Source organism: Rhizobium aouanii, assembly GCF_037002925.1.
Classification (GTDB): domain Bacteria; phylum Pseudomonadota; class Alphaproteobacteria; order Rhizobiales; family Rhizobiaceae; genus Rhizobium; species Rhizobium aouanii.
Genome location: NZ_JBAMYD010000008.1, coordinates 55949 through 279521, shown reverse-complemented (window position 1 = coordinate 279521; position 223573 = coordinate 55949). Strand labels below are relative to the sequence as shown.

220 protein-coding genes, 5 pseudogenes, 1 riboswitch and 1 other annotated feature (1 of these 227 only partly in view) are annotated in these 223573 nt (G+C 61.3%); of the genes and pseudogenes, 123 read left to right on the top strand and 102 right to left on the bottom strand.

Annotated features, from left to right (window positions below; genetic code table 11):
• Positions 1-103: 103 nt before the first annotated feature.
• Positions 104-1003, top strand: a complete 900-nt coding sequence (locus V8P77_RS16525) for a LysR family transcriptional regulator (RefSeq protein WP_335913400.1) — start codon at positions 104-106, stop codon at positions 1001-1003.
• 104 nt (positions 1004-1107) lie between these two features.
• On the top strand, positions 1108-1590 hold the full coding sequence (locus V8P77_RS16520; protein WP_335913399.1) for a calcium-binding protein: 483 nt from the start codon (positions 1108-1110) through the stop codon (positions 1588-1590).
• A gap of 160 nt (positions 1591-1750) precedes the next feature.
• Here the strand turns inward: V8P77_RS16520 and V8P77_RS16515 are convergent, their stop codons facing one another.
• The 3 genes from V8P77_RS16515 to V8P77_RS16505 all read right to left on the bottom strand — a co-directional run bounded on the left by V8P77_RS16515 (position 1751) and on the right by V8P77_RS16505 (position 3296).
• Positions 1751-1960, bottom strand: coding sequence for a hypothetical protein (locus tag V8P77_RS16515; RefSeq protein ID WP_026158730.1), 210 nt, complete (start codon positions 1958-1960; stop codon positions 1751-1753).
• Positions 1961-2154: 194 nt separating this feature from the next.
• A complete protein-coding gene (locus V8P77_RS16510; RefSeq protein ID WP_080634420.1) occupies positions 2155-2391 on the bottom strand; it encodes a hypothetical protein in 237 nt (78 codons plus the stop codon).
• 68 nt (positions 2392-2459) lie between these two features.
• The gene (locus V8P77_RS16505; protein ID WP_335913398.1) at positions 2460-3296 is read right to left on the bottom strand and encodes an alpha/beta fold hydrolase; all 837 of its coding nucleotides are present in this window, start codon (positions 3294-3296) and stop codon (positions 2460-2462) included.
• A 614-nt stretch (positions 3297-3910) separates the two neighbouring features.
• Between V8P77_RS16505 and V8P77_RS16500 the strand changes: the two genes are divergently transcribed.
• Positions 3911-4867, top strand: coding sequence for a S1C family serine protease (locus V8P77_RS16500; protein WP_335913397.1), 957 nt, complete (start codon positions 3911-3913; stop codon positions 4865-4867).
• Positions 4868-4931: 64 nt separating this feature from the next.
• A pseudogene (locus V8P77_RS16495) lies at positions 4932-5046 on the top strand (tRNA-dihydrouridine synthase); the annotation flags it as partial.
• A 39-nt stretch (positions 5047-5085) separates the two neighbouring features.
• On the opposite strand, the gene dusA reads toward V8P77_RS16495, so the two are convergent.
• The 3 genes from dusA to V8P77_RS16480 form a co-directional block, all read right to left on the bottom strand.
• A complete protein-coding gene (dusA, locus tag V8P77_RS16490) occupies positions 5086-6087 on the bottom strand; it encodes a tRNA dihydrouridine(20/20a) synthase DusA (protein WP_335913396.1) in 1002 nt (333 codons plus the stop codon).
• A 186-nt stretch (positions 6088-6273) separates the two neighbouring features.
• Positions 6274-6486, bottom strand: a complete 213-nt coding sequence (locus V8P77_RS16485) for a cold-shock protein (protein ID WP_003540801.1) — start codon at positions 6484-6486, stop codon at positions 6274-6276.
• Positions 6487-7251: 765 nt separating this feature from the next.
• Positions 7252-7719 (bottom strand): DUF3828 domain-containing protein, encoded by a 468-nt coding sequence (locus V8P77_RS16480; protein WP_335913395.1) that lies wholly within the window; start codon positions 7717-7719, stop codon positions 7252-7254.
• 182 nt (positions 7720-7901) lie between these two features.
• Here V8P77_RS16480 and V8P77_RS16475 point away from each other — a divergent pair, with 182 nt between their 5' ends.
• Complete coding sequence (locus tag V8P77_RS16475) at positions 7902-8213, top strand: putative quinol monooxygenase (protein WP_011652481.1); 312 nt, start codon at positions 7902-7904, stop codon at positions 8211-8213.
• A gap of 85 nt (positions 8214-8298) precedes the next feature.
• Here the strand turns inward: V8P77_RS16475 and V8P77_RS16470 are convergent, their stop codons facing one another.
• From V8P77_RS16470 to uvrB, 7 genes and pseudogenes are all read right to left on the bottom strand, one after another.
• The gene (locus V8P77_RS16470) at positions 8299-11085 is read right to left on the bottom strand and encodes a metal-binding protein (RefSeq protein ID WP_335913394.1); all 2787 of its coding nucleotides are present in this window, start codon (positions 11083-11085) and stop codon (positions 8299-8301) included.
• 379 nt (positions 11086-11464) lie between these two features.
• Entirely contained in the window at positions 11465-11851 is a 387-nt protein-coding gene (locus V8P77_RS16465) for a GNAT family N-acetyltransferase (RefSeq protein ID WP_335913393.1), read from the bottom strand.
• 64 nt (positions 11852-11915) lie between these two features.
• Positions 11916-12857, bottom strand: a complete 942-nt coding sequence (locus V8P77_RS16460) for a hypothetical protein (RefSeq protein ID WP_335913392.1) — start codon at positions 12855-12857, stop codon at positions 11916-11918.
• Between the two features lie 194 nt (positions 12858-13051).
• Positions 13052-13172 (bottom strand): annotated as a pseudogene (locus V8P77_RS16455) (GNAT family N-acetyltransferase); the annotation flags it as partial.
• Between the two features lie 541 nt (positions 13173-13713).
• Positions 13714-15237: a hypothetical protein gene (locus tag V8P77_RS16450; RefSeq protein WP_335913391.1), complete on the bottom strand. Its 1524-nt coding sequence runs from the start codon at positions 15235-15237 to the stop codon at positions 13714-13716.
• A gap of 95 nt (positions 15238-15332) precedes the next feature.
• Positions 15333-15566 (bottom strand): hypothetical protein, encoded by a 234-nt coding sequence (locus tag V8P77_RS16445; protein ID WP_335913390.1) that lies wholly within the window; start codon positions 15564-15566, stop codon positions 15333-15335.
• A gap of 151 nt (positions 15567-15717) precedes the next feature.
• Complete coding sequence (gene uvrB, locus V8P77_RS16440) at positions 15718-18789, bottom strand: excinuclease ABC subunit UvrB (RefSeq protein WP_335913389.1); 3072 nt, start codon at positions 18787-18789, stop codon at positions 15718-15720.
• Between the two features lie 470 nt (positions 18790-19259).
• On the opposite strand from uvrB, the gene V8P77_RS16435 reads away from it, so the two are divergent.
• Positions 19260-19601, top strand: a complete 342-nt coding sequence (locus tag V8P77_RS16435; protein ID WP_335913388.1) for a hypothetical protein — start codon at positions 19260-19262, stop codon at positions 19599-19601.
• A 214-nt stretch (positions 19602-19815) separates the two neighbouring features.
• Positions 19816-20109 carry a DUF982 domain-containing protein gene (locus V8P77_RS16430; protein ID WP_335913440.1) on the top strand — a complete coding sequence of 98 codons (294 nt, stop codon included), beginning with the start codon at positions 19816-19818 and terminating at the stop codon, positions 20107-20109.
• A 259-nt stretch (positions 20110-20368) separates the two neighbouring features.
• Here the strand turns inward: V8P77_RS16430 and V8P77_RS16425 are convergent, their stop codons facing one another.
• Both V8P77_RS16425 and V8P77_RS16420 read right to left on the bottom strand, forming a co-directional pair.
• The gene (locus tag V8P77_RS16425) at positions 20369-20821 is read right to left on the bottom strand and encodes a DUF805 domain-containing protein (RefSeq protein ID WP_335913387.1); all 453 of its coding nucleotides are present in this window, start codon (positions 20819-20821) and stop codon (positions 20369-20371) included.
• A 166-nt stretch (positions 20822-20987) separates the two neighbouring features.
• Positions 20988-21755 carry an adenylate/guanylate cyclase domain-containing protein gene (locus V8P77_RS16420; protein ID WP_335913386.1) on the bottom strand — a complete coding sequence of 256 codons (768 nt, stop codon included), beginning with the start codon at positions 21753-21755 and terminating at the stop codon, positions 20988-20990.
• 906 nt (positions 21756-22661) lie between these two features.
• On the opposite strand from V8P77_RS16420, the gene V8P77_RS16415 reads away from it, so the two are divergent.
• Positions 22662-24878 carry an adenylate/guanylate cyclase domain-containing protein gene (locus tag V8P77_RS16415; RefSeq protein WP_335913385.1) on the top strand — a complete coding sequence of 739 codons (2217 nt, stop codon included), beginning with the start codon at positions 22662-22664 and terminating at the stop codon, positions 24876-24878.
• A gap of 21 nt (positions 24879-24899) precedes the next feature.
• On the opposite strand, the gene V8P77_RS16410 is transcribed toward V8P77_RS16415, so the two are convergent.
• From V8P77_RS16410 to V8P77_RS16400, 3 genes are all read right to left on the bottom strand, one after another.
• Positions 24900-25442, bottom strand: coding sequence for a YHS domain-containing (seleno)protein (locus tag V8P77_RS16410; RefSeq protein ID WP_335913384.1), 543 nt, complete (start codon positions 25440-25442; stop codon positions 24900-24902).
• A 44-nt stretch (positions 25443-25486) separates the two neighbouring features.
• A complete protein-coding gene (locus tag V8P77_RS16405; protein WP_335913383.1) occupies positions 25487-26131 on the bottom strand; it encodes an ankyrin repeat domain-containing protein in 645 nt (214 codons plus the stop codon).
• 123 nt (positions 26132-26254) lie between these two features.
• Entirely contained in the window at positions 26255-26809 is a 555-nt protein-coding gene (locus V8P77_RS16400; protein ID WP_335913382.1) for a GNAT family N-acetyltransferase, read from the bottom strand.
• 212 nt (positions 26810-27021) lie between these two features.
• Here V8P77_RS16400 and V8P77_RS16395 point away from each other — a divergent pair, with 212 nt between their 5' ends.
• The 5 genes from V8P77_RS16395 to V8P77_RS16375 all read left to right on the top strand — a co-directional run bounded on the left by V8P77_RS16395 (position 27022) and on the right by V8P77_RS16375 (position 32459).
• Positions 27022-27810, top strand: coding sequence for a DUF899 domain-containing protein (locus V8P77_RS16395; protein ID WP_335913381.1), 789 nt, complete (start codon positions 27022-27024; stop codon positions 27808-27810).
• Between the two features lie 241 nt (positions 27811-28051).
• Positions 28052-29812: a phospholipase D-like domain-containing protein gene (locus tag V8P77_RS16390; RefSeq protein ID WP_335913380.1), complete on the top strand. Its 1761-nt coding sequence runs from the start codon at positions 28052-28054 to the stop codon at positions 29810-29812.
• A gap of 202 nt (positions 29813-30014) precedes the next feature.
• Positions 30015-30392: a response regulator gene (locus tag V8P77_RS16385; protein ID WP_335913379.1), complete on the top strand. Its 378-nt coding sequence runs from the start codon at positions 30015-30017 to the stop codon at positions 30390-30392.
• A 77-nt stretch (positions 30393-30469) separates the two neighbouring features.
• On the top strand, positions 30470-30721 hold the full coding sequence (locus tag V8P77_RS16380) for a hypothetical protein (RefSeq protein WP_335913378.1): 252 nt from the start codon (positions 30470-30472) through the stop codon (positions 30719-30721).
• A 145-nt stretch (positions 30722-30866) separates the two neighbouring features.
• Positions 30867-30922: a sequence feature (sul1 is cis-regulatory element that is thought to sense ions involved in sulfur or methionine metabolism; They are found in Alphaproteobacteria), on the top strand.
• Positions 30923-30992: 70 nt separating this feature from the next.
• Positions 30993-32459: a SulP family inorganic anion transporter gene (locus V8P77_RS16375; RefSeq protein ID WP_335913377.1), complete on the top strand. Its 1467-nt coding sequence runs from the start codon at positions 30993-30995 to the stop codon at positions 32457-32459.
• A 12-nt stretch (positions 32460-32471) separates the two neighbouring features.
• On the opposite strand, the pseudogene V8P77_RS16370 reads toward V8P77_RS16375, so the two are convergent.
• A pseudogene (locus tag V8P77_RS16370) lies at positions 32472-32999 on the bottom strand (substrate binding domain-containing protein).
• A 123-nt stretch (positions 33000-33122) separates the two neighbouring features.
• Here V8P77_RS16370 and V8P77_RS16365 point away from each other — a divergent pair.
• Together V8P77_RS16365 and V8P77_RS16360 are read left to right on the top strand one after the other, a co-directional pair.
• Positions 33123-33926 (top strand): class I SAM-dependent methyltransferase, encoded by an 804-nt coding sequence (locus V8P77_RS16365; protein WP_335913376.1) that lies wholly within the window; start codon positions 33123-33125, stop codon positions 33924-33926.
• A gap of 448 nt (positions 33927-34374) precedes the next feature.
• Positions 34375-35625 (top strand): MFS transporter, encoded by a 1251-nt coding sequence (locus V8P77_RS16360; RefSeq protein WP_335913375.1) that lies wholly within the window; start codon positions 34375-34377, stop codon positions 35623-35625.
• Between the two features lie 79 nt (positions 35626-35704).
• Here V8P77_RS16360 and V8P77_RS16355 read toward each other — a convergent pair whose 3' ends face one another.
• Positions 35705-36472 (bottom strand): RDD family protein, encoded by a 768-nt coding sequence (locus V8P77_RS16355; protein ID WP_335913374.1) that lies wholly within the window; start codon positions 36470-36472, stop codon positions 35705-35707.
• Between the two features lie 361 nt (positions 36473-36833).
• Here V8P77_RS16355 and V8P77_RS16350 point away from each other — a divergent pair, with 361 nt between their 5' ends.
• The 3 genes from V8P77_RS16350 (at position 36834) to V8P77_RS16340 (ending at position 40204) form a co-directional block, all read left to right on the top strand.
• Positions 36834-37181, top strand: coding sequence for a DMT family protein (locus V8P77_RS16350; RefSeq protein WP_335913373.1), 348 nt, complete (start codon positions 36834-36836; stop codon positions 37179-37181).
• 211 nt (positions 37182-37392) lie between these two features.
• The gene (locus V8P77_RS16345) at positions 37393-38904 is read left to right on the top strand and encodes a DUF1800 domain-containing protein (RefSeq protein WP_335913372.1); all 1512 of its coding nucleotides are present in this window, start codon (positions 37393-37395) and stop codon (positions 38902-38904) included.
• Between the two features lie 115 nt (positions 38905-39019).
• Positions 39020-40204, top strand: a complete 1185-nt coding sequence (locus V8P77_RS16340; protein WP_335913371.1) for a DUF1501 domain-containing protein — start codon at positions 39020-39022, stop codon at positions 40202-40204.
• 222 nt (positions 40205-40426) lie between these two features.
• Here V8P77_RS16340 and V8P77_RS16335 read toward each other — a convergent pair whose 3' ends face one another.
• Both V8P77_RS16335 and V8P77_RS16330 read right to left on the bottom strand, forming a co-directional pair.
• Complete coding sequence (locus V8P77_RS16335; RefSeq protein WP_335913370.1) at positions 40427-41014, bottom strand: hypothetical protein; 588 nt, start codon at positions 41012-41014, stop codon at positions 40427-40429.
• Positions 41015-41033: 19 nt separating this feature from the next.
• The gene (locus tag V8P77_RS16330; protein WP_003540707.1) at positions 41034-41420 is read right to left on the bottom strand and encodes an acyl-CoA thioesterase; all 387 of its coding nucleotides are present in this window, start codon (positions 41418-41420) and stop codon (positions 41034-41036) included.
• A gap of 291 nt (positions 41421-41711) precedes the next feature.
• On the opposite strand from V8P77_RS16330, the gene V8P77_RS16325 reads away from it, so the two are divergent.
• From V8P77_RS16325 to V8P77_RS16315, 3 genes are all read left to right on the top strand, one after another.
• Positions 41712-43529, top strand: coding sequence for a methyl-accepting chemotaxis protein (locus V8P77_RS16325; RefSeq protein ID WP_335913369.1), 1818 nt, complete (start codon positions 41712-41714; stop codon positions 43527-43529).
• Between the two features lie 151 nt (positions 43530-43680).
• Complete coding sequence (locus V8P77_RS16320; RefSeq protein WP_335913368.1) at positions 43681-44994, top strand: extensin-like domain-containing protein; 1314 nt, start codon at positions 43681-43683, stop codon at positions 44992-44994.
• 140 nt (positions 44995-45134) lie between these two features.
• Positions 45135-45482, top strand: coding sequence for a CAP-Gly domain-containing protein (locus V8P77_RS16315; RefSeq protein ID WP_012757920.1), 348 nt, complete (start codon positions 45135-45137; stop codon positions 45480-45482).
• Between the two features lie 17 nt (positions 45483-45499).
• Here V8P77_RS16315 and V8P77_RS16310 read toward each other — a convergent pair whose 3' ends face one another.
• Positions 45500-46297: a class I SAM-dependent methyltransferase gene (locus V8P77_RS16310; protein ID WP_335913367.1), complete on the bottom strand. Its 798-nt coding sequence runs from the start codon at positions 46295-46297 to the stop codon at positions 45500-45502.
• Positions 46298-46577: 280 nt separating this feature from the next.
• Here V8P77_RS16310 and V8P77_RS16305 point away from each other — a divergent pair, with 280 nt between their 5' ends.
• The 3 genes from V8P77_RS16305 to V8P77_RS16295 all read left to right on the top strand — a co-directional run bounded on the left by V8P77_RS16305 (position 46578) and on the right by V8P77_RS16295 (position 49586).
• Entirely contained in the window at positions 46578-46973 is a 396-nt protein-coding gene (locus V8P77_RS16305; protein WP_335913366.1) for an Ohr family peroxiredoxin, read from the top strand.
• 118 nt (positions 46974-47091) lie between these two features.
• Positions 47092-48159 (top strand): DUF3095 family protein, encoded by a 1068-nt coding sequence (locus tag V8P77_RS16300; RefSeq protein ID WP_335913365.1) that lies wholly within the window; start codon positions 47092-47094, stop codon positions 48157-48159.
• Between the two features lie 128 nt (positions 48160-48287).
• Positions 48288-49586, top strand: coding sequence for an epoxide hydrolase family protein (locus tag V8P77_RS16295; RefSeq protein ID WP_335913364.1), 1299 nt, complete (start codon positions 48288-48290; stop codon positions 49584-49586).
• A 42-nt stretch (positions 49587-49628) separates the two neighbouring features.
• On the opposite strand, the gene V8P77_RS16290 is transcribed toward V8P77_RS16295, so the two are convergent.
• From V8P77_RS16290 to V8P77_RS16280, 3 genes are all read right to left on the bottom strand, one after another.
• On the bottom strand, positions 49629-50042 hold the full coding sequence (locus V8P77_RS16290) for an NUDIX hydrolase (protein WP_335913363.1): 414 nt from the start codon (positions 50040-50042) through the stop codon (positions 49629-49631).
• 32 nt (positions 50043-50074) lie between these two features.
• Positions 50075-50548 carry a MarR family winged helix-turn-helix transcriptional regulator gene (locus tag V8P77_RS16285; protein ID WP_335913362.1) on the bottom strand — a complete coding sequence of 158 codons (474 nt, stop codon included), beginning with the start codon at positions 50546-50548 and terminating at the stop codon, positions 50075-50077.
• A 149-nt stretch (positions 50549-50697) separates the two neighbouring features.
• Positions 50698-51753 carry a GlxA family transcriptional regulator gene (locus V8P77_RS16280; protein WP_335913361.1) on the bottom strand — a complete coding sequence of 352 codons (1056 nt, stop codon included), beginning with the start codon at positions 51751-51753 and terminating at the stop codon, positions 50698-50700.
• Between the two features lie 160 nt (positions 51754-51913).
• On the opposite strand from V8P77_RS16280, the gene V8P77_RS16275 reads away from it, so the two are divergent.
• The 6 genes from V8P77_RS16275 to V8P77_RS16250 all read left to right on the top strand — a co-directional run bounded on the left by V8P77_RS16275 (position 51914) and on the right by V8P77_RS16250 (position 57536).
• Positions 51914-52792: an ABC transporter substrate-binding protein gene (locus tag V8P77_RS16275; RefSeq protein ID WP_335913360.1), complete on the top strand. Its 879-nt coding sequence runs from the start codon at positions 51914-51916 to the stop codon at positions 52790-52792.
• A 172-nt stretch (positions 52793-52964) separates the two neighbouring features.
• Positions 52965-53717: an amino acid ABC transporter ATP-binding protein gene (locus V8P77_RS16270; RefSeq protein ID WP_335913359.1), complete on the top strand. Its 753-nt coding sequence runs from the start codon at positions 52965-52967 to the stop codon at positions 53715-53717.
• 7 nt (positions 53718-53724) lie between these two features.
• The gene (locus tag V8P77_RS16265; RefSeq protein ID WP_335913358.1) at positions 53725-54384 is read left to right on the top strand and encodes an amino acid ABC transporter permease; all 660 of its coding nucleotides are present in this window, start codon (positions 53725-53727) and stop codon (positions 54382-54384) included.
• On the top strand, positions 54381-55043 hold the full coding sequence (locus tag V8P77_RS16260) for an amino acid ABC transporter permease (protein WP_335913357.1): 663 nt from the start codon (positions 54381-54383) through the stop codon (positions 55041-55043). Before V8P77_RS16265 ends, V8P77_RS16260 begins: the two co-directional genes overlap by 4 nt.
• 23 nt (positions 55044-55066) lie before the next feature.
• Entirely contained in the window at positions 55067-56293 is a 1227-nt protein-coding gene (locus V8P77_RS16255; RefSeq protein WP_335913356.1) for an Atu1372/SO_1960 family protein, read from the top strand.
• 1 nt (position 56294) lies between these two features.
• On the top strand, positions 56295-57536 hold the full coding sequence (locus V8P77_RS16250) for an FAD-dependent oxidoreductase (RefSeq protein ID WP_335913355.1): 1242 nt from the start codon (positions 56295-56297) through the stop codon (positions 57534-57536).
• 40 nt (positions 57537-57576) lie between these two features.
• Here the strand turns inward: V8P77_RS16250 and V8P77_RS16245 are convergent, their stop codons facing one another.
• Positions 57577-58347: a siderophore-interacting protein gene (locus V8P77_RS16245; RefSeq protein WP_335913354.1), complete on the bottom strand. Its 771-nt coding sequence runs from the start codon at positions 58345-58347 to the stop codon at positions 57577-57579.
• Between the two features lie 260 nt (positions 58348-58607).
• Here V8P77_RS16245 and V8P77_RS16240 point away from each other — a divergent pair, with 260 nt between their 5' ends.
• Positions 58608-59219 (top strand): O-methyltransferase, encoded by a 612-nt coding sequence (locus V8P77_RS16240; RefSeq protein ID WP_335913353.1) that lies wholly within the window; start codon positions 58608-58610, stop codon positions 59217-59219.
• A gap of 121 nt (positions 59220-59340) precedes the next feature.
• Positions 59341-59736, top strand: a complete 396-nt coding sequence (locus V8P77_RS16235) for a hypothetical protein (protein WP_335913439.1) — start codon at positions 59341-59343, stop codon at positions 59734-59736.
• A gap of 5 nt (positions 59737-59741) precedes the next feature.
• Here the strand turns inward: V8P77_RS16235 and V8P77_RS16230 are convergent, their stop codons facing one another.
• Positions 59742-60434 (bottom strand): GntR family transcriptional regulator, encoded by a 693-nt coding sequence (locus tag V8P77_RS16230; RefSeq protein ID WP_335913352.1) that lies wholly within the window; start codon positions 60432-60434, stop codon positions 59742-59744.
• A 368-nt stretch (positions 60435-60802) separates the two neighbouring features.
• Between V8P77_RS16230 and V8P77_RS16225 the strand changes: the two genes are divergently transcribed.
• Positions 60803-61585 (top strand): alpha/beta hydrolase, encoded by a 783-nt coding sequence (locus tag V8P77_RS16225; RefSeq protein WP_335913351.1) that lies wholly within the window; start codon positions 60803-60805, stop codon positions 61583-61585.
• A 130-nt stretch (positions 61586-61715) separates the two neighbouring features.
• On the opposite strand, the gene V8P77_RS16220 is transcribed toward V8P77_RS16225, so the two are convergent.
• Positions 61716-62198, bottom strand: coding sequence for a methyltransferase family protein (locus V8P77_RS16220; protein ID WP_335913350.1), 483 nt, complete (start codon positions 62196-62198; stop codon positions 61716-61718).
• Between the two features lie 219 nt (positions 62199-62417).
• Between V8P77_RS16220 and V8P77_RS16215 the strand changes: the two genes are divergently transcribed.
• Positions 62418-62810 carry a VOC family protein gene (locus V8P77_RS16215; protein ID WP_335913349.1) on the top strand — a complete coding sequence of 131 codons (393 nt, stop codon included), beginning with the start codon at positions 62418-62420 and terminating at the stop codon, positions 62808-62810.
• 90 nt (positions 62811-62900) lie between these two features.
• On the opposite strand, the gene V8P77_RS16210 is transcribed toward V8P77_RS16215, so the two are convergent.
• Together V8P77_RS16210 and V8P77_RS16205 are read right to left on the bottom strand one after the other, a co-directional pair.
• Positions 62901-64247, bottom strand: coding sequence for an epoxide hydrolase family protein (locus V8P77_RS16210; RefSeq protein ID WP_335913438.1), 1347 nt, complete (start codon positions 64245-64247; stop codon positions 62901-62903).
• Between the two features lie 211 nt (positions 64248-64458).
• Positions 64459-65130, bottom strand: a complete 672-nt coding sequence (locus tag V8P77_RS16205) for a TetR/AcrR family transcriptional regulator (protein WP_335913348.1) — start codon at positions 65128-65130, stop codon at positions 64459-64461.
• 93 nt (positions 65131-65223) lie between these two features.
• Here V8P77_RS16205 and V8P77_RS16200 point away from each other — a divergent pair, with 93 nt between their 5' ends.
• The 3 genes from V8P77_RS16200 (at position 65224) to V8P77_RS16190 (ending at position 67612) form a co-directional block, all read left to right on the top strand.
• Positions 65224-65844 carry an NAD(P)H-dependent oxidoreductase gene (locus V8P77_RS16200; protein WP_335913347.1) on the top strand — a complete coding sequence of 207 codons (621 nt, stop codon included), beginning with the start codon at positions 65224-65226 and terminating at the stop codon, positions 65842-65844.
• 83 nt (positions 65845-65927) lie between these two features.
• Entirely contained in the window at positions 65928-66887 is a 960-nt protein-coding gene (locus V8P77_RS16195) for an acetylxylan esterase (RefSeq protein ID WP_335913346.1), read from the top strand.
• A complete protein-coding gene (locus V8P77_RS16190) occupies positions 66884-67612 on the top strand; it encodes an esterase family protein (RefSeq protein WP_335913345.1) in 729 nt (242 codons plus the stop codon). Before V8P77_RS16195 ends, V8P77_RS16190 begins: the two co-directional genes overlap by 4 nt.
• Before the next feature lie 13 nt (positions 67613-67625).
• On the opposite strand, the gene V8P77_RS16185 is transcribed toward V8P77_RS16190, so the two are convergent.
• From V8P77_RS16185 to V8P77_RS16125, 13 genes are all read right to left on the bottom strand, one after another.
• Complete coding sequence (locus tag V8P77_RS16185) at positions 67626-68618, bottom strand: dihydroxyacetone kinase subunit DhaK (protein ID WP_335913344.1); 993 nt, start codon at positions 68616-68618, stop codon at positions 67626-67628.
• 51 nt (positions 68619-68669) lie between these two features.
• On the bottom strand, positions 68670-69077 hold the full coding sequence (locus V8P77_RS16180; protein ID WP_003540656.1) for a hypothetical protein: 408 nt from the start codon (positions 69075-69077) through the stop codon (positions 68670-68672).
• Position 69078: 1 nt separating this feature from the next.
• Complete coding sequence (locus V8P77_RS16175) at positions 69079-70686, bottom strand: putative PEP-binding protein (RefSeq protein ID WP_335913343.1); 1608 nt, start codon at positions 70684-70686, stop codon at positions 69079-69081.
• Positions 70670-71014: an HPr family phosphocarrier protein gene (locus V8P77_RS16170; protein ID WP_018074530.1), complete on the bottom strand. Its 345-nt coding sequence runs from the start codon at positions 71012-71014 to the stop codon at positions 70670-70672. The genes V8P77_RS16175 and V8P77_RS16170 overlap by 17 nt, the downstream gene beginning before the upstream one ends.
• On the bottom strand, positions 71014-71412 hold the full coding sequence (gene dhaM, locus V8P77_RS16165; RefSeq protein WP_335913342.1) for a dihydroxyacetone kinase phosphoryl donor subunit DhaM: 399 nt from the start codon (positions 71410-71412) through the stop codon (positions 71014-71016). Before dhaM ends, V8P77_RS16170 begins: the two co-directional genes overlap by 1 nt.
• On the bottom strand, positions 71412-72023 hold the full coding sequence (dhaL, locus tag V8P77_RS16160; RefSeq protein WP_335913341.1) for a dihydroxyacetone kinase subunit DhaL: 612 nt from the start codon (positions 72021-72023) through the stop codon (positions 71412-71414). Before dhaL ends, dhaM begins: the two co-directional genes overlap by 1 nt.
• Before the next feature lie 52 nt (positions 72024-72075).
• Complete coding sequence (locus tag V8P77_RS16155; RefSeq protein WP_335913340.1) at positions 72076-73719, bottom strand: dihydroxyacetone kinase subunit DhaK; 1644 nt, start codon at positions 73717-73719, stop codon at positions 72076-72078.
• Positions 73720-73772: 53 nt separating this feature from the next.
• Positions 73773-74780, bottom strand: a complete 1008-nt coding sequence (locus tag V8P77_RS16150) for an ABC transporter ATP-binding protein (RefSeq protein ID WP_335913339.1) — start codon at positions 74778-74780, stop codon at positions 73773-73775.
• On the bottom strand, positions 74773-75870 hold the full coding sequence (locus V8P77_RS16145) for an ABC transporter ATP-binding protein (protein ID WP_335913338.1): 1098 nt from the start codon (positions 75868-75870) through the stop codon (positions 74773-74775). The genes V8P77_RS16150 and V8P77_RS16145 overlap by 8 nt, the downstream gene beginning before the upstream one ends.
• Before the next feature lie 3 nt (positions 75871-75873).
• On the bottom strand, positions 75874-76086 hold the full coding sequence (locus V8P77_RS16140) for a hypothetical protein (protein WP_335913337.1): 213 nt from the start codon (positions 76084-76086) through the stop codon (positions 75874-75876).
• Complete coding sequence (locus tag V8P77_RS16135) at positions 76083-77036, bottom strand: carbohydrate ABC transporter permease (RefSeq protein WP_335913336.1); 954 nt, start codon at positions 77034-77036, stop codon at positions 76083-76085. The genes V8P77_RS16140 and V8P77_RS16135 overlap by 4 nt, the downstream gene beginning before the upstream one ends.
• Positions 77033-78001: a carbohydrate ABC transporter permease gene (locus V8P77_RS16130; RefSeq protein WP_222289111.1), complete on the bottom strand. Its 969-nt coding sequence runs from the start codon at positions 77999-78001 to the stop codon at positions 77033-77035. Before V8P77_RS16130 ends, V8P77_RS16135 begins: the two co-directional genes overlap by 4 nt.
• A 122-nt stretch (positions 78002-78123) precedes the next feature.
• Positions 78124-79449 carry an ABC transporter substrate-binding protein gene (locus tag V8P77_RS16125; RefSeq protein ID WP_335913335.1) on the bottom strand — a complete coding sequence of 442 codons (1326 nt, stop codon included), beginning with the start codon at positions 79447-79449 and terminating at the stop codon, positions 78124-78126.
• A gap of 559 nt (positions 79450-80008) precedes the next feature.
• On the opposite strand from V8P77_RS16125, the gene V8P77_RS16120 reads away from it, so the two are divergent.
• Entirely contained in the window at positions 80009-81454 is a 1446-nt protein-coding gene (locus tag V8P77_RS16120) for an MFS transporter (RefSeq protein ID WP_335913334.1), read from the top strand.
• Between the two features lie 280 nt (positions 81455-81734).
• Positions 81735-82799 carry a sensor histidine kinase gene (locus tag V8P77_RS16115; RefSeq protein WP_335913333.1) on the top strand — a complete coding sequence of 355 codons (1065 nt, stop codon included), beginning with the start codon at positions 81735-81737 and terminating at the stop codon, positions 82797-82799.
• Between the two features lie 26 nt (positions 82800-82825).
• Here the strand turns inward: V8P77_RS16115 and V8P77_RS34900 are convergent.
• Positions 82826-82942 (bottom strand): annotated as a pseudogene (locus tag V8P77_RS34900) (endonuclease domain-containing protein); the annotation flags it as partial.
• An 81-nt stretch (positions 82943-83023) separates the two neighbouring features.
• On the opposite strand from V8P77_RS34900, the gene V8P77_RS16110 reads away from it, so the two are divergent.
• The 3 genes from V8P77_RS16110 (at position 83024) to V8P77_RS16100 (ending at position 86581) form a co-directional block, all read left to right on the top strand.
• On the top strand, positions 83024-83575 hold the full coding sequence (locus V8P77_RS16110; RefSeq protein WP_335913332.1) for a DUF924 family protein: 552 nt from the start codon (positions 83024-83026) through the stop codon (positions 83573-83575).
• A gap of 92 nt (positions 83576-83667) precedes the next feature.
• Positions 83668-86202, top strand: a complete 2535-nt coding sequence (locus tag V8P77_RS16105) for a mechanosensitive ion channel family protein (protein WP_335913331.1) — start codon at positions 83668-83670, stop codon at positions 86200-86202.
• A 112-nt stretch (positions 86203-86314) separates the two neighbouring features.
• A complete protein-coding gene (locus V8P77_RS16100; protein WP_335913330.1) occupies positions 86315-86581 on the top strand; it encodes a hypothetical protein in 267 nt (88 codons plus the stop codon).
• Between the two features lie 21 nt (positions 86582-86602).
• Here the strand turns inward: V8P77_RS16100 and arsK are convergent, their stop codons facing one another.
• The 6 genes and pseudogenes from arsK to V8P77_RS16070 form a co-directional block, all read right to left on the bottom strand.
• On the bottom strand, positions 86603-87838 hold the full coding sequence (gene arsK / locus V8P77_RS16095; RefSeq protein WP_335913329.1) for an arsenite efflux MFS transporter ArsK: 1236 nt from the start codon (positions 87836-87838) through the stop codon (positions 86603-86605).
• The gene (arsH, locus tag V8P77_RS16090) at positions 87835-88560 is read right to left on the bottom strand and encodes an arsenical resistance protein ArsH (protein WP_335913328.1); all 726 of its coding nucleotides are present in this window, start codon (positions 88558-88560) and stop codon (positions 87835-87837) included. The genes arsK and arsH overlap by 4 nt, the downstream gene beginning before the upstream one ends.
• Positions 88535-88957 carry an arsenate reductase (glutaredoxin) gene (arsC, locus tag V8P77_RS16085; RefSeq protein WP_335913327.1) on the bottom strand — a complete coding sequence of 141 codons (423 nt, stop codon included), beginning with the start codon at positions 88955-88957 and terminating at the stop codon, positions 88535-88537. The genes arsH and arsC overlap by 26 nt, the downstream gene beginning before the upstream one ends.
• Positions 88954-89648: pseudogene (locus V8P77_RS16080) on the bottom strand (MIP/aquaporin family protein). Before V8P77_RS16080 ends, arsC begins: the two are co-directional and overlap by 4 nt.
• Entirely contained in the window at positions 89648-90178 is a 531-nt protein-coding gene (locus V8P77_RS16075) for an arsenate reductase ArsC (RefSeq protein WP_335913326.1), read from the bottom strand. The pseudogene V8P77_RS16080 and the gene V8P77_RS16075 overlap by 1 nt, the downstream one beginning before the upstream one ends.
• On the bottom strand, positions 90175-90531 hold the full coding sequence (locus tag V8P77_RS16070; RefSeq protein ID WP_335913325.1) for an ArsR/SmtB family transcription factor: 357 nt from the start codon (positions 90529-90531) through the stop codon (positions 90175-90177). Before V8P77_RS16070 ends, V8P77_RS16075 begins: the two co-directional genes overlap by 4 nt.
• Positions 90532-90573: 42 nt before the next feature.
• Here V8P77_RS16070 and V8P77_RS16065 point away from each other — a divergent pair, with 42 nt between their 5' ends.
• Positions 90574-91098 (top strand): DUF6428 family protein, encoded by a 525-nt coding sequence (locus V8P77_RS16065; RefSeq protein WP_335913324.1) that lies wholly within the window; start codon positions 90574-90576, stop codon positions 91096-91098.
• A 128-nt stretch (positions 91099-91226) separates the two neighbouring features.
• Here V8P77_RS16065 and V8P77_RS16060 read toward each other — a convergent pair whose 3' ends face one another.
• Entirely contained in the window at positions 91227-92210 is a 984-nt protein-coding gene (locus tag V8P77_RS16060; RefSeq protein ID WP_335913323.1) for a squalene cyclase, read from the bottom strand.
• Between V8P77_RS16060 and V8P77_RS16055 the strand changes: the two genes are divergently transcribed.
• The 3 genes from V8P77_RS16055 to V8P77_RS16045 all read left to right on the top strand — a co-directional run bounded on the left by V8P77_RS16055 (position 92209) and on the right by V8P77_RS16045 (position 94937).
• Positions 92209-92601, top strand: coding sequence for a hypothetical protein (locus V8P77_RS16055; protein WP_335913322.1), 393 nt, complete (start codon positions 92209-92211; stop codon positions 92599-92601). The genes V8P77_RS16060 and V8P77_RS16055 overlap by 2 nt on opposite strands.
• Complete coding sequence (locus V8P77_RS16050; protein ID WP_335913321.1) at positions 92589-93419, top strand: response regulator; 831 nt, start codon at positions 92589-92591, stop codon at positions 93417-93419. Before V8P77_RS16055 ends, V8P77_RS16050 begins: the two co-directional genes overlap by 13 nt.
• A 186-nt stretch (positions 93420-93605) precedes the next feature.
• Positions 93606-94937: a diguanylate cyclase gene (locus V8P77_RS16045; protein ID WP_335913320.1), complete on the top strand. Its 1332-nt coding sequence runs from the start codon at positions 93606-93608 to the stop codon at positions 94935-94937.
• Between the two features lie 112 nt (positions 94938-95049).
• Here the strand turns inward: V8P77_RS16045 and V8P77_RS16040 are convergent, their stop codons facing one another.
• From V8P77_RS16040 to V8P77_RS16010, 7 genes are all read right to left on the bottom strand, one after another.
• Positions 95050-96069, bottom strand: coding sequence for a GlxA family transcriptional regulator (locus tag V8P77_RS16040; RefSeq protein ID WP_003540607.1), 1020 nt, complete (start codon positions 96067-96069; stop codon positions 95050-95052).
• A 294-nt stretch (positions 96070-96363) separates the two neighbouring features.
• On the bottom strand, positions 96364-96564 hold the full coding sequence (locus V8P77_RS16035) for a hypothetical protein (protein ID WP_026157393.1): 201 nt from the start codon (positions 96562-96564) through the stop codon (positions 96364-96366).
• A gap of 330 nt (positions 96565-96894) precedes the next feature.
• Positions 96895-97542, bottom strand: a complete 648-nt coding sequence (locus V8P77_RS16030) for a MarC family protein (protein WP_335913319.1) — start codon at positions 97540-97542, stop codon at positions 96895-96897.
• 106 nt (positions 97543-97648) lie between these two features.
• Complete coding sequence (locus V8P77_RS16025) at positions 97649-98053, bottom strand: hypothetical protein (protein WP_335913318.1); 405 nt, start codon at positions 98051-98053, stop codon at positions 97649-97651.
• A 54-nt stretch (positions 98054-98107) separates the two neighbouring features.
• Positions 98108-100264: a mechanosensitive ion channel family protein gene (locus V8P77_RS16020; RefSeq protein WP_335913317.1), complete on the bottom strand. Its 2157-nt coding sequence runs from the start codon at positions 100262-100264 to the stop codon at positions 98108-98110.
• A gap of 50 nt (positions 100265-100314) precedes the next feature.
• Positions 100315-101625, bottom strand: a complete 1311-nt coding sequence (locus V8P77_RS16015) for an alpha/beta hydrolase (protein ID WP_335913316.1) — start codon at positions 101623-101625, stop codon at positions 100315-100317.
• Between the two features lie 143 nt (positions 101626-101768).
• Positions 101769-103589: an adenylate cyclase gene (locus tag V8P77_RS16010; protein WP_335913315.1), complete on the bottom strand. Its 1821-nt coding sequence runs from the start codon at positions 103587-103589 to the stop codon at positions 101769-101771.
• A 146-nt stretch (positions 103590-103735) separates the two neighbouring features.
• Between V8P77_RS16010 and V8P77_RS16005 the strand changes: the two genes are divergently transcribed.
• The 8 genes from V8P77_RS16005 to V8P77_RS15970 all read left to right on the top strand — a co-directional run bounded on the left by V8P77_RS16005 (position 103736) and on the right by V8P77_RS15970 (position 109506).
• On the top strand, positions 103736-103993 hold the full coding sequence (locus V8P77_RS16005) for a hypothetical protein (protein ID WP_017960868.1): 258 nt from the start codon (positions 103736-103738) through the stop codon (positions 103991-103993).
• A gap of 152 nt (positions 103994-104145) precedes the next feature.
• The gene (locus tag V8P77_RS16000) at positions 104146-105252 is read left to right on the top strand and encodes an HlyD family secretion protein (RefSeq protein WP_335913314.1); all 1107 of its coding nucleotides are present in this window, start codon (positions 104146-104148) and stop codon (positions 105250-105252) included.
• Positions 105242-106270, top strand: coding sequence for a DUF2955 domain-containing protein (locus tag V8P77_RS15995; protein WP_335913313.1), 1029 nt, complete (start codon positions 105242-105244; stop codon positions 106268-106270). Before V8P77_RS16000 ends, V8P77_RS15995 begins: the two co-directional genes overlap by 11 nt.
• A 92-nt stretch (positions 106271-106362) precedes the next feature.
• The gene (locus V8P77_RS15990; protein ID WP_335913312.1) at positions 106363-107730 is read left to right on the top strand and encodes a DUF3300 domain-containing protein; all 1368 of its coding nucleotides are present in this window, start codon (positions 106363-106365) and stop codon (positions 107728-107730) included.
• Between the two features lie 20 nt (positions 107731-107750).
• Positions 107751-108707, top strand: a complete 957-nt coding sequence (locus V8P77_RS15985) for a DUF2950 family protein (protein ID WP_335913311.1) — start codon at positions 107751-107753, stop codon at positions 108705-108707.
• An 81-nt stretch (positions 108708-108788) separates the two neighbouring features.
• Positions 108789-109022 (top strand): DUF2171 domain-containing protein, encoded by a 234-nt coding sequence (locus V8P77_RS15980; protein ID WP_003564293.1) that lies wholly within the window; start codon positions 108789-108791, stop codon positions 109020-109022.
• 49 nt (positions 109023-109071) lie between these two features.
• Positions 109072-109281, top strand: a complete 210-nt coding sequence (locus V8P77_RS15975; protein WP_335913310.1) for a hypervirulence associated TUDOR domain-containing protein — start codon at positions 109072-109074, stop codon at positions 109279-109281.
• Positions 109282-109320: 39 nt separating this feature from the next.
• Entirely contained in the window at positions 109321-109506 is a 186-nt protein-coding gene (locus tag V8P77_RS15970; protein ID WP_003564288.1) for a DUF3008 family protein, read from the top strand.
• 25 nt (positions 109507-109531) lie between these two features.
• Here V8P77_RS15970 and V8P77_RS15965 read toward each other — a convergent pair whose 3' ends face one another.
• Positions 109532-110251, bottom strand: coding sequence for an MgtC/SapB family protein (locus V8P77_RS15965; protein WP_335913309.1), 720 nt, complete (start codon positions 110249-110251; stop codon positions 109532-109534).
• Positions 110252-110534: 283 nt separating this feature from the next.
• Here V8P77_RS15965 and greA point away from each other — a divergent pair, with 283 nt between their 5' ends.
• Positions 110535-111017 (top strand): transcription elongation factor GreA, encoded by a 483-nt coding sequence (gene greA / locus V8P77_RS15960; RefSeq protein WP_335913308.1) that lies wholly within the window; start codon positions 110535-110537, stop codon positions 111015-111017.
• A gap of 109 nt (positions 111018-111126) precedes the next feature.
• Positions 111127-111486, top strand: a complete 360-nt coding sequence (locus tag V8P77_RS15955; protein ID WP_335913307.1) for a hypothetical protein — start codon at positions 111127-111129, stop codon at positions 111484-111486.
• Positions 111487-111534: 48 nt separating this feature from the next.
• Here V8P77_RS15955 and V8P77_RS15950 read toward each other — a convergent pair whose 3' ends face one another.
• Positions 111535-112428 carry a LysR family transcriptional regulator ArgP gene (locus tag V8P77_RS15950; RefSeq protein WP_335913306.1) on the bottom strand — a complete coding sequence of 298 codons (894 nt, stop codon included), beginning with the start codon at positions 112426-112428 and terminating at the stop codon, positions 111535-111537.
• Between the two features lie 99 nt (positions 112429-112527).
• Here V8P77_RS15950 and V8P77_RS15945 point away from each other — a divergent pair, with 99 nt between their 5' ends.
• On the top strand, positions 112528-113136 hold the full coding sequence (locus V8P77_RS15945; protein WP_335913305.1) for a LysE/ArgO family amino acid transporter: 609 nt from the start codon (positions 112528-112530) through the stop codon (positions 113134-113136).
• Between the two features lie 110 nt (positions 113137-113246).
• On the opposite strand, the gene V8P77_RS15940 is transcribed toward V8P77_RS15945, so the two are convergent.
• The gene (locus V8P77_RS15940) at positions 113247-113435 is read right to left on the bottom strand and encodes a hypothetical protein (protein WP_246621331.1); all 189 of its coding nucleotides are present in this window, start codon (positions 113433-113435) and stop codon (positions 113247-113249) included.
• Positions 113436-113508: 73 nt separating this feature from the next.
• Between V8P77_RS15940 and V8P77_RS15935 the strand changes: the two genes are divergently transcribed.
• Together V8P77_RS15935 and V8P77_RS15930 are read left to right on the top strand one after the other, a co-directional pair.
• A complete protein-coding gene (locus V8P77_RS15935) occupies positions 113509-114450 on the top strand; it encodes a LysR family transcriptional regulator (RefSeq protein WP_017960848.1) in 942 nt (313 codons plus the stop codon).
• A 159-nt stretch (positions 114451-114609) separates the two neighbouring features.
• Complete coding sequence (locus V8P77_RS15930; RefSeq protein WP_003540537.1) at positions 114610-114765, top strand: entericidin domain-containing protein; 156 nt, start codon at positions 114610-114612, stop codon at positions 114763-114765.
• A 76-nt stretch (positions 114766-114841) separates the two neighbouring features.
• Here the strand turns inward: V8P77_RS15930 and V8P77_RS15925 are convergent, their stop codons facing one another.
• Both V8P77_RS15925 and V8P77_RS15920 read right to left on the bottom strand, forming a co-directional pair.
• Positions 114842-115195: a hypothetical protein gene (locus V8P77_RS15925; protein WP_335913304.1), complete on the bottom strand. Its 354-nt coding sequence runs from the start codon at positions 115193-115195 to the stop codon at positions 114842-114844.
• Between the two features lie 20 nt (positions 115196-115215).
• Positions 115216-116217, bottom strand: coding sequence for a glycine betaine ABC transporter substrate-binding protein (locus tag V8P77_RS15920; protein ID WP_335913303.1), 1002 nt, complete (start codon positions 116215-116217; stop codon positions 115216-115218).
• Positions 116218-116884: 667 nt separating this feature from the next.
• Here V8P77_RS15920 and V8P77_RS15915 point away from each other — a divergent pair.
• The 7 genes from V8P77_RS15915 to V8P77_RS15885 all read left to right on the top strand — a co-directional run bounded on the left by V8P77_RS15915 (position 116885) and on the right by V8P77_RS15885 (position 128503).
• Complete coding sequence (locus V8P77_RS15915) at positions 116885-118339, top strand: cobyric acid synthase (protein WP_335913437.1); 1455 nt, start codon at positions 116885-116887, stop codon at positions 118337-118339.
• A gap of 676 nt (positions 118340-119015) precedes the next feature.
• Entirely contained in the window at positions 119016-119639 is a 624-nt protein-coding gene (locus V8P77_RS15910) for a hypothetical protein (RefSeq protein ID WP_335913302.1), read from the top strand.
• Between the two features lie 14 nt (positions 119640-119653).
• A complete protein-coding gene (locus tag V8P77_RS15905; protein WP_335913301.1) occupies positions 119654-122848 on the top strand; it encodes a calcium-binding protein in 3195 nt (1064 codons plus the stop codon).
• 79 nt (positions 122849-122927) lie between these two features.
• Positions 122928-124706, top strand: coding sequence for a type I secretion system permease/ATPase (locus V8P77_RS15900; RefSeq protein ID WP_335913300.1), 1779 nt, complete (start codon positions 122928-122930; stop codon positions 124704-124706).
• Positions 124703-126028: an HlyD family type I secretion periplasmic adaptor subunit gene (locus tag V8P77_RS15895; RefSeq protein WP_335913299.1), complete on the top strand. Its 1326-nt coding sequence runs from the start codon at positions 124703-124705 to the stop codon at positions 126026-126028. The genes V8P77_RS15900 and V8P77_RS15895 overlap by 4 nt, the downstream gene beginning before the upstream one ends.
• Positions 126029-126303: 275 nt before the next feature.
• Positions 126304-127074 (top strand): SDR family oxidoreductase, encoded by a 771-nt coding sequence (locus V8P77_RS15890; RefSeq protein ID WP_335913298.1) that lies wholly within the window; start codon positions 126304-126306, stop codon positions 127072-127074.
• Positions 127075-127243: 169 nt separating this feature from the next.
• The gene (locus V8P77_RS15885) at positions 127244-128503 is read left to right on the top strand and encodes an adenylate/guanylate cyclase domain-containing protein (RefSeq protein ID WP_335913297.1); all 1260 of its coding nucleotides are present in this window, start codon (positions 127244-127246) and stop codon (positions 128501-128503) included.
• A 28-nt stretch (positions 128504-128531) separates the two neighbouring features.
• Here V8P77_RS15885 and V8P77_RS15880 read toward each other — a convergent pair whose 3' ends face one another.
• On the bottom strand, positions 128532-130322 hold the full coding sequence (locus V8P77_RS15880) for a chloride channel protein (RefSeq protein WP_335913296.1): 1791 nt from the start codon (positions 130320-130322) through the stop codon (positions 128532-128534).
• A gap of 259 nt (positions 130323-130581) precedes the next feature.
• Positions 130582-130978, top strand: a riboswitch (cobalamin riboswitch).
• Positions 130979-131355: 377 nt separating this feature from the next.
• On the opposite strand from V8P77_RS15880, the gene cobU reads away from it, so the two are divergent.
• From cobU to V8P77_RS15820, 12 genes are all read left to right on the top strand, one after another.
• Complete coding sequence (gene cobU / locus V8P77_RS15875; protein WP_335913295.1) at positions 131356-131865, top strand: bifunctional adenosylcobinamide kinase/adenosylcobinamide-phosphate guanylyltransferase; 510 nt, start codon at positions 131356-131358, stop codon at positions 131863-131865.
• 4 nt (positions 131866-131869) lie between these two features.
• Positions 131870-132919, top strand: coding sequence for a cobalamin biosynthesis protein CobW (gene cobW, locus V8P77_RS15870; protein ID WP_335913294.1), 1050 nt, complete (start codon positions 131870-131872; stop codon positions 132917-132919).
• A 4-nt stretch (positions 132920-132923) separates the two neighbouring features.
• A complete protein-coding gene (gene cobN / locus V8P77_RS15865; RefSeq protein ID WP_335913293.1) occupies positions 132924-137033 on the top strand; it encodes a cobaltochelatase subunit CobN in 4110 nt (1369 codons plus the stop codon).
• Positions 137034-137036: 3 nt separating this feature from the next.
• Positions 137037-137672, top strand: coding sequence for a cob(I)yrinic acid a,c-diamide adenosyltransferase (gene cobO / locus V8P77_RS15860; protein WP_335913292.1), 636 nt, complete (start codon positions 137037-137039; stop codon positions 137670-137672).
• A 53-nt stretch (positions 137673-137725) separates the two neighbouring features.
• Positions 137726-138145: a cobalamin biosynthesis protein gene (locus tag V8P77_RS15855; RefSeq protein ID WP_335913291.1), complete on the top strand. Its 420-nt coding sequence runs from the start codon at positions 137726-137728 to the stop codon at positions 138143-138145.
• Positions 138146-138215: 70 nt separating this feature from the next.
• Positions 138216-139166, top strand: coding sequence for a nucleoside hydrolase (locus V8P77_RS15850; protein ID WP_335913290.1), 951 nt, complete (start codon positions 138216-138218; stop codon positions 139164-139166).
• 187 nt (positions 139167-139353) lie between these two features.
• Complete coding sequence (cobA, locus tag V8P77_RS15845) at positions 139354-140193, top strand: uroporphyrinogen-III C-methyltransferase (RefSeq protein ID WP_335913289.1); 840 nt, start codon at positions 139354-139356, stop codon at positions 140191-140193.
• A complete protein-coding gene (locus V8P77_RS15840; protein WP_335913288.1) occupies positions 140190-141497 on the top strand; it encodes a cobyrinic acid a,c-diamide synthase CobB in 1308 nt (435 codons plus the stop codon). Before cobA ends, V8P77_RS15840 begins: the two co-directional genes overlap by 4 nt.
• Complete coding sequence (cobD, locus tag V8P77_RS15835; RefSeq protein WP_335913287.1) at positions 141494-142534, top strand: threonine-phosphate decarboxylase CobD; 1041 nt, start codon at positions 141494-141496, stop codon at positions 142532-142534. The genes V8P77_RS15840 and cobD overlap by 4 nt, the downstream gene beginning before the upstream one ends.
• Positions 142531-143511 (top strand): adenosylcobinamide-phosphate synthase CbiB, encoded by a 981-nt coding sequence (cbiB, locus tag V8P77_RS15830; protein WP_335913286.1) that lies wholly within the window; start codon positions 142531-142533, stop codon positions 143509-143511. Before cobD ends, cbiB begins: the two co-directional genes overlap by 4 nt.
• A gap of 91 nt (positions 143512-143602) precedes the next feature.
• Positions 143603-143803 carry an ECs_2282 family putative zinc-binding protein gene (locus V8P77_RS15825; RefSeq protein WP_026265292.1) on the top strand — a complete coding sequence of 67 codons (201 nt, stop codon included), beginning with the start codon at positions 143603-143605 and terminating at the stop codon, positions 143801-143803.
• 136 nt (positions 143804-143939) lie between these two features.
• Positions 143940-144371, top strand: a complete 432-nt coding sequence (locus V8P77_RS15820) for a L,D-transpeptidase (protein ID WP_027668416.1) — start codon at positions 143940-143942, stop codon at positions 144369-144371.
• A gap of 31 nt (positions 144372-144402) precedes the next feature.
• Here the strand turns inward: V8P77_RS15820 and V8P77_RS15815 are convergent, their stop codons facing one another.
• The gene (locus V8P77_RS15815) at positions 144403-145125 is read right to left on the bottom strand and encodes a Crp/Fnr family transcriptional regulator (RefSeq protein ID WP_335913285.1); all 723 of its coding nucleotides are present in this window, start codon (positions 145123-145125) and stop codon (positions 144403-144405) included.
• 430 nt (positions 145126-145555) lie between these two features.
• Here V8P77_RS15815 and V8P77_RS15810 point away from each other — a divergent pair, with 430 nt between their 5' ends.
• The 7 genes from V8P77_RS15810 to V8P77_RS15780 all read left to right on the top strand — a co-directional run bounded on the left by V8P77_RS15810 (position 145556) and on the right by V8P77_RS15780 (position 152030).
• Complete coding sequence (locus V8P77_RS15810; protein WP_003540486.1) at positions 145556-145834, top strand: acyl carrier protein; 279 nt, start codon at positions 145556-145558, stop codon at positions 145832-145834.
• A 207-nt stretch (positions 145835-146041) separates the two neighbouring features.
• On the top strand, positions 146042-146524 hold the full coding sequence (locus V8P77_RS15805) for a 3-hydroxyacyl-ACP dehydratase FabZ family protein (RefSeq protein ID WP_003540474.1): 483 nt from the start codon (positions 146042-146044) through the stop codon (positions 146522-146524).
• The gene (locus V8P77_RS15800; protein ID WP_221962104.1) at positions 146521-147726 is read left to right on the top strand and encodes a beta-ketoacyl-ACP synthase; all 1206 of its coding nucleotides are present in this window, start codon (positions 146521-146523) and stop codon (positions 147724-147726) included. The genes V8P77_RS15805 and V8P77_RS15800 overlap by 4 nt, the downstream gene beginning before the upstream one ends.
• A 12-nt stretch (positions 147727-147738) precedes the next feature.
• Positions 147739-149025 carry a beta-ketoacyl-ACP synthase gene (locus tag V8P77_RS15795; RefSeq protein WP_335913284.1) on the top strand — a complete coding sequence of 429 codons (1287 nt, stop codon included), beginning with the start codon at positions 147739-147741 and terminating at the stop codon, positions 149023-149025.
• Between the two features lie 56 nt (positions 149026-149081).
• Positions 149082-150110: a zinc-binding dehydrogenase gene (locus V8P77_RS15790; protein WP_335913283.1), complete on the top strand. Its 1029-nt coding sequence runs from the start codon at positions 149082-149084 to the stop codon at positions 150108-150110.
• A 4-nt stretch (positions 150111-150114) separates the two neighbouring features.
• Positions 150115-151050, top strand: coding sequence for a lipid A biosynthesis lauroyl acyltransferase (locus V8P77_RS15785; protein WP_335913282.1), 936 nt, complete (start codon positions 150115-150117; stop codon positions 151048-151050).
• 263 nt (positions 151051-151313) lie between these two features.
• Entirely contained in the window at positions 151314-152030 is a 717-nt protein-coding gene (locus V8P77_RS15780) for a PAS domain-containing protein (RefSeq protein ID WP_335913281.1), read from the top strand.
• A 325-nt stretch (positions 152031-152355) separates the two neighbouring features.
• Here V8P77_RS15780 and V8P77_RS15775 read toward each other — a convergent pair whose 3' ends face one another.
• The 3 genes from V8P77_RS15775 to V8P77_RS15765 all read right to left on the bottom strand — a co-directional run bounded on the left by V8P77_RS15775 (position 152356) and on the right by V8P77_RS15765 (position 153979).
• Positions 152356-152718 carry a VOC family protein gene (locus V8P77_RS15775; RefSeq protein ID WP_335913280.1) on the bottom strand — a complete coding sequence of 121 codons (363 nt, stop codon included), beginning with the start codon at positions 152716-152718 and terminating at the stop codon, positions 152356-152358.
• Positions 152719-153117, bottom strand: a complete 399-nt coding sequence (locus V8P77_RS15770; RefSeq protein ID WP_025394905.1) for a polyketide cyclase — start codon at positions 153115-153117, stop codon at positions 152719-152721.
• Between the two features lie 70 nt (positions 153118-153187).
• Positions 153188-153979, bottom strand: coding sequence for a helix-turn-helix domain-containing protein (locus V8P77_RS15765; RefSeq protein ID WP_335913279.1), 792 nt, complete (start codon positions 153977-153979; stop codon positions 153188-153190).
• Between the two features lie 210 nt (positions 153980-154189).
• Between V8P77_RS15765 and gnd the strand changes: the two genes are divergently transcribed.
• Both gnd and V8P77_RS15755 read left to right on the top strand, forming a co-directional pair.
• Positions 154190-155641, top strand: a complete 1452-nt coding sequence (gnd, locus tag V8P77_RS15760; RefSeq protein WP_172643630.1) for an NADP-dependent phosphogluconate dehydrogenase — start codon at positions 154190-154192, stop codon at positions 155639-155641.
• A gap of 85 nt (positions 155642-155726) precedes the next feature.
• Complete coding sequence (locus tag V8P77_RS15755) at positions 155727-156491, top strand: carbon-nitrogen hydrolase family protein (protein ID WP_335913278.1); 765 nt, start codon at positions 155727-155729, stop codon at positions 156489-156491.
• A gap of 72 nt (positions 156492-156563) precedes the next feature.
• On the opposite strand, the gene V8P77_RS15750 is transcribed toward V8P77_RS15755, so the two are convergent.
• On the bottom strand, positions 156564-156941 hold the full coding sequence (locus V8P77_RS15750; protein ID WP_335913277.1) for a VOC family protein: 378 nt from the start codon (positions 156939-156941) through the stop codon (positions 156564-156566).
• Positions 156942-157190: 249 nt separating this feature from the next.
• On the opposite strand from V8P77_RS15750, the gene V8P77_RS15745 reads away from it, so the two are divergent.
• From V8P77_RS15745 to V8P77_RS15735, 3 genes are all read left to right on the top strand, one after another.
• The gene (locus tag V8P77_RS15745) at positions 157191-157685 is read left to right on the top strand and encodes a GNAT family N-acetyltransferase (RefSeq protein ID WP_012757816.1); all 495 of its coding nucleotides are present in this window, start codon (positions 157191-157193) and stop codon (positions 157683-157685) included.
• Positions 157686-157741: 56 nt separating this feature from the next.
• Positions 157742-158251 carry a GNAT family N-acetyltransferase gene (locus V8P77_RS15740; RefSeq protein WP_029870724.1) on the top strand — a complete coding sequence of 170 codons (510 nt, stop codon included), beginning with the start codon at positions 157742-157744 and terminating at the stop codon, positions 158249-158251.
• Between the two features lie 104 nt (positions 158252-158355).
• Positions 158356-158973 carry a class I SAM-dependent methyltransferase gene (locus V8P77_RS15735; RefSeq protein ID WP_335913276.1) on the top strand — a complete coding sequence of 206 codons (618 nt, stop codon included), beginning with the start codon at positions 158356-158358 and terminating at the stop codon, positions 158971-158973.
• A 9-nt stretch (positions 158974-158982) separates the two neighbouring features.
• Here V8P77_RS15735 and V8P77_RS15730 read toward each other — a convergent pair whose 3' ends face one another.
• The 3 genes from V8P77_RS15730 to V8P77_RS15720 are packed head-to-tail and all read right to left on the bottom strand — an operon-like array spanning position 158983 to position 161269.
• On the bottom strand, positions 158983-159528 hold the full coding sequence (locus V8P77_RS15730; RefSeq protein WP_335913275.1) for an AAA family ATPase: 546 nt from the start codon (positions 159526-159528) through the stop codon (positions 158983-158985).
• A 15-nt stretch (positions 159529-159543) separates the two neighbouring features.
• The gene (locus tag V8P77_RS15725) at positions 159544-160620 is read right to left on the bottom strand and encodes a D-alanine--D-alanine ligase family protein (RefSeq protein WP_335913274.1); all 1077 of its coding nucleotides are present in this window, start codon (positions 160618-160620) and stop codon (positions 159544-159546) included.
• A 34-nt stretch (positions 160621-160654) separates the two neighbouring features.
• Positions 160655-161269, bottom strand: a complete 615-nt coding sequence (locus V8P77_RS15720; RefSeq protein WP_335913273.1) for a C39 family peptidase — start codon at positions 161267-161269, stop codon at positions 160655-160657.
• Positions 161270-161444: 175 nt separating this feature from the next.
• Here V8P77_RS15720 and V8P77_RS15715 point away from each other — a divergent pair, with 175 nt between their 5' ends.
• Together V8P77_RS15715 and leuS are read left to right on the top strand one after the other, a co-directional pair.
• Positions 161445-162353 (top strand): LysR family transcriptional regulator, encoded by a 909-nt coding sequence (locus V8P77_RS15715; protein WP_335913272.1) that lies wholly within the window; start codon positions 161445-161447, stop codon positions 162351-162353.
• 392 nt (positions 162354-162745) lie between these two features.
• Positions 162746-165262, top strand: a complete 2517-nt coding sequence (leuS, locus tag V8P77_RS15710) for a leucine--tRNA ligase (RefSeq protein WP_335913271.1) — start codon at positions 162746-162748, stop codon at positions 165260-165262.
• A gap of 56 nt (positions 165263-165318) precedes the next feature.
• Here the strand turns inward: leuS and V8P77_RS15705 are convergent, their stop codons facing one another.
• Positions 165319-166362, bottom strand: a complete 1044-nt coding sequence (locus tag V8P77_RS15705; RefSeq protein ID WP_335913270.1) for a LacI family transcriptional regulator — start codon at positions 166360-166362, stop codon at positions 165319-165321.
• Between the two features lie 454 nt (positions 166363-166816).
• On the opposite strand from V8P77_RS15705, the gene V8P77_RS15700 reads away from it, so the two are divergent.
• The 9 genes from V8P77_RS15700 to V8P77_RS15660 all read left to right on the top strand — a co-directional run bounded on the left by V8P77_RS15700 (position 166817) and on the right by V8P77_RS15660 (position 178906).
• Positions 166817-168052, top strand: coding sequence for an ABC transporter substrate-binding protein (locus V8P77_RS15700; protein WP_222274282.1), 1236 nt, complete (start codon positions 166817-166819; stop codon positions 168050-168052).
• 180 nt (positions 168053-168232) lie between these two features.
• On the top strand, positions 168233-169138 hold the full coding sequence (locus V8P77_RS15695) for a carbohydrate ABC transporter permease (RefSeq protein WP_065280244.1): 906 nt from the start codon (positions 168233-168235) through the stop codon (positions 169136-169138).
• Positions 169131-170075, top strand: a complete 945-nt coding sequence (locus V8P77_RS15690) for a carbohydrate ABC transporter permease (RefSeq protein WP_335913269.1) — start codon at positions 169131-169133, stop codon at positions 170073-170075. Before V8P77_RS15695 ends, V8P77_RS15690 begins: the two co-directional genes overlap by 8 nt.
• 4 nt (positions 170076-170079) lie before the next feature.
• On the top strand, positions 170080-171171 hold the full coding sequence (locus V8P77_RS15685) for an ABC transporter ATP-binding protein (RefSeq protein WP_017960807.1): 1092 nt from the start codon (positions 170080-170082) through the stop codon (positions 171169-171171).
• A 277-nt stretch (positions 171172-171448) separates the two neighbouring features.
• Positions 171449-173908 carry a beta-mannosidase gene (locus V8P77_RS15680; RefSeq protein ID WP_335913268.1) on the top strand — a complete coding sequence of 820 codons (2460 nt, stop codon included), beginning with the start codon at positions 171449-171451 and terminating at the stop codon, positions 173906-173908.
• A gap of 37 nt (positions 173909-173945) precedes the next feature.
• Positions 173946-174707 carry a sugar phosphate isomerase/epimerase family protein gene (locus tag V8P77_RS15675; RefSeq protein WP_335913267.1) on the top strand — a complete coding sequence of 254 codons (762 nt, stop codon included), beginning with the start codon at positions 173946-173948 and terminating at the stop codon, positions 174705-174707.
• Between the two features lie 9 nt (positions 174708-174716).
• Complete coding sequence (locus V8P77_RS15670) at positions 174717-175850, top strand: Gfo/Idh/MocA family protein (protein WP_335913266.1); 1134 nt, start codon at positions 174717-174719, stop codon at positions 175848-175850.
• Positions 175851-176166: 316 nt separating this feature from the next.
• A complete protein-coding gene (gene mgrA / locus V8P77_RS15665) occupies positions 176167-177198 on the top strand; it encodes an L-glyceraldehyde 3-phosphate reductase (RefSeq protein ID WP_335913265.1) in 1032 nt (343 codons plus the stop codon).
• 94 nt (positions 177199-177292) lie between these two features.
• Complete coding sequence (locus V8P77_RS15660; RefSeq protein WP_335913264.1) at positions 177293-178906, top strand: glycoside hydrolase family 43 protein; 1614 nt, start codon at positions 177293-177295, stop codon at positions 178904-178906.
• Positions 178907-179265: 359 nt separating this feature from the next.
• Here V8P77_RS15660 and V8P77_RS15655 read toward each other — a convergent pair whose 3' ends face one another.
• Genes V8P77_RS15655 through V8P77_RS15635 form a run of 5 tightly spaced genes read right to left on the bottom strand, consistent with a single transcriptional unit; the run spans position 179266 to position 184502 of the window.
• Positions 179266-180009: an amino acid ABC transporter ATP-binding protein gene (locus V8P77_RS15655; protein ID WP_335913263.1), complete on the bottom strand. Its 744-nt coding sequence runs from the start codon at positions 180007-180009 to the stop codon at positions 179266-179268.
• Positions 180009-181103, bottom strand: coding sequence for an amino acid ABC transporter permease (locus tag V8P77_RS15650; RefSeq protein ID WP_335913262.1), 1095 nt, complete (start codon positions 181101-181103; stop codon positions 180009-180011). Before V8P77_RS15650 ends, V8P77_RS15655 begins: the two co-directional genes overlap by 1 nt.
• Complete coding sequence (locus V8P77_RS15645; protein WP_335913261.1) at positions 181100-182251, bottom strand: amino acid ABC transporter permease; 1152 nt, start codon at positions 182249-182251, stop codon at positions 181100-181102. Before V8P77_RS15645 ends, V8P77_RS15650 begins: the two co-directional genes overlap by 4 nt.
• Positions 182252-182266: 15 nt before the next feature.
• Complete coding sequence (locus tag V8P77_RS15640) at positions 182267-183283, bottom strand: amino acid ABC transporter substrate-binding protein (protein ID WP_335913260.1); 1017 nt, start codon at positions 183281-183283, stop codon at positions 182267-182269.
• 37 nt (positions 183284-183320) lie between these two features.
• The gene (locus V8P77_RS15635) at positions 183321-184502 is read right to left on the bottom strand and encodes a trans-sulfuration enzyme family protein (protein WP_335913259.1); all 1182 of its coding nucleotides are present in this window, start codon (positions 184500-184502) and stop codon (positions 183321-183323) included.
• 106 nt (positions 184503-184608) lie between these two features.
• Between V8P77_RS15635 and V8P77_RS15630 the strand changes: the two genes are divergently transcribed.
• The 4 genes from V8P77_RS15630 to V8P77_RS15615 all read left to right on the top strand — a co-directional run bounded on the left by V8P77_RS15630 (position 184609) and on the right by V8P77_RS15615 (position 188481).
• Entirely contained in the window at positions 184609-185514 is a 906-nt protein-coding gene (locus tag V8P77_RS15630; protein WP_335913258.1) for a LysR substrate-binding domain-containing protein, read from the top strand.
• A gap of 432 nt (positions 185515-185946) precedes the next feature.
• Positions 185947-186873, top strand: a complete 927-nt coding sequence (locus tag V8P77_RS15625; RefSeq protein ID WP_335913257.1) for an ABC transporter ATP-binding protein — start codon at positions 185947-185949, stop codon at positions 186871-186873.
• The gene (locus V8P77_RS15620; protein ID WP_003540416.1) at positions 186870-187631 is read left to right on the top strand and encodes an ABC transporter permease; all 762 of its coding nucleotides are present in this window, start codon (positions 186870-186872) and stop codon (positions 187629-187631) included. Before V8P77_RS15625 ends, V8P77_RS15620 begins: the two co-directional genes overlap by 4 nt.
• A gap of 112 nt (positions 187632-187743) precedes the next feature.
• Positions 187744-188481 (top strand): SDR family oxidoreductase, encoded by a 738-nt coding sequence (locus V8P77_RS15615; RefSeq protein WP_335913256.1) that lies wholly within the window; start codon positions 187744-187746, stop codon positions 188479-188481.
• Here V8P77_RS15615 and V8P77_RS15610 read toward each other — a convergent pair.
• The 5 genes from V8P77_RS15610 to V8P77_RS15590 all read right to left on the bottom strand — a co-directional run bounded on the left by V8P77_RS15610 (position 188444) and on the right by V8P77_RS15590 (position 191815).
• On the bottom strand, positions 188444-189367 hold the full coding sequence (locus V8P77_RS15610; RefSeq protein WP_335913255.1) for a LysR family transcriptional regulator: 924 nt from the start codon (positions 189365-189367) through the stop codon (positions 188444-188446). The two genes, V8P77_RS15615 and V8P77_RS15610, sit on opposite strands and share 38 nt — an antisense overlap.
• Positions 189368-189493: 126 nt before the next feature.
• Complete coding sequence (locus V8P77_RS15605; protein WP_335913254.1) at positions 189494-189931, bottom strand: EamA family transporter; 438 nt, start codon at positions 189929-189931, stop codon at positions 189494-189496.
• A 166-nt stretch (positions 189932-190097) separates the two neighbouring features.
• Positions 190098-190799 (bottom strand): TIGR02281 family clan AA aspartic protease, encoded by a 702-nt coding sequence (locus tag V8P77_RS15600; protein WP_335913253.1) that lies wholly within the window; start codon positions 190797-190799, stop codon positions 190098-190100.
• Complete coding sequence (locus tag V8P77_RS15595; RefSeq protein WP_335913252.1) at positions 190796-191014, bottom strand: DUF1289 domain-containing protein; 219 nt, start codon at positions 191012-191014, stop codon at positions 190796-190798. Before V8P77_RS15595 ends, V8P77_RS15600 begins: the two co-directional genes overlap by 4 nt.
• An 18-nt stretch (positions 191015-191032) precedes the next feature.
• Positions 191033-191815, bottom strand: a complete 783-nt coding sequence (locus V8P77_RS15590; protein ID WP_335913251.1) for an adenosylcobinamide-GDP ribazoletransferase — start codon at positions 191813-191815, stop codon at positions 191033-191035.
• A gap of 156 nt (positions 191816-191971) precedes the next feature.
• Here V8P77_RS15590 and cobT point away from each other — a divergent pair, with 156 nt between their 5' ends.
• On the top strand, positions 191972-192988 hold the full coding sequence (gene cobT / locus V8P77_RS15585; protein ID WP_335913250.1) for a nicotinate-nucleotide--dimethylbenzimidazole phosphoribosyltransferase: 1017 nt from the start codon (positions 191972-191974) through the stop codon (positions 192986-192988).
• Positions 192989-193130: 142 nt separating this feature from the next.
• Complete coding sequence (locus tag V8P77_RS15580; RefSeq protein WP_335913249.1) at positions 193131-193520, top strand: diacylglycerol kinase; 390 nt, start codon at positions 193131-193133, stop codon at positions 193518-193520.
• 105 nt (positions 193521-193625) lie between these two features.
• On the opposite strand, the gene V8P77_RS15575 is transcribed toward V8P77_RS15580, so the two are convergent.
• Positions 193626-195161 carry a sensor histidine kinase gene (locus tag V8P77_RS15575; protein ID WP_335913248.1) on the bottom strand — a complete coding sequence of 512 codons (1536 nt, stop codon included), beginning with the start codon at positions 195159-195161 and terminating at the stop codon, positions 193626-193628.
• Between the two features lie 106 nt (positions 195162-195267).
• Between V8P77_RS15575 and V8P77_RS15570 the strand changes: the two genes are divergently transcribed.
• From V8P77_RS15570 to V8P77_RS15555, 4 genes are all read left to right on the top strand, one after another.
• Positions 195268-195825, top strand: a complete 558-nt coding sequence (locus tag V8P77_RS15570; protein ID WP_335913247.1) for a thermonuclease family protein — start codon at positions 195268-195270, stop codon at positions 195823-195825.
• Positions 195826-195844: 19 nt separating this feature from the next.
• Positions 195845-196477, top strand: a complete 633-nt coding sequence (locus V8P77_RS15565; protein ID WP_335913436.1) for a uracil-DNA glycosylase family protein — start codon at positions 195845-195847, stop codon at positions 196475-196477.
• A gap of 69 nt (positions 196478-196546) precedes the next feature.
• Entirely contained in the window at positions 196547-197035 is a 489-nt protein-coding gene (locus V8P77_RS15560) for an Lrp/AsnC family transcriptional regulator (RefSeq protein ID WP_003540387.1), read from the top strand.
• A 715-nt stretch (positions 197036-197750) separates the two neighbouring features.
• Positions 197751-198773, top strand: a complete 1023-nt coding sequence (locus tag V8P77_RS15555; RefSeq protein WP_335913246.1) for a porin — start codon at positions 197751-197753, stop codon at positions 198771-198773.
• Between the two features lie 282 nt (positions 198774-199055).
• Here V8P77_RS15555 and V8P77_RS15550 read toward each other — a convergent pair whose 3' ends face one another.
• Together V8P77_RS15550 and V8P77_RS15545 are read right to left on the bottom strand one after the other, a co-directional pair.
• Entirely contained in the window at positions 199056-199739 is a 684-nt protein-coding gene (locus tag V8P77_RS15550; RefSeq protein WP_335913245.1) for a DNA alkylation repair protein, read from the bottom strand.
• A complete protein-coding gene (locus V8P77_RS15545) occupies positions 199736-200605 on the bottom strand; it encodes an NAD(P)-dependent oxidoreductase (protein WP_131628977.1) in 870 nt (289 codons plus the stop codon). The genes V8P77_RS15550 and V8P77_RS15545 overlap by 4 nt, the downstream gene beginning before the upstream one ends.
• Positions 200606-200767: 162 nt before the next feature.
• Here V8P77_RS15545 and V8P77_RS15540 point away from each other — a divergent pair, with 162 nt between their 5' ends.
• From V8P77_RS15540 to V8P77_RS15495, 10 genes are all read left to right on the top strand, one after another.
• Positions 200768-201136: a hypothetical protein gene (locus V8P77_RS15540; protein ID WP_335913244.1), complete on the top strand. Its 369-nt coding sequence runs from the start codon at positions 200768-200770 to the stop codon at positions 201134-201136.
• A gap of 201 nt (positions 201137-201337) precedes the next feature.
• The gene (locus V8P77_RS15535; RefSeq protein WP_335913243.1) at positions 201338-202303 is read left to right on the top strand and encodes an aliphatic sulfonate ABC transporter substrate-binding protein; all 966 of its coding nucleotides are present in this window, start codon (positions 201338-201340) and stop codon (positions 202301-202303) included.
• A gap of 368 nt (positions 202304-202671) precedes the next feature.
• Positions 202672-203862 (top strand): FMNH2-dependent alkanesulfonate monooxygenase, encoded by a 1191-nt coding sequence (ssuD, locus tag V8P77_RS15530; RefSeq protein ID WP_335913242.1) that lies wholly within the window; start codon positions 202672-202674, stop codon positions 203860-203862.
• Positions 203863-203949: 87 nt separating this feature from the next.
• Positions 203950-204786: an ABC transporter permease subunit gene (locus V8P77_RS15525; protein WP_335913241.1), complete on the top strand. Its 837-nt coding sequence runs from the start codon at positions 203950-203952 to the stop codon at positions 204784-204786.
• A gap of 10 nt (positions 204787-204796) precedes the next feature.
• Positions 204797-205624 (top strand): ATP-binding cassette domain-containing protein, encoded by an 828-nt coding sequence (locus tag V8P77_RS15520; RefSeq protein ID WP_335913240.1) that lies wholly within the window; start codon positions 204797-204799, stop codon positions 205622-205624.
• Between the two features lie 184 nt (positions 205625-205808).
• Positions 205809-206132, top strand: a complete 324-nt coding sequence (locus tag V8P77_RS15515) for an ArsR/SmtB family transcription factor (protein WP_003540367.1) — start codon at positions 205809-205811, stop codon at positions 206130-206132.
• Complete coding sequence (locus V8P77_RS15510; protein WP_335913239.1) at positions 206129-206539, top strand: SRPBCC family protein; 411 nt, start codon at positions 206129-206131, stop codon at positions 206537-206539. The genes V8P77_RS15515 and V8P77_RS15510 overlap by 4 nt, the downstream gene beginning before the upstream one ends.
• A gap of 58 nt (positions 206540-206597) precedes the next feature.
• Positions 206598-206819 carry a hypothetical protein gene (locus V8P77_RS15505; RefSeq protein WP_335913238.1) on the top strand — a complete coding sequence of 74 codons (222 nt, stop codon included), beginning with the start codon at positions 206598-206600 and terminating at the stop codon, positions 206817-206819.
• A gap of 11 nt (positions 206820-206830) precedes the next feature.
• Positions 206831-207301 carry a DUF1801 domain-containing protein gene (locus V8P77_RS15500; protein ID WP_335913237.1) on the top strand — a complete coding sequence of 157 codons (471 nt, stop codon included), beginning with the start codon at positions 206831-206833 and terminating at the stop codon, positions 207299-207301.
• Between the two features lie 104 nt (positions 207302-207405).
• Entirely contained in the window at positions 207406-207873 is a 468-nt protein-coding gene (locus tag V8P77_RS15495) for a DUF1801 domain-containing protein (RefSeq protein ID WP_168287464.1), read from the top strand.
• 35 nt (positions 207874-207908) lie between these two features.
• On the opposite strand, the gene V8P77_RS15490 is transcribed toward V8P77_RS15495, so the two are convergent.
• The 4 genes from V8P77_RS15490 to V8P77_RS15475 all read right to left on the bottom strand — a co-directional run bounded on the left by V8P77_RS15490 (position 207909) and on the right by V8P77_RS15475 (position 210353).
• Positions 207909-208385 carry an SRPBCC family protein gene (locus V8P77_RS15490; RefSeq protein ID WP_335913236.1) on the bottom strand — a complete coding sequence of 159 codons (477 nt, stop codon included), beginning with the start codon at positions 208383-208385 and terminating at the stop codon, positions 207909-207911.
• Positions 208382-208723: an ArsR/SmtB family transcription factor gene (locus V8P77_RS15485; protein WP_335913235.1), complete on the bottom strand. Its 342-nt coding sequence runs from the start codon at positions 208721-208723 to the stop codon at positions 208382-208384. Before V8P77_RS15485 ends, V8P77_RS15490 begins: the two co-directional genes overlap by 4 nt.
• Positions 208720-209406, bottom strand: a complete 687-nt coding sequence (locus V8P77_RS15480; RefSeq protein WP_335913234.1) for a glutathione S-transferase family protein — start codon at positions 209404-209406, stop codon at positions 208720-208722. Before V8P77_RS15480 ends, V8P77_RS15485 begins: the two co-directional genes overlap by 4 nt.
• A 128-nt stretch (positions 209407-209534) precedes the next feature.
• Positions 209535-210353 carry a class I SAM-dependent DNA methyltransferase gene (locus V8P77_RS15475; protein ID WP_335913233.1) on the bottom strand — a complete coding sequence of 273 codons (819 nt, stop codon included), beginning with the start codon at positions 210351-210353 and terminating at the stop codon, positions 209535-209537.
• A 150-nt stretch (positions 210354-210503) separates the two neighbouring features.
• Between V8P77_RS15475 and V8P77_RS15470 the strand changes: the two genes are divergently transcribed.
• Positions 210504-211229 (top strand): DUF2270 domain-containing protein, encoded by a 726-nt coding sequence (locus V8P77_RS15470; protein WP_335913232.1) that lies wholly within the window; start codon positions 210504-210506, stop codon positions 211227-211229.
• Positions 211230-211289: 60 nt separating this feature from the next.
• Here V8P77_RS15470 and V8P77_RS15465 read toward each other — a convergent pair whose 3' ends face one another.
• From V8P77_RS15465 to V8P77_RS15450, 4 genes are all read right to left on the bottom strand, one after another.
• Positions 211290-211556, bottom strand: coding sequence for an usg protein (locus V8P77_RS15465; RefSeq protein WP_003540344.1), 267 nt, complete (start codon positions 211554-211556; stop codon positions 211290-211292).
• A gap of 220 nt (positions 211557-211776) precedes the next feature.
• On the bottom strand, positions 211777-212607 hold the full coding sequence (locus tag V8P77_RS15460) for an ABC transporter permease (RefSeq protein ID WP_335913231.1): 831 nt from the start codon (positions 212605-212607) through the stop codon (positions 211777-211779).
• On the bottom strand, positions 212604-213410 hold the full coding sequence (locus V8P77_RS15455) for an ABC transporter permease (RefSeq protein ID WP_017960769.1): 807 nt from the start codon (positions 213408-213410) through the stop codon (positions 212604-212606). The genes V8P77_RS15460 and V8P77_RS15455 overlap by 4 nt, the downstream gene beginning before the upstream one ends.
• Before the next feature lie 113 nt (positions 213411-213523).
• Positions 213524-214297, bottom strand: coding sequence for a transporter substrate-binding domain-containing protein (locus V8P77_RS15450; RefSeq protein ID WP_335913230.1), 774 nt, complete (start codon positions 214295-214297; stop codon positions 213524-213526).
• 331 nt (positions 214298-214628) lie between these two features.
• Here V8P77_RS15450 and V8P77_RS15445 point away from each other — a divergent pair, with 331 nt between their 5' ends.
• A complete protein-coding gene (locus V8P77_RS15445) occupies positions 214629-216776 on the top strand; it encodes an OmpA family protein (RefSeq protein WP_335913229.1) in 2148 nt (715 codons plus the stop codon).
• 208 nt (positions 216777-216984) lie between these two features.
• Here V8P77_RS15445 and V8P77_RS15440 read toward each other — a convergent pair whose 3' ends face one another.
• The 7 genes from V8P77_RS15440 to V8P77_RS15410 all read right to left on the bottom strand — a co-directional run.
• Positions 216985-218073 carry an ABC transporter ATP-binding protein gene (locus V8P77_RS15440; protein ID WP_335913228.1) on the bottom strand — a complete coding sequence of 363 codons (1089 nt, stop codon included), beginning with the start codon at positions 218071-218073 and terminating at the stop codon, positions 216985-216987.
• Between the two features lie 220 nt (positions 218074-218293).
• The gene (locus tag V8P77_RS15435) at positions 218294-219748 is read right to left on the bottom strand and encodes an ABC transporter substrate-binding protein (protein WP_335913227.1); all 1455 of its coding nucleotides are present in this window, start codon (positions 219746-219748) and stop codon (positions 218294-218296) included.
• Positions 219749-219792: 44 nt separating this feature from the next.
• Positions 219793-220821, bottom strand: coding sequence for a carbohydrate ABC transporter permease (locus V8P77_RS15430; RefSeq protein ID WP_112846370.1), 1029 nt, complete (start codon positions 220819-220821; stop codon positions 219793-219795).
• Positions 220818-221693, bottom strand: coding sequence for a carbohydrate ABC transporter permease (locus V8P77_RS15425; RefSeq protein WP_003540324.1), 876 nt, complete (start codon positions 221691-221693; stop codon positions 220818-220820). Before V8P77_RS15425 ends, V8P77_RS15430 begins: the two co-directional genes overlap by 4 nt.
• The gene (rbsK, locus tag V8P77_RS15420; RefSeq protein ID WP_335913226.1) at positions 221690-222622 is read right to left on the bottom strand and encodes a ribokinase; all 933 of its coding nucleotides are present in this window, start codon (positions 222620-222622) and stop codon (positions 221690-221692) included. Before rbsK ends, V8P77_RS15425 begins: the two co-directional genes overlap by 4 nt.
• Before the next feature lie 12 nt (positions 222623-222634).
• The gene (locus V8P77_RS15415; protein ID WP_335913225.1) at positions 222635-223090 is read right to left on the bottom strand and encodes an RbsD/FucU family protein; all 456 of its coding nucleotides are present in this window, start codon (positions 223088-223090) and stop codon (positions 222635-222637) included.
• 158 nt (positions 223091-223248) lie between these two features.
• Positions 223249-223573, bottom strand: the 3' portion of a protein-coding gene (locus V8P77_RS15410; RefSeq protein WP_335913224.1) for an aldehyde dehydrogenase family protein. It continues 2063 nt past the right edge of the window; 325 of the gene's 2388 nt are visible here — the last part of the coding sequence; its start codon lies off the right edge, out of view — the gene reads right to left on this strand; the stop codon is at positions 223249-223251.

Genomic DNA, 223573 nt, shown 5'->3' with positions numbered 1-223573 from the left:
CGGCAATCTGTGAGTTTGCAGTCTCGGGATGCACCTGCGCACAGGCGGGCGCCTCGCCCAAGCGGGCCTCCCGCCGCGCCGGCTGATCGGTTATAGATGAGGGATGGCGCAAAATCATCGACATCTGGACTGGAACGACCGTCGCTGCGTTCTGGCGGTCGCCGAACATGGCGGACTTGCGGCGGCGGCGCGCGCGCTCGGCGTCAACCATACTACCGTGCTGCGGCGGGTAAACGCCTTCGAAGAAGCGCAGGGCCTACGGCTTTTCGAACGGCTGCCGAGTGGATATCTGCTGACGCCAGGTGGCGAGGAACTGCTCGCCTCCGTGCGGCAGATATCATCGCTTGTTACCGACCTCGAGCGGCGGCTGACCGGCAGGGACCTCAGGCTGGAGGGCGTGCTGCGCGTCGCAACGACCGATACGCTGGCCTCCAGTATCCTGCCGCGGCATCTGGCGGCGTTTCGCGTCCGCTATCCCGATATCGTCGTGGAACTGGCGGTCGGGAACCTACCCGTGGATCTCGTGCGCCATGATGTGGATGCTGCGATACGGCCGATGGCCGGACCATCCGAGACGCTGATCGGTCGGCGCGTCTCCGCGGTGGCCTTCGCAATCTATGCCGCGCGGGGCGCCGAGACGAGCCCGTGGCTCGCGCCCGACGACACGCTTGCCGGCACCGTTGCCGGCCGCTGGGTGCGCGCGTATGTCGACCCAAGCGAAATCGCCGCGCGCGCAGATAGCCTGCTTACCCTGCGTGACCTCGCGATTGCCGGCGCCGGACGCACGATCCTGCCGTGCTATCTCGGCGATGTGGTGCCGGAGAGGCTTGTGCGGCTGGGGGAACCGCTGCCGGATGCTGTGTCCGAACTGTGGCTGCTGATGCATGCTGATCTCAGCCGGACGGCACGGGTGCGGGCTTTCAATACGTTCATGGCGGGCGCCTTGGCGGGAGAACGGGATTTGCTCGAGGTGCGTCGGGATCGGTCTTCTCGCAGTAGGTAGCGTTAACGCAACAGACATCTCAAGGTGGTAATTCCTTCCAAACAGAGCTTGGCTACCGGCGGCGGTCGATGCCACCGGGGCGCGTCTTGTCGGGGACTGGAAGAATGCTGAATTGTTGCGTGCGGCGGACGGCCCTGATCCTTGGGTTGGGCCTGATTTTGTCGATAAGCATCTACGATAGGACATCGCGTGACAGCGGGCGGGTCGTCAACAACATCATCCTTACATCCGATGCCGACAGCAACCAGCAGATCCATGCCGGTGCGGGCGATGATGTGGTGTATGTCCGAGGCGGACAGGATGAAATCCGCGGTGAGGAAGGGGTCTATGCCAGCGGCCATGGCTCCGACGTCATCGATGACATCGTCAACATGTCGAACGAGATCGACACACTTCGCCTGACCGATCTCACCGCTTCCGACGTGATGTTGCTGCGGGATGCGGCAAAGCTGATGGTGATCGTCAAGCCCACGGGCGAAGTGATCACCGTCGAGAAGCAGTTCTTGGCTGAGGGCCATTGGGGCATTGAAAAGATCGAATTTTCCGATGGAATGTCCTGGGACAGGGACAAGATTCTTATGCGCTAGGTGCTGACTGGAATGACTGCGCCGGCCCCCATCGTCGTGTGTTCATGCAGCAGCGGCGCCAGTTTCTGCGCCCTGGGTCTCCATGTGCGTGTCGGTGCCGGAAATGGCGGGAAGAGTCGGTCCGCCCTTCGTTGTGATAAGGTGAGGCGCGCTATCAGGCTCACCTTCCGCCGGCCAGCAACCGAAGCTGGCTTTCGTCATGCACACCCTGGCGGTAGAGCTCGATAATGAGGGCGCCTAAGCGGTCGGCCTCTTTGCCTGATCGGTCGATCTTTAGCCCGCTACAGAGAGCTTCATGGACACGCCTGCACACATCGAGGTCTTCCGAGGCGAGCGGTTCGTCACGCGTGCTGAACAGCTTGTCTGACATCGCAATCTGCCCTTTTTGGATGCCGTGAATCGCTTTCGTGAAAAAAAGATAATTTCGCGACCTTTACTCTGCAAGATGGGCGAAGGTCCGAATTCAAAAACAATTCCGCGCCTCGCGCGGTAAGACGGGCGAGGGCTTCAGGGCATGGATATGTGACCGATCGGCGTGTCGGCCCGATGGATAGCATGCGCGTGCTATTTGATTGCTGGGTCCTTGGCGCCCTGCTGCGACAGGCGCAGCTCTTTCAGCCGCTTGGTTTTTTCGCGGCGGGCCCGCTGCTCCGCCTCGATGGTTTCCTTGGCGGCTCGCTCGGTATTTTCGAAACGATCCTGCCGGTAAGCCTTTGATGAGGGTTCACGTTCTCTTTTCATGGCCGCTAAACGCAAATCGGCGAAAACGGTTTCATGGGAAAATGCGTAACTGGCTGTCAATCGATCGACATGGAGTCACGGCCATAACAGCAACCGGACGCCTCGTCGGCGCCCGGTAACATCGCGGATCAGCCTTTGATGAAGGCGAGGATGTCGGGGTTTATGATGTCTGCGTGGGTGGTGCACATGCCGTGCGGGAATTTCTCGTAGACCTTCAGCGTGGCGTTTTGCAGGAGCTTGGACGAGAGCAGGGCGGAATCGGCGATCGGCACGATCTGGTCGTCATCGCCGTGCATGACGAAGGTCGGCACGGTGATGATCTTCAAATCATCTGTGAAGTCGGTTTCCGAAAAGGCCTTGATGCCGTCGTAATGCGCCTTGGCGCCGCCGATCATGCCCTGGCGCCACCAATTGTTGATGACCGGTTCCAGAACCTTCGCGCCCGGCCGGTTGAAGCTGTAGAACGGGCCGGCCGGCAGGTCACGATAGAATTGCGCGCGATTGTCGGCGAGCTGCCTGCGCAGGCCGTCGAAGACTTCGATCGGCAGGCCGCCGGGATTGGCATCGGATTTGACCATGATGGGCGGCACGGCGCCGATGATGATCAGCTTGGCCACACGGCCCTGCGGCTGGCCATGGCGGGCGACATAACGAGTTGCTTCGCCGCCGCCGGTGGAGTGGCCGACATGGACGGTGTTCCTGAGATCGAGATGCTCGACGACGGCTGCGGCATCGGCGGCATAATGGTCCATGTCGTGACCGTCGCCCACCTGGGTCGAGCGGCCATGGCCGCGCCGGTCGTGAGCGACGACCCGGTAGCCCTTCTCGAGGAAGAACAGCATCTGCGTATCCCAATCGTCGGAGCATAACGGCCAGCCGTGATGAAACATGATCGGCTGGGCGGTCTTCGGCCCCCAATCCTTGTAGAAGATCTCGACGCCGTCCTTGGTGGTAACCGTGCTCATCTTTTGGCTCCGTTGGTTGGGGTTGGTTGGATTAATGCGGTCAGAAGTTTGCGCCGTTGCCTGCAGAATTGACAAGGCCACGAGCGCCGTTGGGCCGGAGGCTAGGGACAAGAAGGTCGCGCCTGATCAACCCGAATATGTTGATGTGCTTATTGAATGCCTCTTTCTATTCTTTTGATATGACAGAAGTTTGTATGTCTCCGCGAGATGGGTATAGCACCCGCCCATTTCGCATGACGCGGGGGCGGGTGATCCTCGCCTGGCTGCTTCGCGCTGCGAACATTCTTTTAATCCACGGTATCTCGGCTGTCGGACGCCTCAGTCTCGTTCGTCATCGGCGTAGCGAAGGTGACTGGTTTAACGGCGAACGTCTGTAATGAGCCATTTTTTTTTAATATTCGTTCAATATATCCGTCCGGGTAGCTCAATATATCTGTCCGGGGTAGGTGTATTCCCGTTCTGCCGCCGCGTGTATGCCGCTGCCGGCGCTCACTTGAACGCGGTTCATCGCCCAACCATCTAATCCTCGTACAACAGCGCCATGGCGGACCGTCGCAACCGCGACGGCTTCGCCGGCGACGGGACGGCCGTTATTGCCGCCTGAGGATCAAATAATGGGTTACATGGATAAGGACATAGCGCCTCAGAATGAGGGGGCGCTGATCGATGCCTATTCGCAATCGATCGCAGCAGCAATCGACATCGTCGGGCCGGCGGTCAGCCGGATCGAGAGGGTGGGAGGCCGGCAGGGGCACGGGTCGGGTTTCGCCGTCTCGCCTGACGGCCTGATCATCACCAACAACCATGTCGTCGATGACGCCAAGGTCGTCCGCATCACCACGCCGGACGGCTTCGTCACCGAGGGCCGGGTGTTGGGTCGCGATGTCGATACCGACATCGCCCTTATTCGCGCCAATTCCAGCACCGGCGCCTGGGCGAAGCTCGGAGACTCGCAGCGCCTGCGCAGGGGCCATATCGCGATCGCGATCGGAAACCCGCTCGGCTTCGAATGGACAGTTACCGCCGGCATCGTCTCGGCGCTCGGCCGGTCGATGCGGGTGGCTAGCGGCCGGCTGATGGAAGATGTCATCCAGACCGATGCGGCGCTCAATCCCGGCAACTCGGGCGGGCCGTTGGTGTCTTCGGGCGGGGAGGTTATCGGCGTCAACACCGCCGTCATCCAGGGCGCGCAGAGCATCGCCTTTGCCGTCGCGTCGAATACGGCCAATTTCGTGGTTTCGGAGATTCTCCGCTATGGCCAGGTCAGACGCGCCTTCATCGGCATAGCTGGAGATACGATCGTGCTGCCGCGCCGGGTGGCTCTTGCGGCGGGCACGGTGCAGACGACCTCCGTGCGCATCCGCCGCGTCGAGCCGGCGGGGCCAGCGGCGAAGGGAGGGCTGCAGGAGGGCGATTATATCCTCGCCATCGATGGCAGCCCGGTCGGCGGGGTCGATGATATCGTCCGATTGATGGATGGCAGCAGGATCGGCAGGGATACGGAAATCCTGGTGTTCTCGGTGGCGGGCCGGATCGAGAAGAAGATCTTGCTGCCGATGGCCAGGTCGTGACTCGTCGCAGATTTCGCAAGAAAGGCGGGCGCATGCGGCGTTTCCGCTTTTCGCCGTAGGCCCCATGATCGATTGGACGGATCGGCATTGCCGGTATTTCCACCTGCAGATCAGCCGGGCGGACGTTGCTTTATACCCACATGGTGGTGGCCGATGTGATCATCCACGGCCCTCGCGAACCGCCAGAGCGGAGCGTGACGACAAAACACTAGTTTGCGTCAGGCGCTGACCGCCTCCTGCTCGGTCCCCGAAAAATCCACTGCCGCAAAGGCTGCCGCCAGCACTTCCGGCCCGGCGCCGGTTTTCGCGGCATCGGTGGAGAGAATCTGGCGGTAGCGGCGGGCGCCGGGTAGGCCGGTGAAGAGGCCGACCATGTGGCGGGCCACGTGCTGCAGCCGGCCGCCGCTCATGATGTGGCGTTCGGCATAGGCCATCATCCGGTCACGCAGGGCCTCCCAGTCCGGCTCGCTCGCAGGCGCGCCGAAGAAGCGTTGGTCGATGTCGGCTAGGATCGCCGCATTCTGATACGCGGCGCGGCCGAGCATGACGCCATCGACATGGTCGAGATGGACGGCGGCTTCGTCGAGCGTGCGGATGCCGCCATTGATGCCGATGAAGACTTCGGGCCAGTGCTGCTTCATCCGATAGACGATCTCGTAGTCGAGCGGCGGGATCTCGCGGTTTTCTTTGGGGCTCAGGCCCTTCAGCCAGGCCTTGCGCGCATGGATCCAGATCGCGTCGGCGCCGGCATCGAGAACGCGGCTGATCAGTTCGGGCAGCGCCTGTTCCGGCTCCTGCTCGTCGACGCCGATCCGGCATTTCACCGTCACCGGCACGGTTGCAACCCTTTTCATCGCCGCGATGCATTCGGCCACCGTCTCCGGCGTCAGCATCAGGCACGCGCCGAAGGTGCCCGACTGCACACGGTCGGAGGGGCAGCCGACATTGAGGTTGATCTCGTCATAGAGGTAGGGTTCGGCGATTTTCACCGCCTCGGCAAGCTTTGCCGGGTCCGATCCGCCGAGTTGCAGCGCCAGCGGATGCTCGGTGGCGTCATGACCGAGCAGCCGGTCGCGCGGGCCGTGGATGATCGCATCGGCCACCACCATCTCGGTATAGAGCAGCGCCTCGCGGCTGATCTGCCGGTGGAAATAGCGGCAATGCCGATCCGTCCAGTCGATCATCGGGGCGACCGCAAAAATCGGCCTCTTCTGAGTCATCGACGTTCCATTGTTCCTTGTTACCGGGCGCCGCAATGCGGTGCCCCACCGCCGCGAGGGGCGGGACCATCCATAAAGCGCGCATATAACACTTGCCTGTGCGATCGACAAATGACCACCGATCACCACAAACAGAAACAGCGCCCCTTGCGGAGCGCCGTTCATGCCGCCGAAGCGATGTCTGACTTACGAAGCCGAGATGTTGACGGCCTTCGGGCCCTTGCCCATGCGGTCCGGCTCGGTGTCGAAAGTAACCTGCTGGCCTTCGCGCAGCGACTGGATGCCAGAAGCCTGCAGCGCAGAGATATGGACGAAAACGTCCTTTGCGCCGCCGTCCGGCGTGATGAAACCAAAACCCTTGTCCTGGTTGAAGAATTTTACGGTGCCCTTGGTGGCCATTGGGATCGTCCTTTTCCCTTAGTCTGTGTAGTATCCGCGCCCCCGAGAGGAAGCGGACGGCTTTAGCTTTCGCCCCGATCGATTGGGACGAAGGGTCAGTCGGAGAAGTCACGTACGGGGAAAGAACGTCTACGTAGGCGGGTAGTCCCGCGCCGCCTTCCAAACGGAAGGGATTACCACATCAGTCCAGTCACCGGCATGCAAATGCCCGAGTAAGTCAATTCGTGCCAGCATTTCGGGCAAAAAGCAAGCGGGATTATTGTGGCATGCCCGCATCGATACCGGGAAACGCCTAAGATTCAGATACTTGACGAGGGGTTAACGAATTCTTGCACGGCTGTGCCATATCGGGATTCCGTGCCGAAACGGGATGACGGACGGATTCGACGGCCGGACAGGGATTTGTAGGAAGTGGTTGGGGCGGCAGGCACACCGATCAGTCTCATTCATTGTGATAAGGATCGCAAAGTCTGCTCTCCGGTGTTCCTCGCGCGGTCTTTGCTCCGCCCTCATCCCGAGGTGCGTAGCCCGCAGGGCGAAGCCTCGAAGGACGGGGCGGCCACCGGCGCCATAACCTTCGATTTTGCATAGGGGGCTTTGTGGCATGCAGGTAAGGAGCTTCCACGCCCGCCCTCGTGGTTCGAGACGGCCCCTTGGGCCTCCTCACCATGAGGGCTCTCTTTGGCGCCTGCGGCTTTTATTCTACCGCTAGTGCAATTGTCCGCTCCATCCTCGTCGTAGGCGAGACCCCCAAAGGCTTCCCGCTTATTGCGCATCCCTCAGCAACGCGCTCAAGCTCCACGGATTATTCCCCTGCTGGTTGGCGATGTCGTCGACCTTCCAGCCGCCGTGTTCGCGTACCAGGGTGTAGAAGAGCGTCACCTCTTCGCCGTTTTCGAACTCCACTTCCACCTCGGCCTTGTCATCCAGCAGGATCGGCTGGCCGATCCTGACGTTGCTGGCCGCGCCGTCCTGACCCGCGATGACGGGATCGAAGTCGATCGCGCCGACATCGCCTTCCGGTGTGTTGTCGAGATCGGTCTGGAGGAGTTCGTTCAGATGGTCGGAGAAGAAAGTCGAGTAGGGCGAGGGCGCCTCGGCGTCGCTGTTGTCGGTGTCGTAGCTGTAGAGCGCCTTGAGCAGCGCCTTCGGCGTCTTGTAGGTCTGCGCCGATGCAGGAAAGGCTGCGACCGCCGACACGGCTAGGGCGAGGATGAATGTGGGCAGGCGCATGCGGGCTCTCCTCGGATAAGCGGTGAATCATAGCGGAAGCAGGCGCTGAGGTGGAGCGGCATTTTTGGAAGAGTGATCAGGTTTGGCTCGGCCGCTATCGGCCGTGTTCCGATGACAGGACTCGGCACTTGCTTGTGACAGGCACCCGGGCGAGACTTCCAGATCAAGCTGGGGAGGGCGAGATGAAATGCATCGTTGGATTCTTCATGACCAAGCCTGGAAAGCGCCATGCCTATCTGGCAGCGGCGCAGAACCATCTCGAACAGAGCCGGCTCGACCCGGATTGTCTCTATATCGAACTGGTGCCGATGCCCGAGCATCCCGACAAGATTCTGCTGGCCGAGGCCTTCACCAGCGAGGAAGCGCATCGCCGGCACGAGGATACGGACCACATGCGCGAGTTATGGGCCGTCGGCCCGACGCTGTTGTCGCATGTCGTTATCGACAATGTGATTTCCGCTCAGGTGGAGCATATCGACGAGCGGTTTGACTGACGGATGCCTGATTTCGCGCGGCCACTCATCGGTGGGGCTTGCATGACTGCAAGTCCCACCTCGGTGCCAGGCAATCCTGTCGCGGTTAGATCAACGCCTCGTGCGACAGCGCAAACAACGGCTCGAAGACGTCCTTCACAGCAAGCGTGAAATCGTGGCTGGTGACGTTTCCGGCCGCGTCGTAGGCTTCGGCGGTGAAGGTCAGGCTGTGGGTGCTTTCGTAGTCGATTGCAGCCTTCGTCTGGATCTTGTTGCCGACGAGCTTGAAGATGCCGTCGGCATCGTCCGTCAGCCGCCATTTCACCGTGTCGCCTTCCGGATCCTTTGCCGTGAGCAGGCCGACGGAGGTGCCTATCGCGACATTCTCGGAGATCGAGCTGCGCGAGAAGGCGAGATTGGTGGGCGCCTTGTTGACGGGGGCCTCGTTGACGTCGAGCACGTTGATGGTGATGTCCTTTTCGACCGTGACCTTGCCATCCGAAACAGCGACCTTGATCGTGTGTGACTTGGCGGTCTCGTAGTCCAGCGCCTTCGAGGTGACGATGCGGTTGCCATTGATCCGGAAGTGGTCGTTGGCTCCGTCGATCAGCGTATAGGTTAGCGCGTCGCCATCGGCGTCCTTGGCGCTGAGCAGGCCGACCGTGGTCCAGATCGGTGTGCTCTCCAACAGGGAAGTTTTCGAGAGCTGTATATTGGTGGGCGCGATGTTGCTGCCGTCGGGCGTGAACTTTCCCTTGGCGAAATCGTAGACGCCGTCGGCAAAACGGGCGAATTCAACATCGGTCAGCGTATCCTTGCCCTCCAGGGCGCTCGTCAGGATGTGGCTGCCATTGTTCAATGCGAAGGTGTATTTGGCGAAATTGCCTGAGAAGACCGCCGTATCGATGCCCGCACCGCCCAAAAGCACGTCGTTGCCGGCGCCGCCTTCGAACCTGTCGTTGCCGTCGGTCCCGAAGAAGTAGTCGTCGCCGCCGCCGGTCTTGACGTCGATGCCGAAGGCGGTGCCGAAGATGTCGACGTGGCGGTTTGCCAGCTCGTCGGAGAGGTCGGCATGGGCGCTGTCCGTCAATGTCAGCGCCAGGACATCATTCTCGTAGCCCGGCTTGTCGTATTTGACGATCTTGTCGAAGCTTTCGAATTGGGCGGCCGAAGCGAGAACCTCGGCTCCTGCCGTTTCGAGGATTTCGACGTTCTTGATCGTGAAACCGGCAAGCCCGATGGATTCCTGCCCAGGGCCTAAAGTAGGTTTGATGACCTGCAGCGTGTCCGTGCCGGCGCCGCCATCGATTACTCCGGAAAGCGCGGAAGAGTGTGACTGCAAGTTGATGGCATCGTTGCCATCGCCGGCATCAATATCGAAGGCCTCAGGGGCGGTGGACATATTATCGCCATCGGTGATTTTATCGTCGCCCGCGCCGCCTTTGATGACGTCATTTCCGACGCCGCCGAAGATCTGATCGTTGCCATCGCCGCCGGTCAATTTGTCGTTGCCGGCATTGCCGTTGATCGTGTCGTTGCCGCCGCTACCATCGAAAATATCGTTGCCGTCGGTTCCCGTAAATATGTCGTCACCGCCGCCAGTCTTGACGTCAATACCGGAGACCGTGCCAAATATACTAGCCCGACTGTTTCCAAGCTCGTCGGAAAGATCGACATGGGCCTTGTCCGTCAATCTCAAGATGGCGATGGAGGAGCCGAAAGCGTCCTTCGTTCCCGAGATTTTGTCAAAGCTTTCTAACTGCGCGGATGAACCGGTAAAGCCATACTCATTCGTTTCAAGAATTTCGAAATTCTTGATCGTCAGCCCGGCTAGCCTGGATACGCGCAGTGTATCAATGCCGGTACCGCCATCGATCGTGCCGGAAAGCCCCTGAGACTGTGTCTGGAGGGTTACGATATCGTTTCCGTCGCCGGCATCGATGTTGAAGACTTCTGATGAAAGACTCGAAACATCACCATCGATGATTACGTCGTCGCCCTTGCCACCGATCAACCGGTCATTTCCACCATTGCCGTTGATGTAGTCGTTACCGTCGCCGGCGTCGAAGATGTCGTTGCCGGCAGTTCCGGTGAGAAGGTCGCGAGCGCTCCCGGTCGTGACGTCGATGCCGGAAACGTTAGGGCCGCCAAAGATGTAGTTTAGCTTGCCTGCCAACTCGTCGGAAAGATCGACATGGGCGCCGTCTGTCAAGACCAGCTGCACGGAAGAATCGGAGCCGGTACCGATGATTTTATCGAAGGATTCGAATTGTGCCGTCGATGCGGTCACGCTGGATGTCGCAGGCTGGAGAATCTCGACGTTCTTGATCGTCAGGCCTGTCAGATCATTGGCTTGCAGCGTGTCGGTGCCGGCCCCGCCGTCTATCGTTCCCGATATCTTGGCGAAAGAGCCGGTGAACAAAATCACGTTGTCGTTGCCATCGCCGGCATCGATATTGAAGGTTTCAGCGACATCGGAAAAATAATCTCCGTCGCTAATCGTGTCATTACCCGCGCCGCCCTTGAGGACGTCATTGCCGACGCCGCCGTAAATCTCGTCATTGCCGTCGCCGCCATTCAGCGTGTCATTGCCTGCTTCACCATTGAGCAAGTCGTTACCGGCGCCGCCGCTCAGCGTGTCTGCGCCACCACCACTCACTATGGTGTCGTTGCCGGCGCCCGTCGTGATGGTATTGGGGCCGCTCGAGCCCCTGACGCTCGCGGAAACCGAGCCCAACTCGTCGGCGAGGTCTGCCACGCTGGAATCTGAGACGGTGAGGGCGACGGCGGAGAGAGGATTAGCGGCGGAATGGCGGATAACATCGTAAGCTTCGAACTCAGCGCCGGTCTTGGTAACTGTGGCGCCGTTCGTGTCCAGAATATTCAAGGCCATATATATCTTCCCCAAAAGATGCGTTGTACTCGGCAATATGAGACATCCCCGAAAGAACTGTTTTATTGCTCGGCGGACGACAACCCCTCGGGGATCTATGCCAATCCCCGATTAGGTTTTCAATGCAAAATTGTGTCTTCTCATTGCTTTTTTAATGAAAAACTAAGGGTAAAATACTGGGGCAGCCAATTTTAATTTGAGAACTCAAGGCGATACTTTGGTCTCCTAAATAGTATTATCTTTCATTTTTGAGTGAGATGCTCTCGCGAAAATTGTGGTTTCAGTGAGTTCTTCGGTGATGCCGCGCCGCGCGACCATCGCCGGCGCTATCGTAGGTTGGTGCTGGCTTCGACTTGTCCGGCTTTCCGCGCGGGAGGTGTCACACGAGCTTGATGAGGCCTGCTTCCGTGGGTCCGAAACCGCAGGCGCGGTAGAAGCCGGTCAGGTGCGGTTCGAAATCGACATGCAGCCACTCGGCGCCGCGCTCCCGCGCAACCCGCGTCGCTTCCCTGACCAGCCGCGTCGCGATTCCCTGCCTTCGCATGTTGGGATGGACCGATGTATCGAGGATGAAGGCATGGATGCCGCCGTCCCAGGCCACATTGACGAAGCCGACGAGCCGGTCGTCCTGATAGGCGCCGATATGGGCGAGGCTGCGGGAGAGGATGGGGGTGAAATCGCGGTTGTGCGGGCTGCCCCAGGCGGCGGAAAAGAGCGCGTTCAGTTCGGCGGCGGAGGGGAAGGGGTCGATGCGCAGTTCCAGCATTGGCGGTTCCCTTCCTTCAGCGGGGATGTAGGTCTTCCGGATCAAGTGAGGGCGACGTTGTAGCTCATTCCGTCACAGTGACGAGCCGGCCGTCGCGCCGCTCGAAAATCCTGTCGGAGAGAAAGTCGACGCCGCGGTGTTTCGCCATGTCGATCAGCTGCCGGGCCGTGATCAGCGCGGAGGGCGCTTTTCGGTCGATCACGGCGACCTCGTCGCGCTGACGCAGGATCAGGAAGGCGCCATCCGGGAAATTCTTGTCCACCATCGCCCAGAATTCATCCGTCAGCACGATGGCCGGCGTCAGCGGCGGGTTATCGTCGATCCGGTAGGCGATCATGTGATCGTTGACCCGCTCTTCCTGGAGCTTCGACATTTCCCGCAGAATATTCCCCTGCGCGGCCTGACGGATTTCGGCGACGGAGCGCTCGCCGAGATCGGCGCGCGAGAGCCCGACCAGGCTTTGCGGCGTGTCCAGCTGCAAGACAATCGCCACGTCGCCGGCAAGGTCCTCCGCCAGGGACGTTGCCGCATCCTGTTCATTCCCAGACTGCCGGAAGCGGATATTGGCGAAGACATGCTGCAGGTCGAGTTCCGGCCTGCGGACCGTGACGAGAACGCTCTGCACGAGATTCTCGATGGCGGCCTCGCGGTCCAGATCGTTGCGGAGCGTATAAAGCCTGCCGTAGACGTTGGTGACATCGACCGTTCCCGTCACGGCTTCGCGTCCACCATTGGCAAGCCGCACGCGGAGAACGGCGGGATTGCCGGGGTCGATCGCAACCTCTTCGACCTCGGGCTCGCTACGCAGGCGCTCGGCAACGGCGTCGCGCAGCTGCGCCAGCGTTTCGGGCGGCGTGGCAGAGATGGGCTGCGCTTCGGAGCGGAGGCCTATTTTCGGGAGAAGGGTCTTGAACATGTCGGCGTTCCCCTGATGTGTCGTGTCCGCGTAAGCTGCCGCCGGCGTCAGGATCAAGGCGAGGCCGGCTGAAAGATTGATGATCCGCATCCTTGTCTCCTGGGCCGGCGAAGCGGCGGCAACCGCCCGGCCGCCGGCCGAAGCGCGATGCGGCGAACCGGATTCATGCGGCGCGTTTCAGGCGTTCGTTCATGCATGTCGTCCCCCGAAGCGGCAGTGGCGGCCGCCAGCAGAAGCTAGGGCAAAGCTGTTGCCGATCAATGACGGATGAGGTGTATCGGCCGGGAGAGGCTGCGGGACAAGACGGGGAAGAAGTCGCGCGGGGCAGGGGCGCCCCCAGGCGGCGGACCAGAGGGCGTTTAGTTCGGCGGCGGAGGGCAAGGGGTCGATGCGGAGGTCCGGCATGGGCAGCGGCTTCGTCCCTCATGCAGGCGGTGCTTTGGTTGGCGTGATAGGCCCGGGCGAGTGTCCTGATATAACCTAAACGTGCCCCCATATTTTCCGCAGTGGAGCTCCAAGGCATTCAGCCATCTTCCGGTCCTGTTCCTCGGTGGTATCGCCGATGCCTAGATTGTGGGCCTCGAGGGCAAAGCGGCCGAACACGGCGGGCCAGATATACCGCAAGTCGTTCAATGATACGGTGGCGCCGCAGCAAGGGGCCACGGTGTTGAGGTCTCTAAACCCATCGGCAGAAGCGGTTTCCATCACCTCTCCCCACCATTTCTCGGCATCCGCACCGCAGGCGCTGCACTCCACGCCAGACCAGTTTTCGCCGGGATCGTAGAACCCAGGCCATGCGGCAGGGGAGACTTTTCCCGCGAGAGGGCAACAGTCGTTTGCCATGCGGAGGCGCATCGGTTAGACGCTCGTGACGGCCCGCAGAATCCCGTGGCAACCTCGTCTACGTGTCGCGCTTTTTCTTCCATGTTCTGTTCGAAATGCGATGCTACTTCCTCGTTCGTTCCCGCATGATTTCCGCCACCCGCTGGGCGATCTTTTCTATTGCGGAATCGTCGATTACCGGGCTTCCCTGCCAATTGCGGTCTAGGGGACCGTCAGCCGGATCACTGAGACGGTTCGTGTCTTCGTCCTCGAATGGAAACGCCGAGTAATCCACCACCTCTAGTTCGTCGCTATCTCGGAAGAACCGCATTCCGGGCGCTCGAAGAAAGTAACTGGTACGTGTCCGTCCTCGGCCACTGGCATAGCGTTCATGCGGGCGGGGTGCCTGGTTGTCTGCAATTGTCATTAAGTCGGCATCCTGAACGCCAACCACCAGATAAACATGGTCTGCACCGGGTGGCGCCATTGTATCGTAGGTGACTCCAACGTCCCCTGGCCTTTGCCTGCCCACGGGAATACGGTCCCAGTTGCGGTCCCTCTCGATTTGTTCTGCCAGTCTTCCCGCTCCAGTCATTGTCCTCACGGGTATGCCTGCCATCTGCAGGAATGCGCTCAGCGTTGCCGCGCACGCATTACGCGGAAAGACGGAGCCAGTGCCGTGCATATATTCGGCGGCGCGTCGGTGCACGTCCGCAATGCTGCGTCTGCTGCTTCCGAGTTCGACAAGCCTTTCAATGTGATCCGCGTCCATTCTCTGCCTCCCTTCAAGGTTAAACCAACTTTCAGTTGAAGTAGCGGCCCGTGGAGCTCCTGTCATCGACACGATGAACTGCTGCGCCACCAGCCGCGCAGCCGAGGCGTTTGGATGCAATTCGTCGTGCCAATTATTATTGCAACAGCCTCGCAGGTTGACTACGTGGACGCGCCCGTTGTCGGCCGCGATCTCGTAGAGCGTCTCATACATTCGATCCACAAGTGCCCTAACGATGTCGACGCATATCCTCAGGCGCGGGTCGTATCCTCTCAAAGAAAAGGGGGTGCCAAGCCAGTGGCCACCCGCGCGCGGTATGGCGTGATCGTAGCCGTGCACGAAAATATGGGTCTTGGGGGACCACAAATTGACCGCCTCGATCAACCTCAGGTATCCGGTACGGATTCGGGAGAATATTCGATCAACTTTTCCATTGTCCAAACAGTCCCATGGATCGCTGACGTCGTTCACAAAGGGCTTAAGGAATTTCGTAAGTTCACCGCCGCCCAGGAAATCGTTGCCACCGCCGGACAAAATCAGAAAATCGAAAATGCCGCTCTGGATAGGAACTCGCAATCCTTTGTCACGCTGACCCGGATCGCTGGAAAACGTTTTGGCGATGATATTCTCGAATGTGTCCCCCGGCCATCCAACATTATTTATATAAAATCTGACATCTTTATCAATGTAATTTGAGAATGCCTGATTATATCCAAATAATCTGCTCCATGGCCACAATATATTTGCCCAGGAATCTCCTTCGATTGCCAGTTTAAACTGATAGACTTCCGCCCCCTGTCCGGCTCGGAGAAAAGGTGAAACTTGGCCGTGATATCCGTGAACCTCATAAACGAGGCTCACGTCAGTCTTGGTCATACGTTCTCTTGGCAAGGTCGTTTCCCCGCGCGAACTACAAGACGTCACAAGTAAATGTTGATCAATATAAAGTTGCATTCAAAATACTGCAACAACTATTGTTGCCGCAGATTTTCGAGAACTACATTCGAGTTCATGTCGATTGATGCTTCCGAAAGCAATGCGTTCAATCGATAGAAAATGAGGGTATGCGGACGGGCATACAAGGGACGACGTTCGTGACTGCTCTTTTGCCTTGCCCCAGCAGTTCTCGCCGGATCGTAGAAACGGACCTCGTCGTTAAACTTCCATGTCACTTCATTCTCGCCTGACATGATGGATTCCGGCATAGAGGCCGCCGCCGAGGCTGTCTCCGGGGCCGGTTGCCGGTAGGGATGGGCGGTGACATAGCACAGGACGATTCGGACACTGCTACTTCCTTGTGGACTCAAAACGCCGGATCAAGTCCGGCGTTTGTATGTACCAAAAGAGCCGCGCCCATCACCGCCCCGGCCGCCCTGTCTTCCCCTTCGTCCGCCCCTTGCGCTTCTGCTCGCCCGGGTCCTCATAGCTCCCAACGCCTGTCTTCCCGCGCGCAACCGGCCGCACGTCGTCGCGCTCCGGCTGCCCTTCGAGCAGCGGTGAAAACCGCTTCGTGCCCTTCTGCCCTTCGCTTGCGCTTCGGGCGTTCGTTGCTGCAATCGATTCACTGGATCGATTGCTACGCTTCGCGTACCGCGCCTCACCATCCGGCTTTTCCGGCAGTGCGCCGGTGACCGGCTTTTCGGTTCGGCCGACCGTCATTTCGTCGAGATCGTTCTTGCGGAAGAGGGTCTTCTTGGCGGGGTCGGCGATGTCGCGGCCCATCTCATCCAGAGCAGGTTTGCGGAAGAGAGGGGTGGTGGTGTCGGTGCCTGGGCCCATGTCGTCGAGGCTGGGTCTTGAGAAGTAGGAGGGGGTGGCCGCGTCATCCGCCTTGCCGGGCACCTTCTCGCCCGCTGGGAGAAGGGACTCGCGGGTTGCTTTGGCGCTCCGTCTGACGCCTTCCATCGCCTTCGACTCCTCGCGCGCCATCGGGTCGTCCATGACGGCAAGCTCTGCGGCCTTGAGGCGTTTGATTTCGTCGCGGAGGCGGGCGGCTTTTTCGAAGTCGAGGTCGGCGGCGGCGTCGCGCATGCTCTTTTCGAGCGCGTTGAGATGGGTCTGCAGGTTGTTGCCGACGAGGTTGCCGCCATCGGCGAAGCCCTTGCCCGAAACGCCTGATATATCGGCGCGGACGTGGTCGCGTTCGTACACGGAGTCGAGGATGTCGGAGATCCTGGCCTTGACCGATTCCGGCGTGATGCCGTGTTCCTGGTTATAGACCATCTGCTTTTCGCGACGGCGGCCGGTTTCCTCCATGGCGCGCTTCATCGAGCCGGTGACCTGGTCGGCATAGAGGATGACCTTGCCGTCGACGTTGCGGGCGGCGCGGCCGATCGTCTGGATCAGCGAGGTCTCGGAGCGCAGGAAGCCTTCCTTGTCGGCGTCGAGAATGGCGACGAAACCGCATTCGGGAATGTCGAGGCCTTCGCGCAAGAGGTTGATGCCGACGAGCACGTCGAAGGCGCCGAGGCGGAGATCGCGGAGGATCTCGATGCGTTCAAGCGTGTCGATATCGGAGTGCATGTAGCGCACGCGCACGCCCTGCTCATGCAGATATTCGGTCAGGTCCTCGGCCATGCGCTTGGTCAGCACGGTGCAGAGGGTGCGGTAGCCCTTTGCCGCGGTTTCGCGGATCTCGCCGAGCACGTCGTCGACCTGGGTGCGGGCCGAGCGGACCTCGACCGGCGGGTCGATCAGGCCGGTCGGGCGGATCACCTGTTCGGCGAAGACGCCGCCCGATTGCTCCATCTCCCAGCCGCCGGGCGTGGCCGAAACGGCGATGGTGTCGGGGCGCATGGCGTCCCATTCCTCGAAGCGCAGCGGCCGGTTGTCCATGCAGGAGGGCAGGCGGAAGCCGTATTCGGCCAGTGTCGCCTTGCGCCTGAAGTCGCCCCGGTACATGCCGCCGATCTGCGGCACGGTGACATGGCTTTCGTCGATGAAGACGAGGGCATTGTCGGGGATGTATTCGAACAGCGTCGGCGGCGGATCGCCGGGGTCGCGGCCGGTGAGATAACGGGAATAGTTCTCGATGCCCTGGCAGGAGCCGGTGGCTTCGAGCATTTCGATATCGTAGCGGGTGCGCTGCTCCAGGCGCTGGGCCTCCAGCAGGCGGCCGGCCTTTTCCAGCTCGGCGAGGCGAAGCCTGAGCTCCTCCTTGATCGATTTGATGGCGCCGTTCAGCGTCGGGCGCGGGGTGACATAGTGCGAATTGGCGTAGATCTTCACCGATTTCAGGTCGCCGACCTTCTGGCCGGTGAGCGGGTCGAACTCGGTGATGGCGTCGATCTCGTCGCCGAACATCGAGATGCGCCAGGCGGCATCCTCCAAGTGGGCGGGGAAGAGCTCGATCGTGTCGCCGCGCACGCGGAAGGATCCGCGGGTGAAATCCATGTCGCGGCGCTTATATTGCTGGGCCACGAGGTCGGCCAGCAGTTGGCGTTGGTCTAGCCGGTCGCCGACCGACATCTGGAAGGTCATCGCCGTATAGGTCTCGACCGAGCCGATACCATAGATGCAGGAGACCGAGGCGACGATGATGCAGTCATCGCGTTCGAGCAGCGAGCGCGTCGCCGAGTGGCGCATGCGGTCGATCTGCTCGTTGATCGAGCTCTCCTTCTCGATATAGGTGTCGGAGCGCGGCACATAGGCTTCCGGTTGGTAATAATCATAGTAGGAAACGAAATATTCCACCGCATTGTCGGGGAAGAAATTCTTGAACTCGGAATAGAGCTGGGCGGCCAGCGTCTTGTTCGGCGCCAGGATGACGGCCGGGCGCTGCGTCGCCTCGATCACCTTGGCCATGGTGAAGGTCTTGCCGGAGCCGGTGACGCCGAGCAGCACCTGGCTGCGGTCGCCATTCTCCAGCCCCTCGACGAGGTCGCGGATGGCTGTGGGCTGGTCGCCGGCCGGCTCGTAGTCCGACTGCATGCGAATGGCGATGCCGCCTTCGGATTTGTCGGGCCGGGCAGGGCGGTGCGGCGTCCAGATCTTGCCGTTCTTGTGCAGCGGATTGCCGCTCTCGATCAACGCCGACAGCGCCTCGACCGTGGCGGTGACGGCGGTGCCGGCCTGCAGCGACGAGGCCTCCTCCAGCGTCGTATCCATGCCGGAAACCGGATTGAGGCCGGCGGCTGCGCGCGTCTTCGGGTCGGTCGAGCCGCCCATGGAGGTGCCGCGCGCCGATTTCGACGCGCTGACGCCGCCGTCGCTGGTTTTCGTCCTGGCAGCGATTTCCACCTTCTTGCGATGTTTGCCGGCCTTGGAGGCGATCTGGCGCTGGGTCTCGACGCCCGAGGCTTCGGCATCGGCCTCCAGCTGCTTCACCCAATCGGCAACCGAGCCTGAGAGGGCGGCTCCCTCAAAAGACGATTGAGGGGCTTCCTCGAAGCCATTCGGGGCGGGGGATTTCTTCGGAGATCTGGCCATGGGCGGAATATGGAGAGAGTCAGCGCGAAAGTGAAGAGGGAAAGAGTACAAAAGGGAAACGAATGAATCGTTCGGATTGGCTTAACAATTCCGAACCTTGTGGCGCTGGGGGCAGCGTGCCCGCCCCGCCCTTCGAGGCCCCTGCGGGGCACCTCTGGGTGAGGCTCTCTTGGGCGTTGGCGGCCTCCCTCGCGCCAGCGAGCGGCTGCGGCATCCTCCAACCTCCCTCATGCTGAGGTGCGCAGCCCGAGAGGGCGGAGCCTCGAAGCACGCGCCACAGCGCCGCTCCTTACCTCCGTCAACCGTTGGACACCCGCCTCGTCCTTCGAGGCCCCTTGGCGGGGCGCCTCAGGATGAGGCTCTCTCAGGCGCCGAGTTCACCAGAAATAAAAGTCTGTGGTTGAAGGCTGGGCAGCCTCCCGCAATGCGCGCGGCGATGTTACAGCTGCTGCGGGAATTGGGGACCATTCATGAACAAGATCATCATTGCATTCGCGGCGGCCGCGGCAGTGGCCGGCTGCGCCAAACGTCCTGACGCCATCGTCCAGGTCGATATTCCGATGGCGGCCTATACGAACCTCAGTTGCGAGGCGCTCGCAGTGGAACATAGGAAAGAGAAGGACAAGCTCGACGACCTGTCCAAGCAGCAGATCAGCGCAGCGAATGGCGATGCTTTCGGTGTCTTCCTCGTCGGCGTCCCCATCGGCAGCGTCGCCGGGGGAGACAAGGAAGGGGAAATTGCCGCGTCCAAAGGCAAGGTTTCGGCCATGCAGTCCGCTGGAATGAGCAAGGGCTGCAAGCTGCCCGGCTGACAGCCGGGGCGGCAACCATCGAGATCGGCCCGGCCAAAAGTGAGGCATTGGCCGGCGATCCCGATTTCAATATCCTCGGTGCCCGTCGTTTCTTCGCCCAAAGACCGACGGCATTCGTGAAATGCCGCGCGGCGATCGTCCGACCCTCGTATCGGAACCGAAATCGGCCTTCCGCAGTTAGTTCCCTGTCACTTCAGCTTCAGGTGCTACTGCCATTAGCGATCATTCTGCCTTCTGGAAAAAAACGATCTCGATCGACCTTGATACCGGCGAACGCCTGGTTCTCCGCTCACCGCAGGATGCGCTTTATGCACTCGTCTCGGACTGGCCGGTCAATGGCGGCGTCCACCAGCAAAGGGCGATCGATTTCTGCCGCGCCTGGCTTGCCGGGCGGATGCCGGCCGAGACGGTGCGGCAGGCTTTCATCCTGGCCGCGTTGGAAGCCGGCGTTACGATCAATGATGATGAAGACGGCGCCGAAGCCTCCGCTTTGAACCCTGCGGTATAGCTGGAGTGCACGCGCACGACGGAACGTGCCAACCCGAATTGGTCCTATATCGGCCTGGGCTTGCAACACGACATGATATTGTACCTGAAAAAGAACGACCATCGCTGCCACGACGAACGGCTGCGTTACTATGATTTTCCGGAATTGCGTAACATGAAATACTGAGAGAGGCGAGGCGCCTGGCAGCCTCGCGATCACCTTCCGGCGGCGGTCCTGCTCAAACCGTGGAACCATTCCCACGCTCGCCGGCACAGCATTTTCAGAAGACGGACGCCCTGGAGTGATCCGCAGTCGGCGCTCTGCAATACCACACGATGACGGCAATCGTTCCGATGGGAAACAGAATCCCAAGAAGCTGGTGCCATCCGCTTCGGTTGATGTCGTGAAAACGCCGAGCGGCTATGGCGATTGAGGGAAGAAACGTCGCCAGCGACCATATCCAGTTCAATGTTGCTGTTCGATCAACAAGGTACAAAGCGATGCTGACGAGAGCGACAAAGAGCGCCGAAAACCAGAATTCCGATCGGCTGGCTCTGCCGGTGAAATCCACATATTTCTTGAAGTAGCTGCTGATCGCTTGGCCGAAACCCATTGCCTGCGGCAGGCCGCCGAAGCGGTTAGGCCCGGCGGGTGGGTTTCTGAAAATGAAGAACAACGGCACTGTTAGCGGGATCAAAACGACCAGCCAGTGAAAGAGAGAAAAACTACCCATGAGATACCCCAACGATTTGAATGGCATAGAGATAAGCAATGTTCGTTGCCGGAAGATTAATTGGCTTGCAATCTGACGCGTTCGGCAATCACAGCGTGAGAAACGGCGGCTGCCACGTTGAGGACAGTATAGACGCTTGGAAGAGGTTGGCAGTGCAGCTGGCAGTTCAGGGCTTGGCCAGCACCCGTGCCTGCACCGGCTGCTCGATGCCCTTGAGCACAAGCATGCGGGTTTCGGCGCCTGCGGCGAGATCGGCAGCCTGCGCCGCCGCTTCGGCCGAGACCAGGATCTCTCCGGCTGCGGCCTGGGATTCCAGCCTTGCGGCCTGATTGACGACGCCGCCGATGGCGGTGAAATCGCTGCGGAAGCTTGAGAATTCTCCGATCTGGACCTTGCCGGAATGGATGCCGACGCCGACGCCGAGGGTGCGGCCGGGCAATACCTCGAGCGCCAGACTGGTCAGCGCGGCGGCGCAGTTTTGCTGGATCTCCTGCGCGGCCAGGATCGCGGCGCCGGCGTGATCCGATCTGACGATCGGAAAATTGAAGATCGCCATCAGGCCGTCGCCCATCTGCTTGTTGACGATGCCGTCATGCGCCCAGATCGCCTGCGCGCAGCGATCCTGGAACAGGCTGACGATCTCGCTCAGCTGCACCGCTTCGATGCGCTCCGACAGATCCGTGAAGCCCCTGATATCGGCAAACAGGATGGTGGCGTCGACGGTGATCTGGCGCTGCTTCTTGACATATTGGAAGGAGCGTTCGCAGATCGTGCAGATATCGGGGTTCATCTTGCTGCGGGTGATGCCGAAGGCACGGAAGGGCAAGGCAAGCGGACCGCCGATCGGGATCGGCACATGCATCTGGTCCCAACAGCCGCGGCAGATCCGGGCGCTGCCGTGCCTGGTCGGCTCCGTTGATGAGGCTGTCGTCATCTAGCAATCCGTCGCCTAGCCAAAAAACAAGCTTCCGATACTCAGTTGTTTTTGGCAACTCTGTTGATAGCCTGAGGGATGATGGCTCGAACAATTTCGTCTGGCGCCATCCCCCTATGGGCGTCTTAGCGCAGAGATGTCGTTGTCAAGCCGCTCAGGCGACGGAAGTGAGGAACGATGAAACGGCTTTTTGCATTTGTCTTCCTCCTGACATTTGCCGCCATAAACGGGCATTTTTCAAAAACCGTGTTCGGGTTGGTAACCGCCGCAGCTGCACAACCTGATCGGGGCGAAACGTTTCCGTCTCTGCCTGGTGTAGCCGCCACCGATAAACTCCAGATAGCACGCGGTGGACGACGGCCTAGCGGGTTATGGATCGTATGTTCGGAAGGGTCCCAAATCAGGCTCGCGCTGAATACACGCCTGCCTATAGAGGAAGAATTTGCTCGCAATGGGACTCGTTCCGAGTCGCGAGCCCGTCTTATCGTTCTCGCTGAGAATATACGAACATTTCAGGCCATCAAAAACGCTCCCAGCATTCTTTTCCAGGAGGCAACGTGGCGTCGCGATGATGAAAACGATGTGGTACTGACGTCATCGCTGTCGGCTGAAGAGCTTAGCATTCTATCCCGGGCGTTCTTGCCCACTCCCCCCGCGGTTGTCAGAATAGATGTCGCTGAGACTGGAACGGAAATGCGTGGGACAGCGGACGGGGGAGCCATCGCGGAGTTCGCCACGCATTGCCTCGCAAGGGAATAGCCGCCGGAAGGCAACTCGGGATACCTGACCATAAAGACGGGCATGTCGCCACTAAGTTGAATATCGCCCGGCCCGACGATAGCATCGCGCTGGGACATACTGTAGGATATTGTTAGTAATACATTCGCTCTCCAGGAAAGACCGGGGATGGAGCGCCGTCTTGCAGCAATCCTGATCGCTGATGTCGTCGGTTACAGTCGATTGAGCCAGATCGACGAAGAGGGCACCCGTGCGCGTTTTCAGGCGGACCAGAACGATGTCTTCGAGCCGGCGATCGCGCGCCACCACGGCCGGTTGGTCAAAACCATGGGCGATGGTCTGCTGGTCGAATTCCAGAGTGTTGTCGATGCCTTGCGCTGCGCGGTGGAGGTCCAGCAACTGAAAGCCACGCAGAGTGCCGCGGCGCTGCCGGAGCATCGGCTCGAGTTCCGGATCGGCATCAATCTCGGCGATATCATCGTCGAGGGCGAAGACATCCAGGGCGACGGCGTCAATATCGCCGATCGAATACAGGCGCTGGCCGAACCGGGCGGCATCGCCATATCGGGCACGACATACGACCAGGTGAAATCGAAAGTCCCGGTCGGTTTTGCTTCGCTCGGCGAACAGCGATTGAAGAGCATCACCGAACCGATCCGGGTCTACCGCGTCCTGCTTGACCCGACTGCCGCCGGCAAAACCCTCAAGACCCGCAGGCGCCTGCCGAGACGCCACCTGGTTGCGGGCGTAGCGGCGGCCGTTATCCTCGCTCTCGCGGGCGCAGCACTCTGGTGGCAGCCATGGATACCGGCAAAACCGCCGGCGCTCGGTGAACGTTTCGCCTATCCACTGCCGGACAGGCCTTCGGTCGCGGTTCTGCCCTTCATCAATGTCAGCGGCGACAGCGAGCACGACCATCTCGCAGAGGGGTTGACGGACGATCTGATCACCGAGTTGTCCAAAGTATCGGGTCTCTTCGTCATCGCCCGCCACTCGGTCTTCGCCATCCGGGACTCCGTCGGCAAGATCCAGGATGTGGCCGCCGAACTCGGCGTCAAATATGTGCTCGAAGGGACCCTGCAGCGGGCCGGGCCGCGGCTGCGGATCAATGTCAAGCTGATCGATGCGGTCACCGGCCTGTCGCTCTGGGCCGAGCGCTACGACCGCCAGTATGCCGACCTCTTTGCGGTGCAGGACGATGTGATCGGCAAGATCATCTCGGCCCTGTCGGTCAAACTCAGCGCGCGCGAGCGCGACCAACTCGCCCGAATCCCGACCGAAAACCTCGAAGCATACGATTATTACATGCGGGCCGAGCAGGAGGGCTTCATCTTGAGGGATGTCGACACCTATCGTCGGACACTGTCCTTCTACCAGAAAGCGATCGATCTCGATCCGGGCTTTGCCAATGCTCATGCGGGAATCGCGCGCGTGGCCGTCGATGTCTGGCGCAACGACTATAATTACCTCTGGTCGGCCGCCGTTGCCCGCAAGATCGCCTATGACGCTGCCGGGCAGGCCCTGAAGCTCGATCCCAACAATGCCAGGGCTCACACGGTGCTTGCCCTGCTGCAATGGGTGGATGGACGCGAGACGGAGGCCAAAAACTCCGCCAACATGGCGGTTGCGATGGAGCCGAACGATGCGGAGGCCGCCGCCAACCTCGCTCTCATCCTGGTCCATACCGGAAGCAGCGGGCAGGCGATCACGGAGATGGAAAAGGCTTTGCGGCTCGACCCTTCGCCGGCGTCGAGCTTTCAACTGCTGGCGGGGATCGTCTTTTATACCGCGGGCGATGATCAGCGCGCGATCTCGCTGATAGAGCCGACGCTCGACAGCCTGCCGAAGGTCGAGCCGGCACGCGAATACCTGGCGGCGGCCTATGCCGACCAGGGCAATGAAACCAAGGCTGCAGCGGAGACGGCAAAGCTGCTGGAGCTCTTCCCCGAAAGCAATCTCACCTATTACGGCTATCTCTATGATTACTGGCGGGACGGCGATCTGCAGCGCCATCTGGCCGCATTGCGAAAGGCCGGCATTCCCGAATGGCCCTTCGGTTTTACAGGCAGTCAAGCCGACAGGCTCGGCGAGGCAGACCTGCGCAATCTTGTCGATGGCAAGAGCTGGACCGGCAAGCACAAGAACGGCACGGATTTCACCCAGTATTTCGACAAGGCTGGAAACACTGCCTATCGCAGCGCGAATACCAACATCACCGGTGTCGTCGAGGTGAGAGGCGACAGTCTCTGCGAAAAATTCGACGGCTATTTCCTAGACAGGATGGTGTGCGGATATGTTTACCGCAACACGTCAGGTGAACAGCGCGACAGGCCATACGTCCATGTCACGCCGCGCGCCTTGACGTTCTTTTCACCCACACCCTGACGGGGCGCGGGCCTTGCTGCTTCATTTCGTATCCGGTTGCTGCCAGACGGTGTGCATCTTCTCCGAAATCAGCGTCTGCTGAACTTCGGACCAATGCTTCTTCGAGTCGGTCACCTTGGTCGGATTTTTCTCCATGCCTTCGGCCGCCCCGGGGTCATAGCTCAGGTACAGTTTGCCATCGATGATCCGCCAGGCTTTCGGATCGATATTGGTGGTCACCGTCCCGAAAGACACGCCGTCGGCACAATAGCCGCCATATTGCGGTGCATATTTGGATGGATCGCCCTTGAAGAGATCGCGATTTTCGGCGCTGGCGAAATACCAGGTCGCGCCAAGCCAGTGGTAGGAATATGTCTCGGATCCTTCGACGGCCTGGTTTTCAGTGAAATAGGCGACCGGGTCATAACCCTTGATCGCGACATCGCCGAAATAGCCGGTATTGACGAGTTCCTCGGCCCCCGCAGGCTGAAGGAAGGAAAGCAGCATCACCGCAGCGCCAATAGCCACGCCCACCCGCCTTCCTGATTTTTGCACATGGCCGCATTTTTGCACATGATAAGACATAACAAGCTCCGTTCCCGGACGCGGTCTGTTACTCCAGCGAAATGCTATTGCCGTTTGGTGCATTCCTTGTAGAGCGGTTCGCCCACAAGCTCGGCTTTCTGGCAAACAGCACCGGCTTCCATGAGTAATTTGGCCGTGTCCCAATGCGCCCGCCACCCGGCTTGAGTGAGAGGCGTGTACCCGTTTCTTTCCGTCGCTTCGACATCCGCGCTCTTCGTCAGCAGAAATGCGACCACGTCGGTGCGGCCCTCTTCGGCGGCGCCGTGCAGCGGCGACATCTGATAGAAATTCTTTCTGTCGTTGACGTCAGCTCCCTCGGCGACAAGCCGTTTCACCACCTCCAGATTTCCTGCATAGGCTGCCGCATGCAGTGCCGTCAGCCCACCCTTGTTGCGAATTTCGATGTCGCCGCCGCGATCCAGCAAAAGAGCGACGACATCGGCACGGCCCGCCAATGACGCGATAATCAGCGCCGGTTCGCCCGCCTCATCGAGCTCCGACAGATCGGAGCCCTGGTCCAGCAACTGTGTGACGCGGGCGATATCGCCGTCTTTTGCCGCTTGATGCAAAGGACCTGCCCATGCCGGGAGGACGCCAATGACAAGCGTAGCAACGGTCGCGATAAAAATATTCACGGGCACGATCTCGGTTTGATCAGGATTCGTATGCGCCGTGTCGCGTTTTAGCACGTGTGCAATTCGTAAACAAGATTGCGCTAATGGATGCGCTTCCGGCCAACCCCACTCGTCTGCGCAGGTGTCATCGGCGCGCGCTCAGACAGGCTTTCCGGCAGCGGGCGAGCGGATCGGTTCCTAGAGCTTCCTCTCCATGAAAATCGTGATCGGCTGCAAGCTTGCGGGAATCTCCCGAAACTGGTCGCAGGGTTTGAAGCCGAAGCTCTCATAAAGGGCGATGGCCCCACGCATGAAGCTCACGGTTTCCAGCTGCACGCGATCGTATCCGTCATCGCGCATTCCATCCAGACAGGCGGTCATCAGGCCTTTGGCTGCGCCTTGGCCGCGCTCTTCGGTGCGAACATACATTTTCTGCAACTCGGCGATTCCGTCATCCGACTTCGAATAGCCGGCGCAGCCAGCGACAATTCCGTCCGCGCGCGCCAGGAAAAAGCCCGCGCCGGGTTGGCGAAACTTTTCCATCAGGGTGTCGACCGTGTGTCCGTAGACATATTCCAGCAGTTCGACCTCCGGCACTCCGAACCGGCTGGATTGTTCCGCATCCCATTTGCCCATGGCATCAATCAGCGCAAGCGCCTCTTCGAAGTCGGACGGAGAATTGATGGCACGGACTTCTATAAACCGCCTCCAAGGCAACAGCCAATCCGATATTCCTACGGTCTTTCCAGGCAAGTGCAACAGTTGCCTGCCGGACCCTTGGCATGCCCTGCAGCAGTACCCGGCCTTCAGCCAACTTTCGCGGAACGGAATAGCGTCACACTTGTTACTCCCAGTGATCGATATCCGCTGCCAAACTATCTCCCATCAACGAGTAACGAGCAGCGAAGGGAAGCGCGCTGCACCACGAGGCGCGGGAATTCGCCCCAATGAGGAGATTGAAAGCCATGACTGCTTCAGCCGAGAATGGAAAGAGCGGACAAGCCATGCATAAGCCACCGGTCGTGTCGCCGCAGGCCTGGGAGGCGGCCCGCGAGCAACTGCTCGTCAAGGAAAAGGCCGAGACCCGCGCCCGCGACGCGCTGGCCGCCGAGCGCCGGCGCATGCCGTGGATGGCGGTGGAGAAGGCCTATGCGTTTGAGGGGCCTCAGGGCAAAGTCAGCCTGCTCGACCTGTTCGAAGGCAGACACCAGCTCATCCTCTACCGCGCCTTCTACGAGCCCGGTGTGTTCGGCTGGCCCGAACATGCCTGCCGCGGTTGCTCGATGGTGGCCGATCAGGTTGCCCATGTCGCCCATCTCAACGCCCGCGACACGACGCTGGTCTTCGCCTCGCGCGCGCCGCAGGCCGACATTGCGCGGCTGAAGGCGCGGATGGGCTGGACGATGCCGTGGGTGACGATCACCGACAGCTTCGACAAGGACTTCGGCGTCGACGAGTGGCACGGCACCAATGTGTTCTACCGTGACGGCGCGCGCATCTTCCGCACCTATTTCATCAACAACCGCGGCGACGAGCAGATGGGCGGCACCTGGAACTATCTCGACATCACGCCGCTCGGCCGCCAGGAAGTCTGGGAGGATTCGCCCGAGGGTTATCCGCAGACCCCGACCTACAAGTGGTGGAACTGGCACGACAGCTACGTGCCGGACGCCGAGCCCGACACGAAATGGGTCGAGGTCTCCGACGCCGGCGAGGCGGCGTTTCGGGCCGAGAGTGCAAACGAAAAACCGTAGGGTCGATCCGGCCGTATCCTCCGTCCCGTCCCGGCAGGAGGGTACGGCGGTCCGTCTGAAAGTCTGCTCAACCGCAAATCTCCTTTCATGACAACGCATCAGCTGGGCAGGTCGTGGCGTCGCTGGCGCTCGCTCCGTGCCGTCGCCTCCTGCACCTTCTGCGCGCAAAATTTTACCGACATATCTCCTTACTGTCACGGAACCATGCTAGATTTCGCCCGATTTCCAGGGGGAGGCGGGCATGGATACGGATTTTCGTGTGACCGGCAGGAATGCGGCAGCGCTTTTTGCGCTGACCATCCATCGCGGCGACGGCATGGTGCTGCTCGGCATGGATTGGAAGAATGGCCGGCCGCCGCTCGATTTCGTCGGTTTCGCCATCCAATATCGTGAGCCGGGTACTGACTTCTTCAAGAACGTGCGCAACCGTATCGGCTTTCCCGGCCAGCCGGTTCCAGACGACGGCATCCGTACCACCGAGGCGCCGATCCAGAAGTTCCGCTGGGTGCATTTTCCTTTCAACGCCGATCTGCCCGGCAAGTTTCTCTATCGCGTCACGCCCAAGTTCATGGACGCAGCGGGCGTGCTGACGGCGGGCGAGGCGCAGGAGGCGGAACTGGCGCTGATGCGCGAGACCATTCCCGGCAAGCTGAACGTCGCCTTCACCCGCGGCTTCGTCTCGTCGCAGGCCTTCGTGCGCAATTTTGCCCCCGACGCGCCGACGATCATCACGCTGGTGCCGCCTGTTGGCGATGAGGGGCTGGACTTCGTGCCGACGCACGCCGATGCCGAGCGGGCGCTCGCCTGGATGGGCTTCGAGGCGCGGGCCGAAACGCTCGCGCTGCTCGACAAAGCGCGCGACGCCGGCGCCGAGGTGCGCGTCATCGCCTATGATCTCAACCTGCCCGAGGTGGTCACCCGGCTGGAGGCGCTGGGGCCGAAGCTCAAGATCATCATCGACGACAGCGACCGCACCAAGGGCCATGGCCGCCTGAATTCGCCGGAGACGAGGGCGGCGGAGAGGCTGATCGCCTCGGCGGGGGCCGCCAACGTCAAGCGCCAGCATATGGCCAACCTGCAGCACCAGAAGTCGATTGCGGTCAGCGGCGGCGGCATCTCGACCGTGCTCTACGGTTCGACCAATCTCAGCTGGCGCGGGCTCTATGTACAGTCGAACAACAGCCTCGCCGTCCACAGCGAAAAGGCGATCGACGATTATTTCACCGCCTTCGAAAGTTATTTCACCGCCAAACGCGCCGAAGACTTCCGCGACTCGCCAAGTTCCGCAGGCTGGATCGATCTCGGCCTTGACGGCGTCGACGCCAAGGTCGCTTTCTCCCCACACAGCGATGCCAATGGCCGGCTCGATGAGATCGGCGCCGATATCGATACGGCAGAGTCCAGCGTGCTCTTTTCGCTCGCCTTCCTCGGCCAGATGACCAGGGGGGCGATCGGCCCGGCGCTGGGCCGCGCGCTCGAACGCCCCGAGGTGCATGTCATGGGCATTGCCGATGCCGAGGTGCGCGCCGGCAATCTCGGCCTCAATGTGCTGACGCCGGACAATCGCCGCAGGGTGGTGCGGGCGGCCGCCTTGACGGGCAACGTGCCGCCGCCCTTCCTGACGGAACCCTCGGGCCTTGCCGGCGTCGACGGCAACCAGCGCGGCACGCGCATGCACCATAAATTCGTCGTGCTCGATTTCGACAAGCCGACGGCGCGCGTCTATCTTGGCTCCTACAATTTCTCGAACCCCGCCGATGACGAGAACGGCGAGAACCTCGTCGTCGTGCGCGACCGGACGGTTGCGACCAGCTACATGATCGAGGCGCTGAGGATGTACGACCACTACATCTTCCGCGTCGCCTCCGAAGCGAGCGACGGCCCGGCCCGTCCGCTGGAGCTCAAACGCCCGCCTCAGCCCGGCGGCACGCCCTGGTTCGAACGCGACTGGACCGACCCCATCCGCGCCCGGGACCGGGAGTTGTTTGCCCGGGCGGAGTAATTTCGCTGGTCACGACCGCTGCGGCACAGGCCAGAGCGACCTCGCCATCGGCTGGTTCCTCCACAAGGACCGGGACCGATAACGCGGCGCTGCCCGTCGATCGGCAACATATTCTTCTCAAAGTGGAAACATTCCGGGGACGGTCGCGTTGTAGCCGCTACCGGCAGTGCGCCTGACAGGCCGTCTATGAGGAGGCTTAATCATGAAGGTCATGATCGTTGAAGATGAGAATTTTATCGCTCTGGAGCTCGAACGCATCGTGCAGGAGGCCGGACACCAGACCATCGGGCCGGTTTCGACGGTGGAGCAGGCTCTCGCCCACGCTCAAAGAAGCGATGTCGCGCTCGTCGATCTCAGTCTCTCCGATGGGCTGAGCGGCGCCCAGCTGGCGCGTCGGCTGATCGACCGCCACGGGGTCGACGTCATCTTCGTGACCGGCAGTCCCGAAAATGTCGGCCATGGTATCGAGGGTGCGCTCGATGTGATCTCCAAGCCCTTCACTGACGAGAGGATTGCCGGCGCGCTGTCGCGGGCAGAGAAGCGACGCAGAGACTTCGGCAGCAGCAAGGCTGCGTTCTGAACAGCATCAAGGCTGCGTGTTATAAGAAGGAAATCGACGTCGCTCAGGCGGCTGCACCTGCCTGAGGAGAAGTTCGGATGAAACACGCGCTCCTTGCCATTCTCTTCGCTCTCTCGGCCTGCGCCAGCACAGGCGCTCCACAGCCTCTTCCCGGCAGCCTCACCTATGGTGGAAAGGTTCTCCGTTCGCCCTATCGTCCGGGAACGGTGGTCAAGAATACCTTTCTTGGCGATTTCGGTTACCGTGTGTTCGAGACCTATGTCGTCCAGCCGGACGGGACGCTGAAGCTGACGTCGCAGAGCACGGGGCCGGATTTTCTCTGGCAGTGAGGACTTCCGGTTCCTCGGCGTCCAAGCGAAAGGGTGAGTAGAGTGCCGTCCGGCGAGAGGCCGACGGCTCGTGCTTTTCGCTTTCGTCCTTCGCAATTGGATGTTGCGCTGCGGTAAAAATCTCGTCTATACCGCAGGCACTCACCACGGACCCGGTGAAATCCCGGGTGGCTCTTCTGGCCGCCGATCCGCCAGACAACGCAAAACCTGCACGCCATTTCGCGACCGCTCGACCGAGCGGGTCCGGCCATGCTTTGCGAGACTTCAAGACATGCTGCTTTCCTCCATCCGTCGTGATTGGTCCGCCAATCCCATGCGCGAAATGCTTGCCGGAGCGGTGGCGACCTTCGCCCTGATTCCCGAGGTGATCGCCTTTTCCTTCGTGGCAGGAGTGGACCCGGAGGTCGGGCTGTTCGCCTCTTTCGTGATCGGCATCGTCATTGCGTTTACCGGCGGACGCCCGGCGATGATTTCGGCCGCCGCCGGCTCGGTGGCGCTGGTGGCGGCACCGCTGGTGCATGCTCACGGCTTGCCCTATCTCTTTGCGGCCGGGCTGTTGGCGGGACTGCTGCAGATCACTTTCGGCCTGCTGCGGCTCGGAGTGCTGATGCGCTTCGTGTCGAAATCCGTTCGCACCGGTTTCGTCAATGCACTGGCCATCCTGATCTTTGCCGCGCAGATGCCACACATCATCGGCGCCGGCTGGATGGAATATGCCGTGCTGATCGCCGGACTCACGATCATCTATCTCACGCCGCGGATCACCACCGCAATCCCGTCGCCGCTGATCTGCATACTGATCCTGACCGTCGCCTCGATTGCGCTCGGGCTTCCGGTCCTCACCGTCGCCGATCTCGGCAAGCTGCCGGATTCGCTACCGGTGTTCGGCTGGCCGGCGGTGCCGCTGACGCTGGAAACGCTTCAGATCATTGCAGCACCTGCCCTTGCCATTGCGATGGTCGGGCTGCTGGAATCGATGATGACGGCGAGCGTCGTCGACGATCTCACCGATACGCCGAGCGCGAAGAACCGCGAATGCACCGGTCTCGGCCTCGCTAACGCGGCCGCCAGCCTGTTCGGCGGCATCGCCGGATGCGGGATGATCGGCCAGACGGTGAGCAACGTGAAATATGGCGGGCGCGGCCGGCTCTCGACGCTGTTTGCCGGGGCGTTTCTGCTGATCCTGATGGTACTCCTGAAGCCGTGGGTCTCCGAGGTTCCAGTCGCCGCGCTCGTGGCGATCATGGTCATGGTATCGATCGACACATTCGACTGGTCATCGCTTCGAGCTGTCGTCATCCATCCCAGGACGTCGAGCGCCGTCATGGTGGCGACCGTCCTCGTCACCGTCTTCACCGCCAATCTGGCGCTCGGGGTGACGGTGGGAGTGCTGCTCAGCGGGGTGTTCTTCACCTTCAAGGTCGCCCGTCTGCTGCGCGTCGACGTGGCGCCCGACCAAGCCGCCGCGCGGCTGACCTATCGCGTGTCCGGCCAGGTGTTCTTTGCCTCCGCCGATGTCTTCGTCGAAGCCTTCGACGTTCAGGACGCGGTCGGCAAGTCCGTGCTGATCGACGTGTCGGAGGCGCATTTCTGGGACATCACCGCCGTTGCTGCGCTCGACAAGGTGGTGCAGCGTTTCAAGGCGCACGGCATTGCCGTGGAGGTTGCGGGCCTCAACCATGCGAGCGCGACCTTGATCGGAAGCCTCGACGGCAAGGTGGTGCTGAAGGAGGTGTGAGGGGCGCGAGAGCTACCGCGAGACGATCGCGAAATCCTCGCTGCCGCCGGTTATCGCGTTCAGCCGTCTGACGGCCAGTTCGATGAACGCCTTGACCAAAGGCGGCAAGTGCCGACTGCTGGGATAGACGACATGCAGGCCGCCGGCCGGCGTCGTGTAACCGTCGAGAACGCGGCGCAGCCGCCCGTCCTTGATGCAGACATCGGCGACGCCGTGCGGCAATTGCGCAATGCCGTAGCCGGCGATCGCGGGCGGCCATCACCGCCTGCATCTCGTTGGCGGCGAAGCGGCCCGAGACCGAGACCGTTTCCTGACCGTGCGGCCTTCGAGCAGCCATTGCGCATCGGCGGATTGGCCGGCGATGACGCAGTCATGGCGGGCGAGATCTTCAGGCACATCAGGTGGCCCGCAGCGAGCGAGATAATCCGGGCTTGCGCAGAGAAGCCGGTGCGTCGAGCCGAGCTTGCTGGCGATCAAAGTAGAATCCTCGAGGATGCCGGTGCGGAAGGCGAGGTCTATGCCGTTTTCGACGAGGTTCAGCCGGTGAAGCTGCCCGCTTCCTCGGCCTCGAGCCGAGGGTCCACGCCATGGCCTCCCGCTTGCACAGTCGCCGGCGAACGCTAGTATTCAATCGAAGACCTGTCCTTGAGGGAGGAGGCTTCGATGCCGTCGAGTTTCAATGTCGAAAGTGCGGATGGTTATGAACGGCTAATGGGACGCTGGAGCAGGAGGTTGGCGCCGATGTTCATCGATTTCGCCGGTCTCGCGGACGGCGACAGGGTGCTCGATGTCGGCTGCGGCACCGGTAGTCTGGCGTTCACGCTGGCGGAAACACCGGGCCTGCAGGAGATCGTCGCCGTCGACTATTCGCCGGTCTTCGTCGAGGCCGCAACGCGGCGCAACACCGATCCGCGCGTATCGATCCGGCAGGCCGATGCCTGCGCGCTTCCCTTCGAGGATAACCGCTTCGACAGGGCGATGTCGCTGCTCGTGCTGCATTTCGTGCCGGAGGCGGGAAAGGCGGTATCCGAGATGCGCCGTGTGGTGCGCCCGGGCGGCGTGGTCGCGGCGGCCGTCTGGGACCACTATGGCGGCATGTCCGGCATGCGGATGATGTGGGATACGGTGGCGATGCTTGATGAGGGCGCGCTGCCCCTGCGCCGCAAATATTGTTTCCAGCCGATGATGCGGCCGGGGGAAATGAAGAAAAGCTTCATCGCGCAGGGCTTTGCCGACGTCGAGGAAACCTCGCTGCTGATCCGGATGGAATACCTCTCCTTCGAGGACTACTGGGGCCCGATCGCCGCCGGCGAGGGACCGCTCGGCAAATATGTCGCGGGGCTGGACCCGGCGAAGCGAAAAGCGGTCGATGCCGCCGTGAGAGCTGCTTACGAAGCTGGCGATCCGGATGGGCCGCGGTCGTTCGCGTCGGTGGCGTGGGCGTGCCGGGGCAGGGTGCCGGGATAGATTAGCGGGAGCGCCACCTCCTCTAAAACAAGAATCGTGCTGCTCCAGCAAGAAGGTGACCCAAAGGGGGTCGGATGAGGGAGCCGCACGGCACACCCTTGCTTGTCTTCGCTTGCGCTCGGTACATTCGCGGCTTCGCCGCTCACCCCCTCATCGCCTCGCTATCGCTCCGGCACTTCTCCCCGCTGGGGAGAAGAGGCAGGCAGCGGCCCGCGTGCGCCAACGTGAAAGGCAGGGTGCTGGAAGGTGTACGCCTTCAATATGGCGCTGGAGGTGCCTCCCGATCACGGCAATCGTGATGGAACACGGGCAGCATTGCTGACGTTATTGCCCGCTGTCTCCGGCTGCAAACGCTGCCGCACAGCATCACCCGCCCGTTTCGGGCACCCCTTCCGACGGCATCCGGAATTGCCCGCCTCGCCGCCGCTTTCGGACGGAGGAATATCAGATGTCCGCTTTGGAAAGCCTGCGCCGGCTGACGCCGCAGCAGCGCAACACCGTCATCGCCAGCTATCTCGGCTGGACGCTCGACGCCTTCGATTTTTTCATTCTCGTTTTCGTTCTCAAATATATCGCCGAGGAATTCCATACCGACGTTCCCGCCGTCTCGGTGGCGATCTTCCTGACGCTTGCCATGCGGGCGCTCGGCGCGCTGGTCTTCGGGCTGGCGGCTGACCGTTACGGGCGGCGCATCACGCTGATGGCCGACGTGCTGCTCTATTCTCTGTTCGAGTTCCTGACCGGCTTCTCCACCGGGCTCACCATGTTCCTTGTGGTCAGGGCTCTCTACGGTATCGCCATGGGTGGCGAATGGGGCGTCGGCGCCTCGCTGGTCATGGAGACGGTGCCGGAGCAGAGCCGCGGCATCGTCTCGGGCATCCTGCAGGCCGGCTATCCCTCCGGCTATCTGATCGCCTCGATCGTGTTCTTCCTGCTGTTTCCCGTCATCGGCTGGCGCGGCATGTTCTTTGTCGGCGCGGTACCGGCGCTGCTGGTGCTCTATATCCGCCGCAATGTCGAGGAAAGCCCGGCCTTCCTGAAGCGGCAGGCCGAGGGGCGCCGGCCGTTCCTGACGGTCTTGCGCGAGAATATTCCGCTGTTCATCTGGGCGGTGCTCCTGATGACGGCGTTCAACTTCTTCAGCCATGGCACGCAGGATATCTACCCGACCTTCCTCGAGACCCAGCGCAACTATTCGAGCTATACGGTCGGCGCGATCGCCGTCGTCTACAATATCGGGGCGATCTGCGGCGGGCTGTTCTTCGGGGCACTGTCGCAGCGGATCGGCCGGAAGAAGGCCATCGTCATCGCCGCGTTGATCGCGGTACCTGTGGCGCCGCTCTGGGCCTATGCGCCCGGGCCGGTGCTGCTCGCCATCGGCGCCTTCCTGATGCAGTTCTTCGTCCAGGGCGCCTGGGGCATCGTGCCGGTGCATCTGAACGAGCTGTCGCCGGACGAGGTGCGCGGCACCTTCCCCGGCTTTGCCTATCAGCTCGGCAACCTGCTGGCCTCGGGCAATGCGACGCTGCAGGCCGGGCTCGCCGCTCGTTGGGACGGCGACTATGCCTATGCGCTCTTGATCGTCGCAGCAGTCGTGGCGCTCGTCGTCGCCGCTCTCGCCGGCTTCGGCTACGAGAAAAAGGATATCCGCTTCGGCACGGAGGAGGCCGAGGAACCGCATGGCGCGATGCGAATCTAGCGCTGCCTGCGGGTATGAAGGCCGGCGGCGAGCGCTGCCGGCCTTTTCTTGCGTACTGCCGCCAAGGCGACAGAGCCTTTCAGCTCTTCACCACCTTGCAGGCGCAGATGCGATCGTAAAAGGTTTGTCCTCGCCAAAAGATGAAGGGCAAGAACCACCAAATAAGGGCGGCTATACCCAGGATGATGTTAAACGTTGCGGCGCCGTTGTTCAAAAGTGTGTATCCGTCGCGAGACATGCGGAGCAAGGCGTCGAAGTCTTCCGTGGGAAAGACTGGAAACAGCGAAAACGCAAAAGCGGCGGCGATGAAAAACAGATACGGGCTGAATTTCAGGATCTCCCGTCTAAACTCGGTGCCAAAGCCGGGGCTTTTACCATCGACGGATTGGACTCTCAGGCCGAGCAGCTTCTTTCCGATCGTGCGGCGGCCATTTGCGGAAAAATAGGCGAAGGCAAACGCGAGAAAGGCAATGTTGACGATGCCGGAGATCACGCGGGAATATACGAACACGGGTCCGATCACTGGATTGTCGTCCGCGTCGACAGGGATGGTCAGCCATTGGCCTGATGTCCCGTTGTCTGTTTGACGGGAGACGCCCGTCTGCAGGTATCTTTGTTTTTCCGAGCCGATTTGGCTGACTTCGCAGATCTGATTGATACGAACTTCCCCACTTCTCAACGGCCATCCGGCGTCAATCCGCTTTGCAAGCTGATCCGGCAACTCTACGCCGCACTGTGTGTAACTCCAGCCGGGAAAGCGGAAGTCTAGGGGAAGAACTGTTGAAATACAGTAGACGGCTATGAGAATGGCGGCCTGAAAGATGATGATGTCGATGAGATAGGCCACGGCGCGTCGCCAGAAGTGGCGGGAAGGCAAAGTAGCGTATTGCGGCATCTGCGTGTCGTGTCCATGTCGCCCCCTATGTATCTGCGCAACCTAGTCCGGCAGGTTGATTCGTTTCAGCATTAAGTGGAAAAATGCACGGTATTTTTCACGGAACGTCGCGCTCCCGCGAGTCCAGTTCCGGTGCAATTCCTGCGCTGGGAAGGCGAACCGCCGCGCGACCTGCCTGGCATCCGCATCGTCTCGGTGGCGTAAGGTCGCAGCCGTTCCCGGGGCTTGCCGCCGAGCGGCGGCGTGCTAGGTAAGGGCTGCCGGTATCTCCCTGCCGGATCGGTTTTTCCCTTCACAGCTCCCGAGTTTTCCCATGCCATTTTCTCCTGCCGCCGTCTGGCCTGTCGTCATGCTGTTTGCCTCCAACATCTTCATGACCTTTGTCTGGTACGGGCATCTCAAGCACAAGAGCAGCGCCATCTTCCTCGCCATCATCGTCAGTTGGGGCATCGCCTTCTTCGAATATTGCCTGGCGGTGCCGGCCAACCGCATCGGCTCGGCGGTCTATACGACGGCGCAGCTGAAGACGATGCAGGAGGTGATCACTCTGATCGTCTTTGCCGTCTTCTCGATCTTCTGGCTCGGCGAGAACCTGACCTGGAACCATGCGATCGGCTTTGCCCTGATTGCAATCGGGGCATCCTTCATCTTTCGTGCATAAACTTTAGCCTTTTCAATAGATTACAAATTGTCCATGTCTAGATATCACCACATTTCCTACAGATTGGCGTCGCAATCGGCTGGCAGCCTGTCACCTCAAGCATTTCCGGGTCACGGAAATGCTCTGACGGTTGTTTCACGCAATTCCGGACGCAAAACCGCGACGCACGTTTGCTGGAATTGCTTTAGCGGTGATCAGGAGGTGATCTGCCATGAGCCTGTCTTTCCCGACGATGGCGGCGATCCGGTTCGGCTATGGTTTCCGGCCGGGCGAGGCGCCGCCCAGCAGCAAGGACGATCTCATCGGCCAACTGCGCAAGGGGGCGGCGGCGACGCCGGACTTTCCGCTCGGCGGCCCCGACATGCGCCACCAGGCAATTCTCAGCCTACAGGCGCAGTTGAAGCAGATCCGGCAGGACGCCAAGACGGTGACCGACGATACGACGCAGCGCGAGATGCGCAAAGGAGTGCAGCGCCAGGCGCAGCAGCAGTTTCAACATGATGCGAACCTGCGGCTGATGCAGGCGGTGTTGTCGCCGCACGGCTTCTACGAGCGGCTTTCCACCTTCTGGATCGATCATTTCTCCACCAGCGCCAATAAGAGCCTGCCGATGCGTCTCATCGTGCCGCTCTACGAGGCCGAGGCGATCCGACCGTTCATATCAGGCAGGTTCGGCGATCTCTTGCGCAATGCCACCGCCCATCCGGCCATGCTGATCTATCTCGACCAGGCGGATTCGCTTGGGCCGGATTCGGCCGGCGGCATGAAGCGCAACAAAGGGCTGAACGAAAATCTCAGTCGCGAACTGCTGGAGCTGCACACGCTCGGCGCCGGCAGCGGCTATAGCCAGGCGGATGTCACGGCGGCGGCCATGGTGCTGACGGGGCTGACCATCGACCGCAAGGAGATGGACATCGCGTTCCGGCCGAATATATCGGAACCCGGCGCACATGAGGTGCTCGGCGTCAGCTATGGCGGGCGCAGGCGTTCGCGCGAGGATTATCTCGACATGCTCGACGATCTCGCCGTCCACCCGAAGACAGCGGCGCATATCAGCCGCAAGCTCGCGGTACATTTCATCGCCGACCAGCCTGACGAAGGCATGGTGTCCGATATGGCCGCCGCCTGGAAGAAGACGGATGGCGATCTGACTGCCGTCTACACCGCCATGCTCGACCATCCCGCCGCCTGGCGCGACGAGGGTGCCAAGGCGCGCCAGCCCTTCGATTATATCGTCACCGGCCTCAGGGCGCTGAATGCGGGGCCGGTCAACGGCGTTGTCGGCAGCTTCCTGGCGGCCAACCAGCAAGGTACGGACGAGGGCGACATGGCGGCGAACACGCCCGGCATGGCAGGATCGCCGGTGCCGACGGATCCTGCCGGCGAGGCGAGGGACAAGCGCCTCAAGGCGTTCCGGACGGCGCGGGCGCTGGGGCAGGGCGCGCTCAAGCGCATGGGACAACCGACCTGGCTGCCGCCGAGCCCGGCCGGTTTTGAGGAAGGCTTCTCCGCCTGGATCACCGGCAGCCAGCTCGCCGAGCGGCTGGCCTGGGCAAGGCGGGCCGTGGCCCAGTTCGGGCGGGACGAGGATCCGCGCGAATTTTTGAAATCGACGCTTGCCGATGCCGCCCGCGACGAAACGATCCGCGTGGTGTCGCAGGCGCCGAACAAGATCAGCGGGCTGACGCTGGTGCTGGCATCGCCCGAATTCAATCGCCGCTAAACAGACTTTCGTTGGCAAGCCAACGCTTCGTCTGCTTAGCTCCTTTGTTTTGTCGCAGGTTCTGGCCGGAAAACCGTTGGACACTTTTCCGGAACCTGCTTAGGAGGCCCCGCCCATGACGCTGCCCATGAACCGGATTTCGCTGTCGCGCCGCGGTTTTCTGACCTCAGCCTGCTGTCTTGCCGCTGCCCCCGTCTTCACGCCGGTCGCCTTCGCGGCGATGCCGGGTGACAACTGTTTTGTCACTATCGTGCTGCGCGGCGCGATGGACGGGCTGGATCTGGTGCAGCCCTATGGCGATGCCGGCTTTGCTGCGCTCAGGCCGACACTGGCGCTGACGCCCGATACCGGGCTTCTCGATCTCGACGGGCATTTCGGCCTCAATCCGGCGGCCGCCGAGCTGCTGCCGCTCTGGAAGAGCCGCGAGCTCGCCTTCGTGCATGCCGTGTCGACGCCCTATCGCGACCAGCGAAGCCATTTCGACGGGCAGGACATGCTGGAATCCGGCGGCGAGCATGTCGCCGAGGAAAAGACCGGCTGGCTGAACCGGGCGCTCGCCGTCATTCCGCGCTCGGATGCGCGCAAGGCAATCGACATCAATACCTCGACGGAACTGATCCTCTCCGGACCGAACAATGTCGACGTCTGGGCGTCGGATTCGAATCTGGCGCCGGCGCGCGACGAGATGCAATTCCTGGCGCGGCTCTATGCCGGCGATCCGCCGTTCGCCGAGGCGCTTGCCGAGGCGACACGGGCCAATAGCGCCTCGATGATGGTCGAGCCGGAGGGCCAGCGCGGCGCAAAGATCGCCGATGTGGCGGCGCTCGCGGCCAACATGCTGAAGGGCGACTATCGCATCGCCAGCTTCTCGATATCAGGCTGGGACACGCATATCGGCCAGGCCGGCCAGTTCAAACGACCGGTGCAGGACCTTTCGCAGGCGATCAATATGTTGAAGACCACGCTCGGGCCCGAGATCTGGGCAAAGACGGTGGTGCTTGCCATGACCGAGTTCGGCCGCACCGTGCGCCAGAACGGCTCTGCCGGCACCGATCACGGCACCGGCGGCTGCGCGCTGCTTGCCGGCGGCGCGATCAACGGCGGCCGCATCCTCGGCCGTTGGCCGGGCATTAGCGACGGCCAACTGCTCGACGACCGCGACCTGATGCCAACCGCCGACCTACGCGAGCTTGCGGCAGCGATGCTTTACCGGCAATTCGATGTGTCTGCCGATGATTTGACCGGGAAGATCTTTCCGGGACTGGGGTTTGATAAAGGGTCGCAGTTTCTGCGTGGGTGAGGCCCGGTCCCGCAAAGCGGGAGCGATCGATCCAGCGAATCGATCGCAGGGCCGAACGCCCTGAGCCCAAGCGAAGGGCAAGGATGGAGGGAAATGTGCCCTTGGCTGGCGCGCGTGGCTGGCCGAGGAGTCCGCCGCTTCCCGGCCCTTCGCATGGCTCAGGGCGTTCGTTGCTGCAATCGATTCACTGGATCGATTGCTCCCGCTTTGCGGGACCTGGCCTCACCCCAAGACATCATAAAGCCGGAAGATGAAGCTGACTTGGTAGGTCAGGTTGACGATGACGAAGGCCGTGTGGAAGCGGCGGTTCGGGGTCCAGGCGGCGATGGCGCAGAGGAGGATGTAGACGATGTTGCGGGCAGGGTATTCCCAGCCGAGCGCGAGGATGCGCTCATGGCCCTTGATCGCCGTGTCGAGAATATCGACGGCGTAGGTCAGGCCGAGGATGCCGAAGAACCATTTGCGCCGCGAGATGAAATATTCCTCGTAGCCGCCATATTCGTCGAGCGACGCCGGGAAGAGCAGGGCGCAGAGCAGGAAAAACAGGCTGCAGAAGCAGACGAGGAAAAGATAGATGCCGAAGCCGATCGCCGGCACGGCCTGCAGGCGATATTCCCACCACCAGATATGGATGATGAACAGGAACATCGACAATGCCCAGCCGAGATGGATGGGATAGACCTTGGCCTTGGCGGGATGCTGGACGATGCCGGCAAGGCCGGTGAGCACTCTCGCGAGTGAAAGGCTGATGACCATGCCCATCACCACCTTGATGTGAAGGAAGACCTCCGGCGAGCTGACCGTTTCCATGCTGTCGATCCTTAGGCTGTCACTCCTCGGGGACTTGCTTCGGTTTGCCCTCTTCGTCGAGCGCCACCATGATGAAGGTGCCAGCTGTGACCTTTTCCATCTTGGCGTAGCGTGCGCGGTGCGCCCAGGCTTCGACGCAGAGCGTGATCGAGGTGCGGCCGACACGGTCGATATCGGTATAGACGGACAACGTGTCGCCGATCTTGACCGGCAGCTCGAAGGCCATCTCCTTGACGGCGGCCGTGACAACGCGGCCTTTGGCGCGCTCTGCCGCGCGGATGCCGGAGGCAAGGTCCATCTGCGCCATGACCCAGCCGCCGAAGATATCGCCGGCCGGATTGGCGTCGCCCGGCATGGCAAGCGTCCTGAGCGTCAGTTCGCCTCTCGGCTTGGCGGCATCGGTCATCAAGTCTTCTCCATCTCGTGCGGCGTCGGGCCGGCGATTCACTGCGAAAGCACCCTAGTGCAAAGGCCGTGGGCTGTAAAAGACGCTGGGTCCAAGCGTTGCAGACGGCCGACGGGAAAAATGTTGCTGCGGTTGCCGATTGAGAAATTCAAACGATTTCAATTGGTTTGAATTTTACAACCGCTACCTGACCTTGCGTTATTTAATCATTTTCTAATTAAGCTTTACGCTCCAGTAATTCCGGCAATTCAGAATGCGATTGATTTCACCTATAGAATCGCTGGGAACCTCATGCGCAACGTCAAGATTTCCACCCGTCTTTATTGTCTCGTTGGCTTCACGCTTGCCGTGCTCGCGGCGACGATGGTCTTCTTTCTGAACTATTCTTACTCCGAGCTGGAAGACGAGCGGAAGGCAGGGCTGGCGCAGCTCGATGCGACGGCGCTCGGCATCTTCGAAAAATATTACAAGATGGAGCAGGCGGGCACGATGACCCGCGAGCAGGCGCAGGCGGCGGCCAAGGACGTGATCGGCGCGATGCGCTACGGCGCCGACGGCTATTTCTGGATCAACGACATGCATCCCAAAATGGTGATGCACCCGATCAAGCCGGCGCTTGATGGTACCGATATCTCGCAGATGAAGGACCCGACCGGCAAATTCCTGTTCGTCGAGTTCGTCAACAAGGTGAAGAAGGACGGCAAGGGTTTCGTCGACTATCTCTGGCCGAAGCCGGGCGCCGATGAGCCGGTGCTGAAATACTCCTATGTCGCCGGTTTCGAGCCCTGGGGCTGGATCGTCGGCACCGGCGTCTATGCCGACGACCTTGCCGCGCTTTATCGCCAGAATTTGCTCTGGGCCACGATGGCCTGCCTGATCGGCGCTGCGGCGACGATCGCGATCGCCTTTGCCATCGTGCGCAGCGTGACGGCGCCGATTGCCCGGCTGAGGAAAGCGATGAATGCGATTGCTGCCGAAGAAGCGTCGGTAGAGATCGCCGGCAGCGAGTATCGCGACGAGGTCGGCCAGATGGCCAAGGTGCTGCTGGTGCTGCGCGATTCCGTCGATGAGCGCAGCGCGCTGCGCGGCCGGGAAGACGAGAGGCAGCGGCAGATCGAAGAAGAGCGCCGCGGCAACGAGGCGAGCCTGCGCTCTGCCTCCGAACGGCAGACCCATGCGATGCAGGCGCTCGGCGTCGGCCTCGAGAAGCTTGCGAGCGGCGATCTGACGGTTGCGATCGGCGATATCGGCGACGATTACGCCAAGCTGAGGGGCGATTTCAACGCCGCCGTCGACGCGCTGAACGGCGTCATCCATGCGATCGCCGAATCGAGCCGCGTCGTCAACGACAGCGCTTCCGACATCAGCGAGGCGACCGGCAATCTGTCGAAGCGGACGGAGCAGCAGGCAGCCGCACTCGAAGAAACGGCGGCAGCGCTCGACGAGATCACCGCGACGGTCAAGACGGCATCCGAACGGGCGAACGAGGCACGCGAGATGGTGGCCGAGACCAAGGCGAGTGCCGGAAAATCCGGCGAGATCGTCCGCAATGCGGTGACGGCGATGGGCCGGATCGAGGATTCGTCCAACCGCATCGGTCAGATCATCTCGGTCATCGACGAAATCGCCTTTCAGACGAACCTGCTCGCGCTGAATGCCGGCGTCGAGGCTGCGCGGGCGGGCGAGGCGGGCCGCGGATTTGCCGTCGTCGCCCAGGAAGTGCGTGAACTTGCCCAGCGCTCCGCCAACGCGGCCAAGGAGATCAAGGAACTGATCAGCCGGTCAGCGACTGAGGTCCAGGGCGGGGTGGCGCTGGTGCGCTCGACGGGCGAGGCGCTGCTGGAAATCGAGGCACTGGTCAACCAGGTCAACGATCACGTCGCCTCGATCGCGACGGCGGCGCGCGAGCAGTCGACCGGGTTGAACGAGATCAACGGCTCCGTCAATCACATGGACCAGATGACCCAGCAGAATGCCGCGATGGTCGAGGAGACGACGGCGGCAAGCCGCACGCTCGCCGACGAGAGCACCCAGTTGAAGACGCTGCTTTCGAATTTCCGCCTGCGCGGGGAGCCGCCGCCAGTGACCCGATACACACGGGCAGCGTGAGGAAACGTAGAGATGAAAGGCCGGGAAACCGGCCTTTTTCATTTCCGTCGCGTTCAGATTGTGCCGGTAAGTTTTCATTCACCGTTTTTAATTAAAATTGGAGTGAGTTTTTTCGGTCACTGCCCAGCCAGCCTGCGGAAGCGATAAGAGTATGGCGTTTGTTTCCTTTCCTCGGCGATCCCTTTTGCCCTTGCTGCTCTCGGCGGCGCTGACGACCTGTTCGATCAGCGACGGGCTGGTGCCACCGGCCAATGTCGACAACGGCACCAGGGTCAGCTCGATCTCGCCGTCGCGGGGGGCAGCGCGCATGGCGCCCTCGGTCCGAATGGCACCTGTGGAAAGCCAGGCCTCCTATCCGGTTTCCAGTGCGCCCGTCGGCAATAGCCAGGGCTCTGTCGATTACCTCGACACGCCGAACCTTGCCGGCACTGGCCACGCGGCACGAGCCGCTTCGCCGCAAACCGCACCGGGGCGTAAGCTGCCGATGATCGACAGCGACGAGGCGCTGGCGCAGCAGAACCAGAACTGGGGCGGCACGCAAGATCTTGCGATCCCGTCGGGCGGCGTCAACATGGATGACGATCTCGGGGCGGAGCCCGTCGTCGGGCTGGCGCAGGAACAAAACCAGCAGATCGCCGAGGGCAACGCCACCGAGCCGGTTGTCGACGGCATCGGCACCGATAATCCAACGCAGCTCAACCAGCCCATGCGCCAGCCCCCGCAGCAGCCAATGCCGCAGCCGGCGGCCGAGGCACAGATGAGCCGGGCGCCCGCCTGGAACGACGGCAGCCCTGTGGTGGCGCCATCACGTGTTCCCGAAGAGGACGAGAGCGAAGAGGTCGCGATGCTGCGGCCGAACAATCCGATGATGAGCGAACCGGCAGCACCCGTCGATCCCAGCGTCATGCCGTCCTCCGAGCTTGCCTGCCGGCGCGAGCTGAAGCGCATGGGCGTACTCTTCGACAACAAGCCGCCGATCTCTAACGGGCCGGCCTGCCAGGTGCCCTATCCGGTGTCGTTGAAGGGGCTTTCCGGCAATATCGGCGTGAAGCCGGCCGTGACGCTGAACTGCCAGGTGACGCTCGCCTTCGCCAAATGGGTGAAGAACGAGCTGGCGCCGTCCGCCCGCTACCGCTACTGGTCCGGCATCAAGACGATCCAGCCGCTCGGCGGCTATTCCTGCCGGCGCATGAACAACAGCCGGCAGAAATACAATCCGATGTCGGAACACGCCCGCGGCAATGCCATCGACGTCGGCAAGTTCGTGCTGAAGAACGGACACGAGATCGACGTGCGCAAGAAGGGGCTGTTCTCGCTGCGCGAGGGGCGGCTGCTGAAGGCGGTGCGCAGCGACAGCTGCCGCTATTTCAACACCGTGCTCGGCCCCGGCAGCAACCCGGAGCACTGGAACCACTTCCACTTCGATCTTCGCTCCCGCAAGAGCGGCAAGGCCTATTGCGACTGATGCATGCCACCTTAAAGCGTGCGGCATGGGTGCAACTGGTGTCGCAGCAATCGGGGCCTGGCTGCGAGAAAACGGTTCATCCGCGCCACAGGGCACGCTATAGATCGGCGAGGCGGATTGCCGTTTCGAGAGTTTGATCCATGAGTTATGATTTCCATGTCGGCCAGAAGGTCGTCTGCATCAACGACACCTTCAAGCATGTCAGCATCGACCAGCTGATCCGCAAGGGCGAGATCTATACGATCCGCTGGGTGGGCGAATATACCCATTATATCGACGGCACCTTCATCGGGGTGAAGCTCGCGGAGATCAACCGCGGCAATGACGACGGGCCGGAAGGTTATGGCGCGGCCGACATGCCCTATCGCGCCACGCGGTTCCGGCCGCTGGTGAAGGACAAGATCTCGTCACTGCGCAAGCTGTTGGCGCCGACGCCCGATGCACCGGTGGAACCGAAGGAAAAAATCAGGAAAAAAGAGAAGGTCTGAACGCCCCACGACACCGATCAGGCCGTCTTTCTGCTCAGGAACAGTGCAGTCTCTTTGCTGACCTCAAGCACGCCGTCGCGTTGGCTGAACGCATCGGCAATGGCTTGACGGAACCTGACGAGTTGGGTTTCGTCGGCGCCATCGCCAGGCGGATAGGAGGTGAGTGCCAGGAATACATCCTCGGGGTCGGTGATCCGCAGGCTTGCCGGATGCTGCGACATGGTCACGTTTCCAAACTGCGACCGCATCGATCGTTCGGCAGCGTCATATCCGAAGGCTTCGGCAGCGGGATCGGAAGGGGCACTGCCGAATACGGTCGTCAGCTCGTAGATCTCCCGCATATTGCCGGCACCGTTGGTTGTGACCGCAAGTAAGCCGCCCGGCCTCAGCACTCTCGACATATCCACGATACCCGCGGCCGGGTCTGGCAGGTGATAGAGCATATGCATCGCGACCACCGCATCGAAGGCGCCATCTTCGAAGGGGAGCGCGGCGGCGTCGGCCTGGCAGCCTCGGACGGAGCCGAACGGCAGTGCGCTGCAACGCGCCACTGCCTCGTCGACCATGCCGGGTGAAAGGTCGGCGAGCGTCAGGTCGAGGTTCGCCGGCAGCAGGCCTGCCGTTGCCGCCCAGAACCATGCCGGCCCGCAGCCGACGTCGAGGACGCGATCGCCCGGTTTCGGGGACAATTGCGCCGCAACCCATGGAAACCAGGCCGTCTCGGCGATGGTGTATTGGCTATGCAGTCGAGCCCGGGCAGCGAGCTTCCGGCTGTCGCCATACTGCCCCGCATTGTCTGCTGTTATGGAGGACATATCATCTCTCTGAGTTTCTTCACAGGATGCGCCCCGCCTCTAGTTCGCCGGCAGAGCCTATAGATGGCCCGATTCCCGGACAAGACGTGACCTTGCGCAGCGGGCCAGCTTGTTCGCATAGCTGCCGCTGAGGTTGCCCGGATATGGCGTGTTTCCGCCTATAGAAACAAATCGCATCCGATTAAATCGGAATTGTGTTGACATCGGTTTTGGTTGAGCATATTAGAGCGTATCCGATTTAATCGGATGCGAATAAAACTTAAACCGAGAGGATATCACCATGACCGAGAAGCTTCTCTTTACCGGCAAAACCCACATCTCCGGCGGCCGCGATGGCTCCGCACGCAGCAGCGACGGCACGATCGACATCAAGCTGCCGCAGCCGCATCCGGCCGCCGAAAACCTGTTCGGCATCGCCTGGTCGGCCTGCTACATCGGCGCCATCGAACTTGCCGCTGCCCAGAGAAAGATCACGCTGCCTGATGGTCCCGAGGTCGACGCGGAGATTACTCTCAACGCCGACAACGGCTCCTTCTTCCTGAGGGCGCGCCTCAATGTCAGCCTGTCCGGCATCGATCGCGACATCGCGCAGGAGCTGATCGAAGCAGCCCATGGCATCTGCCCTTATTCCAAGGCGACACACGGCAATGTCGACCTCGAGACCAAGCTTGTCTGAGCGGGCGAGGGCAGACCTCATCGCCGGAGGATTCGATGCAGAGGACCTGCCGGTCGGCCGGCAGACCTCTTTCTGAGGTAGCAGGCACGGGAAACCTTGCCGATCTGGAGAGCAAGCCATGATCAATAGCCACGTCCAGTCGCACCAGGTCTATGACGAGTTTTCACTTGTGCTCGAGCCTGATGTCTATGAGCCGTTGCCCGATGACTGGCTGATCGGCATCACTGATGTCGTCAACTCGACCACGGCGATCCGGTCGGGGCGCTACGAAGACGTCAACTATGCAGGCGCATCTGTTATCGCCGCCCTCGGCAATGCCTGGGGATCGTTCGATTTCCCCTTCGTGTTTCGCGGAGACGGGGCAGCATTCGCCTTGCCGCCACAGGGCATCATGGCGGCGACATCGGCATTGCGGCAGGTCGCAGGCTTTGCAAGAGCCGATCTCGATCTAACCCTTCTTATCGGGCTGCTGACCGTAGGCGAAATCCGCACCAGTGGGCGCGACGTCAGAATTGCCCGCTATGCCGCCTCCGAGAACGCGACCTATGCGATGTTTACAGGGGGCGGGCTCAAATGGGCGGAGCAGCAGATCAAGAACGGCCGGTATCTGGTCAAGCCGGGCCGCTACGCGACGAAGCCCGACCTGACCGGCCTCAGCTGTGACTGGACCCCGTTCCCAAGCCAGCGGGGCGAGATTCTGTCGCTGCTGGTCGAGCCTCGCGACCATACGAGCCCTGAGGTTTTCGCGGCACTGGCAAAACGCGTGCTTGCCGTTTTCGACGCGACGCCGCGGCAGTCTCAGCCGGTCCCCGGGCGCATTCCCTTAGCCAAGGTTAGCGGGAGACAGATCGATGCGAAAGGCTGGTCGGCGGTCGCTTCCAATTCCGATTTCCGCAAGTTCGACGACGGTCTGCGCCTGACGCTGGACTGCACGCCGGGACAGATTGACAGCGTCGAAGCCATCCTCATTCGGGCGAGGGTACGCGGCGAGATCGATTTCGGGCTGCATCGCCAGTCACATGCGCTGATGACTTGTCTCGTGCCGTCCGGCCGGCCGGGCTCGCACCTGCATTTCCTTGATGGAATGGGTGGCGGCTATGCCAGGGCCGCCGAGAAGATGGAGGAAGGCGCGTTTGCCATCGCGCCGTCGCGCCAGCCCGGGAGACCGGTTGCGGCCGAGGCTTAACCTGACCGGATAAATTGACCCCTGCGTCTGGCCGGGTGCATAGTCTCGGCCAGACGCGAATGACCTGCTGCAAACGAGGTCGGTCAGTCGATCCTCGTTCCCATAGATCGAACAAAGAGGAAAGCGTCATGTCACCGATATCCCTACTATCGCCCACCCGGCGCGAACTGCTTGCAGCCGCCGCCGCAACCGGAGCCATCGGTCTGCTGGCGGGAACGCGCAGCGCGTTGGCGAACAGCGAGGAGATTAAACCCTTCAACGTCAATTTCCCCGAGGAGGCGCTCGACGATCTGCGCCGGCGCGTCGCTGCGGCTCGCTGGCCTGATAAGGAGACCGTCACGGATGACACGCAAGGCGTGCGGCTCGCGACAATCCAGAAACTCGCGAAGCATTGGGAGACGGAATACGACTGGCGCAAGACCGAGGCGCGGCTCAATGGGTTGCCGCAGTTCATCACCGAGATTGATGGGCTGGATATCCATTTCATTCACGTCCGCTCCAAGCATGAGAATGCTTTGCCTGTCATCGTCACGCATGGCTGGCCCGGCTCGATCATCGAGCAGCTGAAAATCATCGAACCGCTCACGGATCCTACGGCGCATGGCGGCAGCCCGGGGGACGCATTTGACGTGGTGATCCCGTCGCTGCCAGGCTACGGCTTTTCGGGCAAGCCGACGGCGCCGGGGTGGAATCCTCCCCGCATCGCAAAGGCCTGGGCAGTGCTGATGCAGCGCCTCGGCTATACGAAATATGTGGCCCAGGGCGGCGACTGGGGGAACGCGGTCACCGAGCTGATGGCTTTGCAGGAGCCGCCGGGATTGCTCGGCATCCACACGAACATGGCGGCCACGGTTCCGGCAGACATCGCCAAGGCTCTCTCGGCCGGTAGCCCTGCACCAGTCAGCCTTTCGCCTGATGAAAAGCGTGCCTACGACCAGCTCGACGATTTCTACAAGAACGGACTGGGCTACGCGATCGAAATGAACAATCGCCCGCAGACGCTCTACGGGATCGTGGATTCACCCGTCGGGCTTGCCGCCTGGATGCTCGACCATGACATCCGCAGTTACCAGATGATTGCTCGCGTCTTCGACGGAAAGCTCGAGGGGTTGAGCAAGGATGATATCCTCGATAACGTCACGCTCTATTGGCTGACGAACACCGCAATCTCCTCGGCGCGCCTCTATTGGGACAATGCGCATTTCCCGAGCGGAGGTTTCTTCGATCCGAGAGGCATCAAGATCCCGGTAGCCGTTAGTGCTTTTCCCGATGAGATCTACCAAGCGCCGCGGAGCTGGGCGGAGAAGGCCTATCCGAAGCTCATCCACTATAACAGGCTCGACAAGGGCGGCCACTTCGCCGCCTGGGAACAGCCGGTGGCCTTCACTACCGAGCTCAGGGCGGCATTTCGGACGCTGCGCCAGTAGAGAAAAAAGCGCGTCGCGCCGAACCGGTTCGCGCGACGCGCTTCAGTCTTTGCGGCTCCGCTGCATGGCGACGTTTGCGAGCATTTTGCCGAGCTGAGGCAGCGCTAGCTCGGCTTCGCTTTCTATCGCGGCAGCGCCAAACCATCTGAGCTCAGTGTGTTCGTCATCGATCAGTCGAGGATCGCCGTGCCACTGATCGACGCGATAGAGATGAAACGTGACGGATGCCCCGGGCCGGCCTTCCAATACGAACTTTCCCGCAAACTGCCAGCGCTGCGGCGTCACGCCTATTTCTTCCATCAATTCCCGGCGCATTGCCGTCTCGGCGTCTTCGCCGTCTTCGATATGGCCGCCCGGCAGGCTCCAGCGATCCGGGTGCACCGTGCGCCTGGAACTGCGTCTGGCCAGGAGAACGGTCCCGTTCTGAATCAAGGCGCCCATCGCGATCTCGGGCATCTCGTCTTCTCCGTTATGTCATGATGCCGGGATCACGATTTTTCCGGTTCGGGCTGCGTCGATCGCAGGAGGTTGTCGCGTAGCCGCGTCACCGATTTTTGCACGACGGGAAAGTCGTCGCCGAGCCCGGTGGCGGCAATCATGGGAGCGACGGGATCGCCGTCAAGAAGAGTGCGCCCTGCCGGCGTCAGGCTGACCCGCACCTGCCGCTCGTCGGCGGGATCGCGACGACGCGTGATGTAGCCGACCGATTCCAGCTTCTTGAGGATGGGCGTCAGCGTATTGGATTCGAGAAACATCTTTTCTCCCAACGCCCCGACCGTCTGATCATCCTCTTCGGAAAGGGCGACGATGACGATATATTGGGTGTAGGTCAGGCCAAGCTGATCCAGGATCGGCTTATAGGCGCGGCCGAAGGCAAGATTGGCCGAATAGACCGCGAAGCAGAGGAAATTGGAAAGCTTGCGACCGCCCTTGCCCGCCTGCGGAGAGGTGGGTGCTGGCATATCCGGCCCCTTCGCTGCTTTAGATGTCGGCATAGGTCCATCCTATCCAAGCTTTTTGACGATGAGATCTATATAAATCGCATCCGATTAAATCGCAATAGTGCCGAAGTCGGTTTTCGATCCCGCCGTTTGTGGTGACTCGCCAAAGATCAGCGGAAACTCCTGGGAGGCTTCCCATACTTCTTGCGAAAAGCGGTCGCGAAATGGGCGGAGTCGGAGAATCCGATTTCAAAGGCGATCGCCGTCATGGGCAGTGTGCTGTTTTCGACCAGAAACCGGCCATAGCGCAATCTCGTTTCAACGATAAAACGCTTCGGAGTCATGCCGATATTGTCCTGGAAGAGACGCGCGAACTGACGTGGTGACAGGCCGACCAGAGAGGCCACCTGTTCCGGTGAGACATCGCGGCCTTTCCGGCTCTCGATAAGAACGACGGCTCGCTGAATACGCGAATCTTCTGTGCGGCGAAATGTTGTGGCGCGGCCGTGATCGAAGGCGCTCATGTGCTTCTGCTCCGTGAGCGAAAGCTGGTGCACGGCCTTGGCCGCCCGATCCGGTCCGCAATGCGTGCGGATGAGCTCCGTCATCAGCGACAGGATCGATACGCCGCCAGGCACGGTAATGCGGCCGTTTTCGATCAGGAAGTCATCGCGCGTGGAGAAGGCAAGACGCGGGAAGGCAATCCGGAAATCCTCCGCGTGAAAGGGATGGACGCACGACTTGCGCCCGGCGAGCAGTCCCTCCTGCGCCAATATGAAGGCGCCCGTACACACACCAATGACCGGGACACCCGCCGATGCCGCCACCCTGAGATAGTCGCGATGCTTGCTAGGTGCGGCGCGCAGATGTGGCAGGAGGCCACCGATAACCACGATGTAGTCGAAGTCGGTCGGGTTAATGTAGGGCGCATCGGCGTGAACCCGGATGCCGCAGCTGGCGACCGCTGCATGGCCCGGAGCCCCCATGATTGACCAGCGACAATGTAATGGACGGGAATTGTCGGCAAAGTCCGCCGCATGCCTGAGAGGCTCGACGATACCCGTCAACGACATCATCGGGAAGGTCGGCCAGAGGAGAATGCCGACCGAGAGATCGGCCTTTCGGTCGCGTGCGACCAGAAGCCGCTCGGCCCAAAGATCGTCGAGCCAGCGCACATAGTCCGGCTCGGTGGCAGATATTTCGGAAGGTTCCTCGGATGTGATCATGGCGTGTGGCGATGATAAGTCATCATGTCCTTTTTTCAAAGAAAATGTCTGATTTATAAAATTCAGCCACAGCCATCAGTGTCAAGTTCCTCTCGTCGAACACGACATCCGGGGACAAAAACCACCGGACCGGGGAACCAACAAATCAAGGATCAGAACAATGGCACTTTCTCTTTCGAGAAGGATGGTGATGTGCGCTCTGCTGGCAGGCAGCTTCATGTCCCTTTCATCTATCGCCTATGCTTTCGAACTTGCCGAGCAGGGCAAGCTGACGGTTGCCTTCACCGGCGACATGCCCGGTTCCGGCTGGCAGGACGGGAAGCTGGTAGGCTATGACGGCGAAATCATGCAGCGCATTGCCGACAAGCTCGGGCTCAAGATTCAGCCGGCCCTCATGGAATGGTCGGGTACGATCGCCTCCGTTCAGTCGGGCCGCGTCGACGTCATGCTCGGCACCATGGGCTGGACCGAAAAGCGTACGAAGATCATGACGCTGTCCGAGCCGATCCACTACTTCAAGAACGGCATCATGCAATCGACGAAGACGAGCTGGGACAAGCTCTCTGATCTGGAAGGCAAGAAGATCGGCACGATCACCGGCTTTTCGTTCGTCCCGGAATTGAAGAGCATCAAGGATCTCCAACTTTCGCTCTACGACACTTCCGATGCGGCCGTGCGCGATCTTATCGCCGGGCGCATCGACGCTGTCATCGGCGATCCACCGGTGATCTCCTACGCCATCAAGCAGAACCCCGATTGGAATACGCACTTCCTCGCCTTCACCGATAACAGTCCGGATTTCCCGTTGCTGACCGGTCTCGGCCAGGTCGTCTATGGCCTCAACCAGAAGAACGACGATCTGCGCCAGAAGATGGACGCCATCATCGCCGACATGTGGAAGACTTGCGAGATGAAGGAAATCGGCGGCCGCTACGGATTGTCGTCGGATGTCTGGTTCAAGCCTGTGGGTCAAAACTTCCGCGCCGGCGTCGATCGCCCCGCAGACTACAAGCTGCCGTCCTGCGCAGCTGGCGGCTGAACGAGCGTGCGGACGGAAGCTGCAATCGGCGGCTTTCGTTCACCCTCTAAAGCGCGTCGCAATCTTTCAGATTCGCTTATCGCGCTTTAGCTCTTTGTTTTTACGCATGTCGTTAGCGCAAAACCGCTGCACACTTTTGCGCGACATGCTTTAATCGCATAAGGAAACGGCGATGAATGCGCTTCTCAGCGTTGCAGGCCTGCGCAAGAGCTATGGTCCTATCGAAGTTCTCAAAGGCATCGATTTCGACGTCGCGCCAGGCGAGAAGATTGCCCTGATCGGCCCATCCGGCTCCGGGAAATCCACCTGTCTGCGCTGCATGAATTTTCTGGAAAAGCCCAGTGCCGGCGAGATCCGCCTCGACGGCGAGCGGATCGGTACGCGCAACGGCCGTATCATGAGCGATCGGCAACTTGCACCGCAGCGCGCCGAGATGGGCATGGTCTTCCAGCTCTTCAATCTCTGGCCGCATCTGTCGGTGACGGAAAACGTGGCGATCGCGGCGCGCAAGGTGCGCGGCCTGGCTGCCGGCGAGGCACGCGAACTGGCTTTGGAAATGCTGGCCAAAGTCCATATGACGCACCGCGCCGACGCCTCACCGCTCGAACTGTCCGGCGGCCAGCAGCAGCGTGTCGCGATTGCGCGGGCGCTTGCCCAGAAGCCAAAGCTCATGCTGTTCGACGAGCCGACATCGGCACTCGATCCCGAACTGGTCCAGGAGGTTCTGAAAGTGATGGAGGAGCTGGCAGCCGAAGGGCGCACGATGCTGATCGTCACGCACGAGATCGCGTTTGCGCGCGACATTGCCGATCGCGTCCTGTTTCTCGACGGCGGCACGATCGTGGAATCCGGCCCGGCACGCCAGGTCATAACCGCTCCTCGGGAAGCGCGCACGCAAGCGTTTCTCAACAAGATCCGGCACTAGGCGTGTCATGATTGGATTTTCCCTATTCCTCTCGGTCGTCCAGGGGCTCGTCGCCGGACTTGGCGTAACCGTTTTCGTCACGATCGCCTCGCTGGCGCTCGCAGCCGCTTTCGGGTTCCTTCTCGCTCTGCTCAGGCAATTTGCCGGGATCAAGTTCATCAATCTCGCGATCGATGCCTGCTGCGAAATCCTCTGCAATGTGCCGGCCTTGACGCATCTGTTTATCCTCTACTTCGGACTTGCCAGCCTCGGCGTGAAATTGACGTCGATCACGGCCGCCATCCTGGGCCTCGGGCTCATCGGGGCGGCGATCACCTGTGCAATCTTTCGCGCCGGTTTTGCTGCGCTGTCGAGGGGGCAGGCGGAGGCGGCGCTTGCTGCAGGGCTGACCCCACTCCAGACCATCTTTGAGATCCTGACGCCGCAGGCCATGCGGATAGCGCTTCCGGGGCTCGGAAACTACGCGGTGCAGCTTCTCAAGGATACATCCGTCGTCTCGGCCATTGCGGCGCCGGAAATCATGTTCTTCGCCCGTTCAATGGTGACGTCGTCCTTCCAGACAACAATGATCTATGCGACGGCGGCGGCACTCTACCTGTTGCTGAGCCTGCCATTGATGCAGGCAACGCAGTTCCTCGAAAGACGTTACGGGAGATTGAAAGGATGAGTGCTTTCCTGGCGCCCTATGGGGATTATGGTGCCGAATGGCTGCCTCTGCTGCTGCGGGCGATGGTGAATACGGCGCTACTTTCCGTTTGTGCCTTTGCCCTGGCATTCGTTTTCGGCCTGCTGCTTTCGCTCTGCCAGAAATCCAGTTTCGTAGCGCTGCGGTATTTTGCGGCTCTTTATGTGACGATCGTGCGGGGCGTGCCGCTATTGGCGGTTCTGTTTCTGCTTTATTTCGGCTTGCCGGGCATCGGGGTCGTCTTCGATGCTTTCGGTGCGGCGATCGCCGGCCTGGCGTTGTGTTTCGCGGCCCAGGTCGCCGAGCTTTTCCGCGCCGGTCTGAAGGCTATACCGGCGGGGCAGAGCGAGGCAGCGCTGGCCGCGGGCTTCACTCCGGTCCAGAGCTTCGTCTGGATCATCCTGCCGCAGGTCGCGCGTGTCATCCTGGCGCCGATGATCATCACCTTCGTCTCGCTGCTCAAGGATTCTTCGCTCGCTTCGCTGATTACCGTCGACGAACTGGTGCTCACGGGGCGGTCAATGGCGACGGAGTATTTCCTTCCCTTGCAAATCTATGTTGCCGTCGGCCTCTGCTATTTCGCGATAGCCTGGCCGTTCTCGGTCCTCTCGCGCCGGCTAGTCGTTCCGGCCGGCCGCTAACTCGTCATCACAAGGCCAAGACCATGACCACTGAAACGACCGTTGCCACGGGCAACGCACGTCGGCATGCAACGCAATCGCATGAACCTCGTTGGCCGGTGATCCTCATGACGCCCGACGTCAACGAGGCGCCCGATGCGCCGACCGAGACGGAGTATGTGGTGCGCGCCAACTATGCGGATGCCATAGCCGAGGCAGGGGGAATTCCTTTGATCTTGCCTTACAACACCCAGAACCTGGCATCGGCGTTGGCACTCGCCGATGGGATCGTTCTCACCGGTGCGCGGCCGGGGACCGAGGTGACAGGCGCGCGCCGGCAGTTCGAAATTCAGCTGGTCGAGCAGGCCTTGAAAACGGGCAAGCCGCTTCTCGGCATATGCCACGGCATGCAACTGATCGGTGAATGCCTTGGGGGCGAATTTCAAACCGAGCTGCCGGCCGCTGCCGTATCCCACATCCCGCAAGATATCCCTGACGTTTTGGCGCATGAGATCATCGTCGAGCAAGGCAGCGTGCTGACCGATTGGGTGGGGAAGGGGCCGGCACGCGTCAACAGCCTGCATCGGCATGCTTTGGCCGGCCAAGGACGCTTCCGTGTCGCCGCGCGGGCGCCGGACGGAACCATCGAAGCATTCGAAGGGGACACGGACGGCTTTTGCCTCGGCATCCAGTGGCACCCGGAATACCGGCTGAGCGAACTCGACAGGAATATCATGAGGGCCTTCGTCGACCGCAGCGCAGAAGCAGCAGTCCGCAAGGCACGCAGTGCTTCATCGGCTGGAAGCAATCGTGTGCGCGAACGGCTGGCACAGCTTGAGCTTGCTCTGCCGGAAGCATCCTCGCCGCCAGGCGCATTTTCCGGTGCTGTGCGGACCGGCAGTATCATCACCGTTTCAGGTCAGGTGCCATTGCAGGGCGGTGTGGTGCTGCGGACGGGACATCTCGGAGCATGCGTCTCCATCGAAGAGGGGCGAGAATGCGCGCGCTGGGCGCTTCTCAATGCGCTTGCACAGCTGGAAGGGGCTGCGGGCGGCTTTGACAACATCCTGGGCTTCGTCCGGCTCGCGGGCTATGTCGCGGCGGATGCTGCTTTCGAGCGCCACGGCGCCGTCATCGATGGGGCTTCCGAATTGCTCCGAGAGCTCTTCCCGGATCGATGGGCGCATGCCCGCATCGCGATCGGCGTAACATCCCTGCCGCGCGGGGTTCCTGTTGAGGTCGAGTTGACGGCCGTCGTCGGCGAGGCTTGAGATGGCGCGTGTTGCGGTGATCGGCGCCGGCGTCATCGGCGTATCCTCGGCCTATCTTCTGGCCCGGGCGGGGCATGATGTGACACTTATCGATGCGGCAAGCGAGCCGGGCATGGGGGCGAGTGCCGGCAACGCCGCGCAGCTGTCCTGGGCCTATGGTGACGCAATGGCTTCACCAGCCCTGCTGAAGCATCTGCCAGCCATTGCGATGGGCCGCGATCCGGCCTTCCGGATCCGCTGGCAACTCGATCGGGACTTTCTCTGCTGGGGCCTGAAATTTATTGCCAATACCCGGTTCAGGAGTTGGTGGAACAATACGCAGGAGATCCTGCGCCTTGCCGAACAATCCCGTCACGAGCTCGCAATCCTGCTTAAGGAAACCGATATCGAATTCGACTATCGTGTCGCCGGAAAACTGCACCTCTACGCCGATCGGCAAAGTTTTGCTGCCGCGGATTCCAGTGTCGCGCGCAAGAATGCCCTCGGCTTCGAACAGCGCCTGCTGACGCGAGTGGAGGCGGAAAACATCGAACCTGCGCTCGCCGCGTATCAGGGAGAGATTGCCGGGGCCGTTTACACTCCCGGTGATGCCCTTGGCGATGCGGCCGGATTTTGCCGCCAGCTCACCGCCTGGATGATCGAGCGCCGGCAGGTGTCGGTTCTGTTCGGCAGGAGGGCCTCGAGCTTCGTCCAAACGGGAGGCGTGCTGACAGGATTGAGGTTCGAAGATCGCGATGAGCTTCGCATCGACGCGGCCATCGTTGCGGCAGGACCGCAGATCCGTTCCCTTATATCCGATTTGCCCGAGGTTCGCGACATACGCCCCATCAGAGGCTATTCGCTCACCGTTCCAAGAACTGGCCTTGCGCCAAGTATCAGCCTGACAGACGTCAAACGAAAGCTTGCCTTTGCGGCAATCGGCGACCGTTTTCGTGTCGCCGGACTGGCAGACATCGAGCGTCCGGGGGCCGGTTTTGATGCCAGACGTTTCGACACGCTCAAGCTGGCCGCCTCCACGGTGCTGCCCGACCTTTTCGAGCGTTCGGATGAATTGATGAGATGGTCGGGCGAGAGGCCTGTGACACCGACCTCCAGGCCCATTATCGCCGGTTCCCAACACATCAAAGGTCTCTACATCAATGCCGGTCACGGCATGCTGGGTTGGACACTCGCATTGGGCTCTGCCCGCCGCGTGGTCGATCTCGTTCAACAAGTCGATGGCTGGCGCCGCCCGGTGCTATAGTTGCGGACGCCATTCCGCCTGTCGCAGTGTGGATTGACCGTTAGCCGAATTTCTCCGTCGTATCGGCCTTGCCGAACACCCAGTAGCCGGAAGCCTTGATCCAGCCGAGCGGGCAACCTCGTTCCAGCAGGTAGGCGCGGATATCGCGTGTCACCGAGGCTTCCGCCGCGACCCAGATAAAGGTCTCCGGCTGGATATCGACCGTGCTCAACAGGTTCAGCAGCGCTGCGGCATCGGTTGCCTGCGAAAGAGGCCGGTGCGCCCAGTGGAGGTGCAGCTCGGCTGATGTCTTGAAGGCCTGCTCTTCCAACGGGCCGGTGACGGCTGCGATTGTGGTGACGACGGTTCCGGCGCCGCTTTCCTCAATCCGGCGGCCGATGGCCGGCAGTGCGGTTTCGTCGCCGATCAGCAGCCATCGTTTTACGGTCTTCGAGACCACGGCGGAGCCTCTTGGTCCGCCGATCTCGAGCCTGTCGCCCGGGCGTGCATTGATCGCCCATTGGGTTACCGGCCCTGCCTCATGCAAGGCGAAGTCGATGGTCAGTTTTCGTTCGGTGTTATCGTAGCGGCGCGGCGTGTAGTCACGGCGTTCTTCGCTGCCATCGGCGGCCGGTACGAAAATCTTGATGTGGTCGTCGGGCGCAAGGCTGATGAAATCGCCAAGATCGCCGCCGGACAATGTAATGCGGCGCATGCCGGGGGTGATGTCGACAATGCTTTCGACCGCCAGGGTGCGCCGTCGCGTGTCGTGGCGGACCCGTTCGATGCCGGGGGCCGGTGAAATCTGATCTTTGAGTTGATTGTTGTCCATGTATCCTCAGGAGCTTTTTGAGCTCGATCCGCAGGACACAGTCGCGCAGATCGAAGCCGCAAAGCCGTTCGATCATACGCGTTGAGTGACGTTAACGCTTACGTGGCCGGTGACCCGGCCATTGACGGCATGATGTAGCCGACGACGGCGGCTTGTGCAACGGCAAGGTGGCCAACAAGGGCGATGATTGCCAAAGTTTAACTTTCCGGTGCCGTTCCGGTTGGGCAATGATCGGCCGATCAGCGGTTATGGAGAAGATAATGGACAGCAGAATCCAGGACGTGCTCGACATCTATCACGCGATGATCGAGACGGAGCATAACAGCCCGCGCGAGCTGCCTCACGGCGGGCGCGATGGAGGACAGGATCAGCGGCTGCGCGCGGTCGGGCCCGCGACCGGGCAGTTCATCAATATCCTCGCCAAGAGCCTCAAGAGCCCGACCATTCTCGAACTCGGCACCTCCTTCGGCTATTCCGGGATATGGCTGGCGGAAGCCGCGCGCGCCTCCGGCGGGCGGCTGATCACCATAGAAATACACGACTACAAATCGGCCTACGCGCGCGACATGGCCGTCAAGGCGGGGCTTGCCGAGCACGTCGAATTCAAGGTGGGGGATGCGGTCCAGATGATCGGCGCGCTTTCCCAGGGTATCGACTTCGTGCTGGTGGATCTATGGAAGGATCTCTACACCCCCTGCCTCGAAGCTTTCTACCCCAAGCTCAATCCAGGCGCGATCATCGTCGCCGACAACATGCTGCGCCCGGGAGGCGATGATCTCAAACGCTACGGCGAGGCTGTCCGTACCAAGCCAGGGATATCAAGCGTGCTGCTGCCGGTCGGCAGCGGGCTTGAGGTCAGTCGGTTCGATTGAGGCTGAGGTGAGATCAGCGGCTATTTTGTTTTTAGTTGCAGAAAAAAAAGTTGACACGTTTGAAGCTAATTTCCGACACTTTCCCGATCAAAGCTCCGCCATCGCGAGCTTTGGAGATGTGATGTCGGGCATTCTTATCGCTACCCTGTTGGCAACGGTTTCAGCAAAGATTCCCGCCGGATTTTCCAGCGGTGACCTCCTTTATTCTGATTGCGGCGGCTCACGGCAGTTTGTCGTCGGATATGTTGCGGGTTGGTTGGACAAGTGGAACCGGGACGAGTATTTGGCCCGCCGTATTTTCACGGACGTCGTTCCTGCGCCGAAAGCAATGGTGAACTCGGCGTATTTTGCCAACTCCGTTGGGGTAAACGTCTGTGTGCCGGTTGGAACGACCGCGGAAGCAATCGGCAATACGTTGTGTACATTCCTGGAAGAGAATCCCGGCATTCGTGAGGCCACCGGCGACGAGCTGATGACGACGTTGATCGCCTATAAGTACCGCTGCCCCGTGCCGTAAGAACATCAAACTCCTCCCGGCTTGTTGGTTTCGATGAAACGGCTGAGCGAGGTGGCGGCGTTCAGCATGTGGGCGCGCATGCGCCGGGATGCCATCTCACCGTCGCCTTCGGCGATCGCCTGCATGATTGTCTCGTGTTCGTCCCGGGATCGGCGGAGCCGTTCGCCCTGGCGCAACTGCGTGCGCCGGAAGGCATTCAGGCGGTTACGCACGGCGATTGCCTGTTCGGCAAGGAAGCTATTGTGGGTGGCGTGATAGATGGCTTCATGGAATTGGCGGTTGAGGCTGTCATAGGCATCGAAATTTCCGGCTTCGACGATCGGCTCTGAGAGGTCGTGCAGTTCGATCAGATGGCTGCGCTCCAGCGGCGTCATGCGGTAGGCGGCGAGCCTGACGCATACTGCCTCGATCTCGGCCACCGTTTCGAACATTTCCATGATGCGTTCCGGCGTCATACGGGCGACGACGCCGCCGCGCCGGGCGCGAAGCTCGACGAGGCCGCCCGCCGCCAGCTGACGCAGCGCTTCACGAACCGGCGTGCGGGAGGCGCCGAAACGATCGGCAAGCTGCTGTTCGTCCAACGCTGCGCCCGCCGCCAGCGTGCCGGTGGCGATCTCGTCCGTCAGGGCGTTGCGAATGCGGTCGGAGAGCAACCCGCGATCATCGCCGTCATCCTCGGTTTCGAAACCATTCGCCATTCCGTTATCTCCGATCTGCTTCAACATCGACGGCTCGAGCGATTGTGTATGCAAATGCGATGCGCCCGCTCAGCGTATACACCTTATGGCATCACGGAGGTGTACGTATTCAATAATTGACTTTATATCGGATGGGAATACATAAATCCCCGGCAAGCAGGCTTCTGGCATACACGAAGCCGCTTCAAATATCGATTTGAATAGGACGGGAGCCGCAACGCGGCGAAGGCCAATGCCTTGCGCCGGGCAAAGCAAACCGTGCCGACATGGCATCACAGACCAACCGATTTTGACTTGGCTTCGGTTCTTCGGTCCCAAGCCAGCATGCTTTCGATCCTTCAATTCCTGGACGCACAAGGAACCAGATCATGATGATGAACAGACGGAGTTTCTCGGCCGCCCTTGTTGCCGGCGCCGCCGCTTCTCTGCTTGCTACCCGCGGCATGGCCGCGACATCCGCTCCCGTTAAAGCGCGCAACGTCGTGCTGGCGCACGGGCTGTTTGCCGACGGCTCGTGCTGGACCGAGGTGATCGCGCGCCTGCAGGCGGCCGGGCTCAATGCCACGGCGGTGCAAAACCCGCTGACGACGCTGCCCGAGGCTGTCGCTTCCGTAAAGCGCGTGCTCGACCGGCAGGATGGCCCGACGGTTCTGGTCGGACATTCGTTTTCCGGCATGATGATCACCGAAGCCGGCGTGCATCCGAATGTTTCGGCGCTCGTTTATGTCGCTGCACGCGCCCCGGATGCCGGCGAGGATTATACCGCGCTCGCCAAAACCTTCCCGACGCCGCCGGCTTCTGCCGGTATCGTCTTCGACGGCGACGAGGGACGCCTCAGCGCGGAAGCATTCCTGCGAGATTTCGCCGGCGATCTGCCGGAAGCCAAGGGCAAGGTGCTCTATGCCGTGCAGCAACCGTTCCAGAAGGTGCTGCTGACCGGCAAGACGACGCAGGCCGCCTGGCGCTCGAAGCCAAGCTGGTATGCCGTTTCCACCGAGGACAGGACGATCAACCCAGATCTCGAACGCTTCATGGCCAAGCGCATGGGGGCCAAGACGATAGAGGTGAAGGCCAGCCATCTGTCGCTGATCTCCCACCCTGACGAGATTGCCCGGCTGATTATCGAGGCGGCGGGGCAGAACACGAACTGATCTCAGCGGCCGGCGAAGCGGCGATGCCGTTCGCCGGCTTGCTTTGGCGATGGCCATGATGCCGCAAGGGGTCGTGTCTCGACCCGTTTCCGTCATTCGGGTTTCAGCAGGTCGACGCTTCTTCGTCTCGCTACAGCCACCGCCGGATGCGGGCCTTGTAGGCGAGATAGACGTCACCGAATTTCCGCTCGAGATAGGCCTCCTCGCGGGCGACCACGCCGTAGCGGATGACGAGGTAGAACGGCGCCAACAGGATGATGAGCCACAGGCTGTCGAAGGCGATGGCGAGGCCGATGAGGCCGAGGAACATTCCGATATAGATCGGGTTGCGCGTGAAGCGATAGGGGCCTTCGTCGACGATCGTCGTCGTCGGCCGGCTGAGCTGGACCTGTGTCCCCGCCTGGCGGAAGGTTGCTGCCGCCCAGATCAGCAGCGCCAGGCCGGCGAGGAACACGATGCCACCGAGCCCACCGGCAGGCATGGCCGCCGGCAGGAACGGCAGCGCATAAAGCCAGTCGAGCGCAAGCCCTGCGACAACCGTCAGCGCCCAGGCGATCGGCGGCCGCACCGCCGCGCCTGAACTGTCGCGCAAATTGCCGTTCGCGTCGTTCATGCTACCCCCTCCGGTCTCCCGGTCCCTGGAATTCCAGCGCATGGGGAGCGTGTTTCGTACCATTTGTCGCGGCCCCTCGACCGGTGGGAGTCTACCTCGTTTCGAGAGAGATTTGAAGGCGGAGAGGCGCGGTCGAAGTTCGGAACAAGAGGCGGCCGCGGGTGTTAACCCGGCGAGCCTGCATCGAGTTTGCGGCTCATTCGTTTGCGAGAAACCACTATGGCCATCCACTTCAACCATACCATCCTGTCGGCTCACGACAGCAAGGCCTCGGCAGATTTCCTGGCCGATATGTTAGGACTGCCGGCGCCGCGGCGCTGGGGGCCGTTCCACATGGTCAGGACCGACAACGACGCCAATCTCGACTATATGGAAACGGAAGGTCAGATCGTCCGCCAACACTACGCCTTCCTGGTCGGTGACGCTGAATTCGAGGCGATATTCAATCGAATTCGCGAGCGGAACCTGAGCTACTGGGCCGACCCCGGTCAGCGGAAGCCTGATGAGACCAATGACCACGACGGTGGGCGCGGCGTCTATTTCGAAGATCCGAACGGCCATCTGCTCGAAATCATCACGCGTCCCTATGGCAGCGGCGGCTGGAATCCGTGAGCTTGGCGCCAAGGGAGGCGACCCTGGTGCCGATCATGGACAATGATACCAGACGGCAGCATCCGTGAGCGGCGAGGGCCGCCGCTCCTCTCATATCGGTCGGCGCAGCGGCCTGAACGCGGCTCGAAGCTCGGCGGAGAAGAGCTCAGGCTGTTCCCAGGCGGCGAAGTGGCCGCCCTTGTCGACCTTGTGGAAATAGATAAGGTTGCGATAGGCGCGACGGGCCCATGTCTCCGGGGCCTGATAGCTCTCCCCAGGAAAGACGGTGATGGCGACCGGAAGCGCGATCTTGGAGGTCTTCTCCCCGGCCGCAAGGACGGGACTGCGCCCGCCGCCATATTCCCAGTAGATCCGGGCCGAGGAAGCGGCGCTGTTGGTCAACCAGTAAAGCGTGATGTCGTCGAGCACCTCGTCGGGAGACTTTTCGGGATCGCTGCTGTCGTAGGTCCAGTGCGTGAAGCCTGGATGACCGAGCGTCCATGCCGCAAGGCCGGCCGGGGAATCCGATATGGCGTAGCCGATCGTCTGCGGCCTCGTGCCCATCATCGTGGCATAGGACCTGTTCCCCATCTTGGCTGCGGCGCTGAGGGCATCGAACGCCGCGCGTTCCTCGGTGGAGAGTCGCTGCGGCGCCGGCCCGCCCGCGGCGAGCACCGCTGCAACTTCGGGCGGCACGACAGCCGGCAGGTTGATATGGATGCCGAGCAGACCTTGTGGCGCGAGCCGTGCCATCGCGCCGGAGACCGGCGAGCCCCAGTCGCCGCCCTGGGCGACGTAGCTGCTGTAAGCGAGGCGCTTCATCAGTTCCGCCCAGGCCCGTGCGATGCGGTCCGGCCCCCAGCCGGTGCCGGTCGGCTTGCCGGAGAAGCCGAAGCCCGGCATCGACGGAATGACCACGTCGAACGCATCTTCGGCGCGTCCGCCATGAGCGGTCGGATCGGTGAGCGGGCCGATGATCTTGAGGTTCTCGAATACTGATCCCGGCCAACCATGGGTGATGATGACGGGCAGGGCATTCGGATGTTTCGAGCGGACGTGAATGAAGTGGATGTCTAGGCCGTCGATCTCGGTGATGAATTGCGGCAGCGCATTCAGCTTCGCTTCCGCCTTTCGCCAGTTGTAGCCGGTGCCCCAATAATCGACGAGCGGCTTGATCTTTTCGAGCTGTATGCCCTGCGTCTGGTCGTCGACCGTCTCGCGTTCGGGCCAGCGTGTTGCCAGCACGCGCCGGCGAAGGTCGAGGAGGTCCGCCTCGGGAGTGTCGACGCGAAACGGGCGGATCGCATCTCCCGTGGCAGCCGATGCCGGATAGGACGGAAACAGGCTGGTCGCGCCCGCGGCGGCGATCCCGATCGCCGCGGTGGTCAGAAACCTGCGCCGGTCGCGGTTCAGGGATTCCGAGCCGGCACTTGTGAGCATTTTGAAGAGCATGGTCATGGCATTGTCCTTTGAAGCAGACGCCTTGGGCAAAACTTCGATGAGTTCGGCCGTCGTCAGAATAGCATGGGCGTAGGTCGGGCCGTTCAGCTTGTGCGCAGCATGCATCATTAGGTGCCAGAAGGCGGCCGTCGCGTCGCTCGCCAGGGTCGTCAAATACGAGTTTGATGGCGAAGCGGGCGGTGGATTCGATACAGGTATTTCCGCCGGATCATCTTGATGCGAGGCCGGCCGTATTGCGCAGGTGATCGGGATGCGTGCCGCCGCCCATACTTCTCGCCACCATCGCGACGATGGTTTCGAAGAGTTCATCCTTTGCCTCGACGGCGGTGATATCGCCTGACGCAGCGGCATAGGAGAGGGCTTCGGCAGCACCGAGCATGGCCCAGAGGCCGGCTGCGGCGATCGTGCCGGTGCCGGCAAACGGCGAAAGCGCGATGCGGCATTTCTCGATGAAGACCGCCTCATATTCACGCTTGATCCTTTCGAGTTCCGGCGAGCCGGCAAGCGCGGCAATAACGCCGGGGATTTCGCGGCCCTGGAGAAGCACGCAGTCGACATAGGAGGTGGCGATGACCGCGGCCCGGTCGGCGAGAGATGGCTGGCTTGCCGCAAGGGCTGCGTCCATCACAGCCGTCTGGCGGGCGTCGAATTCGCGGTAGAGCGCTGCGAGCAGGCCGGGGCGGGTTTCAAAATGATCGTAGACCACGGGTTTCGTCACGCCCGCCTGCTCGGAAAGCCGGCCAAGGGTCAGCGCTTCCGTTCCCTCGTCGCGGGCGATCTGCCAGGCTACGTCGAGCAACTGGCGATGCCGATCCTGCCGCGACAGGCGGCGGCGCGGTTGCGGATCGGTCGGCTGACCTGTTGTTTCGGCGCTTGACATCACTATATACCAAAAGTAACTTACCGAAAGTAGCTTACCAAAGGTATACAGCCCGCGACTTCCGTCCGCAATCATTCAACAGGAGTTTTCGCCATGCACGCGCTCATCGTCGTCGCGCATCCCGATTCCCAGTCGCTCACCCACGGCGTCGCCGCCCACCTTGCCGAAGGTGTCACACTTTCCGATACCGGCCATTCTGTCGAGATCGCCGATCTCGCTGCCGAGGGCTTCGATCCCAGGTTCTCCGCGGCCGATATCGCCCTGCATCTGAGGGAAGGGGTGCTGCCCGCCGACGTTGCCGCCGAGCAGGCAAGGATCGACCGTGCCGATGCGCTGGTGCTTGTCTATCCCGTCTACTGGTGGTCGATGCCGGGGCTGCTCAAGGGATGGATCGACCGGGTGTTCACCAATGGCTGGGCTTATGACGATCGCGCGGATGCCGGGGTGGTGAAGCTGCTTGGCCGTCTGCCGGTGCATCTGGTCGGCCTCGGCGGCGCCGACGCCGGGACCTATACGCGGCACGGTTATTTCGGCGCGATGAAGACGCAGATCGATCACGGGATCTTCGACTATTGCGGCGCCCGCGTCGTGACATCCGAGTTCATGCTCGAAGCCGGACCGGACCATGCGACCGCCCATCTCGATGCTGCGCGCGCCATCGGCCGCAGGCTCTTCGACACATCCGGGCAATGCGAGGCGACTGACGCCGCGTAAAGGTGTCCGGCATTCAAGCAAGGTTTATCGGCTGGCGCGGGCGAGGCCTTGCGCCGCCGGCTTTTTCACGAGACAAGCCTTGAATGAGCATTCCCGAGACTCATCCCTTCGACTTTGACCCGACCTACGGCATGCAGCTCGAGGAGCTTCTTGCGGTCAAGCCGCCCGAGGCGCCTGAAGGTTTCGATGATTTCTGGAGGGCGCGGTATCTCAAGGCGCTCGCGGTCGATCCGCAGCCAGTGCTGCGCCGGAGCAAGATCGCCCATCCCGACTGGCATGTGCTCGATCTCGTTTATATCTCGACCGGTTCATACAGGATCGGCGGCTGGCTCATCCTGCCGCGTCAGGGGGAGGTGCGGCGCGGCCTCGTCGTCGGGCATGGTTATGGCGGGCGGGATCGGCCTGAATTCGATCTGCCGGTCGAGGAGACGGCGGTGCTCTTTCCCTGCTGCCGCGGTTTGTCGCTCAGTGCCCGTCCACCGATTTCTGAGAACCCCTCCTTTCATGTGCTCCATGATATCGACAAGCCTGACAGCTACATCATCGGCGGCTGCGTCGATGATATCTGGCTTGCCGTCTCGACGCTCACGGGTCTCTATCCTTGGCTCTCGGGGCATATCGGCTATAGCGGCATCAGCTTCGGCGGCGGCATCGGGGCGATGGCGATCGCTTACGACCAGCGCATCGATCGCGGCCATCTGGCGCTGCCGAGTTTCGGGGATCAGCGGCTGCGACTGACGCTGCCGAGCGTCGGCAGCGCACAATCGGTGCAGGAATATCATAAGAAACACCCGGATGTGCTTGGGACGCTTCGCCTTTACGATGCGGCAAGTGCTGCTTCCCGGATCAAGGTGCCAATGCTGACGGCGGTTGCGCTGTTCGATCCTTCGGTCGCGCCGCCCGGCCAGTTCGCTGTCGCAAATGCGATACCGAAATTTAACGAAATCTTCATCCTGGATGCCGGTCATTTCGACTACCCTGGAAGTGCTGAGCAAGAGGCGGTCCTCCGCGAAAAGATCGGACAATTTTTCAGGGTGCCATGAACCGCGAATATCTCAGCTGGTATAGTCAGCGGCTGCATCGAGACATGGAGATGCTGGTGTTCGGCCATGCCGGCGCCAAGGTGCTGGTATTTCCGACGCGGGACGGGCGCTTCTTCGAATATGAGCAGCTCGGTCTGGTCGGAAGCCTTGCCGACAAGCTGCAGGCCGGACAACTTCAGCTCTATTGCATCGAGGGACTGGCGGCCGAGACCTTTTACGGCTTTCACCGTCACCCGGCCGAGCGCATCCGCCGGCATGGCGCCCTTGAGGATTATATCCTGCACGAAGTGTTGCCGTTGATGGCGGCGAAGAACCCGCATGACTGCACCATCGTGCACGGCTGCAGCCTCGGCGCCTTCCAGGCGGCGAGCCTGTTCTTTCGTCATCCGCATCTCTTCCGCAAGCTCGTCGCCTTTTCCGGTCGCTACGACCTGACGATGAGGGTGGAATCCTTCGGCGACCTGTTCGACGGCTATTACGACGACAGCGTCTATTTCCACACGCCGACGCATTTTCTTCCAGGGCTCGGCGGCGACTGGCGGCTCGACAGGCTGCGTGAGCGCGACATCGTCCTCACCATCGGCGACGCCGACCCTTTCCTCGACAACAACCGCTATCTGAGCCGCCTGCTCGCGGACAAGAATGTCGGCCATCAGCTGCATATTTGGGACGGACGCGCCCACCGCGCCGGCGCCTGGCGGAAGATGGCACCGCTTTACCTCTGACGTCTTCGGGATGTCATACCCAATGCAGCGCTGCCGTTGCCACCGGCGCGTCCCAGAGGGCGATCTCCTCGTCGGTCAGCAAGGCGAGAGTAACCGACAGTCCCTGCATGTCGAGCGAGGTGACGTAGGTTCCCACGAGCGAGCGCTCGACTAGGATGCCTATCTCCTCGATGAAGCGGCGAGCGCCGTTATAGGCGATGTAGAGTTCGGCCGGTGGCGTGCCGCCGAGGCCGTTGACGAAGAGCAGTGCGCGGGTACCCGGCGCCACGGCGATATCGCCGGCGATGGTCTCGCAGAGATGGCCGATGATGGCGTCGGAGGTGGCGAAGGGCTGCCTGGCATGGCCGGGTTCTCCATGGATGCCGACGCCCACTTCCATTTCGCCGGGTCCGAGCGCAAATGTGGTGCGCTCGGTCTGCGGCACCGTCACGCCGTTCAGCGCCACACCCATCGAGCGGATGCGTGTGTTCAATCCTTCGCCAAGCTGTTTCAACTCGGCCAGCGACATGCCGCGTTCGGCCGCAGCACCCAGGAGTTTTTCGACGATCAGCGTTCCGGCAACACCGCGCCGGCCATTGCCTTCGCCGGACCTTGATGTCTCGATATCGTCGCTGACGACGACCATGTCGATGTTGTGGCGGTCGCCGGCCATCTCGATCGCCATTTCGAAATTCATCAGATCGCCGTCATAGTTCTTGACCACCAGCAGGCAGCCGGCGCCGGTATCGGCCTCTTCAATCGCGGCGATGATCTGGCTCGGCGTCGGCGAGGTGAAGATATGGCCGACGCAGGCGGCATCCAGCATGCCGTGGCCGACGAAGCCGATATGCATCGGCTCATGGCCGGCGCCGCCGCCGGAGATGAGCGCCACCTTGCCAGCGGTGAGATGGCGTCGGCGGATGCATCTGCGCTCAGGCCCGAACACCACCAAGGCCTGATGGGCGCGCACGAAGCCTTCGACGCTTTCGGCGACCATGGTTTCCGCAGTGTTCATGAACTTCTTCATCAAGCCCTTCCCAAGGCTAAGAGAATTACGTTACGTCAACCAGCTCACTCGTCATTCCGCACCCGATATCGCGACGATCTTCTGCACCAGATCGGAGATCGCCTCTTCCAAGAGGCGGTTTTTCCTGTCGTCGCCGAAGTCGGGCACCATCAGCGAAAGGTGCCGCAATTTCTCGGAATGGCCGAGATCAGGCAGCTTGCCGGGATGGGCGGCCTGATAGGCTTCGAGAAAGCGCTCCTGTTCGGCGGCGCTGAAATGGCAGACGCGGACGATGGTCGCGAGATGGCGCGCCGGCAGCGGCGTCGCATAGGTCGGGCTGGTGATCTGGGTGACGAAGCTGCGATGTTTTCCAAGCGCCGTCGCCAGGCGCTGGCGCGTGCCCGATGGCCTGTTGTCGATGATCTGCGCCAGAATGGACTTGTAGGCGATAATGGCGTCTTCGGTGTCTTCGCGCGCCATTCTACTCTCCGGCTGCCTTTGTGCCATCGGCGTTGAGGCCGATGATCGCCGACCTTATCGCGGGACGCCGGGCCGGCGCCACGGAAAAATGCCGGAGGCCGGCGGCGAGCAACCCGGGCAGATGGTGCGGATTGCCGGCCATGTCGCCGCAGATGCTGACCGGCTTGCCGGCGGTCAGCTTCACCGCCTGGGCGAGCAGCCGGAGCACGGCGGGTGCAACCTTGCCGGCATCGGCGTCGATATCGTCGCGGGCGGAGGCGGCAAGATATTGGGTGAGGTCGTTGGTTCCGAACGAGAAGAACGCTGCCGCCCCGAAGGCGTCGAGCATCAATGCGGCTGACGGTACCTCCACCATCATGCCGATCGGCGGCATCCGGTGGGGCAGGGCACGGCGGCCGAGTTTTTCGGCTTCCTCCCGGAAAAGCTCTCGCATCCTGTCGAACTCGTCTGGAAAGGTCACCATCGGCAGCATCACCGACAGCCGGCCGAAGACAGCGGCGCGCAGCAGGGCACGGGCCTGGACGCGGGCGATTTCCGGCCGGGCAAGCAGCAGCCGGATGCCGCGCAGGCCAGAAGTGGAGAGGGCCGGCAGGTCTTCGAGGCCGGCGAGCGGCTTGTCGCCGCCGATATCGAGCATGCGGATCGTTACCGGCCTGTCGCCCGCCTGCTCCAGCACGCGGCGATAGATCGCCAGCTGCCGTTCCTCATTGGCGGCATCGGCGACCGAGGCAACTGAAAATTCCGAGCGCATCAGGCCGACGCCCGCCGTTGCCGGATCGAGCGTCTCGATCTCGGCGGGATCGTTGATGTTGATGGAGAGCAGGATCGGCACGCCGTCCGCGGTGCGCAGCTCACCGCTTTCGTTCTGCGTGTCGGCGGTAGGCGCCTGTGCAGGCGCGAGCGGCGGGATCAGCATGCTGCCCGCCTGCAGGATGACCGCACCGGCGTCGCCATCCACGCTGACAGGATCTCCGTCCGCGGCTGAAAAGCGGCCTGTGCCGACCACCATCGGCACCGATTTCGTTCGGGCGAGCAGGGCGACATGGCCAGCAGTGCTGCCTGCGAACAGCGCGATGCCGCCGCCTTTCGACCAGTCATGGGCGAGAAAGCGGCTCGGCTCCATATCCTTGCCGACGAAGACCGAACCGGGCGGGAAATCGGCGATCGGCGTGCCGGCGAGCGCGCCGAGCACACGGTTCTTGATGTCTAGAATATCGACGGCGCGTGCCCGCATCTGCTCTTCATCCGCCGCTTCGAGTTCGCCGATATAGGCGTCGAGGGTGGCGACCCAGGCAAAGACGACATTCCCGTCGGCTTCGATGCGCGCGCCGGTCGCTTCCGCGATCGTCGGATCGCGCAGCACCTCAATCTGGAAATCAATGATATCCCGGCTTTCGGGATCGGCTCCATCGGCAAGGTGCTCGAGTTCGCCGATCGAGATGTCGATCGCCTTCTCCAGCGCGCCGTATCCACCAACGGCTCGGGACGCAGGGGCAGCGTCCGGCCGCTCGGCAGCGGAAGGAGCCTTTGGCTCCTCCGCGAGAAAGGCCGGGCCGGATGCGATGCCCGGGGATGCGCTCTTGGCTTTCAGTCTAAGCGGTTCGGCCATGTTTCTTTTCCTCATCGAAGTTGCGCTCGATGAGTTCCTTCAGCGCGCGGATCGCCTCTTCGGCGAGGATGCCGTCGGCGCGAATCCTGAGGATCGATCCTTTTCGGATTTTCGCGCCCATGATCTTGATGATGCTCTTGCCGTTCAGCCAGACGTCGCTGCCGTTGACGGCGATCTCGATCGAACAGGGGAAGGACTTGGCAAGCCGCGTGAAGGTAACGGAGGGGCGGGCATGCAGCCCGACGCCGTGCTTGACTTCTACCTCCGTCTGGCAATTCACGTGCAATGGATGGGGCTCCTGTTTTTCACTACGCAATCCTGTTGTCATCAGGGGGACAGTTCCTCGGCTGTGGCGACGACCTTGGCCAGCGACGCGCCCCCCGACGCCTCGGCAGCGGCGATGACGGCGCCTTCGACGAGCGGCGCGTTGCAGATGGAGACGAGGGCCGAGCGGGGAAGCCCCAGAATTTCGATCGCCATTTCGCTGTTGGTTTCGGCGCCGCCGAGATCGACGAAGACGGCGACGCCGGCATCGGACCAAGCGGCCTCGATTGCCCTCAGGATGCCGCCGGCATCGGTGCCGAGCTCGCCATGGACATTGCCGCCCGACCAGGCGAGCGGTACGCTGTCGCCCACCATTTGCCGCACCATATCGGCGATCCCCCTTGCCACCAGCGGCGAGTGGGAGACGATCACGATACCCACATTTGCAGTCTTTCCAATCATTACGGACGGTGCTCCCCGAGATAGCGGCAGATCGCCGTGGTCAGCAGCGCGCAGCTCGACGCGCCGGGATCGACATGACCGATGGAGCGGTCGCCGAGATAGGCGGCGCGCCCGCGCATCGCCTTCATGTCAGCGGTGCGGTTGGCGGAACGCTTGGCCCTGCGGGCGATTGCGCCGAGCGGCGAGCGGCTGGCGAGTGCTGCATGCACGGGATAGAGCACGTCGAGCAGGGTCTTGTCGCCGGCATGCGCGCGCCCGCGTCTTGCCACAGCGTCGATCGCCTGTTTCAGCACGAGGGAAAAATCGGCCTTCTCCTCACTTTTGCGAAGCTCGCGACCGATTTCCATCAGCAGCGTGCCATAGAGCGGCCCGGCCGCACCGCCGACATTCATCACCAGCGTCAGGCCGATCTTTTCCATGGCGTCGGGGAAGGGCAGGCTGGACAGGCTTTCGCCTTCGGCGCTCACTGCCTCGCAGCCGCGCCGCATATTGGTTCCGTGGTCACCATCGCCGATGGCGCGATCGAGCGCGCAGAGATGATCGCTGTTTTCAGCGATCGTCGCGCGGCACACTTCGATTAATCCTGCCAAAAGCACCGGTTCCGCCTGCACTGCCGTCCTCCCTGTCGCCACGCCTCCCGCGGGCTTTCAAACTTTACTCCGGTCAGGCGAGGCTTGCCACCACGCCGAACGCGCCGGCAACCGCGACGGCACCCGGATCGGCAACGCCGGCCAGATCCCTTTCGCCGACATAGGAGGCGCGTCCGGCTCTGGCCTTCATCATCGTCTTCGTCGATTCGGCGCCGGCTGCCGCGGCCCTTGCCGCGGCGGCGACATCGCCGGATGCGAGCGCCTGCAGGGCCGGCGACAGCGCATCGACCATCGTCCGGTCGCCGACTGCGGCTCCACCATAGAACGTCATCCTGTCGAGCCCGGCAAGAAGGGCGGCTGATATATCGGCCTTCTCAGTCATCGCTTTTGCCGCGGCGGTGAAGAAGATCGACAGCAGCACGCCGCTCGATCCGCCCATGCTGGTGCCGAGGATATCGCCGAGCGAGGCAAGCGTTGCGGCCGGCCGGTCGAGCGGCAGTGTATCGAGGCGGGCCAGCACGCTGCGGGCGCCCGTCGCCACCGTCGAGCCGGTATCGCCATCGCCGACGCGGCCGTCCAGGCGGTTGAGTTCGGTTTCCTGGGAGATCAAATGCTCACAGAGCGCCGTGATCAGGCGCCGGTTGCGGCTGTTCTCTCCGGCCATACCATTCGCGCCGTTCAAGCCGGCTGATGTTCTCGGTGCGGCGATGATCTGGATCTCGTGGCGTTCGACGGCCGGCATCCAGGCATGCGGCTCGACCGCTGCCATTAGCGCTGCCTCACGCGCGGCATCCATCCGGATCAGCGACAAAGAGAAGCCGTTCATATTGAGCGCGGTCATCATCGGCGCCGGGCCGATGATCAGCCGGACGCGGTGGCCAAGCGGTGAGGACAGCACGGCATTGGCGATGACGGTCATTTCGAGTGGCGGCACGGCGCCGAGATTGTTGATGAGGAGGGCATGGCTTGCCCCTTCGCGCAGCGTTGGCGACAGGCGCGCCACCATGGTGGAGACGATATCGGCGACCGGCTGCAGGGTGATGCGCTCGACGCCGGGCTCGCCGTGGATGCCGAGGCCGAGTTCGCCTTCGCTTTCGCCGAGACGGTCCTCATGCGCCTGGCCCGGCACGCTGCAGGTGGAAAGCGACATGCCGAGCGAGACGATGTCGCCGGCCGCAGCCGCGGCCTGGCTTGCCACCGTCTTCAGGTCTTCGCCCCTTTCGGCGTGATAGCCTGCGATCTTGTGGACGAACAGCGTGCCGGCGACGCCGCGCGGCTGGTTGATGCCGGGGATGGCGATATCGTCGGCGACGATGACCATCTCGACGTCGAAGCCCTCGGCGCGCGCCTTTTCGGCGGCGAGGCCGAAATTCAGCCGGTCGCCGGTATAGTTCTTGACGATCAGCAGGGCGCCCTTTTCGCCGGTCACGGCGCGGATCGCCGTCAGCACGGCATCGACGCTCGGCGAGGCGAAGATTTCGCCGGATACGGCAGCGGTCAGCATGCCTTTGCCGACGAAGCCGGCATGGGAGGGCTCGTGGCCGGCGCCGCCGCCTGAGATGATCGCCACCTTCGACTTGTCCCAGTCCGCGCGCAGGATCACCTTGATGTCGGGAAAGCTGTCGAGGCGGGCAAGACGACCCTTGCTGCTCGTCAGAAGCAGACCGTCCAAGGCTTCGGTGACGATGTTTTCCCTGCGGTTGAAGAAGTGTTTCATCGATTGAGACCCGTTTGTTTGTTTTTTATGCCGTCATCATGTCTGTTTGCCGATCAGGACAGGCGCTGTCCAGCCGCATCGAAATAAAGCGGATCGCGCAGCGTCAGGTTGATCCGGTCGCCCGGCGCGATCGCCAGATATGGATCTGCAAGTGTGACGAGCTTGTGATTGCCGGCCCTGATGTGCAGATGGTTCTGGTCGCCCAGATGCTCGATCCAGTCGATCTCGGCATTGGCATCCTTGCCGACAATGATGTCGAGATGTTCGGTGCGCGCGCCGACGGTTTTCGTGCCGGCCGGCGGCTGGCCGCCGGGAAGCAGGTCGGCCGGCAACAGGTTGATGTGCGGTTGCCCGAGGCGGGCGGCGACATGCAGGTTAGCGGGATTGCCGTAGATCTCGCGCGGTGTTCCGACCTGCATCAGCCGTCCCTCGGCAACGATGCCGATGCGGTCGGCCATGGTCATGGCTTCCACCTGGTCGTGAGTGACATAGAGCAGCGTCGAGCCGAGTTCCTTCTGGATACGCTTCAGTTCCAGGCGCAGTTCGGCGCGCAGCTTGGCGTCGAGCGAGGAGAGCGGTTCATCCATCAGATAGATCGCCGGCTTGCGCACCAGCGCCCGGCCGATCGCGACACGCTGCATCTCGCCGCCGGAAAGGCGTGTCGAGCGGTTCTCCAGCTTATGGTCGATCCGGACCATGCGCGCGACTTCGCGCACGCGCCGGTCGATCTCCGCCGCACTCAGCTTGCGGACCGGCGCCTTCAGCGGGAAGGCGAGGTTCTCGTAAACTGTCATATGCGGATAGAGCGAATATTGCTGGAAGACGAAGGCGACGTCGCGTTCGGCCGGCGCTTCGGCGGCGACATTGCGGCCGCCGATCTCGATGCCGCCGCTATCGGGCTTTTCGAGGCCGGCGATCAGCCGCAGCGTCGTGGTCTTGCCGGCGCCGGTGGGACCGAGCAGCACGACGAACTCGCCGTCGCGGATCGAAAGATCGAGGTCGGCCAAAGCCTGGGTGTCGCCGAAGCGCTTGGCGAGGTTCCTGAGGACGACATCAGCCATGCCGGGTCTCCTGATAAAGCTGGGATGGCACCGCGCGGCCGGACGTGCAGTCGAAGAGCGCGAGTTTCGCCGGGTTGAATTCGAGGCCGACCCTTTCGCCAATCTGAAAGCTGCGATTGGCGGGAACGCGGGCCTTGATCAGGCCACCCGGGGTTTCCACAGCCACGACCTGGTTGGTGCCGAGATATTCACTGCCGTAGACGGCGCCGCGCAGCCGCGAGGCGTCGCTGAAGCGGATATGCTCCGGCCGGATGCCGAGCGCCAGCTCGCTTTCGGCCATGTCCTGGTGGATCTCGGGAACGGCGACATCGACACCGTCGAGCAGGATGGAACGGTCGCCGCTTTTCAGGCCGGAGGTGAAGCGCATGAAGTTCATCGGCGGCGAGCCGATGAAATCGGCGACATACATAGTCGCAGGCTTGGCGTAGATTTCCTGCGGCGTACCGAATTGCTCGATGACACCATGGTTCATCACGGCAATCTTGTCGGCCATCGCCATCGCCTCGTGCTGGTCATGGGTGACGTAGACGGTGGTGGCGTGGATGCGATTGTGCAGTTCGCGCAGCTCATGGACCATGATCTCGCGGAACTCGGCGTCCAGCGTGCCGAGCGGCTCGTCCATCAGGAAGCATTTCGGGCGCCGGACGATGGCGCGGCCGAGCGCCACGCGCTGCCGGTCGCCGCCGGCAAGGCCGGAGACCGAGCGGTTTAGAATATGGTCGATCTGCAGCAGGCGGGCGGTCTCTTCGACGCGCTGGCGGATTTCGGCCTTGGGCATGCCCTGCGACAGCAAGGGGAAACCGATGTTCTTGCGCACGTTCATATGCGGGTAGAGCGCGAAGAGTTGGAAGACGAAGGCGATGTCGCGGGCGCTGGCGCGGTTGAAGGTGACATCCTCGCCGTCGAGATAGATCTTGCCGCTCGACGGCAGCTCGAGGCCGGCGATCATGCGAAGCGTTGTGGTCTTGCCGCAGCCTGATGGACCGAGCAGCGCCAGGAACTCGCCGTCATGGACGGTGAAGCTCGAATCCTCGACGGCGACGAAGCTGCCGAACTCCTTGCGGAGATTTTCGATCCGGATATCCGCCATGGTTCACTCCGGGAATTTTGAGACGATGATGAACATGACGGTGCCTATGAGCAGGGTCACCAGCGAATAGGTGTAGAGCACCAGCAGGAAGGGCTGGAACAGCATCAGGAAGCCGAGGCCGATCAGCACTGTGGCGATGGTCTCCATCGGGCCGCGACGCAGGAAGAACGGCCGCTTCGGAGGGGCAGGGGTTGATGTTTCGATCAGACGGCTCATTTGCGGACGGCTCCGAAGGTGATGCCGCGCAGCAGCTGCTTGCGCAAGAGAATGGTGAAGACCAGGATCGGGATCAGGAAGATCGTCGTTCCTGCAGCGACCGCCGGCCAGTCCTGGCCGCCTTCGCCGATGATCGTCGGAATGAAGGGTGGCGCGGTCTGGGCCTCGCCCGAGGTCAGAAGCGCGGCGAAGGCATATTCATTCCAGGCGAAGATCAGGCAGAAAATCGCGGTGGCGGCAATGCCGGTCGTTGCCTGCGGCAGCACGACCTTGCGGAAGGCCTGAAGGCGGGTATAGCCGTCGATCATCGCCGCTTCCTCGTATTCGCGCGGGATCTCGTCGATGAAGCCCTTGAGCAGCCAGACGGCGAGCGAGACGTTGACGGCGGTGTAGAGCAGGATCATGCCCAAGGCCGTGTCCGACAGGCCGAGTTCGCGATACATCAGGTAGATCGGGATGGCGACGGCGATCGGCGGCATCATGCGCGTCGACAGGATGAAGAACAGCAGGTCGTCGGCGAGCGGGATCTTGAAGCGGGAGAATCCGTAGGCGGCGAGTGTGCCGAGGAAGACTGCAAGGAAGGTCGAGCCGAAGGCGATCACCAGCGAATTGACGAAGCGCGGCACGAAGTTCGACGGGCCGGCGATCACCATGTTGCGCTTGCGCGTCACCTCATCACAGGTGCCGACCGGGGCCGGCAGCGAGGCGATATAATCAGGCGTCTGCCGCGTGCGTGTCGTGAACAGGTTGCAATAACCTTCGAGCGACGGGCTGAAGACGATCTTCGGGGGATAGCTGATCGAATCCGGCGGCGACTTGATGCTGGTCAGGAAGATCCAGACGAGCGGGATGAGGGTGATCAGCGCATAGAGGACGACGATGGTGCCGGCGATGCGCTTGCTGGACAGGCTCGGTTCGACGACCGAATGGGCTGAGTTGGCGGCGCTCATCGTTGCTTCACCTTGTTCAATGCCTTGACGTAGATGTTGGCGAGGCCGAACACCGCGACGAAGAGGATGATGGCGAAGGCCGAGGCCCGGCCGGTCGCCCAGCTTTCGAAGGCGGCGCGTTTCAGCGTGATCGAGGCGACCTCGGTGACCGAGCCCGGCCCGCCGCCGGTGAGCAGCGTCACCATGTCGAACATCTTGAAATTCTCGATGCCGCGGAAGAGCACGGCGAGCATGATGAAGGGCAGGGCCATCGGCACGGTGATCGACCAGAACTGCCGCCAGGGCGAGGCACGGTCGACCTCGGCGGCCTCATAGATATAGTCGGGGATCGAGCGCAGGCCGGCCAGGCAGATCAGCATCACATAGGGCGTCCACATCCAGGTATCGACGATGATGATCGCCCAGGGCGCCAGTGTGACATTGCCGAGCATCTGGATATCCGATGTCGGAATGCCTGACACCAGCGACACGGCATAGGCGAAAAGGCCGATCTGCGGCTCGTAGAGAAAGCGCCAGAAATTGCCGACCACGGCAGGCGACAGCATCATCGGGATCAGGATGATCGTCGTCCAGAAGGCATGGCCGCGAAACTTGCGGTCGATCAGATAGGCGAGCGTAAAGCCGATCACCGTCTGCAGCACGATCGTCCAGAAGACGAAATGCGCGGTGGTCTGCATCGCCTGCCAGATATCGGGATCGTTGAGGACGCGCTGGTAATTTCCGAAGCCGACGCCCAGGACCGGCGCATTCGGCCGGTTGGCGCGGTAATTTGTGAAGGAGAGATAGACCGCCCAAAGCAGTGGGAAGATATTGATCGCCAAGAGCAGGGTGATGGCAGGCGCAATAAACAGCCAGGCGATCGCCCTGTCGGAGAGGCCGCGGACGCGCCGGGCGACCGAGGAGGGCGTCGCCCTTGCGGTCGCATCGGCCGCCTTCTCGACGATGGAGGAATGGGAAATAGTCAAGTTTTCACCTGGTATTTTCGGGGTACGGGGTTTTTTGGGTATGAGAGATCTGGCGGCCCGGCTCGTCTGCCGATCCGGGCCGCCATCCTGTCGAGGATGGCGCGCATCAGGGATGCCACGCGTCAGATCTTGCCATCGTCCTTGAAGACGTCACCCCAGTCCTTCACCAGGCCGTCGAGCGCTTCCTTGGCGGTGCCGTTGCCGGCGACCACGTAGTTATGGACGCGCTTTTGCATGGCCTGCAGCAGCGAAGCGTAGCTCGGCTCTGCCCAGAAGTCCTTGACGATCGCCATCGAGTCCAGGAAGGCCTGGGCATAGGGCTGGCTCTTGGCAAAGCCCGGCGCGTTGACGACGGAATTCAGGCATGAAAAACCGCCAAGTTCCCACCACTTGGCCTGCACGTCGGGCTGTGCGAACCATTTGATGTATTGCAGGGCGGCGTCGCGCTTGTCGGAATAGGAGACCACCGATATGCCCTGGCCGCCGAGCTGGGCGAAGTGCGCCTTTTCAGCCGGATTGGGGAAGAAGCCAATCCTGTCGCCGCCGACCTTCTCGTCCTTGTAGAGGCCGGGCCAGGTGAAGGCGAAGTTCATCTGCATGGCGACCTGGCCGGATTTGAAGGCGTCGGCGGATTCGACCATGTAGACGTTGGAGCTGCCGGGCGGGGTGCAGCAATCATAGAGCGACTTGTAGAATTCGAGGCCCTTGACCGCGTCGTCCGAGTTGACGAAGCCTTCCATCTCATAGGGCTTCTGCGGGTTTTCATACTGGAAGCCCCAGTCGTAAAGCACGTTGGTCACGCCCATGGTGATGCCTTCGGAGCCGCGCTCGGTATAGATCGAGGCGCCGTAGACGGTCTTGCCGTCGATCTGACGCTTCTGGAAGAACTCGGCGATCTGCTTCAGCTCGTCGTAGGTCTTCGGGGCTGCGAGATCGTGGCCGTACTTCTCCTTGAATTCCTTCTGCAGTTCCGGCTTCTCGAACCAGTCCTTGCGGTAGGTCCAGCCGACGACGTCACCCATGGCGGGCAGCGCCCAGTAGTTCGGGGTGTTCTTCGGCCATTCCGAGTAACCGACGACCGTCGCCGGCACGAAGTCATCCATCTTGATGCCTTCCTTGTCGAAGAAGTCGTTGAGCTTAACGTAGTGGCCGTTCTCGGCCGAGCCGCCGATCCACTGGCTGTCGCCGATGATGAGATCGCAGAGCTTGCCATGCGAATTCAGCTCGTTGAGGAAGCGGTCGGCGTAACTCGTCCAGGGAACGAATTCGAACTTCATCTGCGTGCCGGTCTTGGCGGTGAAATCCTTCGACAGCTCGACCAGCGCATTGGCGGGGTCCCATGCAGCCCAGCACAGCGTCAGTTCATCGGCTTTGGCGAGATTGGGCAATGCCGACGACATGACGAATGCCGTGGCCAGCCCGAAAAGGGCTTTCGATGTTTTCTGCATAAGTTCCTCCCAGAACCAAGGGCCGGCTCCCCGCCGGCGTCGCATGTTCACCCACTTCAGAGAATGCTCACATGAACTCCTCAATCATCATGTTTAGCAATATGTTTAGTGATATCTATTTTTACAAACATTGCAAGCGCCAATCGTTGTTGCAATGCGACAGGTGTTGCGTCCCATGGGCAGATAGTTTGGGGAGCCGATCTTTTTCGGCAGATCGCGAAAAATTCTTTGGCGAGCGTACCGCTGCAGCGACATCTGGCCTCGCTGCGACATCGATCGCACGGTATGGACTGCACGCCGCTCCTGTTTTTCCCCGGAGCGGTTCAAGCTTGGCCTCGCTTCGGTGGGGCCTTTTTCTTGAATCCTTTCTGGGTGGAGGCCGCTTGGTATCGGGAATATTCCTGCGCAGTGCGAGATTTAGCCTTTCCGGCCGGCTGCAACGGGCGTATTCAGCCAGTGCGCGGCTTTCCATGTCCGCGTGTCCCCCGCGCGGCAGATCTCCGATCGGCTTCCTTCCCGTTTCCCTGCCGCGTCATCCGGAATTTTCATTGGCAGATCGATGACCACGGCAGAGACGAGCGAGAATGGGCACGAGGCCGCAGGCGGCCGCCAGGCGAAGATCGTGGCGCTGGTCGTTGCCGTTTCCTTCTTCATGCAGATCCTCGACGGCACGATCGTCACCACCTCGCTGCCGCAGATGGCGGCGAGCTTTGGCGTGCAGCCGGTGTCGATGAGCATCGGCATCACTGTCTACATGCTGACGATGGCCGCCTTCATTCCGCTGTCCGGCTGGCTCGGCGATCGGTTCGGCGCGCGCCGCATCTTCCTGATGTCGATCGCCGTCTTCACCGGCGCCTCGCTGTTCTGCGGGCTGTCCGGCAGCCTCGCGGAATTTGTGCTGTGGCGCGCCGTCCAGGGGGCGGGCAGCGCGCTGATGACGCCGGTCGGGCGCATCATCGTGCTGAAAAACGCCCGCAAGTCGGAACTCGTCCAAGCGATCGCGCTGATCACCTGGCCGGCACTGACGGCGCCGGTAATCGGCCCGGTGCTCGGCGGTTTCATCACCACCTATGCCAGCTGGCACTGGAACTTCCTCATCAATATCCCGATCGGCATCCTCGGCATCGCGCTGGTGCTGCGTTTCGTGCCGGAGCAGCGCGAGACCAATCCCGGCCGGCTGGATCTCGTGGGCTTTGTGCTGAGCGCCGCCGGGCTGACCTTCCTGCTCGCCGCCCTCGAACTCTCGGTCAAATGGGACGGCGGGCTTTTGCCCATCCTATCAATGCTGGCGGCGGGCATCGTGCTGTCAGTCATGGCGACGCGGCATTTCCTCGCCGTCGACAATCCGTTGCTCGATCTTTCGGCCTTCCGCATCCAGACCTTCTCGATGTCGACGCTGTCGGCGGGCACGGCCTGCCGGATGGCGATCAATGCGACGCCGTTCTTGCTGCCTCTGCTCTTCCAGCTCGGCTTCGGCCTGAGCTCGATTGCCGCCGGCACCTATCTGCTCGTCTATTTCCTCGGCAATTTCAGCATGAAGGCGGTGACGACGCCGCTGCTGCGCTTCTTCGGTTTTCGCACCGTGCTTGGGGTCAACGGGCTGATCGCGGCGCTTTCAATCGTCGGCTGCGGTTTCCTCTCGCCGGAGACGCCGCCGTTTTTCATTCATGCGCTGCTTTTCCTCGCCGGCCTGTCGCGGTCGATGGAATTCACCGCTTTGAACACACTCGCCTTCGCCGATATCGGCCCGGCGCAGCGAAGCTCGGCCTCAACGCTGTCGAGCATGCTGCAGCAGGTATCGATGCTGCTCGGCGTGGCAGTGGCGGCGGCCGTGCTCAACATTGCCTCGGCTTTCAGGGGCGCCGACAATCCGGTCCTTGGCGATTTCCGCTGGGCTTTCATCGTGATCGGCGTGATCGGCGTCGTCTCGTCGCTGCGTTTTCTGCAATTGCCGGCAGGGGCAGGGGCCGAAGTATCCGGCCATCGGAAATTCCAGAAAAATTAGCTTATCCGCGGAACCAATCGGGCCGCTCGGCGTTCATGCATCTCATTTCAGGTTTTTCGTTTTCCCATCTCCCTTCAACGGCTTCCATAGGGTTCCTCCCCAAGCCAGGATCATGTTCTGAAAATGCCGGCTCCCCGACATCCCCCTTCCGCGCCGCCTGCGACAAGAGCGAGGGATAACCGCTGTTTACCCCAGGCGGCCGATGCAATACGACATTGCCATGCGGACGACTCGGACGCTTGCGGGCGGTCGTCGCTGCGAGAGAACGCCGGGAGACCGAATGAGCAATTCTAGCGGCGATGCGGATGACCTGATCCACATCCTCTATATCGACGACGACGAGGGGCTTGCCCTGCTGATGCAGAAGAACCTGCTCCGGCGCGGCTTTTCGGTCGAGTGGGCCGAGAGCGGCGCTGCCGGCCTTGCGAGACTCGGCGAAGGCGGGATCGACGCCGTCGTGCTCGATCATCTCCTGGCGGGCGAAACCGGCCTCGATATCCTGCCCTGCATCACGGCGATGCCGGATCACCCACCGGTCATCTATGCGACGGGTTCGGACGATACCAGCATTGCGGTCGCCGCGCTGAAGGCCGGCGCCGATGATTACATGCTGAAGGGGATCTCAGCCGATTATTTCGACTTGCTCGCCGCCGCCCTCGAACAGGCGCTGGAGCGGGCGCGGTTTCGCCGCGAGACGGCGCAGGCGCAGGAGGTGATCCGCCAGCAGCGCGACCTTGCCGAAATGCTGCTTGCCGAAGTCAATCACCGCATCGCCAACAGCCTCGGCCTCGTCGGCGCGCTGATCCGCATGCAATCCTCGATGACCGCGGATCAGGTGGCGATCGACGCGCTGCACGAAACGCAGATGCGCATCAACGCCATCGCCAGCGTGCACCGCCGGCTCTATACCAACCGGCAGGTCGGCTCGGTGCAGGTCGACGAATATCTGAACAGCCTGCTGACCGAACTCGAAACCTCGATGCGCGACGACAAGCGGCCGCACCGCATCGTGCTTACCGCGCAGCCGGTCAATCTGGCAACCGACAAGGTGATCACGCTCGGGCTGATCGTCAGCGAGCTCGTCACCAATGCCTTCAAATATGCTTATCCGGACAGCGTGCCGGGCGAGATCCGCGTCATCGTCGACCAGACGGACGGGGCATTGCGCGTCATCGTCGAGGATGACGGCGCCGGTTTCGATCCGTCGAGCCCGGCCAGGGGAACCGGCCTTGGTACACGCATCCTGACGGCCATGGCCGCCAGCCTGAAATCGGATTTCGCCTATGACCCCGGCCACGACGGAACCAGGGCGACGCTGGTGTTTTCGTTGCATGAGGGGAAGTAGAAAGTGCAGCCTAGGGTGTGCCGTGTGGCCCCCTCATCCGCCCTACGGGCACCTTCTCCCCAAGAGGAGAAGGGGGAAGGAGACGTCGCCGCGAATCTCTTCTCCCCAGCGGGGAGAAGGTGGCGGCAGCCGGATGAGGGGGCCTTGCGGCACGCCGTTTACCCTATATCTACAATAGCTTACAGACGCCGCATCATCAAGCCTAACGCCAGGGAAGGGGAAACATGACGACGATCCGCTCACCGAAAGAAGTCTATGACTTTTGGTTCGTCAGATGCGGTCGGGATCTGTGGTTCCGCGCGACGCCTGACCTCGACGTGGAAATCCGCGAAGGCTTCCGCGATACCCATCTGGCCTTAGCCGCGGATGTTGGCGCCGAATGGAGGGCGGATGCGGAGAGCCGGCTGGCGGCTGTCATCGTGCTCGACCAGTTCCCCCGCAACATCTATCGCGGCACCGCGCTTGCCGTTGCGACTGACGGGCTGGCGCTGAGAGAAGCCAAGCTCGCGCTGGCCGCCGGCGCCGACCGGGCGGTCGAAGCCGCATGCCGCACCTTTTTCTACATGCCCTTCGAACATGCCGAGAATCTTGGGGAGCAGGAGCGATCGGTGGCGCTGTTCACCGCGCTTGGCGACGAGGAATACCTCGATTATGCAATCCGCCACCGCGACGTGATCGCCGCCTATGGCCGCTTTCCGCACCGCAATGCCATGCTTGGACGCGAGTCGACGGCTGAGGAATGCGACTATCTCTCCCGGCCCGATGCCGGTTTCTGACGGTTTCCAGAGAGTTTCCGCCTTTCTGTCGCCTTTCTTTACTAGGACAAGCTGGCATTCTATTCCGACGACAACCTTTCCCGGAGGCGCTTTTGCGGCTGAGACCGATCCTGCTTCGCACCATTCTTCTGCTGACGCTGGCGGTCGCCGGCGCGCATTTCAAGGGTGCTGCGGCCTTCGCACAGGAGCCGCAGGCATCGGCGGCGGCGCAGGCGCCGCTCGCCGATAGCCCGCTCGACCAGGCGACGAAGGAGATCGACAAGGCGAAGGTCCAGCTGACGGCGCTTCAGGACGGCGTCAAGCAGAATGCCGACAATGACGATGCCCTCGTCGGGCTTGCGACCAAGGCCGATGAACTCAGCCGCGCCGTCATCACCATATCGGTCAATCTCAGGCCGCGTTTCGACCAGATCAAGAACCGGCTTGCCGAGCTCGGTGATCCGCCGAAGGACGGGCAGCCGCCGGAAGCCGAGATCGTCACCCAGGAGCGCAACGCGCTCGCCGCCGAACGCGCGCAGATCAATGCGCTGACGGGTGACGCCGAAAACCTGTCGATCACGGTGACGAAGCTCGTCAACGAGATCACCGAGATGCGGCGGCGGCTGTTTGCCGATACGCTGCTCAGGCGCACCGAGATTTCAGTCTCGGTGCTCGACGATGCCGGCAGCGCCTTCGTGCATGAGGCCCGCGAATTCTCGCAGGCCCTGTCGAGCTGGGCCGCTTTCGTCTGGAAATTCAAGCGTTTCCCGATGTTTGCCGCGATCTTCCTGTCGCTCGCCTCGGCACTGATCCTGCTCTCCGGCAGTTATCGGCTGTTCGGCTCCTACCTGCGCCGCGACGAGGCTGTCGAGAACCCGTCCTATATCGGCCGGCTGTCTATCGCCTTCTGGTCGACGTTGATCCGCACGCTGGCGCTCTCGGTGCTGCTCGTCACCTCGTTCTTTTTCCTTAACGGGTTCAATGTGCTGAGGCCCGATATCGCACCTGTCATCGGTGCGCTGTTCGGGGCGATCGGCCTCGTCTATTTCGTCGGCCGCTTCGTCAATGCCATCTTCGCGCCGCACGAACCGCGCTGGCGCCTCGTTCGGCTTTCCAATCTCGGCGCGCGCTCGATCGGCTACTGCTTGCTGGCGATGGCGATCGTCAACGCGCTCGACTATCTGTTCGGCACGATCGGCGAGGCGATGGGCTCGCCGCTGGTGCTGACCGTGGTCAGAAGCCTGATCGCCGCGCTTATCATCGGCCTGATCCTGATCTCGGTCTCGTTCGGCAAACCGATGCTGGCGAAGAACGGCGATCCCGACGCGCCGGGCCGGCATTGGCCGCGCGGCATGGCGATCATCCTGCGGGTCGTCGGCGCCGGCCTCATCCTCACCGCGCTGACCGGGTATGTCGGGCTCGCGCGCTTCGTCGCCACGCAGCTCATCATTACCGGCGCCGTCGTCGTCACCATGTATGTCGGCCTGCTTTCCGGCAAGGCGATATCAAGGCAGGAAAGCTTCGGCGATACTTTCTTCGCGCGCTTCCTGACACGCCGCTTCAAGCTCGGGCCGGTGGCGATCGACCAGGCCGGCCTGGTCGTCGGCCTTGCCATCTATGCGGTGGCGCTTCTCGTCGGCATCCCGCTGATCCTGCTGCTCTGGGGCTTCCATGTGCAAGACCTGCAGATTCTTGCCTACAGGCTGTTCACCGAGGTCAGGCTCGGCGGTATCAGCATCTCGCTGCTCGGCATCTGCACCGGCATCCTCTTGTTTGCCGGCGTCTACCTGCTGACGCGCTGGCTGCAGCGCTGGCTCGACGGCAATGTGATGGCCAGAAGCCATGTCGATCTCGGCGTGCGCAATTCGGTGAAGACGGGTATCGGCTATCTCGGCGTCGGCATCGCGGCGATCATCGGTGTTTCGGCGGCCGGCATCGACCTGTCGAGCTTCGCGCTCGTTGCCTCCGCACTTTCGGTCGGCATCGGTTTCGGCCTGCAGAACATCGTCTCCAACTTCGTCTCCGGCCTGATCCTGCTCGTCGAACGGCCGTTCAAGGTCGGCGACCATGTCGTTTCCGGCACGGCCGAAGGCATCGTCAAACGCATTTCGGTGCGCGCCACGGAGATCGAGACCTTCCGCAAGCAGTCGATTATCGTGCCGAATTCGGAGTTGATCAACGGCCTCGTCGGCAACTGGACGCACCGTAACAAGATCGGCCGCTCGGAAATTCCGGTTTCCGTCGCCTACAACGCCGATCCGCAGCAGGTGATGGACATCCTGCTGGAACTGACGGCCAAGATACCGCTGGTCATGCGCAATCCGGAGCCGCATGTCGAATTCCTGCGCTTCGGGCCCTATTCGCTGGATTTCGAGCTGCGTTTCTTCCTCGCCGACATGGGTGACGGCATGGCGGTGCGCAACAATCTCAGGATCGAGATCCTTAAGCGCTTCAAGGCCGAGGGCATCGAGATCCCACTGCCACAGACCGATCTTACCATACATCGAGAGGCTCGTCCCGCGCTTGCCGATGCGGCTAGGGATCAACCCAACGAGCAGGAAAACTCGGCGGACACGCCCATGGAGGAGGAAGAGCAGCCGGTTCGGCAGTTGCGAAGCAAGACGGCAGACGGTAATCGGAAAGGCTGAACGGGTCATTCAGCCATCATTCACAGCTATATGTGCATGATCTCCACTATCGGGATCGCTGCCGGGGGCAGCACCGATCGTTCGAGGGGAGGGCGCGCCAGCGCCGCCGCACATGATGGCAAGATTTGCCGCCGTTCTGCTTATCCCGCTGCTTGTCGCACCCGCGGCTGAAGCGGCATCCATCACCAACACCGATCCAGCCGCCGTCGTGCTCGTCATCACCGAGAGCGGCCAGCGCGTCGAGGTCGTCGTCGATGCCGGCGCTTCGGAAAACCTCTGTGCCTCCGGCTGCTTCATGACGACGCCCGACGGCGACCGCATCGGGCTCGACGGCGGCGAGACGATCGACATCGTCAAGGGCTCGGCCGTCGTCAAGTAGCGCCTGTCCTGATGAATGCGCTCAAGCTTCTCCGGGATTGGGAACAGTTTCCAGCCGGGCAACCGGGCGCGTCAGCCGCATGATGGCGAAGAATGCGGCAACGGCGACGGTGCTGAGCAATGCAGCAATCGACAGCGACCATGATACGCCGAGATTGCCCATCAGGAAGGCAAGCGCGAACGGCGCCATCGAGGAGACGACGAGACGGACCGACATGATTTGTCCTTGCCGCCGGCCGTAGCCGTCGCTTCCGAAGAGCGCGAGCGGCAAGGTTCCGTAGACGATGCTGTTAAGGCCAGAGCCGAGACCGAAGACGACGGCGAAGAGTAGCGCACCGGGCACCGAGGGTGCGGTGGCAATGAGGATGACAAGGGCTGTCGGCAGCAGGATGGCGCAGATGATCGCCAGCATCACTTGCGACAAGCTCTCGCCAAAGACCATGTTGATGAGGCGGCTCAGCACCTGTGACGGGCCGAAGAGCGTTCCGACCACCACCGCCATGGCGCCGAGGCCGAGTGCCGACATTACGGGCACCATGTGAACCAGAAGCGCCGAGTTCACGAAGCTTTCCAGAGCAAAGCCAGTCACCATCAGGATAAAGGCGGGCCTGCGCACCGACGGCGGAAGGCTCGGCTCGACGCGTTTTGCAGCCTCGTCTCCGGTCCGTCTCCTGGTTTGGTTGACGCCATGCGAGAGCCAGGCATGAATGGGGAGGCAGACCACGAGATTGAGCGCCGCGAAGATCAGATAGACGTTCTGCCATGAGAGATGCGCATGCAGCGCCGTGGTGATCGGCCAGAAGATGGTCGAGGCGAAGCCGGCGATCAGGGTCAGATAAGTAATGCTGCGCTGGGCGACCTGCGGCCTGATCTGCACCAGCAGGGCGAAGGCTGCGCCATATTGCACCAGGTTCGAGGCGATCTCGATGCCGATCAATGCCGCGACGAAAGCGATCTTTCCCGGCGCAAAGGCGCAGGCGACGAGGGCGGCGGCGGCAATCGCCGAGCCCGATGTCATGATCCTGCCGGCGCCGAAGCGATCGATCCACGTGCCCATGAGAGGTGCGGCCAGACCGCCGATCAGAAGTGCCACAGAGAGCGCGCCGAAGATCCATTCCGATGACCAGCCCAGATCACGGGCCATGTCGGGGGCGAGAATGCTGAAGCTGTAATAGAGCGATCCATAACCGATGATCTGCGTCAGCCCGAGTGCGGCGATGGCCGCTACCGGCGGTCGTTCGGTGCCGACGATTGTCATAGGGATCGGAGGCTCACGCGCTGCTCGAGCTTTTCGACTTCTTCCTTCCGCTCGCTGTAACGGTTGGTGAGATAGTTCGAGGCATCCCGGGTCAACAGTGTGAATTTCACCAGTTCCTCGCAGACGTCGACGACGCGGTCATAGTAGGACGAGGGTTTCATACGGCCGTCCGCGTCGAATTCTTGGAAAGCTTTGGCAACCGAGGACTGATTGGGAATTGCGATCATCCGCATCCATCGTCCAAGGATGCGGAGCTGATTTACCGCATTGAAGGACTGGGAGCCGCCGGAGACCTGCATCACCGCCAGCGTCTTGCCTTGCGTCGGCCGGACCGAACCGACCGACAATGGAATCCAGTCGATCTGCGCTTTCATGATGCCGGTCATCGCGCCATGACGTTCGGGGCTGACCCACACCTGGCCTTCAGACCACGCTGACAATTCGCGCAGCTCCTGAACTTTTGGGTGGCTCGCCGGCGCCGCATCAGGCAGCGGCAGACCCTCCGGGTTGAAGATGTGCACTTCGCAGCCGAAATATTCGAGCAGCCGCGCGGCCTCCTGCGCGAGGAAGCGGCTGTAGGACACTGCTCGCAACGAGCCATAAAGGATCAGGATGCGCGGCTTGTGCGTCGAGAATGCCGGCCTGAGCGCATCCATATCCGGTTGACGCAGATGCATCGACGATACGGCAGGCAGATCAGACAATGCGCTTGCCTCCGGCATCGAGCACCTGCTCGCCGTCTTCCTTGGTGAAGGCGCCCCGATGCGTTTCCGGCAGGATTTCGAGGACAAGTTCCGACGGCCGCGACAGGCGCGTGCCGAGCGGCGTGACGACGAAGGGCCGGTTGATCAGGATCGGCTGCGCGAGCATCGCGTCGAGAAGCTGATCGTCGCTCAGATCGGGATTGTCGAGGCCAAGTTCGGCGTAGGGCGTGTCCTTTTGGCGAATGGCATCGCGCACGGTGAGGCCGGCATCGGCAATCATCCCGGCCAGCTCCTGACGTGACGGCGGGTTTTCCAGATAGTCGATGATATCAGGTTCGATGCCGGCATTGCGGATCATCGCCAGCGTGTTGCGGGAGGTGCCGCATGCCGGGTTGTGGTAGATGGTGACGTTCATTGTTTTGCCTCTGACGATAGCGTTGATAAGGGCCTGGCTGCAGCAGCCAGGTGAACAGGAAAAGCGCTGCGACCGCGCCTGTGATTTCAGCGATCCAGAAGCCTGGAAGATCGACTGGGCGAATGCCGGAGAAGGTGTCGGTCAGCGAGCGGGCCAAAGCGACGGCAGGATTGGCGAAGGAGGTCGAGGCGGTGAACCAGTAGGCGGCGGTGATATAGAGCCCAACCAGCCACGGCACCGCCTTCTGCTCAAACTTGATGCCGGCGAGGATGATCGCGACCAGGCCGAAAGTGGCAACGCCTTCCGAAAACCATTGCGCGCCGCCGGTGCGCATCTTGCTCGACATTTCCAGAAGCGGCAAGGCAAACATCAGATGAGCGACGACGGTCCCGACGATGCCGCCGAAGATTTGCGCGGCGATATAGCCGGCGAGATCGCGTTTTGCCAGCGCGCGCGACATCGCAAAGATCAGCGAGACCGCCGGGTTGAAGTGGGCGCCGGAGATCGGCCCGAGCACGGTGATCAGCACCACCAGGATGGCGCCGGTCGCCAGCGTGTTGCCGAGCAGGGCAAGTCCCGTATCCTCGGTCAATGATGTCGCCATGATGCCGGATCCGACGACGGTCGCGACCAGCATGGCGGTGCCGAGGGCCTCAGCGACCAGACGGCGCGGCAGATCGAAGGGCGCCATCAGTCGGCCGTTGCCGGTTTTGCGGTGGTGCCTTCCATGGCGCCGATCTGACGCAGGTGCGATTCCAGCGCCAGCTTGTCGATCGACGTTAGCGGCAGGCTGAGGAAGGCCATGATGCGGTTCTTGAGGAAGCGGGCGGCCTGCGCGAAGGCGCGGCCTTTCTCGACCTCACTGCCCTCGACCGCAGCCGGGTCCTCGACGCCCCAATGGGCAGTCATCGGATGGCCAATCCAGACCGGGCAGGCTTCGCCATGGGCGGTGTCGCAGACGGTGAAGATGAAATCCATCTCCGGCGCACCAGGCTCGGCGAACTCGTCCCAGCTCTTCGAGCGGAAGCCGGTTGCGGGATAACCGAGCGCCTGCAGTTCCTTCAGTGCCAGAGGATTGACCTCGCCCTTCGGCTGGCTGCCGGCCGAATAGGCCTTGAACCGGCCCTTGCCTTCGGTCTCCAGGATGGATTCCGCCAGGATCGAGCGGGATGAATTGGCAGTGCAGAGAAAAAGCACGTTATAAACGCGGTCTGTGGTCATTGCAGTTCCTCCTTGGTTGCAGGTGCACAGCATGCGGCGACGGCAGCAGCCGGCGCGCAGATCTTAGGGTTTCCACCGCAGCAATCCTCCATCAGGAAACGGATCAGGCCGCCGAGCGCCTCGTAATTGGCGGTGTAGATGATCGAGCGGGATTCGCGCTGCTGCGTGATCAGGCCCGAGCGTTCGAGCTCCTTCAGGTGGAAGGAGATATTGGATGGCGAAACCTCCGCCTTGTCCGCGATCGAGCCCGCCGCCATGCCATCGGGGCCTGAGACTACGAGCATGCGGATGATATGCAGGCGCGTTTCCTGCGAAAGCGCGCTGAATGCGGCGAGGGCTTGACGTTGGTCCATATTTCAATGATCCTTGAACTATTGAAATGAGGATTAGCCGATATGAACGCGATCGACAACGGAAAAATTCAAGAGGACGACATCAGTCTCGGCCTGCTGCTCAAAACGCTCGCCGGTGAAAAGGATGCGCCGCTGGTTTTCTATTACGACGGCTGGCCGGTGAAGCCGGGCTATCATATCACCGAGGTCAAGGCGGGCCAATTCTCCGGCCTCGATTGCGGCGCCAATCCCGAGGCCTGGATGGAGATCTTCATCCAGCTCTGGGATATCGATGAGGGTGACCGCACGCATATGCCGGCAGGCAAGTTTCAGGCGATCATCCGCAAGGTTACCGACTACGTGCAATTGGACGGCTCGGCGAAGCTCACCTTCGAAGTCAGCGACGGCGTGCGCCCAGTGCAGCTCTATTGCGCGGCGATGCCGGTTCTCCGTGCCGGCGCCATTCACGTTACGCTTTCGCCGCGACCGGCAAGCTGCAAGCCGCGCGACCGCTGGCTGGCAGAGGAAAACAGCAAGGCGGCGGCCTGCTGTGGGCCGCAACCGGCAACCAGCGGCTGCTGCGTATAAGGACACATAAGATCGGGCGCTGGCGAGAATGCCTGGTTGGTCAGTGATCCCGGCGTTAATCCCGCATGGTGTGGTCAATCAGCCCGGCATCGGTGAGACGGCATTTCCTACGTCGACTGGGAATGCCGTCAGGCATTGGTTGAGGGCTGGGCATCCCACCATCTGAGCACCCGCATCGCCCGGAGCGTCACCCACCGTGAGGGCTTGCCTTGCCCGTCATCGACCTCGAACCACACCCGACCTGCAGGGCTCTCGTCGAGCAGCCAACTGCCGTCCTGCAAGCGCCGGGAACGAAGGTGGTCGATTGCCTCGCCGAGGCGCGGATCGGGGTTGGCGCCGGTCAGGATCGCGCTGGCGCGGAAATAATCGAGCGCGCGCAAAATGTCGTAGCGCCAGCGGTTCGGATGCAGGAGGCGCAGGAAGCGCTCGTCGGCCGGCTCGCCGGTGCCAAGGCGGCGGAAGAGGTTGCGGGCCAGCAGGAATTCCTCGCCGGTCCTGCGCGCCTCTCGAGACCGATGCGTGCCGCCGGTCGATCTCTCGTACTCCAACAATCCTTCCAGCACGTTGATGGTGCTGGCGAAGGAGGAGCGGACAGAGCCGCGAGCCCGCTCGCAGTTCCAGCCGCCGTCGTCGAGGCGCTCGCCGATGAGCCTTTCTACGATGGGCGAGATGTCGACGCCGAAATAGGCGCCGTCGGCAACGGTGCGGCCGTTGATGCACTCCTCGACTTCGCCTTCCCAATAGGGCTGGCCGCCTTCTTCCCAACGGGCGTTGGCGCCGACCAGTTTGACGGTGCGCCTGGCGCAGCCGCAGGCGGGATCGAGACCGAACTCGCGCAATTGCGACAGCGAGAAGGTCGTGGCCGTCCACGGCTGGCCACGCTCCTTCCACTCGTGCGGGTCGAAACCGGCGGGCAGGAAGGCGCCGCCTGCCCATTGCCCGTCCCCATCCTGGCAGGAGAGCAGCCTGGCGCCCCAGCCCTCGGTCTCGACTTTGGCCCGCTCGGCCATCCATTCCCGCTCGGGGACGTCGAGCAAGTCGCGCATCACCTGCCATCGGATCGATGGGTCAGAGTCGAGAAGCCATTCGATCACCGGGTCGGATTGGATCATGGGCGAACCTGTCAGAGGGTCGGGGGTCGATGGCTCGTTTATAATCGCTTCGGGCAGGCGGAGCCAGCCGGATGGGCTTGTCGGCCGCGCCACCAACGGCGCCTTCGGCTTCCGCATCAACCGCTCGCTGGCGCCTGCCATGGCGGCCGGACTACGCCAAGGGCGGCACGTAGCTGACGACGGTGTCGGCGAAAGCCCGCTCGATGCCGAGAATGCGGCGCTTCGCGCCAGGTTTCTTAATCATATCTGCAAAGAAATCGGAGGCGGCCGCATCGGGCCGACTCTTCGTATATATCGGAATGCGCTGATTAATAATTATTCAAATCAATTGATGTATCAGCTTGATCCGGGGATCAGATTTTACATCAAAGGTTTGCTATGGCGTTTCTAGGTATTTCGGGGATGCAATATTCCGGAGCGATGTTTGCCGGCGCGCGTATTCTTGTCGCGGAAGATTCCAACGTATTCACCTCGATGATCAGCAAACGCCTCAAAGAGCTGTTCGATATCGATGTCGAGATCTGCCGCAGCTTCGAAGATCTGCAGGTTTCCTACGACAAGTCTTCCGATCCGATCACGCTGGCGATCTCGAACATCAACCTGCCGGGCGCCGAAAACGGCGAAGCGCTCGAATATCTGGTCGATCTCTCCATCCCGACCATCGTCTTCACCGGCACCTTCCATGAAAACATGCGCGACAAGCTGATGGCCAAGGATATCGTCGACTATATCCTCAAGGACAATATCTTTGCCGTCGACCTGCTGGCGGAATCGATCTGCCGCTTCCTCACCAATCATCGCCACCACGTGCTGATCGTCGACGATAGTGCGACTGCGCGCGCTCTGCTGTCGAGCCGGCTGAAGCGCTACAATTTCCGTGTCAGCGTCGCCGAGAGCGGCGGCAAGGCGCTGGAGATCCTGAAGGCCAACCGCGATATCGGCCTTGTCATCACCGACTATAATATGCCTGACATCGACGGCTTCGAACTGACGCGGCGCATCCGCGCCAATATCGGCTCGCACGAGCTGCGCATCATCGGCGTTTCCTCCTCGTCGAACCGGCTGCTTTCGGCACGATTCCTGAAGGCCGGCGGCAATGATTTCATGCTGCGTCCCTTCATCGACGAGGAGTTCTACTGCCGCGTCAACCAGAACCTCGATACGCTGCTGCAAATTCAATCGATGCGCAAGGAGCGGGCGGTTGCCTGACGCCCCTTCCAATATCGGTATCGCCAGGCGGGCGGAAATGACGGCCGGGGACAGTCGTCGTATTTTTGCAATTACAAGTAATAGCGCCATTATTTGTCCCCTTCACGCGCGCAGGTCTCTCGGTTATCGTCCCCGCCGGGGAGAGGGCCGAGTCGCGCCCGTCAGACGCGGGAGGGAGTAGCGGCTGTGGCTTTTCAACCAGATTTTCAGCGGGATGGCATTGGGTTACGCTCGGGCGGGCTCAAAATACTTCTGGTTGAAGATTCCCGGATGTTTTCCGCGGTGCTCTGTCACCGGTTCCAGACGGAGCTCGGCCTTGCCGTCAAATCCTGCCCGTCGCTGAAGGCTCTTCGCAAGGAACTTGCCGACGACGCTCACGGCTACACCATGGCCGTCGTCGATCTCAACCTGCCGGATTCGCCCTATGGCGAAGCGCTCGACTGCACGATCGAGCACGATATCCCGGCGATCGTCTTCACCGCGACATTCGATCTCAACACGCGCAACAAGATCATGGAGCGCAATGTCATCGATTACGTGCTGAAGGACAATGAATTCGCGCTCGACAACCTGGTCGCTACCGTCCGGCGGGCGATTTCCAACCGCAAGACGCGGGTGCTCGTCGTCGACGATGTCGTCTCGGCGCGCCAGGTGCTCGTCGACCTCCTGAAGGCACAACAATATCTCGTCGTCGAGGCAAATTCGGGGCTCGAGGCCCTGGCAGCGCTCGAGGCCTACAGCGATATCGAGCTCGTCGTCACCGATCACCACATGCCCGATATGAGCGGCTACGAGCTGACGCGGCGCATCCGCCATCGTTTCGGGTCGGACCGCCTGCGTGTCATCGGCGTTTCCTCCTCCAACGACCGCATGCTTTCGGCGAGTTTCCTCAAGGCCGGCGCCAGCGATTTCGTCTACCGGCCCTTCGTCGCCGAGGAGCTGCAATGCCGCATCGCCAACAATGCCGAAACGCTGGCGCAGATGCGGCAGCTAAGGGCGGCGGCGGCCTGCGACTACCTGACCGGCCTCTATAACCGCCGCTATTTCTACGACAACGGCCCGAAGCTGGTGAACGAGTGCCTGCGGCTGAAGGTGCCGAGTTCCGTCGCCATTCTCGATATCGATCATTTCAAGCGGCTGAACGACACTTATGGCCACGAGATTGGCGACAAGGTGCTGAAGGCTGTGGCAAACAGGCTGTTTACGATCTTCGAGGGCAGCGACAATCTTCTCTCGCGCCTCGGCGGCGAGGAATTCGCCATCCTCTTCCCGCAGATGGATTCCGCTGCCGCGACCAAGCTCTGCGACGAGATCCGCTCGGACATTTCGCGGCTGAAGGTCACGGCCGACGACGAGGAGCTCGGCGTCACGATTTCGATCGGCATCGCCGAGATCGGCGGTTACGAGACCTTCGAGAATTACCTGAACGCCGCCGACCAGTTCCTCTACATGGCCAAGCATCGGGGCCGCAACCAGGTCTACTCCGACGCCAGGATGACGGAAGAGGCGGCGCAGTAGCGCCTCTGGGGCCGGGCCAAGCCGCCGCCCTCTATCTCAGGCGGCGACGATCTTTTCGCGTCAGGCGAGATCAGCTTTTAATGTCTCAAGCGGCGCGGCCCGTCTTATTGTCTCAAGCGGCGACGGCCTGGCGAGCGGTCGCCATCGTCATCTTGCGCTCGGCGCGCTCCTGCTGCGGCGAGCGATGGTAGAGTTCGCGATAACACTTGGAGAAATGCGAGGCCGAGACGAAGCCGCAGGCGACGGCGACCTCGACGACTGGCATCGAGGACTGCACCAGAAGGTGGCGCGCACGGTCGAGGCGGATTTCCAGATAGTAGCGAGCTGGCGAGCGGCCCATCTCCTGGCGGAACAGCCGTTCGATCTGGCGGCGCGAGAGGCCGGCGCCGTCGGCGATCTCGATCAGCGACAGCGGCTCGGCAAGATTGCCTTCCATCAGCTCGATGATCGACAGTACCTTGGCATTCTGCACGCCGAGACGGGCGCGCAAAGGCAGACGCTGGCGGTCGTGCGGGTTGCGCACGCGGTCGGTCAGGTGCTGCTCGCAGATACGGTTGACAAGGCTTTCGCCGAAATCCTCGCCGACGAGGTTCAGCATCATGTCGAGCGAGGCGGTGCCGCCGGCGCAGGTATAGAGATTGCCGTCGATCTCGTAGAGATCGGCATAGACCTCCGCCTGCGGGAAGGCTTCCGAAAAGCCCGGCAGGTTTTCCCAGTGGATGGCGCAGCGCTTGCCGTTCAGGAGGCCGGCCTGGGCAAGCACATGCGCGCCCGTACAGAGGCTGCCGACGGCGACACCGCGATTGTAGCATTCACGCAGCCAGGCATTGACCGACTTGTTGTTGAACTGCTCGACATCGATGCCGGAACAGACGAGCACCATGCCCGGCCGGTTTTCGCCGCCGAGATGACGGCGCTCCTCGGCAAGCGAGGAATTTGCCTCGACGCCGATGCCGCAGGAAGAATAGACCTTTTCTCCATCGACAGAGGTCAGCCGCCAGGTATAGGCCTGATAGCCGAGCATGCGATTGGCGATGCGTAAGGTGTCCACGGCCGCCGAAAAGGGCAGCATGGTGAATTGCGGTACCATAAAGAAGACTACCGAACGCTTCTTGATCTGCATCCTGTTCATAGCGAAATCCATGCTCGAGGGGCGATGACACATTCGTTGCGCGGAATGCGTCGCGCCGATGTCCTAGAAGCGACACTGGCATGGAAAAATGCGGCCGGGAAGAGCAAATATGCGACATCGCCCGCGATTTGGCCGGTCAAATCGCCGGAATGGCCGCGGGCAGGGAGAAGACAGGCTGATAGGCGACTGAAATTCAATGTTGAAAATGACTTAGGAATGGACGGTCAGGCCACGAAAAAGGCGGCGTTGCACGAGGCAGGCGCCGCCCTTATCTTGGGAAGAATGTCGCATTCATTACATGGTCCGGTGTTTGTTGTCGTCCGTGCTCGGCCAGCCGATGTCCTTGCGAATGTCGAAGGGCATGGCTTCGATTTCGCGGGCCGTCTGCCAGCGCGTCCAGGCGAGCACAAGCTTACGGGCATAATGTGCCAGGTCGAAGCGGCTTTCACTGGAGGTGAGGGACTTACCACCACCGCGATAGGTGAGCGTGGTCATTTTCCGGTTCCTTTCTTGGGTCAGGGGCATGGTCGTCAATGGGAGGTTCGTCCATGTCCATGATCGTAATATGGGCCTCGCGAACCCATCATTCAAACGAATAGAGCTTATGGATAACATCAGAGATATTGAATGATCGCCATGCGCCCGGCGGTTGGTGGCGACATCATTCCAGTCTGTAGCCGACCTTAATCCCCCCGGCTTTCCGCGCGCGGGTGGCAAATTCGCAGCTGAGAATGATGCCGAAAAACCGAGTGGCTTTCGGCTCTATTTCTTCAATTCGGATGCGGGCTCAGAGTTTTGGGCCGGTCCGGCCTAAAATTGTCGGATCTAGTGTGCAGCGACCGGGGTGATGATCCCGAGGTTACCAAGCCCGACGACGATCAGCTGGACTGCGACTGCCGTCAGCAGAATGCCGAAGACGACCTCCGAGACGATCATGGTGACTGGCTTCATACGCTTGGCGAGCTTGTCGATGTTGGTGAACACCAGATAGTCCAATGCGCCGACGATCAGGATCAGGCCGATGACGAGTATCGCGCTGGCGATCGAGACGACTTCGCCGGAGGCGATGATGATGATCGTAATGCCGACAGGATTGAGCAGGTAAGGGACCGCAAGCGGAAATATGGCCAGCTTGTCTGGATCGACCGGCGCCGCAAAGTCGTCATGCGGTTTCTCCGTTGGTCCTGATGCCATCTTGATGGCGATCAGCGCGAGGATGATGCCGCCGGCGACAGCGACGGCACCGCCCGTGATGTGGAGAAGCCGCATCAGCAGCGCGCCGGTGGCAAAAAGGATCAAAGCCGTGACGACGGCGATCAGGACCATCTGGCGGCCGATGCGCACCTTGGTTTCGGTATCGAAGGCGTGGGTTTTTTCCAGAAACGGCACCAGGGCGATCTTCGGCCCCATGCCGATCAGAAGCAGCAGGAGAAGTTTTCCGACGAGTGCGGCATCGATGACTGTGAAATCCATGGAATGTGCCCTCTAAATTTGTGACGCGAAATCGAGACCATCCCCAGCCGGGGGAGGATCGTGACGAAGAGAACCAAACGAACTCGCCAGTCTTTCTGCGAGACGCTCAGCGCGGGCACACATCCCAGAAGCCCGTCGTCTTGGCGGGCGAGGTGTAATACCAGCATTGACCGGATTGCGGCGGCGTGCCTGCCAAGGACACGGCGGCAGCTCCGGCGACGAAGCCGATGGCGGCACCCGCGGCGATGGCGGTCCCCGGACGCCAGTAGCGGCGAGGGGCGACGACCACGACGCCGCGCCGGACGGGCGGGCGAACGACGGGAGCGGTTCGGCGTCCGACCGCGGCGCATCCGCGTGGTCCGCAGGCTGCAGCGCCGCAGCCTCTCGGACCGCATGCCGCCACGCCACGACGGGCGGCTTCGGCCGTGACGGGAGCGAGGACGGGCGCGCAGACCGTCATCATGACGGCAAGTGTCGCAAGCATGCGCGTAGGGATGACCAGGATCTTCATTTCATTTCCTCCCATTGCTCTCGTCTGTGTTTCATTTCCTCGAAGATGCCGCCCTCAGGCCGGGCTCGCGGCGGCGGCTGCGTTTTGTGCTGCGAGCGTTTGCTGGGCAGCGGCTGCAACAGCGTCGTCTTTTCCGCCTGAGACCTGGACTGTGGGCACAGCGAGCTTGATGCCGTTTTCGTTGAACGCCTCGTGGATCATCCGCAGAGCCCGACGCTTCAGCGTGAATTGCTGGCCCGGAAGCGTCATGACCTTCATCCGCAGGAGCAGGCCGGAGTCGCCCAGGCTGTCGATCCCCTGCATCTTCAGCGGCTCGATCGTCGTCGGCTTGAACTCCGGATCCTCGAACAGCTCCAGGCCGATCTTCTTGATGATCTTGCGGGCCTTCTCGATGTCGGAATCGTAGGTGATGGTGATCGTCATCTTCTCGATCACCCAGTCTCGGCTCATGTTCTGCACGGCACCGAGCTCGCTGAAGGGGACGATGTAGACCGCGCCGCGGTGGTGCCTGAGCTTGATCGATCGTAGGCTGAAGGATTCGACGGTGCCCTTGTAGCTGCCGCTTTGGATATATTCGCCCACCCGAAAGGCGTCGTCGAGCAGGTAGAACATCCCGCTGATCACGTCCTTGACCACCGTCTGTGCGCCGAAACCGATCGCAACGCCGACCACGCCGGCACCGGCGATCAACGGGCCGATCTCCACGCCGAGCGACGACAGTGCCATCATGATCGCGACGGCGACGAAGAGGATCATCAGGAAATTGCGAAGGATCGGCAGCAGTGTTCTGAGACGGGTGCGCCGCCGTTCCCGTTCGCTGCCGACTTCGAGGACGGCTTCGGTGTCGCCGAGCTTGCGATCGATCAGCACTTTCACAACGCTCCAGGCGAGGTCGACGACGAGCAGAATGATGCCGGCGCTGAGGAGGCCGCGCACGAGGCGCAGAAGCGGCGAATCCTGCATCGTCATCTGCGTCAGCCTGATATCCAGGGCGTTCGCCAGCAGAATGATGGCGCCGACGATCAGTGCCGCCCTGATGCCGCGCTCGACGATCACCGAGACGACGGTGCCTCTCTTATGGCCGTCCTCTTCGTCCTCGGAAGAGCGCAGGATATTGTCGACCGACGCCTTGGTAAGGGCGATAGCGCCGGGCAGTGCCGCACAGACCACCGCGATCCAGAACAGCCTCATCGCTCCCACCACCCACAGCAGCCAGACGGCAACGAAGTAGACCGTCCAGAGCCAGTTCCGCGCCCGCAGGCCGATGCGGCTGGCCTGGCCGGGAGACAATCCGGGCGGACGTCTCCAGACGGCTTCGATACCGATGACGAGGAGCACGAGGCCGAGGGAATAGGCTACGAGTTGCCGGGCCGGGACAGAGAAACCGAGTGTGCCGAGCAGGCGGATGGTCACCCAGCCAAAAGCATACCAGCCGACGAGATATCCCAGGCGTTTCGCCCAGTGGCCGGCGGCATCCCTCGTAATCGGCACGACACGAAACCGGCCTTCCTCCTCTGCTCGCGGCGCCAGAAGCACGTCGAAAAGCGCGCTCGCCAGACGAAAGATCACGATCGCAAAGAGGTAACCGACGACGATTTCCCGAACGATCGGCGGCCATTGGAACAAGAGGAAGAAGCCGATGCTGCCTAGCCCGAACGACAGGACGAAACATGCCGCCCATAGAAGCCTCGCGGCCAGTGCGATCATCCTCTGGCGAATCGTGGCGAAGGGCGCGCGCGCCATCCATGAGCGCCAGCCGGCGCTGATCCACCAGAACAGCCATTGCGCGGCCAGACCGACGACGAGGAAGGCAGCGACCAGGAAGATCGGCCGCGTCCCGCCGTTCGCCTGGACGTCCTGGTCGAGTATGGCCGCACCACGCATCATCTCCGAAGGAAAGGAGGTGATGGCCCCGAGAAGGCTGGAGGCGTGGACACGAAACCGCATCGCGAATTCCGAGAATGAAGGATCGCCGTTCGGCGTTTCAGCCGGCGGCTCGGTCACGGCCTTGGCTGCTTCCGATTGCTGCTGCAGGAAGCGCTGGACATCCGGATCCGAGAACATGCCGATAAAGCGCTGGACACTTTCAGGCTGCGGGCTCGCAGGCGTCGCGCTCTGCGCCATGGCAATGGAGGCACAAAGGAGAATGGATACCAGGGTGGCCCCGATGAGAAGCGGCCTGACCATGCGGATCTTGGAAAGTAAAGGCATCGTCTATCCTGATCTCGATGAAGCTGTTGCGTCTGCCGGTTGCTGAGGCGCTATTGCCTGCATGTCTCCTTCGATCGGCCCGCGGCGGTGCACTCGGACGCCTTCGGTCGCGTACCCACAGGACCCGTGAGGCCGCTGACCTGGCCGGCGTAATTATCTCTGGTATCCGCATCGACGACGGCGACCGGGGCGGCAAGGATCAGGCCGGCGGCACTGCCCGCCGCCGCCGCTGTGCTCGTCGTCGCGGCGAGGATCTTGTCCCCGAGCCCGACCTTGCTGTCGGTCAGCGTCTGGCCCTCGGAAATGCGCGCGCCGATGAGCTGAACGACCTCGGGCGATTCCGCAAATTTTCCGTGGTTCAGCCTGTCGCCCGCCTTGACCTTGGTGAGGTCGATGACCGTGATCTGGTTGTCGGCCAGTTCCTTCTTGAAGGGGGCCTGCTCGGGATCGATGGCGCCGAGTCTGGCGACGTCGCCCCATACCCTGCGGGAAACCGCGAGCGCGCGGTCGTCTCGCGAAACGAACAAGGTGAAATTCGGATGCTGCTTGCCCATGTCGACGATCTGCTGGCGGAAGACATCGACATCCACGTCGGGCGAGGCCAGCATGACATTCTTGAACTTGGCAGGGAGGCGGCCGTTGCGGATCGCCATCTGGCGAAGCGCTTCCAACGCCAGCCAGTTCCCCATGGAATGCGCCAGGATCGAGACTTCCTTCACCTCTGGATCCCTCGCGAGATACTGGAAGAGCGTCTCCAATGCGTTGCGCGTGTAGTTGGTGCTCTCCCTGTCATAGCCATAGGCAAGCAGACTGCCGCGCGACGGCCATGTCACCAGCACGGGCGCGCTATGGACGCCGGAATCCTTGACGATCTGAGCGAAGCGATAGACGGAGTCTTCGAAACGGTTGTTGAAGCCGTGGATGAACACCAGCACGCTGCGGTCGTGGCTCTTCCTGACCGAGGCGCTCAGCCATTTCTTGGCGTCGTCGCGTGTGATCTCCTCGGCTTTCAAGGTTGCGAAGTCGGTGGCCGGATTGGAGGGAAGCCTCCTCGGCCAGGCGACTTCACCGACCTTGCGGACGTTGGCAGGCGGAATGGACACGGTGATGTCGGCAAAGGCCGGGGCGAGTGCACGCTCGCCTGTGAACATTTCGCCTTGTATCAAGGAGCGGCTGCGCGTTGTGGTTACCAACATGTGCACTTTGGCGGCGTTCGGCGCGCTATCGGCAACGGGGATGAGCACGTTCTTCGGATGGCCGCCGCACCCGGTCAATGCGCAGAGCAGCAGAGCCGAGATCCATTTCAAACCTGGGGAAAGGCTTGGTTGAATTCGGCCGTCACGACATTTTACTGTGCTCACTGGCGTTCCTCATAGCCCCGTCAAGTTCGTACAGGCCTCGACGCCGCACGCCGCGGCGGTCGAAGTCGGCACTGAGGTCAGACTATGCGAAGACGAGATGGCGTGCCCGTATGATCGGGTATGTTACGGTCGGGGGGACAGTATCAGCGGGGTTGCAGGTCCGAGGTGGCGGCGGTCGACGCAATTGCATCGGGATCGGGCACCGTCATTCCCGCCTTGCGAAGTCCCTCGATCAGACGATCGCGATCTTCGGGCTGCATGTTGCGCATTGCGAGTTCCGTTACAATGTTCGGCAGGAAGTCAGGTCGCATGCTGACGAACACCTGTCCTTCCCGGCGGGCGTCGTCCATCATGCCAGCCTCTGCGTAGATGATGGCGGCGACAACATGGAAGAGAGGGAACTTCTGCATGTTCGCCTGTCTGATCTCCAGCACGGCGGTCTGGTTGTCGCGGAGCATATAGGCGGCCAGGGCTCGCGTTCCGTGGTAGAAGCCGCCGCTGCCTGGATTAAGCGCGATGGCCTGGTCCAGCAGGGTTGCTCCACGTTGCCACTGGCCAGCGATCGCAAGCCGAGTTCCGAACTCGCCCATCAGTTCGGTGTCATTGGGATTGGTGGCGAGCGCCTGCTCGCCCACACGAAGTGATTCAGCAAGCTGCCTGTCGAAGAATAGCGCCGTCATCAGTGCTTGAAGTCCGCGCGTATTGTTCGGATCGATCTGCGTTGCGCGCCTGGCGGCATCGAGTGCACGCTGTATGGCTGAATCCTGGCCTGGTGTCGGATTGAACTTATACCGGTCCTCATCGAGATAGACGATCGACAGCATTGCCCAAGCGGTCGCGTAGTTCGGAAACCGCGCGAGCGCGGCCTCAAGGCAATCCCGGACACGCGCATGCGCTTCGGCGCTCAGTTCCGAGCGATAGGCATAGAAGCGCAAAGTGCACTCATACGCACCGAGATCATCAGGCGGCGGACTGGCGGCGTCGACCTGTGCCATGACCCCGTAGGGTTGGGCGATGGCGGTTGCGACCTTTCTGGCGACATCCGTCTGGATCGCAAACAGGTCTCCCGATGCGAGATCATTGTCATAGTTCTCCGACCAGAGGATTTCGCCGTCCGACGTATCGAGCAATCTGGCCGTCACACGAAGGCGCTTGCCCGACGTGCGCACTCCGCCGGCAAGGAGATAGCGTGCGCCGAATTCGGTCCGGATCTCCGATGCGGCCACATCCGCGGGGAGGGACTTGGATGTCTCGCGGCCGAAGACCTTGATCTCCTTGAACCGCGGCAGGATGGTCATCAGCTCCTCAGTCAGGCCAGCTGTGTAGAGCTGTGCCTCCGGCCCTTCGCCGAGATTGGCAAACGGGGCCACGACGAGGGCCGGCCGATCGGGCGACAGGCTTGCAACGCGTTCGAGCGACGGAGGGGGAGACTGCGCCCCGATCCAATAGAGCGAAATAGCCACTGCAGCGAGCACAGCAGCACCCGGCAACAAGACCTGCCTTGCGCGCCACCAGCGTCCGGGGCGAACCTCGGAGGGTAATGTTTCGCCAGTGTCTTCGTCTCCAATGTCGACTGATGCCGGACAGGACCAGGCGAAGGTTGGAACATACCCGCCTTTGGGAATGTCGATCCTGACCGGGTCATGCTGCCCGGCGACGAGATAATAGCGCTCGAGTGACCGCCGCAGCCGTCCGGCCTCGATCCTGACCACCGGGTCGTCCTGGGTGAAGCCGGGATCCCGGCCGAACACCTCGATCGCGATCGAATAGGCTTTGATGCGGTTGCCCCGACCCTCGAGGGTTTCCGAGACGACATAGCGGAGAAACGCTGCCGCGCGACCGACGCCTGGAAATTCAGGGCTGGAGACGACACGTTCCAGTTGCTCGCTGATATCGTCGGCTTGAGGCGCCGACCTTGAAGAAATGGATGCAGCAGACCCCTCTGCTGGTATCGATGTCTGCATGTCTGTCCCCAATCCCCCGTGGAGTCACATCACTGCCAGACCGTATGTTACGGTAACATACTCCACGAACCGATCGTCGTCCATGAAGATCGGGATCTGGCACACGTTGCAGTGGCGACGTCTCGAATGCCGGTAAGGAGTGGACCATGGACGAAGGCGTGACCGCAGTCCGTCGGCAGTTTCCAGCCAGGATCAAGGCGATCGACGATCTCTCTGCCCGCAGTGAGGACTTTCGGGAAATCTGCAGGGACTTTGCCGACGCCCAATCGGCGCTGCAGAAATGGAACGTCTCAACCGATCCGAAACGCGACGAGCGCGTCGTGGAATACCAGGAACTGATCGCCGAACTCTCCAAGGAGATAGAGGGCGCGCTTGACGCCTCGGTACCGCCAACCGCTCGCTGACGGGGCGAGACCAAGCACGCGGCCAGCCATCGCGAGGCGTATGTTACGGTTACCTACTTGCGTTCCATCGCCCTGTAACGACCATCGCGACAAATGTCCGGCGCTGAAACTTTGCGCTCCCACGAAACGAAACGCCTCCGAAGGATATTGCCGTGGTTTCCGAAAACTTGGACGAGCCTGCCATTTCCCCAACGCCTCGGAATCCACTCCGCAGGATAGCACTCATCATCGTCCTTTTGGCGCTTGCCCTGTTCGTTCTCTCCATCTTCATGGAGCGGCGCACGCCGTCGACCTCACAGGCTCAGGTCCAGGCCTATATCGTCGGCATCGCCCCCGAAGTCACCGGCCGGGTCATCGAAGTCGGCGTCACCGACAATTCGCGGGTCGAGGCCGATCAGGTTCTCTTTCGTATCGATCCCGAGCGTTATGAACTCGCCGTCAACGAAGCCGAAGCAGCGCTTGCGAGCGTCGGCCAGTCGATCGGGGCATCGACTGCGACCGTCGATGCCGCACAGGCCAAGCTCGTTCAGGTGCAGGCCGACAGAGACAATCTGCGCGACCAGTTTGCCCGGGCAACCGAGCTCGTGAAACGCGGCGTCTTTTCCAGGGCCCGGTTCGATGCGGCCAAGTCGGCCTATGACCAGGCGGAAGCCTCCGTCTCCGGGGCGCAGGCCGACCTTGCCAAGGCGAAAGAGCAGCTCGGCCCGGCCGGCAACGACAATCCGCAGTTGCGGGCAGCCCTTGCCGGACTGGAGAAGGCGCAGCTCGATCTGGTGCGGACGACGGTGCGTGCACCCTCTGCCGGTGTGGTCACCAACCTTCAGCTCACCATCGGCAAGGTGGTCTCGGCCGGCCAGTCGGCGATGACCTTCATCGACGCCGGCACCATCTGGATCAATGCGGCCTTTAAGGAAAACAGCCTGGAGAGGGTGGCGGTCGGCAATAGAGCGGACATTCTCTTCGACGCGCTTCCCGGCCGGCTGTTTCCCGCGACCGTCGAAAGCGTCGGGTTTGGCGTATCGCAAGGCAGCACGGACCCGAGCACCGGATTGCCGACAATCCGGAACGATAGCGGCTGGGTCCAGGAGTCTCAGCGCTTTCCAGTCCGGCTGATCATCGAGGAGGCTGAGCGGCCCAAGGGCGGCGTGCGCTACGGCTCGCAGGCGACCGTCGTCATCTACACGGGCGACAACCCCGTCACCAATGCCTGGGGATCGCTCTGGATCCGCATCATGTCGGTGCTGACCTATGTCAACTGATAGGGACCTCTCCGTCGAGGAGCAGAAACGCAAGGGTCTGCGGGTCGCATTCGCAGTCTCGATCGGCTTCACGCTCGCGGTCTCTGCCGGAGCCATCGTGCCTTTCCTCGGTCCGCTCTTTGCCGCCCAGTTTCTGCTTGGCAGTTCACGACCCATGCCGCTTGCGAAGACCGTCGGCGCGGCGATGGTCATCCTGATCGCCGGGATGGCGATGATGTTTCTGACCCACGTGCTCGGTGACCGTCCGGCGCCGTTTCTGCTGATCCTGGGGCTGACCTATTTCGCGTGCTTCGCGGCACAGTCGACGGGAAAGGGAGGAGCGGCGGTCTTTCTCGTGCTCGTCGTTTCGATCATCGTGCCTCTGCTCGGCATACTGAACAAGCAACTTGCCGATTCCATCCTATCCATCCTGATTACCGGGGTGTTGTCGGGCACGGTTCTGATGTGGCTTGCCCATGCGGTCTTTCCCGAGCCGCTCTCCCGTGAGGTAGAGGCGGCGCCGATCGACGAGCGGCCGCCGGCCTTGGGTCGGGCGCTGGCAAACACGGTCATCCTTCTGGGCTCCGTCGTGATCTGCCTGACGAGCAACAACCTGACCGTTGCGGTGGTCATTCCGATAACCGTGGCGTCGCTGCTCGGGCAGCTCGACGTCGCCGCGAGCGCGCGGGCGGCGATCGGGCTCGTAGTCGTCAACCTCTTCGGCGGCGTGCTCGCCTCCGTTGCCTATGCCGCGCTATCGCTGCGCCCCAATCTTCTCTCGATCTTCCTCATCGTTCTCGTCGTCGTCCTCCTCATCGGAGGGCGCGCGGCCGCCCGCTCGAAGGAAGCACCGGTTTTTGCCGGCGCCCTGACGACATTCCTGATCCTGTTCGGCCTCGGGGTCTCGCCTCTGCCGGGGAGTGCTGCAGAATCCTTCGCCACCCGCATCGTCTATGTCGCAGCAGCCTTGATCTACGCGCTGCTGTTTGCCGTCATCCTGTGGCCGCGAACGAGGGAAACGAAGAGGATCTCGGCATGACATTTCCTCGCCACTGGAATGAATGTAAGTATGTGCGAATATTCTAAAGCCGACAGCCTGCACACCATGTCTGACCGCAAGGAGGATTTGAGATGGCTAGACCTCATGCATTGTTGCTCGCCACGGGCTTGTTCCTGCCTTTTGCAGGCTTCCCGTTTTCGCCACATCCGATGCCGATCGCTGCCGCGCAGGAGCCTGCCGCTTCCAGTGCGGTCGCGGCGGAAGACGACGCGCCGGCGCCGCTGAGCGAGGACGAACTCGAAATCCTGGTGGCGCGGATTGCACTTTATCCGGACGAACTGGTCGCGCTCGTCACATCGGCGTCGCTCTATCCGCTGCAGGTCGTGGAAGCAGCCCGGTTTCTCGAAACCTTGAAGAAGCAGCCCGAACTCAAGCCGAAGACGACGTGGGACGGCAGCATCGTATCGCTGCTGAACTATCCCCAGATCGTCACGATGATGAGCGCGGATCTGGACTGGACGCAATCTCTCGGAGAGGCGCTCTCTTACCAGCAGAAAGACGTTCTAATCGCCATACAGCAACTGCGCGACAAAGCGGTCGCCGACGGCATCATCAAGACGGACGACAAGATCAAGGTCAGCCAGGAGAACGACAATGTGGTGATCGTCTCCGCCAGTCCCGACAAGATCTACGTGCCGCAGTATGCGCCGGAGATGCTGTATGAACCGAACTATGTGGCCGCGCCGATCGGCTACTATGCCGAGCCATATCCAAACTACTACTATCCGACCGCCACCTTTTTTGCCGGCGTGGTGACGGGAGCAGTGTGGGCGGCTGCCGTCGACTGGAACCGTTGGGGTGTATGGGGCGGGCGCTGGAACGGCAATGTCGATATCGACTGCAACAACTGCTTCAACAACATCAACGGCAAAGTGAATATCAACGACGTCGACTGGAAGAAGGTCGACCGCAGCAAGATCGGTTTCGACAGCGCGCAATTCAACAAGATCGACCGCAACTCCTTCCGGACCAGTATCGAGGCGAACGGCAACAACAGGGTCGGAGCAAGAGGCAACGACCGTGCGAACACGGTCCGCGACCAGCCAGGCAAAGTCAGCGTCAACGATGTCCGCAAGAGCAAGATCGATGCGGACAGGGTCAATGCTGCGCGCAACAAGGCAGGCAATTCAGGAGCGGCTCCCGGGGGCGGGAAGGGTGCGCAGGCTGCACAGAACCGCAGGCCCGAGGCAAGGACGCCGAACAGGGCTGCCGAAAACGCAAGGCCCGGGGTCAACGCCAAACGCCCGGTCGCAAAGCCGAAGCCCGCGGCCCGGGTCGACAGCCGGCCGAGAAAGCCGTCGGCACTCGGTCAGGTCGACAGCGGCAGGCGCGCTGAGATGCAGTCCAACCGCGGCAGACAGGCCATGGCCGGCGGCAATCGCGGTGGCGGTCGTGGAGAAATCCGCCGCGGCGGTGGTGGCGGCGGCCGTCGTCGATAACCGGAAGAAGGAGGAAAGTCATGACCAAGTCAGTCAGAAACATGCTTCTGGGTTCGGTGTTCGCTTTTGCGGCTCTCGCCACCAATCCGGTTCCGGCATCTGCAGCGGAGCCATCCGATGCGACCGTCATCTCGGGCTTCGCTTCGCAGAGCGATCCGCCCGTATTCGAGACGGCGGGACAGGCCGTCGACGCTTTCAAGGCGGCCTTGGCGGCCGACGATTTCGACAAGTTTACGGCGCTGCTGGGTATTGATGCCGCGAAAGCGAAGGCAGGCGAAGGCGTGATGGACACCTACGCACAGATCCGCGACGGCACAAGCAAGAAGATCGTCGTGAAGGACGTCGATGAGCGCAAGATCATCGAGATCGGCGACAAATTATGGCCTCTGCCATTTCCGATCGTGAAGGGCGACGATGGCAAATGGGGTTTCGACACCTATGCCGGATTCGAGGAGATCATCAATCGTCGCGTCGGCGAGAACGAATTGCAGACCATCGACACGATGAAGGCCTATGTCGACGCCCAAAAGGAATATTCTTCCGCCGACCACGATGATGACGGCGTCCTGGAATATGCCCAGAAACTGATCAGCAGCGACGGCAAAACCGATGGTCTCTATTGGTCGCCTGACCTCGGCGAGGGAGATAGCCCGGCGGGCAATGCCCTCGAGGACAATGCGGCGCTTGATAAGGCGAAAGCCGGCGAGGGCTATTACGGCTATCGCTACAGGATCATCGACGGCCAAGGGCAGAACATCGCGGGTGGAGAGTTCGATTATGTGATCAACGGCAACATGATCGCGGGATTTGCCCTTATCGCCTGGCCGATCCGATATGGCGAAACTGGTGTGCACACATTCGCAGTCAACGCGAACGGCACGGTCTACCAGGCCGATCTCGGCGGGGAGACTGAAAAGATAGCTGCTGGCATCAGGACCTTCAATCCGGACGACAACTGGGACGTGACTGCTGATTGAACACGGTCGCGGATGTTTGGAACCAAGTCCGCTCCACCTCGTTGCCGCTTCGTATCTGGCAATGATGCAAAGGAGGAAACGATGATTTCCGCAGATCAGATCCGTGAACATATGGAAGTGTTGACCGCCGACGGAACTCATGTCGGGACGGTCGATCATCTCGACGGTCCCACCCGTATCAAGCTGACCAAGACCGATTCCGAGGACGGCAAGCATCACCTCATCCCGCTTGATTGGGTCGATCACGTCGACGCTCACGTTCACCTGTCGAAAAACGCGAGGGATGTCCGCAGCCAGTGGGCTACCATCAACTGACGGACATGGCTGCGGTTCAGACCGCAGCCCTCACCACCAGGGAGCCTCGATGGCAAAGCAATTGAAGTCGGGCGACGAAGTGAGCTGGGATACCAGCCAGGGTAAGACCAAGGGCAGAGTGATTAGGAAGCAGACCAGTCAGACGAAGATCAAGGGTCATAAGGTGAAAGCCTCGGCGGCAGAGCCGCACTATATCGTCGAAAGCGACAAGTCGGCAAAGCGAGCCGCACACAAGCCCGACGAACTCAGAAAGCTCTGACGACCGCGGGCACCTTATTCAGGTACAAGGAGATCGAATATGCCAGCCAAGTCGAAAGCCCAGCAAAAGGCTGCGGGTGCAGCGCTCTCGGCCAAGCGCGGCGAGACGCCGAAGAAGGAACTCAAGGGCGCTTCGAAGCAAATGGTCGAGTCCATGAGCGAAAAGCAGCTCGAAGAGTTTGCCTCGACCAAGAGAAAGGGCAAACCGGAACACGCCTCGAAATAGATGGCGAAGTCATGGCGCCCCCGGCTCAGGTCGTCGTCGATTGTATCGAAAATTCCGCGACGTCGTGCGACTCGGAGATGGCGGCCAGGATTGCGCGGGCGGATGCGTCTGGATCTTTCGTGAGCCAGCGCAATTCGAAGGCCGCCCCGATGCGGCCGTCCTCGATCCGTTTCAGCGATCCGAACAGCGCGCTGCATTTGAGAGGGCTAAGCACATCCGACAGATCGGGAATACCGGAGTTCGAACAGTAGATAACGAGCGTTGCCTTGCGTTCGGACCGCAGCCACGTATCCAGTTGCTTCATCGGCGACAACACGATGAAGGCCACCAAGGTGGCCACCGCCCCCGTCACGATCTGGCCGCCGCCGAAGCAGAGGCCGACGACGGTCATGAACCACATGGTCGCGGCCGTCGTGACGCCGGTCATCGTGTCGCCGCGCCTCAGGATCACTCCGCCGCCGATGAAGCCGACGCCCGTGAGCACGCCGAGGGGAAAGCGCAGCACGTCCATTTGCGTGAAAAAGTTGAACGTTTTTCCGTAGGTCGATAGAAGAAGATTGGCTTGGATCATCGCCAGGCAAGCGGCAAGCGCCACCAGGATCGTGGTCCTGAAGCCTGCGACGTGACCGCCGCGCTCGCGGTCGAGGCCGATGAGGCCGCCGGCGACCACCGTCAGTGCGATACGTGCGGCAATGTCCCACCAGCTTGGTGTCAGCGGCATGGCATCCGTCAGGAACGAAGACATGTTTCCTTCCCAATCGTATGATGGCCCTCTCGCTGCTCACCGGGCATTTGCTTCTCCCCAGCCACGTCTCACCAGGATGCATCCGGATGCGCCACGGCGCACCGTGGTATAAACGCCACGCGGCGCAGGACGTTCCCACCGCTCCGAGGCTAAGGGGTTAACCGGAAGGAACCGTCGATGGGCCAGATTGGCGGTTCGCTGCAGTCGGTGTATGATTCCTTCAAAGGGTTGGGGCGTTGCCCGTCAGCTGCCAAACCGCATCGCGCTAAAACGGAGTTCGAGATTGGCCGTCGCTTTCACCAAGGAAGAGAGTTTCGAAACCGCTTCGGAAACCCTGCTGCCCGATCGTCCGATTTCGCCGCATCCGAACCTGGTCACGGAAGCGGGATTGAAGGCTCTGGAATTACAGTTCCAGCAGGCTCGCGAGGCTTTTGATGCTGCGAGCCCCATCGAAGACGTGAACGAACGGCGGCGGCAGGCGGCCAATCCGTTGCGGGATCTTCGCTACTTAGCGGCAAGACTTCGCACCGCTCAGCTCATGCCTCACCCTACGTCAATCGATACCGTCGCCTTCGGTAGCACGGTGACTTTCCGTCGTGACGACGGGCGTGTGCAGACCTATCGCATTGTCGGAGAGGACGAGGCCGATCCGAAGGCCGGGTCCATTTCCTATGTCTCCCCGGTGGCGCGGCTCCTGATGGGCAAGGCTGTCGGGGATATGGTCGAGACAGGCGGCCAGGAACTGGAGATCATCGCCATAGCATAGGAGCGCGCTATTCGCGTAGCCCTCTCATTATTTTGGTACTATCCGGTACTTTATTTATTGAACCTTTACCATCCGCGGCTAGAACGATGACATTCCATCATCGAAAGTCATGCTCATGGTCAGCGCAATTTCCAGTTCTGCATCCACCATTTTGAGTTCAGCCGCTTCAACCTCGTCTTCCAGTTCGTCGGATCAGCTTGCCTCTCTTGAGGCGCAGCTTGCCGAAAAGCAGGCAGCCCTGACGGAAACGCAGGACGAGCAAGAGAAGGCTACGATCGAAAAATCCATCGCGACGCTGGAAGCGAAGATTGCCAAGATCGAAGCGAGCGAGAGCAGCCAAACTCAGGCGTCCGCTGTATCGAAGCCTGCCGGTGGCGCTCCGAAAGAACTTTCCGGCGAAAGCGAGCGTATCGGCACGACGAATTTTGACGAGACCAGCGAGTTCGGCAGCCGCACGGCTTACGTCTGATAAAAGCGACCCGTTCACCGGGATGATGCTGCATTTTTGAGTGATGCATCAAAGGCGGCGCTTGGCCACGGTGACGACTTCGCGTGTTAGATCCGCCAGGCGGTCGGCGGCGAGGCGATTTATCTGCCAGTAGAGCGGGACATCGAGTGGCGTGTCGGGCACCAGCTCGATCAGCCGTCCGGATGCGAGGTGCTCGCAGGTCAGCTGGATCGGGTTCATTCCCCATCCCATGCCCGAGAGGCTCGCCTCGACGAAGCTCTGCGGCGACGGCAGCCAGTGGGTGGGATAATCGAGATCGCGTCCGAATGTTCGCCTGATCCAACTGCTCTGCAGCCTGTCCTTTTGGTTGAAGGTCAGCGCCGGGGCGTTGCGGATCGCCTCCGATGTCACGCCCTGCGGAAAATGGCGTGTGACGAAGTCGGGGGTTGCCGTTGCATGGTAGCTGAGAACGCCGAGGGCAAAACGCCGGCATCCTCGGACCGGTTTTTCCAGGCTGGTGACGGCGGCGATCACCCGTCCGCGCTGCAGCCATTCGGCGGTATGGTCCTGGTCGTCGACGGCGACGTTCAGCAGATAGGAAGAGCTTTTGGCAAAATTCGACATGGCCTCGACGAACCATGTTCCGAGGCTGTCGGCGTTCGTCGCGATTTGAAGCGTGACCCTTTGCCGTGGTTCGTCGGGATCGACGAGGGCGGGCAGTTGCCCGAAGAGTTCTGCTTCGAGCATGCCGACATTCTCCATATGGCGGCAGAGCCATTCTCCCTTTTCCGTCGCTGTGCACGGCGTGCCTCTGACGATGACGACGACGCCGAGACGCTCCTCGAGCTGCTTCACGCGTTGCGAAATGGCTGAAGGCGTCACGTTTAGGACAGCCGCAGCTCTTTCGAAGCTGCCTGTCTGGACAATGGCTGCGACGGCGCGAAGAGCGGAATAATCGAGCATAGATTAGTTTCACTTAATCAGGGTAAGTTAGATTAATTAGCCTAACTCTCGAAGGAGCGATAGGGCAACCCTCATCGCAATGAGATGTTGGCCGAAGAGATGAATTTTTCGATCTATGGAACCGGCCTGATGATGGGCCTCAGCCTGATCGTCGCCATCGGCGCGCAGAACGCCTTCATTCTCCGTCAGGGCTTGCGCAACGAACATGTCTTCGCCGTCTGCCTCGCATGCGCGTTATCAGATGCCGCGCTGATCGTGCTTGGCGTGACTAGCCTCCATCAAATCGCCAGGTTCATGCCCTGGCTCGATCCCGTCATGCGCTACGGGGGAGCTGTATTTCTGGTCTGGTACGGGGCAAGAAGCCTCTATTCCGCCTTGCGGTCGTCCGCCGCTCTCACGGCCGCGGAAGCCAAGCCATCGAGCTTTCGGCAGACGCTGGCAACCTGCCTCGCACTCACCTGGCTCAATCCACATGTTTATCTCGACACCGTGGTGCTGCTCGGCACGATATCGACACGATATCCGGGAGAGCAGGCTTCTTTTGCGGCAGGGGCGGTGACGGGTTCTTTCCTGTTTTTCTTTTCGCTCGGATATGGCGCGAAGCGGTTGCGACCGATCTTCTCGAAACCCTCATCCTGGCGCATGCTGGAAACGCTCGTCGCTTTCACGATGTGGATCATAGCGTTCAAACTGCTGGGCGGGTTGTGACCGTCGTTCGGCTGTCGGTCGGCCGCTGCGGCGCAGGTCGAGCGGACGTTGCAAGTGGACCGGCATCGATCTGTCCAGATCCTGAGCGGATTCAAAGCAATGAAGCGTCTCTACCGCGTCCCATCGCATGCGCGGCGCTCCGGGACGGTCAACTCCATCTCGCGCTGACAATCTGCCAGCAGATGTGGCGGAAAACGCCTTAGCTCCCGGAGCGCATGCTCATGGTTCGCATCCCTGCGCCTCTGCGACTTGAATGCGGAAATGGCCTGTACGATATTCCAGATGCTTGTTTGAGACATGTCGGGCCTCCTTTGCTGCATTTAGCTGCCGACACCCGAAATATGGTCGTCAATTGACATTCAATCAAACGAAATGATATGGGGTTATAAATCAGAAAAATTGAAAGATGCGACGATGAGCATTCCCTTTCGCCGTCCCATTCCGCTGCTTGACAACGAAGTGCTGCGTACCTTCGTGGCGATCGCAGAAACAGGCAATTTTTCGACTGCCGCAGAGGCGGTCTTCCGCACGCCGTCGGCGGTGTCGATGCAGATCAAGAAGCTTGAAGAACAGCTGGGGGCGACGCTCTTTCTGCGCGACGCCCGCTCGGTATCGCTGACGCGCCACGGCGAGATGTTGCTGTCCTATGCCCGCAACATCCTGGCGCTATCGAACGAGGCAGTGTCGCGCTTCATCATGCCGGAACTTAGCGGCGTCGTGCGGCTCGGCGCGCCGGAGGATATCGGCGAACGGCTGCTGCCGAGCATCTTGAAGAGTTTCGCCGAGAGCTATCCGGGCATCATGGTCGATGTGACCATCGACATGAGCATCGGGCTGAAGAAGCGCATGGAGGAGCAGCGGCTCGACCTGGCCTTGATCAACTGTGCGACACGGCCGTTCCCGACGGGCGGTGAGGTGGTGTTCCGCGAGCGGCTGGTCTGGGCCGGCGCCAAGTGCGGTTCGGCGCATCGGCGCGATCCGCTGCCGATCTCGATCTGGGAAGACGGCTGCATCTGGCGCCAGGAGGCACTCTCCCAGCTCGAACGCAACAAGCGGCATTATCGCGTCGCCTATCTCAGCGGCCACACGATGGCGCAGCGTGCCGCCGTGCTTTCCGATCTCGCCATCGCGCCGTTGCCGCTGTCCTATGTCAACGAGGACATGGCGATCCTCGGGCCCCAGGAAGGGCTGCCGGAGCTCGGCGCCTTCGATATCCGCCTGCTGACCGCCTCGCAGGTATCAGGGCCGATTGAGACGGTGGCCGACAGCATTCGCGGCGCCTTTGCCGAGAGAGCGAAGGCGGTCGCCGCCTAGCTGCTGGATTGCGCCGATCGAAAATGGTGGCGCGTCCTATCGGACGCGCGGCTGTAGCGGGTATCCTTATAGCCAGTGAACCTTTTGGTTTGTCGTGCGTTATCGGCGCGGACGGCAATTGTCGCCGTTCGGGGTTGATTTCAAACAAGGATATCCGAGATGACGACAACGGCCAAAATTGCCGCAGCCTTGATGGTTCTTCTTGCCCTTTCTTCCTGCGGCAACACGATCCGCGGCATAGGAAAAGATACGGCAAACACCGTGAACGCCACGCAGGATGCCGGCCGCTCAGTCGACCGCGCTGCGAAGAAGTGACGACGGTTCAGATTCCTTCCGGGGATTGCCTGATCGGATACTGACCGAGGGATCAGATGACCCGGTTCTGATCATCCTAGCGGATGACCGGGGGATAGGCTTTTTCGAGGCCACCGGATCGGCTGAGGCCGGTCCGGAAGGCTCGGTAGGCGGGATGTTGACCAGAGCGGGCGGTTTCCATGAGCCGGATCTGCAGCCGATCCGGCGCTTGGCCCCCGAGCCACATTCCCAGATTTTCAAGCTTCAGCGAGTTCAGGAAACGCGATCCGGCGGCAAGATCGAGATGGCGGCGCAGACCGTCGAGCAGGTTGTCGTCCTGGGCGGCGTTTTCCATGAGCAGCGCCAGGTAGGACTTGTCGGTCTCCGACAGGGCAGCGAGCTTTTCCGCAACAGTATCGCGGTCTGGAAAGGGAATCATTGAATCGTCCATGCTTGATCGTGTTTTGGCCGTTATAAGCTCGCCTTGACCTTCTCGGCTACATCGACCGGCACCCATTTCGTCCACAGACTCTCGTAATTGCGAAGGAAATAGATCGCGGCATCCTCGTTGCTTTCGCGGTTTTCGTCCTGCCAGGCGAGCACCTGGTTGATCGTCGCATTGTCCCATTTGCGGGTCTTGAGATAGGTCGTGACAGGTCCGGCGCGGCTGGCGAAGGACCTGGTCATCAGTGTGAAGGCGCGCGAGACCGGGTAGGAGTTGAGCTCGGGCCTGACGCAGCCGGCAACCGCGGTACAACGGTCCCATTCGTTCTTGTTGTGGCCGACGCCGAAGCTCAGGCGCGTCATGTCGTATTTGCCGAGGATGGCGGTCGGCGCCCAGTAATAACCGAGCCAGCCGATCTTGTTGTCGAAGGCGCGGGCAATCGACGCATCGAGCCGTTCGGGACTGCCGGTCTCGACGAGCTCGAAGCCCTTCTTGTCGGCGGCAAGCGCCTTGAACAGGTTGGTGGTCGATATCTGGCAGCTCCAGTCGGCGGGGCAGTTGTAAACTGCGCCTTTCGACGGGTCGTCTTCGGCGGGGAAGAGTTCGGGATGTTTCAGCGCGTCCTCGACCGAGCGGATATCGGGGTGGGCGTCGGCGATAAATTTCGGAATCCACCAACCCTCGACGGCGCCGTCGGCCAGGATTTCGGCCCCCTGTACCAGCCGGCCGGTGTTGACGGCCTGATCGAGCAGGGACCTGACGGAATTGATCCAGTACTCCGAGGCGATGTCGGGGATGCCTTTCTCATTCATCGAGGCGAAGGTCGGCAGGGTGTCACCATCGACGATGGTAACGGAGCAGCCGTAGCCCTTTTCCAGGATAATCTTGTCGAAGCTCGCCGCAATGCCTGCCGAGGCCCATTTCATTTCGGCGATCGAAACACTGCCGCATTCGGCGGCTTCGGTCGGCGCGACGGTAAAAAGAGCCGCGGCAAAGACGGCCGGAATCAGAAGCGTCTTCATCGTCATTCCCCGAATTCTTCTTCGACGCACGCGCAGCCGGCTCTGGAATTCGCCGACAAATCTCTTCGGCACCCGAAGGGAAAATGCTGCCGGGCGATGCCGCTACAGGCTTTTCCGGTTCATGGGCGCCGTCCGTCCTTGCGGCTCAGGCAGCTCGTTGCAGGCCATGTTCAACAATGGCGCATTTTGAAGGAGCCTACGCGTTCGGTCGCAGAAATCAACCATCTTCTGCTCATGGTTGCGTGACTAAATTATTGAATTCGAAGAATTTATGTCAGCATTCCGAAATTGGCGCCCTCGAGCGAAAAGCCTCCTCGCGACAGGCTGTGGATCTTCGGCAGAAATTTTGGCCAGAATATCAAAAAAGATCAAAATTAACATTTGCGTAAGCCTTCAATAACTCTCCGGTAAGAATGTGCCGTTATCAGTTGGGTCGTGGCAGCAATGACCGCCGCTTCTCCGGATCAGGTAGTGCGTACCGGAGAAAGCGAGCTTCGCCGTGTAAGGGCGAAGACGCCTGAGTTTTTCGGCAAACCGCGCAGAGCCAAGGCCATGCGCGGTTTTCGCGTTTTGGAAACCTGCCCCAAACCAAGTCTTGCCCCGGGCCAAGTCTTGACCAGGGATTACTGCCCATTGTAGGCCTCGCCTGAACGAGAGGCGAATGCGGGCCACCATGGCAAGAGCGATCATGCTGCAGGGAACCGGCTCCGATGTCGGCAAGACGGTTCTGGTCGCAGGGCTCTGCCGGCTGGCGGCCAATCGGGGGCTGACGGTCCGGCCGTTCAAGCCGCAGAACATGTCGAACAATGCGGCGGTCGCCGATGACGGCGGCGAGATCGGCCGGGCGCAGTGGCTGCAGTCGCTGGCCGCGCGCACGCCATCCTCGGTCCACATGAACCCGGTGCTGCTCAAGCCGCAATCGGAAAATGGCAGCCAGATCATCCTCCAGGGCAGGGTGTTTGGACAGGCGAAGGGGCGGGACTACCAGCGGCTGAAGCCAGAGCTGCTCGGCGCGGTGCTCGATAGTTTCGAAAAAGTGGCTGCGGGGGCCGACCTCGTTATCGTCGAGGGCGCCGGATCGCCGGCCGAGATCAATCTCAGGGCTGGCGACATCGCCAATATGGGCTTTGCGACGCGGGCCGGCGTGCCTGTGGTGCTCGTCGGCGATATCGACCGCGGCGGCGTCATCGCCTCGCTGGTCGGCGCGCATGCGATCCTCGAGGATGGCGACCGGGCGATGATTGCGGGCTATATCATCAACAAGTTCCGCGGCGACGTCTCGCTGTTTGACGACGGCGTCCGCGCCATCGAAGGTTTTACCGGCTGGCCGTGTTTCGGCATCGTGCCGTGGCTGAGGGGTGCCGCGCGCCTGCCGGCCGAAGATTCGGCCGTGCTCGAACGGCTGGCGAGGGGCGGGACGGGCGCACTGAAGATTGCCGTGCCGGTGCTGCCACGTATCGCCAATTTCGACGATCTCGATCCGCTGAGGAGCGAGCCGGATGTCGAGCTGGTCTTCGTGCGGTCAGGCGAGCGGATCCCTGGCGATGCGAGCCTCGTCGTGCTTCCCGGCTCGAAATCGACGATATCGGATCTCGCCGACTTCAGGGCGCAGGGCTGGGACCGCGATCTCCAGGCGCATGTCAGGCGCGGCGGCCGGGTGATCGGCATCTGCGGCGGTTACCAGATGCTCGGCCGCGTGGTGCGCGACCCGCTCGGCATCGAGGGCGCGGCGCTCGAGATGCCGGGGCTTGGCTTGCTCGACATCGAGACCGAGATGGCACCGGAGAAGACCGTGCGCAACAGCGCTGCCCGCTCAACCGAATACGACACGCCGCTTGCCGGCTACCAGATCCATCTCGGCATCACCCGCGGCCCGGATTGCAATCGGCCTTCGGCAATCATCGGCGGCGCGCCCGACGGGGCGCTTTCGGCCAACGGCCGGATCATGGGGACCTATCTGCACGGGCTCTTCGGCAGTGACGCCTACCGCGCCCGGCTGCTTCAAAGCTTTGGCCTATCGGGCGAGCGGCGGAATTACCGCGAGAGCGTCGAGCAGGCGCTCGACGAGATCGCCGGAGAATTGGAACGTCATCTCGATCCGCACTGGCTTGCCGGGCTGCTCGGTTAGGAAGTGTGGACTCTGGGATTCCCAAATTCGTTATGATGACCTGCTGGAAGGCTTGACGGTCGGCGCTTCATTTTGATTGTCAGGCATTGGGTTGCTCCCAGGTTGATGCCGGAAAACTCTAGCTTCCGGTGGTCCAACGTTTGGGAGTGGTTCAGATCATACAGGCCCTTTCCAGCGTCGAGCGCTTCCCGTACGATTCGACAGCTTAGCGAACGCGCAAATAATCTGATCGAAAAATTATCTCGCCGGAAGCGCTTGTTCCAGAACCGCGGCTAAGTCCTCTCTCCGCATCTTTATGCGTGGAATTTCGGTGGACGTGAAAAGCGCAAGATTGAGAAGTGCGAGCGTATAGTCGCAATACAGGCTCGATGCATCGCCTCGATACCTGATTTCCGCCAAACATTGCGAAACTCTGTCGTCTTCGACTGGGTTCGAGCGACGCTAATTCTCTGTGGTTGCATCCAAATTCATTGCAAGGCCTGAATGTATTAAGAAGCGAATTTGCTTGCAATTCGAATTGCAACTCTTAGTGTTGGGAGCGAAGGTTGTGTGGTTCGTTTTGCAACCTGTCGTGACAGGCTTTTGTCGGGAGGAGCGATTTCTGATGTTAGCCTGTTCCATACCGAGAAGCGAGAGCGATGCGTGCCGAGATTTGGTCTCAAACAAGGGGCGGCTGATGCGTCTCGACGCTTACACGTACTGGCTACTGGGATTGGTTTCCATGGGATGCAGCCTCCTCTTTGCGAGTGCAGATGTCCTGTCGGCCAATCCGTCTGCCGAGACAAGCCACTTCGGAGCGGTCAATGATGCGGCAGAGGCGGCGTATCCTTTTACGGTTGCCGGCGGCCACTCAGGCTCACAGCTACCTGCGGTCTACAGGGCGGCAGTCAAGAAATTTCCGAACGTAGCCGCGTGTTTATCTGTCAGTGAGGGCGATCCTTCTCAAGATGTTGTCGATCTCGACTGGTCGCGGACAGCTTCCAGGGAGGAAATCGACGTATGCATCTTTCGTATTTTAGCCAGTTTACATGACGTCAATAAGGGAATTGCCTGGTTTCGGCGGCAGGGATTTCAGATCGAGGCTTTTCATCGGGACGCATCTTCGGAGACATCTTTCCGCAAACAGGGTCAAGTATATCAGTCTTACGCAGCGACGATTAGTACGAAAAAACTCTATGAGAAGACCTCGTGGAGCAAGCTCTCTGCGACCTTCCACTTAGCGCCGGTGGCGTCTGTCCAAGTGCTAACAACGAGCACAGGCGCACCGCTGTCCACGAAGCTTACGTTCAATCTTGAGTAGTAGGAGGGATTGGCATGCCGGAACTGCTATTAGCAGCAAACCTCGTAGAGAATATAGCGCCAACCGGGCTCGGTCATTTGCAGCTTGTGCACATTGACGACGACGGAACTCAGCTCGAAATCGAAGTTCAAGCGGGAGATTGGGTAACGCTCGGCTCATGGACCTATCCCGCGGTTCGAGACCATACACTGGAAGGGAGTACAAGCAATTATGGCGTGGACGGTGAGTATAATGCAGTCGAGCTCAACTTAGGCGATCGGCTAGTTGATGACGTTTGGGACCTTTTAGTCTCGGTGCATGATCAATTCTCAGTGCTCGGAACCGAAATTTCGTATGATGTCTATCAAAACAGCAATTCTTACGCGTCCACTTTGCTCAACATAATTGGACTTAATTTTAGTGATTACTTTACTGCGGTCCGGCCGACGGACGTCTACTCGTTTCCAGGAGGTGGGGTGAATGTCCTGGAAAAGGAGAATACAGCCTTTGCTCTGAACCTGGCGGGCTCCGCTCATGTCGATGAGATCAACACCGGCCTGGGCGAGGATAGCGTGTCGGGCGGTGAGGGCCGGGACAAGTTATCGACGGGCGGTGGCGATGACATTCTTGTAGGTGGTGATTCGGCCACGACGATCGACTTGGCGACTATCAATCTCCGTTCCGATCACACCGAATGGAACGACGGAGTGGCCGATACTCTTGCGGGAGGTTTTGGAAGCGACGTCTATCTGATCTCGCAGGAGGACGAAGGGTTCGATGGGGACTTGAACGCAGCTCTCAGTGTCGTGGACGTTATCGACGAGCGAACCGGGGATGGTCGCGGCGCAATTCTCATGCAGAGCCACTGGGAATATGAACCCGCTGGCGATGAGCGAATCTGGGCCATTGAGGCGAAGGGACGTTACGAAGTCTCGTTCACAGATGAACAGGGAACTCATTACAGCAACGAATCGTGGTCCAACGAACAGACCGACACGGATTGGAAGGCCGAGATAATCGTCTCGAACATTCTCGATGAGGACGGGAATCCCTACATTTTCCTGATGCCGATATATCCAAATAACGGTGCGCCATACGTTGCAATCAAGGGTTTTCGACAGGATAATTTCGGTATCCACCTCGACGGATATGTCGGTCCAAAGGAGGGGACACCTTCTTCAGACACGATCTTGAATAACGGAAACCAGAACCGCGCCAGTTTCCTTGATAGTCCTAACAACGTTACTCTAACGTCGGATCCGGACAGTAATCAGAGAATTGATGCGGGCGCCGGCGACGATATTGTGTATGGGCGAGGAGGTCAGGACGAGATTCGGGGATCCGAAGGCGACGATCACCTTTTTGGAAATCAAGATGATGATCTGCTGACAGGTGGCGTCGGCAACGACACCTACCATTATGAGCGCGGAGATGGCGCTGACACGATCGTCGAAACGGAAGATTTTGCGGGGGAGGCGGATCGCATTGTGTTTGCCGACGTGACGGCGAGCGAGGTGTCATTGTCGCTTGTCGACGACAAACTCCTGATAGCGATCATAGGAAGTTCAGCAACGGTTGAAGGATCAATGCTTGTCGAGGGATCGATCAACGGCAGCAAGAACGAGGGTATCGAGTTCCTGGAGTTTTCCGATAGTACTGTCTGGAACAGGCAGGACATTATCGACCATATCGGCCAGGGAACATCGAACGGGGAAATCGTCGGCACGACAGGCAACGATGTTCTCTCAGGTACGTCCGGCGCTGATATCCTGAAGGGTCTTGAGGGCGACGATGAGTTCGATGGGCTCCTCGGCAACGACCATCTCTACGGTGGGCTTGGTGATGATTTTCTCAACGGCGGCGAGGGTAGCGATGTTTATCATTACGCGTCCGGCGACGGGAACGACACGATTGCCGATGTCGCCATCAACCTTGAAGACACCGACATATTGCGTTTTTCGGATCTCAATCTAGGTGGTCTGACCTTCGCCCGCTCCGGAGAAGATCTCTTCATCACGGTCAATGCGACCAGCGAAGTGATCACCATCGAAACCCAGTATTACAGCGCGGGTCAGGGATGGGCGCTTGAGAAACTCATATTCGCCGATGGCACCTCGCTCCAATTAGACCACATGCCAGACACAAGCTGGATTTACGGAACGGCTGCCTCCGAAACCATCGATGGAAACTGGGGCAAGGACTACATTTTTGCGGGCAAAGGCGACGACATCATCAACGGAAGCGCGGGCGGCGACGTCTACTTCTATGCGAGCGGTGATGGCAGCGACGTCATCAACGATGAGGTCGGCTACACCGACGCCCTCGACGTCGTCCGGTTCACCGGCGTGGACGCACAAGACCTATCGATCAAGCGGCATGGCGACGACCTCGAGTTGACGGTTGCCGGGACGGGCGATGTCATTACTCTGAAGGGCCAGATGTACGAGGATCCTGGCGATTGGGGTGTCGATAAGATCGAATTCGCCGATGGCAGTTCGTTGAACCGAGCCGCCATCATCCAACTAGGCTTGAATGCCGAAGATACCGTCACTGCTCAGGGAACGGCCGGCGACGATACCCTCGCCGGCACCTCAGCGCATGACCTTATTCAGGGCGGCCTCGGCGATGACTACCTCCTTGGCGGATACGGCGGCGATACATACCTTTACTCGGCGGGCGACGGCAGTGACTACATCGATGACGAAGCCAACTCTCAATATCAGATCGATATCCTCAAGTTCACGGATCTCAATCAAAGTGACATTGGCGCAGAGCGTGACGGTGTGCACTTGAAACTTACGGTTCTCAGCACCGGCGACACTATCACGTTGGATGAGGAGTTTTATTCCAGTTCCGAGTATTGGGGAATCGAGAGGATTGAATTTGCGGACGGCACGTTCTGGGACCGCGATGATATCATGAGTATCGGGGAAGCCGCGCCAAACGTCATGGCAGGCCAGGTCTCTGTATCTGAAAGCCAGCAAGCACCTGCTGATATCGATGGGCCGTCCGCAGAAGTCATCGACTTCCCTGGCGCTTCTGTCGAGGTCACGATTTCCGACCATTCGCTTTCTTTGGAAGCAGGCGGTCAGAATTGCATCTCTTCCAGAGCGTTCGATGGCGGTACAGCCGAGATCATATCTCTGAGTGACTTTTTACAGGCCTCGGAGCATTCAGACGCTGCGAGCGACCTTTGGTTCGAGCCCGAGCCGATTGGCGCGTTTATCTAAGCCGGCCGCGAATATCCCGGGGTGCTGCCCACGCTCCCGGGTCCTATTTTCCAGTCATCCGCGTTGAAAGCAGCAATCAATGTCCACGGACGTCCGCAGCCACCTGCGCCGAGCCTGGGTCGAGCTCATATTGTTCTCGGTCGTGATCAACCTCTTCCTGCTCGTCCCTTCAATCTACATGATGCAGGTATACGATCGGGTATTGCCTTCGGCGAGCATACCGACGCTTATCTACCTTTCCATGATAGCAGTCGGGGCACTGATCTTCCTCGCCACTCTTGACGCCGTCCGCGCTGTCTACTGCCAACGGGTAGCGTTGTCCCTCGACAAGCACCTTGGAGAGGACGCGTTTATAGCTTCGATCAGCTCGCAAAAGGCTGCGATTGGCGATATCCAACCTTTGCGAGATCTTGCCACGGCGCGTTCGTTTGTGGCGTCCAAAGGCTTGGCGAATGTGATCGATCTTCCTTTCGCACCGCTCTTCGCACTCGTTCTGTATTTCATCCATCCGGTACTTTGTCTGGTGACGGTCGCGGGTGCGTTCGTGATGATCCGGATGGTTGTTGCGAGCCATTACGCAGCGCGCGGCGCAGCGGGAAAAGCCCAGGAAGCCGCCGTTTCCGCAAACCTGCTCGCCCAGGCCTTCACCCGCAACCGGGAGACGGTGCAAGGAATGGGAATGATCGGGCATGTCACTGAAACTTGGGGCAAGCGGTTTGCAGATGCAGCTAATCTCCAGGACACGGCATCGGCAATCAATGCCATATTCGCTGGATCCTCCCGCACGCTTCGCATGGTTCTGCAACTCGCAATCCTGGGAACCGGGGCAGTGTTGGTCTTGAAGGGGCAAATGACAGCGGGAATGATCTTCGCATCGTCGACAATATCCGGCCGGGCGCTGCAGCCGATTGATCAACTCGTTGCCGGTTGGCGTCAGACCGTCGATGCAAGAAAAGCCTGGAAGCGCCTTGGATCGACCATCTCCAGTACACAGGAACATCGGGCAAGCCGTCTCATTCTTCCCGAACCCGAGGGCCGCCTCGCGGTCAGGAATCTTTCTTGGTCACCGGTGCAAACACATGCGGAGGCGTCGACCCCTATAGTCAAAGACGTAAGCTTCGAACTGAAGCCGGGGGAGGCGCTCGCGATCCTTGGTCCCAGCGGCTCCGGAAAATCATCTCTAGCACGGTTACTGGCGGGAGTTGCCCAGCCTACGGGCGGGTCAATCCGGCTTGACGGTGCCGACTACCCGACATGGGACAGGAAGCAGCTCGGTGGCTATATCGGATATCTTGCCCAGGATGTTCAGCTGCTGCCTGGAACGATTGCCGAGAACATTGCCCGTTTCGATGCGTCTGCTTCGGACGCTGACATCACAGACGCCGCAGGCCGTGCGCAAGCTCATGGATTAATCACCAGCCTCAAGCAGGGTTATCAAACTGCAATGGAAGCTTCCGGCGGTTCGCTCTCCGGCGGGACGCGTCAGCGGATCGGTCTTGCCCGGGCTTTTTTTGGAAACCCAAAAGTTCTGATCCTTGATGAACCGAATTCGAACCTCGATGCCGAGGGCGAGGCCGCACTTGAGAAGGCGCTTTTACAAGCCAAGACAGGCGGCACGACTGTGATTATCGCTACACATCGGCCGTCGATCGTCCTCAAGTGCGACAAGGCTCTTGTCCTTCGCAGTGGCACGGTCGAAGCGTTCGGGCCAGCGACGGAAATCCTTCAACGCCTCTCGGGAGGGAAGCCCCGCGCAGTTCATGCAAACAAACAAGTTGTTTCCGTCAGAAGTAAGCCTGCAACTGTCATTGACTCGCCTGAAAATCCTGAGGCGGGTCTTGTTGAGAGCACCGCATGACACCGTCAACCGAAGATTCCAGCTGGAAGAGCAAGCTCCGGCACTCTGCCAGGACCCCTGCATTGATCGGTTACGGTGCAATACTGTTGATGGGCGGTACTTTCGGGCTATGGGGCGCGACAGTTCCCATTTCGGGAGCTGCGGTAGCGGCCGGAACGATCGCCGCAGCAGGGCGAAACATCCAGATGCAGCATCTCGAAGGAGGGATCGTCCGTTCTATCTCAATCCGCGAGGGCGACGCCGTGCACCGCGGCGATACGATAATGGTGCTCGACGACACTGCCGCCCGTACCCAGCTAAACCGCCTTGCGAAACAGTGGCTGTCTTTGTGCATCCGCATCGAGCGTCTGGGAGCCGAGCGTGACGGGGCAACTGAGTTGGCTGAAACCGGCTGCGGTAATCAGCTGCCGATCGATGTTGATCCGACCGAAATCATCTACGAGGAGCAGAAAGAATTCAGCGCCCGTCTTGCTCGATTTCGGTCCGAAGAGGCTATCCTTGGAGAGCGCCTCGAGCAGCTTAACGAGACCCGGTCCGGCTTGGGTGAGCAGAAGGCTGCAGTTCAGAAACAGGCGGAGGTCGTGAAAGAAGAGCTTCAACGCAAACAATCACTGGTTGAGCGTGGCTTAATCAATCGATCGGACTACACGGAACTCTTGCGCATCGACGCCGATCTTCTCGGGCAGTCAGCCGCTATTGCCTCAGAACAGGCAACGACCGGCTCGCAAATCGCGGAGGCGAAGGAACAAGTGGAACGCTTGCGGACCCAGCGAACCGAAGAAGCCGTCACGAAACTCAATGAATCCAAGAACTCTGTGCGCGATGTGGAAGAGCAGCTCGCGGCTGCCTTCGCTGTATTGGAAAGGACCGTAATCAATGCGCCTTCGGACGGCATCGTGGTGACATCGGCCTACAACATCGTCGGCAACGTCATTGGCCCCGGGGAGAAGGTTATGGAAATCCTTCCGACGACTGATCGCCCGCTTGTAGAGGCGAAGGTTCAGCCGAAGGACATCGATGTCGTTCATTCCGGCCAGCCTGCGCGACTTCGCTTCACGGCGCTCGATGCGCGACTGACACCGGAGGTGGGTGCGGTTGTGGAACAGGTGTCAGCTGACCGGCTTGTCGATGAGGCAACGCAGCAACCCTATTACAAGGCTCTCCTGCAGATAACGGGGAGCCTGCCGAATGGAGTTGCCACGGACGACCTCCACCCCGGGATGCCCGTCGAGGTGTTTATCAGCACTGAAGACCGAACGTTCTTCGATTACCTGATCAAGCCTTTGCTGGATTCTACGAACCATGCGTTTGTCGAGGATTGACTTCGGCGGCGGGCGGTTCGTGAATGCGACTGCGTTCGGAATTGATGCGCCTCAGAAACGCCGCCGCCAGTCAACCAACAACCTGAGCCGAAGTGACCGGACTGCAGGTCAAATTCTATCCGGGCTCATTGAAATCCTTCTCAACCTGCTCGGTTAGGCGGAATATCTCTCGGGCGGCACTGGTGTTCATCGGCGGTCGTTCGGTTATTGCCAAACTAGTTGACTGAGTCCATTAATTGTCGCGACGGCGGACCCGGTTGAGAGCGACGAAAACTATGAGCATATTGGATAGATTTTCACTGGCAGGTCAGGTGGCGCTGGTGACCGGTGGCGGCCGTGGTCTGGGCTTCGAGATGGCGCGCGCCCTTGCCGAGGCCGGTGCGCATGTCATCGTCAACGGACGCACGGCAGCGACGTTGGAAGGCGCCGTCAGGACCATCCGTGCCGCGGGCGGCACGGCGGAGGCCGCCGCATTCGACATCGCCGACCGCGGGGCCCAGCGTGCTGCGATGGCCGATATCGACAAGATCCATGGCCGTCTCGATATTTTGATCAACAATGTCGGCGCCCGAGACAGGCGGCCTCTGGCCGAATTCGACGATGAAGCGATCATCGAGCTGCTGCGCACCGACCTGGCGGCGGCGATGACGCTTTCGCGTGACGCTGCCGTGCTGATGAAGCGACGCAATCACGGCCGGCTGATCGCGGTGACCTCGATCAGCGGCCATGTCGTCATGCCCGGCGACTGCGTCTATCCGGCAGCCAAGCAGGGCCTGACTGGGCTGATGCGCGGCATGGCGGTCGAATTCGGCCCGCATGGGATCACCAGCAACGCAATTGCGCCCGGCTGGTTTGCCACCGAGACGAACGCGGCGATGGCTGCGAACGAGGAATTGATGCCCTTCGTGCGCCAGCGCATCCCGGTCCAGCGCTGGGGACGGCCGGACGAGATCGCCGGCGCGGCGCTGTTTCTTGCAAGCGCCGCCGCTTCCTTCGTCAACGGCCACGTGCTGACGGTGGACGGCGGCATGACAGTCAGGATGTGAGAACTTCGCAGGCGCTGCGGAAGCGTCTTTCATTTCTGCGGCACTCCACTGCTTCTCGTCGGCAGGCGAATGACGGCAACGGCAGGTATCATTTGCTCTCAGCCTGCCTTGTAGTTGTCGTTGCCGGAGTCCATGGCTAGAAATATCTGCCTGACTCGACTATTGGTTGATGTGGCAACGCCCCGGTTGGTCATCGCCGTCCATTTGCCCGATTTCCGACCATAAACAGCGTTGGTCATTTGGAGGTCCGGAAATTAACAATCATATTCAGTGGCTTATAGAACATGGAATCACAGCTGAGCATATTGGCGAGCTGATAGCCGGACTGTGCGATCGGCTGATTGCGGATGGCTTTCCGATCTGGCGGGGAAGCATCTCAATGCCGTCTATTCATCCCATGTATGGCGGCGTCTCGGCCAATTTCGTGCGTGGCGGTGCGACCACGATCGAGAATGCCGAATATGGCAGTGCGGCAGTGCTGAATTTCGAGAAGACCCCGATCTATTTTCTTTTGGGCCGCGGCGAAACGTCAGGTCGATGGAACATCGCCAAGGGTGAGGGTGTCGATGACTACCCGCAGCTTGCAGAATTCGCGCATGGCGGCGGCACGGATCACCTGGTCAGCCTGCTGGAGTTCCCGAAGGAGGCTGCGCTGCGCGGGGTCAGTCTGTCTCTCACAAGCGACAGGCCGGGCGGATTTTCTGACGACCAATTGGCGATCGTCGCGAAGCTCTTCCCGGCGCTGGGGCTGGCTTGCTACCGCATCGCGGCATCGAAAACCGCTGCGGATATCCTCGCCGTCTATACGGGCGCCAAAACAAGCGCACGCATCCTTGCAGGCGAGATCCAGAGGGGAAAGGGTGGCTCCATCAATGCTGCGATCCTGCTTGCGGATCTCAGGAATTTCACGGCGTTGACCGAAGTCTATCAGCCAGGCGAAATCGCCGGGTTTCTGGACGAGCATTTCGAGCTGATCGGCCGGCATGTCGAGGAGAATTCCGGCGAGATCCTCAAGTTCATGGGCGACAGCGTGCTGGCGATCTTTCCGACCGATGCCGAAGACCCGCAAAAAGCCTGCATGGCCGCACTGGCTTCGGCAAGGAATATTCTGGAAGCCAACAAGGTGCTGAACGGTCAGCGGAGGAGCGATGGAGGTCCTGACATCGGCGTCGATGTCGTGCTGCATCTCGGCGAGGTGTTCTATGGAAATATCGGCGCGCGCGGCAGGCTCGATTTCACGGTGATCGGCAGCGCCGTCAACGAGGCCTCGCGGCTCGAAAAACTCTGCGGCACGCTCGGGCACCATCTGCTGATGTCGGAGAGTTTCGCGACCACCTGCGCGGTGGCCTGCGAGTATCTGGGTTCGTTTGAATTGCGCGGGGTTTCGAAGCGGGCCGACGTGTTCAAACTCGCCGACGCCGTATCCTGAAGTGTCGATCCGGTCGGCGCGGCGACGCTCAGATCTCGCCTGACACTTCACGGCGGCGGCGGTCGAGTTCTTCGCTGTAGCGGCGCAGCGTATAGCTTTCGCTGAGCTGGCCGATCACCTTGCGTTCGATCAGGTTGTTGACGACGGCGAGCGCTTCGCTTTCGCTCTTGTCGAAGATCGCCGCCGCCTGCCTGGCATTCATCTGCGGCTGCAGGAAATCGTTTCGGTAGTGGATGAAATCGGCAAGCGTCTTACCCTCGTCCTGCGCATCGGTCGGGTTGGCGTAGATCTCCGGCACCAGCACGAGGCCCGCATATTTGTCGCTCTCTTCGACAAGGATGACGCGCTGGGCGGAGCCGATCGGAAAGGCCTTCTTGAATTCCTCCAGCGAGATGCCCGCCCTTGCGGTCTTGACGTCGGCGCGCATCAGCTTGTCGACCGTCAGGTTGCGGATCCAGCCGACATCGTGGGCGCTGCGGATGCTTTCGCCGCGGAGATGAAAACGCCACGTGGCGAAGGAGTAGCCGAAGGTCGATCGCACGACCAGCGAGGAGGTGATGACGGCAGCGAGCACCAGTGCGGTGATCGGAAAATCGCCGGTGATTTCGAGCGCCAGGAACGTCATGGTCAGCGGTCCGCCGATGACGGCGACGGCAAGCGAACTCATGCCGACCACGGCATAGATGACGGGCGTCAGCGTCGCATCGGCGAAATAGGGGCCGCAATAGGCAAAGAGCTTGCCGAGCAGTGCGCCCATGAACAGCGAGGCGAAGAACAGACCGCCCCTGAAGCCGGAGCCGATCGAGATCGCCGAGGCGAAGGATTTCAACAAGAAGAGGCCGATCAGCGTCGGGATCGCCACGTCATGGGAAAGGTTGAGATGCAGCGCGCCGTGGCCGGCTGAGAGCACCTGCGGCGAGATCATCGCCAACAGCCCGACGATGATGCCGCCGAGTGCCGGGCGGAAGGGTGGGGCGATCGAACTCTTGCGCGCGAGCTCCTCGATGAAGGCGACGCCCTGCATGATCAGGATGCCGATGCCGGCGCAAAAGACGCCGAGCAGCAGGGCAGGAATATAGTCGGCCGGCGCGACCGAGCCGAAGCTGCCGATATCGATGGTGAAATCGCTGCCGGCGAGCAGTCTTGCGACCAAGGTGGAGACAAGGGCGGAGACGACGACAGGGGTCAGCGAGACGATCGTATAGGTGCCGATGATCAGCTCGAAAGCATAGAAGGCGCCGGTCAGCGGCGCGTTGAAGGCGGCGGCGATAGCGCCTGCCGCGCCGCAGCCAACGAGGGTGCGCAGGTCCGAGCGGCGAAGCTGCAGCTTCAGGCCGAATTTCGAGGCGAGCCCGGCGGCAAGCTGGGTATAGCCGGCCTCCAGGCCGACGGAGGCGCCGAAACCATTGGAGATCAGGTTCTGCACGGCAACGATGATGCTGTCGGTCAGTGACAGGCGGCCGCCATGCAGCGCATTGGCCTCGATCGGGTCGACCATCGGCTTCTTGCGCCGTTTCGCCAGCACGAAAAGCAGCAGACCGAGCAGGGCTCCGCCGATAACCGGGGCGGTGAGCAGGAGCAGCTTGTTCTCAATCTCGGAGGAGCTCAACCGTTCGCTGTCGGCGATGCCGAAGACCAGCTGATGCAGCTCGTTGGAGACGTAGCTCATGCCGGTGACGGCGAGACCGGAGATGATGCCGACGACGGCGCCCGCCAGCGACAGGCCGACCTCGCTACGCCGGGTCAGCGCCCGCAGGCGTCCCGGATCGAAGAAAACACGCAGCGCGCGGAAACGGCGCCGATCCAATTTCATAAGCATGGCTAGACAACTAGGCGGGGAGAGGCCCGGTCAAGGGCAGAGATGGTCGCGCAGTCCGCTTGCGATGCAATTGCGGCGAAAAGCCGGCGGTTGGAATAAATTTCGATGACGTAAGTCTCTGATAAATGACGATATTCTAGGTAGGGTAAGTCGTGTTTGGGTAGCCACGCCTCGGAACTGGCGATCAGGCGGCCGCGAAGGCCGGTTGACTTCATCCCTGCGCTTGCCTAACCATCCCGATAACGGATGGTCGACTGACCATCCTGACATAACGGATGGTTCCGGATCGGTGTTGCGCCCTTCCGGATGAAAAGGGAATGTGGCGGGGCGGACCCAAGCCGGGCGCCTTCATCACAGCCGACCCCGCGACTGTAGAGCGGTCAGGGTCTTCCATCCGGTATCAAGCCCTTCCGGCTGACGGCTTGCAATAATGCAAGCGGGCGGGATGGGCGACATGCCGGAAAAGCCACTGGATATGCATGGTGATCAACCGGGGTCGGACGCCTCTCAAGTCTACGAATCGTCCACCTTTTCACCGATGCAGCCGGGAAGGCGAGGATGATCCGCTGGCACGATCAGGGCGACCGGTTTCCGGTCAGCCCCGATCGCGGCCGATAACCGCGAGCCAGGAGACCTGCCATGCGTGCCGGGCGAGAAGCCCACACCTGGGTATTATGCCCGTTGCCAGCACGGAGGTTGTCTTGGCTGAACGATTGAATTCGGCGTGGCCTGGTGCGGCGCGCGCGACGCTTCCAAGCAGCGCTGCAAGAGGAGTGCTTTCGGCCGCTTATGTCGAATGCTGGGTACCCCCCTCTGTCCTGCCGGACATCTCCCCTACAAGGAGGGAGATCGGCAAGCAGCACGACCGTCGTCCTACATCAATTGTTTGGAGAAAAGCTCTCGGCGATTCAATCTCCCCCCTTAGGGGGGAGATGTCCGGCAGGACAGACGGGGGCGTCACACCCTCAGTAGCCGAGAATGGTGCACGCGGAACAAGCCACGGCTACGCACTTTCTCTGAGGGGCGTTTGAGTATGACCGCCACCTTCGTCCTCGGCGGCGCACGTTCCGGCAAATCCCGCTTCGCCGAAGACCTCGTGACGGCGACCGGTCTCGATCGCCACTACCTTGCCACCGGACGGGCATGGGACGAGGAGATGCAGGTGCGCATCACCCAACACAAGACCGATCGCGGCCCATCCTGGACGACGCATGAAGAGCCGCTCGATCTCGTCGGCAAACTTACCGTCATCGACGGCGAGGGGCGCATCGTGTTGATCGACTGCCTGACGCTCTGGGTCACCAATCTGATGATGGAGGAGCGGAACGTGGCGACGGAATTTGCCGCCCTTGCCGATTTCCTTCCCGCCGCGAAAGCGCGGCTCGTTTTCGTTTCCAACGAGGTCGGTCTCGGCATCGTGCCCGACAATCGCATGGCGCGGGATTTTCGCGATCATGCCGGCCGCTTGCACCAGTCGATCGCGGCGATGGCCGCCGAAGTTTATTTCATCGCGGCAGGCCTGCCGCTGAAAATGAAGGGTTAAGTCCATGAACCAGCAGAAGATTCCCGCAACCGTCATCACCGGCTTCCTTGGCGCCGGCAAGACGACGATGATCCGCAATCTGCTCACCAATGCCGGCGGCAAGAAGATTGCGCTGATCATCAACGAATTCGGCGATCTCGGCGTCGATGGCGACGTGCTGAAGGGCTGCGGTGCGGAGAATTGCACCGAGGACGACATCATCGAGCTCACCAATGGCTGCATCTGCTGCACCGTTGCGGACGATTTCATTCCGACGATGACGAAGCTGCTCGAGCGCGAACAGCGGCCCGACCATATCGTCATCGAGACCTCGGGCCTTGCTTTGCCGCAGCCGCTGGTCGCCGCCTTCAACTGGCCCGACATTCGCACCCAGGTGACCGTCGACGGCGTCATCACGGTGGTCGACAGCGCCGCTGTTGCCGCCGGCCGTTTTGCTGACGACCATGATGCCGTCGATGCGCGCCGCGCCGAGGATGAGGCGCTCGACCACGAGAGCCCGATCGAGGAGTTGTTCGAGGATCAGCTGACCTGCGCCGACCTCATCGTGCTCAACAAGACTGACCTGATCGACGCTGCCGGCCTCATCAGGGTGCGCGACGAGGTCGCCTCCCGCACGGTGCGCAAGCCCGTGATGATCGAGGCGCGGAATGGCGAGGTGTCGGCCGGCATCCTGCTCGGCCTCGGCATCGGCACGGAGGACGATATCGCCAATCGCAAGTCGCGCCACGAGCTGGAGCATGAGGACGGTGCGCCGCACGACCACGATGAATTCGACAGCTTCGTCGTCGAGCTCGGCCCGATCGCCGATCCCGCCGGCTTTGTCGAAGGGCTGAAGGGCATCATATCAGCCCATGACGTGCTGCGGCTCAAGGGTTTCGTGGATGTCTCAGGTAAGCCGATGCGCCTGCAGCTCCAGGCCGTCGGCAGCCGCATCGACCATTATTTCGACCGCGCCTGGACGCCAAGCGAAAAACGCGCCACGCGCCTTGTCGTCATCGGCCTGCACGAAATGGATCAGGACGCGGTGAGGGCGGCGATCGAAGCGCTGGCGTAACCCGATGCATCTGCTTCTGGCCCAGCAGGGAACGATCAGCGACGGCGAGGAGGCAATCGACCTCGGGCAGACGCCGGGCGATATCCTGTTCCTGTCGGCGGCCGACAGCGAGCTTGCCGCGATTGCAGCCGCTCATCGCGAGTGCGGGGCGGCACCTTCGCTGAGGCTCGCCAGCCTGATGAGTCTCAAGCATCCGATGTCGGTCGACACCTATATCGAGCGCACGGCGCGGCATGCGAAGCTGATCATCGTGCGCGCACTCGGCGGCGCCAGCTACTTTCATTATGCGCTGGAGGCGCTGCATGCGGCAGCAGCGCGCGCCGGTGCGCTGATCGCGGTGCTTCCGGGTGACGCCAGGCCGGATGCGGGGCTGGTTCCTTTCTCGAATATCGACCTCGACGATCTCAACGCGCTCTGGGCCTATCTGATCGAGGGCGGAGATGCCAATGCGCGGGCCTTTCTCGACTATGCCGAGGCGATGCTGTCGGGTGCCGAGAAGCCGGTGCCGGCTGTGCCTTTGATTAAGGCAGGTATCTGGTGGCCGGGGCGGGGGGTGATCGGGGTCGAGGCGTGGCGGCGGATTGTTGGTTCGCTTTCAGAGACGTCTTTGGTCGTGGTACCCCCCTCTGTCCTGCCGGACATCTCCCCCACAAGGGGGGAGATCGGCAAGTTGCATGGGCTTCCCACAAAAGAACCGTTTGAAGGTGACGCACCTTCGGCCTTGGATATGGAGCGGGACCTCTCATCCCTGATCTCCCCCCTTGTGGGGGAGATGCCCGGCAGGACAGAGGGGGGTACTACGAACTCGGCGCAACAGGCGTCCCCCATCGTCGCCATCAGCTTCTATCGCGCCCTCGTCCAAAGCGGCGAGACCGGGCCGATCGAAGCTCTGATCGAAGCGCTGATGACACTTGGCCTCCGGCCGCTGCCGGTCTTTGCCTATAGCCTCAAGGATCCGGTTTCCACAGGTATTCTCGAAAGCGTGTTTTCGACGCTGAAACCCGATGTCGTGATCAACACGACGGGCTTTGCCGTCTCGGCACCGGGTGCGGACCGGCAGCCGACGGTGCTGGAGGCGAATGAGGCGATCGTGCTGCAGGCGATCCTGTCGGCCTCGTCGAGGGAGGCATGGCTCTCTTCCTCACAAGGCCTGTCGGCGCGCGATCTCGGCATGAACGTGGCGCTGCCTGAAGTCGATGGCCGGGTGCTCGCGCGGGCGGTCTCCTTCAAGACGGCGGCCCGCTACGACGCGCGGGTCGAGACCAATATCGTCGCCAGCCAGGCTGATGCCGGGCGGGTGCGCTATACGGCGGAGCTTGCCGCCAATTGGGCGCGTTTGCGGAAGACATCAGCCGGCGACCGGCGTATCGCGCTCGTCATGGCGAACTATCCGAACCGCGACGGTCGGCTCGGCAATGGCGTCGGCTTGGATACGCCGGCCGGCACCATCGAGGTGCTTCGCGCCATGCGGGCGGCGGGTTATCCGGTCGCCGAGATTCCCGCCGACGGCGATGCGCTGATCCGCCACCTGATGGAAGGGCCGACCAATTCCGGTTCCGATGGAAAGATCATCCGCGAGACGCTTTCCCTGAGTCTGTACAACAGCTTCCTGGAATCTCTTCCCAATAAGATTCAGGATGAGGTGAGAGCCCGCTGGGGCAATCCGCAAGACGATCCGTATTTTCGCGAGGGCGTCTTCGCCCTGCCTTTCGCCCGTTTCGGCGAGGTGCTCGTCGGCATCCAGCCGGCGCGCGGCTACAATATCGATCCGAAGGAAAGTTATCATTCGCCGGATCTCGTGCCGCCGCACGGTTATCTCGCCTTTTATGCTTTCCTGCGCCGCGAGTTCGGTGCCCATGCCGTCATCCATATGGGCAAACACGGCAATCTCGAATGGCTGCCGGGCAAGGCGCTGGCGCTGTCGGAGACATGTTATCCGGAAGCGATTCTCGGGCCGCTGCCGCACCTCTATCCCTTCATCGTCAACGATCCGGGCGAGGGCACGCAAGCCAAGCGCCGAAGTGCTGCTGTGATCATCGATCATCTGACCCCGCCTTTGACGCGGGCCGAGAGCTACGGGCCGCTGAAGGATCTGGAGGCGCTGGTCGACGAATATTACGAGGCCTCCGGCGGCGATCCCCGCCGCATCCGTCTGCTCAGCCGTCAGATCCTCGACCTCGTGACTGATATCGGCCTCGACCGGGATGCCGGCATCGCGAAGGGCGAAAGCGAGGGCGAGGCGCTGAAGAAACTCGACGCCTATCTCTGCGATCTCAAGGAAATGCAGATCCGCGATGGGCTGCATGTGTTCGGCGTTTCGCCGGAGGGGCGGCTGCTGACGGACCTGACCGTGGCTTTGGCGCGGGTGCCGCGCGGGCTTGGCGAGGGCGGGGATGCGAGCTTGCAGCGGGCGATTGCGGCGGACGCGGTGAAAAACCCTTCCCAGCTAAAAGACCCCGCCCCAACCCCTCCCCACAAGGGGGAGGGGCTTGCTGGGCGCACCGTCTCACCATCCGCTGTGGTCGCAGAGCTTGCCGCAAGCGCAGCGGTAAGTCCCTCCCCCTTGTGGGGAGGGGTTGGGGAGGGGTCCTCCTTCGACCCTCTCGACACCGACATGGCCGCTCTCTGGACTGGCCCGCGTCCTGATGTCCTCGCTGACCTCCTCGATGCACCCTGGCGAACTAACGGAGACACCGTCGAGCGTATCGAACTGCTGGCGGCGAAATTTGTGTCCGGTGAAATCGAATGCCCCGCAGACTGGAAGGCGACGCACGCTGTGCTTTCCGAGGTTGATACCCGGCTCAAGCCCTCCATCCTCGCTTGCGGCCCCGCCGAGGTCGAAGGTTTGCTCAAGGGCCTCGACGGCCGCTTCGTCGCGCCCGGACCCTCCGGCGCGCCGACGCGCGGGCGTCCTGACGTACTGCCGACCGGACGGAATTTCTACTCCGTCGACAGCCGCGCCGTCCCGACGCCGGCTGCCTACGAGCTCGGCAAGAAATCGGCAGAACTGCTGGTGCGCCGCTATGTGCAGGATCACGGCGAATGGCCTGTCTCCTTTGGGCTGACGGCCTGGGGCACCTCGAACATGCGCACTGGCGGCGACGATATCGCCCAGGCCTTGGCGCTGATCGGCGTCAAGCCGCTCTGGGACATGAGCTCGCGCCGTGTCACCGGCTACGAGATCATTCCGCCGGCGATGCTCGGGCGGCCACGCGTCGACGTGACGCTCCGCATTTCCGGCTTCTTCCGCGATGCCTTTCCCGAGCAGATCGCACTGTTCGACAAGGCGATCCGCGCTGTCGGCGCGCTGGAGGAGGATGCTGCCGACAATCCCATTGCCGAGCGCATGCGCGGCGAGGCAGCGCGGCTTGCGGCTGCCGGTCTTGACGAAGTCTCGGCAAAGCGCCGGGCGGGCTACCGCATCTTCGGCTCGAAGCCCGGCGCTTACGGCGCTGGCCTGCAGGCGCTGATCGACGAGAAGGGCTGGGAGCGGCGCGCCGATCTTGCCGAGGCCTATCTCGTCTGGGGCAGCTATGCCTATGGCGCCGGCGAGGAGGGCAGGGCCGAACGCGGTCTGTTCGAGGAGCGGCTGCGCTCGGTGCAGGCCGTCATTCAGAACCAGGACAATCGCGAGCATGACCTGCTCGACAGCGACGATTATTACCAGTTCGAGGGCGGCATGGCGGCGGCGGCCGAACAGCTCGCCGGCGTGCGGCCGTCGATCTATCACAATGACCATTCCAGACCGGAAAAGCCGGTGATCCGCTCGCTGGAAGAGGAGATCGGCCGGGTCGTGCGTGGGCGCGTCGTCAATCCGAAATGGATCGCGGGCGTCATGCGTCACGGCTACAAGGGCGCTGCCGAGATCGCCGCCACCGTCGATTATCTCTTCGCCTTTTCGGCGACGACGGGCGCGGTCGGCGAACATCATTTCGAGGCCGTCTACCGAGCCTTTGTCGCCGATGCCGGCGTGCGCGACTTCATGATCGAGAAGAACCCTGCGGCATTCGACGAAATGAGAGAGCGGCTGTGCGAGGCGATCGACCGCAGCCTCTGGACGCCGCGCAGCAATTCGGCCCGGTTCCACCTGGCTGCAAACAACAGAATGAGGTGAGCTATGAGCGACGAGATCCCGGAAAACGAAACCGGCAAGGATGATGCGCGCCACGCCGAGAAAATGGCGAAGAAGAAGGCCGCGCGCGACAAGATCATGGCGACCAAGACGGATGGCAAGGGGCTGATCATCGTCCATACGGGCAAGGGCAAGGGCAAGTCCTCGGCGGCCTTCGGGATGATCTTCCGCCATATCGCCCACGGCAAGCCGTCTGCCGTCGTGCAGTTCATCAAGGGCGCGATGTGGACCGGCGAGCGCGACCTGATCGAGAAGCATTTCTCCGATCTCTGCCAGTTCCACACGATGGGCGAGGGTTTCACCTGGGAAACGCAGGACCGTGCCCGCGATGTCGCCGCAGCGGCGGCCGCTTGGGAAAAGGCCAAGGAACTGATCCGCGATGAAAGCAATTCCATGGTGCTGCTCGACGAGATCAACATCGCGCTGCGCTACGACTATCTCGACATCAACGATGTCGTCGCCTTCCTGAAGAGCGAGAAGCCCGCAATGACGCATGTCGTGCTGACGGGGCGCAACGCCAAGGAGGAACTGATCGAGATCGCCGATCTGGTGACGGAGATGGAACTCGTTAAGCATCCTTTCCGCTCCGGCATCAAAGGGCAGCCGGGTGTGGAGTTCTAAACATCCGGGACTTGCTGCTGTCGATAGTGCGCGGGAACCTTGGGGCGTTCATCATGGGTGAAGTGAAATTCGACGCCGTCCGGCGCCTCGTCCTCGGGCTCGGCTGCGAGCGCGACACGCCGGCACAGGAGGTGTTGGCGCTAGCCGAACAGGCGCTTCGCGAGGCCGGGGTCAGCGGGGAGGCCCTTGCGGCCGTCGCCTCGATCGATAGCCGCACGAACGAGCCCGCGGTGCTTTCGGTCGCCGCCCATTTCTCTGTGCCGGCGGTATTCTTTGCCGCCGGGCGGCTGGAGGAGGAGACGCCGCGGTTGGCGAATCCTTCCGCGACCGTCTTTGCCCGTGTCGGCTGCCATGGGGTCTCCGAGGCAGCTGCGCTGGCGGCTGCGGGGCCGAATGCCGAGCTTGCTGTCGCCAAGATCAAATCTGCACACGCCACGGCGGCAGTTGCCCGCAGCGGGTTGCAGAAAGCCTGATCGGCGTTATGTTGGCGCCAATTCGCGGCGCCGTCCGGCAGCCTCACGGTTCACATCTAGAGGATATCTCATGCACAAGGTCATTTATGACACCGACCCCGGCGTCGACGACGCCATGGCGCTTCTCTTCCTGCATCGTCACCCCGAAATCGACCTTCTCGGCATCACCACGGTTTTCGGCAATGCCTCGGTCGAGATGACGACGCGCAATGCGCTTTTCCTCAAGCGCGAATGGAATATTGCAGCTCCCGTTTCCAAGGGCGCCGGCGTCACCATCGATCACGCGCGCGAGGAGCGGGCATGGCCGGCCATGGTGCACGGCGATAACGGCCTCGGCAATATCGCGGTGCCTGAGATGGTCGACGTGCCCGTCGATCCGCGCCCGGCGCATCGCTTCATCATCGACACCGTGCGCGCCCATCCGGGCGAGGTCCGTCTCGTCGCCGTCGGCCGGATGACCAATCTGGCGCTGGCGCTGAAGGAAGACCCCGAGATCGCGATGCTGGTCAAGGACGTCGTTATCATGGGCGGCAATTTCTATGTGCCGGGCAATGTCTCGCCGGTCGCCGAGGCCAATATTCATGGCGATCCCGAGGCGGCCGACATCGTCATGACCGCGCCGTGGAAGGTCGTCGTCATCGGTCTCGACGTCACCTCCATCACCACGATGAGCCGCAGCTATCTCGGCGGGATGGCAGCGAAGGGCGACGGGGCGGTGAAGCTGCTCGACGCGCTGTCGCAGCATTATATCGATTTCTACAGCCATTCGGTCGAGGATGGCATGATGGTGCATGACAGCTGCGCCTGCGTTTACGTCGTGGCGCCCGAGCTGTTCTCGTCGATTACAGGCGCCGTGCGCGTCGTCTGCGGCGGCATCGCCGACGGCCAGACCATCGTCAGGCCGGACGGCCGGCGTTTTCCGCCGGGCGACTGGGACGGCTTGCCGAGCCAGGTCGTCTGCACCGGCATCGAGTCAGAGAAGGTCATCGACCTCATCCGCGACACGCTGCTTGCTGCCTGACCGCTTGGGAGCCGGCCGCGGCGCAGCCGGCTCTGCGACAATACGACAATAATTCATAGTGTTATTCGGATTTCCCGAGGATTTGAATCCGCTTCCTCGCAAAGTGAGTCATGGTCATCTCAGCAACTTCGAGTGAGGCGGTGCTGACGGCGTTGACCTTACCCCTTACGGGGCCTAGATCAGCGGGATGATCGATGCCCCATTCTCCCATCTTCCGGCGCTGGAGCCGGGCAGCGTCTGGCTCGTGGGCGCCGGCCCCGGCGATCCCGGGCTGTTGACGCTGCTCGCCGCCAAGGGGCTTTCCGAGGCTGACGTCATCGTCCACGACGCGCTGGTCAACGAGGAATGCCTGGCGCTGGCGCGGCCGGAAACGCTGGTGGAATATGCCGGCAAGCGCGGCGGCAAGCCTTCGGCGAAACAGCGCGACATCTCGCTGCGGCTGGTAGAGATGGCGCGCGCCGGCAAGCGGGTGCTGCGGCTGAAGGGCGGCGATCCCTTCGTCTTCGGTCGCGGCGGCGAAGAGGCGCTGATGCTGGTCGAGCACAATATCCCCTTCCGCATCGTGCCCGGCATCACCGCCGGCATCGGCGGGCTCGCCTATGCCGGCATTCCGGTGACGCATCGCGACATCAACCATGCCGTGACCTTCCTCACCGGCCATGATTCCTCCGGCATCGTGCCCGACAGGATCGACTGGGATGCGATCGGCCGGGGTTCGCCCGTCATCGTCATGTATATGGCGATGAAGCATATCGCCGAGATCAGCGCCAACCTGATCGCCGCCGGCCGGCTGCCGTCGGAAGCCGTCGCCTTCGTTTGCAATGCCGCTACCGGCCGACAGCAGGTGCTGGAGACGACGCTTGGAGAGGCGACCGAGGCTGTTGCCGCCTCCGGGCTGGAGCCGCCGGCGGTGGTCGTCGTCGGCGAGGTGGTGCGGCTCAGGGCCTCGCTCGATTGGCTCGGCGCGCTCGGCGGACGGCGGCTGCAGCCGGATCCATTCCGCCGGTCAAGCAAGGTGACGGCATGAGCGGCCTCCTGATCGCAGCGCCGTCCTCCGGCGCCGGCAAGACGACGGTGACGCTCGGGCTGCTCCGGGCGCTGCGCCGGCGCGGCATCGCGGTCGCGCCCGGCAAGGCCGGCCCCGACTATATCGATCCTGCCTTTCATGCGGCAGCGAGCGGCACGCTCTGCCTGAATTTCGATCCCTGGGCGATGCGCCCGGAGCTGATCTCGGCCAATGCCGCGCTTCACCGTTCCGGCGACCGCATCCTCGTCATCGAGGCGATGATGGGGCTGTTCGACGGGGCGGCAGACGGAAAGGGAACGGCGGCCGATCTCGCCGCCCAGCTCGGGCTTTCCGTGGTGCTCGTCGTCGACGCCTCGCGCATGTCGCAATCGGTGGCGCCGCTGGTTTCCGGTTTTGCCGGTTTCCGCGCCGATGTCCGGGTTGCCGGCGTTATCCTCAACAAGGTCGGCAGCGACCGGCACGAGGCGATGCTGCGACAGGCACTGGAGGCTATCCGCATGCCTGTCATCGCCGTGATCGGCAACGACAAGGCGCTTTCCCTGCCGGAGCGCCATCTCGGCCTCGTCCAGGCTGGCGAACATGCAACCCTCGATAATTTCATCGACCATGCAGCGGATGCCGTCTCCGAGGAATGCAATTTCGAATTCCTGCTGCGCATTGCAAGGCAGGGGCCCAACCGGCCGTCGGCCGCCAATATCGACCGGCTGATGCCGCTGGGCGCCCGTATCGCCGTGGCACGCGATGTCGCCTTTGCCTTTTCTTATGAGCATATGCTGCTCGGCTGGCGTCGCCGGGGTGCTGCGATCTCCTTCTTCTCACCGCTTGCCGACGAGGCGCCGGCTGGCGATGCCGATGCGATCTATCTGCCCGGCGGTTATCCCGAGCTGCATGCCGGACGGCTGGCCGTGGCGCAGAATTTCCGCGCCGGCATGGTCGATGCGGCAGCGCGCGACATCAGGATCTACGGTGAGTGCGGCGGCTACATGGTGCTCGGCGACGGGCTGATCGATGCGGAGGGCAAGCGCCATCAGATGCTCGGCCTGCTGCCCGTCGTCACCAGCTATGCCAAGCGGAAACGCCATCTCGGCTATCGCCGTGTCGTGCCGCTCGACGGCGCCTTTTTCGCGCGAATGATGACGGCGCATGAATTCCACTATTCCACTGTTGTTTCGGAGGGTGAGGGGAAGCGGCTGTTTGCAACGCAAGATGCACTCGGAACCGATCTGGGTGCAGCCGGGCTCCGGCGCGATCAGGTAGCGGGCTCCTACATGCATCTGATCGATCTGGCCGGAGCTGCTGGATGAGCGCACCGATCGCCCATGGTGGCGGCATCACCGCGGCTGCCGCTACCTTCGGCGGCAGGCCGGACGACTGGCTCGATCTTTCCACGGGTATCAATCCGTCCCCCGTCGCGCTACCTGACATTCCGGCGCGAGCCTGGCACCGCCTGCCGGACAGGCACCTCGTCGATGAGGCAAGGCGCGCGGCGCGTGATCACTATGGCAGCGGCGAGATCCTGCCGCTGCCGGTGCCCGGTACGCAATCGGTGATTCAGCTTCTACCGCGTTTCGTCGAGAGCGGTAGGATCGCCGTGACGGACGATAGGATCGCCGTGACGGACAACAAGGTTGCCGTGGTATCGCCGACCTATGGCGAATATGCGCGCGCCTTCACCTCGGCCGGTTTTACCGTCGATGTGGTCAGCGACATCGCAGCGATCGGGGCAGGGCATCGATTGGCCGTCGTCGTCAATCCGAACAATCCCGATGGCCGGGTCTGGCCGGCAGAAACGCTGATTGCCCTACATGACAGGATGAAGGCGGGAAACGGGTTTCTCGTCGTCGACGAGGCGTTCGGTGATACCGATCCGGCGCTGAGCCTTGCATCCCATACGCCGCAACTTTCCAACCTCATCATCTTCCGCTCTTTCGGCAAGTTCTTCGGGCTTGCCGGCCTGCGGCTCGGTTTTGCGATTGCGCGCAGCGATATCCTCGTGCGTTTCGAACACTGGCTCGGCCCCTGGGCGGTCTCCGGCCCGGCCCTTTCGATTGCAGGTTCGCTGCTGCGTACGGACGTTTCTCCGATCCGCAGCCGCATCGATGAGCGCAGCGCCGACCTGCAAGCGGTGTTGTTGGGCGCCGGATTGCAGATTTCAGGAGGGACGGCGCTCTTCACCCTTGTCGCCGATGCGAGAGCCGGCGACATTTACACGCATCTCTGCCGCCATCATATTCTCGTCCGCAAGTTCGACTATGCGCCGGATTGGCTGCGTTTCGGGCTGACGCCTGATCCGGCGGCAGACAGGCGGCTTGGCGAAGCCCTTCAGAGATTTGAGCGATGACGATCGACGAAAACCTTCTAGTACTGCTTCTGGCGCTGCTGCTCGACCGGGTCGCCGGCGATCCGCAATGGTTGTGGTCGCGGATGCCGCATCCCGTCGTCATGTTCGGCGCGGCGATCTCCTATGCCGACCAGCAGCTCAACCCGGCAAGCCTCACGGGCTCGCAACGCAGGATGAACGGTGTCGCCGCCATCCTGGCGCTGCTTCTGGTGGCGATAGCCGCAGGCTTCGTGTTCAACCGGTTCTTCGCGCTGTTCGGCCTTGCCGGCATCTTGCTGGAGACCGGGCTGGTGGCGATCTTCCTGGCGCAGAAAAGCCTTGCCGATCACGTCGCGGCTGTCGCCGTCGCCTTACGCGACGAGGGCCTTGCCGGCGGGCGGACCGCCGTTTCCCGCATCGTCGGACGCGATCCTGAGACGCTGGATGAGCCAGCCGTCTGCCGCGCGGCGATCGAAAGCCTTGCCGAGAATTTCTCCGACGGCGTCGTGGCGCCGGCTCTCTGGTATGCCGTCTTCGGCCTGCCGGGGCTCTTCGCCTACAAGATGCTGAACACGGCGGATTCGATGATCGGCCACAAGTCGGAAAAATACATCGATTTCGGCTGGGCCGCCGCCCGCCTTGACGATATCGCCAACTGGCCGGCCGCGCGGCTCTCCATCCTGCTGATCGCCGCCGGCGCCTGGATCCGGCGGGGGATAAGCGCCGGGCGCGAGGCGATCCGGGTGGCGATGCGCGACGGGGCCCTGCACCGTTCGCCGAACTCCGGCAGGCCGGAGGCGGCGATGGCAGGCGCGCTGAACGTCCAGCTCGCCGGCCCGCGCATTTATGGCGGCGTCATCGTGCGTGAACCGATGATCAACGACACCGGTCGCGACGTGGCGACCTCAGGCGACATCGAGGACGGCGTATCGGTATTCTATGCCAGCTGCATGGTGCTCGCCGGTGTTACGTTCGGACTATTTTTGTGTTTTTTGTAGGGACTCACACGGCACAACCTCCCGATAGACAATTCCCACTCAAACGTTTATGCGAAATGCCTCCTACCTCCACCAGACCGGAAGCAGAGCGATGACAGTTCAGGTTGAATTACCGTGCCCGAAGTGCAAGAGCACCAAGATGAAGTTCGAGCGTCCCGAGATCCGGGAGACCGACATCATCACCTGTGCCGCCTGCGGCCATAATCTCGGCACCATGGCCTCGATTCGCGAGAAGATGAACAAGGCCTACCAGCAGCTCAATCGGGCTGGGACGAAGCGCAAGCTTCAATAAGCCTGCGGCGCATCCGCTTGCTGCGATGCGCCGTTAAAATTGTGATTACCATTCGGATTAAAGCAATCTAATAAGTATTGCCGTAGTCTCTCTTTCGTGAGGGCGCAATTAAGCTGCGCGAGTTCGAAGAGGGGCTATGATGAAGACGATTTTGGCGGCTGCGGCCGCAAGTTTATTGCTGCAGTTTTCTCCTGTTGCCGCTCAGGCAGCAACGCTGGTCGCCAATATCAGCATCGGCAAGCAGACGATGACCGTTTCCGAGAACGGCTTCGTCAAATATCGCTGGAAGGTTTCGACCGCGCGCAACGGCTATGTCACGCCAACCGGTTCGTGGCGCGCCAAGTGGCTGTCGCGCGATCACCGCTCCAGGAAATACGACAATGCACCGATGCCCTTCGCCGTATTCTTCAACGGCGGTTACGCCGTTCACGCGACTTTCGACCTGAAGCGCCTGGGCCGGCCGGCTTCGCATGGCTGCGTTCGCCTGCACCCCGACAATGCCGCCCAATTCTTTTCGCTGACGCGGCAGGCCGGCCTTGCCAATACCCGCGTGGTCATTACGCGCTAACCGAACGGGTTATGCGCCGCGCTGATCCCTCTTATGCGCTGATCATCCGCTCCAGTTCATCCATGTCGGGGACGATGATATGTCGGAAATTCTCGATGCGAATGACGCCGCTCTTGCGCAGCCTGGTCATCTGGCGGCTGACGGTTTCGATCGTCAGCCCGAGGAAATCGGCGATCTCGGCGCGGGATAACGGCAGGTCGAAGGCGGTGCTTGTGGCCGTTTGCGGTTCGGCGTGGGTAGCGATGAGGTGAAGCAGGCTTGCGACCTTCTCCTCGGCGGTGCGCCGGCCGAGCGTCAGCATCCATTCGCGCGCGGCATCCAGCTCCTTCAGCGCCTGATCGTGCAGGCTGCGCTGCAGTTCCGGCGTTTCCGATATCATACGGTCGAGCAGGTTGCGCGGGAAGACGCAGATTTCGGAATCGGTCGCCGCCTCTGCTGACAGCGTGCTTTCGCGCACGAAGGGCCTGCCGACGAAATCGGGGGCGAATTGCAGGCCGACGATCTGCTGGCGCCCGTCCGGCATCACCTTGCAGAGCTTCACCACCCCGCGCATGATGTTCGAATAGAAAGAGCTTTCCGAGCCTTGCGCGGTGATCTCGCTGCCGGCATCGACCTTGCGGCGCAGCGAGTGGCGGCCGAGGTCCTTCAACTGACCGCTCGACAGTACGCCGCAGACGACGCCGTGCCGCGCCTGGCAGGAACGGCAGGCTACGGGGATGCCAACCTCGAGAACCCCACTGTGTGCGACGTCCATACCCTGATCCCTTCGAAATCCGCGTGCCGGGCGTAGCTGCGCATGCCGGGCATACCGTAGACGATTACGCCGCGATTGCGGGTTCGGCTATCCCGATTTCTTCCAGCGCGGCTTGATGATTATCAATTTCGCCGGGATTGCGATTTGATCCAGATCAAAGTTTCCGTGCCCTGGCTGTTGTTGGAAGCGCCTGCGCCGAGAAGAGGCCGTCCGCGGGTTTGATTCGGATGGCTTCTTCACCCCGCCGACAGGGCGGGTTTTCTAAAGCGGCATCGCCTCGCGCCTTGCACGACGGCAAAGGCCGGCATTCCATTGCTGTTTAGGCAACACCCCGCCGGCAAATTGCCGCAACGCCGGGACGAAAGCATTGGCTTTTGAAATGGATTTGCCTATGAGGGGGTTTAAATCGTCATTTCATGAGGTACAGCGCGTGACCGCTACATTCGATAAAGTTGCCGACATTATTGCAGAAACCAGCGAGATCGACCGCGCGACGATCACGCCGGAGAGCCATACGATCGACGACCTCGGTATCGACAGCCTCGATTTCCTCGACATCGTCTTTGCGATCGACAAGGAATTCGGCATCAAGATCCCGCTCGAAAAGTGGACGCAGGAAGTCAACGAAGGCAAGGTTTCCACCGAAGAATACTTCGTGCTGAAGAACCTCTGCGCTAAGATCGACGAGCTCAAAGCAGCCAAGGCCTGAGCGATATAACAGTCTTTTTTGAACGCCCTGCCGCCCTGAATATGGCGGCCGGGCGGTTTCGTTCCTAACTAGCTAGTGCATGCCGCCCAAAAGTGCGCAGCGGTTTTGGGATAACGGCATGCATAAAAACAAAGACCTAAAGTGCGAACCAGACGCGCTTAGGCGTCACCGGCGGGCGGATCTGGCCTGTCGGGCCGGAGGATCCGAATGCTGCTGGAATATTTCCAGATGATTGACCGCGTCGAAGCGGTGGACCTGAAGAAGGGCACGCTTAAGGCGCGATCCGTCGTGCCGGCCAAGAGCCCCGTCTTCGAGGGTCATTTTCCCGGCATGCCGCTCGTTCCCGGCGTGCTCCTGATCGAGACCATGGCCCAGGCCTCCGGCATGCTGGTGCTTGCCGTCACCAATTTTGCCGCCATGCCCTTCCTGATGACGGTCGACGGCGCCAAGATGCGCACCTTCGTCGAACCCGAAGCCGTGCTCGACATCGAGGCGGTGCTAGAGCATGACGGTTCGGGTTTCGCGGTCACCAAGGCTAAAATCACCAGCGGCGGCAAGAAGGTCTGCGATGCGCAGCTGAAACTGCGCACCATGCCGTTTTCCGAGGTGCCGCTCGGCGATATCGTGAAGAAACGTGCCGGCGAGATCGGGCTTCTCGAAGCGATCGCGGCGCAGGGAGTGATTGGATGAGCAAGGCTGCAAACGACGTCGTCATCTCGGGCATCGGCATCGTCACCTGTCAGGGCGTCGGCAAGGACGCGCATATCGCGCTGCTTTCGGCCGCGAGCACCCCGAAAGCGATCGTCGAGACCGAAAAGTTCAAGCCCTATCCGGTGCATCCGCTGCCCGAGATCGACTGGTCGCAGCAGATCGCCAAACGCGGCGATCAACGCCAGATGGAGAACTGGCAGCGCATCGGCGTCTTTGCCGCCGGCCTTGCGCTCGACGATGCCGGTTTCAAGGACGATATCGAGGCCTGCGGCACGATGGACATGATCGTGGCGGCCGGCGGCGGCGAGCGCGATATCAATGTCGACACACTGATCGTCGACGAGGCGCTGAAGCGCAATGACCGCGAGTTGCTGCTCAACGAGAAGCTGACGACCGAGCTGAGGCCGACGCTGTTCCTCGCCCAGCTTTCCAACCTGCTCGCCGGCAATATCTCGATCGTGCACAAGGTCACCGGCTCGTCGCGCACGTTTATGGGCGAGGAAGCGGCCGGCATATCCGCCGTCGAGACCGCCTTCTACCGCATCAAATCAGGCGAATCCTCACATGCGCTTGTTGGAGGCGCCTTCGCGGCCGAGCGGCCTGACATGATCCTGCTCACCGAAGCGATCGGCGCCCATGCGCGCGGCGACTGGGTGCCGCTCTGGTCGCGCAAGCCGAGCGATGGCGGCGGCATGATCACCGGTTCGGCCGGCGCCTTCCTGGTGCTGGAATCGCGCAAGCACGCTAGAGCCCGCGGCGCCCATATCTATGCTGTCATCGACGCGGTCGAGGGCGACCGCGGCAACCGCAATTCCGGCAATCTTGAAGTCCGGCTGGAGCGGCTTTTGGCACCGGCTGCCGGGCTTGCCACTGAGAGCACGGCGATCTTTTCCGGATCGACCGGCATGCACGATCTTGCCGCCCGTGAGCGGGCGGTGCTCGAGCATCAATTACCCGACGTTGCGATCCGCGGCTTCGGCGGGGTCACCGGCCATACGATCGAGACGCAGTTCACGCTGGGTCTGGCGCTTGCAGCCCTTGCCGTCGATGGCAAGGCCAAGGTTCCGCCGTTCGACGCCGCCCATGAGGCGCCGATGCGGGCAGGCGCCACCGCCGCCGTCGTGACCACGGTCGGACACCAGCGCGGCGAGGGCGTTGCCGTTCTTTCCGCAGATGCGTGAGGAGTGAGAGATATGACAGCTTCCGCTTATAGAGATCACCTCGGCCGTCCGATCGTGGCTGTTACCGGCATGGGCATCATCACCTCGCTCGGTCAGGGCCTCACCGACAACTGGGCAGCGCTTTCGTCAGGCACGTCGGGCATCCACGAGATCAACCGCTTCCCGACCGAAGGCCTGTCGACGCGGATCGCCGGCACCGTCGATTTCATCGGCATCCCGGTGCCCAACGCCGTCGAGCGCTCCTATGCATTCGCCCGCGAAACGACGATCGAGGCACTGGCCGATGCTGGCCTTTCCGGCGATTTCAATGGCCCGCTGTTTCTAGCCGCTCCGCCGATCGAGCCGGAGTGGAGCGCGCGCTTCGAACTTGCGGACCGTTCGCCGGCTTCCGACCATCCGGGGGATGCCTATGAGCGCTTCCTGACGGCGCTGCGTCAGCGTCCGGATCCGGCCTTCCATGAGGCGGCCCTGTTCGGTGCGATTTCCGAGCGCCTTGCCGACCGGTTCGGCACCCGCGGCCTTCCCGTCACGCTGTCGACCGCCTGCGCCTCCGGCGTCACGGCGATCCAGCTCGGCATCGAGGCGATCCGCCAGGGCCGCACCGATCGCGCGCTGACAGTCGCGACCGACGGATCGCTGAGTGCCGAAGCGCTGATCCGCTTCTCGTTGCTGTCAGCTCTTTCGACACAGAATGATCCGCCGACCAAGGCTTCCAAGCCGTTCAGCAAGGATCGCGACGGCTTCGTCATCGCCGAAGGTGCTGCGACGCTGGTGCTGGAATCGCTGGAATCGGCAGTCGCCCGCGGCGCCAAGGTGCTCGGCATCATGAAGGGCGCCGGCGACAAGGCCGACAGCTTCCACCGCACCCGGTCGTCGCCCGATGGCGGCCCGGCAATCGCGACGATCCGCGCGGCCCTTGCCGATGCCGGCATCGACGAGAGCGGCATCGGCTACATCAATGCGCACGGCACCTCGACGCCGGAGAACGACAAGATGGAGTATGGCGCGATGTCGGCCGTGTTCGGCGATCGGCTCGTCGGCATTCCGGTGTCGTCCAACAAGTCGATGATCGGCCATACGCTGACGGCGGCGGGCGCCGTCGAGGCGGTGTTCTCGCTGCAGACGATGCTGACCGGAACGCTGCCGCCGACGATCAATTACAACAACCCCGATCCGTCGATCGTTCTCGATGTCGTGCCGAACAAGAAGCGGGAAGCCCAGGTTTCAGCCGTGCTTTCCAACTCCTTCGGCTTCGGCGGGCAGAATGCCAGCCTTGTCATGGCGCTCGAACCGGCTTAAGCGGTTCGCGACAATTTCAAAACAAGAAGACCGTCTTGAAGGCGAGGGATTTTGCCATGCGCGCTTTGCAACTGATCGATGACCGCAAGCTTGAGATCACCGACCTGCCGGAACCGGACGCTCCTGGTGCCGGCGAGGTGACGCTGCGCGTCAAGGCGGTGGCGCTCAACCATATCGACGTCTGGGGCTGGCGCGGCATGGCATTCGCCAAGCGCAAGATGCCGCTGGTCATCGGTGCCGAAGCCTCCGGCATCGTCGAAGCGATCGGACCGGGTGTCGCCAACGTGCTGCCGGGCCAGCTGGTCGCGATCTACGGCGCGCGTACCTGCGGCCTCTGCCGTCCCTGCCGCGAAGGCCGCGACAATCTTTGCGAACATGTCTCCGGCGTGCACGGCTTCCATCTCGACGGCTTCGCGCAGGAGAAGGTCAACCTGCCGGCGCGCCTGCTGGTGCCGGCCCCTCCCGGCGTCGACGCGATCGGCGCGGCGCTTGCTCCAGTCACCTTCGGTACTGTCGAGCACATGCTGTTCGACAATGCCAAGCTTGAGCCGGGTGAAACCATCCTCGTCCATGCCGGCGGCTCCGGCATCGGCACGGCGGCGATCCAGCTCGCCAAGAAGATCGGCTGCACCGTCATCACCACGGTCGGTTCGGACGACAAGATCGAAAAGGCCAAGGCGCTCGGCGCCGATCACGTCATCAACTACCGCACCGATCGTTTCGAAGGCGTGGTGCGCAAGCTCACCAAGAAGAAGGGCGTCGACGTCGTCTTCGAACATGTTGGCAAGGACACCTGGGCAGGCTCGATGCTCTGCATGAAGCGCGGCGGGCGCCTCGTCACCTGCGGCTCGACCTCGGGTGTTTCGACAGAGATGAACCTGATGATGCTGTTCCAGCAGCAGCTGAAGCTCTTCGGCTCCTTCGGCTGCCGCATGGAGAACATGGCGGATGCGATGCAGAAGATGGGCCGCGGGCTCGTCCATCCCGTCATCGATACCGAGGTCAGCTTCAGCGATATCGACCGGGCGCTGGAGCGGATGGAATCGCGCCAGATCTTCGGCAAGATCATTCTGAAGATGGTTTGACCGCGTGAAGCTGTTCATCACCCGGATCGTTCTGGCGCTCAGGAATTTCCAGCAATGGCTGGTGGCTCAGGTGATGTTCGGCTTCCTGAATTTCCTGAAGCTTTTTCCGGCCGATGGTGCGATCCGCTTCGCCGATAGGACAATGCGCCGGCTCGGGCGGCTGACCAGCCGCCACAGACTGATGCTGACCAATCTGCGCAACGCCTTTCCCGAGAAGAGCGAGGTCGAGATCGAGGAAATCGCGCTCGCCAGTTGGGGTAATATGGGCCGGCTTGCGGCCGAATACGTCTTCCTCGATCAGCTGTTCGACTATGATCCCGAAAAGTCGGAGCCGGGCAGGGTGGAGGTGTCGGGCGTCCCGATCTTCCTCGACCTGCGTGACAATCCGCGCCCCTTCATCGTCTTTACCGGCCATACCGCCAACTTCGAGCTGCTGCCGGTGGCGGGTGCCGCCTTCGGGCTCAACGTCACCGTGCTCTTTCGGCCGCCGAATAATCCTTATGTCGCCAAGAAGGTGTTCGACTTCAGGAGCGCCCGCATGGGCAAGCTGGTGCCCTCGCATGCCGGCTCCTCCTTCGCGCTCGCCCGTCAACTGGAAGCAGGCCAGGGCGTGGGCGTGCTGGTCGACCAGAAATTCCGCAAGGGGCTGAAGGGCACCTTCTTCGGGCGCGACGTCAAGACCAATCCGCTGCTGCCGAAGCTGGTGCGCCAGTTCGACTGCGAGGTCTATCCGGCGCGCTGCATCCGTCTGCCTGGAAATCGCTACCGGCTGGAAATCGAGCCGCGGCTGGACATGCCGCGCGACGCCAAGGGTAATCTCGACCTGCCGGCCGCCGCCCAACTGCTCAACGACAAGGTGGAAAGCTGGGTGCGGGAATATCCGGAACAGTGGCTCTGGTACCACGACCGCTGGCAGATCAAGCAGACGCTCGCGCCTTAGGACAGGATGCTCCAGAATAATAGTTGGAGCATGATGACGCCCGAAAACCGCTCACACTTTTCGGCATCATACTCTAAAAAAGGTCCACCCCCATTTATCAGCGGTGAAAAACGGCAGGTGCTCCCGGATTGAAACTGAGGGCACTTCATGTTACCCGTCACCACTAGGACGCGAATAATGTCTACCGGAAGGCGCATTTTTGGGAAATGCAGCCATGTGAGGTTTCGGACTCCTCTCTTGGCACAATGGGAGTGGGAGGCGTCTTGCTGGAGCTTTTTCGAGCTTTTTCCTTGCGGTGCGTGCAAATCGAGGAAGCCATACGCCTGGGCGACGACCAGCGCGTCACGGCGCTCGACCGTCATGTCGAGCCGCTGGTCGAGGCAATCCTCGCCTGCCGGGCAGCCAATCTGCTCGAAGTCTACATGCAGCTGCGGTTCGTGAGCCACCTGATCAGCCAGGATGCCGACGACAGCGCCAGCGTCACGGAGCACACGTCGGTGCTTTCCTATCTGCTCGACGGCTATTTCGGGGCGCATGGGCCGGACTGGCGCGTGCCGTCTCCGCAGGATGTGCGCATCGAGCCGCCGCCGGCCTATGTGCCGGATACCGACAATGGCCAGTTCCTCAACGCGGTGATCCTCGAAAGCCTGCCGGATCGCGTGGCAGTGCTGACAAGGGATTATCGCTATCTCTATTCCAATCCAGCCAACAGCGCCCATCTCAACAGGAAGCCGATGGAACTCATCGGCCGCCACCTTTCCGAATTCATCGGCGAGGAGCGGTTTGCCGAATGCGCCAAGCATAAGCTCGACAACTGCTTTGCCGGTGACCAGATCGACTATACCTATGAGTGCTTGGCTGGCAGCGGCGGATCGCGGCAGGAGCGCTGTCGCATGTCGCCGCTGCGTGATGCGGGCGGCACGGTGATCGGCGCCCTGCTCGTCATGGAAGATCTCGACCGGCTGTCGCAGGCTGCCTGATCCCGGTCGGCAGCCTTAGGCAGCCTGACCAACTGGGCAGCCTCGGGTAATCCGGCTAGAGCCTTTCCGGGCTAGATTGCAGCATTCTGTTGGCTCAAACGGAGTCGGATGGTCGACCGGCCGGCGAGCGTCGTAGCCAAGCTCTACGGCCAAGCCGGCCGGTCGATCAGCCGGCCCGTTTCAGCCAACCCGAAGGGCCGGGCATCTTTCCGCCAGGGCAAAGGCGATCGGCTCGGACGTACCAAGGGGTATGCCCGTCGCCAATCGCCTCTGCCCTGACAAAAACCTGCTCCGGCAGAATGCTTCAATCTAACCCGGAAAGGCTCTAAGCGGCCGCCCAGACAGCGAGCTCGTAGCCGTCGCGGTCGAGGAAGTGGAAGCGACGGCCGCCGGGAAAATCGGTGATCGGCCGGACGATCGTGCCGCCGGCCTTCTCGACTGATGTCAGCACCTCTTCCAGATCATTGGCATAGACGACGACCAGCGGCCCGCCGCCTGTCCGCACCGGTCCGAAATCGGTAAAGCCGCCCTTCAGCCGGCCATCGTCGAATTCGCAATAATTCGGGCCGTAATCGGTGAAGCGCCAGCCGAAGGCCGAGCCGTAAAAGGCTTTGGCTGCAGCGATGTCGGCGACGTTGAATTCGACATAGTCGATGCGGCGGTCGTTGTTTTCTGTTTTCTCGGCCATCTATCTCTCCATCAGGGCTTTCAGCATGGCGAGATCTTTCTCGACATGGGCGGCATCGGCGGAAAACTGCGCGTCGGTCATGCCGGGCAGGCGCAGCAGCGTGAACATGACCTCACAGCCATCGCCGTTCGGCACGATGCGCAGGGCATTATAGACCCTTAGGCCGGACTCGATCGTCACCGTATGGTCGATCACGCCGAATTCATTGGCCGGCACGAAGCTCACCTTGACGCTGCCGAGAGCGCCGTGGGCGATCCAGTCGGCGCCGTGCGGCTCGAGTCCGGTCGCAAGGCCGGAGGCCCAGAGCGGCATGTTCTCCGGCTTGCCCGCGAATTCATAGACGTCGCGCCAGTCGCGCTCGATCGACAGGTGGATGATTTTCGCGGGCATTGTCGTCATGGCTTGCAGGTCCCTGTCATTTGGTTTCGTCAGAATAACAAACCGGCCGACAGCGTCTTGAACAAAACGGTCAGTCGCCTCTTTTCCGCATGCCGAGCTGGTCGAGAATGACGGCGGGTGTCAGCGTCGACAGCTCGCCGACCTCCCGCGTCATGTGGGGCTGGTCGGCAAAGCCCGCTTCCAGCGCAAGGCGGGCAAGCGGCATCGTGCCCGACTTGCGGCAGAGGTCGAGGAAACGCTGGAATCTACGGATCCGTTCCAGCGTCTTTGCGCCGTAGCCGAAATGATGGTGGCAGCGACGACGCAGCTGCCTTTCGCTCATGCCGAGCCGGTCGAGCAGGCCGGATGCCGGGCGCCCGCTGTCGGCAGCGGCGAAGATCATGGCGGCGTCGCGGGCGGGCTCCTCCGCATCGCACGCGGTCCCTTCGAGCAGGCGGCCAAACAGCGCCATCGCGGCCGATGGGTCGGGACAATTCGCAAGCCGCGCTTCGAATTCGGCAGTGTCCTTCCGGCCGATGTCGGCAAGAGGCACCGAGCAGCCGACCAGCTCGGAGAGCGGCGTCTTCAGCCAGGGTGCTGCAGCGCCGGGCGCAAAACGTGCGCCGATCACAGTCGCGCCCGGCCGGATGACGGGAAAGGCCGCCGTCCTGTCGGGGCCGGCGACGACCAGCCGGCCGTCGATCCAGAGGAGATCGCAATAGCCATCCGGCACGATCGCCACCATTGCCGGCGGTCCGTTGTGAAGCGCATGCGACCAGAGACGACTGAAATGGCGTCGCAGCGCCGGCGGTGGTGCATATTCGCGGTAGCGGCCGGCGCGGGCCGCCAGGAGAGCCATCTGTTTTCGTTTTCCCGATGCCAATGCGATATCTCCCGAGGCACTGATGATACCATGAGATAGGGTATTGCGGGCAGGAAGCGCGAAAAACTTGCGGCTTCGGATTAAGCGGCAGCTGGTGGGTTGTCGGACAAGCGGGGATATTGCAAGCCTCATTTCATTGGCTTTTGCGAACCGATTAGACCCTTGCGAGACTTGCCGTTTGACCGAGACAGTGCCACAACACCGATCCAAATGACACATCGGAGGTTTGTCGTGGAAAAGGCAGAAATCGGACTGATCGGCCTTGCGGTCATGGGCTCCAACCTGGCGCTCAACATCGCGGAGAAAGGCAATAAAATCGCGGTCTTCAACCGCACGCCGGAGAAAACCGACGAATTCTACGAAAGTGCCGGCGATCTGAAGAAGCAGATCATTCCCTGCAAGACCATCGAGGAATTCGTCGATGCGATCCGGCCGCCGCGTCCGATCATCATCATGATCAAGGCGGGCGAGCCCGTCGACCAGCAGATGGAGCTGCTGCGCCCGCACCTCTCCAAGGGCGACATCATGATCGACGCCGGCAATGCCAATTTCCGCGACACCGTCGCCCGTTTCGACCGGCTGAAGAATACCGATCTGACCTTCATCGGCATGGGTGTTTCCGGCGGCGAAGAAGGTGCGCGCCACGGCCCGTCGATCATGGTCGGCGGCACCGAAGAGTCCTGGAAGCGCGTCGAGAAGGTGCTGACCTCGATTGCCGCCCGTTACAATGACGAGCCTTGCGTCGCCTGGCTCGGCAATGACGGTGCCGGCCATTTCGTCAAGACCATCCATAATGGCATCGAATATGCCGACATGCAGATGATCGCCGAAATCTACGGCATCCTGCGCGACGGCCTCGGCAAGAGTGCCTCCGAAATCTCCGGCATCTTCGGCGAATGGAACAAGGGCCGGCTGAACTCCTACCTGATCGAAATCTCCGAAAAAGTGCTTGCCGCAACCGACCCGGTTTCCGGCGGGCCGATGGTCGACATGATCCTCGACAAGGCCGGCCAGAAGGGTACCGGCAAGTGGTCGGCGATCGAGGCGCAGAACATGGGCATTCCGGCAACGGCGATCGAAGCCGCCGTCGCCGCCCGCAGCCTCTCCTCGATGAAATCGCAGCGTGAGGCCGCCGAGAAAATCTTCGGAACGCAGGCCGTGTCCTTCCCGATCGCTTACGGCCCCGAGCTCAACAAGGATCTGGAGCTGGCGCTTTTCGCTGCCAAGATCGGTGCCTATGCGCAGGGCTTCGCGGTGATGGCGGAAGCATCGCGCGAGTTCAACTGGTCGCTGCCGATGCCCACGATCGCCAGGATCTGGCGCGCCGGCTGCATCATCCGCTCGCAGTTCCTCGACGAGATCACCTCGGCCTTCACCAAGGCGCCTGACGCTGCAAACCTCATCGTCACGCCAGCCTTCTCCGACATGGTCAAGGAATCGATCCCGGCGCTGCGCCGTGTCGTCGGTGCCGCGATTGCCGCCGGCCTGCCGGTGCCGGCGCTGACTTCGGCGCTGACCTATTTCGACGCCTATCGCCAGGGCAGGGGAACAGCAAACCTCATCCAGGCGCAGCGCGATTTCTTCGGCGCCCACGGCTTCGACCGCCTTGATGGTAAGGATTTCCACCACGGCCCCTGGGGCAGCGGTGCCTCGACCTTTTGAGGTTCAGGCCGATTTTCAAGGAGAGGCCCGGCCACAGTGCCGGGCCTTTTGCTGAGATGCCGCGGCCGAGAACCCGGAGATCTAAGTGACGAGCATTCGGATAGCCGCCGCGCAGACGCCGGAATTTCGGGAGAATGTCGGGGCGGCCTTGGATTATGCGGTTAGGGTCGCGGCGCTCGCCGAGGCTGATGGCGTGGCCCTGCTGGTCTTTCCAGAAGGTTTTCTGCAGGGCTACCTGACCGATGAACGATCGGCGCGACGGGTTTCCCTCGATCTCGCATCGGCCGAGTTCGCGGCGGTCCTGGATCGGTTGCCGAAGTCGGGACCGGTGCTGGTCATGGGGCTGATCGAGATCGACAACGGGCGATTGTTCAACACCGCCGTCGTCGTCGAGCGCGGCGTTCTCCTCGGTCGCTACCGGAAAACCCACCTGCTGCCCGGCGAACGGGCTTTCGAGGCAGGAAAGGACAGTCCGCTCTTTGCGATCGGTGCCCTGCGCTTCGGGATCAACATCTGCTACGACACCAATTTTCCGGAAGCAGCCGCAAAGGTCGCCGCGTCTGGCGCATCGCTGATCCTATGCCTCTCCAACAACATGATGCCACGGGAAAAGGCGGAAATATTCAAGCCGCTGCATAATGCCGTTCGAGGTGAAAGATGCCGCGAGACAGGCTTGTGGCTGATATCGTCCGACGTAACGGGCGAGCGCGACGGGCGCATCGCCTGGGGACCGACGGCCGTGCTGAACCGGCAAGGGGAGGTCGTGGCGCAGCTCCCGCTGCAGGAGCCCGGCTTGCTGGTCTTCGACTTTCCCTGTGATGGACAAGATGCAGGGGCTCGACTCAAATGACGAGCACTGCGGAATTCGGGAATGTGCGAAAGTTGAATGGGGACTGTATCCCCATCCACTTCTCATGGCTGGCTAGATCCGCTGGCCAACGTCAATACGGTTGCCGTCGGGGTCTTCGAACACGAAGGCCCGCAATCCGTAGTCCTTGTCCTGAAGGCTCTTGATGATTCTCAGCCCATATTGCTGGCAAACCGCGTGTAAGGCATCGACATTGTCGACCATCAGGTGGGCAACATTGAAGTCCGCAGCCTTGTGGTTCGGCTGCAAGGTGAGATGCACTTCGCCCTGATCGCGCTTCAGGATCATGAAGCCGACAGGATTGCCGTTCTCGAATGTTTTCTTGAAGCCGAGGACATTGGCGTAAAAATCATAGGCTTTGGTCATGTCCCTGACCGGCAGCATGGCGGCAATTCGTCCGAAACGAACACCGTGATCGGCGATATCATTCATCGCAGAACCTCTGATTGCGAAGACGCAAACATCCTCCGGACGGTGCCGACAGTGATGGTACGCTTCGATGTTTCGATCAGCAGGACGGTGCCCACGAGCTTAGGTCTATAGCCTCGGAATCCTCTTCGGAAGAGGGGTAGCGGAATCTCCGCGAGATTTTCGTGGGATCTACGACACTTCGTTTCAATGGGATAAGACATTGTTTGTACGGGCAGCCCTGACGACAACGCGCTTGAGGAATTGACAGAGATGCTTATCCGAGACGAAACGCCTGATGATATCGATGCGATTCATGATCTGACCTCGACCGCCTTCAAGCCGATGCCCTACAGCGACGGTACGGAAGCGGAGATTGTCCGAAGACTTCGTGCGGCGGGCGATCTCAAGATATCGCTGGTGGCCGAGCAGGGCGGCGAGATTCTCGGGCATGTGGCGTTTTCGCCGGTGACGATCAACGGCGCGCATGACGGCTGGTTCGGGCTGGGGCCGATATCGGTCAAGCCGGAGAGACAGCGGCAGGGCATCGGCAAGGCGATGATTGCACGGGGTCTCGAATTGTTGAACGAGATGGGCGCCAGCGGATGCGCCCTGATCGGCAATCCCGAGATCTACAGCCGTGTCGGTTTCAGCAGCGATGGACAACTGGAGTATCTCGACCTCGATACGCGGCTCGTGCAGAGGATCGTTTTTCGCGGATCTCCGCCAAGCGGGACGTTGCAATTCGCCTCGGCATTTGAAAGCTAGAATATTTCGTTCAACGGCCGAAACTCCAAACCCAACCTGACAGAGAAGGCGACGACATGTCCGAAGCGGGCGCGATAACCATTCGAACCGAGCGTCTCAAGCTCCGCATGCCTGACATCGACGATTTCGCTGCCTATGCTGAGATCATGGCGTCGCCGCGATCCATCGGAATGGGTGGTCCGTTCGATCTGCGCGCGGCGTGGGGGATGTTCTGTCACGACGTCGCTCTGTGGCAGCTTTTCGGGCACGGAGCGCTGACGGTCGAGCTTGGCGAAACCGGCGAATGCGTCGGTCAGGTGGGGATCAATCACGGACCGCTCTTTCCCGAAAAGGAATTGGGCTGGTTCGTCTATGAGGAATACGAGGGCAGAGGCTATGCGACCGAAGCGGCCTTGGCGCTGCGCAACTGGGCCTTCGCGACGCTCAAGCTGCCGTCGCTGGTCAGCTATATTGCTCCCGGCAATGCTGCATCCGCTGCCGTTGCCGAACGGCTGGGCGCACGCCTCGATCCTGCTGCACCCAGAGATGACCCTAAGGATCTGGTTTATCGTCACTTCGCTTCCTGAACGGAGAACATGGTCCTGGGCACACTGCGACTGGTTGCAGACGTCTCAGTCCCTACATGTTGATCGGTTAGGGAATCGGGCTCTGCAAGAGATGGGGATATCGGATGACAGGCGAGAAGCGGGAACACTGGGACGAGGTCTATCGGACGAAATCTGCCGACAGCGTCAGCTGGTATCAGCCGACGCCCGGGCCTTCCTTGCAGGCGCTTGACGAGCTGCAACTGCCGGCCGCGGCCTCGCTGATCGATGTAGGCGGCGGCGCATCGAGCCTTGTCGACCGTCTTGTCGAGCGCGGGTGGTCCGACCTCACCGTCCTCGACATCGCCACGCCGGCGCTCGAAGTCGCCAAGGCGCGACTGCGGGATGAAGCCGCCCGCATCACCTGGGTGGTTGCCGACGTCACGTCATGGCAGCCCGACCGCCATTACGATGTGTGGCACGACCGCGCCGTCTTTCACTTCCTCACCGAACCCGAGCAGCGGCTGGCCTATCGTCGAGCACTCGAAACCGGCACGGCGCCGGGCAGCGTCGTGATCATCGCGACCTTCGCGCCGGACGGGCCGGAACGGTGCAGCGGCTTGCCGGTCCAGCGTTACGACGCGGTGGCGCTTGCAACCGAATTCTCGTCCCCCTTCGCGCTTCAGCGTGACTGGCGGGAGGAACACACGACACCCGGCGGTGGCCGGCAGTCGTTCCAGTGGTGCGTTTTTCGCAGGCGCTGACGATCTCGTCTACTGCTGCCTCGTTTCCCGAGGGAGGCAATCGAGGATGAAATCCGCCCGGTCGGCGACCGCGATTTTCGGCAGAATGACGACGTCATATCCGAGCGTCGGATAGACGGCGGCAAGTCGATCATATTCGGCGACCGCCTCGTCGAAGCCATGGCGCCGCTCAGGGTCGGTCGTGTAGATTTCGGGCCATGGCGGGCTGAGAAAAACCCTCTGGTGATAGCGGTGGGCGACGCTCAATTTTTCCAGGATCGGCTCTCCGGTGAGGTGTTGGAGCGCTGCCGCCGCATCGATCAGCCCACGGTCGAAAAACGTCCAGCCGGACTGCTCATGCGCCGCCGCGTGATCCGCCATCGCCATCTCGATTGCGCGGCGGGCAAAGGCCGCCATGTCGACCCAGGGCAGGGCTGCGCCGTCGCCTTCGACTTCCTGTTTGACGATCCGTCGGCCGGGCTCTTCGACGACGGCATGACCGCGGGCGGCAAGTTCTGCAAGGAGCGTCGATTTTCCGCCGCCGGAACATCCCGAAATCAAGACCAGCCTGTTCATGATCAAGCTCCCGTCTCAGGCGGTCCGTCGGGCGCGGGCCAGGCCGTGGTCCACCAGGCGGTCGATGATTTCGGCGTAGGTGACGCCGCTTGCCGCCATCGCCTTGGAATACATACTGATATTGGTAAAGCCGGGGATGGTGTTGATTTCATTGACGAGGAACTGCATGTCATCCATCAGAAAGAAGTCGATGCGAGCCATGCCGTCGCAGCCGACGGCCCGGAAGGCTTTTGCGGCCACGTCGCGCATGGCGGCCTCGACCTCCTGCGGCAGTTCGGCCGGCACTTTCAGCGCCGCACCCTTCTCGTCGATATATTTGGCATCGTAACTGTAAAAGCCGTGGCTTTCCGCCGGCACGATCTCGCCCGGCCGGGAGACGAACAGTTCTCCTGCCGCATCCTCCAGCACGCTGAATTCGATCTCACGGCCACGCACGAATTCTTCGGCGAGCAGCGTGCGATCGTGGCGGAAGGCCTCAGTAAGGGCGGGCGCAAATTCCTGGCTGGCATGGATCTTGGCGACGCCGACCGACGATCCCTGGCGCGCGGGCTTGATGAACAGCGGCAGGCCGAGCTCACCTTCCAAGGCTGCCAGTGAAGGGGCTGCACCCTGATGGATCGTCACCGCGCGCGCCACCGGTAGGCCCGCCGCCCTCAGCAGGCGTTTGGCGATGTCTTTGTCGAGCGCTGCGGCGGAGCCAAGGATGCCGCAACCGGCGAGTGGAACGCGGGCCACCTCCGCAGCACCCTGCACTGATCCGTCCTCGCCATGCGGGCCGTGCAGCACGGGAAACAGGATGTCGACCTTTCCTAGGTCATGCGGCGCGCCATGAGCCGGGATCGCCAGCACGCGGCCGCGCCCACCCGGCACCAGGCAGATTTCCGTGCCCGATGACGGTGTCGCCAGCATGCCGTCCTTGAAACTGCTCAGCAGCCATTGTCCCTCGCGGGTGATGAAAACAGGGACGGCATCGTATTTCTCGGGTTTGAGCGCGCCCATGACATTGGTTGCCGAGAGCACGGAAACCTCATGCTCGGCCGAGCGGCCACCGAAGAGCACGGCAATGCGCAGCCTGTTTGGGGATGGGGTCATGAAAGCCTCCGAAACGATCTGGTGTTGAAAAGGGTCAGACGTCGACCGATATGCCGCGATTGGCGAAGAAACGGTCGAAGACGGCAAGCGGCAGTGTCACATCGGCCTGGCTCGCTTCGTCATGACCGGACGGGTTGTGAAAGCGGATTGTCTCGTCGCTGGCTGCCGTCACCAGCACCAGGTGTCCGCCTTTCGAGGGCGGCTCGCGCTCCGGCCAGCGGATGCCCGAGTTCACCGAGGCGATGAAGAACCGGCGTTTCGCGAGATGCTCCGGAATGGCCGATGTCTCGACGCCGGTCATCGTCTCCGCGCTAAGTCCGAAGCGGTCGGCTGCGAAGCGGACGAAGGGCGCGTAAATAAGGCCTTTGATCGAGGCGTCGATCTCGCTGACGACATAACCGCCATAGGCGGTGCAGGCGCGGGCAAGCTCGAGGGTCGGATGGATCTCGCCGCGGGCGGCAAGAATCATTTTCAGGCAGGCCATGCCGCAGACATTGACCGCCCAGCGCGCATATTCTTCGATCGTCGCGGCCCCAGAATGGCGCCAGAGCGGATCGCCGAGCAGAGCCTGCGATCCCTCGGCAAGCACCGGCAGCGTCATGCCGGGTGTTTCCCATTGGCTGAAATAGGGCACGCCGCTCTGCTGCATCCTGTCTATATCCCCCGTGACTCGTCTCATGAGATGACCGGCAATCTTGGCTTTTTTCGAACCGATGCACGCTGACGAATCCGACGGTAGGGAGCGTTTTTCCGTAGGTCTACTTAATTAAACTAAGGATATAGATTAGAGATTATGGCCGATTTATCAGCCGAGGGAGCCAAGTTTGGATTTTTTCAGATTACGGACGCTTCGCGAGCTTTCGCGCCGTGAGACGATGGCGGCGGTCGCCGACGCGCTCGGCATTTCCTCATCGGCCGTTTCCCAGCAGATCGCCCAACTGGAGGACGAAGTCGGCATTGCGCTCGTCGAGCGGCGCGGGCGAGGGGTGACGCTGACACCGGCCGGACGCCGGCTCGTTGTGCATGCCGACCGGATATTCGGCATTGTCGAGGAAGCCAAGACCGATATTGCCGAGTTGCAGAATATTGTCGCCGGCGACCTGAGGATCGCCACCCAACCCTCCGCGGCTTCCTCCTTCATTCCCGCCGCGATGCGCCAGCTCGCCATCCAGCATCCGCATCTCGACATCGTCATGACGACGATGGGGCCCGCCGAAGGCGTGGCGGCACTCCGGGCCTGGCAGGCCGATATCGTCATTGCCGACGACATATCGTTCAATCCGCATACGCTGGAAGGCGCGGCCGACACGCTGTTCCTCTGCCGCGACCAGCTTTTCGTGCTTCTGCCCGCTGGCCACAGGCTGGAGGACGAGCCTGTCATCGAACTCGCACAGCTGAGGGATGAACGTTGGGCGCTCGACGTCGCCTCCAGCGCCTATTCCATGGCCATCCGCCAGGCTTGCCGCGACATCGGTTTCGAGCCCGTCATCAACGGCTTCAGCGACAGTTTCGAAGTGGTGTTCGCACTGGTGGAAGCCGGGTGCTCGATTTCGGTGATGCCTGGTCTGGCGCTCAGAGATTTCGGCGGAGCGCTGGTCGCCAAGCCCTTGGTGCCATCCGTTTGCCGTGGTATCCATGCGATTACCCGGCGCGGCGAGGTGCGTAACCCGAAGGTCGCGGCGGTACTCGAACAACTGGTGAAGAGCGCGCCGCGGGATTTGAACAGATCCTGATTTTCGCGCGAATGCACTCTTGGCAGGAGCGATCATATCGGGCACTCTTGGTTCATGATTATGGCAACTCAAGCAGCAGACGTTCGCGCACGCGACGCACGACTTACCACCACGGCCTCCTGATCGGAGCCGATTAACACTGTCGTTTGCTTTCTCCCTATTTGCCTTGAGCCACCGTCCATGGACACCAGATCGTTTCCAAAGCCACATCGCGCTTTATTCGTCCGGAGCGTCGTGCAGACGTCCTACGCCGCAACTCCGCACGCGTTTCGACTTAGCCGCGGCTGCCGGACGTCACCGGAGCACCGGCAGCCGTAGCTGCTCCTGAACCACAGAACGCCCCATTTTTCAGGACACGCCGCCGCAGAGCCGGCCGGCGCCAGGAGTGATGCATGCCTTATGATCCCAAGACGATCGAACCGAAGTGGCAGGCTTATTGGGCCGATCACCTAATTTTTCGAGCGGAGATCGATCCGGCCAGACCGAAATTCTACGCACTCGACATGTTCCCATATCCTTCGGGTGCGGGCCTGCATGTCGGCCATCCTCTCGGCTATACGGCCACTGATATAGTGTGCCGCTACAAACGCATGTGCGGCTTCAATGTCCTGCATCCGATGGGATGGGACAGTTTCGGCCTGCCGGCGGAGCGCCACGCGATGCGGACTGGTGTGCATCCAGATATCACGACGAAGCGCAATATCGAAACGTTTCGCGGGCAGGTGCAGAGGCTGGGTTTTTCTTATGACTGGAGTCGCGAGTTTGCCACGACCGACCCCGCCTATGTGCGCTGGACGCAGTGGATCTTCCTGAAGCTGTTCGAGAAGGGCCTCGCCTATCAGGCGGAGGTCGCGGTCAACTGGTGCCCGGCCCAGAACGCGGTGCTTGCCGACGAGGAGGTCAAGGACGGGCGTTATGTCGAGACCGGCGATCCCGTCATTTGCCGCAGGATGCGCCAGTGGATGCTGCGCATCACGGCCTATGCCGATCGGCTGCTGCAGGGACTGGACGGCCTCGACTGGCCCGAAAACCTGAAAGCCATGCAGCGCAACTGGATCGGACGCTCCGAGGGCGCCGAAATCCGGTTTCCGCTCGAGCACGGCAAAGAGGTCATTGCCGTCTTCACGACGCGCCCCGAGACCCTGTTCGGAGCAAGCTATCTCGTGCTCGCGCCGGAACATCCTGCCGTTGCCGCCATCGTCGAGCCGGCAATGCGCGAGGCGGTGGCCGCCTATATTGCCGAGGCCGAAGAATTAGAAGAGACGGTGCGGGCCGATGCCAGGCGCGAGAAGACGGGCGTCTTCACCGGCGCTTATGCGATCAACCCTGCTAACGGTGCCCGGCTGCCGGTTTGGGTGGCAGATTACGTGCTGGCTGGCTACGGCACCGGCGGCCTGATGGCGGTGCCGGCTCATGACGCGCGCGACTACGCTTTTGCCCATGCGCACGAGCTGCCGATCATTCGCGTGATCGACAGCGAGAACGATATCGACAAGGCGGCTTATGAGGGCGAGGGGGCGATGGTCAACTCCGGCTTCCTGGATGGCCTGGGCTCGCCGGAGGCGAGATCCGCCATCATCACCTGGCTGCAGGTGAACGGCGCGGGCTGGCCGAAGGTCATGTACCGCCTGCGCGACTGGCTGTTTTCCCGCCAGCGCTACTGGGGTGAGCCGATCCCGGTGCTGCACCTGGCGGATGGCTCGGTGATGCCGCTGCCCGAGGAATGCCTGCCGCTGCTGCCGCCTGAACTGGACGACTACGCCCCGACGCCAGATGGCGAACCGCCGCTTGCCCGTGCGCAGGCCTGGGTCGAAACGATCGTGCCGGGTACCGACATTCCGGCACGGCGGGAGACCAACACGATGCCGCAATGGGCGGGCTCCTGCTGGTATTATCTCAGGTTCCTCGATCCCGAAAACATCAGCGAACCTGTTGGACGCGAGGCGGAGCGCTATTGGATGCCGGTCGATCTCTATGTCGGCGGCGCCGAGCACGCGGTCCTGCATCTGCTTTATGCCCGCTTCTGGCATAAGGTGCTCTATGACATCGGCGTCGTTTCGACGGAAGAGCCGTTCCAGCGGCTGTTCAACCAAGGCATGATCCTTGCTCATTCCTACCGCGATGCGGCGGGCCGGTATTACGCGCCATCTTCCGTCGTCGAAGAAGAGGGCAGATGGTTCGCTGGGTCGGTCGAAGTGCAGCGCGCCGTCGAGAAGATGTCGAAGTCGCAGCTGAACGTTGTCAATCCCGACGATGTCGTCCATCAATTCGGGGCCGACGCCTTGCGGCTGTACGAGATGTTCATGGGACCTCTGGACGCGGCAAAACCCTGGCAGACCGCTGGCGTGATCGGCGTGCGTCGGTTTCTGGAGCGTGCCTGGCGTATTGTCTGCGACGAGAGCGACGGATTGTCTCCAGTGGTGCTGGAGGCGGCTCCCAGCCCGCAGCTTCTGCGCTTGTGCCACCAGACGGTGAAGACCGTCACGGCGGATATCGAAGCAATTCGGTTCAACACCGCGGTTTCCCGGTTGATGGAACTGGCCAACGCACTGACAGCGGAAGCAGCGCGTCCGCGCGAAGTGGTGGAGACATTCGTGCTGTTGCTCGCACCCTTTGCGCCTCACATCGCGGAGGAGTTATGGAGCAAGCTTGGTCACGGGGAAACACTGACATGGGTTTCCTGGCCGACCTTCGATCCTGCAATGATCGAGATGGAGACCCGCGAATATGTCGTGCAGATCAACGGCAAGGTTCGCCATCGCTTCGAAGCCGCCGCCGATCTCGGCGAGGCGCTGCTTACAGCGGCGCGATCCGAACTCGCCGTTGTGACCTTGCTCGACGGCAAAACGGTGATCAAGGAAGTTCTGGTCCCGGGGCGACTGGTGAATTTCGTCGTCGAAGAGCTATGATGATCCAAAGCTGATCGTCGATTTGAGCCCGACGGTCCGGCCCTTCAACCGAGCGCCTACCTGCCACTCTCCGGCCAGGTCGGCTGGCTTACGCTCTGCAGCAGTTCCGGTTCGACGCCATCGATGCGGGCGATGACGGCTTTGGCCATTTCGCGGCCGGCTTGGCGAACGTCTTCCTGGGCGGTGATGATCTCGGGGCGGATCCAGTTCAGGATCGGTACCGATTGCTTGGAGACCATGTCGAGATCGCGGCCGAGCGCCTTACCGGCGGCTTCGATGCCGGCATTGACGGCGATCGCCGCGCTACCGGCCGAACAGACGATGCCGTCAGGGGCGTTGGCCGAGCGCATCATCACCTCGACGATGTCGCGGATGTCGGCGAGCGGTGCATCGGTGTTGACGCGCAGCGGCACTTCCTCGGCGCCATAATCGTGCAGGCCGGTCTGGAAGCCGATGCGGATGTGGGCATAGTAGGTGAGCTTGCTCGGCGGCTGTAGCAGGGCGATGCGGCGCCGGCCGCGCTTGACGAGCTTTTCCACCGCCTGATGAGCGAAGGCCTCGTTGTCGAAATCGTGGAACGGGTGCGTGAGACCCGCATCGGTGCGCCCATGCGTGGCGAAGGGCATGCCGCGCTCCGTCAGCAGCCGCACGCGCGGATCATCCGGCTCGATGCGGGAGATGATGACGCCGTCCGCCGAGCCGGTATCGAGGATATAGCGCACCGGCTGCATCGGGTCCTTGCTGTGGGAATGCGGCGTGATGACGATATGATAGGGCGTGCCGGACAGCACCTCGGAGATGCCGAAGACCATCTGGCTCGAAAAGCCCATGATCTCCTCGTCGATGCTGAGAACGAGGGCGATGACGTTGGTCTTGCCGGTGCGCAGGCGCACACCTGCCCTGTTCGGCTGGTAGCCGAGCTGGCGGGCGACCATGCGCACCCGCTCTTTGGTTTCCGCCCCAATATCCGGCGCATCCTTCAGCGCGCGTGACACCGTCGTCACGCCAAGGCCGGTCATGAAGGCGATCGTCTTCAATGTCGGGCGCTCGCGCGCCGTCGGCGCCGATGCCGGTTGCCCGAAATTTCCCTTGTTTTCCATCCCTGTAAGCCTGCCTCGCGCGATTGGTGTCGCTTATAGAGGCTTTCTCAAGCGCCGTAAGCCCGCCGCCTGCCAAAATCGCGCCTCCCTAAGGCACGCAATCTGTAACGATACAGTAGAAATGTCGAGGGTTTTTTCTTGTGTGCATTGCGGGATGCTATGCACAGGTTGAATCGGCGATTTATGACCCGTTTTTCTGCAGTTGCGAAAAGGGTAATCGGCGGCACGAAAACATCGTTCTAAAAATATAGTTTAAATTCAATTATTTATAACAGACAACGCAGATGCGAGAGCGCTTGATCGATAATCGATTCAAGGCACGCGATGGTCGGCCTTTCAACAGCCAAAAGTAGCAACTGCGGCGCCCGCGGAAAAATTTGCAGGCAGGCAGTTGCGTGAGGAAATCGATTGATCTAAGTTTTTCCGGCAACGTTTCAGTGAGGGAGGAAAACTCATGAAAATCCGTCTAATGGCAGCCCTGCTTGCCACTTCGGTCGCGCTTCCACTGGGAGCCGCCAATGCCACCGATCTTGAAGTCACCCACTGGTGGACGTCTGGCGGCGAAGCTGCAGCCGTCGCCGAGTTGGCCAAGGCATTCGACGCCACCGGTAACCACTGGGTCGACGGCGCGATCGCCGGCTCCGGCGGCACTGCTCGCCCGATCATGATCAGCCGCATCACCGGCGGCGACCCGATGGGCGCGACCCAGTTCAACCATGGCCGGCAGGCCGAGGAACTCGTCCAGGCCGGCCTGATGCGCGACCTGACCGACGTAGCGACCGCCGAGAAGTGGAAGGACATCATTCGTCCGTCGAGCCTGCTCGATTCCTGCACGATCGACGGCAAGATCTACTGCGCTCCCGTCAACATCCACTCCTGGCAGTGGTTGTGGCTTTCGAACGCCGCCTTCAAGAAGGCCGGCGTCGAAGTTCCGAAGAACTGGGACGAGTTCGTCGCTGCGGCTCCGGCTCTCGAAAAGGCCGGCATCATTCCGCTCGCCGTCGGTGGTCAGCCGTGGCAGGCAACAGGCGCCTTCGACGTGCTGATGGTTGCGGTTGCCGGCAAGGATACCTTCAACAAGGTCTTCAAGGACAAGGATGCGGAAGTTGCAGCCGGTCCTGAAATCGCCAAGGTGTTCAAGGCCGCCGACGATGCTCGGCGTATGGCCAAAGGCAGCAACGTCCAGGATTGGAACCAGGCCACCAACCTTGTCATCACAGGCAAGGCCGGCGGCCAGATCATGGGCGACTGGGCGCAGGGCGAATTCGCGCTGGCCGGTCAGAAGGCCGGCACCGACTATACCTGCCTGCCGGGCCTCGGCGTGAACGAGATCATCTCGACCGGTGGCGACGCCTTCTACTTCCCGCTGCTGAAGGACGAAGAAAAGTCCAAGGCGCAGGCGGTGCTCGCCAAGACCCTGCTCGATCCCAAGACCCAGGTTGCCTTCAACCTGAAGAAGGGTTCGCTGCCGGTTCGCAGCGACGTCGATCTCGCTGCCGCCAACGATTGCATGAAGAAGGGTCTCGAAATCCTTCAGAAGGGCAACGTGATCCAAGGTACCGACCAGCTGCTTTCGGCCGACAGCCAGAAGCAGAAGGAAGACCTTTTCTCCGAATTCTTCGCCAATCCGTCGATGACGCCAGAAGACGCACAGAAGCGTTTCGCCGGGATCATCGCTTCTGCTGACTGATCGGCAGGCTTGCTGCCTTGCGGTCCGGCTCCCATGGGGGCCGGATCGGTCCGGACGGCCGGTGATCGTCCGGAGGGTGGCGGCGTCTCTCCGGTATCTTCAACAGGTTCGGAGATGGGGACGACAGACGGCGTCTTGCCGTTTTGTTACTGTCGCAGTTGCGATTGAGGAGAAGTGTTTATGACGGGTCAAGCGCGAGCAGGCCGGCCAAACAAGTTACTGCGCAATCTGAATGCCAAGATTGCGTCTATCCCGATGATCCTGACAGCGCTGGTGATCTTTGTCGGCGGCACGTTTTGGACGATCTTTTATTCTTTCACCAATTCCAAACTGCTTCCGCGGTTGAGCTTCGTCGGCTTCGATCAGTACGAGCGCCTATGGGCGGCACCCCGCTGGGTGACGGCGATCGAGAATCTGGCTGTCTACGGCATCCTCTCGCTGATCTTCAGCCTTGTCATCGGTTTCATGCTCGCCGCGCTGATGGACCAGAAGATCCGTTTCGAAAACACTTTCCGCACCATCTTTCTCTATCCCTTCGCGCTGTCCTTCATCGTGACGGGCCTCGTCTGGCAATGGGTTCTGAACCCTGACTTCGGCATTCAGGCGGTGGTGCGCTCTATCGGGTGGACGAGCTTCACCTTCAATCCGCTCTATACGCCTGAAATCGTCATCTACGGCATTCTGATCGCGGCGCTGTGGCAGGGAACGGGTCTCGTCATGTGCCTGATGCTTGCCGGCCTCCGCGGCATTGACGAGGACATCTGGAAAGCGGCGCGCGTGGACGGTATTCCGATGTGGAGGACCTATCTCTTCATCGTCATCCCGATGATGCGGCCGGTCTTCATCACCACGATCGTGATCATCGCCTCCGGCATCGTCAAAGTCTACGACCTCGTCGTCGCGCAGACATCGGGCGGACCGGGCATTTCCTCCGAAGTGCCGGCGAAATATGTCTACGACTACATGTTTCAGGCACAGAACCTGGGGCAGGGCTTTGCTGCCTCGACCATGATGCTCGTCACTGTCGCGATCATCATCGTTCCGTGGGCCTATCTGGAATTCGGTGGAGGGCGCAAGCGTGGCTAATATAGAAGCTCTCAACACTGTTGCTGCCGGCTTGGACGCCGTTGCGCCGAAGCTTGGCGACGGCCCCAGTGGCCCCCGGCCACGCCCGGCGCTGTCGGCGCGCAACATCATGCTCTACGGTACGCTGATCGTCGCAGCGCTTTACTATCTGCTGCCGCTCTATGTGATGGTCGTGACTTCGCTGAAGGGCATGCCGGAAATTCGTCTCGGCAACATCTTCTCGCCGCCGGTAGAGATCACTTTCGAACCCTGGGTGAAGGCCTGGGCGCAGGCCTGCACCGGCCTGAACTGTGATGGGCTATCGCGTGGGTTCTGGAACTCGGTGCGCATCACAGTGCCGTCGGTCATCATCTCGATCGCAATCGCCTCGGTGAACGGCTATGCGCTGGCCAACTGGCGCTTCAGGGGATCCGAGCTTTTCTTCTCGATCCTCATCATCGGGGCATTCATTCCCTATCAGGTGATGATCTATCCGATCGTCATTATCCTGCGCGAAATCGGCATCTACGGCACGCTGACCGGCCTCGTCATCGTCCATTCGATCTTCGGCATGCCGATCTTGACGCTGCTCTTCCGCAACTATTTCGTGTCGCTGCCGGAGGAGCTGTTCAAGGCGGCGCGTGTCGACGGGGCTGGCTTCTGGCAGATCTTCCTGCGGATCATGCTGCCGATGTCGCTGCCGATCTTCGTCGTCGCGATGATCCTGCAGGTGACCGGCATCTGGAACGACTTCCTGTTCGGCGTGGTTTTCACCCGGCCGGACACCTATCCGATGACCGTGCAGCTCAACAACATCGTCAATTCCGTCCAGGGCGTGAAGGAATACAACGTCAACATGGCGGCAACGATCCTCACCGGTCTGGTGCCGCTCATCGTCTACTTCGTGTCGGGACGGCTTTTCGTCCGCGGCATCGCCGCCGGCGCAGTGAAGGGTTGATCTCATGAATATGAATGCAAGCGTCTCCATCAAGGATCTGTCCCTGAACTTCGGCTCGGTCAGCGTGCTGAAGGATCTCAATCTCGACATTAACGACGGCGAATTCCTGGTTCTGCTCGGCTCGTCCGGCTGCGGCAAGTCGACCTTGCTGAATTGCATCGCCGGCCTGCTCGACGCCTCGGAAGGGCAGATCTTCATCAAGGGCAAGAACGTCACCTGGGAAGAGCCGAAGGACCGCGGCATCGGAATGGTGTTCCAATCCTATGCGCTCTATCCGCAGATGACCGTCGAGAAGAACCTGTCCTTCGGTCTTCGCGTCGCCAAGGTGCCGCAGGCAGAGATCGACAAGCGGGTGGCGCGTGCCTCCGAAATCCTGCAGATCCAGCCGCTGCTGAAGCGCAAGCCGGCCGAGCTTTCCGGCGGGCAGCGCCAGCGCGTGGCGATCGGCCGGGCGTTGGTGCGCGATGTCGACGTCTTCCTGTTCGACGAGCCGCTGTCCAACCTCGACGCCAAACTGCGCTCGGAGCTGCGCGTCGAGATCAAGCGGCTGCACCAGTCGCTGAAGAACACGATGATCTACGTCACCCACGACCAGATCGAGGCGCTGACGCTTGCCGACCGCATCGCCATCATGAAGAGCGGCATCATTCAGCAGCTCGATGATCCGACGACGATCTACAACCGACCGCGCAATCTATTCGTTGCCGGTTTCATCGGCTCGCCGTCGATGAATTTCCTGCACGGCGAGCTGGTCAAATCAGGCGACGGCATTGCCTTTTCGGCCAACGGCGTCATTTTCTCGCTCGCTGCCTACGACGCCAGCGAGACGCTGCAGCCCGGCCGCAAGGTGGTGCTCGGCGTTCGTCCAGAACACATCAAGGTCAACGAGAATACCGGCGGCGAAGAACATGACGCCACCGTCGACATCGAAGAGCCGATGGGTGCGGACAATCTTCTGTGGCTGAAACATGCCGGTCACACGATGTCGGTACGCGTCAACGGTGCGCGCCGCTTCAACGTCGGAGCCAAGGTGAAGCTCAGCTTCGACATGTCGGTCGCCTCGGTCTTCGATGCCGAAACGGAGGACAGGATTTGACTGGTGGGCGGCTCGGTTTGCCGCTGGTCTTGCCGCTTGCTTGCCGCAGGGCAATTAGGCCGGGGCGAATTTGGCAAGAAGGCCAACCCACCCTCCGTCATCCTCGGGCTTGACCCGAGGATCTATGCCCGTTGCTGCTGGTGGATGAGGTGTGGATCCTCGGGTCAAGCCCGAGGATGACGGAGAGTGAGGTGGACGGGAGGCCCCCTGACGACGACAGCTACCGGACGACGACCATGCGCCGTCTCTTTCAAAAACGTAAATCGGAAACGATATCGTGACGCATCGATCAACTACTCCCAACATCGACCTTTCCGGTTCGTGGCAGCTTGCCTCCGTCGACGGCGAGATCCGCACCGCGATCATGCTGCCGGGCGACGTGCACACGGCGCTTCACCGGGCAGGGCTGATCCCCGATCCCTATTTTGGCCGCAATGAGGAAAAGGTGCAGTGGGTCGCCGAGCGCGAATGGGTGGTCGAGCGCAGCTTCACGCTTCAGGAGGTCGAGGGCGACTGGTATCTCGATATCGACTATCTCGACACGGTCGCCAGCGTTCACGTCAACGGTTTCCTGGCGCTCGAAGCCGACAACAGCTTCCGCCGCTACCGGCCTGATGTCTCCAGCATGCTGAAATCAGGCGATAACAGCATCCGCATCGTCTTTGCCTCCAACATCGCTGTCGGCGCTGCGCGACAGAAGCAGCAGCCCTTTTACATCCCCTACAGCACGGGCAACTCGCCGATCCCCGACGGCAACATGCTGCGCAAGCCGCAATGCCATTTCGGCTGGGACTGGAACATTGCCATTGCGCCGCTCGGCCTCTACGGGACGATTGCGCTGAAAAAGCTCGAAACTGCGCGCATCGAACATGTCGTCACCCGCCAGTCCCACAATAACGACGGCTCGGTCGATCTCAAAGTGACGGCGACGCTGTTTTCCAAGGGGCCAGACATTGCTCAGGTTTATTTCGACCTCGATGGCGAGCGCGTGCGCCTGGATGTCGGCGTCAACGGCGAGACCCATGTCAACCATCTCTTCCATATCGACAATCCGCGCCTCTGGTGGCCCTCCGGCAGCGGCGAGCAGGCGCTCTACAGGCTTTCCGTCGAATTGCCGACGGATGAGGTGATCAAGCAGATCGGTCTTCGCACCATCGAGCTGATCACCACGCCGGATGCGGCCGGCAGCCGCTTCGCCTTCAAGGTCAACGGCCGCGAGATCTTCTGCCGCGGCGCCAACTGGATCCCGGCCGACGCGCTGTTTTCGCTGTCTTCGCCTGAGAAGACCGAAGACCTGCTGCAATCGGCCAAAGCCGCCAACATGAACATGATCCGTGTCTGGGGCGGCGGCTTCTACGAGCAGGATCATTTCTACGATCTCTGCGACCGGCTGGGCCTGATGGTCTGGCAGGACTTCATGTTCGCCTGCAACCTCTATCCCTCGACCGAGGACTTTCTCGACAATGTGACGATTGAGGTCGATTACCAGGTGCGCCGGCTCTCCTCGCATCCCTCGATCGTGCTCTGGTGCGGCGACAATGAACTGGTCGGAGCGCTCACCTGGTTCGAGGAATCGAGGAAGGACCGCGACCGCTATCTCGTTTCCTATGATCGCCTCAACCGCACGATCGAGCAGGCAGTGAAAAAGGCGCTGCCCGGCGCGCTGTGGTGGCCGTCGAGCCCGGCTTCCGGTTATCTCGATTTCGGCGATGCCTGGCATGCGGACGGGTCCGGCGACATGCATTATTGGTCGGTCTGGCACGAGAACAAGTCGTTCGACAATTACCGCTCGGTGCGTCCGCGCTTTTGCTCGGAATTCGGCTTTCAGTCCTATACGTCGCTGCCTGTGATCAAGACCTATGCCGAGGCGAAAGACATGAACGTCGCTTCCCCGGTCATGGAGTTGCACCAGAAGAATGCCGGCGGCAACGAGCGTATCGCCGGCACGATGTTCCGTTATTTCCGATTTCCCAAGGATTTTCCGAACTTCGTCTATCTCTCTCAGATCCAGCAGGGGCTGGCGATCAAGACGGCGGTGGAATACTGGCGGTCGCTCAAACCGCATTGCATGGGCACGATCTACTGGCAGCTCAACGACACCTGGCCGGTCGCCTCCTGGTCGAGCCTCGATTATGGCGGCCGCTGGAAGGCGATGCACTATCTCGTCAAGCGCTTCTTCCAGCCGGTCGCGGTCGCGGCCATTCCTTCCGACGACGGAAAGACGATCCGCTTCTCGCTGGTCAACGACACACTTGCCGATGTCAGCGTCGACCTTTCGATATCGCTGCTGACGACGAAGGGCGAGCGCCGGCACTTGAGAGACGTACAGGCCATATGTTCGCCGGATGCGGCCGTCACTGCCACGAGCATCGATGTTTCCGATATTCCCGAGGGAACGTTGCTTGCCTGGCGTTTCACCGCATCGAACGGCACGGGCGGCGAGGGGCACCATGTCAACGGTACCTACAAGGCGCTGGAGCTGGAACCTGCGGGGCTGACAGTCACCCACGAATATGTCGAGGAGAACGGCTCTGTCGACATCAACGTCACCGCTAGGGGACTTGCGCTTTTCGTGATGATCGAAACCGAGACAGACGGCAAATATTCCGACAACGCCTTCGATCTTGCGGCCGGCGAGAGCCGCCGCATCACCTTTACCCCGGCACGGCCGCTTGATCGTGGCGCGCTTCCGGAGTTCCGGTTCCACGACCTGTATTCCTGCCAGTCGGCGGATTGATCTTGCAAGAATGGGCACGAGGCCCAAGGAGAACATGATGACGAAACTCAGCTACCAGCTCTATAGCGCCCGCAACTTCCAGCCCTATTCGGCGATCTTCGAAAAGCTCGGCAAGGCTGGCTATGCCGAAGTCGAGGGCTTCGGCGGCATCTATGCCGATCTCGACGATGCCGGGCTGAAGAGCCTTCGCGCCGACCTCGACAAGAATGGCCTGGTCATGGCGACCGGCCATTTCAGCCCTGATTTTCTGGAGAAGGAAGTCGAGAAGTCGCTTGATATTGCCAAGGTTCTCGGCATGGATTCGATCTATGCGCCGCATTTGGCGGCTGACCAGCGGCCCTCCGACGCCGCAGGTTGGATCGCCTTCGGCAAGCGTCTGCAGGAGATAGCCAAGCCCTACAAGGCTGCCGGCTACGAATTCGGCTGGCACAATCATGATTTCGAATTCTTCAAGCTGCAGGACGGCTCGCGGCCGATCGAGCGTATCTTCGAAGGCGCGCCCGATATTTCCTGGGAAGCCGACATCGCCTGGGTTATCCGCGGCGGCGCCGATCCCTTCGCCTGGGTCGAGAAGCTTGGGTCCCGCATCACCGCCGTGCACGTCAAGGACATCGCGCCGGCCGGCGAAGCGAAGGACGAGGACGGCTGGGCCGATGTCGGTCGCGGCAAGGTTGAGTGGGCCAGGCTGATGACGGCGTTGCGCGCCACCAAGGCCAAGCACTACGTCGTCGAACACGATAACCCGAATGACATCGACCGCAATATCAGCCGCTCGATCGCATCATTCCAGACCTACTGAGGCTTCATCATGACCAGGGAACTTGGCGTCGGCATCATCGGATGCGGCAACATCTCCACCACTTACTTTTCGCTGGCACCGCTCTTCAAGGGGCTGAAGGTGCTGGCTTGCGCCGATATCAACGCGCAGGCGGCCGAGGCGCGCGCCAAGGAATATGGCGTCAAAGCGCAGACGATCGACGAGCTTCTCGTCAATGACGAGATCGACGTCGTCGTCAACCTGACGATCCCGGATGCGCATTTCCGGGTATCGAAGGCGATCCTCGAGGCCGGAAAACACGTCTATTCCGAAAAGCCTCTGGTGCTTTCACTGGAAGAGGGCGAGGAGCTTCGCCGCATCGCCAAACAGAAGAACCTTGCCGTCGGCTGCGCGCCCGACACGTTCCTCGGCGGCGCCCATCAGCTCGCCCGCAAGTTCATCGACGACGGCGGCATCGGCCGAGTGACCTCGGGCGCCTGCTACGTGATGAGCCCCGGCATGGAGATGTGGCATCCCAACCCGGATTTCTTCTTCCTGCCGGGCGGCGGCCCGATCCTCGATCTCGGCCCTTATTACATCGCCAACCTGATCAACCTGATCGGCCCGGTCAAACGTGTCGGCGGCATGACCTCGATGGCGTCGCCGAGCCGCACCATCACCAGCCAGCCGCGTAACGGCGAGATCATCCCGGTCAAGACGCCGACGACGATCCAGGCGCTGCTCCAATTCGTCAACGGCGCCACAGTGACGCTGACGGCGAGCTGGGACGTGTGGTCGCACCGCCATGCCAATATGGAACTCTACGGCACCGACGGCTCGCTCTACGTGCCGGATCCGAACTTCTTCGGCGGCGTGGTCGAGGCAAGCGGCCGCGACAAGGACATCAAGCCGCTCGACGCCTGGGAGCATCCATTCGGCAAGATCAATCAGGAAAGCCCGAACGGATCGCGCGCCAATTACCGCACCGCCGGCCTTGCCGACATGGCAATGTCGCTGATCGAGGGCCGCGATGCGCGCTGCTCGCTCGACCGCACGCTGCACGGCGTCGACGTCATGACCTCGATCCTGAAATCGGGCGAAGAGGGCCGTTTCATCGACCTGACCACGACCTGCACGCAACCGGCCGCGCTTGGTATCGAAGAGGCGCAAGCGCTTTTGAAGTAGAGGAACGCGCGCCTTGGGCTTGCCGTATCGGCGCGTTTGTTACAATAGTTTCGTCAACCTCGGGCCTGTCCCGCGGCTGTCCGGTTCGTGCCGATGGCTGCCCCTCACCCTAACCCTCTCCCCGTAAAAACGGGGAGAGGGGATAGTGCCAAACGCAGCGTCGAGGTTGAGGTTGAGGAAGACGGCGCGGCATATTCCTTCGCCCCGTTTACGGGAAGAAGGTGGCGGCAGCCGGATGAGGGGCAGGTGCCGGCAATCTCTTGGGCCGATAATGTCTCATGACGACATATAGCTATTTTATAAAGGAGACATTCAGATGAGCTGGCAACCAGCCGCAGACCGTTATTCGAAAATGAAATATAACCGCACGGGCCGTTCCGGCCTGAAGCTGCCGGCCGTCTCGCTCGGCCTTTGGCACAATTTCGGCGGCGACACGCCGCATGACCGCAAAATCGATATGTGCCGCACGGCCTTCGACCTCGGCATCACCCATTTCGATCTCGCCAACAATTACGGCCCGCCTCCCGGCAGCGCTGAGACCGCCTTCGGCGAAATCATGCGCACCGAATTCGTCGGGCTTCGCGACGAGCTGATCATCTCCTCCAAGGCCGGCTACGATATGTGGCCCGGCCCTTACGGCGAATGGGGCAGCCGGAAATATCTGGTCGCCTCCTGCGACCAAAGCCTGAAGCGCATGGGGCTCGACTATGTCGACATCTTCTATTCACATCGCTTCGACCCGGAAACACCACTGGAAGAGACCTGCGGCGCGCTCGATCATATCGTCCGTTCCGGCCGGGCGCTCTATGTCGGCATTTCCTCCTACAATTCGCAGCGCTCGCGCGAAGCAGCGGCGATCCTCAAGGAGCTCGGCACGCCGTGCCTGATCCACCAGCCGAGCTATTCAATGCTCAACCGCTGGGTCGAGGACGACAGGCTGCTCGATACGCTCGATGAGGTCGGCATGGGCTCGATCGTCTTTTCGCCGCTTGCCCAGGGCATGCTGTCGACGAAATATCTCGGCGGCATTCCCGAAGACAGCCGCGCGGCGCAAAACCATTTCCTGAAGAAGGACTACATCCGCCCCTCGATCATCGACAATATCCGCAAGCTCAACGAAATCGCCGAAAGGCGTGGCCAGACGCTGGCGCAGATGGCGATCGCCTGGGTATTGCGCGGCGGCCGTGTGACCTCGGCGCTGATCGGCGCCAGCCGCTCGTCGCAGATCGTGGATTGCGTCAAGGCGCTCGAGAATCTCGAATTTAGTGTCGAGGAGCTTGCTGAGATCGACGTCTATGCCCGCGAGGCCGACATCAACCTCTGGGCCAAGTCCGCCGAACGCGAATAGTCATCTCAGGCCCGGAGGCAAGTCTTCCGGGCCTCTTTCTGCTATAATCTGATGTACGTACAGCAAAGCACCGCCGGTCGGAGGAGACCCTGTCATGATCCGCAATCCCATCCTGCCCGGGTTCAATCCCGATCCGTCGATCTGCCGCGTCGGCGCGGATTATTACATCGCTACCTCGACCTTCGAGTGGTATCCGGGTGTGCAGATCCACCATTCGCGTGACCTGGTGAACTGGACGCTGGTGCGCCGGCCGCTGGAGCGGAGATCGCAGCTCGACATGCGCGGCAACCCCGATAGCTGCGGCATCTGGGCGCCGTGCCTGTCCTTTGCCGATGGGCAGTTCTGGCTGGTCTATACCGACGTCAAGCGCTACGACGGCAATTTCAAGGATGCGCCGAACTACATCGTCACGGCACCCACGATCGAGGCCGAATGGTCCGAGCCGGTCTATGTCAATTCCTCCGGCTTCGACCCTTCGCTCTTCCACGACGATGACGGCCGCAAGTGGTTCGTCAACATGCAATGGAACCACCGGACCGAAAGTTATGGCGGCTCGCCGAAGTCGCCGGCCTTCGACGGCATCCTGCTGCAGGAATGGGATCCGGCGACAAAGGCGCTGAAGGGGCCGATCAAGAACATCTTCGCCGGCAGCCCGCTCGGCCTCGTCGAAGGCCCGCATCTCTTCAAGCGCAACGGCTGGTATTATCTGACCACCGCCGAAGGCGGCACCGGCTACGACCATGCCGTCACCATGGCGCGGTCGCGTGATATCGACGGACCCTATGAGATGCATCCGAACATGCATCTCATCACCTCGAAGGATCACCCGGGCGCGGTGCTGCAGCGGGCAGGGCATGGCCAATATGTCGAGACGCCCGAGGGCGAGGCCTATCACACCCATCTCTGCGGCCGGCCGCTGCCGCCGAAGCGGCGCTGCACGTTGGGGCGCGAGACATCCTTACAGAAATGCGTCTGGCGCGACGATGACTGGCTCTATCTTGAAAACGGAACCACCGTGCCCGATGTCGATGTGCCCGGCCTCTCCGGCGCGGCGCCCGTGGAAAAGCCGATGCGCAGCGAATACAGCTTCGATGGCGGCACGCTGCCCGCCGATTTCCAATGGCTGCGCACGCCAGAGCCCGCGCGCATCTTCAACCTGACGGATCGCCCCGGCCATCTGCGCCTGATTGCGCGCGAAAGCATCGGCTCCTGGTTCGAACAGTCGCTGGTCGCTCGCCGTCAGGAACACCACAGTTTCCGTGCCGAGACCGTGGTCGAATTCTCACCCGACACCTACCAGCAGGTGGCGGGGCTGACGCATTATTACAACCGCCACAAGTTCCACGCGGTTGCCGTGACGCTGCACGAAACACTCGGCCGCTGCGTGACAATCCTCTCCTGCAACGGCGACTACCCGAACGGACGCCTGAGCTTTCCCGCCGAAAGCGGTGTGGCGATTGCCGCCGAAGGTCGTGTCCAGCTCGCCATGGAAATCCGGGAGAACGACCTGCAATTCTTCTGGCAGACCGAAGGCAAGGGCGCCTGGCAACCGATCGGCCCGGTCCTCGATGCCGGGGTGATTTCCGACGAGGGCGGACGCGGCGAACACGGCTCCTTCACCGGCGCCTTCGCCGGCGTGTTTGCCTTCGATACGTCAGGTCGGGCGAAGGCCGCGGATTTCGACTGGTTTGTTTATGACGAGCTGTGAGGGTGCCTGACCACCCGCCCTTGTCCTTCGAGGCTTCGGCCCAACGCACCTTAGGATGAGGGCCGATCGGCGTGCCATGCGGCTAGCTAGCTGATACGCGGGTGATCGATGACTTCGTAGCCCAGGTGCGGAGCGTGCTGTACGGCTGATCGTCTGTGCGGCGAAACCCGAACCGTGTTGGCTGGGCGAGGATTGTCGAACTGAGTGACGATTTTACCAAGCTTGAGCAGATTTGAGAGAGTTCTTGCTGAGCGTACCTAAGACATGTCTCCGGCACACAACGTCACCTATCTCTCAGGTCGGCAATTTTGACATCGGCGATCCCCTTGGAGCGAGAAGTTCGTTTGGCCGTGATGGCGTCAGTGCATGATGTTTGCCAAGAACCGCCTCGTGCTGTCATGCTTCGGAGCATCGAAGAACGCCTGGGGTTCATTGACCTCTATGACCTGCCCCGCTTCCATGAACACTACGCGATCTGCAACCTTCCGGGCGAAACCCATCTCATGGGTTACGACGATCATGGTCATCCCTTCTTCCGCAAGAGTGACCATGGTGTCGAGAACCTCTTTCACCATCTCCGGATCCAATGCCGAGGTTGGCTCGTCGAACAGCATGACCTTCGGTGTCATACAAAGAGCGCGAGCGATCGCGACGCGCTGCTGCTGTCCGCCTGATAGTTGACCGGGATACTTGTCGGCCTGTTCTGGAATACGGACTTTTCCCAGGAAATGCATTGCCATCTCTTCAGCCTCCCGGCGCCGTTTCCCGCGTGAAAGGATCTGAGGCAGGGCGCAATTTTCCTTCACCGTCAGGTGCGGAAAGAGGTTGAAGTGCTGGAACACCATGCCCACCTCGCGGCGGATCGCGTCGAGGTTCTTGACGCTGTCGTTAAGCGCGATGCCGTTGACGGAAATTCTGCCTTGCTGGTGCTCCTCCAGCCGATTGATGCAGCGGATGAGTGTCGATTTGCCGGAGCCCGAAGGGCCGCAAACGACGATCCGTTCTCCCGCCGCCACGCTCAAAGCGATGTTCTTCAGCACGTGGAAGTTTCCATACCACTTGTCGAGGGCGGAAACCTCGATGGCGTTAGGTCGAATTGTCATTATCGGTAGCTCCGGGACTGAACGCGGCCTTCAAGCCAGCGGGTGTAGTTCGATATGCCAAAGCAGATCAGGAAGTAGATCAAGGCGACGAACACGTAGCTTTCCACATAGGGAGCAGGCCACATAGGATCGGTGGCTGCCACACGGCTGGCGCTCAGCATGTCAAAGACGCCGACAATCAAAACGAGGCTCGTGTTCTTGACCATCACGATCGCCGTATTGGTCAACGGAGGAATGACCTTTTGGAGCGCCTGTGGGAGCACGATGTGCCACACGGCCTTCCAGCCTGGTATGCCGAGAGCCCTTGCGGCCTCCATCTGGCCGGCGGGAACCCCCTGCAGTCCGCCACGGATCACTTCCGCAAGATAAGCGGCGGCAAAGACAGTGAGTGCTGCCAAGGTGCGGCCGAGTTTGTCGAACGACCATCCGGCGGGAAGCAGCAGCGGCAGTAGAATGGATGCGACGAACAACAAACCCACTAGCGGTAGGCCACGGATCAGTTCGATCGTCAGTAGGGATAGCAAGCGCGGGATCGGCAGCGTCGAACGCCGGCCAAGGGCAAGAAAGACCGCGAAGGGAAAACCCAACCCCAGTGACAGCAGTGCGAGCAGCAGGGTGACGGGCAGCCCACCCCAGCTTGACGTCGGTACTGGCGCCATTCCAAAAGTGCCGCCCCACATCAACACAAGCATGACAGCAACCGCCAAAAGCCACGCAGCGATGAGCTTCTGTCCCCACAGTTTGGGGGAGAGAGAGGCAAGGATCATGACGAGAACGAGACCCATCACCAGCAAAGGCCGCCATTGTTCGTCCGGTGGATAGACGCCGAAGATGATGAACCGGAATTTCGCGGCGATGAAAGCCCAGCAGGCTCCACGTTGGCGGCAGGTGGAAGGGTCGTCCGTCACCCACACCGCATCCAGGACAGCCCAATTCAAAGCCGGGATCATCAAGATCAGCAGAAAGCCGGTCGTGACGGTAAGAACCGACGCAACGAGGTCGCCGAAGAAAAGCCGGAGGATCGGCTTTCGCGGTAGTTTTGGCGGAGCGGAAGGCGCTATGTGCGCAATAGGAGTCATATCGATAGCGGTCATCGTGCCTCCACCAATGCGACGCGCGCATTGTACCAGTTCATGAAGAGTGACACGGCAATGCTGATGGTCAGGAAAATGCCCAGCAGGAGCGCGATGCTTTCGATCGCCTGACCTGTCTGGTTGATCACCGTTCCGACGACCAGACCAAGTTCAGGATATCCGACCGCGAGAGCCAAGGTAGTGTTCTTGACTGTCGAGAGATACTGCGAGGTCATCGGCGGGATGATGATGCGCAGCGCTTGCGGGATGATGATCTTACTAAGCGTGTGTCGTTCCGACAGCCCGATCGCACGTCCAGCCTCCCATTGCCCAAGGGACACCGCATCAATGCCGCCGCGGATAATTTCTCCGATGAAAGCAGACGTATAGATCACCAGACCCAGCATGAGGGCTGCGAACTCGGGGGACAGTCTCAGCCCACCTGTGAAGTTGAAGCCCTTCATTTCGGGGACGCTGACAGCTGCGCCAGGCTTGAGCAGCAGTGTCAGGACCGCTGCGACGAGAGCCATCAGCGCTAACAGAGCGATGAGTGGGTGACGAAGCTCCAATCGACCCGCTGCGACCATGCGGCGACCGAGGAAGGCGGCAAGCACAGTGCTGGCCGCCACCAGGCCAATCAGGACAATCGAGATGCCATCTAACTGAATGGAGGGAATGCAGAAGCCACGTAAGGACAGGAAGACTCCGGGAAGCGGATTGTAGGCTTGTCGGGGCGCCGGCAGCATGGTCGTCGCGAGCGCGTACCAGAACAGCAAGTGGACGATCAGCGGCATGTTGCGCATCGTCGTCACGAACACGCCAGCCACGCCGGAAGCCAGCGGATGCTGAGAACGCCGCGCCAGCCCGACGATCAGACCGAGAGCGGTCGATAGAAGAATGGCGAGGATCGAGATCGCCAGTGTATTTCCCACACCCGTCACATAGGCCCAGAGGAAAGTGTCGGAGGGGTTGTATGGCAGTACACTTTCCGAAATCGGGAAGTTGGCCTGTCGCCACAGGAAGTCAAAGCCCACCCTGATCCCGCGGGCGTCGAGGTTTGTAACGGTGTTGCTGACAAGCCAGGAGAGCAGGGCGGCAAAGCCGCCCAGCAGCAGGATCTGCCCGCCCCAGCTTCGAAACCGTCTGTTGTCCAGAACAGTCGAAATCATGAGTGGCTCCCCGCGTTATTGGAATGCCATGGGGAACATCAGTCCGCCGTTGGAAAACAGCCTGTTGGGACCCCGGTCGATCTTCAAGGCACTGCCTTCACCGAGGTTGCGGTCAAACATCTCTGCGTAGTTGCCGAGCTGCTTGACGATGTTGTAGGCGAACTTGTCATCGAGCCCGAGCGCCTTCCCATTGCCAGGCTCGACACCGAGGAAGCGTTTTATCCTTGGGTCCTCCGATGTCATCATTCCATCGATGTTGGCCTGCGTAATGCCGTAGAGTTCAGCATTGAGCAGCGCTTGAATCGACCAGTTCACGATGTCCAACCAGTTGTCGTCGCCATGACGCACTGCCGGCGTCAGGGCGTCCATGTACTTGGTCGCCGGGAAGATCACGTAGTCGTCAGGATTGTCAGACTGAGTGGCGCGGACAGAAGCAAGTGCCGCGGCATCGGTGATCAGAGCATCGCATCTGCCGGAAAAGAAGGCTTGCCGGGTTGCAGCGACATTGTCGAAGACAACCGGCTTGAGCTCGAGGTTCAACTTGCTGGAGACGTCGTTGACGACAACCTCGGTCGTGGATCCCGTCTGCACGCAGACGGAAGCGCCTGTCATTTCCTCGACCTTGGTCACGCCTGAGGACTTCGCCACCATGAAGCCGGTGAACTCGTAATAGGTCGGGGTGGTGAAGTTGATGCCGTTGGCGTCACGCTGCAGCGTCCATGTAAGCGTGCGCGGCAGCATGTCGATCTCGCCGGTCTGAAGGGCAGGGATGCGCTGCTGACCGCTCAGAGGAACAAACTCGACCTTGTCCTTGTCACCGAAGATGGCTGCGGCGACCGCACGGCAGGTCTCGACGTCGAGGCCGCTCCAGTAGCCCTTGTCGTCCGGCGCGCCGAAACCGACGGTGCCTTGGCTTGCGCCGCAGACGATATGTCCGCGGGCTTTGACCTTGTCAAATGTGGGTCCCGCCTGGGCGGTGGTGGCCGCAAGCGCGACACCGGCGGCAATGGCGGCAATCTTCCAGTTTTTCATGTTGTCGTTCCCTTTATTGTTATGAGATTGGAGTGGCTCAGGCGGTTCTCGCCATCGTCCTTTCAGATGCGATGACATCCACGATCGGCTCGAGATCGGCCCAGAGGTCGTTCTCATCCTCAAGACCGATGCTGATCCGGAGGATCGTTCCTGGATGGGCATTGGCATCCGTCACGCGGCTGATGGTCATCGGGGCAAGCAGGCTGTGGGTTCCTCCCCAGGATGCTCCAATCGAGAAGGTCTTTGCGGCGGTCAGCAAATCCGGCAAGGCATCTTCGGCGTGCGTAGGGATGACGACGCTGAATACGCCGCTAGTCCCGGCAAAATCTCGCTTCCAGACCTCGTGGCCAGGTGCGGACTCCAATGCGGGATGAAGGACGAGGCCCGGCGCAATCCGGCTTTGGATGCGCTTGGCGAAGTCGTGGGCGATTCGCCCGCAATGGGCGAGGCGAACAGCCATCGTCTCCATCCCGCGCAGGGCCAAGGCGCAGTCGTCCGGTGACACGCCGAGGCCAATCATGCGCATCGTATCCCTGAGCCGGCGATGCAGCTCGATATCCTTGACCGCAATCGATCCCATCAGAAGATCGGAGTGACCGCCGACATATTTGGTCAGCGCCATGGACGAGAAGTCCATCCCACGGGCAAGCGGCTTGAAATAGAGCGGGGTCGCCCAGGTATTGTCGCAGCCGGTCAGGACGCCTCTAGCCTTAGCCGCTGCGACGATCGCCGGAATGTCCTGGATTTCCATCGTGGTCGAGCCGGGCGATTCCGTCCAGATCAGCTTGACCGTCCCGTCGATCAAATCGGCTATGCCGCCACCGATCATTGGGTCGTAGACCCGGAAGGAAATCCCTCTCGGCTTCAGATAGTTCTCGCAGAAGCCTGCCACGGGTGGGTAGGCGGTGTCCGGGATGAGGACGCTGTCACCTGGCATGAGGAGTGTCAGGAAGACGATGGTAATTGCGGCTTGTCCAGACGGCACCAGAACCGTCCGCACGCCTTGTTCAAGGGCCGTAATGGAAGCTTCCAGCGTGCGGGAGGTCGGCGTGCCGTGCAGGCCATATGTATAGCCATCGGGGCCGCGATACTTGCGGTTGGCGTAGGCCTCCGCGCTGTCGAACACGATCGTCGAAGCGCGGTAGGTCGGTATTGCGAGGCTTGCAAAACCTTCATGGGAAACTTCGGGCCGCTTTATGCAGAGCGTCTTGTCACGCATGGACTGTCCTCATTGGCAAATTTCCAGCAGTCTAAGCGGACAGAGGGTAGACAAACAATTGACCGGAGCGTCTAAGTCTATGCGTAAACCGTATAGAGTGATGAGGATGAATTTCCGGCAGATCGAGGCGTTTCGCGCCGTCATCATCAGTGGCACTGTCTCGCGAGCAGCCGAGCTGATGGGCGTCACGCAGCCAAACGTCAGCCGCCTCGTTGGCGAGCTTGAAGAAGGCGTTGGCTTCGCACTGTTCGATCGTGTGAAGGGAAGACTGATATCCACTCCGGAGGGGCAAGCGTTCTACCGGGACGTCGACGCGAGTTTCAAAGGTCTCGACCTTCTGCGGTCGTCGGCTGCGCGCATCAGAGATTTTGGATCAGGCCAAATTCGAGTGGCAAGTCTGGCAGCTGCGGGTTCTACCATAGTGCCGCGAGCCGTGAAGCGCTTTCGGGAGAAATATCCTTCTGCAATCGTGACGCTCAGCATCATGTCATCCGCCGCGGTGCGCAATCACATTGTCGATGGTGATTTCGACCTTGGTTTGGCCGCCGACGAGGTTGATTTGTCCGGTGTCGAACATCAGGTGTTTGGAAGCTTCCCGGCATTATGCGCTATCCCGCCGGGACACCCTTTGGCCGATCGAGAGGTTGTTCGGCCGGAGGATTTTCACGAGGTTGACTACGTGGCGTTGTCAGCAGAGGATCGGGCCCGACTTCAGTTCGAACGCCACTGCGCCGAAGCAGGATCGAAGCCCAATCTTGTGATCGAAACCCCTTTTGCGATCACGGCCTGCGCACTCGCGCTCGAAGGAGTCGGATTGGCGATCGTCAATCCACTGGCCGTCGATGGCTTTGCTGATCGGGGTCTCATTTTCAGGCCCTTCGAGCCGGCGGTGTATTTTAAGAGTTACCTCTTATTCCGCCCCGACATGCAGAAGGCAAGCCTCGTGCGCGCTTTCGTCTCTTCATTGCTAGAGGTTAGAAATACGCGAGCGTCAGTACTCGTCGATCGATGATACGGTCACGAAAACGTCAGGCAGGGCGGATTGTCGAAAAAGAAAGCCGGCGCAAAGGCCGGCTAAGACGAACGCGGCTGAACAGGGGATACTGGCCGGTTCCAAGCACTTCGTGACTGAACAATAACTTTCACTACATGCCGAGGCAGCAAAAAAGGGGCGCAACGAGAACACCCGGAGACGGCTCCGCAAAGCGGTGGGCGGCGGGGCGGATGCCGGTGCTGACCTCGGCTCTGTTATCGGGCACGAAGATCACCGGATGATGACATCTGAAGCCGGTCTCTGCCTTTCTTTCGCCGGCCAACCGCTTCGGCGGGCCAACTGTGTTGGCAGCATGCGAATGCAGTGTTCATGCGCTTAAGGATGTTAAAGCGTTACAAAGGGACTATATAGCGGGCCGAAGTAACTTCCGAGAATCCGCAAGAGTCCCGCATGGCCCCCATCATTTCCGTTCAGAACCTCACCAAGACCTACGCCAATGGGTTCGAGGCCCTGAAGGGCATCAATCTCGACGTCGAAAAGGGTGAGATCCTGGCGCTGCTCGGGCCGAACGGTGCCGGCAAGACGACGCTGATTTCGATCATCTGCGGCATTGCCAATCCGAGCGGCGGCCGGGTGCTGGTCGCCGGCCACGACGTCGTAAGGGATTTCCGCGCCACCCGCGGGATGATCGGACTGGTGCCGCAGGAGCTCACCACCGATCAGTTCGAGACGGTGTTCAATACAGTCAGCTTTTCGCGCGGGCTGCACGGCAAGAAAGCCAATCCTGCCCATATCGAGAAGGTGCTGCGCGCGCTCTCGCTCTGGGACAAGAAGGACAATATGCTGCGCCAGCTGTCCGGCGGCATGAAGCGACGGGTGCTGATCGCCAAGGCACTCTCCCATGAGCCGGATATCCTTTTCCTCGACGAGCCGACTGCCGGCGTCGACGTGACGCTGCGCAAGGACATGTGGCATGTCGTCGAAGAGCTCAGGGCCTCCGGCGTCACCATCATCCTGACTACCCATTATATCGAAGAGGCCGAGGAAATCGCCGATCGCGTCGGCGTCATCAACGGCGGCGAGTTGCTGCTCGTCGAGGACAAGGCAGCGCTGATGGCCAAGCTCGGCCGCAAGCAGCTCATCCTCGATCTCACCGAACCGCTGAGCCGCCTGCCGGATTGTTTTGCCGGCAACGGGCTGACGCTGGAAGCAGACGGCAACCGGCTGACTTATGATTTCGACGCTGGCAACGAACAGGAAAGCATTGCGGCGCTGCTGACCCGGCTCGGCGAGAACAATATCCATTTCAAGGATCTCTCGACGCGCCAAAGCTCGCTCGAGGACATCTTCGTGGCGCTGGTGGGAGCGGAAAAATGAACGTCGAGGCTGTCAAATCGATCTATTTCTTCGAGATGGCGCGCACGCGCCGCACGCTGCTGCAGAGCGTCATCTCGCCCGTCATCTCGACCTCGCTCTATTTCATCGTCTTCGGCGCCGCTGTGGGATCACGCATTCAGGAGGTCGAGGGTGTGTCCTACGGCGCCTTCATCACGCCCGGCCTGATTATGCTGACGCTGCTCGGCCAGTGTATCAGCAACGGCTCTTTCGGCATCTATTTCCCGAAATTCACCGGCACGATCTACGAGGTGCTTTCGGCGCCGGTGGCGATGACGGAGATCCTGCTTGGTTATGTCGGTGCGGCGGCGACCAAGGGGATGATCATTGGCTTCATCATTCTCCTGACCGCCAATCTCTTCGTTGATGTCAGGATCGAGCATCCCTTCATGATGATCCTGTTCTTCCTATTGACGGCGATCACCTTCAGCCTGTTCGGCTTCATGATCGGTATCTGGGCCGGTAATTTCGAACAACTGAACCTCATTCCCATGCTGGTCGTGCCGCCGCTGACCTTCCTCGGCGGCAGCTTCTATTCCGTCAGCATGCTGCCGCCCTTCTGGCAGGCAGTCAGTCACCTCAACCCGGTGCTCTATCTCGTCAGCGGCTTCCGCTGGAGTTTTTACGGGATCGCCGATGTCAACCCGGCGATCAGCCTGGCGATGATCACGGTGTTCCTGGTGATCTGCCTGGGAACGCTCGCCTGGATCTTCAAGACCGGCTACCGCCTGCGCAACTGATCAATCACCCGAACACGCGCCATCGGAAAAGCCGATGACACCATCGGGTTCTTCCGTTTTTCTTCTGCGGTGATCCGCGGCATCTGCTGCATCAGCCAAGAAGGAGAGGCAGATGACGGATATCAGGATCGAAGGCGCAAAGATCGTTATTGTTGGCGGCAGTTCCGGAATGGGGCTGGCGCTGGCGGCCCGGCTGCTCGGGGAAGGGGCTGTGGTGACGATCGCAGGACGCAGCGAAGACGGGCTTGCGGCGGCCCGCCGCGATCTCGGCGAGCATCCGAAACTCAAGACGCACGCCGCCGATATATCGCGGGAGGAGGAGGTCGCAGCGCTTTTCCGCACCAGCGGGCCGGTCGATCATATCGTCAGCACGGCGGCCGATATCGAAGGCGCCTATCAGCTGCTGCCGTCGATCGAGCTTGCGGCGGCGCAAAGGGTGGTCGAAAGCAAGTTCTACGGGCCGCTGCTACTGGCGAAATACGGGGCCGCCCATCTGCCGCCCTCAGGATCGATTACTTATACGTCAGGTGTCGCGGCCTACCGGCCGGCGGCGCGTGGATCAGTGGTCGCAGCCGTCAATGCGGCGCTCGAAGGCTTGGTCAGGGCGCTTGCCGTCGAGCTGGCGCCGATCCGGATCAACGCGGTGTCGCCCGGATGGGTGGATACACCGATCTGGAGCTTCGTCGCCGGCGACGCCAAGCAGGCGACACTTGATGCGATGGCAGAGCGCCTGCCGGCCGGACGCATTGGACGGCCCGATGATATTGCCGATGCGATCCGCTTCCTGATCGGCAACGGATTTACGACAGGCGCTATCCTGCATGTCGAAGGCGGGCATCGGCTGGTGTGAACTGCGGAAGTTCTTCGCTTGCCGATCGTAGCAGGAGGGCAAGCGCCGGCGGCTGCACGCGCCTGCGCCGCCACATCATCACCAGCGAGGCTGCGGGTGGTTTGCCCGGCCATGGCAGTTCGACGACGTTGCCCCGCGTTACGGCCGGGCCGACGGCAAGGCGCGGGACGAGACCGAAGCCGACGCCGGACGCAACGAGCCGGACGATCGTCGCGATGCTATCGGCTTCCGTGACGATTGAAGGCGCTGCAATGCGCGCTTCGGCAAAGGCAGTGTCGAACAGGTGCCGGTAGACGCAGCCGGTTTCGGTGGCGACGAAGGGCGCGGTACTCAGTGCTGCGAGGCTTGCGGGTGGCCGGGCTTGAAAATCGCGACCGGCAATCAGCACCAGCGGTTCGCTGCAGATGCGGCGTGTCAGGAAGCGCTCATCCTGCTGCCCGCGATCGAAGGTGAAGGCGATATCGATCGAGCCATTCTGCAATTGCGCGAGCAATTCGCCGCTGCCGCCGACCTTGAGCTTGAGGCCGACGTCTGGGTTCTTCTTGCGAAAGAGTGACAGCCAAGGCGCCAGCCTTTCGGCGGCGATGGTTTCGAGCGTCCCCAAGGTGATGGACTGTTCGGCGTTGCCGGCTGCAGCACTGACGGCAGCCTTCGCTTCCTCGTTCAGTGCCAGTATCTCTTCGGCATAGGCCTTGAGGACCGTGCCCGCGGGTGTCGGGACGACGCCCTGTCGGGAGCGCAGGAAGAGCTCTGCGCCCAGTTCCTCTTCCAGCGCCTGTATCTGGTCGCTGAGGCTCGACTGAGCGAGATTGACCTCGGCAGCGGCGCGCGTGAGATTTTCGTGCCGGACCACTGCAAGGAATGTCTTCAATTGTCGTGGGTTCATGTCGGGCTCCGGTACGGCGCGCAGTGGCGCCTTGACGCAGGATATCAACAAAGCAGAAGGCGCTGCAACGCAGGAGCATGTGGCGGCGAACTACCCACCTGCTGCTGCGCATTGCGGCAGTTCCCGTCAGGCGCTGCTGACGAGAAGGGCGCCGGAGATGATGAGGAGGGTGCCGGCGACGAGCTTTACGATGTCGAGTTCGGAGGCTTCGCCGAGAAAGACGGCGCCGATCGCCAGTGTCACCAGCACGTTGCAGCTCCAGATTGGGGCGAGTTTCGAGACGGGGACACCGTAAGCGAAAAGCGCAAAGCTGATCAGGCCGGTGCCGACGCCAAAGCAGGCGCCGGCGAGGGCGGCAAAACCGAGACCTTCGGCGGTCCAGGGGGCGGGGCGCCAGATGAGTGCGGCGATCAGCCCGGCGAGCGCGCAGGCAGCGCCGAACGCGATCAGGTAGACGGCGGAGCCGGTGGCTGATGTGGCGCTCTGCTTCTGGAAGATGGCGGTAATGCCCCAGAACAGGGCGGGCAGAACGCCGCCGATGACGATCGGCCAGAGTGAATTCATTGCAAAACTCCTGTCGCACCCATAGGTCAAGGCCTCGCCTGAGGCGAAGGCCGGCCGAACATGTGGTGCCACCAGACTAGGAGTTTCTTTTTGCTCTTTGTGGTCTTGTTGTTCTTCCGCTCAAGCTGCCAGATCCGGTCGTCGCCGTAAAGCGGCGGAACCGCAATTAGTCGCGCATGCGGAGTTCGTCGGTCTGCATCTGCAGCGAGCCCAGCGTTTCCAGGAAGCTCATGCCGAGCAGGCTCTGGTCGAGCCGGCCGTCCTCGGCGACGCTGGCTGCGACATTGTTGCGGATGATCGGGCCGATCGCTACCTGGTCGAGCGTGACGGGTGCTGCGCGGCCGCGGCCGTTGGCTGTCATGATCGTCATGGAATAGGTGAGGCGGGAGAGATCGATGCCGATCCGTTCGGCATCTTCGCGCGACAGCGCTACCATGCTGGCGCCGGTATCGACGAGCATCTCGATCGTCTGGCCATTGACCGCGACATCGGCTTCGAAATGGCCGTTCAGCAGCTTGTGCAGAATGATCTCCCGGCCGCCCTCGCTTGTCGTGACGACGACGGCGCGGCCGGGAGCGAGGCCGGCGAGCAGCCTGTTGCCGACGCCGAGCGCTTCCTGGCGATAGAGGTAGACGGTCACGAGCGCCAGGATGATGACGAGCCAGATCATCATCTGGCGCATTGTTTCGCCGACACTGCGCCGGCTCGCCCAGATGCCGGCCGACAGCATCAGCGCGATCGGCAGCAGATAGACGACGCGGCCGAAGTCATCGCTCTGCAGGCCAAGGATGCGGCTGTTGTCACTGTTGAGGATCAGCACGGCAAGGCCGATGCCGATTACGACGAGGAAGACGGTCAAACGAATCATAGAGGCCGCTCCGGCCCGGCGACGAGGCTTGATTTCATATGGTTCGGCACCGTGGCGGAACCTGCAAGCCTTGCCGGCAGCAGCGTCATGATCCGCCTTCGCTCACTGTCGGAATAGCTCGTCCAGCTGCCGATTTCCTGAAGAGTCCGGCCGCAGCCGGCGCAAAATCCGGTGGTGGGCTCCAGGGAGCAGAGGTGAATGCACGGTGTTTGCATGAAGGATATATCGGAGTTTCAAAGAGCCGTGGCAAGGGCGCAAAGAGTGGCGATCTCGCAAATTTGCTGCGTCGCGCCCAGCGTATCGCCGGTGTGGCCGGCAAGCTTGCGGCGGATGAAGGCGGTGAAGGCAAACCCTGCGATGCCGGTGGCGAGCAGGCTCGCGACCAGCGGCCGCAGGCCGAATGCAGGCCAGATCAGAAGCGCTGCGACGAGGCCGGCTGAGGCGAGCGCAAACTGCATCGCCGCCTCGTCCGGCTGGCCGGTCGAGGCGGCCACGCCATCGGCCTTTGCCGGCGCCAACCGCTGCCAGTGCCAGGCGATGGCGCCCCGGCTGAGAGCCGCGACGGCGGGAATGGCGAGGGCTGCCGTGAGCGGCGAGGAGTGTCGGGCGATCACAGCAAGCGCGGCTGCGCGGATCCCGAAGGAGAGGATCAGCGCTATCGCGCCATAGGTGCCGATCCGGCTGTCTTTCATGATGAGGAGGCTCTGTTCGCGGCTCTTGCCGCCGCCGATACCGTCGGCCGTATCGGCCAGGCCGTCCTCGTGCAGCGCGCCGGTGACGAGGGCCTGGACGGAAAGCGCGATCAGGGCCGCCATCAGCGGGTCCGCACGCAGCCCCAAAAGGAGGAGGATGGCGAGTGCGGGGACGAAACCGATGACGATGCCGGCGACGGGAAAGGCGCGCACCAGCGGACCTAGCCTGCCGTCATAGCCTTTGAACAGCGATTGCGGCATGGGAATGCGGCTGAGGAAGGCGACGGCGCGGGCGGTATCGACCGCATAGTCCTTGATCTTCATTCTGCTTCGTTCTGCCGGAGGTCTCGGCTTATGGTCGCGGCGGCGCTTTTGGAGTTGTTCGCCTCGTCCGCCCGCTTTAAGAGAGTGGCCACCCGCAAAGAAGCTGATTTGCGGGAAAAAAACAAGAATACCCGGATTCATAGGAAAACCGCACAGATGAGCGTTTCAGGCCTGCCGTTCGACGATTTCCGTACCCTGCTCCGTGACCTGCCGGGGCCGGATGCCCGCGCGCTGGTGGCGGCGCGCGAACGTGACGCGCAGCTGACCAAGCCGCCGGGCGCGCTCGGACGGCTCGAGGAAATCGCCTTCTGGCTTGCTGCCTGGACGGGCCGCACACCTGCCGTCAACCGGCCGCTGGTGGCGATCTTCGCCGGCAATCACGGCGTCACCAGGCAGGGCATCACGCCGTTTCCGCCAACGGTGACGCAGCAGATGGTCGAGAATTTCGCAGCCGGCGGGGCGGCGATCAACCAGATCTGTGTCGCCTATGATCTCGGGCTGAAAGTCTTCGATCTGGCGCTCGATTATCCCACCGGCGACATCACCGAGGAAGCAGCGCTTTCCGAGCGCGACTGCGCCGCGACCATGGCCTTCGGCATGGAGGCGATCGCCGGCGGCACCGACCTGCTCTGCATCGGCGAGATGGGCATCGGCAATACGACGATCGCGGCGGCGATCAACTATGCGCTCTACGGCGGCTCGGCGCGTGACTGGGTTGGACCCGGCACCGGTTCGGAAGGCGAGATGCTGGAGCGCAAGATCGCGGCGGTGGAAAAGGCGGTGGCGCTGCATGGTGACCATCTCGACGATCCGCTCGAGATCATGCGCCGGCTCGGCGGCCGCGAGATCGCGGCGATGGCCGGCGCCATCCTTGCTGCTCGCATGGAGCGCATCCCGGTGCTGATCGACGGTTATGTCGCGACCGCTGCGGCGGCGATCCTGAAGGCCGCCAATCCATCCGCGCTCGATCATTGCCTGATCGGCCATGTCTCCGGCGAGCCCGGACATTTGCGCTCGATCGAGATGCTCGGCAAGACGCCGCTTCTGGCGCTCGGCATGCGGCTCGGCGAAGGCACCGGTGCGGCGCTAGCCGCCGGCATCGTCAGGGCGGCCGCCGCCTGCCATTCTGGCATGGCGACCTTCGCCCAGGCAGGCGTGTCGAATAAGCATTAAGGCCGCAGTAGGCGCGCCGTCGATCCGCACGCGTTCGCTTGCGCGCCTCAAGTGGATTCGGTATTTGCGTATTCGCTCATCAAAGGAGGAGACGGCAAAGCCTCTCCCGGTCTGTGATGCAACGGGAAGAGGAGAGGGCATCTTGACGAAGCCTGCGGTGACGAAAGAGACCGGACTTCGGCATTTCATCGCCGCCGCCAGCTATTCCTGGGCGGGTTTCCTGCGCGTGCTGAAAGAGGCGGCCTTCCGCCAGGAACTCGGTTTCTTCGTCGTTTCGATCGCGGCGCTGGCGCTCGTCGGTGCAAGTGTCGGGGAGATCGTCATCGCCGTGCTTCTGTTTCTCGGGCTCTTTTCGGTGGAGGCGATGAATACCGCCGTCGAAGAGGTGATCGATCGGATTTCACCGGAGATTTCGATCGTCGGCAAACATGCCAAGGACCTCGGCTCCTTCGCGGTGACCTGCATGATCGCCGCCTGCTGCCTCTATCTTGGCTTCGTCCTCGGCAAGCACCTGTTCTTTGGATCCGGTTGATTTCACGCTGGATCGGCCCGAAGTCATTCGGATCCAAGTCTAAAAATCGGAGCATAATGTTGCCCGAAAACCGCTCACACTTTTCGGCATCATGCTTAAGCTGAATCAGGCAAAACTCTTGCGTTTGCGCGCGACGGCCTGGGCCTCCTCGACGGCCGGCAGGCTCTGGAGCACGCGCTTGGCGGGCAGGATGGCGATGACCTCGGTGCCCTCGCGCAGCTTCGATTTCAGCAGGAACTGTCCGTCATGCTTGGCAAGGATCGCCTGGACGATCGGCAGGCCGAGGCCGGTACCCTGTTCGGCGCTCTTGATGGCGATCGAGCCTTGGCCGAAGGCCGACAGGACGACGGGAATCTCTTCTTCCGGAATGCCGGGGCCGTTGTCCTTGATCGAGATGTACTGTCCGCCGCCGGCCGTCCAGCCGACCTTGACGTGGATCTCGCCGCCCTGCGGCGTGAACTTGACGGCATTGGAGAGGAGATTGAGCACCACCTGGCGCATCGACTTCTCGTCGGCCCAGATAGCCGGCAGCTGCCGCTCGAACTGGTCCGAAATGGCAATGTTCTTGGCGCGGGCGCGCAGCTGGACCATGCCGATGCAATCTTCGGTGATATCGAGAAGCGAGATCGCCTCCTCGCTCAGCTCGTATTTTCCGGCCTCGATGCGCGACAGGTCGAGGATCTCGTTGATGAGATCGAGCAGATGCTGGCCTGAACGGTGAATGTCGCCGGCATATTCCTTGTAGGTCGGATTGGCGAGCGGCCCCATGACTTCGGCCGACATCACCTCGGAAAAGCCGAGGATGGCGTTGAGCGGGGTTCGGAGTTCGTGCGACATGGAGGCAAGGAAGCGCGACTTGGCGAGGTTTGCCTCTTCAGCACGGCGGCGGGCCTCGTCCGACATCGATTTCGCCACTTCCAGCTCAGCGATCAGGTCGTCCTTCTCCGATTGGTAGGAAAGGATCCTGAGGTTCGACTTGAAGAGCCGGTCGCTGATATAATTGAAGAAGACGAGTGTGGTGGTGAAGACCCCCGCCAGGCTGATTTCGACGAGGTCGCGCGACAGGCCGCTCTTGGCGGCAAGCGCCACGACCGCCGGCGAGAAAGCGGCGAGCACGGCGGGCGTCAGCATGAAGTTCGACATCGCCGTGACGGAGAGCGCGATCAGCAGCGTGGCGCCCTTATAGAGAATGAAGCTCGATGGCTCGCAGGTGTCGCAGCCCTGCAGCGCGAAGACGGCCCAGCAGCAGCCGAGCAGGAACTGGCCGGAGAGCAGCAGGCGGCGCCATTTGCGGGCGCTCTCGGCGGTGATCTCCTGCCGGCGCGCGCGCCTTGCAAGCAGGATATTGCCGGCGTGACAGGTGAGTGTCAGCAGCGCCCAGAACAGCAACTGCGTGTTCTGGGTGAAATAGACGCCAAGCGCGGTGATGATGACGACGAAGAGCGGCATGATCGTCGCGCCCTGCAGCACCGATGCCACATACATGTTGAGCACGTCACGATCGAAGGAGGAATTCGACGCATGACCGGACTGAAGACGTTCGCGCGTCTGCCGCACGGCCTTGGAAACGGCCTTGTTGCGGTGGCTGCGCGACCTGTCGACGATGATCTTGTCGGTCGATGTGCTTACGCCGGTACTCATGTGCACGTTGAAACTTCATCCCAGGGTGGATAAGAGCTTAACCGGCAATTCTTAAGAAGATGTTTGCCATCTTTGCCAAGGATTTGTTTTTTAAGGAGGCAAAAGCGTGACACGGGGCCTGCGCCTGATTCGCGACGGCGTGATCGCTTTTGCCCTGCTGGCGCTCGTGGCGCTGATCGCCGCCAAGCTCAACGATGCAGCAAAAATCGAGCATGCAGGCGCCTTCCATGCTGCCGACGGGGATAGTCTGGTATCAGGAGACGTACGGTTGCGCCTCGAAGGCATCGATGCGCCGGAGCTCAACCAGAGCTGTGAGCGCACGGGGAAAACCTGGGCCTGCGGGCGCGCGGCACGCGCGGCACTGCAGAGCATGGTGCTGACATCCGGAACGCTTTGCCGGGGCAGCCGACGCGACCGCTACGACAGGCTGCTCGTCGTCTGTCGGAGCGGGGCGGGCGGCGACATCAATGCCGCCATGGTGCGCCGGGGCATGGCCATCTCCTATGGCGATTATGGCAAGGAGGAGACTGAGGCGAAGGCTCAGAGGGCGGGCCTCTGGGCCGGGACTTTCGAGCGGCCGCGCGATGTGCGCGATCATGCGCGCCAGAGTTCCGGTTTCGATGGCGCCCTGCGCTTCATCGGGCAGGTCGTCGGATGGGAGTGAAGGCATGCCCAGTGAAGCCATGACAGACGAAGCCATGCTGGAGACGCTGCGGCTGGAGATCGCCTGCTGTCGCATCTGTCGGGAGGCGCCGGCGAAAGGCCTCGAATACCGGCTGCCGCACGAGCCGCGGCCGGTGGCAGTGATCTCATCCACCGCGCGCATCTTGATCGCCGGGCAGGCGCCCGGGCTTCGAGTGCATGAGAGCGGTTTGCCGTTCGACGATGCATCGGGCGACCGGCTGCGATCATGGCTCGGCGTTGACAGGGCAAGCTTCTATGACCGCGACCGATTCGCCATCGTGCCGATGGGCTTCTGCTTTCCCGGATATGATGACAAGGGCGCGGATCTGCCGCCGCGGCGCGAATGCGCGCCGTTCTGGCGGCAAAAAGTGATCTCGGCCATGCCGCAGATCGAACTGGTGCTGGTCATCGGCCAATATGCGCAGGCCTGGCATATGGCCGGCGAAAGGCAGGACAATATGACCGAGACGGTGCGAGCGTGGCGCGACAGTCTTCTGTCTGACCGATCGCCGGCGGTGCTGCCGCTGCCGCATCCGAGCTGGCGCAACAGCGGCTGGCTGAAGCGCAATCCCTGGTTCGAGAAGGAATTGCTCCCGGTCTTGCAGAATCGGACGAAAATGCTGCTTTCCTGAAACAAAATTCTTTTCGTTGCGCGGAATCGAGTTATACAAAGAAAATAATTCGAAAGGACTGTTGTGCGCATGGATCGCCTCGACCGAAAAATACTGCGTCTTCTGCAAGAAGATTCGACGCTTGCCGTTGCCGATCTCGCCAAGAAAGTAGGGCTTTCGACGACGCCGTGCTGGCGGCGCATCCAGAAAATGGAAGAAGACGGCGTCATCAAGCGCCGAGTCGCCATTCTCGATCCGGAGAAGGTCAACACCAAGGTCACCGTCTTCGTGTCGATTCGCACTGCCACCCATTCGATCGAATGGCTGCGCCGCTTTTCCGAAGTCGTCGCCGAATTCCCCGAAGTGGTCGAATTCTACCGGATGAGCGGTGATGTCGATTATCTCCTGCGCGTCGTCGTGCCCGATATTGCCGCCTATGACGCCTTTTATAAGCGGATGATCGCCAAGATCGAGATTCGCGACGTTTCCTCCGCCTTTGCGATGGAGCAGATCAAGTATTCGACGCAATTGCCGCTCGACTACATGATTCTCGACAATGCCAAATCCAACGAGGATTGAGGTCAAGCGTGCGGCCACGACCGCACGCTACCTATAATCAAAATCCAGCGAGAACTGGGACCCCGTCAGTCTGACCGGCGATATGCCGTTGGGGGCGAGGTTGACACGCAGGCCGCATCCGGGTGCCGGTTCGGCAAGGCCGAGCTTTGGCATCTGCGGTCGGCGATTGCAAAAATAGCCTCACAAATAGCGAAAAAACGCTCAAATCGGCCCAAATTCCTGGAAAAGTGAATAGCCTGGTAATGATTCAAGGCTTATGGTCAATGTAACCAATGGGCGATATGTCATAATTTTGTCTCATTGGTACCGAATTCAGAACACCATGTTCTAGACCGTCACCTTGTTTGTGCTTTTAGCCGGCGGCAGAATTTATGCGCTTCACCAGTATGTTCGACGGGGGTCGGACGGTGGAGAACCTAACAATGGGGGTATAGCGTTTGCGGCTTGCGATGGAAGATTTCCATCGCGGAGCATTTTTGCGTGTCTTTCGCCTAAATATTTGAAATTGTTGTATAAAAATCACGCTTGTGGTGAAAGTTGCCTATGGGAACCCATCCGGCGTGCATCGAGAATTGCTTGATAGGGCCTTGTGTGTGATGACGGATTGGCGGTTCGATCGATCCGCACGCCGAGATGGCTGTTCAAACTGGGCCGGCTTCAAATCGAACTACCCGATCTGAAGCCAGCTCCGATCGACAAAGGAATGGATTGGTAAATGAACATCAGAATGGTTTTGCTTGCATCAGCAGCAGCATTTGCTGCATCGACGCCGGTTCTTGCAGCTGACGCTATTGTTGCTGCTGAGCCGGAACCGGTTGAATATGTTCGCGTCTGCGACGCTTACGGCACCGGCTACTTCTACATCCCGGGCACCGAAACCTGCCTCAAGATCGAAGGTTACATCCGTTTCCAGGTCAACGTTGGCGAAGACATCGGCGGCGATTCTGACTGGGATGCATTCACCCGCGGTCAGGTTCAGTTCACCGCCAAGAGCGACACCGAGTATGGTCCGCTGACCGGCGTCATCGTCATGCAGTTCAATGCTGACAATGCCTCCGACCAGGAAGCCATCCTCGACTCCGCTTACCTCGACGTCGCGGGCTTCCGCGCCGGTCTGTTCTACAGCTGGTGGGACGATGGTCTCTCCGGTGAAACCGACGACATCGGTTCGGTCGTAACGCTGCACAACTCCCTCCGTTACCAGTATGAAAGCGGCACCTTCTACGCTGGCCTCAGCGTCGATGAACTGGAAGACGGCGTCTACAAGCTCGGTGAAGAAGCCAACAACGTTGGCGTTGCTTTCGGCGTTGGCGGCACTGCCGGTGCGTTCAGTTACCAGATCACCGGTGGCTATGACGTCGACAACGAAGACGGTGCTATCCGTGCAATGGGTACGGTTGAAATCGGTCCCGGTACGCTCGGCCTCGCCGGCGTATACTCCACCGGCCCGAACTCCTACTACTCCGCAGCTGAATGGGCTGTGGCTGCCGAATACGCTATCAAGGCAACCGACAAGCTCAAGATCACCCCGGCCGTCCAGTACTACGGCAACTACTTCGGCGGCGGCACTGTCGTTCCGGATGACTTCGACGGTCTCGGCGATGCCTGGAAGGTCGGTCTGACGGTTGATTACCAGATCGTCGACAACTTCTACGCTAAGGCTACCGTATCGTATCTCGATCCGGATGATGGCGACGACTCCACTGCGGGCTTCTTCCGCCTGCAGCGTTCGTTCTAATCCACTTGGTGGATGCTCCCGGTCTTCGGACCGGGGGCACTTCAATCAGTTTCTGATCCGAGTGACCTCCGATCAGCTACGGGGACGGGTCCGGTCTTCCCTGCCGGGCCGTCCTTGCAGTGTTTCCGGTGTACCGTCTTCAAGACAGTCGATCACGATGGCGTTGCGTATCGCATGTCGGCTTCCTGCCAGCCTCGTTTATTGAGGCACCCCCGTGCTGATCGATTTCCTGCTTGAAAAGTTCAGGCAGCATTGATTTGGTTATTCGAGCAGGCATCCGCCTTATCTCAATCGTGCCAGCAGCTTTTCGCCGGCCAGCTCCTTGACGGCATCCTTGCCGATCCAGCGGGCGGTTTTGTCAGGGCTTTCCGCCAGGGCCTTTGCGAGTGCCAGGGCCGGCGCATGGCAGGCGAGATTGCGCTTGCCGATGCTGCGCAGCGCCCAGTTGACCGCCTTGCGCACGAAGTTTCGCGGGTCGGCGGCATGGGCCTCGATCAGCGGCATCCAGGCAAGGATGGTCGCGTCCGACTCCTTTTTCCGATGGACGGCGGTACCGGCAACCATGGCGAAGGCGGTGCGCCTGACAAATTCGCGCCCATTGGCGGCGAAATCCCAGATGAGCTCGTCTAACCGAGCCTCGACGAAGAGATCGGCGGCGCAATCGACGATCTCCCAGGAGTTAAAATCATCGGCCCAATTTCGGGCTTCTTCCGTCGTCAACCGCTTCGGCTCGGCTGTGCAGAGGGCGAGGAGGCGGGCTTCGCGGATATCGCTTCGCCAGAGCTGCATTGCCCTCACGTGATCCTTCTTCGCTCGTCTGGCGACCGCCCTGATATCGGGATTGGAGATGCCGAGGGCGTGGCCGGTGACGATGCCGAAGCGTGTCATGCCGGCGACATTCTCCTCCGAACGCAGCGTTTGGAGATGCGCAATCAATTCGGCCGCATCGGAGGAGGGGCCGATCATTTCTCGAGGCGGGCGAGCAGCGAGGATGTGTCCCAGCGATTGCCGCCCATCGCCTGCACGTCGCCATAGAACTGGTCGACGACGGCGGTGACCGGCAGCTTGGCGCCGTTGCGCCGGGCTTCGGTGAGCACGATGCCGAGATCCTTGCGCATCCAGTCGACCGCGAAGCCGAAGTCGTATTTGCCTGCGTTCATGGTTTTGTGACGGTTTTCCATCTGCCAGGAACCGGCCGCACCCTTGGAAATCACCTCGACGACTTTTTCAATATCGAGGCCGGCACGCTTGCCGAAATGCAGCGCTTCGGCAAGCCCCTGGACGAGGCCGGCGATGCAGATCTGGTTGACCATCTTGGTCAACTGGCCCGAGCCTGCCGGCCCCATCAGGCCGACCATGCGGGCATAGGCATCGATGACAGGCCTGGCGCGTTCGAAGACGGCCTCGTCGCCGCCGCACATGACGGTCAGGATACCGTTTTCGGCGCCGGCCTGGCCGCCGGAGACGGGAGCGTCGATGAAATCGACACCTTTTTCCTTGGCCGCGGCATAAAGTTCGCGGGCGACCTCGGCGCTGGCGGTGGTGTTGTCGATCAGCACCGAACCAGGCTTCATGCCGTGTAAAGCGCCGCTCTCGCCTAATGTCACCGAGCGGAGATCTTCGTCATTGCCGACGCAGACGAAGACGAAATCGGCACCGGCGGCGGCCTCGGCCGGGGTGGGGGCGGCGTGGCCTGAAAATTTCTCGGCCCAGGCGGCGGCTTTTGCCGGCGTGCGGTTATAGACGGTGACATCGTGGCCGCCTTTCGTCTTCAAATGCCCCGCCATAGGGAAACCCATGACGCCGAGACCGATGAACGCGACTTTTGCCATATGTCCTATCCTTTTCCTGAAGTGCAGGCCCGAGGATTAACCGAAACGGCGGGAGCAGAAAAGCCCGTGAAGACGGACTTCCTTCCAATTGACGCATATGAGGCTGGCTACCGTTCGGCCAGGCCCTAGATTGGAGGGAAGGCATTATGTTCCGGGGGTGACATGACCGAAATTCCGACGATCAAGCCGCGGCGCAAAGGCCGTAGCGGAATGCAGGCGATGCTTATTCCATCGCAGCAGATGGTCGCAGAGCAGATTCGATCGGCACCGGAAGGTGTCCTCACTGAAGTAGGTACTCTCCGCCGCCGTCTCGCCGCTCAATACGGGGCGGACGCCTGTTGTCCGGTGACCGTGCAGCGGCATTTGCGTGCGATCGCCGAGTTGTCGTTCGGCGCGCTGGAGAAGGGCGAGCCGGTTTCGACGGTTACGCCCTATTGGCGCATGGTCGATCCCGCAAGCCTGCTTGCGAAGCGTCTTGCCGGCGGCCCCACCTTCATCCGTGAGCGCCTGGCCGCCGAAGGTCGGAAGTGAGCCGGGATAATAGGCAGCATAAGGGCACGCGAAAAAAATTCCGCTTAAGAGCGATTTCCGGGCCGCAAAAATTTCAGCAAAGGCGGAATCTTGCAAATAAAATTGTCGATATAAATTATAGATTTCATCATCATGGCATTCGTCACTGACAGGGTCGACCAGCCGAAACAGGCCCGGCACCATCAAAAAAGGGGAAAAGTCATGATTTCACGTCGACAAACGCTCGGGCTTTTCGCAGCCGCTGCGGCCACTGCAATCCTGCCGGCTGTCCGGCCGGCACGCGCTGCCGCCAGCGAGTTCCGCATCGGCTGGCAGAAGAATGGCGTGCTGGCGCTCGCCAAGCGGCGCGGCGCACTTGAGAAGCGGCTCGCCGATCGCGGCATTACCGTCAGCTGGTCGGAGTTCACCTCCGGTCCGCCGCTTCTCGAAGCGCTGGGCGCCGGCGCTCTCGATTTCGGTGCGACAGGCGATGTGCCGCCGCTCTTTGCCCAGGCGGCCGGCGGGCAGCTCTATTATGTCGGTCTCTACAAGGGCAGCCCGGCAGCCTCGGCCATCGTCGTGCGCAAGGATTCGCCCATCAAGACGCTTGAAGACCTCAAGGGCAAAAAGGTAGCCTTCAAGCGCGGCTCCAGCGCGCATAACGTAACCGTCAAAGTTCTGCGCCAGGCGGGCCTGAAGCCCGAAGATGTCGAGCAGCTCGATCTTTCGCCGCCGGATGCCGCCGCCGCCTTTAAGAGTGGCAGCATCGACGCGTGGTCGATCTGGGATCCCTATCTGGCGATCGCCGAAGCCGATCCGGAGACACGTATCCTGACGACTGCCGAAGGCATCGTCGACTCCTACAGTTTCTTCCTCGCCAACCGCGATTTCACCGATGCCAATGGGCAGGTGGTCGTCGACGTGATCGATGAGCTTGCCAAGGTCGGCAGGTCGGCGCAGGGCAATCTTGACGAGACGGTGAAGGAGCTTTCCGAGATCACCGGCGTGCCGGCTGAGGTGACGCGCGTGTCATTGACGCGCAAGGGCGCCGATCTCGGCAGCGTCTCGACCATCACCGATGCCGCAGCCGCCTATCAGCAGGCGCTCGCCGACGAGTTCCACGGGCTCGGCATCCTGCCGAAGAAGCTCGTAACGGGCGATATCGTCTGGCGCCCAAAGGCGAGCTGATCGTTTGCCCGGGCAAGATTTCCGAGGCGGCATGGAGAGGACCTCCATGCCGCTGAACCGGAAAAATATTCCCTAAAACGGATTGCAATAGCAAATTGATATTGTCGATCTAATTAGTAGTCTATGTCAGTATCCAGATGATCGGGTCGGACAAAAGGCATCGATCAGCCGCCATCCGATCGACAGGGATATTTCAGATGCTCACGCAGAGATGGACAGCCTGCCTTCTTACAGCCGCCAGCGCGATCCTCCCAAGCATTCGCGCGGCGGCGTCGAGAGGGCGGAGAGTCTGCGCGTCGCCGCTTGCCAGGGGCGATCTCTACCGCGCGAGTTGATTTTCGAATTCCGCAGCTAAAGGAACCGTCTTCATGACCATCACCTCCCATACAGGCACATCCGAGCCGATCAATTTCCTCTGGTTCATCCCGACATCGGGCGACGGCACCTATCTCGGCTCCTCCGAGCTCAACCGCGCGCCCGAGATCGGCTATCTCACGCAGATCGCCCAGGCCGTCGATCGGCTCGGCTATTCGGGCGTGCTGCTGCCGACCGGGGTTGCCTGCGAGGAATCCTTCGTGACGGCGGCAGCCCTTGCCGCCAAGACCGAGAAGCTGCAGTTCCTGGTGGCGATCCGCCCGGGCACGGCGTCGCCTGCCTATTATGCGCGCTTGGCTACGACGCTCGACCGCATCTCCAACGGCCGCCTGCTGCTCAACATCGTCGTCGGCGGTAGTCCGGCGGAGCTTGCCGGAGATGGCATCCATCTCGAGCATGATGAGCGTTATGCCCATGCCGAGGAGTTCTTCACCGTGTTCGAGGAACTGCTGGAAAAGGGCACAGCAAGCTTCGACGGCAAATACATCAAGGCGACCAATGCGCGCCTCGGCTTTCCCTCGGTGCAGAACCCGCGTCCGCCGCTCTATTTCGGCGGCTCGTCGGATGCCGGCATCGATTTCTCCGTCGGCCGTGTCGACAAGTACCTGACCTGGGGCGAGCCGCCGGCACAGGTGGCCGAGAAGATCGCTAAGGTGCGCAAGGCCGCCGGCGAGCGCGGTCGCGAAGTCAGCTTCGGCATCCGTCTGCACTTCATCGTGCGCGAAACCGACGAGGAGGCGTGGGAGGCGGCCGAGCGGCTGATCCGCCATCTCGACGACGATACGATCCGCGAGGCACAGGAGCGCTTCGTTCATGAGTCCGACTCGGTGGGCCAGAAGCGCATGGCCGCCCTTCACGGTGGCCGGCGCGACAAGCTCGAAGTCTCGCCGAACCTGTGGGCCGGCGTCGGTCTGGTGCGCGCCGGTGCGGGCACGGCGCTGGTCGGCTCGCCGAAGACGGTGGCCGCGCGCCTTCGCGAGTATCAGGAGATCGGCATCGATACGGTGATCGGCTCCGGTTATCCGCATCTCGAAGAGGCCTATCGCGTCGCCGAACTGCTTTTCCCCGAACTCGGCATTACCCGAGAGCAGCAACGCCTGGGCTTCAACAACGAGTTTGGGCGCAAGCAGGTCTTCGCAGGCGGAAGCCATGGCGGCAATCTGAAAGTCGTCTCCGGCTCCTGATCTCGAATGAAAGACGCAGAGCGTGACACCGCCGCAAGCCGCCTGGGGCTTGCGGCATCCTGCTCCCGATAAGCGCGAGGACAATTCATGTCGACTTTCGATACTCCATTCGTACGGTCCGTCGCTTCCGAAAAGACCGGGAAGGCGGGGTTCCGCCTGCCGCTGCCTGGTCTGGAGAAGCTGACGCCCTATCTGGTGCCGGTGGCGATCGTGGCGTTCTGGCAGCTTGCCTCCTCGGCCAGCTGGATCTCGTCGCGCATCATGCCGTCGCCGGCCGATGTCGGCCTCGCCTTCTGGTCGACGACGGTTTCCGGCCAACTGCCGAATGACGTGCTGGTGAGCGCCGGCCGCGCCTTTGCCGGCCTTCTCGTCGGCGGTTCGATCGGCTTCCTGCTCGGTATCGCCAATGGCGTATCGCGTATCTCCGAGCAGCTGACGGATACGACGCTGCAGATGCTGCGCACCATCCCGCATCTGGCGATGATCCCGCTTGTCATCCTGTGGTTCGGGATCGGCGAGGAATCGAAGCTGTTTCTCACCTCGCTCGGCGTGCTCTTCCCGGTTTATCTCAACACCTATCACGGGGTGCGTAATGTCGATCGCGATCTGATCGAGATGGGCAAGGTCTATGGCATGGGCAACTGGACGCTTTTTCGCAAGGTGATCTTTCCTGGTGCGCTGCCCTCGATCTTCGTCGGCCTCAGATATGCTCTCGGCATCATGTGGCTGACACTGATCGTATCGGAATCGATCGCTGCATCGTCTGGCATCGGCCACATGGCCAACAATGCCCGCGAATTCATGATGACTGACGTCGTCGTGCTCGCACTCGTCATTTATGCCGTGCTCGGTAAGCTTGCCGATGTCATCGCCCGGGCGCTGGAGAGGCGGCTGCTCGCCTGGAATCCGGTCTATCAGAAATAGGAGAGAGGCCATGACATCGATCGCACATGAGCGTTTTCACGCCGCCGCCGAAGAGCCAGTTTATGCGCGCGAAAACGCGCCGGCAGTGAGCCGTAGTGCGCCCGCGGCGATCAGCCTGACGGGGCTTGAAAAGAGTTTTGGGGCCAACCGCGTGCTGCGCGGCATCAACCTGCATATTCCGGCCGGCCAGTTCGTCGCCGTGATCGGCAAGAGCGGCTGCGGCAAGAGCACGCTGCTGCGCATCCTGATGGGCCTCGACGAACCGAGCGCCGGTAAGCTGCATTTCGAGGATGCCGACGGCGCGCAGGCGAGCCCGAACGCGCGTATCGTCTTTCAGGAGCCGCGGTTGCTGCCCTGGCTCAGTATCGCAGACAATGTCGTGGTCGGGCTCGGCGACGGCGTTGACAGCCGGGCGGCGGCGAAGGCGGCCGATGCCGTGCTTGCCGAAGTCCAGCTTGGCGAAAAGACCGGGGAATGGCCGGCGCGGCTTTCCGGCGGGCAACGGCAGCGCGTGGCGCTGGCGCGGGCGCTGGTCAGCCGGCCAGGCGTGCTGGCGCTCGACGAACCGCTCGGCGCCCTCGATGCGCTGACGCGGATCAGCATGCAGGAACTCATCAACCGTGTCTGGCGCGAACTCGGCTTCACCGCCGTGCTTGTCACCCATGATGTCAGCGAGGCGGTGCATCTCGCCGATCGGGTCATCGTGCTCGACGAGGGGCGGATCGCACTCGATCTTCCCATTCCCTATCCGCGTCCGCGCCGGCACGGCCATCCTGGTCTCGCCGAGCTGGAAGGCCGGCTGCTCGCCGCGATTCTCGGCACCGACGGCGGCCATTGATCCAAAGGTTATTCGCGACGCTACATGACCTCGGCATAGGCGAGGCGTGTCCGCGCGAGCATGCATGCGCAATGGCGAAAATGTATAGCCGCCTGGGTATGTGAAAATCACCCACCTCCAGCTTGACTTACTCATACCTCCATGGATATACGTCAATCCATAGCCAACGGGGTATGGATTTTAGATGTCGGACACCCAGGATGTGCTCTTCAGAACGCTCGCCGATCCGACCCGGAGGGCTCTTTTCGAACGGCTGTGCCGCGAAGGGGAGAAGACGGTCGGGGCTCTGACGGCTCGGGCCGGGGTCTCGCAACCGGTCGTCTCGAAACATCTCGGAATCCTGAAGCAGGCCGGATTGGTCCGCGATCGTCACGAAGGTCGCCAGACCCACTATAGCGCCCAGCTCGGTGCGCTGGCGCCGCTGGTCGACTGGACAAGTGAGATGGCCGGCTTTTGGCAAAATCGGTTCGACCAGCTGGAAGATCTATTGAAAAGGATGGACCAATGACCGAAATTTCAAACGAAACCCGTTCCGTCATCGTCGAACGAGAGATCCCTTTTCCGCCGGAAAAGATCTGGCGCGCGCTCACGCAGCCGCATCTGATCGCGGACTGGCTGATGAAGAACGACTTCGTGCCGGTCGTGGATCGCCGTTTCAAGCTGAGCGCGGATTGGGGCTCCGTCGATTGCCAGGTCCTGGAAATCGAGCCGAACAAGACCCTGTCTTACACCTGGGCTGCCTATGATCTCGAAAGTATCGTCACCTGGACTCTCACGCCCACTGGCGCGGGCACGCAGCTGCGCATGGAGCAGTCGGGCTTCCGGCCGGATCAGCGGCAGGCTTACGGGGGCGCCAAAAGCGGTTGGCAGCAGTTCTTCGCAAAGCTGGAGCAGGTGCTGACGCGCATCGAGTGAGACCGCTGCCAAAAACGGATCACGCCATCCGCTTCGCTTGTTTTCGCAGGAGGTTCCCTTGAATTGGAATAACTGGCTTCGGCAGATCCACCGCTGGCTGTCCATTGCCTTTACGCTGGCCGTCATAATTAATATCATCGCAATGGTGCAGGAGAAATCGTCGGTCTGGGTGGGCCTCATGGCGCTGCTGCCGCTGACCTTGCTGCTGCTCACCGGTCTCTACTTGTTCGCGCTGCCATATGCCACCAGGTGGCGCGGCGCAGGACGCGGCGGAGGGTAGGAGTGAAGACAATGTCCGGGAAGACAACCAAGTCCACGGCAAAGGTCACGAAGAAGACAGCCGCCAAGCCTGATACCGCGGAGCCGGTCCTTCTCTCGGGCGGCAACCCTCAGATCGCCAAGGGTTACGGCGACGCTCCCGTGCAAGCCTACATCGCCGCCATGCCCGGCTGGAAAAGCGACGTCGGGCATCGCCTCGATGCGCTCATCACGCGCACGGTGCCCGGGGTGTATAAGGCCGTGAAATGGAACTCGCCCCTCTACGGCATCGAGGGGCAGGGCTGGTTCCTCGGTGTCCATTGCTTCGCTAGATATATCAAGGTTGCTTTCTTCCGCGGCACGTCGCTCAGCCCCATCCCGCCCGGCGAGTCCAAACAAAAGGAAGTGCGTTACTTCCACATCCATGAGGAAGACCAACTCGACGAGGCTCAGCTCGCCGCCTGGGTGGAGCAGGCCAGCCAATTGCCCGGCGAACGAATGTGAACGGACGCGAAGATTGAAAGAGTAGAGCGTCCTTTGTGCGTCCGAAGGACGCACAAAGGACGCTCTAGGCCACCAGCACTTAAGGGATAGAGGGGGAGATATCGATGAAGAAAGTCACGGCAACGCTGAAGAAGAGCGGCTCCAGCGAAGAGAAGGACGGGGACTCTCCTTCTCGTTTGATCGATGCAAGAATCGAGGAGTTGAGCGATTGGCGCGGCGAGATGCTCGCTCGGGTCCGAACTCTCATCAGGCAAGCCGAGCCCGACGTGGTCGAGGAATGGAAGTGGAGAGGCGTTCCGGTGTGGGAGCGCGCCGGGATCATCTGCACTGGCGAGACCTACAAAAGCGTGGTGAAACTGACCTTCGCCAAGGGTGCCTCGCTGGAGGACCCTTCAGGCCTTTTCAACTCCAGCCTTGACGGCAACACCAGGCGCGCCATCGATTTCCATGAGGGCGACGAGATCGACGAGGAGGCGTTGAAGGCGCTCATTCGCGGTGCTGTCGCACTCAACACCTCAAAGCGGGCTGCGGTTCGTCCTGCCGGCTCGGGGAAAAAATCAAGCAGCGCTTGAGGCTTGGTTTATTTCGCCCGAAACGTGACATGCGATCAGTGGATCGGGCTTTCCTCGCGCTCGAGGAAGAGTTCCAGGTTGTCGAGACCGATCTCGGTGCCCTGGAGGCGGGCGCCGTTATCGGCGTAACCGTCGAGGAAGACCACCTGTTCGGTGAAGACCATTTTCGTGCCGCCAGGTTCCGTTTCGAAGGCAACGGTTGTGAGCGATGCGGAGATGCGGCTTTCTCCAAGCTTCATCTCATAGGCATAGATGATGCGGACATCGGGCACGATATCGATGTAATGGGCGTCATAGGCGTGCAGAAGGCCGTCAGTATCGGCGACGTAGTTCCTTTCCGCGCCGCCTGGACGGAAATCGAGCCCGTAGTCCAGCGGTACCCACTCGCCATGGCAGGCGAACCATTGGCGTTTGGATTCCGGTGTTGACCAGGCGCGGAAGACGCGGGCGACTGGCGCCTTCAGGTGACGCTCGATGACGAGAGTGGCGTGTTCGGCGGATCGTATCGTCATTCGGGGAGGGTCTCCGTTTCATTGGCGAGAAAGTGGTCCAGTCTGTCGAAGGTGGTCGTCCATTGGATCTTCCGCTGTTGCACCCAGCGCTCGACGGCGGCAAGCGCGTCCTGCTGCAAGCGGTAGGTTCGCACCCGGCCGGATTTTTCGGAGAAAACGAGGCCGCTTTCCTCCAGCACCTGCAGATGTTTCATCACCGTCGGCAAGGCAACCGCGAGCGGCGCGGCCAGCTCGGTGACGGAGGCCGGGCCGCGGCCGAGACGATCGATCATGCCGCGGCGGCTGCGGTCGGAAAGTGCGTGAAACATGCGATCGAGATCCGCCTGGCTTTCGATCATCCCGCCGCGTCCCGGAAGCGGGCCGGCAGCCTGTCTTTGTAGGGATAGAACTTAAAGTAGGGGCGGGCCTCTTCCAGCGCCCTTGCAAAGGACGGGCGCGCCAGCAGCCGATCGTAATAGCCGCGAAGGTTCGGCTGTTTCGAAGAAAACGGAACCAGAGTCTCGGCATAGAAGAGGGCGGGGGCGGCGGCGCAATCGGCCATGGTGAAGCCGTCGCCTGATATCCAATGCTTGTCGGCGAGCTGCTTTTCGATCATCGCATAGGCGGTTGTAAGTGTCGCCCTGGCGGCGGCCACCTCGATCTCGTCTGCTGCGCCGTCGGGGCGCCGGCGATTGCTGACGATGGTCTGCATAGGCGCCTGGACATAATGGTCGAAAAAGCGGTCCCAGAGGCGAACCTGCAGCGCCCGGTCGACCTCCGGCGGCAGCAGGCGAAGGGGGCCGGGATAATATTGCTCGAGATATTCGATGATGATCGACGTCTCTGGAATGGTGCTGTCGCGCGCCTCGTCCCGCAGCAGCGGCATCTTGCCGATCGGCCAGAAGCGAAACAGATCGGCGCGCGAGCTTTCGTCGGAAAGATCGACTATACGATTTTCGAAGGGGGTACCGTTTTCATAAAGCGCGATCAGCACTTTATGGCAGAAGGAGGCGAGCGGATGCCCATAGAGCACGAGCGACATGCGGCAACCTTTCCTATCGTTGCGGTAAACTTTACCGATCGACTAACTATCAGGTCGTGACGCATTTCACAACAGATACTTCGCCAACCGGGCAAGTATTCCGTCAGCCGATATATCAGGTGTTGGCGTCAGCCATTATACCGGGCGATCACCAAATGGCCTGGTGTCGGCTGGCCGTCTTCCATGCGCACGTTGATATCCGATATCTCGACGACTTCGAAACCGGTGGCCGTCAGGCGTTCTCTGACATAGGCGTCGGCATGGGCGAAGCGCTGGTGTGGGCCGACCATATAGGCGCGGCCGGCGAGTATTTCCTCGGGCAGGGTTTCCGAGGAGAAGATGAACAGGCCGCCCGGCGTCAGGTTCTCGGCGGCGCCGAAGAACAGCGGTTCGAGCGCGCCGAGATAGGGCAGCACGTCGGTGGCGGCGATGATGTCGAAGGCTTCCTCGTCGTTGTCGTCGAGGAAATCCTCGACCTCTGCGACGAAAAGCGTCTCGTAGAGATCCTTCTCATGGGCGATCTCGACCATCTTCTCCGATAGGTCGATGCCGGTCATATCACCACAGAGGTCGCGCAGCGCGCCGCCGGTGAGGCCCGTGCCGCAGCCGAGATCGAGCAGCCGCTTGAACGGTCCGAGCTTCAGCGCCTGCAGGCGCTGGCGCACCAGCATCGGCACGTGATAGCCAAGCTGCTCGACGAGCACGTCCTCGAAAACCTCGGCATGCTGGTCGAACAAGGTCTCGACATAGGCGTCGGGCGCCTTGACCGGCGTTTCGCCGCGGCCCATCGCGGCAATGCGCACGGCCGCACCGCCGTGATCGTCGGGATCGATCGCCAGGACTTCCTCATAGGCTGCAACGGCGGCGTCGACATCGCCAGCCTTTTCCAGCGCCAGCGCGCGGTTATAGGCCTCGCCAAGGGCTTCTTCGTCGATCTTCTTTGCCATCGCAGTCCATCGTCCTTTTGTTTCAGGCCGTCCTTTTGTTTCAGGCCGTCCTTTTGTTTCAGGCATGCGTCTAAGGCGGCTTTCGATATTTTGCAATGGCGCGCTTGCGGGCGCAGAATGGCCGAAAAGAAGACCAAGGGAGGAAAGGCCATGAAAACGCAGCCAGACAGAACATCATCGGCGAGGGAAGGAGAGGCCGGCCGGTCATTACTGCTACCTACGACACCAAACGAGGTCACCAACACGCTCAGCCATTATTACCGTGGTGAACTCGGGCGGATGACGAGCTGGCGCGACCGCATCGACCGGACGTCCAACTGGGCGATCACCGTGGTTGCAGCACTCCTCTCGGTGTCGCTGTCGACGCCGACTTCGCATCACGGGGTGCTGCTGTTCGGGATGATGCTGGTGACGCTGCTTCTGATGATCGAGGCGCGGCGCTACCGCTTCTTCGATATCTATCGCGCCCGCATTCGCCAGATCGAGCGCTGCTATTTCGCGCAAATCCTGGCGCCCGACGCCAATTCCGGCAACGAATGGGCGGTGGTGGTCGCCAGCAGCCTGCGCAAGCCGCGCTTCCTGCTCAGCTATCAAGAGGCGATGCACCGCCGGCTCAAGCGCAATTACGGCTGGATGTATTTCATCCTGTTGCTCGCCTGGTGCCTGAAGATCTCGACGCCGAAGCTGCAGACGGAGGGCATGCCGGCGCTGCAGGCGCAGTCATGGGCCTATGTCATCGACAATGCCGTGCTCGGGCCGGTTCCCGGCCTTGCGGTCATTGCAGTCGTCATCGCCTTCTATCTCGGCATGCTTGGTTTCGCCTTGCGCCCGGATCGCGACGAAGGCGAATTCGGCCATGGCGAAGCGCATGTCTGACGCGGTCAGAACATATCGCCCGAACCGTTCACACTTTTCGGCATCATGTTGCAGAGCCGATCAGTGCAGGATGAACTCGCCCTTCAGTGCCCGCCACTCGGTTGCCGAGATCAGTTTGCGGTGGATGTAGCGCACCGAATGCAGCGGCCCGTCCAACTTCTCTTCCCAGAATTTCAGGAAACCGCGCATTTCGGGAAAATCAGGAGCGAGGTCGTAATCCTGCCAGACATAGGTCTGTAGGATCACCGGGTGGTCCGGCAGACGGTAGAGGATCTGGGCGGTCGTCAGACCATAGCCCTTCAATTGTTTTTCCATGTCCTTGTGCATCGTATTCCGCTTCTTCTTGTTCCCACTCGGGCGCTTATTAGCGCTACATGATATGGAAACATGCGAGTGGTTAACGGAAGCTTTACAGATACTTCGTAAAAGGACAATTTATTTTTGATATCAATGTCTTGGCAGCATCGTCCCAAGAGTGCTGCCAAACTGGCTTTTGTTTGATGAATGCCGCTATCCCAAAGCCGCGACATAGTTTGGGCGTCATGCATCAGCGCTTGAGGTGCCGGGTCAGGCGGCGCTCGAACCAGGCCCAGAGATGGCGTAAGGCCTCTACGATGGCGAGGTAGAAGATCGCCGCCCAGAGATAGGTCTGGTAGTCGAAAGTGCGGGAGAAGGCGTAGCGGGTTTCGCCCATCAGGTCTAGCACGGTGATGATGGCGACGACCGCCGAGCCCTTGATCAAAAGGATGATCTCGTTGCCGTAAGGGCGAAGTGCGACGATGAAGGCCTGCGGCAGGATGATCTTGCGGAAGGCGATGCTGTTATGGATGCCAAGTGCCGCGGCGGCTTCGCGCTGGCCGTGCGGCACGCTTTCGATCGCGCCGCGCAGGATTTCCGCCTGGTAGGCCGCGGTATTGATGGTCATGGCAAAAAGGCCGCAATACCAGGCTTCGCGGAAGAACCACCAGATGCCGACGGCATCAAGCTGCGGGCGGAATACGCCGAGGCCGTAATAGACCAGGAACAACTGGGCAAGCAGCGGCGTGCCGCGGAAGAAATAGATGTAGCCGTAGGCCAGCGCATTCAGCACGCGATTGTTTGACATGCGCGCCATGGCAAGCGGCAGCGACAGGATGGCGCCGCAGATAACGGAAATGAAAACGAGGCTCAGCGTTATCCAGAGACCATGGAGGTAACGCGGCCCGTAGCGGATGAATTTTTCCGGATCCCAGCCATTGATGACGGAAATGACAAGAAGGGCCGCGAGCACGGCCCAGATGGCGACGAGAATATAGCCGGCCATGCGCGCCGGCGTCATCGGCTTCATCAACTCGCGGGGCGCTGGCTGCGGCGGGATCAGCGTTTCGGCGTAGCTCATCGACGGACCTCCGAACGTTTGGCCCAACGCTCGACATAGACGAGCAGAAAGGAGGAGAGGATGGCAAGCACCAGATAGAGACAGCAGGCCACACCATAAAAGAAGAAGGGTTCCTTGGTCACGCGCACGGCGACACTCGTCTGGCGCAGGATATCGGCAAGGCTGATGATCGAGACGTAGGAGGTGTCCTTCAGCAGGACCATCCAGAGGTTCGTCAGGCCCGGCAGCGCGATGCGCACGAGTTGCGGCAGGATGATCAGGCGCAGCGTGCGGCCGCGATGCAGCCCAAGCGCGTCGCCCGCTTCATATTGTCCCCTGGGAATGGCGTGGAAGGCCGAGAGCAGCACTTCCGAGCAGTAGGCGGAGAAGACGACCGAAAGCGCGATGACGCCGGCGAGAAAGGCGTTGATCTCGATCGGCGGCCCGTCATAACCGACGAAGGCAAGCAGAGACTGGATCAGCATCTGCATGCCGTAATAGATGATGAAGAGCGTCAGAAGCTCCGGCAGGCCGCGGAAGATCGTCGTGTAGATGCCGGCCGCCAGCCGCAGCGACTTTTCCTCCGACTGCTGGCCGAGCGCAACCAGGAAGCCGATGGCGAGGCCGATCGGCAGGGTGACGATCGCCACCGAAACGGTGACCTGTAGGCCAAGCGCTATCTCGTCGCCCCAGCCGGTATCGCCACAGGCAAGAATCGTCGACTGACCTAACCAAGTGAAGATGCCAACGGGTCCGCACAGCGGATCGAAAATGTGCACAATCCAGCTCCAGAAGGAGCCCAGCGCGGAAAATAATCCGCCCATGCGAGAATTCCCCTCACGGCTTTTGCCGTTTTGATCTTGCCATCTTTGTCAAACAAAAATGGCGGAAGAGCAAGCCTTCCGCCATTACCTTCATCGGCCAGATAGCGAATTTCTTATTCGCCGTAAACGTCGAAGTCGAAGTACTTGTCCTGGATCTTCTTGTATTCACCATTGGCGCGGATCGCAGCGATCGCCGTGTTCAGCTTTTCCTTGAGCGGGTCGCCCTTGCGGATGGCAATGCCTGCGCCGTTGCCGTTGATTTCCTTGTCGACCGGCAGGGTCGTCAGGATCTTGCAGCAGGCGCCGGCGTCGGACTTGATCCATTCGGAGAGAACGACGACGTCATCGATGACAGCGTCGACGCGGCCGCTGGCAACGTCGAGCTTGTATTCGTCAGCGGTCGGATAGAGCTTCAGCTCGGTGTCGGCCAGATGCTTCTCGGCATAGTTGGCGTGCGTCGTGGAGGTCTGCGCGCCGATCACCTTGCCCTTGAGGCCGGCGACATCCGATATCGTCGAATCCTTCGGCACGGCAATGGCCGGCGGGGTGTTGTAGTACTTGTTTGAGAAGTCGACGAGCTTCAGCCGCTCCGGCGTGATCGACATGGAGGAGACGATCATGTCGAACTTCTTGGCATTCAGGGCTGGGATGATGCCGTCCCAGTCGGTGCTGACGAAGGAGCATTCGGCCTTCATTTCAGCGCAGAGCGCCTTGGTGATGTCGATGTCGAAGCCCTGGATCGTGCCGCTGGCATCGACGAATTCGAAGGGCGGATAGGTCGAGTCGGTGCCGATCACGTATTTCTCGCCATCGGCCATGGCCGAGCCGGCAAAGAGAGACATTGCCGCGATCGAGGCTGCCGCGAAGATACGGGTAGGGTTAAGCATGAGGATCCTCTCTGTTGGTAGCCGTCGCTCGTTTTTCTGTTGGGCTGACGGCCGCAGTTCAACGGTGTCGACACCGCCTTGTGGCGATAATCAGACTTTTTTTCATGGAATTGCAACAGAAATTCCCGCGCAATTGTGCGGTGCAAATAACAGGCGAGATGAACGAAAGCAGACTGCAACATTCACGGGAGGTTAATCCGGAGCTTTCTAGAACCGGAACAAATCGGTGGGTTGGCGCTTTGCCATTTCGCCGTTTCGCCTCATTGCGAAGCTAGGGGCGGACCAAGGCCTGTCGGCCTTCAGGAAGCTCAAACAGGATCGAGGAAACCCGATGGGCAAGAAATCAAGTTTGTTTGCGAGCGCAGCCTTCCCGCTGCTATCCCTCTCGCTGGCGCTGCAGCCGGCATCGGCAATGGCCGCCGCGCGCGGCGCCGCAACCGAGACAGCAACCGTGCGGCAGATCGAACAGGGCAGTTTCGAAGTGGCGCAGGACGCGCCTTCCGAGGAGGAGCTCTTAAAGAAGAAGCGCAAGCAGAAGGAGGAAGCTCCGGCTGAACAGGCGCCGGCCGCCGAGCAGCCGAAGGAGGCGCCCGCCGAGAAGCCGAAGGCCGAGCGGAAGGAGGCGCCTGCGCCCGAACCCAAGGCAGAGCCGGAACCGCCGAAGGCCGAAGCGCCGAGGGAGGAGCCAGCGCCCGAAAGCAAACCGCAGCGGAAAGCCAAGCAGGCAGCTCAGCCGGAAGCCGAGCCGCAGCAGGAAGAGCAACCCGTAACGCAGGAAAAGCCGAGAAAGCCGAAGAAGCAGGAGTCGCAGCAAGCCGAGCCTGAGGCGCAGCCGGCACCCGAGCAGCAGCCGGCCGCCAAGGAAACTCAGCCGGAGACGGAACAGGCCCAGCCCGAGGCCAAGCCCGAAGGCGGTAAGCGGGAAAAAGGGCAGGATAAGGCCCAGAGCCGAGACAAGGGCAAGGCTAAGACCGAGACTGCCGCGCCTGAGGCAGTGTCGCCGACTGAGGAACAGGCAAAGCCCGATGTGAAGCCGGAGGCACAACCCGCTGCCGAAGCGCCTGCCAAGAAGCCGACAAAGGGCGAGGCTGCGGCACCCGCAGAGAAGCCAACCGAAGATAAGGCGGCCGCTCCCGAAGCCGCGCCCGCCGAAACGCCCAAGGATGGCACGGCTGCAAAGCCTGCCGCCAAGCAGCCCGCCGGCGGACAGCCGGCTGCGCCCGCCACCGACACCGCCCAGCCGCTGCCGGATGTCAGCAGTGGTCAGCAGGTGGAGCAGGCCATTCCGGCGCCGGAAAAGGTTTCTCCAGAGGAACTCGAGCGTCGTAAGAAGATCGCCGCAGATCCGGCCAAGAGCAATGAGACCGTCGTGCTGCCGGTCGAAAACGGTGCAGCCGTGCTCGACAGCGATAAGGATGCCGACCGCAGCAAAGGGCGGGAAGGTCGCCGTGACCGCGACAGGCTGCGCGCCGAGAGCCAGGAGGTGAAGGTGCCGACCTCGGACGCCGATGCGCAGGCCGCTACCGCCGCTGCGGCGCCGGCGATCAAGCTCGAGGCAGTGACCAGCGAGAAAGGCACGAGGCTCGATACCCGACCGCAATTCGCGCGTCCCGAGGGCGCGCGCATCGGCGACCGCACCGACGACAGCCGCGTGATCATTCAGTACAACAATCAAGTGATCGTGCGCAGCGACGATGACAGGCGGTTTCTGCGGGACGGCGAACGGCCAAGCTATGAGCAGCTGTCGGGCGATCGTTACCGCGAGACGATCGCGCGGCCGGAGGGCTATCGCATCGTCACGATCCGCAATCGCTACGGCGATATCATCCAGCGGTCGCGCGTCGATGCCCGCGGGCGCGAATACGTACTCTATTACTCGCCCGATCTCTACGAGGACCCGGATCGCGACTACTTCGAAGATCCGGGCGCCGATCTGCCGCCGATGCGGCTGCGCGTGCCGCTCAACGACTATATCATCGACACCAGCAGCGATCCGGACCGGGATTATTACGAGTTCCTCAGAGAGCCGCCCGTCGAGCAGGTAGAGCGCGTCTATTCGCTTGACGAGGTGAAGTATTCCGCCCGTATTCGCGACAAGGTGCGTCGTATCGATCTCGATACGATCACCTTCGCCACCGGCAGCGCCGAAATCCCGATGGCCCAGGCACGCACATTGCGCAAGGTCGCCGACGCGATCAACCAAGTGCTGGAGAAGGATCCGAGCGAGACCTTCCTGATCGAAGGCCATACGGATGCGGTTGGTTCCGACCAGAGCAACCTGATCCTCTCCGACCAGCGGGCGGAGTCGGTCGCCAACGTGCTCTCCGATGTTTACGGCATCGCGCCGGAAAACCTGGCGACGCAGGGTTATGGCGAGCGATACCTGAAGGTCAGCACATCAGAGCCAGAACAGGAAAACCGCCGCGTCACCATCCGCCGCGTCACGGCACTGGTCCGCCCGGTCGCTGCCAACAAATAATGATGTGGGTGCCCCTCTCCATTTTGGGGAGGGGCATTCCGTTTGCTTCTTCTTTCCAAGCGGCTTGAAGGATGATGAGAAGCGCGGCTCGCTCCCTCCTTTGGCGCCTATGCGGCGTTGCCGACGCCCGGTATCTTTGAATTCATACGGCGCAGATCGCGATGTCGGAATGTCCTCTTAGTGGATTGCCGTATAGTTCCCGGTGCTTTTAGCCCACCGTGTCTCCGGTACTTTTAAGGAAAAAGTGCATTTTTTGGGTATCAATTGGAATGCTAATCCTGTCATCCGGGCCAACGCGCGATGACGCGTGGATCTGGGCAGTAAAGGCCGCTGACCCGACCTTGCCGATCGCCAGTGTGTATGGACCGAGGGGCTCGATATCGGCGACATGAAGGCTCACAGTTGAAACGTTAGGATCCCCAACCATAGTATGTTCCGGTCGAATTCCGAGAACCACTGACTGTCCCACTGCCGCCGAAAGGCGCTCGGCTCTTTGTGTCGGAACCGGAATGTCGACCCCACCCTCGGCTTGGAAGGCAATTCCACCGGCGTTTTGCACAAGTTGCCCCTCCATGAAGTTCATGCTTGGCGAGCCGATGAAGGCAGCAACAAAGAGATTCTTCGGAGATTCATAAAGGGTGATCGGATCAGCGGCCTGTTCGATCCGCCCTTGATTCATAACCACGACCCGATCTGCCATCGTCATCGCCTCTACCTGATCATGTGTAACGTATACGATCGTGGTTTTGAGCCTGCGGTGTAAGAGCTTGATTTCTGTTCGCATTTCAATGCGCAATTTAGCGTCGAGATTGGACAACGGTTCGTCGAACAGGAACACATCCGGCTGGCGAACAATCGCCCGGCCAATCGCCACGCGTTGGCGTTGGCCACCTGAGAGCGCGTTCGGCTTGCGTTTCAAATAGGCACCGAGATTGAGAATGCGCGCCGCATTTGCAACGGCGGCATCGATGTCCTGCTTCTGCGTTCCGCGCACCTTCATGCCGTAGCCGATGTTTTCGGCAACTGTCATATGCGGATAGAGCGCGTAATTCTGAAACACCATCGAGCAATTGCGCAGACCCGGGCGCAGCGTGGTAACGTCCCGCTCGCCGATACGGATTTCCCCTGATGTCGTCTGTTCCAGCCCCGCGATCATCCGCAGGGTGGTTGTCTTCCCGCAGCCGGAAGGTCCAACAAGAACCACGAATTCCTTGTCGGCAATTGCCAAATCGAGCGGAGGAATGACCTCAACGCTACCAAAGGATTTGGTGACCTGATCCAAACGCACCTGGGCCATGCTGTAACCTTTTCATGAGAATTCCATCGCCTGGCCCAGCGCATCGGCCCGAAAATCGGAATCGATTTTCGGAAAGCATGATGCGTAGATTCAAAGTATTAGAGCGTCCTTTGTGCGTCCGAAAGGACGCACGGCGCTCTAAGCGGAGATGGTTTGCTTCTTCTTCCAACGATGTCTAATCCCATCCCGGCACCGCCGGGATGGGATGTTGAGGATGGGTTTACTTCGCAGGCAGGCCCATCGACGAACGATAGGCTGCCAGTTGCTTGTCGCGGCCAAACTCGTCCGTCAGTTTGTTCCATCCGGCAGCCACGGTATCCAGCGCCTGCTGCGGCGTCACCTCTCCAGCCAATGCCTTGGAAAGCTCGATTTCGAGAATTTCCGTATAGGAGAAATAGCCCGGCAGGCGCATGTCGAGCGCCGTGTTCTTGGCGGTCACCGCGTCCTTCTGGCTTCCAAGATATTCCTTGGCCTCACGCTCGGAAAAGATCTTCGACCACAATGCCGTATCTGTCGTGTGCGACAGACGGTAAGGATTGACGCCTGTGCCGCCGGTGATGGCCGCCTGACCGGAAACCGCCGGGCTCGTCAGGAACTGGATATAGTTCCAAGCGGCCTCCTGGTTCTTGGAGGACGACGGTACGGCTGCCTGCCAACCGCCGAAGGCCATGAAGGAAGTCTGGACGACCTCCGGCTGCTTGTCCCACTTCTTGGTCTTGTAGTTCCAGATCTCGTCGGATCCCGGCAGGGATGCCGAGCCGACGCTGCCAGCAACCTTCGACTGCTTCGGGTCGGCGGCGATGACGCCGGTATCGCCCCAGCCGATCGATTCCGCGACCTGGCCACCGGCAAAGGCGGCATTGACTTCGCCAAAGGAGAAGTTGAGCGCGTTCGGCGGCGCCAGTTTCGAAGCGCGGATATATTCCTCCAGGCCGCGCACCCAGCCCGGATTGTTGACCTGCGCATCCATCGTATCCGGATCGAAGAACATGCCGCCGGGATTGTCGGGATGGCTGGTGTATCCCGCCACGTGACTGAACAGGAACCAGAATTGCTGGCCACCACGGCGGAAGGCTTCCGCCGTGCCCCAAAGGCCCTTGTCCGGCTGCTGGAAGAATTCGGCGATGTCAAGATACTGCTTCCATGTCTTCGGCGGGGCCAGATCGTAGCCATACTTCGCCTTGAAGGCGCTCTGGTTTTCCGCGTTTTCAAACAGATCAATGCGGTAGGTATAGGTATGGGCATCACCGTCCATGGTCTGCGACAGGACCTTGCCGTTCCAGACCATCAGTTGCTCGCGGTAAACCGGCGCGATGTCCTCCCAGTCGGCACCTGATTGCATATTCTTCGGCATTTCCGAGAGAAAGTCGGTGAAGTCCGGTGCCCAGGCCGGCGCAAAGGCAACCACGTCGAACGTGTCTTCGCCCGAGGTCAGCGAGGTTACGATTTTGGGATAGAGTTCCGACCACGGAAATTCCACCACATTCACCTTGCCGCAGGTCTTTGCCTCCCAGCCCTTGGCCGCCAGTTGCAGCGCAGATGCGATGTAAGGCCCCGTCTGCGTCGTGGCGGTGAGCGTGACACCGGTGTAGTCCGGTTCGCATGCGAGCGCGGATGGGACGCCCGCCACAGCAAGTAGTCCTGCGGCCGTTGAACTCAGTAGCAATCTTCTCATGTTTTCCTCCCTGGAATTGAACAATGACTAGGCTTCTCGAACGGTCATTTTATTGCTCCTAAAAGCAGGCCAGACCGCATCAGCCTGCTCAAAATGCCCGCCATGACGACCATGGGTATGATCGCAACCAGGGCGGCTGCCGATATCGACCACCACTCGTCACCGCGCTGGCTGTTTTGCCCGGCGACGAGAATGGGAAGGGTCTGCCATTTGGAACTGGTCAGGAAGAGTGCGAACAGGAACTCGTTCCAGACGAAGGCGAGCGTGATCATGAATGTCGCGATCAGGCCCGGCTTGGACATGGGCAGGACGATACCGAAAAAAATTCTCCACGACGGCACATTGTCGACCATCGCCGCCTCTTCGACTTCCACCGGCAGTGCCGCAAAGAAATCGCGCATCAGCCAGATCACGATCGGCAGCGAGAAGGCGACATAAGCGAAGGTGAGGCCTGTATAGGTGTCCACCAGCTTGAACCCCAACTTGCCCATTTCCGTATACATCAGGAACAAGGCAAAGGCGGCGACGATCGGCGGAAACATGCGCTGGCTGACAAACCAGAAGACGATATCATCATTGCCGAGGAGCGGCCCTGGAAGCTTCATTCGGCTGGAGCCGATGGCGAGCGCAAGCGCTGCAACAAAGGCAAAGATCAGCGAAATGGCCTGCCCGTAGCCCAGTACATGACGGCCAAGCAGATATCCGCCGAAGGCAACAACAACGAAAATCACGCCGGACAGCAGCTTGACCTCAAAGGTGAAGCGCACCAGCGCATAGGCTGCCATCGATCCGATGAAGGTGGCCAGCACCGATGCGGATAGCCCGATGATCGTCGAGGCGATGAAGGTGTTGTAGAACTGGCCGCGGGCGCCCGACAGGAGCTCGCTCCAGGCTGTCAGCGTCGGGTCGAAATCGACGAACGGAATATAGGTCGGTCCGCCGACGACGCCGAGCGGCGACTTGAACGAGGTGATCGCCACCCAGTAAAGCGGAAAGAAGGTGAAGGCGAGCCACAGTAGGCAGCCTGCGAGCGCCCACCAGCGGCCGGATCCTTTGAGGTCACGCACGCTCATTTGTGCTTCTCCAGATAGGGCTTCAGGATGGCGAGATAGACGAGCCCGATCACGGTAATGACGATCAGGAAGAGGAAGGAGAGGGCGGAGGTGTAGCCGAGGTTGAACTTCTTGAAGCCCTCCTGATACGCGAACAGGGTCAGCGTTTCGGTCGAAATGCCAGGCCCTCCGCCTGTCATGACGAACACCGTGTCGATGATCTTGTAGCTCTCGATGAGGCGGATGAAGACCACAGCCACCGAAATCGGCAGCATCATCGGGAAAGTGATCCCCCAGAACTGCTGCCAGGGGCTGGCATTTTCAAGCGCGGCAGCCTCGTAGACGTCCTCCGGCAGGGTTTGCAACCCGGCAAGAAGCATAAGGATGACGAAGGGTGTCCACTGCCACACTTCGACGGAAATGATGGCGCCGATAGCCCATCTGGTCTGCGTCAGAAACGGCAGGTTGGGAAAGCCGAAGACGGTCATCAGCTCATTGAGCGGGCCCATCGTGGGATTGAGGATCTGGCGGGCAATGAGTGCAACGGCAACGGGCGCTACCAGCATTGGCACCAGGAAGCTGACCCGGAACAAACCTTCGCCGGGCACCCGACGGTTGAGCGCCAGCGCCACGGAAAAACCGATGACATACTGCAGCGTCACCGCGACAAAAGCGATGATCGTCGTCGTCCAGGCGACATTCCAGAAGCGCGGATTCTGAAGCAGTTCCGTATAGTTGCCGAAGCCGACGAAACGCGCGGGGATCGGCGGCACGAGCCGCAGGCTCATGAAGCTGGTGGTCAGCGAATAGATCAGCGGGAAGATCGAGATCACAAGCACGATCAGCAGCGCCGGCCAGATGAAGAAGTGTTTGATCGGATCGTTGCGGGTCATGCAGCGCCTCCTTTCTGGAGAAGCGCCTCGATTTCCTCGATCCTCGGCATTGCAGGCGCGGTACCCCGCCGCGTCACCGCAATACCGGCGGTCGCGCAGCCGAAACGCACGGCCTCGACCGGACTAGCGCCCCGCGAGAGCGCTGCCGAGAAGCCACCGACAAATGCGTCGCCGGCGCCGGTGGTATCGATGACCGCTCCCGACGAGACCGCCGGAACATGAACCGATTGCCCGGCCGTATGATAGAGCACACCGCGACCACCCAGGGTAATCAGCGCGGCTTTCACGCCCTTGGCGAGAAAGGCGTCGCCAGCCCGTCTGGCGTCGTCGAGCGTGTCGAGCGGAAAACCGACGATGGCCGCTGCCTCGGTTTCGTTTGGCACGATATAGTCGCAGAGCGGGTAGATCGTGTCCGGAAACGGCTCGGCCGGCGCTGGATTGAAAACAGTGGTAACGCCGGCCGCATGGGCGATTTCGAGGGCGCGCTGCGCCGCTTCGGCCGGTTGTTCGAGCTGGGTCACGAAGACAGCCGATTGCTCGATGGTTTCGCGTGCCGCCTCGACATCGCCAACGCCGATGGTGCCTGCGGCACCTGGATAGACGATGATCGCATTGTCGCCGTTACCGTCATTGACGTAGATGAAGGCAGCGCCGGTCGGCATATCGTCCATCTGTACAACCTTCGGCGTCACGCCCGCTTCCGCATAGGTCTTCAGTGCCATGTCGCCGAACGTGTCGCGGCCGATCTTCGAGATGAAGGAGACTGTTCCACCGGCGCGGGCAGCAGCGACAGCCTGGTTGGATCCCTTGCCGCCCGGGCCTACTGCAAAACCGGTCCCGGTGATGGTCTCGCCAACGTTTGGCATGCGCTTGGCCAGATAGGCCGTGTCGGCGACGAAAATCCCGAGGATCGAAACACCCACCTTCATTATCGTTTCCCCTCAAACGGTTTCCGGCGGAATCACGCCTTTGGTGAAGAGGAAGCAGCCGTAGAAGCGGTTTTCGCCCGTAGTGATGACGCAATAGGCCTTTTTGGCCTCCTCATAGAAGGCGAAACGCTCGATGCCATACATCGGCGCCGGCTTGCCCTCGGCGTCGTCGATAACGGCCTGGACTTCCTGCTGCACGGGAGGGATCTCGTCCGGCGCGCCCTTGATTTCCATTCGCCCGGCAGACGGCTGCAGCGGCGTATCCAGCGGCATTACCGAAAGAATAGCTTTGATGGCGCGGGCAGCAGACACATTGTCTATCCGCAACAGCTTGCCGAGCACCGTTTGCCGGGCAATGGAATCCGAAGGAAAATTGGTGTCGGAAATGACGACCGTGTCGCCATGCCCCATGGACCGGAGCGCGTGCAGCACATCCGCATTCAGAGCCGGATCGATAGTCTTCAGCATGAAAATCCTCCCTTAGTTGCACTATTTCGCAGCACCCCGTGCCGCAAAACAGAGCCCAATAACCGCAGCTCCGTTACAGTCTGCGATTTCCTCAAATTCGGTCGTTCTCGCCTGCCGGTGCGGTTCTCCTCCCGCCCGGATGACCAGAGTTGGAGCCCTTATTCTCCGTAGGGGATCCAGATATTCTTCACATCCACAGCGCGGCGAAGGTATAGCGCGCCTTCGCCAGCGGCTCTGTCCATCCAGTCCGTCGCCTTGCCATTGTCCACGAAGGTTCGCTTGAGATTGCCCGACGACAGCTTCTCCACCGTCGTCGAAAGTTCCGCAGAGCCAAAGGCCCACAACGCATCAACGTCATTGTGCGCGGCAAGGATCTTTGCCAGTTCGATCGCCGACCCGGTGACGATATTGACGACACCGGCAGGCACATCCGACGTTTCCAGAACGGAATAGAAATCCGTCGCCGAAAGCGGGAAGGGCTCA

Coding starts and splice junctions, on each gene's coding strand:
- V8P77_RS16525 (WP_335913400.1), top strand. CDS start 104: ATGGCGCAAAATCATCGACATCTGGACTGGAACGACCGTCGCTGCGTT.
- V8P77_RS16520 (WP_335913399.1), top strand. CDS start 1,108: ATGCTGAATTGTTGCGTGCGGCGGACGGCCCTGATCCTTGGGTTGGGC.
- V8P77_RS16515 (WP_026158730.1), bottom strand. CDS start 1,960: ATGTCAGACAAGCTGTTCAGCACGCGTGACGAACCGCTCGCCTCGGAA.
- V8P77_RS16505 (WP_335913398.1), bottom strand. CDS start 3,296: ATGAGCACGGTTACCACCAAGGACGGCGTCGAGATCTTCTACAAGGAT.
- V8P77_RS16500 (WP_335913397.1), top strand. CDS start 3,911: ATGGGTTACATGGATAAGGACATAGCGCCTCAGAATGAGGGGGCGCTG.
- dusA (WP_335913396.1), bottom strand. CDS start 6,087: ATGACTCAGAAGAGGCCGATTTTTGCGGTCGCCCCGATGATCGACTGG.
- V8P77_RS16485 (WP_003540801.1), bottom strand. CDS start 6,486: ATGGCCACCAAGGGCACCGTAAAATTCTTCAACCAGGACAAGGGTTTT.
- V8P77_RS16480 (WP_335913395.1), bottom strand. CDS start 7,719: ATGCGCCTGCCCACATTCATCCTCGCCCTAGCCGTGTCGGCGGTCGCA.
- V8P77_RS16475 (WP_011652481.1), top strand. CDS start 7,902: ATGAAATGCATCGTTGGATTCTTCATGACCAAGCCTGGAAAGCGCCAT.
- V8P77_RS16470 (WP_335913394.1), bottom strand. CDS start 11,085: ATGGCCTTGAATATTCTGGACACGAACGGCGCCACAGTTACCAAGACC.
- V8P77_RS16465 (WP_335913393.1), bottom strand. CDS start 11,851: ATGCTGGAACTGCGCATCGACCCCTTCCCCTCCGCCGCCGAACTGAAC.
- V8P77_RS16460 (WP_335913392.1), bottom strand. CDS start 12,857: ATGCGGATCATCAATCTTTCAGCCGGCCTCGCCTTGATCCTGACGCCG.
- V8P77_RS16450 (WP_335913391.1), bottom strand. CDS start 15,237: ATGACCAAGACTGACGTGAGCCTCGTTTATGAGGTTCACGGATATCAC.
- V8P77_RS16445 (WP_335913390.1), bottom strand. CDS start 15,566: ATGCCGGAATCCATCATGTCAGGCGAGAATGAAGTGACATGGAAGTTT.
- uvrB (WP_335913389.1), bottom strand. CDS start 18,789: ATGGCCAGATCTCCGAAGAAATCCCCCGCCCCGAATGGCTTCGAGGAA.
- V8P77_RS16435 (WP_335913388.1), top strand. CDS start 19,260: ATGAACAAGATCATCATTGCATTCGCGGCGGCCGCGGCAGTGGCCGGC.
- V8P77_RS16425 (WP_335913387.1), bottom strand. CDS start 20,821: ATGGGTAGTTTTTCTCTCTTTCACTGGCTGGTCGTTTTGATCCCGCTA.
- V8P77_RS16420 (WP_335913386.1), bottom strand. CDS start 21,755: ATGACGACAGCCTCATCAACGGAGCCGACCAGGCACGGCAGCGCCCGG.
- V8P77_RS16415 (WP_335913385.1), top strand. CDS start 22,662: ATGGAGCGCCGTCTTGCAGCAATCCTGATCGCTGATGTCGTCGGTTAC.
- V8P77_RS16410 (WP_335913384.1), bottom strand. CDS start 25,442: ATGTCTTATCATGTGCAAAAATGCGGCCATGTGCAAAAATCAGGAAGG.
- V8P77_RS16395 (WP_335913381.1), top strand. CDS start 27,022: ATGACTGCTTCAGCCGAGAATGGAAAGAGCGGACAAGCCATGCATAAG.
- V8P77_RS16390 (WP_335913380.1), top strand. CDS start 28,052: ATGGATACGGATTTTCGTGTGACCGGCAGGAATGCGGCAGCGCTTTTT.
- V8P77_RS16385 (WP_335913379.1), top strand. CDS start 30,015: ATGAAGGTCATGATCGTTGAAGATGAGAATTTTATCGCTCTGGAGCTC.
- V8P77_RS16380 (WP_335913378.1), top strand. CDS start 30,470: ATGAAACACGCGCTCCTTGCCATTCTCTTCGCTCTCTCGGCCTGCGCC.
- V8P77_RS16375 (WP_335913377.1), top strand. CDS start 30,993: ATGCTGCTTTCCTCCATCCGTCGTGATTGGTCCGCCAATCCCATGCGC.
- V8P77_RS16365 (WP_335913376.1), top strand. CDS start 33,123: ATGCCGTCGAGTTTCAATGTCGAAAGTGCGGATGGTTATGAACGGCTA.
- V8P77_RS16360 (WP_335913375.1), top strand. CDS start 34,375: ATGTCCGCTTTGGAAAGCCTGCGCCGGCTGACGCCGCAGCAGCGCAAC.
- V8P77_RS16350 (WP_335913373.1), top strand. CDS start 36,834: ATGCCATTTTCTCCTGCCGCCGTCTGGCCTGTCGTCATGCTGTTTGCC.
- V8P77_RS16345 (WP_335913372.1), top strand. CDS start 37,393: ATGAGCCTGTCTTTCCCGACGATGGCGGCGATCCGGTTCGGCTATGGT.
- V8P77_RS16340 (WP_335913371.1), top strand. CDS start 39,020: ATGACGCTGCCCATGAACCGGATTTCGCTGTCGCGCCGCGGTTTTCTG.
- V8P77_RS16335 (WP_335913370.1), bottom strand. CDS start 41,014: ATGGAAACGGTCAGCTCGCCGGAGGTCTTCCTTCACATCAAGGTGGTG.
- V8P77_RS16330 (WP_003540707.1), bottom strand. CDS start 41,420: ATGACCGATGCCGCCAAGCCGAGAGGCGAACTGACGCTCAGGACGCTT.
- V8P77_RS16325 (WP_335913369.1), top strand. CDS start 41,712: ATGCGCAACGTCAAGATTTCCACCCGTCTTTATTGTCTCGTTGGCTTC.
- V8P77_RS16320 (WP_335913368.1), top strand. CDS start 43,681: ATGGCGTTTGTTTCCTTTCCTCGGCGATCCCTTTTGCCCTTGCTGCTC.
- V8P77_RS16315 (WP_012757920.1), top strand. CDS start 45,135: ATGAGTTATGATTTCCATGTCGGCCAGAAGGTCGTCTGCATCAACGAC.
- V8P77_RS16310 (WP_335913367.1), bottom strand. CDS start 46,297: ATGTCCTCCATAACAGCAGACAATGCGGGGCAGTATGGCGACAGCCGG.
- V8P77_RS16305 (WP_335913366.1), top strand. CDS start 46,578: ATGACCGAGAAGCTTCTCTTTACCGGCAAAACCCACATCTCCGGCGGC.
- V8P77_RS16300 (WP_335913365.1), top strand. CDS start 47,092: ATGATCAATAGCCACGTCCAGTCGCACCAGGTCTATGACGAGTTTTCA.
- V8P77_RS16295 (WP_335913364.1), top strand. CDS start 48,288: ATGTCACCGATATCCCTACTATCGCCCACCCGGCGCGAACTGCTTGCA.
- V8P77_RS16290 (WP_335913363.1), bottom strand. CDS start 50,042: ATGCCCGAGATCGCGATGGGCGCCTTGATTCAGAACGGGACCGTTCTC.
- V8P77_RS16285 (WP_335913362.1), bottom strand. CDS start 50,548: ATGCCAGCACCCACCTCTCCGCAGGCGGGCAAGGGCGGTCGCAAGCTT.
- V8P77_RS16280 (WP_335913361.1), bottom strand. CDS start 51,753: ATGATCACATCCGAGGAACCTTCCGAAATATCTGCCACCGAGCCGGAC.
- V8P77_RS16275 (WP_335913360.1), top strand. CDS start 51,914: ATGGCACTTTCTCTTTCGAGAAGGATGGTGATGTGCGCTCTGCTGGCA.
- V8P77_RS16270 (WP_335913359.1), top strand. CDS start 52,965: ATGAATGCGCTTCTCAGCGTTGCAGGCCTGCGCAAGAGCTATGGTCCT.
- V8P77_RS16265 (WP_335913358.1), top strand. CDS start 53,725: ATGATTGGATTTTCCCTATTCCTCTCGGTCGTCCAGGGGCTCGTCGCC.
- V8P77_RS16260 (WP_335913357.1), top strand. CDS start 54,381: ATGAGTGCTTTCCTGGCGCCCTATGGGGATTATGGTGCCGAATGGCTG.
- V8P77_RS16255 (WP_335913356.1), top strand. CDS start 55,067: ATGACCACTGAAACGACCGTTGCCACGGGCAACGCACGTCGGCATGCA.
- V8P77_RS16250 (WP_335913355.1), top strand. CDS start 56,295: ATGGCGCGTGTTGCGGTGATCGGCGCCGGCGTCATCGGCGTATCCTCG.
- V8P77_RS16245 (WP_335913354.1), bottom strand. CDS start 58,347: ATGGACAACAATCAACTCAAAGATCAGATTTCACCGGCCCCCGGCATC.
- V8P77_RS16240 (WP_335913353.1), top strand. CDS start 58,608: ATGGACAGCAGAATCCAGGACGTGCTCGACATCTATCACGCGATGATC.
- V8P77_RS16235 (WP_335913439.1), top strand. CDS start 59,341: ATGTCGGGCATTCTTATCGCTACCCTGTTGGCAACGGTTTCAGCAAAG.
- V8P77_RS16230 (WP_335913352.1), bottom strand. CDS start 60,434: ATGGCGAATGGTTTCGAAACCGAGGATGACGGCGATGATCGCGGGTTG.
- V8P77_RS16225 (WP_335913351.1), top strand. CDS start 60,803: ATGATGATGAACAGACGGAGTTTCTCGGCCGCCCTTGTTGCCGGCGCC.
- V8P77_RS16220 (WP_335913350.1), bottom strand. CDS start 62,198: ATGAACGACGCGAACGGCAATTTGCGCGACAGTTCAGGCGCGGCGGTG.
- V8P77_RS16215 (WP_335913349.1), top strand. CDS start 62,418: ATGGCCATCCACTTCAACCATACCATCCTGTCGGCTCACGACAGCAAG.
- V8P77_RS16210 (WP_335913438.1), bottom strand. CDS start 64,247: ATGACCATGCTCTTCAAAATGCTCACAAGTGCCGGCTCGGAATCCCTG.
- V8P77_RS16205 (WP_335913348.1), bottom strand. CDS start 65,130: ATGTCAAGCGCCGAAACAACAGGTCAGCCGACCGATCCGCAACCGCGC.
- V8P77_RS16200 (WP_335913347.1), top strand. CDS start 65,224: ATGCACGCGCTCATCGTCGTCGCGCATCCCGATTCCCAGTCGCTCACC.
- V8P77_RS16195 (WP_335913346.1), top strand. CDS start 65,928: ATGAGCATTCCCGAGACTCATCCCTTCGACTTTGACCCGACCTACGGC.
- V8P77_RS16190 (WP_335913345.1), top strand. CDS start 66,884: ATGAACCGCGAATATCTCAGCTGGTATAGTCAGCGGCTGCATCGAGAC.
- V8P77_RS16185 (WP_335913344.1), bottom strand. CDS start 68,618: ATGAAGAAGTTCATGAACACTGCGGAAACCATGGTCGCCGAAAGCGTC.
- V8P77_RS16180 (WP_003540656.1), bottom strand. CDS start 69,077: ATGGCGCGCGAAGACACCGAAGACGCCATTATCGCCTACAAGTCCATT.
- V8P77_RS16175 (WP_335913343.1), bottom strand. CDS start 70,686: ATGGCCGAACCGCTTAGACTGAAAGCCAAGAGCGCATCCCCGGGCATC.
- V8P77_RS16170 (WP_018074530.1), bottom strand. CDS start 71,014: ATGACAACAGGATTGCGTAGTGAAAAACAGGAGCCCCATCCATTGCAC.
- dhaM (WP_335913342.1), bottom strand. CDS start 71,412: ATGATTGGAAAGACTGCAAATGTGGGTATCGTGATCGTCTCCCACTCG.
- V8P77_RS16155 (WP_335913340.1), bottom strand. CDS start 73,719: ATGAAACACTTCTTCAACCGCAGGGAAAACATCGTCACCGAAGCCTTG.
- V8P77_RS16150 (WP_335913339.1), bottom strand. CDS start 74,780: ATGGCTGATGTCGTCCTCAGGAACCTCGCCAAGCGCTTCGGCGACACC.
- V8P77_RS16145 (WP_335913338.1), bottom strand. CDS start 75,870: ATGGCGGATATCCGGATCGAAAATCTCCGCAAGGAGTTCGGCAGCTTC.
- V8P77_RS16140 (WP_335913337.1), bottom strand. CDS start 76,086: ATGAGCCGTCTGATCGAAACATCAACCCCTGCCCCTCCGAAGCGGCCG.
- V8P77_RS16135 (WP_335913336.1), bottom strand. CDS start 77,036: ATGAGCGCCGCCAACTCAGCCCATTCGGTCGTCGAACCGAGCCTGTCC.
- V8P77_RS16125 (WP_335913335.1), bottom strand. CDS start 79,449: ATGCAGAAAACATCGAAAGCCCTTTTCGGGCTGGCCACGGCATTCGTC.
- V8P77_RS16120 (WP_335913334.1), top strand. CDS start 80,009: ATGACCACGGCAGAGACGAGCGAGAATGGGCACGAGGCCGCAGGCGGC.
- V8P77_RS16115 (WP_335913333.1), top strand. CDS start 81,735: ATGAGCAATTCTAGCGGCGATGCGGATGACCTGATCCACATCCTCTAT.
- V8P77_RS16110 (WP_335913332.1), top strand. CDS start 83,024: ATGACGACGATCCGCTCACCGAAAGAAGTCTATGACTTTTGGTTCGTC.
- V8P77_RS16100 (WP_335913330.1), top strand. CDS start 86,315: ATGATGGCAAGATTTGCCGCCGTTCTGCTTATCCCGCTGCTTGTCGCA.
- arsK (WP_335913329.1), bottom strand. CDS start 87,838: ATGACAATCGTCGGCACCGAACGACCGCCGGTAGCGGCCATCGCCGCA.
- arsH (WP_335913328.1), bottom strand. CDS start 88,560: ATGCCGGAGGCAAGCGCATTGTCTGATCTGCCTGCCGTATCGTCGATG.
- arsC (WP_335913327.1), bottom strand. CDS start 88,957: ATGAACGTCACCATCTACCACAACCCGGCATGCGGCACCTCCCGCAAC.
- V8P77_RS16075 (WP_335913326.1), bottom strand. CDS start 90,178: ATGACCACAGACCGCGTTTATAACGTGCTTTTTCTCTGCACTGCCAAT.
- V8P77_RS16070 (WP_335913325.1), bottom strand. CDS start 90,531: ATGGACCAACGTCAAGCCCTCGCCGCATTCAGCGCGCTTTCGCAGGAA.
- V8P77_RS16065 (WP_335913324.1), top strand. CDS start 90,574: ATGAACGCGATCGACAACGGAAAAATTCAAGAGGACGACATCAGTCTC.
- V8P77_RS16055 (WP_335913322.1), top strand. CDS start 92,209: ATGGGCGAACCTGTCAGAGGGTCGGGGGTCGATGGCTCGTTTATAATC.
- V8P77_RS16060 (WP_335913323.1), bottom strand. CDS start 92,210: ATGATCCAATCCGACCCGGTGATCGAATGGCTTCTCGACTCTGACCCA.
- V8P77_RS16050 (WP_335913321.1), top strand. CDS start 92,589: ATGGCGTTTCTAGGTATTTCGGGGATGCAATATTCCGGAGCGATGTTT.
- V8P77_RS16040 (WP_003540607.1), bottom strand. CDS start 96,069: ATGAACAGGATGCAGATCAAGAAGCGTTCGGTAGTCTTCTTTATGGTA.
- V8P77_RS16035 (WP_026157393.1), bottom strand. CDS start 96,564: ATGACCACGCTCACCTATCGCGGTGGTGGTAAGTCCCTCACCTCCAGT.
- V8P77_RS16030 (WP_335913319.1), bottom strand. CDS start 97,542: ATGGATTTCACAGTCATCGATGCCGCACTCGTCGGAAAACTTCTCCTG.
- V8P77_RS16025 (WP_335913318.1), bottom strand. CDS start 98,053: ATGAAGATCCTGGTCATCCCTACGCGCATGCTTGCGACACTTGCCGTC.
- V8P77_RS16020 (WP_335913317.1), bottom strand. CDS start 100,264: ATGCCTTTACTTTCCAAGATCCGCATGGTCAGGCCGCTTCTCATCGGG.
- V8P77_RS16010 (WP_335913315.1), bottom strand. CDS start 103,589: ATGCAGACATCGATACCAGCAGAGGGGTCTGCTGCATCCATTTCTTCA.
- V8P77_RS16005 (WP_017960868.1), top strand. CDS start 103,736: ATGGACGAAGGCGTGACCGCAGTCCGTCGGCAGTTTCCAGCCAGGATC.
- V8P77_RS15995 (WP_335913313.1), top strand. CDS start 105,242: ATGTCAACTGATAGGGACCTCTCCGTCGAGGAGCAGAAACGCAAGGGT.
- V8P77_RS15990 (WP_335913312.1), top strand. CDS start 106,363: ATGGCTAGACCTCATGCATTGTTGCTCGCCACGGGCTTGTTCCTGCCT.
- V8P77_RS15985 (WP_335913311.1), top strand. CDS start 107,751: ATGACCAAGTCAGTCAGAAACATGCTTCTGGGTTCGGTGTTCGCTTTT.
- V8P77_RS15980 (WP_003564293.1), top strand. CDS start 108,789: ATGATTTCCGCAGATCAGATCCGTGAACATATGGAAGTGTTGACCGCC.
- V8P77_RS15975 (WP_335913310.1), top strand. CDS start 109,072: ATGGCAAAGCAATTGAAGTCGGGCGACGAAGTGAGCTGGGATACCAGC.
- V8P77_RS15970 (WP_003564288.1), top strand. CDS start 109,321: ATGCCAGCCAAGTCGAAAGCCCAGCAAAAGGCTGCGGGTGCAGCGCTC.
- V8P77_RS15965 (WP_335913309.1), bottom strand. CDS start 110,251: ATGTCTTCGTTCCTGACGGATGCCATGCCGCTGACACCAAGCTGGTGG.
- V8P77_RS15955 (WP_335913307.1), top strand. CDS start 111,127: ATGCTCATGGTCAGCGCAATTTCCAGTTCTGCATCCACCATTTTGAGT.
- V8P77_RS15950 (WP_335913306.1), bottom strand. CDS start 112,428: ATGCTCGATTATTCCGCTCTTCGCGCCGTCGCAGCCATTGTCCAGACA.
- V8P77_RS15945 (WP_335913305.1), top strand. CDS start 112,528: ATGAATTTTTCGATCTATGGAACCGGCCTGATGATGGGCCTCAGCCTG.
- V8P77_RS15940 (WP_246621331.1), bottom strand. CDS start 113,435: ATGTCTCAAACAAGCATCTGGAATATCGTACAGGCCATTTCCGCATTC.
- V8P77_RS15935 (WP_017960848.1), top strand. CDS start 113,509: ATGATATGGGGTTATAAATCAGAAAAATTGAAAGATGCGACGATGAGC.
- V8P77_RS15930 (WP_003540537.1), top strand. CDS start 114,610: ATGACGACAACGGCCAAAATTGCCGCAGCCTTGATGGTTCTTCTTGCC.
- V8P77_RS15925 (WP_335913304.1), bottom strand. CDS start 115,195: ATGGACGATTCAATGATTCCCTTTCCAGACCGCGATACTGTTGCGGAA.
- V8P77_RS15920 (WP_335913303.1), bottom strand. CDS start 116,217: ATGACGATGAAGACGCTTCTGATTCCGGCCGTCTTTGCCGCGGCTCTT.
- V8P77_RS15915 (WP_335913437.1), top strand. CDS start 116,885: ATGGCAAGAGCGATCATGCTGCAGGGAACCGGCTCCGATGTCGGCAAG.
- V8P77_RS15910 (WP_335913302.1), top strand. CDS start 119,016: ATGCGTCTCGACGCTTACACGTACTGGCTACTGGGATTGGTTTCCATG.
- V8P77_RS15905 (WP_335913301.1), top strand. CDS start 119,654: ATGCCGGAACTGCTATTAGCAGCAAACCTCGTAGAGAATATAGCGCCA.
- V8P77_RS15900 (WP_335913300.1), top strand. CDS start 122,928: ATGTCCACGGACGTCCGCAGCCACCTGCGCCGAGCCTGGGTCGAGCTC.
- V8P77_RS15895 (WP_335913299.1), top strand. CDS start 124,703: ATGACACCGTCAACCGAAGATTCCAGCTGGAAGAGCAAGCTCCGGCAC.
- V8P77_RS15890 (WP_335913298.1), top strand. CDS start 126,304: ATGAGCATATTGGATAGATTTTCACTGGCAGGTCAGGTGGCGCTGGTG.
- V8P77_RS15885 (WP_335913297.1), top strand. CDS start 127,244: ATGTGGCAACGCCCCGGTTGGTCATCGCCGTCCATTTGCCCGATTTCC.
- V8P77_RS15880 (WP_335913296.1), bottom strand. CDS start 130,322: ATGCTTATGAAATTGGATCGGCGCCGTTTCCGCGCGCTGCGTGTTTTC.
- cobU (WP_335913295.1), top strand. CDS start 131,356: ATGACCGCCACCTTCGTCCTCGGCGGCGCACGTTCCGGCAAATCCCGC.
- cobW (WP_335913294.1), top strand. CDS start 131,870: ATGAACCAGCAGAAGATTCCCGCAACCGTCATCACCGGCTTCCTTGGC.
- cobN (WP_335913293.1), top strand. CDS start 132,924: ATGCATCTGCTTCTGGCCCAGCAGGGAACGATCAGCGACGGCGAGGAG.
- cobO (WP_335913292.1), top strand. CDS start 137,037: ATGAGCGACGAGATCCCGGAAAACGAAACCGGCAAGGATGATGCGCGC.
- V8P77_RS15855 (WP_335913291.1), top strand. CDS start 137,726: ATGGGTGAAGTGAAATTCGACGCCGTCCGGCGCCTCGTCCTCGGGCTC.
- V8P77_RS15850 (WP_335913290.1), top strand. CDS start 138,216: ATGCACAAGGTCATTTATGACACCGACCCCGGCGTCGACGACGCCATG.
- cobA (WP_335913289.1), top strand. CDS start 139,354: ATGATCGATGCCCCATTCTCCCATCTTCCGGCGCTGGAGCCGGGCAGC.
- V8P77_RS15840 (WP_335913288.1), top strand. CDS start 140,190: ATGAGCGGCCTCCTGATCGCAGCGCCGTCCTCCGGCGCCGGCAAGACG.
- cobD (WP_335913287.1), top strand. CDS start 141,494: ATGAGCGCACCGATCGCCCATGGTGGCGGCATCACCGCGGCTGCCGCT.
- cbiB (WP_335913286.1), top strand. CDS start 142,531: ATGACGATCGACGAAAACCTTCTAGTACTGCTTCTGGCGCTGCTGCTC.
- V8P77_RS15825 (WP_026265292.1), top strand. CDS start 143,603: ATGACAGTTCAGGTTGAATTACCGTGCCCGAAGTGCAAGAGCACCAAG.
- V8P77_RS15820 (WP_027668416.1), top strand. CDS start 143,940: ATGATGAAGACGATTTTGGCGGCTGCGGCCGCAAGTTTATTGCTGCAG.
- V8P77_RS15815 (WP_335913285.1), bottom strand. CDS start 145,125: ATGGACGTCGCACACAGTGGGGTTCTCGAGGTTGGCATCCCCGTAGCC.
- V8P77_RS15805 (WP_003540474.1), top strand. CDS start 146,042: ATGCTGCTGGAATATTTCCAGATGATTGACCGCGTCGAAGCGGTGGAC.
- V8P77_RS15800 (WP_221962104.1), top strand. CDS start 146,521: ATGAGCAAGGCTGCAAACGACGTCGTCATCTCGGGCATCGGCATCGTC.
- V8P77_RS15795 (WP_335913284.1), top strand. CDS start 147,739: ATGACAGCTTCCGCTTATAGAGATCACCTCGGCCGTCCGATCGTGGCT.
- V8P77_RS15790 (WP_335913283.1), top strand. CDS start 149,082: ATGCGCGCTTTGCAACTGATCGATGACCGCAAGCTTGAGATCACCGAC.
- V8P77_RS15775 (WP_335913280.1), bottom strand. CDS start 152,718: ATGGCCGAGAAAACAGAAAACAACGACCGCCGCATCGACTATGTCGAA.
- V8P77_RS15770 (WP_025394905.1), bottom strand. CDS start 153,117: ATGACGACAATGCCCGCGAAAATCATCCACCTGTCGATCGAGCGCGAC.
- gnd (WP_172643630.1), top strand. CDS start 154,190: ATGACACATCGGAGGTTTGTCGTGGAAAAGGCAGAAATCGGACTGATC.
- V8P77_RS15750 (WP_335913277.1), bottom strand. CDS start 156,941: ATGAATGATATCGCCGATCACGGTGTTCGTTTCGGACGAATTGCCGCC.
- V8P77_RS15745 (WP_012757816.1), top strand. CDS start 157,191: ATGCTTATCCGAGACGAAACGCCTGATGATATCGATGCGATTCATGAT.
- V8P77_RS15740 (WP_029870724.1), top strand. CDS start 157,742: ATGTCCGAAGCGGGCGCGATAACCATTCGAACCGAGCGTCTCAAGCTC.
- V8P77_RS15735 (WP_335913276.1), top strand. CDS start 158,356: ATGACAGGCGAGAAGCGGGAACACTGGGACGAGGTCTATCGGACGAAA.
- V8P77_RS15730 (WP_335913275.1), bottom strand. CDS start 159,528: ATGAACAGGCTGGTCTTGATTTCGGGATGTTCCGGCGGCGGAAAATCG.
- V8P77_RS15725 (WP_335913274.1), bottom strand. CDS start 160,620: ATGACCCCATCCCCAAACAGGCTGCGCATTGCCGTGCTCTTCGGTGGC.
- V8P77_RS15720 (WP_335913273.1), bottom strand. CDS start 161,269: ATGCAGCAGAGCGGCGTGCCCTATTTCAGCCAATGGGAAACACCCGGC.
- leuS (WP_335913271.1), top strand. CDS start 162,746: ATGCCTTATGATCCCAAGACGATCGAACCGAAGTGGCAGGCTTATTGG.
- V8P77_RS15705 (WP_335913270.1), bottom strand. CDS start 166,362: ATGGAAAACAAGGGAAATTTCGGGCAACCGGCATCGGCGCCGACGGCG.
- V8P77_RS15700 (WP_222274282.1), top strand. CDS start 166,817: ATGAAAATCCGTCTAATGGCAGCCCTGCTTGCCACTTCGGTCGCGCTT.
- V8P77_RS15695 (WP_065280244.1), top strand. CDS start 168,233: ATGACGGGTCAAGCGCGAGCAGGCCGGCCAAACAAGTTACTGCGCAAT.
- V8P77_RS15685 (WP_017960807.1), top strand. CDS start 170,080: ATGAATATGAATGCAAGCGTCTCCATCAAGGATCTGTCCCTGAACTTC.
- V8P77_RS15675 (WP_335913267.1), top strand. CDS start 173,946: ATGACGAAACTCAGCTACCAGCTCTATAGCGCCCGCAACTTCCAGCCC.
- V8P77_RS15670 (WP_335913266.1), top strand. CDS start 174,717: ATGACCAGGGAACTTGGCGTCGGCATCATCGGATGCGGCAACATCTCC.
- mgrA (WP_335913265.1), top strand. CDS start 176,167: ATGAGCTGGCAACCAGCCGCAGACCGTTATTCGAAAATGAAATATAAC.
- V8P77_RS15660 (WP_335913264.1), top strand. CDS start 177,293: ATGATCCGCAATCCCATCCTGCCCGGGTTCAATCCCGATCCGTCGATC.
- V8P77_RS15655 (WP_335913263.1), bottom strand. CDS start 180,009: ATGACAATTCGACCTAACGCCATCGAGGTTTCCGCCCTCGACAAGTGG.
- V8P77_RS15650 (WP_335913262.1), bottom strand. CDS start 181,103: ATGACCGCTATCGATATGACTCCTATTGCGCACATAGCGCCTTCCGCT.
- V8P77_RS15645 (WP_335913261.1), bottom strand. CDS start 182,251: ATGATTTCGACTGTTCTGGACAACAGACGGTTTCGAAGCTGGGGCGGG.
- V8P77_RS15640 (WP_335913260.1), bottom strand. CDS start 183,283: ATGAAAAACTGGAAGATTGCCGCCATTGCCGCCGGTGTCGCGCTTGCG.
- V8P77_RS15635 (WP_335913259.1), bottom strand. CDS start 184,502: ATGCGTGACAAGACGCTCTGCATAAAGCGGCCCGAAGTTTCCCATGAA.
- V8P77_RS15630 (WP_335913258.1), top strand. CDS start 184,609: ATGAATTTCCGGCAGATCGAGGCGTTTCGCGCCGTCATCATCAGTGGC.
- V8P77_RS15625 (WP_335913257.1), top strand. CDS start 185,947: ATGGCCCCCATCATTTCCGTTCAGAACCTCACCAAGACCTACGCCAAT.
- V8P77_RS15620 (WP_003540416.1), top strand. CDS start 186,870: ATGAACGTCGAGGCTGTCAAATCGATCTATTTCTTCGAGATGGCGCGC.
- V8P77_RS15615 (WP_335913256.1), top strand. CDS start 187,744: ATGACGGATATCAGGATCGAAGGCGCAAAGATCGTTATTGTTGGCGGC.
- V8P77_RS15610 (WP_335913255.1), bottom strand. CDS start 189,367: ATGAACCCACGACAATTGAAGACATTCCTTGCAGTGGTCCGGCACGAA.
- V8P77_RS15605 (WP_335913254.1), bottom strand. CDS start 189,931: ATGAATTCACTCTGGCCGATCGTCATCGGCGGCGTTCTGCCCGCCCTG.
- V8P77_RS15600 (WP_335913253.1), bottom strand. CDS start 190,799: ATGATTCGTTTGACCGTCTTCCTCGTCGTAATCGGCATCGGCCTTGCC.
- V8P77_RS15595 (WP_335913252.1), bottom strand. CDS start 191,014: ATGCAAACACCGTGCATTCACCTCTGCTCCCTGGAGCCCACCACCGGA.
- V8P77_RS15590 (WP_335913251.1), bottom strand. CDS start 191,815: ATGAAGATCAAGGACTATGCGGTCGATACCGCCCGCGCCGTCGCCTTC.
- cobT (WP_335913250.1), top strand. CDS start 191,972: ATGAGCGTTTCAGGCCTGCCGTTCGACGATTTCCGTACCCTGCTCCGT.
- V8P77_RS15575 (WP_335913248.1), bottom strand. CDS start 195,161: ATGAGTACCGGCGTAAGCACATCGACCGACAAGATCATCGTCGACAGG.
- V8P77_RS15565 (WP_335913436.1), top strand. CDS start 195,845: ATGACAGACGAAGCCATGCTGGAGACGCTGCGGCTGGAGATCGCCTGC.
- V8P77_RS15560 (WP_003540387.1), top strand. CDS start 196,547: ATGGATCGCCTCGACCGAAAAATACTGCGTCTTCTGCAAGAAGATTCG.
- V8P77_RS15555 (WP_335913246.1), top strand. CDS start 197,751: ATGAACATCAGAATGGTTTTGCTTGCATCAGCAGCAGCATTTGCTGCA.
- V8P77_RS15550 (WP_335913245.1), bottom strand. CDS start 199,739: ATGATCGGCCCCTCCTCCGATGCGGCCGAATTGATTGCGCATCTCCAA.
- V8P77_RS15545 (WP_131628977.1), bottom strand. CDS start 200,605: ATGGCAAAAGTCGCGTTCATCGGTCTCGGCGTCATGGGTTTCCCTATG.
- V8P77_RS15540 (WP_335913244.1), top strand. CDS start 200,768: ATGACCGAAATTCCGACGATCAAGCCGCGGCGCAAAGGCCGTAGCGGA.
- V8P77_RS15535 (WP_335913243.1), top strand. CDS start 201,338: ATGATTTCACGTCGACAAACGCTCGGGCTTTTCGCAGCCGCTGCGGCC.
- ssuD (WP_335913242.1), top strand. CDS start 202,672: ATGACCATCACCTCCCATACAGGCACATCCGAGCCGATCAATTTCCTC.
- V8P77_RS15525 (WP_335913241.1), top strand. CDS start 203,950: ATGTCGACTTTCGATACTCCATTCGTACGGTCCGTCGCTTCCGAAAAG.
- V8P77_RS15520 (WP_335913240.1), top strand. CDS start 204,797: ATGACATCGATCGCACATGAGCGTTTTCACGCCGCCGCCGAAGAGCCA.
- V8P77_RS15515 (WP_003540367.1), top strand. CDS start 205,809: ATGTCGGACACCCAGGATGTGCTCTTCAGAACGCTCGCCGATCCGACC.
- V8P77_RS15510 (WP_335913239.1), top strand. CDS start 206,129: ATGACCGAAATTTCAAACGAAACCCGTTCCGTCATCGTCGAACGAGAG.
- V8P77_RS15500 (WP_335913237.1), top strand. CDS start 206,831: ATGTCCGGGAAGACAACCAAGTCCACGGCAAAGGTCACGAAGAAGACA.
- V8P77_RS15495 (WP_168287464.1), top strand. CDS start 207,406: ATGAAGAAAGTCACGGCAACGCTGAAGAAGAGCGGCTCCAGCGAAGAG.
- V8P77_RS15490 (WP_335913236.1), bottom strand. CDS start 208,385: ATGACGATACGATCCGCCGAACACGCCACTCTCGTCATCGAGCGTCAC.
- V8P77_RS15485 (WP_335913235.1), bottom strand. CDS start 208,723: ATGATCGAAAGCCAGGCGGATCTCGATCGCATGTTTCACGCACTTTCC.
- V8P77_RS15480 (WP_335913234.1), bottom strand. CDS start 209,406: ATGTCGCTCGTGCTCTATGGGCATCCGCTCGCCTCCTTCTGCCATAAA.
- V8P77_RS15475 (WP_335913233.1), bottom strand. CDS start 210,353: ATGGCAAAGAAGATCGACGAAGAAGCCCTTGGCGAGGCCTATAACCGC.
- V8P77_RS15470 (WP_335913232.1), top strand. CDS start 210,504: ATGAAAACGCAGCCAGACAGAACATCATCGGCGAGGGAAGGAGAGGCC.
- V8P77_RS15465 (WP_003540344.1), bottom strand. CDS start 211,556: ATGCACAAGGACATGGAAAAACAATTGAAGGGCTATGGTCTGACGACC.
- V8P77_RS15460 (WP_335913231.1), bottom strand. CDS start 212,607: ATGAGCTACGCCGAAACGCTGATCCCGCCGCAGCCAGCGCCCCGCGAG.
- V8P77_RS15455 (WP_017960769.1), bottom strand. CDS start 213,410: ATGGGCGGATTATTTTCCGCGCTGGGCTCCTTCTGGAGCTGGATTGTG.
- V8P77_RS15450 (WP_335913230.1), bottom strand. CDS start 214,297: ATGCTTAACCCTACCCGTATCTTCGCGGCAGCCTCGATCGCGGCAATG.
- V8P77_RS15445 (WP_335913229.1), top strand. CDS start 214,629: ATGGGCAAGAAATCAAGTTTGTTTGCGAGCGCAGCCTTCCCGCTGCTA.
- V8P77_RS15440 (WP_335913228.1), bottom strand. CDS start 218,073: ATGGCCCAGGTGCGTTTGGATCAGGTCACCAAATCCTTTGGTAGCGTT.
- V8P77_RS15435 (WP_335913227.1), bottom strand. CDS start 219,748: ATGAGAAGATTGCTACTGAGTTCAACGGCCGCAGGACTACTTGCTGTG.
- V8P77_RS15430 (WP_112846370.1), bottom strand. CDS start 220,821: ATGAGCGTGCGTGACCTCAAAGGATCCGGCCGCTGGTGGGCGCTCGCA.
- V8P77_RS15425 (WP_003540324.1), bottom strand. CDS start 221,693: ATGACCCGCAACGATCCGATCAAACACTTCTTCATCTGGCCGGCGCTG.
- rbsK (WP_335913226.1), bottom strand. CDS start 222,622: ATGAAGGTGGGTGTTTCGATCCTCGGGATTTTCGTCGCCGACACGGCC.
- V8P77_RS15415 (WP_335913225.1), bottom strand. CDS start 223,090: ATGCTGAAGACTATCGATCCGGCTCTGAATGCGGATGTGCTGCACGCG.